This is a genomic window from Duganella sp. AC917 (genome assembly GCF_979258245.1).
The window spans coordinates 967766-1198451 of the sequence record NZ_OZ409848.1 but is presented as its reverse complement, the minus strand read 5'-3'; the positions used below and the strand labels follow the sequence as shown (position 1 = coordinate 1198451).

The 230686-nt window shown below is 63.8% G+C and carries 198 protein-coding genes, 1 tRNA gene and 1 pseudogene (2 of these 200 cut by a window edge); 100 read left to right on the top strand and 100 right to left on the bottom strand.

Annotated elements, in window-relative coordinates; translation table 11 throughout:
* The 10 genes from ACZ0BA_RS05345 to ACZ0BA_RS05300 all read left to right on the top strand — a co-directional run.
* Positions 1-47, top strand: the 3' portion of a protein-coding gene (locus ACZ0BA_RS05345; RefSeq protein ID WP_463450294.1) for a flagellar hook capping FlgD N-terminal domain-containing protein. The gene continues 625 nt to the left of window position 1, outside the view; only the last 47 of its 672 coding nucleotides appear in the window; the start codon falls outside the window, past its left edge; its stop codon occupies positions 45-47.
* Positions 48-71: 24 nt separating this feature from the next.
* Positions 72-1301 (top strand): flagellar hook protein FlgE, encoded by a 1230-nt coding sequence (locus tag ACZ0BA_RS05340; RefSeq protein WP_463450293.1) that lies wholly within the window; start codon positions 72-74, stop codon positions 1299-1301.
* Between the two features lie 14 nt (positions 1302-1315).
* Positions 1316-2041: a flagellar basal body rod protein FlgF gene (locus ACZ0BA_RS05335; protein WP_463450292.1), complete on the top strand. Its 726-nt coding sequence runs from the start codon at positions 1316-1318 to the stop codon at positions 2039-2041.
* 32 nt (positions 2042-2073) lie between these two features.
* Positions 2074-2865, top strand: a complete 792-nt coding sequence (flgG, locus tag ACZ0BA_RS05330; protein WP_177196627.1) for a flagellar basal-body rod protein FlgG — start codon at positions 2074-2076, stop codon at positions 2863-2865.
* Positions 2865-3539: a flagellar basal body L-ring protein FlgH gene (gene flgH / locus ACZ0BA_RS05325; protein WP_463450291.1), complete on the top strand. Its 675-nt coding sequence runs from the start codon at positions 2865-2867 to the stop codon at positions 3537-3539. Before flgG ends, flgH begins: the two co-directional genes overlap by 1 nt.
* 50 nt (positions 3540-3589) lie before the next feature.
* Positions 3590-4711, top strand: coding sequence for a flagellar basal body P-ring protein FlgI (locus ACZ0BA_RS05320; protein ID WP_463450290.1), 1122 nt, complete (start codon positions 3590-3592; stop codon positions 4709-4711).
* A gap of 30 nt (positions 4712-4741) precedes the next feature.
* Positions 4742-5188 (top strand): rod-binding protein, encoded by a 447-nt coding sequence (locus ACZ0BA_RS05315; protein WP_463450289.1) that lies wholly within the window; start codon positions 4742-4744, stop codon positions 5186-5188.
* 151 nt (positions 5189-5339) lie between these two features.
* Positions 5340-6710, top strand: coding sequence for a flagellar hook-associated protein FlgK (gene flgK, locus ACZ0BA_RS05310; RefSeq protein ID WP_463450288.1), 1371 nt, complete (start codon positions 5340-5342; stop codon positions 6708-6710).
* Between the two features lie 9 nt (positions 6711-6719).
* Positions 6720-7625, top strand: coding sequence for a flagellar hook-associated protein FlgL (flgL, locus tag ACZ0BA_RS05305; protein ID WP_463450287.1), 906 nt, complete (start codon positions 6720-6722; stop codon positions 7623-7625).
* Positions 7626-7645: 20 nt separating this feature from the next.
* Entirely contained in the window at positions 7646-8683 is a 1038-nt protein-coding gene (locus ACZ0BA_RS05300) for a hypothetical protein (protein ID WP_463450286.1), read from the top strand.
* A gap of 3 nt (positions 8684-8686) precedes the next feature.
* Here ACZ0BA_RS05300 and ACZ0BA_RS05295 read toward each other — a convergent pair whose 3' ends face one another.
* From ACZ0BA_RS05295 to ACZ0BA_RS05280, 4 genes are all read right to left on the bottom strand, one after another.
* On the bottom strand, positions 8687-10837 hold the full coding sequence (locus tag ACZ0BA_RS05295; RefSeq protein ID WP_463450285.1) for a putative bifunctional diguanylate cyclase/phosphodiesterase: 2151 nt from the start codon (positions 10835-10837) through the stop codon (positions 8687-8689).
* A gap of 191 nt (positions 10838-11028) precedes the next feature.
* Positions 11029-11703 carry an amino acid ABC transporter permease gene (locus tag ACZ0BA_RS05290; protein ID WP_463450284.1) on the bottom strand — a complete coding sequence of 225 codons (675 nt, stop codon included), beginning with the start codon at positions 11701-11703 and terminating at the stop codon, positions 11029-11031.
* A 2-nt stretch (positions 11704-11705) separates the two neighbouring features.
* Positions 11706-12554: a transporter substrate-binding domain-containing protein gene (locus ACZ0BA_RS05285; protein ID WP_463450283.1), complete on the bottom strand. Its 849-nt coding sequence runs from the start codon at positions 12552-12554 to the stop codon at positions 11706-11708.
* A gap of 23 nt (positions 12555-12577) precedes the next feature.
* Complete coding sequence (locus ACZ0BA_RS05280; RefSeq protein WP_463450282.1) at positions 12578-12988, bottom strand: hypothetical protein; 411 nt, start codon at positions 12986-12988, stop codon at positions 12578-12580.
* Between the two features lie 54 nt (positions 12989-13042).
* Between ACZ0BA_RS05280 and ACZ0BA_RS05275 the strand changes: the two genes are divergently transcribed.
* On the top strand, positions 13043-13261 hold the full coding sequence (locus ACZ0BA_RS05275; protein ID WP_463450281.1) for a DUF3460 family protein: 219 nt from the start codon (positions 13043-13045) through the stop codon (positions 13259-13261).
* 3 nt (positions 13262-13264) lie between these two features.
* Here ACZ0BA_RS05275 and ACZ0BA_RS05270 read toward each other — a convergent pair whose 3' ends face one another.
* Together ACZ0BA_RS05270 and ACZ0BA_RS05265 are read right to left on the bottom strand one after the other, a co-directional pair.
* On the bottom strand, positions 13265-14032 hold the full coding sequence (locus tag ACZ0BA_RS05270) for a YcbK family protein (protein WP_463450280.1): 768 nt from the start codon (positions 14030-14032) through the stop codon (positions 13265-13267).
* 129 nt (positions 14033-14161) lie between these two features.
* On the bottom strand, positions 14162-14995 hold the full coding sequence (locus tag ACZ0BA_RS05265) for an EAL domain-containing protein (protein ID WP_463450279.1): 834 nt from the start codon (positions 14993-14995) through the stop codon (positions 14162-14164).
* Here ACZ0BA_RS05265 and ACZ0BA_RS05260 point away from each other — a divergent pair.
* Positions 14928-15956, top strand: a complete 1029-nt coding sequence (locus ACZ0BA_RS05260; protein WP_463450278.1) for a class II glutamine amidotransferase — start codon at positions 14928-14930, stop codon at positions 15954-15956. The genes ACZ0BA_RS05265 and ACZ0BA_RS05260 overlap by 68 nt on opposite strands.
* 29 nt (positions 15957-15985) lie before the next feature.
* On the opposite strand, the gene ACZ0BA_RS05255 is transcribed toward ACZ0BA_RS05260, so the two are convergent.
* Positions 15986-16387, bottom strand: coding sequence for a GNAT family N-acetyltransferase (locus tag ACZ0BA_RS05255; protein ID WP_463450277.1), 402 nt, complete (start codon positions 16385-16387; stop codon positions 15986-15988).
* 451 nt (positions 16388-16838) lie between these two features.
* Between ACZ0BA_RS05255 and ACZ0BA_RS05250 the strand changes: the two genes are divergently transcribed.
* The 3 genes from ACZ0BA_RS05250 to ACZ0BA_RS05240 all read left to right on the top strand — a co-directional run bounded on the left by ACZ0BA_RS05250 (position 16839) and on the right by ACZ0BA_RS05240 (position 19328).
* Positions 16839-17861: a sulfate ABC transporter substrate-binding protein gene (locus ACZ0BA_RS05250; protein WP_463450276.1), complete on the top strand. Its 1023-nt coding sequence runs from the start codon at positions 16839-16841 to the stop codon at positions 17859-17861.
* Positions 17862-17965: 104 nt separating this feature from the next.
* Positions 17966-18187, top strand: a complete 222-nt coding sequence (locus ACZ0BA_RS05245) for a TOBE domain-containing protein (RefSeq protein ID WP_019919846.1) — start codon at positions 17966-17968, stop codon at positions 18185-18187.
* A gap of 268 nt (positions 18188-18455) precedes the next feature.
* Positions 18456-19328 (top strand): serine hydrolase, encoded by an 873-nt coding sequence (locus ACZ0BA_RS05240; protein WP_463454711.1) that lies wholly within the window; start codon positions 18456-18458, stop codon positions 19326-19328.
* A gap of 181 nt (positions 19329-19509) precedes the next feature.
* Here ACZ0BA_RS05240 and recD read toward each other — a convergent pair whose 3' ends face one another.
* The 4 genes from recD to ACZ0BA_RS05220 form a co-directional block, all read right to left on the bottom strand.
* Positions 19510-21492 carry an exodeoxyribonuclease V subunit alpha gene (recD, locus tag ACZ0BA_RS05235; RefSeq protein WP_463450275.1) on the bottom strand — a complete coding sequence of 661 codons (1983 nt, stop codon included), beginning with the start codon at positions 21490-21492 and terminating at the stop codon, positions 19510-19512.
* On the bottom strand, positions 21485-25258 hold the full coding sequence (gene recB / locus ACZ0BA_RS05230; RefSeq protein ID WP_463450274.1) for an exodeoxyribonuclease V subunit beta: 3774 nt from the start codon (positions 25256-25258) through the stop codon (positions 21485-21487). The genes recD and recB overlap by 8 nt, the downstream gene beginning before the upstream one ends.
* Positions 25255-28719: an exodeoxyribonuclease V subunit gamma gene (recC, locus tag ACZ0BA_RS05225; protein WP_463450273.1), complete on the bottom strand. Its 3465-nt coding sequence runs from the start codon at positions 28717-28719 to the stop codon at positions 25255-25257. The genes recB and recC overlap by 4 nt, the downstream gene beginning before the upstream one ends.
* Before the next feature lie 93 nt (positions 28720-28812).
* Positions 28813-31920, bottom strand: a complete 3108-nt coding sequence (locus ACZ0BA_RS05220; protein WP_463450272.1) for a CHASE domain-containing protein — start codon at positions 31918-31920, stop codon at positions 28813-28815.
* Between the two features lie 219 nt (positions 31921-32139).
* Here ACZ0BA_RS05220 and ACZ0BA_RS05215 point away from each other — a divergent pair, with 219 nt between their 5' ends.
* The 4 genes from ACZ0BA_RS05215 (at position 32140) to ACZ0BA_RS05200 (ending at position 41749) form a co-directional block, all read left to right on the top strand.
* Complete coding sequence (locus ACZ0BA_RS05215) at positions 32140-33801, top strand: CehA/McbA family metallohydrolase (protein WP_463450271.1); 1662 nt, start codon at positions 32140-32142, stop codon at positions 33799-33801.
* 250 nt (positions 33802-34051) lie between these two features.
* Entirely contained in the window at positions 34052-35983 is a 1932-nt protein-coding gene (locus ACZ0BA_RS05210) for a putative bifunctional diguanylate cyclase/phosphodiesterase (protein WP_463450270.1), read from the top strand.
* Positions 35976-40892 (top strand): hybrid sensor histidine kinase/response regulator, encoded by a 4917-nt coding sequence (locus ACZ0BA_RS05205; RefSeq protein ID WP_463450269.1) that lies wholly within the window; start codon positions 35976-35978, stop codon positions 40890-40892. The genes ACZ0BA_RS05210 and ACZ0BA_RS05205 overlap by 8 nt, the downstream gene beginning before the upstream one ends.
* An 8-nt stretch (positions 40893-40900) precedes the next feature.
* Positions 40901-41749, top strand: coding sequence for a CheR family methyltransferase (locus tag ACZ0BA_RS05200; protein WP_463450268.1), 849 nt, complete (start codon positions 40901-40903; stop codon positions 41747-41749).
* Between the two features lie 37 nt (positions 41750-41786).
* Here ACZ0BA_RS05200 and ACZ0BA_RS05195 read toward each other — a convergent pair whose 3' ends face one another.
* Positions 41787-42488, bottom strand: a complete 702-nt coding sequence (locus tag ACZ0BA_RS05195; protein ID WP_463450267.1) for a glutathione S-transferase family protein — start codon at positions 42486-42488, stop codon at positions 41787-41789.
* A gap of 494 nt (positions 42489-42982) precedes the next feature.
* On the opposite strand from ACZ0BA_RS05195, the gene ACZ0BA_RS05190 reads away from it, so the two are divergent.
* Positions 42983-43708 carry a YceI family protein gene (locus ACZ0BA_RS05190; RefSeq protein WP_463450266.1) on the top strand — a complete coding sequence of 242 codons (726 nt, stop codon included), beginning with the start codon at positions 42983-42985 and terminating at the stop codon, positions 43706-43708.
* Positions 43709-43834: 126 nt separating this feature from the next.
* Here ACZ0BA_RS05190 and ACZ0BA_RS05185 read toward each other — a convergent pair whose 3' ends face one another.
* Positions 43835-44470 (bottom strand): LysE family translocator, encoded by a 636-nt coding sequence (locus ACZ0BA_RS05185; protein ID WP_463450265.1) that lies wholly within the window; start codon positions 44468-44470, stop codon positions 43835-43837.
* Between the two features lie 169 nt (positions 44471-44639).
* Here ACZ0BA_RS05185 and ACZ0BA_RS05180 point away from each other — a divergent pair, with 169 nt between their 5' ends.
* A complete protein-coding gene (locus tag ACZ0BA_RS05180; RefSeq protein WP_463450264.1) occupies positions 44640-47552 on the top strand; it encodes a hybrid sensor histidine kinase/response regulator in 2913 nt (970 codons plus the stop codon).
* A 14-nt stretch (positions 47553-47566) separates the two neighbouring features.
* Here ACZ0BA_RS05180 and ACZ0BA_RS05175 read toward each other — a convergent pair whose 3' ends face one another.
* The gene (locus ACZ0BA_RS05175; RefSeq protein ID WP_463450263.1) at positions 47567-48013 is read right to left on the bottom strand and encodes a DUF3597 domain-containing protein; all 447 of its coding nucleotides are present in this window, start codon (positions 48011-48013) and stop codon (positions 47567-47569) included.
* A 263-nt stretch (positions 48014-48276) separates the two neighbouring features.
* Between ACZ0BA_RS05175 and ACZ0BA_RS05170 the strand changes: the two genes are divergently transcribed.
* The 3 genes from ACZ0BA_RS05170 (at position 48277) to ACZ0BA_RS05160 (ending at position 49786) form a co-directional block, all read left to right on the top strand.
* Entirely contained in the window at positions 48277-48594 is a 318-nt protein-coding gene (locus ACZ0BA_RS05170) for a hypothetical protein (RefSeq protein WP_463450262.1), read from the top strand.
* Positions 48595-48662: 68 nt separating this feature from the next.
* On the top strand, positions 48663-49244 hold the full coding sequence (locus tag ACZ0BA_RS05165; protein ID WP_463450261.1) for a helix-turn-helix domain-containing protein: 582 nt from the start codon (positions 48663-48665) through the stop codon (positions 49242-49244).
* On the top strand, positions 49244-49786 hold the full coding sequence (locus ACZ0BA_RS05160; protein WP_463450260.1) for a GNAT family N-acetyltransferase: 543 nt from the start codon (positions 49244-49246) through the stop codon (positions 49784-49786). Before ACZ0BA_RS05165 ends, ACZ0BA_RS05160 begins: the two co-directional genes overlap by 1 nt.
* A 36-nt stretch (positions 49787-49822) precedes the next feature.
* Here ACZ0BA_RS05160 and ACZ0BA_RS05155 read toward each other — a convergent pair whose 3' ends face one another.
* The gene (locus ACZ0BA_RS05155; RefSeq protein WP_463450259.1) at positions 49823-52969 is read right to left on the bottom strand and encodes an NAD(P)-binding protein; all 3147 of its coding nucleotides are present in this window, start codon (positions 52967-52969) and stop codon (positions 49823-49825) included.
* 122 nt (positions 52970-53091) lie between these two features.
* Here ACZ0BA_RS05155 and ACZ0BA_RS05150 point away from each other — a divergent pair, with 122 nt between their 5' ends.
* Complete coding sequence (locus tag ACZ0BA_RS05150) at positions 53092-53742, top strand: phosphohydrolase (RefSeq protein ID WP_463450258.1); 651 nt, start codon at positions 53092-53094, stop codon at positions 53740-53742.
* On the opposite strand, the gene ACZ0BA_RS05145 is transcribed toward ACZ0BA_RS05150, so the two are convergent.
* The 3 genes from ACZ0BA_RS05145 to ACZ0BA_RS05135 form a co-directional block, all read right to left on the bottom strand.
* Entirely contained in the window at positions 53739-54458 is a 720-nt protein-coding gene (locus tag ACZ0BA_RS05145) for a CPBP family intramembrane glutamic endopeptidase (RefSeq protein WP_463450257.1), read from the bottom strand. The two genes, ACZ0BA_RS05150 and ACZ0BA_RS05145, sit on opposite strands and share 4 nt — an antisense overlap.
* 128 nt (positions 54459-54586) lie before the next feature.
* Positions 54587-55558 carry an SDR family NAD(P)-dependent oxidoreductase gene (locus ACZ0BA_RS05140; RefSeq protein ID WP_463450256.1) on the bottom strand — a complete coding sequence of 324 codons (972 nt, stop codon included), beginning with the start codon at positions 55556-55558 and terminating at the stop codon, positions 54587-54589.
* Between the two features lie 38 nt (positions 55559-55596).
* Positions 55597-56355 (bottom strand): SDR family NAD(P)-dependent oxidoreductase, encoded by a 759-nt coding sequence (locus ACZ0BA_RS05135; RefSeq protein WP_463450255.1) that lies wholly within the window; start codon positions 56353-56355, stop codon positions 55597-55599.
* A 125-nt stretch (positions 56356-56480) separates the two neighbouring features.
* Here ACZ0BA_RS05135 and ACZ0BA_RS05130 point away from each other — a divergent pair, with 125 nt between their 5' ends.
* Entirely contained in the window at positions 56481-57080 is a 600-nt protein-coding gene (locus ACZ0BA_RS05130) for a TetR/AcrR family transcriptional regulator (RefSeq protein ID WP_463450254.1), read from the top strand.
* A gap of 32 nt (positions 57081-57112) precedes the next feature.
* On the opposite strand, the gene ACZ0BA_RS05125 is transcribed toward ACZ0BA_RS05130, so the two are convergent.
* From ACZ0BA_RS05125 to ACZ0BA_RS05115, 3 genes are all read right to left on the bottom strand, one after another.
* A complete protein-coding gene (locus ACZ0BA_RS05125) occupies positions 57113-57580 on the bottom strand; it encodes an FKBP-type peptidyl-prolyl cis-trans isomerase (RefSeq protein WP_463450253.1) in 468 nt (155 codons plus the stop codon).
* Between the two features lie 111 nt (positions 57581-57691).
* A complete protein-coding gene (locus tag ACZ0BA_RS05120; RefSeq protein WP_463450252.1) occupies positions 57692-58654 on the bottom strand; it encodes an SDR family oxidoreductase in 963 nt (320 codons plus the stop codon).
* Positions 58655-58770: 116 nt separating this feature from the next.
* Entirely contained in the window at positions 58771-60216 is a 1446-nt protein-coding gene (locus ACZ0BA_RS05115; protein WP_463450251.1) for an NAD-dependent succinate-semialdehyde dehydrogenase, read from the bottom strand.
* A 169-nt stretch (positions 60217-60385) separates the two neighbouring features.
* Between ACZ0BA_RS05115 and ACZ0BA_RS05110 the strand changes: the two genes are divergently transcribed.
* A complete protein-coding gene (locus ACZ0BA_RS05110) occupies positions 60386-60790 on the top strand; it encodes a hypothetical protein (protein ID WP_463450250.1) in 405 nt (134 codons plus the stop codon).
* A gap of 10 nt (positions 60791-60800) precedes the next feature.
* Here the strand turns inward: ACZ0BA_RS05110 and ACZ0BA_RS05105 are convergent, their stop codons facing one another.
* Entirely contained in the window at positions 60801-61067 is a 267-nt protein-coding gene (locus ACZ0BA_RS05105; RefSeq protein WP_463450249.1) for a UBP-type zinc finger domain-containing protein, read from the bottom strand.
* A gap of 148 nt (positions 61068-61215) precedes the next feature.
* On the opposite strand from ACZ0BA_RS05105, the gene ACZ0BA_RS05100 reads away from it, so the two are divergent.
* The 10 genes from ACZ0BA_RS05100 to ACZ0BA_RS05055 all read left to right on the top strand — a co-directional run bounded on the left by ACZ0BA_RS05100 (position 61216) and on the right by ACZ0BA_RS05055 (position 69374).
* On the top strand, positions 61216-61842 hold the full coding sequence (locus ACZ0BA_RS05100; protein WP_463450248.1) for a response regulator: 627 nt from the start codon (positions 61216-61218) through the stop codon (positions 61840-61842).
* Positions 61843-61878: 36 nt separating this feature from the next.
* Positions 61879-62151 carry a hypothetical protein gene (locus ACZ0BA_RS05095; RefSeq protein ID WP_463450247.1) on the top strand — a complete coding sequence of 91 codons (273 nt, stop codon included), beginning with the start codon at positions 61879-61881 and terminating at the stop codon, positions 62149-62151.
* Positions 62152-62209: 58 nt separating this feature from the next.
* The gene (locus ACZ0BA_RS05090) at positions 62210-63073 is read left to right on the top strand and encodes a GNAT family N-acetyltransferase (protein WP_463450246.1); all 864 of its coding nucleotides are present in this window, start codon (positions 62210-62212) and stop codon (positions 63071-63073) included.
* A 48-nt stretch (positions 63074-63121) separates the two neighbouring features.
* Complete coding sequence (locus ACZ0BA_RS05085; RefSeq protein ID WP_463450245.1) at positions 63122-63964, top strand: alpha/beta fold hydrolase; 843 nt, start codon at positions 63122-63124, stop codon at positions 63962-63964.
* Positions 63965-64033: 69 nt separating this feature from the next.
* Complete coding sequence (locus ACZ0BA_RS05080; RefSeq protein ID WP_463450244.1) at positions 64034-65005, top strand: MBL fold metallo-hydrolase; 972 nt, start codon at positions 64034-64036, stop codon at positions 65003-65005.
* A 108-nt stretch (positions 65006-65113) separates the two neighbouring features.
* Complete coding sequence (locus tag ACZ0BA_RS05075) at positions 65114-65956, top strand: alpha/beta fold hydrolase (protein WP_463450243.1); 843 nt, start codon at positions 65114-65116, stop codon at positions 65954-65956.
* A 171-nt stretch (positions 65957-66127) separates the two neighbouring features.
* Positions 66128-66673: a Dps family protein gene (locus ACZ0BA_RS05070; RefSeq protein ID WP_463450242.1), complete on the top strand. Its 546-nt coding sequence runs from the start codon at positions 66128-66130 to the stop codon at positions 66671-66673.
* Between the two features lie 14 nt (positions 66674-66687).
* Positions 66688-67524 (top strand): sensor histidine kinase, encoded by an 837-nt coding sequence (locus ACZ0BA_RS05065; protein ID WP_463450241.1) that lies wholly within the window; start codon positions 66688-66690, stop codon positions 67522-67524.
* The gene (locus ACZ0BA_RS05060; protein ID WP_463450240.1) at positions 67503-68126 is read left to right on the top strand and encodes a response regulator; all 624 of its coding nucleotides are present in this window, start codon (positions 67503-67505) and stop codon (positions 68124-68126) included. Before ACZ0BA_RS05065 ends, ACZ0BA_RS05060 begins: the two co-directional genes overlap by 22 nt.
* Positions 68127-68396: 270 nt before the next feature.
* On the top strand, positions 68397-69374 hold the full coding sequence (locus ACZ0BA_RS05055) for an IS110 family RNA-guided transposase (protein WP_463450239.1): 978 nt from the start codon (positions 68397-68399) through the stop codon (positions 69372-69374).
* Positions 69375-69415: 41 nt separating this feature from the next.
* On the opposite strand, the gene ACZ0BA_RS05050 is transcribed toward ACZ0BA_RS05055, so the two are convergent.
* Entirely contained in the window at positions 69416-70102 is a 687-nt protein-coding gene (locus ACZ0BA_RS05050) for a hydrolase (RefSeq protein ID WP_463450238.1), read from the bottom strand.
* Between the two features lie 137 nt (positions 70103-70239).
* Here ACZ0BA_RS05050 and ACZ0BA_RS05045 point away from each other — a divergent pair, with 137 nt between their 5' ends.
* Positions 70240-70653: a hypothetical protein gene (locus ACZ0BA_RS05045; protein WP_463450237.1), complete on the top strand. Its 414-nt coding sequence runs from the start codon at positions 70240-70242 to the stop codon at positions 70651-70653.
* 20 nt (positions 70654-70673) lie between these two features.
* Here ACZ0BA_RS05045 and ACZ0BA_RS05040 read toward each other — a convergent pair whose 3' ends face one another.
* Positions 70674-73721, bottom strand: a complete 3048-nt coding sequence (locus ACZ0BA_RS05040) for a sensor histidine kinase (protein WP_463450236.1) — start codon at positions 73719-73721, stop codon at positions 70674-70676.
* 174 nt (positions 73722-73895) lie between these two features.
* On the opposite strand from ACZ0BA_RS05040, the gene ACZ0BA_RS05035 reads away from it, so the two are divergent.
* Entirely contained in the window at positions 73896-74279 is a 384-nt protein-coding gene (locus tag ACZ0BA_RS05035; protein ID WP_463450235.1) for a hypothetical protein, read from the top strand.
* Between the two features lie 333 nt (positions 74280-74612).
* On the top strand, positions 74613-75506 hold the full coding sequence (locus ACZ0BA_RS05030) for a PAS domain-containing protein (protein WP_463450234.1): 894 nt from the start codon (positions 74613-74615) through the stop codon (positions 75504-75506).
* A 254-nt stretch (positions 75507-75760) separates the two neighbouring features.
* On the opposite strand, the gene ACZ0BA_RS05025 is transcribed toward ACZ0BA_RS05030, so the two are convergent.
* Positions 75761-75988, bottom strand: a complete 228-nt coding sequence (locus ACZ0BA_RS05025) for a hypothetical protein (protein WP_463450233.1) — start codon at positions 75986-75988, stop codon at positions 75761-75763.
* A gap of 170 nt (positions 75989-76158) precedes the next feature.
* Between ACZ0BA_RS05025 and ACZ0BA_RS05020 the strand changes: the two genes are divergently transcribed.
* Entirely contained in the window at positions 76159-76737 is a 579-nt protein-coding gene (locus ACZ0BA_RS05020) for a chromate transporter (RefSeq protein WP_463450232.1), read from the top strand.
* Positions 76734-77321, top strand: coding sequence for a chromate transporter (locus ACZ0BA_RS05015; RefSeq protein WP_463450231.1), 588 nt, complete (start codon positions 76734-76736; stop codon positions 77319-77321). The genes ACZ0BA_RS05020 and ACZ0BA_RS05015 overlap by 4 nt, the downstream gene beginning before the upstream one ends.
* A 23-nt stretch (positions 77322-77344) precedes the next feature.
* Here ACZ0BA_RS05015 and ACZ0BA_RS05010 read toward each other — a convergent pair whose 3' ends face one another.
* The 7 genes from ACZ0BA_RS05010 to ssuE all read right to left on the bottom strand — a co-directional run bounded on the left by ACZ0BA_RS05010 (position 77345) and on the right by ssuE (position 84484).
* The gene (locus ACZ0BA_RS05010) at positions 77345-79120 is read right to left on the bottom strand and encodes an amidohydrolase (protein ID WP_463450230.1); all 1776 of its coding nucleotides are present in this window, start codon (positions 79118-79120) and stop codon (positions 77345-77347) included.
* Between the two features lie 88 nt (positions 79121-79208).
* On the bottom strand, positions 79209-79775 hold the full coding sequence (locus ACZ0BA_RS05005) for a YceI family protein (RefSeq protein ID WP_463450229.1): 567 nt from the start codon (positions 79773-79775) through the stop codon (positions 79209-79211).
* A 266-nt stretch (positions 79776-80041) separates the two neighbouring features.
* On the bottom strand, positions 80042-80860 hold the full coding sequence (locus ACZ0BA_RS05000) for an ATP-binding cassette domain-containing protein (RefSeq protein WP_463450228.1): 819 nt from the start codon (positions 80858-80860) through the stop codon (positions 80042-80044).
* Between the two features lie 18 nt (positions 80861-80878).
* A complete protein-coding gene (ssuC, locus tag ACZ0BA_RS04995) occupies positions 80879-81715 on the bottom strand; it encodes an aliphatic sulfonate ABC transporter permease SsuC (RefSeq protein ID WP_463450227.1) in 837 nt (278 codons plus the stop codon).
* A gap of 1 nt (position 81716) precedes the next feature.
* Positions 81717-82859, bottom strand: a complete 1143-nt coding sequence (ssuD, locus tag ACZ0BA_RS04990; RefSeq protein WP_463454710.1) for an FMNH2-dependent alkanesulfonate monooxygenase — start codon at positions 82857-82859, stop codon at positions 81717-81719.
* A 22-nt stretch (positions 82860-82881) separates the two neighbouring features.
* Positions 82882-83874: a sulfonate ABC transporter substrate-binding protein gene (locus ACZ0BA_RS04985; protein WP_463450226.1), complete on the bottom strand. Its 993-nt coding sequence runs from the start codon at positions 83872-83874 to the stop codon at positions 82882-82884.
* Positions 83875-83896: 22 nt separating this feature from the next.
* Complete coding sequence (gene ssuE, locus ACZ0BA_RS04980) at positions 83897-84484, bottom strand: NADPH-dependent FMN reductase (RefSeq protein WP_463450225.1); 588 nt, start codon at positions 84482-84484, stop codon at positions 83897-83899.
* Between the two features lie 163 nt (positions 84485-84647).
* On the opposite strand from ssuE, the gene ACZ0BA_RS04975 reads away from it, so the two are divergent.
* From ACZ0BA_RS04975 to ACZ0BA_RS04950, 6 genes are all read left to right on the top strand, one after another.
* Positions 84648-85148: a prolyl-tRNA synthetase associated domain-containing protein gene (locus tag ACZ0BA_RS04975; RefSeq protein WP_463450224.1), complete on the top strand. Its 501-nt coding sequence runs from the start codon at positions 84648-84650 to the stop codon at positions 85146-85148.
* Between the two features lie 108 nt (positions 85149-85256).
* On the top strand, positions 85257-86465 hold the full coding sequence (locus tag ACZ0BA_RS04970) for an acyl-CoA dehydrogenase family protein (RefSeq protein WP_463450223.1): 1209 nt from the start codon (positions 85257-85259) through the stop codon (positions 86463-86465).
* Positions 86465-87295, top strand: coding sequence for a methionine ABC transporter ATP-binding protein (locus ACZ0BA_RS04965; RefSeq protein ID WP_463450222.1), 831 nt, complete (start codon positions 86465-86467; stop codon positions 87293-87295). The genes ACZ0BA_RS04970 and ACZ0BA_RS04965 overlap by 1 nt, the downstream gene beginning before the upstream one ends.
* Positions 87288-87980 (top strand): methionine ABC transporter permease, encoded by a 693-nt coding sequence (locus tag ACZ0BA_RS04960; protein WP_463450221.1) that lies wholly within the window; start codon positions 87288-87290, stop codon positions 87978-87980. The genes ACZ0BA_RS04965 and ACZ0BA_RS04960 overlap by 8 nt, the downstream gene beginning before the upstream one ends.
* A gap of 11 nt (positions 87981-87991) precedes the next feature.
* Positions 87992-88840, top strand: coding sequence for a MetQ/NlpA family ABC transporter substrate-binding protein (locus ACZ0BA_RS04955; protein ID WP_463450220.1), 849 nt, complete (start codon positions 87992-87994; stop codon positions 88838-88840).
* Positions 88840-90240, top strand: coding sequence for an LLM class flavin-dependent oxidoreductase (locus ACZ0BA_RS04950; RefSeq protein WP_463450219.1), 1401 nt, complete (start codon positions 88840-88842; stop codon positions 90238-90240). Before ACZ0BA_RS04955 ends, ACZ0BA_RS04950 begins: the two co-directional genes overlap by 1 nt.
* Here the strand turns inward: ACZ0BA_RS04950 and epsC are convergent.
* Entirely contained in the window at positions 90237-91160 is a 924-nt protein-coding gene (gene epsC / locus ACZ0BA_RS04945) for a serine O-acetyltransferase EpsC (RefSeq protein ID WP_463450218.1), read from the bottom strand. The two genes, ACZ0BA_RS04950 and epsC, sit on opposite strands and share 4 nt — an antisense overlap.
* 167 nt (positions 91161-91327) lie before the next feature.
* Between epsC and ACZ0BA_RS04940 the strand changes: the two genes are divergently transcribed.
* Positions 91328-92509, top strand: coding sequence for a multidrug effflux MFS transporter (locus ACZ0BA_RS04940; protein WP_463450217.1), 1182 nt, complete (start codon positions 91328-91330; stop codon positions 92507-92509).
* Positions 92510-92513: 4 nt separating this feature from the next.
* On the opposite strand, the gene ACZ0BA_RS04935 is transcribed toward ACZ0BA_RS04940, so the two are convergent.
* The gene (locus ACZ0BA_RS04935) at positions 92514-92765 is read right to left on the bottom strand and encodes a hypothetical protein (protein WP_463450216.1); all 252 of its coding nucleotides are present in this window, start codon (positions 92763-92765) and stop codon (positions 92514-92516) included.
* A gap of 118 nt (positions 92766-92883) precedes the next feature.
* Between ACZ0BA_RS04935 and ACZ0BA_RS04930 the strand changes: the two genes are divergently transcribed.
* Positions 92884-93345 (top strand): RrF2 family transcriptional regulator, encoded by a 462-nt coding sequence (locus ACZ0BA_RS04930; RefSeq protein ID WP_463450215.1) that lies wholly within the window; start codon positions 92884-92886, stop codon positions 93343-93345.
* Between the two features lie 100 nt (positions 93346-93445).
* On the opposite strand, the gene ACZ0BA_RS04925 is transcribed toward ACZ0BA_RS04930, so the two are convergent.
* Together ACZ0BA_RS04925 and ACZ0BA_RS04920 are read right to left on the bottom strand one after the other, a co-directional pair.
* A complete protein-coding gene (locus ACZ0BA_RS04925) occupies positions 93446-93832 on the bottom strand; it encodes a nuclear transport factor 2 family protein (protein ID WP_463450214.1) in 387 nt (128 codons plus the stop codon).
* A gap of 65 nt (positions 93833-93897) precedes the next feature.
* A pseudogene (locus ACZ0BA_RS04920) lies at positions 93898-94503 on the bottom strand (oxidoreductase).
* A gap of 103 nt (positions 94504-94606) precedes the next feature.
* Between ACZ0BA_RS04920 and ACZ0BA_RS04915 the strand changes: the two are divergent.
* Complete coding sequence (locus ACZ0BA_RS04915; RefSeq protein WP_463450213.1) at positions 94607-95581, top strand: LysR family transcriptional regulator; 975 nt, start codon at positions 94607-94609, stop codon at positions 95579-95581.
* Positions 95582-95644: 63 nt separating this feature from the next.
* Here the strand turns inward: ACZ0BA_RS04915 and ACZ0BA_RS04910 are convergent, their stop codons facing one another.
* Positions 95645-96307, bottom strand: coding sequence for a GntR family transcriptional regulator (locus ACZ0BA_RS04910; RefSeq protein WP_463450212.1), 663 nt, complete (start codon positions 96305-96307; stop codon positions 95645-95647).
* Between the two features lie 158 nt (positions 96308-96465).
* On the opposite strand from ACZ0BA_RS04910, the gene ACZ0BA_RS04905 reads away from it, so the two are divergent.
* From ACZ0BA_RS04905 to ACZ0BA_RS04860, 10 genes are read left to right on the top strand one after another with little or no spacing between them, the layout of a single operon-like run.
* Positions 96466-97482, top strand: a complete 1017-nt coding sequence (locus tag ACZ0BA_RS04905) for a TRAP transporter substrate-binding protein (protein ID WP_463450211.1) — start codon at positions 96466-96468, stop codon at positions 97480-97482.
* A complete protein-coding gene (locus ACZ0BA_RS04900; RefSeq protein ID WP_463450210.1) occupies positions 97479-98048 on the top strand; it encodes a TRAP transporter small permease in 570 nt (189 codons plus the stop codon). The genes ACZ0BA_RS04905 and ACZ0BA_RS04900 overlap by 4 nt, the downstream gene beginning before the upstream one ends.
* Positions 98045-99394: a TRAP transporter large permease gene (locus ACZ0BA_RS04895; protein WP_463450209.1), complete on the top strand. Its 1350-nt coding sequence runs from the start codon at positions 98045-98047 to the stop codon at positions 99392-99394. The genes ACZ0BA_RS04900 and ACZ0BA_RS04895 overlap by 4 nt, the downstream gene beginning before the upstream one ends.
* The gene (gene mdcA, locus ACZ0BA_RS04890) at positions 99395-101056 is read left to right on the top strand and encodes a malonate decarboxylase subunit alpha (RefSeq protein WP_463450208.1); all 1662 of its coding nucleotides are present in this window, start codon (positions 99395-99397) and stop codon (positions 101054-101056) included.
* Between the two features lie 10 nt (positions 101057-101066).
* A complete protein-coding gene (gene mdcC / locus ACZ0BA_RS04885; RefSeq protein ID WP_463450207.1) occupies positions 101067-101381 on the top strand; it encodes a malonate decarboxylase acyl carrier protein in 315 nt (104 codons plus the stop codon).
* Positions 101378-102310, top strand: a complete 933-nt coding sequence (locus ACZ0BA_RS04880) for a biotin-independent malonate decarboxylase subunit beta (protein ID WP_463450206.1) — start codon at positions 101378-101380, stop codon at positions 102308-102310. The genes mdcC and ACZ0BA_RS04880 overlap by 4 nt, the downstream gene beginning before the upstream one ends.
* Before the next feature lies 1 nt (position 102311).
* Positions 102312-103028 carry a biotin-independent malonate decarboxylase subunit gamma gene (mdcE, locus tag ACZ0BA_RS04875; RefSeq protein WP_463450205.1) on the top strand — a complete coding sequence of 239 codons (717 nt, stop codon included), beginning with the start codon at positions 102312-102314 and terminating at the stop codon, positions 103026-103028.
* A gap of 46 nt (positions 103029-103074) precedes the next feature.
* Positions 103075-103716: a malonate decarboxylase holo-[acyl-carrier-protein] synthase gene (mdcG, locus tag ACZ0BA_RS04870; protein ID WP_463450204.1), complete on the top strand. Its 642-nt coding sequence runs from the start codon at positions 103075-103077 to the stop codon at positions 103714-103716.
* Positions 103716-104654 (top strand): triphosphoribosyl-dephospho-CoA synthase MdcB, encoded by a 939-nt coding sequence (gene mdcB / locus ACZ0BA_RS04865; RefSeq protein WP_463454709.1) that lies wholly within the window; start codon positions 103716-103718, stop codon positions 104652-104654. Before mdcG ends, mdcB begins: the two co-directional genes overlap by 1 nt.
* Before the next feature lie 2 nt (positions 104655-104656).
* Positions 104657-105580 (top strand): ACP S-malonyltransferase, encoded by a 924-nt coding sequence (locus ACZ0BA_RS04860; protein WP_463450203.1) that lies wholly within the window; start codon positions 104657-104659, stop codon positions 105578-105580.
* Positions 105581-105628: 48 nt separating this feature from the next.
* Here ACZ0BA_RS04860 and trxC read toward each other — a convergent pair whose 3' ends face one another.
* The 3 genes from trxC to ACZ0BA_RS04845 form a co-directional block, all read right to left on the bottom strand.
* The gene (gene trxC, locus ACZ0BA_RS04855) at positions 105629-106090 is read right to left on the bottom strand and encodes a thioredoxin TrxC (RefSeq protein ID WP_463450202.1); all 462 of its coding nucleotides are present in this window, start codon (positions 106088-106090) and stop codon (positions 105629-105631) included.
* A 118-nt stretch (positions 106091-106208) separates the two neighbouring features.
* Positions 106209-106850 carry a TIGR01841 family phasin gene (phaP, locus tag ACZ0BA_RS04850; protein ID WP_463450201.1) on the bottom strand — a complete coding sequence of 214 codons (642 nt, stop codon included), beginning with the start codon at positions 106848-106850 and terminating at the stop codon, positions 106209-106211.
* Positions 106851-107142: 292 nt separating this feature from the next.
* Positions 107143-108774 (bottom strand): OFA family MFS transporter, encoded by a 1632-nt coding sequence (locus ACZ0BA_RS04845; protein WP_463450200.1) that lies wholly within the window; start codon positions 108772-108774, stop codon positions 107143-107145.
* A gap of 172 nt (positions 108775-108946) precedes the next feature.
* Here ACZ0BA_RS04845 and ACZ0BA_RS04840 point away from each other — a divergent pair, with 172 nt between their 5' ends.
* The 7 genes from ACZ0BA_RS04840 to ACZ0BA_RS04810 all read left to right on the top strand — a co-directional run bounded on the left by ACZ0BA_RS04840 (position 108947) and on the right by ACZ0BA_RS04810 (position 115432).
* On the top strand, positions 108947-109270 hold the full coding sequence (locus tag ACZ0BA_RS04840) for a flagellar basal body rod C-terminal domain-containing protein (protein ID WP_463450199.1): 324 nt from the start codon (positions 108947-108949) through the stop codon (positions 109268-109270).
* A gap of 82 nt (positions 109271-109352) precedes the next feature.
* Positions 109353-110939: a class I adenylate-forming enzyme family protein gene (locus tag ACZ0BA_RS04835; protein WP_463450198.1), complete on the top strand. Its 1587-nt coding sequence runs from the start codon at positions 109353-109355 to the stop codon at positions 110937-110939.
* Between the two features lie 21 nt (positions 110940-110960).
* The gene (locus ACZ0BA_RS04830; RefSeq protein WP_463450197.1) at positions 110961-112133 is read left to right on the top strand and encodes an ABC transporter substrate-binding protein; all 1173 of its coding nucleotides are present in this window, start codon (positions 110961-110963) and stop codon (positions 112131-112133) included.
* A gap of 16 nt (positions 112134-112149) precedes the next feature.
* Positions 112150-113022, top strand: coding sequence for a branched-chain amino acid ABC transporter permease (locus tag ACZ0BA_RS04825; RefSeq protein ID WP_463450196.1), 873 nt, complete (start codon positions 112150-112152; stop codon positions 113020-113022).
* A complete protein-coding gene (locus ACZ0BA_RS04820; protein WP_463450195.1) occupies positions 113019-114017 on the top strand; it encodes a branched-chain amino acid ABC transporter permease in 999 nt (332 codons plus the stop codon). The genes ACZ0BA_RS04825 and ACZ0BA_RS04820 overlap by 4 nt, the downstream gene beginning before the upstream one ends.
* On the top strand, positions 114010-114738 hold the full coding sequence (locus ACZ0BA_RS04815; RefSeq protein WP_463450194.1) for an ABC transporter ATP-binding protein: 729 nt from the start codon (positions 114010-114012) through the stop codon (positions 114736-114738). The genes ACZ0BA_RS04820 and ACZ0BA_RS04815 overlap by 8 nt, the downstream gene beginning before the upstream one ends.
* A complete protein-coding gene (locus ACZ0BA_RS04810; RefSeq protein ID WP_463450193.1) occupies positions 114731-115432 on the top strand; it encodes an ABC transporter ATP-binding protein in 702 nt (233 codons plus the stop codon). The genes ACZ0BA_RS04815 and ACZ0BA_RS04810 overlap by 8 nt, the downstream gene beginning before the upstream one ends.
* Before the next feature lie 16 nt (positions 115433-115448).
* Here ACZ0BA_RS04810 and ACZ0BA_RS04805 read toward each other — a convergent pair whose 3' ends face one another.
* A complete protein-coding gene (locus ACZ0BA_RS04805) occupies positions 115449-116435 on the bottom strand; it encodes an Lnb N-terminal periplasmic domain-containing protein (protein ID WP_463450192.1) in 987 nt (328 codons plus the stop codon).
* A 230-nt stretch (positions 116436-116665) separates the two neighbouring features.
* On the opposite strand from ACZ0BA_RS04805, the gene ACZ0BA_RS04800 reads away from it, so the two are divergent.
* Both ACZ0BA_RS04800 and ACZ0BA_RS04795 read left to right on the top strand, forming a co-directional pair.
* The gene (locus ACZ0BA_RS04800; protein ID WP_463450191.1) at positions 116666-117577 is read left to right on the top strand and encodes a LysR family transcriptional regulator; all 912 of its coding nucleotides are present in this window, start codon (positions 116666-116668) and stop codon (positions 117575-117577) included.
* Positions 117578-117643: 66 nt separating this feature from the next.
* Entirely contained in the window at positions 117644-118648 is a 1005-nt protein-coding gene (locus ACZ0BA_RS04795; protein WP_463450190.1) for a gamma-glutamyl-gamma-aminobutyrate hydrolase family protein, read from the top strand.
* A gap of 58 nt (positions 118649-118706) precedes the next feature.
* Here ACZ0BA_RS04795 and ACZ0BA_RS04790 read toward each other — a convergent pair whose 3' ends face one another.
* A complete protein-coding gene (locus ACZ0BA_RS04790; RefSeq protein ID WP_463450189.1) occupies positions 118707-119825 on the bottom strand; it encodes a YbdK family carboxylate-amine ligase in 1119 nt (372 codons plus the stop codon).
* Positions 119826-121013 carry a cation:proton antiporter gene (locus ACZ0BA_RS04785; protein WP_463450188.1) on the bottom strand — a complete coding sequence of 396 codons (1188 nt, stop codon included), beginning with the start codon at positions 121011-121013 and terminating at the stop codon, positions 119826-119828.
* A gap of 86 nt (positions 121014-121099) precedes the next feature.
* Between ACZ0BA_RS04785 and fghA the strand changes: the two genes are divergently transcribed.
* Positions 121100-121951, top strand: coding sequence for an S-formylglutathione hydrolase (fghA, locus tag ACZ0BA_RS04780; RefSeq protein ID WP_463450187.1), 852 nt, complete (start codon positions 121100-121102; stop codon positions 121949-121951).
* Here fghA and ACZ0BA_RS04775 read toward each other — a convergent pair.
* From ACZ0BA_RS04775 to ACZ0BA_RS04765, 3 genes are all read right to left on the bottom strand, one after another.
* The gene (locus ACZ0BA_RS04775) at positions 121941-122522 is read right to left on the bottom strand and encodes a DJ-1/PfpI family protein (RefSeq protein ID WP_463450186.1); all 582 of its coding nucleotides are present in this window, start codon (positions 122520-122522) and stop codon (positions 121941-121943) included. The genes fghA and ACZ0BA_RS04775 overlap by 11 nt on opposite strands.
* Before the next feature lie 104 nt (positions 122523-122626).
* Entirely contained in the window at positions 122627-123598 is a 972-nt protein-coding gene (locus ACZ0BA_RS04770) for a chemotaxis protein (protein WP_090314093.1), read from the bottom strand.
* 244 nt (positions 123599-123842) lie between these two features.
* A tRNA-Gly gene (locus ACZ0BA_RS04765) sits at positions 123843-123918 on the bottom strand.
* A 115-nt stretch (positions 123919-124033) separates the two neighbouring features.
* Here ACZ0BA_RS04765 and ACZ0BA_RS04760 point away from each other — a divergent pair.
* The 5 genes from ACZ0BA_RS04760 to ACZ0BA_RS04740 all read left to right on the top strand — a co-directional run bounded on the left by ACZ0BA_RS04760 (position 124034) and on the right by ACZ0BA_RS04740 (position 129405).
* Positions 124034-125668: a Na+/H+ antiporter gene (locus ACZ0BA_RS04760; protein WP_463450185.1), complete on the top strand. Its 1635-nt coding sequence runs from the start codon at positions 124034-124036 to the stop codon at positions 125666-125668.
* Between the two features lie 8 nt (positions 125669-125676).
* On the top strand, positions 125677-126747 hold the full coding sequence (locus ACZ0BA_RS04755) for a sensor histidine kinase (protein WP_463450184.1): 1071 nt from the start codon (positions 125677-125679) through the stop codon (positions 126745-126747).
* On the top strand, positions 126735-127475 hold the full coding sequence (locus tag ACZ0BA_RS04750) for a LytR/AlgR family response regulator transcription factor (RefSeq protein WP_463450183.1): 741 nt from the start codon (positions 126735-126737) through the stop codon (positions 127473-127475). Before ACZ0BA_RS04755 ends, ACZ0BA_RS04750 begins: the two co-directional genes overlap by 13 nt.
* A gap of 126 nt (positions 127476-127601) precedes the next feature.
* Positions 127602-128102 (top strand): VOC family protein, encoded by a 501-nt coding sequence (locus ACZ0BA_RS04745; RefSeq protein ID WP_463450182.1) that lies wholly within the window; start codon positions 127602-127604, stop codon positions 128100-128102.
* A gap of 103 nt (positions 128103-128205) precedes the next feature.
* Positions 128206-129405: an acyltransferase family protein gene (locus tag ACZ0BA_RS04740; protein ID WP_463450181.1), complete on the top strand. Its 1200-nt coding sequence runs from the start codon at positions 128206-128208 to the stop codon at positions 129403-129405.
* Positions 129406-129613: 208 nt separating this feature from the next.
* Here the strand turns inward: ACZ0BA_RS04740 and ACZ0BA_RS04735 are convergent, their stop codons facing one another.
* Positions 129614-132034: a penicillin acylase family protein gene (locus tag ACZ0BA_RS04735; RefSeq protein ID WP_463450180.1), complete on the bottom strand. Its 2421-nt coding sequence runs from the start codon at positions 132032-132034 to the stop codon at positions 129614-129616.
* 186 nt (positions 132035-132220) lie between these two features.
* Here ACZ0BA_RS04735 and ACZ0BA_RS04730 point away from each other — a divergent pair, with 186 nt between their 5' ends.
* Positions 132221-132559, top strand: a complete 339-nt coding sequence (locus ACZ0BA_RS04730) for a four-helix bundle copper-binding protein (RefSeq protein WP_463450179.1) — start codon at positions 132221-132223, stop codon at positions 132557-132559.
* A 30-nt stretch (positions 132560-132589) separates the two neighbouring features.
* On the opposite strand, the gene ACZ0BA_RS04725 is transcribed toward ACZ0BA_RS04730, so the two are convergent.
* The 14 genes from ACZ0BA_RS04725 to ACZ0BA_RS04660 form a co-directional block, all read right to left on the bottom strand.
* The gene (locus ACZ0BA_RS04725; protein ID WP_090314101.1) at positions 132590-133537 is read right to left on the bottom strand and encodes a LysR family transcriptional regulator; all 948 of its coding nucleotides are present in this window, start codon (positions 133535-133537) and stop codon (positions 132590-132592) included.
* A gap of 56 nt (positions 133538-133593) precedes the next feature.
* The gene (locus ACZ0BA_RS04720; RefSeq protein WP_463450178.1) at positions 133594-134568 is read right to left on the bottom strand and encodes a glycoside hydrolase family 43 protein; all 975 of its coding nucleotides are present in this window, start codon (positions 134566-134568) and stop codon (positions 133594-133596) included.
* A gap of 101 nt (positions 134569-134669) precedes the next feature.
* Complete coding sequence (locus ACZ0BA_RS04715; RefSeq protein WP_463450177.1) at positions 134670-137099, bottom strand: beta-L-arabinofuranosidase domain-containing protein; 2430 nt, start codon at positions 137097-137099, stop codon at positions 134670-134672.
* Positions 137099-138124: a family 43 glycosylhydrolase gene (locus ACZ0BA_RS04710; protein ID WP_463450176.1), complete on the bottom strand. Its 1026-nt coding sequence runs from the start codon at positions 138122-138124 to the stop codon at positions 137099-137101. Before ACZ0BA_RS04710 ends, ACZ0BA_RS04715 begins: the two co-directional genes overlap by 1 nt.
* Before the next feature lie 59 nt (positions 138125-138183).
* Positions 138184-139731, bottom strand: a complete 1548-nt coding sequence (locus ACZ0BA_RS04705; protein WP_463450175.1) for an alpha-N-arabinofuranosidase — start codon at positions 139729-139731, stop codon at positions 138184-138186.
* A gap of 16 nt (positions 139732-139747) precedes the next feature.
* Positions 139748-141682, bottom strand: a complete 1935-nt coding sequence (locus ACZ0BA_RS04700; protein ID WP_463450174.1) for a glycoside hydrolase family 97 protein — start codon at positions 141680-141682, stop codon at positions 139748-139750.
* 99 nt (positions 141683-141781) lie between these two features.
* On the bottom strand, positions 141782-142549 hold the full coding sequence (locus ACZ0BA_RS04695; RefSeq protein WP_463450173.1) for an SDR family NAD(P)-dependent oxidoreductase: 768 nt from the start codon (positions 142547-142549) through the stop codon (positions 141782-141784).
* 63 nt (positions 142550-142612) lie between these two features.
* Positions 142613-144181 carry an aldehyde dehydrogenase (NADP(+)) gene (locus tag ACZ0BA_RS04690; RefSeq protein ID WP_463450172.1) on the bottom strand — a complete coding sequence of 523 codons (1569 nt, stop codon included), beginning with the start codon at positions 144179-144181 and terminating at the stop codon, positions 142613-142615.
* Positions 144178-145170: an AraD1 family protein gene (gene araD1 / locus ACZ0BA_RS04685; RefSeq protein ID WP_463450171.1), complete on the bottom strand. Its 993-nt coding sequence runs from the start codon at positions 145168-145170 to the stop codon at positions 144178-144180. The genes ACZ0BA_RS04690 and araD1 overlap by 4 nt, the downstream gene beginning before the upstream one ends.
* Positions 145171-145187: 17 nt before the next feature.
* Positions 145188-146933: an IlvD/Edd family dehydratase gene (locus ACZ0BA_RS04680; protein WP_463450170.1), complete on the bottom strand. Its 1746-nt coding sequence runs from the start codon at positions 146931-146933 to the stop codon at positions 145188-145190.
* Positions 146934-147083: 150 nt separating this feature from the next.
* Positions 147084-148145: an aldose epimerase family protein gene (locus ACZ0BA_RS04675; RefSeq protein WP_463454708.1), complete on the bottom strand. Its 1062-nt coding sequence runs from the start codon at positions 148143-148145 to the stop codon at positions 147084-147086.
* 116 nt (positions 148146-148261) lie between these two features.
* Entirely contained in the window at positions 148262-149215 is a 954-nt protein-coding gene (locus tag ACZ0BA_RS04670; protein WP_463450169.1) for a glycoside hydrolase family 43 protein, read from the bottom strand.
* A 19-nt stretch (positions 149216-149234) separates the two neighbouring features.
* Positions 149235-150590: an MFS transporter gene (locus tag ACZ0BA_RS04665; protein ID WP_463450168.1), complete on the bottom strand. Its 1356-nt coding sequence runs from the start codon at positions 150588-150590 to the stop codon at positions 149235-149237.
* Between the two features lie 79 nt (positions 150591-150669).
* On the bottom strand, positions 150670-153378 hold the full coding sequence (locus ACZ0BA_RS04660) for a TonB-dependent receptor (RefSeq protein ID WP_463450167.1): 2709 nt from the start codon (positions 153376-153378) through the stop codon (positions 150670-150672).
* 317 nt (positions 153379-153695) lie between these two features.
* On the opposite strand from ACZ0BA_RS04660, the gene ACZ0BA_RS04655 reads away from it, so the two are divergent.
* The gene (locus ACZ0BA_RS04655; protein ID WP_463450166.1) at positions 153696-154169 is read left to right on the top strand and encodes a hypothetical protein; all 474 of its coding nucleotides are present in this window, start codon (positions 153696-153698) and stop codon (positions 154167-154169) included.
* 57 nt (positions 154170-154226) lie between these two features.
* On the opposite strand, the gene ACZ0BA_RS04650 is transcribed toward ACZ0BA_RS04655, so the two are convergent.
* Together ACZ0BA_RS04650 and ACZ0BA_RS04645 are read right to left on the bottom strand one after the other, a co-directional pair.
* Entirely contained in the window at positions 154227-154886 is a 660-nt protein-coding gene (locus tag ACZ0BA_RS04650; RefSeq protein ID WP_463450165.1) for an NF038120 family PEP-CTERM protein, read from the bottom strand.
* A gap of 106 nt (positions 154887-154992) precedes the next feature.
* Positions 154993-156492, bottom strand: coding sequence for an AMP nucleosidase (locus ACZ0BA_RS04645; RefSeq protein ID WP_463450164.1), 1500 nt, complete (start codon positions 156490-156492; stop codon positions 154993-154995).
* A 141-nt stretch (positions 156493-156633) separates the two neighbouring features.
* Between ACZ0BA_RS04645 and ACZ0BA_RS04640 the strand changes: the two genes are divergently transcribed.
* The 3 genes from ACZ0BA_RS04640 to ACZ0BA_RS04630 all read left to right on the top strand — a co-directional run bounded on the left by ACZ0BA_RS04640 (position 156634) and on the right by ACZ0BA_RS04630 (position 162280).
* The gene (locus ACZ0BA_RS04640) at positions 156634-160668 is read left to right on the top strand and encodes a Pls/PosA family non-ribosomal peptide synthetase (protein ID WP_463450163.1); all 4035 of its coding nucleotides are present in this window, start codon (positions 156634-156636) and stop codon (positions 160666-160668) included.
* Positions 160669-160871: 203 nt separating this feature from the next.
* On the top strand, positions 160872-161534 hold the full coding sequence (locus ACZ0BA_RS04635; protein ID WP_463450162.1) for a PEP-CTERM sorting domain-containing protein: 663 nt from the start codon (positions 160872-160874) through the stop codon (positions 161532-161534).
* 2 nt (positions 161535-161536) lie between these two features.
* Positions 161537-162280 (top strand): polysaccharide deacetylase family protein, encoded by a 744-nt coding sequence (locus ACZ0BA_RS04630; RefSeq protein ID WP_463450161.1) that lies wholly within the window; start codon positions 161537-161539, stop codon positions 162278-162280.
* Positions 162281-162290: 10 nt separating this feature from the next.
* Here the strand turns inward: ACZ0BA_RS04630 and ACZ0BA_RS04625 are convergent, their stop codons facing one another.
* Both ACZ0BA_RS04625 and bla read right to left on the bottom strand, forming a co-directional pair.
* Positions 162291-162833, bottom strand: a complete 543-nt coding sequence (locus ACZ0BA_RS04625) for a hypothetical protein (protein ID WP_463450160.1) — start codon at positions 162831-162833, stop codon at positions 162291-162293.
* 30 nt (positions 162834-162863) lie between these two features.
* Positions 162864-163739: a class A beta-lactamase gene (gene bla / locus ACZ0BA_RS04620; protein ID WP_463450159.1), complete on the bottom strand. Its 876-nt coding sequence runs from the start codon at positions 163737-163739 to the stop codon at positions 162864-162866.
* 117 nt (positions 163740-163856) lie between these two features.
* On the opposite strand from bla, the gene ACZ0BA_RS04615 reads away from it, so the two are divergent.
* The 4 genes from ACZ0BA_RS04615 (at position 163857) to ACZ0BA_RS04600 (ending at position 169792) form a co-directional block, all read left to right on the top strand.
* Positions 163857-165476, top strand: a complete 1620-nt coding sequence (locus tag ACZ0BA_RS04615) for an FAD-dependent monooxygenase (RefSeq protein ID WP_463450158.1) — start codon at positions 163857-163859, stop codon at positions 165474-165476.
* A gap of 149 nt (positions 165477-165625) precedes the next feature.
* Positions 165626-167521, top strand: a complete 1896-nt coding sequence (locus ACZ0BA_RS04610; RefSeq protein ID WP_463450157.1) for a DUF885 domain-containing protein — start codon at positions 165626-165628, stop codon at positions 167519-167521.
* A gap of 13 nt (positions 167522-167534) precedes the next feature.
* A complete protein-coding gene (locus ACZ0BA_RS04605; protein WP_463450156.1) occupies positions 167535-168794 on the top strand; it encodes a D-amino acid dehydrogenase in 1260 nt (419 codons plus the stop codon).
* A gap of 41 nt (positions 168795-168835) precedes the next feature.
* Positions 168836-169792, top strand: coding sequence for a tetratricopeptide repeat protein (locus tag ACZ0BA_RS04600; protein ID WP_463450155.1), 957 nt, complete (start codon positions 168836-168838; stop codon positions 169790-169792).
* A 39-nt stretch (positions 169793-169831) separates the two neighbouring features.
* On the opposite strand, the gene ACZ0BA_RS04595 is transcribed toward ACZ0BA_RS04600, so the two are convergent.
* On the bottom strand, positions 169832-170803 hold the full coding sequence (locus tag ACZ0BA_RS04595) for a LysR family transcriptional regulator (protein ID WP_463450154.1): 972 nt from the start codon (positions 170801-170803) through the stop codon (positions 169832-169834).
* 160 nt (positions 170804-170963) lie between these two features.
* Here ACZ0BA_RS04595 and ACZ0BA_RS04590 point away from each other — a divergent pair, with 160 nt between their 5' ends.
* Positions 170964-171626 (top strand): response regulator, encoded by a 663-nt coding sequence (locus ACZ0BA_RS04590; RefSeq protein ID WP_463450153.1) that lies wholly within the window; start codon positions 170964-170966, stop codon positions 171624-171626.
* A 204-nt stretch (positions 171627-171830) separates the two neighbouring features.
* Here the strand turns inward: ACZ0BA_RS04590 and ACZ0BA_RS04585 are convergent, their stop codons facing one another.
* Genes ACZ0BA_RS04585 through ACZ0BA_RS04570 form a run of 4 tightly spaced genes read right to left on the bottom strand, consistent with a single transcriptional unit; the run spans position 171831 to position 175120 of the window.
* Positions 171831-172487 carry a YoaK family protein gene (locus tag ACZ0BA_RS04585; protein WP_463450152.1) on the bottom strand — a complete coding sequence of 219 codons (657 nt, stop codon included), beginning with the start codon at positions 172485-172487 and terminating at the stop codon, positions 171831-171833.
* Complete coding sequence (locus ACZ0BA_RS04580) at positions 172474-172896, bottom strand: DoxX family protein (RefSeq protein ID WP_463450151.1); 423 nt, start codon at positions 172894-172896, stop codon at positions 172474-172476. Before ACZ0BA_RS04580 ends, ACZ0BA_RS04585 begins: the two co-directional genes overlap by 14 nt.
* A 2-nt stretch (positions 172897-172898) precedes the next feature.
* Complete coding sequence (locus ACZ0BA_RS04575; RefSeq protein ID WP_463450150.1) at positions 172899-174845, bottom strand: amidohydrolase; 1947 nt, start codon at positions 174843-174845, stop codon at positions 172899-172901.
* The gene (locus tag ACZ0BA_RS04570; RefSeq protein WP_463450149.1) at positions 174845-175120 is read right to left on the bottom strand and encodes a DUF1427 family protein; all 276 of its coding nucleotides are present in this window, start codon (positions 175118-175120) and stop codon (positions 174845-174847) included. The genes ACZ0BA_RS04575 and ACZ0BA_RS04570 overlap by 1 nt, the downstream gene beginning before the upstream one ends.
* A gap of 231 nt (positions 175121-175351) precedes the next feature.
* On the opposite strand from ACZ0BA_RS04570, the gene ACZ0BA_RS04565 reads away from it, so the two are divergent.
* The 5 genes from ACZ0BA_RS04565 (at position 175352) to ACZ0BA_RS04545 (ending at position 180908) form a co-directional block, all read left to right on the top strand.
* Complete coding sequence (locus ACZ0BA_RS04565; RefSeq protein WP_463450148.1) at positions 175352-175759, top strand: hypothetical protein; 408 nt, start codon at positions 175352-175354, stop codon at positions 175757-175759.
* A gap of 26 nt (positions 175760-175785) precedes the next feature.
* Positions 175786-176487 carry a response regulator transcription factor gene (locus ACZ0BA_RS04560; protein ID WP_463450147.1) on the top strand — a complete coding sequence of 234 codons (702 nt, stop codon included), beginning with the start codon at positions 175786-175788 and terminating at the stop codon, positions 176485-176487.
* A 78-nt stretch (positions 176488-176565) separates the two neighbouring features.
* Positions 176566-176886 (top strand): hypothetical protein, encoded by a 321-nt coding sequence (locus ACZ0BA_RS04555; RefSeq protein ID WP_463450146.1) that lies wholly within the window; start codon positions 176566-176568, stop codon positions 176884-176886.
* Between the two features lie 127 nt (positions 176887-177013).
* Positions 177014-179173 (top strand): TonB-dependent receptor, encoded by a 2160-nt coding sequence (locus ACZ0BA_RS04550; RefSeq protein WP_463450145.1) that lies wholly within the window; start codon positions 177014-177016, stop codon positions 179171-179173.
* 259 nt (positions 179174-179432) lie between these two features.
* Positions 179433-180908 (top strand): serine hydrolase domain-containing protein, encoded by a 1476-nt coding sequence (locus ACZ0BA_RS04545; RefSeq protein WP_463450144.1) that lies wholly within the window; start codon positions 179433-179435, stop codon positions 180906-180908.
* 4 nt (positions 180909-180912) lie between these two features.
* Here ACZ0BA_RS04545 and ACZ0BA_RS04540 read toward each other — a convergent pair whose 3' ends face one another.
* From ACZ0BA_RS04540 to ACZ0BA_RS04520, 5 genes are read right to left on the bottom strand one after another with little or no spacing between them, the layout of a single operon-like run.
* Positions 180913-181326, bottom strand: coding sequence for a hypothetical protein (locus ACZ0BA_RS04540; RefSeq protein WP_463450143.1), 414 nt, complete (start codon positions 181324-181326; stop codon positions 180913-180915).
* A 13-nt stretch (positions 181327-181339) separates the two neighbouring features.
* Positions 181340-182386, bottom strand: a complete 1047-nt coding sequence (locus tag ACZ0BA_RS04535) for a GGDEF domain-containing protein (protein WP_463450142.1) — start codon at positions 182384-182386, stop codon at positions 181340-181342.
* A 36-nt stretch (positions 182387-182422) separates the two neighbouring features.
* On the bottom strand, positions 182423-185509 hold the full coding sequence (locus ACZ0BA_RS04530; protein WP_463450141.1) for an efflux RND transporter permease subunit: 3087 nt from the start codon (positions 185507-185509) through the stop codon (positions 182423-182425).
* 13 nt (positions 185510-185522) lie between these two features.
* Entirely contained in the window at positions 185523-186671 is a 1149-nt protein-coding gene (locus ACZ0BA_RS04525; protein WP_463450140.1) for an efflux RND transporter periplasmic adaptor subunit, read from the bottom strand.
* Positions 186672-186713: 42 nt separating this feature from the next.
* A complete protein-coding gene (locus tag ACZ0BA_RS04520; RefSeq protein WP_463450139.1) occupies positions 186714-188261 on the bottom strand; it encodes an efflux transporter outer membrane subunit in 1548 nt (515 codons plus the stop codon).
* 215 nt (positions 188262-188476) lie between these two features.
* Between ACZ0BA_RS04520 and ACZ0BA_RS04515 the strand changes: the two genes are divergently transcribed.
* Positions 188477-188827, top strand: coding sequence for a glycoside hydrolase family 6 protein (locus tag ACZ0BA_RS04515; protein ID WP_463450138.1), 351 nt, complete (start codon positions 188477-188479; stop codon positions 188825-188827).
* A gap of 91 nt (positions 188828-188918) precedes the next feature.
* Here ACZ0BA_RS04515 and ACZ0BA_RS04510 read toward each other — a convergent pair whose 3' ends face one another.
* On the bottom strand, positions 188919-189539 hold the full coding sequence (locus ACZ0BA_RS04510; protein WP_463450137.1) for an EF-hand domain-containing protein: 621 nt from the start codon (positions 189537-189539) through the stop codon (positions 188919-188921).
* Between the two features lie 425 nt (positions 189540-189964).
* Between ACZ0BA_RS04510 and ACZ0BA_RS04505 the strand changes: the two genes are divergently transcribed.
* From ACZ0BA_RS04505 to ACZ0BA_RS04495, 3 genes are all read left to right on the top strand, one after another.
* Complete coding sequence (locus ACZ0BA_RS04505) at positions 189965-190570, top strand: PEP-CTERM sorting domain-containing protein (protein WP_463450136.1); 606 nt, start codon at positions 189965-189967, stop codon at positions 190568-190570.
* Positions 190571-190598: 28 nt separating this feature from the next.
* The gene (locus ACZ0BA_RS04500; protein ID WP_463450135.1) at positions 190599-194192 is read left to right on the top strand and encodes a pectinesterase family protein; all 3594 of its coding nucleotides are present in this window, start codon (positions 190599-190601) and stop codon (positions 194190-194192) included.
* A gap of 166 nt (positions 194193-194358) precedes the next feature.
* On the top strand, positions 194359-196032 hold the full coding sequence (locus tag ACZ0BA_RS04495) for an alkaline phosphatase family protein (RefSeq protein WP_463450134.1): 1674 nt from the start codon (positions 194359-194361) through the stop codon (positions 196030-196032).
* Positions 196033-196056: 24 nt separating this feature from the next.
* Here the strand turns inward: ACZ0BA_RS04495 and ACZ0BA_RS04490 are convergent, their stop codons facing one another.
* The gene (locus ACZ0BA_RS04490) at positions 196057-196425 is read right to left on the bottom strand and encodes a response regulator (RefSeq protein ID WP_463450133.1); all 369 of its coding nucleotides are present in this window, start codon (positions 196423-196425) and stop codon (positions 196057-196059) included.
* 175 nt (positions 196426-196600) lie between these two features.
* Here ACZ0BA_RS04490 and ACZ0BA_RS04485 point away from each other — a divergent pair, with 175 nt between their 5' ends.
* From ACZ0BA_RS04485 to ACZ0BA_RS04470, 4 genes are all read left to right on the top strand, one after another.
* Positions 196601-198139, top strand: coding sequence for a carboxylesterase/lipase family protein (locus tag ACZ0BA_RS04485; RefSeq protein WP_463450132.1), 1539 nt, complete (start codon positions 196601-196603; stop codon positions 198137-198139).
* Positions 198140-198282: 143 nt separating this feature from the next.
* Positions 198283-200667 carry a M1 family metallopeptidase gene (locus tag ACZ0BA_RS04480; RefSeq protein WP_463450131.1) on the top strand — a complete coding sequence of 795 codons (2385 nt, stop codon included), beginning with the start codon at positions 198283-198285 and terminating at the stop codon, positions 200665-200667.
* The gene (locus ACZ0BA_RS04475; protein ID WP_463450130.1) at positions 200664-201170 is read left to right on the top strand and encodes a DUF6702 family protein; all 507 of its coding nucleotides are present in this window, start codon (positions 200664-200666) and stop codon (positions 201168-201170) included. The genes ACZ0BA_RS04480 and ACZ0BA_RS04475 overlap by 4 nt, the downstream gene beginning before the upstream one ends.
* Before the next feature lie 16 nt (positions 201171-201186).
* Positions 201187-203199, top strand: coding sequence for a TonB-dependent receptor (locus tag ACZ0BA_RS04470; RefSeq protein ID WP_463450129.1), 2013 nt, complete (start codon positions 201187-201189; stop codon positions 203197-203199).
* On the opposite strand, the gene ACZ0BA_RS04465 is transcribed toward ACZ0BA_RS04470, so the two are convergent.
* The 21 genes from ACZ0BA_RS04465 to ACZ0BA_RS04365 all read right to left on the bottom strand — a co-directional run bounded on the left by ACZ0BA_RS04465 (position 203200) and on the right by ACZ0BA_RS04365 (position 228129).
* Positions 203200-204225, bottom strand: a complete 1026-nt coding sequence (locus ACZ0BA_RS04465; protein ID WP_463450128.1) for an aldo/keto reductase — start codon at positions 204223-204225, stop codon at positions 203200-203202.
* Between the two features lie 108 nt (positions 204226-204333).
* Positions 204334-206049 carry a methyl-accepting chemotaxis protein gene (locus tag ACZ0BA_RS04460; protein ID WP_463450127.1) on the bottom strand — a complete coding sequence of 572 codons (1716 nt, stop codon included), beginning with the start codon at positions 206047-206049 and terminating at the stop codon, positions 204334-204336.
* Between the two features lie 179 nt (positions 206050-206228).
* The gene (locus ACZ0BA_RS04455) at positions 206229-207848 is read right to left on the bottom strand and encodes a rhodanese-related sulfurtransferase (protein ID WP_463450126.1); all 1620 of its coding nucleotides are present in this window, start codon (positions 207846-207848) and stop codon (positions 206229-206231) included.
* A gap of 32 nt (positions 207849-207880) precedes the next feature.
* On the bottom strand, positions 207881-208474 hold the full coding sequence (locus ACZ0BA_RS04450) for a cysteine dioxygenase family protein (RefSeq protein ID WP_463450125.1): 594 nt from the start codon (positions 208472-208474) through the stop codon (positions 207881-207883).
* 27 nt (positions 208475-208501) lie between these two features.
* Entirely contained in the window at positions 208502-209842 is a 1341-nt protein-coding gene (locus ACZ0BA_RS04445; RefSeq protein WP_463450124.1) for an LLM class flavin-dependent oxidoreductase, read from the bottom strand.
* Between the two features lie 32 nt (positions 209843-209874).
* Positions 209875-210882 (bottom strand): ABC transporter substrate-binding protein, encoded by a 1008-nt coding sequence (locus ACZ0BA_RS04440; RefSeq protein ID WP_463450123.1) that lies wholly within the window; start codon positions 210880-210882, stop codon positions 209875-209877.
* Complete coding sequence (locus tag ACZ0BA_RS04435) at positions 210872-213376, bottom strand: TonB-dependent receptor plug domain-containing protein (protein WP_463450122.1); 2505 nt, start codon at positions 213374-213376, stop codon at positions 210872-210874. The genes ACZ0BA_RS04440 and ACZ0BA_RS04435 overlap by 11 nt, the downstream gene beginning before the upstream one ends.
* A 32-nt stretch (positions 213377-213408) precedes the next feature.
* Positions 213409-214422: an ABC transporter substrate-binding protein gene (locus ACZ0BA_RS04430; protein ID WP_463450121.1), complete on the bottom strand. Its 1014-nt coding sequence runs from the start codon at positions 214420-214422 to the stop codon at positions 213409-213411.
* Between the two features lie 28 nt (positions 214423-214450).
* The gene (locus ACZ0BA_RS04425) at positions 214451-214873 is read right to left on the bottom strand and encodes an ExbD/TolR family protein (RefSeq protein ID WP_463450120.1); all 423 of its coding nucleotides are present in this window, start codon (positions 214871-214873) and stop codon (positions 214451-214453) included.
* Between the two features lies 1 nt (position 214874).
* Positions 214875-215672 (bottom strand): MotA/TolQ/ExbB proton channel family protein, encoded by a 798-nt coding sequence (locus tag ACZ0BA_RS04420; RefSeq protein ID WP_463450119.1) that lies wholly within the window; start codon positions 215670-215672, stop codon positions 214875-214877.
* A 14-nt stretch (positions 215673-215686) separates the two neighbouring features.
* Positions 215687-216499 (bottom strand): TonB family protein, encoded by an 813-nt coding sequence (locus tag ACZ0BA_RS04415; protein ID WP_463450118.1) that lies wholly within the window; start codon positions 216497-216499, stop codon positions 215687-215689.
* Positions 216500-216514: 15 nt separating this feature from the next.
* Positions 216515-217405 carry a class II aldolase/adducin family protein gene (locus ACZ0BA_RS04410; protein WP_463454707.1) on the bottom strand — a complete coding sequence of 297 codons (891 nt, stop codon included), beginning with the start codon at positions 217403-217405 and terminating at the stop codon, positions 216515-216517.
* Positions 217402-218382 (bottom strand): D-isomer specific 2-hydroxyacid dehydrogenase family protein, encoded by a 981-nt coding sequence (locus ACZ0BA_RS04405; protein WP_463450117.1) that lies wholly within the window; start codon positions 218380-218382, stop codon positions 217402-217404. Before ACZ0BA_RS04405 ends, ACZ0BA_RS04410 begins: the two co-directional genes overlap by 4 nt.
* Positions 218383-218395: 13 nt before the next feature.
* Positions 218396-219511, bottom strand: a complete 1116-nt coding sequence (locus ACZ0BA_RS04400; protein WP_463450116.1) for an LLM class flavin-dependent oxidoreductase — start codon at positions 219509-219511, stop codon at positions 218396-218398.
* The gene (locus ACZ0BA_RS04395) at positions 219508-220746 is read right to left on the bottom strand and encodes an acyl-CoA dehydrogenase family protein (RefSeq protein ID WP_463450115.1); all 1239 of its coding nucleotides are present in this window, start codon (positions 220744-220746) and stop codon (positions 219508-219510) included. The genes ACZ0BA_RS04400 and ACZ0BA_RS04395 overlap by 4 nt, the downstream gene beginning before the upstream one ends.
* 2 nt (positions 220747-220748) lie before the next feature.
* Positions 220749-221618 (bottom strand): ABC transporter ATP-binding protein, encoded by an 870-nt coding sequence (locus ACZ0BA_RS04390; protein WP_463450114.1) that lies wholly within the window; start codon positions 221616-221618, stop codon positions 220749-220751.
* Between the two features lie 2 nt (positions 221619-221620).
* Positions 221621-222376, bottom strand: a complete 756-nt coding sequence (locus tag ACZ0BA_RS04385; RefSeq protein WP_463450113.1) for an ABC transporter permease — start codon at positions 222374-222376, stop codon at positions 221621-221623.
* Positions 222377-222607: 231 nt separating this feature from the next.
* Positions 222608-223534: a LysR family transcriptional regulator gene (locus ACZ0BA_RS04380; RefSeq protein ID WP_463450112.1), complete on the bottom strand. Its 927-nt coding sequence runs from the start codon at positions 223532-223534 to the stop codon at positions 222608-222610.
* 50 nt (positions 223535-223584) lie between these two features.
* Positions 223585-225984 carry a TonB-dependent receptor plug domain-containing protein gene (locus tag ACZ0BA_RS04375; protein ID WP_463450111.1) on the bottom strand — a complete coding sequence of 800 codons (2400 nt, stop codon included), beginning with the start codon at positions 225982-225984 and terminating at the stop codon, positions 223585-223587.
* Positions 225985-226012: 28 nt separating this feature from the next.
* Positions 226013-226513 carry a RidA family protein gene (locus ACZ0BA_RS04370; protein WP_463450110.1) on the bottom strand — a complete coding sequence of 167 codons (501 nt, stop codon included), beginning with the start codon at positions 226511-226513 and terminating at the stop codon, positions 226013-226015.
* A gap of 26 nt (positions 226514-226539) precedes the next feature.
* The gene (locus tag ACZ0BA_RS04365; protein WP_463450109.1) at positions 226540-228129 is read right to left on the bottom strand and encodes a flavin monoamine oxidase family protein; all 1590 of its coding nucleotides are present in this window, start codon (positions 228127-228129) and stop codon (positions 226540-226542) included.
* A gap of 213 nt (positions 228130-228342) precedes the next feature.
* Here ACZ0BA_RS04365 and ACZ0BA_RS04360 point away from each other — a divergent pair, with 213 nt between their 5' ends.
* Complete coding sequence (locus ACZ0BA_RS04360) at positions 228343-229308, top strand: aliphatic sulfonate ABC transporter substrate-binding protein (RefSeq protein ID WP_463450108.1); 966 nt, start codon at positions 228343-228345, stop codon at positions 229306-229308.
* Positions 229309-229411: 103 nt separating this feature from the next.
* Here ACZ0BA_RS04360 and ACZ0BA_RS04355 read toward each other — a convergent pair whose 3' ends face one another.
* Positions 229412-230200, bottom strand: coding sequence for a phosphate/phosphite/phosphonate ABC transporter substrate-binding protein (locus ACZ0BA_RS04355; protein WP_463450107.1), 789 nt, complete (start codon positions 230198-230200; stop codon positions 229412-229414).
* Positions 230201-230204: 4 nt separating this feature from the next.
* Positions 230205-230686, bottom strand: partial view of a fatty acid desaturase gene (locus ACZ0BA_RS04350; RefSeq protein WP_463450106.1) — the 3' portion only. Its footprint extends 481 nt past the window's final position; the window shows 482 of its 963 coding nt (coding positions 482-963); the start codon falls outside the window, past its right edge; the stop codon is at positions 230205-230207.

Sequence of the window (230686 nt, the reverse complement as noted above, 5' to 3'; positions counted from 1 at the left end):
CCTCGATTACCGCCTTCAACGGCAAATCCGCCTCTGCCATTCAATAATCTTTACTTAGGAAGGACTCCATCATGAGTTTCGATATCGCATTGTCTGGCATCCAGGCTATCAACGAATCGCTGAACAGCACCAGCCAGAACATCGCCAACGCCGGCACCTACGGCTACAAATCGTCGCGCGCCAACTTCTCGTCGCTGGTGTCGGGCGACGTCCAGACCGGCGTCATGATCGGTTCGACCACGCAAAGCATCAGCAAACAGGGCGGCGTGCTCAACACCGGCCGCGCGCTCGACGCCTCGATCAACGGCCGCGGCTTCTTTGTCACCAAGGACCAGAACTCGGGCCAGACCGAATACACCCGCGTCGGCATTTTCGACGCCTCCAAAGATGGCTTCCTGGTCGACGCCACCGGCCGCAAGGTGCAGGGCTACCCGATCAAGCAAGGCACCAACACGCTCGGCGCGCTCGGCGACGTGCCGATCCCGACCGGTTCGATCCCGGCCGTGGCATCGAAAAACATCGACTACGTCGGCAACATGTCGGCCGACTGGGCCGCGCCTACCAGCACTTGGCCGGCGGCGCCAGGCGTCACCCCGGCCGCCCCGGCAGACCCGTCGACCTTTAACATGTCCAAGGCGTCCGTGCTCTACGACACGCTCGGCGGCAAGCATACGTTGACCCAGTATTTCAGCCGCAATGCCAGTCCCAGCGGCGTTGACGTCCATTATGTGCTCGACGGGACCGAGGTAGGCACCGGAGCGTTGGCGTTCGACACCACTACCGGCCAGTTGACCACACCGGCCACCGGCGTCATCGCACTGAACTTGTCGACGCTGACGGCCGACAACGGCGGCAAATATAACTCGATTGACCTCGATTACAAGGGCACCACCGGCTTCGCCGGCGAGGCCACCACCAGCGCCAACTCCGCCGACGGCTACGCGGCCGGCACCTTCACCGGCATCGCGCTGGGCACCGACGGCTCCGTCATCGCCAGCTACAACAACGGCCAGAAGCAAGCCGTCGGCCGCCTGGCGATCGCCACCTTCCCGGACGAGGGCTCGCTGCAGGCCATCGACGGCACCAGCTGGATCGAGTCGGTCGATTCCGGCACGCCGCTGGTCAATGCCCCGGGCGTGGGCCAGGGCGGCAACATCAACACTTCGTCGCTGGAGCAGTCCAACGTCGACATCACGTCCGAACTGGTCGGTCTGATGACCTCGCAGCGCAACTACCAGGCCAACTCGAAGGTCATCCAGACCGAGAGCACGATGCTGCAATCGCTGATGCAAGCGATCTAAGGAACGACTGAGCCATGGACGCGTTGCTTTACACAGCGGTAAGCGGGGCCGAACGGGCCCTGCGCGGACAACAGGTGCGGGCCAACAACCTGGCCAACATCGACACCGGCGGCTTCCGCGCCAATATGGAACTGGCCACGGCGCAAACCGTCCAGGGCTACGGCTACGACGACCGCCACATGTCGCAGTTGCAGGCGAACTCGGTGTCGACCCGCCAGGGCACGCTCAAGGCCACCGGCCGCGAGCTCGACGTCGCCGTCTCCGGCGTCGGCTTCCTGGCCGTCGACGGCCCGACCGGCGAGGCTTACACCCGCGCCGGCAACATGGCGCTCGACGAGAACGGCACGCTGCGCATCAACGGCAACGTGGTGCTGGGCGAAGGCGGCCCGATCACCCTGCCCGAGTACAGCAAGATCGACATCGGCACCGACGGCACCATCTCGATCCAGAATCCGGGCACGACGGTCATGCAAACGGTCGACAAGCTGCGCCTGGTCAAGGCCGAGGCGTCCGAGCTGACCAAGAACGAAGCGGGCCTGCTGATCACCCGCGACGGCGTGCCGCTGGCCACCGACGCGACCGTGGTGATACGCGCCGGCCACCTCGAGGGCAGCAATGTCTCGGCGGTGGAGGAAATGGTGGCCACCATGAGCCTGAACCGCACGTTTGAAATCCAGATGAAATTATTCAAGGCCAGTGACTCGATGGCCGAAACCGGTAACCGCCTGATCAGCGGCTAAGCTGATCCCCATACCATTATCAGGAGCAATTCATGAATCCAGCAATGTGGATCAGCAAGACCGGCGTGCAAGCGCAAGACCAGAAACTGCAAGCCATCGCCAACAACCTCGCCAACGCCAACACCGTCGGCTTCAAGCGCGACCGCGTGGTGTTCGAAGACCTGTTCTACTCGATCGAACAGCAGCCGGGCGCGCAAGTGGCCGACAACAACACGCTGGCGCCGTCGGGCGTGCAGCTCGGTAACGGCGTGCACATGGTCGGCACCCAGAAGGTGTTCACCAACGGCAGCCTGCAAACCACGGGCCGCGACCTCGACGTCGCCGTCATGGGCAACGGTTTCATGGCCGTGCGCCAGCCCAACGGCGAGACCGCCTACACCCGCGCCGGCCAGTTGCAGGTCGACGCCAACGGCATCCTGGTCAACGCCCATGGCCTGCCGCTGATTCCACAAATCACCGTGCCGCCGACCGCCACCGCGCTGACCATCGGCGAGGACGGCACCGTCTCGGCCACCATCGCCGGCACCGCCACCCCGAGCCAGCTCGGCCAGTTGACGCTGACGAGCTTCATCAACCCGACCGGCCTGATGGCGCTGGGCGAGAACCTGTTCGCCGAAACCGCCTCGAGCGGCACGCCGACCGAAGGCGCGCCGGGCACCGCCCAGTGGGGCAAGCTCAAGCAAGGCACCCTGGAAGGCTCGAACGTGCAGGTGGTCGAGGAAATGGTCGACATGATCGCCGCCCAGCGCACCTACGAAATGAACACCAAGGTGCTGTCGGCCGCCGACAATATGCTGCAATACCTGGCGCAGGCGGCACGCTGATGAAAGCCGCTTTGCACACCCTGGCACTGGTGGTCGCGGCCTCGCTGCTGGCCGGGTGTGCCGCGATCCAACCGCCGCCGGTGCGTCCCGGACCGTCCGACGACGCGCCCACCGTCAACCGCGTGATGGGACCGAAGGGCAGCTCGGGCGGCGTCTACAGCGCCGACCTGGGCCTGTCGCTGACTTCCGACAGCCGCGCCTTCCGCGTCGGCGACGTCGTCACCGTGAGCCTGCAGGAAACCACGCAGGCGAGCAAAAAGGCCGGCACCAGCTATTCCAAGGATTCGGACAACAACATCAACGCCCCCAGCCTGCTGGGCAAGGTGTTCCCCAAGGCGTCGATCGGCCTGGGCTCGTCGAGCAACTTCGCCGGCGACGCCACCAGCACCCAGCAAAACGCTTTGACCGGCGCCATCACCGTGATCGTGCAGGAAGTGCTGCCGAACGGCCTGCTGCGCGTTTCCGGCGAAAAAACGCTGACCCTGAACCAGGGCGAGGAATTCGTCCGCTTGCGCGGCTACCTGCGCGCGGCCGACATCGACGCCAACAACCAGGTGTCGTCGCTGCGCATCGCCAACGCCCGCATCGCCTATTCGGCGCAGGGCACCCTGGCCGATACGCAATCGGCCGGCTGGCTGTCGCGCTTCTTCACCGGTCCGTATATGCCGTTTTAATACCGGCCGTTTTAAGTTGCTTAGTTGTAAAATTTTTTGGATTGAACATCATGAACTTCCGCAAGTTGCACCGACTTTTGGCCCTGCCCCTGGCGCTGTGCCTCACGCTGACCGCGACGGTGCCGGCGCAGGCCGCGCAAGTGCTGCGCAACCTGGTCGCCGTCGAAGGCATGCGTGACAATCCGCTGGTCGGCTACGGCCTGGTGGTTGGACTGAACGGCAGCGGCGACTCGACCCAGGTCAAGTTCGCCAGCCAGTCGGTCATCAACATGCTCAAGCAGTTCGGCGTCAAGGTACCGGACGGCACCGACGCCAAATCGAAAAACGTCGCCACCGTGATGGTCTCGGCGGTGTTCCCGCCCGGCTACCGCAAGGGCCAGAACATCGATGTGGTGGTGTCGTCGATGGGCGACGCCAAAAGCCTGCGCGGCGGCGCCCTGCTGCTGACCCCGCTGCGCGCGGCCGACAATGAAGTCTACGCACTGGCCCAGGGCAACGTCGTGGTCGGCGGCTTCAGCGCCCAGGGCAAGAGCGGCTCGTCGGTGACGGTCAACACCCCGACCTCGGGCCGCATTCCGAGCGGCGCGGCGATCGAACGCGAGATCGCCAGCGATTTCGCCACCAAGCCGAGCGTGCGCCTGTCTCTGCGCCATCCGCACTTCCAGACCGCGATTAATATTGTCGATTCGATCAACAAGCGCTTCGGCGACATCGCCACCGCCAGCGACGCCACCAGCGTCGACGTTGTCGCCCCGGCCAACCCGACCCAGCGCATCGCCTTCATGGCCAAGCTCGAGGCGCTGTCGATCGACGTCGGCGACGATTCCCCGAAAGTGGTGTTCAACTCCCGCACCGGCACCGTGGTCATCGCCGAGGGCCTGCGCGTGCGCGCGGCCGCCGTCACGCACGGCTCGCTCAAGGTGGTGATCTCCGAAAGCACCAAGGTCAGCCAGCCGAACGCGCTGGCCGCCGGCAACACCGTGGCCACGCCGCAATCGCAGGTCAGCGTCGACCAGGGCTCGGGCCGCATGTTCAACTGGCCGGCCGGCGCCAAGCTGCAGGGCATCATCGACGTCATCAACAGCCTGGGCGCCTCGCCCGACGACATCATGGCGATCCTGCAGGCGCTCGACAACGCCGGCGCCATCGAAGGCGAACTGGTCGTTATCTGACCGTCATCTCATCGCATGCAAGGAGCGTTCATGAGCATCCCAGCCCCCTTCGATCCCAGCAAGCTGCGGCTCGGCGTCGCCGACAAGCTCAGCGACGTGCACGTGGCGCCGGTGGCGGCCCAGCCGGGCGACACGGTCGACCCGGCCTACCGCGCCAAGGTGACCGAGGCCGCCGTCAAGTTCGAGAGTTTCTTTATCAGCCACATGCTGCACCAGATGCGCTCGGGCACGCGCGAGCTGTCCGCCGAAGACAGCGTCTTCAAAAACAAGGTCAACCAGGACATGCTGGACATGGCCGACAACCTGGTGGCCGACCAGATGGCCGGCCGCCGCGCGTTTGGCGTGGCCGACGTCATCCTGCGCCAACTGTTGCCGGCAGCAGCCCCGGTGGTGGCGCCGCCCGCGCCGAAAACGGCCGCCAGGTCGGCCACCCCGGCCGCCGCAGACGCGCCGGAGGGCGCGGCGCCTGCGGCCTGAGCCGGGAAAACTTCCCGGATGGAAATTTTATGCGTGCATCGCTTAATCCTGGCCGGTTAGCTGTCGCCTTGTACTGATAACGGAGCGCTCGCGGTAGCTTAGCGCTGCAAGCGACCGCTCCTTCGGCCTTCACCAGGAAAGACCCCGCACCATGAGCATCTCTTACAACGCACTGTCGGGCGCCCTGGCCGCCCAAGCCGCCATCAACACCGTCAGCCAGAACATCGCCAATTCGCAGACCAAGGGCTACACCCGCCAGGGCGTGCTGTTGCAGTCGATCGGTTCCGACCCCGGTGTCAACAGCCCCGGCAACGGCGTGCAGGTCGGCGCGTTGCTGCGTTTTAGCGACTCGTACAAATCGCAGCAGATGTGGCGCGCCAATTCGGACCTGGGCCAGCGCTCGCAGGTCCAGCCCTACCTGACGCAGCTGGAAAAGGTGATGGCCGACAAGACGTCCAGCATCAGCTACGGCGTCGACAACTTCTTCAAGGCGCTCAACGCCGCCGCCGTCGACCCGACCTCAACGCCGCTGCGCCAGCAGGTCATCACGATGGCCGACTCGATGTCGCAACAGATCAACAGCATTTACAACCTGACGGCGACCCAGCGCGTCTCGCTCGACCAGCAGCGCACCACGATGCTGCCCTCGATCAACGAATCGCTGGCCGGCATCGCCGCGCTGAACAAGCAGATCATCCAGGTCGGTTCCGCCGGCACCAGCACCTCCGGCCTGATCGACCAGCGCGAACAGCTGATCGACGGTCTGTCGGCGCAGGTGGCGGTGGAAGTGCTCAACAATCCCGATGGCAGTGTCAGCGTTTCGCTCAAGACCGGCCAGCCGCTGGTGGTCACCGACATGGCGGCCAAGCTGGGTTTCAACACCTTGTCGGGTACCCAAAACCTGGAACTGACGTTCGCCAACACCACTTTCAAGCTCGACGACAGCAAAGTCGGCGGCCAGCTGGGCGGCCTGGGCGATTTCCTGAAAAACACTCTCGAGCCGCTCCAGCTGTCGATCTCCGAGATCGCCGAGAAGATGTCGAAAATGGTCAACGACCAGCTAAAACTCGGCTTTACCGCGCCCGGCGTGAACGGCACCGACCTGTTCGTGTTTAACCCCTCCAGCGCCACCGGCCTGCTGGGCATCGATCCGACCATCACGGCGGCAGGTCTGGCCTTCTCCAACGACGGCACCCCGGGCAACAGCAGCAACTTGCAGGTGCTGATCGACATCAAGAGCCAGCCGATCGTGTTGACCGGCCTGGGCAGCGTGCTGCTCAACGACGCCGACACCCAGGTGGTCGGCAAGCTGGCCGTCGAAAGCCAGCAAAACCAGGCGCTGCTCAAGACCGCCACCACCATCCGTCAGCAGTCCGAAGACGACTGGAAATCCACCAGCGCGGTCAACCGCGACGAGGAGGCGATCAATCTGATCGAGTTCCAGAACATGTACCAGGCCAATATGAAGGTCATTTCGGTGGCGAACAACCTGTTCGACGCCACCTTGCAAATGTTTAACTAAGGAAACGTCATGCGTATCGCCTCAAGTCAATACCAGGCCACCATGAACCGTGGCCTGCAGGAAAATCAGAGCTGGGTCTCCAGGCTGACCGAGCAAATGGCCGCCGGCAACCGCATCATGGTGCCGTCGGACGATCCGATCGGCGCCGTGCGCATCTCGCGCCTCACGCGCGAGGAGGCCATCGTTGGCCAGTACCGCGAGAACATCGCCGCCAGCAAGATCCGCCTGGCCAGCAACGAAGAATATCTGAGCAGCATGACGCGCGACATCACCTCGCTTAACGACCTGCTGGTGCAGGCTGCGGACGGCAGCAACTCGACGGCCGACCTGAAGGCGACCGTCACCTCGCTGACCGCGTTGCGCGACAGCCTGCTCTACACCGCCAACCAGAAGGACCAGGAAGGCCGTTACATCTTTTCCGGCACCGAAACCAACACCGAGCCGCTGCAGGCCACGCCCGGCCCACCCGTGACGTACGCCTACATGGGCAACCAGGGGCAGCAAAAGACCGTCATCGGCAACGGCATCACCCAGACCGTCAATGTCAACGTCGACGGCCTGCAGGACCTGCTGACCAAGCTGAGCGCCACGATCGACGCGCTGTCCGATCCGGCGATGTTGGCCGGCAGCGCCACGGTGCGCACCGCGCTGACCGACAACATGGACAGCGCCACCGCGACGCTCGACATGTTGGCCGGCAAGGTCGCCCAACTGGGCGGTGCCCAGAACATCATGAACACGCTCGACGACAACCACGCCAACGTCAGCCTGTCGAACAAAACCGCGATCCTGGACCTGGGGCAACTCGACTATGCGGAGGCCGCCACCGAGTTGTCAGGGTATAATTTATCGCTGGAAGCGTCATACAAGGCGTATTCCAAGGTGAGCAACCTGTCGTTGTTCAGCATCCTGTAACCACGTCGTCACGCTAGCGTATGCAAATCTCGCCCCAACCCACCCCCACCGTCATTGTCCCCGGCGGCGCCGGCAATGCCAGCGCGGTGGACGGCACCGCGCTCGGGCTGAACGGCGAGAACGCGGCCACGTCCACCCCGGTCAATCCGACGCCGACCTCGGCGGCGCCGTTGCGTCGCGGCCTGACCAATATGGACCAGCCGCTGCAGGGCGAGATCTCCGGCGCCCAGCAAGCCCTCGACTTCCTCGAACAGAGCGCCGGACAGTTGCGCAGCCTCAAGGCCGACCTCAGCGCGCGCCTGGCCAGCCGCCAACGCGCCGATGGCACGCTGGAGGCGCGCGTGCGCCAGTTCAGCAACAGCTGGCGCACCCGTTCGCAGGCGTCCGGCGGCACGCTCGACGCCCAGCTCAACTTCAGCAACCAGACCACCAACACGCGCTTCAACGTGCGTGGCATGAACCTGACCAACCTGCGTCCGGGCGGGCGCGAAGTGCTGGCCATCTCGCTGGGCGGACAGAACCTCAGTTCGGTGGTGCTGGAACCGGGCCTGACCGATCAGCAGATCGCCCAGCGCTTCGACACCGCGCTGGCGCCGAGCGGCGTGCGCACAACCTTGGGCGAGGACGGCCAGCTCGAATTCACCGTGCCCGAATCGCAATGGGCCAACCTGCGCGACACCATCGCCGTGCAAGGCGGCGGCCAGCGCTTCCCCACCGGCCAGCTGAACCGCGTCAAGGCCGAGGCGCAGGCGCCGGCGGTCGATCCGGACAATTGGCAAACCGCCGATGTGGAATCGATCCGCACCACGTTGCAGCAAGTGTTGCAGGCGCTGGCGCAGGTCGAACGTTCGATCGCCTCGGTGCAGACGGCGCTCAACCAGGCCGCCGCGCGGGTCAAGAACACGGTGCCGGCCGGCACCACCGACGGCATGGAGCAGGTCGCGCAGAACTTCGTGAAGACCGCGAAACAGCCCGGCTACCAGTCGTTGCTGTCGATCACGTCGGCGTTGGCCGGCATCAGCCGCGAGCGCGTGGTGTCGCTGCTCAGTTTGCGCTGACCTTCACTGCAACCTCGGCAAGCCCTGCCGCGCCAGCGCGCTGAACGCGTCGGCCGGCATCGGTTGCGCGTACACATAGCCCTGCGCGAAATCGCAGCCGGCCAGCTCCAGCAGATTGCTCTGCGCCACCGTCTCGACACCCTCCGCCACCACCCGCAGCCCCAGTTTGTGGGCCATCAGTATCAGCGCCTCGCACATGGCCAGGTCGCCGCTGTCGCTGGCCAGGTGCTGGATGAAGCTGTGGTCGAGCTTGAGCAGGTCGATGCCGAAATGCTTGAGGTGGGCCAGCGACGAATAGCCGGTGCCGAAGTTGTCCAGCGCCACCTGCAAGCCCATCTCGCGCAGCTCGCGCAGGCGGTCGCCGACCTGGGCCGCGCCGTCGAGCAGCACGCCCTCGGTAATCTCGATAATCAGGCTGCGCGGCGACAGTCCCAGCTCGGCCGCGTAGTCGAGCCAGCCCACATACAGCGCGGTGTCGCCGCGAAACTGCGCGGTCGACTGGTTGATGCCGACGAGGAAGCCCGCGCCGAGCTCGTCCTGCCACTGGCGGGCCTGTTTGGCCGCCTGGCGGAACACCCAGTCGCCGATCTCCATCATCAGCCCGCCCGACTCGGCGAACTGCAGGAACTCGGCCGGCGCCAGCAGCTCGCGCTGCGGATGGCGCCAGCGCAGCAGCGCCTCGGCGCGCTCGATCCGGCCGCTGCGCAGGTTGACGATGGGCTGATAATGCAACTCGAACTGCCGGCCCGACAGCGCCGAGCGCAAATCGACGGTGACCTGCTGGCGCGCCTGCGCCGCCTTTTGCAGTTCTGGCGTGAAATAGCTGTAGCGGTTGCGCCCGCCCTGCTTGGCCGCGTACATGGCCTGGTCGGCGTTGCGCAGCAGCGCCTCGGGCGTGTTGGCGTCGGCAGGAAACACCGAGATGCCGATGCTGGCCGACACCGACGGGTGGGCCATGCCCAGGGTGAACGGCCGGTTCAGGCGCGCCAGGATGGTCTGCGTGATGCGCTCGATGGCGCTGATTTGCTCCAGTCCGGTCAAGATCACGGTGAACTCGTCGCCGCCCAGCCGCGCCACCGTATCGGAGGTGCGCACGCAGGCGCCGATGCGGTGCGCCGCCTCGACCAGCAGCACGTCGCCCTGCTCGTGGCCCAGCGTATCGTTGACCAGCTTGAAGCCGTCGAGGTCGATAAACAGCAAGCCCAGCAGTACGCCCTCGCGGCGCGCCTTCTTGACTTCCTGCTGCAGCCGGTCATGGAACATGTGGCGGTTGGGCAAGGCGGTCAAGCTGTCGAAGTTGGCCTGCTGCCAGATCAGTTCGGTCGAAGCGCGGGTGGCCGTGATATCGCTCACCAGCGCCAGCGCGCCCAGGTAGCCGCCGTCGCCGTCGAAGATGGGGTTGGTGGCCAGGGTCACCCACAGCTCGGCGCGGTCCTTGCGCAGGAACTTGAACTCGTGGCGCTCGGCCACGCCGCGCTGGCGCCGCGCGATATTGCGCTCGAGGATGGCGCGGCCCTCGTCGTCCATGAACGCCACCAGCGGCTGGTCCAGCATTTCCTCGATGGTGTAGCCGAGCATGAGCGCCATTTTAGGATTGACAAAGCTGGTGCGGGCGCTGGCGTCGATTTCCCAGATGCCCTCCTCGGCACAATGGACGATGCGGCGGAAACGCTCCTCGCTGCGCTCGAGCGCGGCGCTCTTGCCCTCGGCCGGCTCGACCACCACGCGCAGCGCTGCGCCGCCGGCGTCGGCGCTGGCGCGCAAGGTCACCGGAAAACCCTGCTGGTTGCGCGCGCGCACCATCTGCAGGTCGCACTGTTCCGGCTGGACACTGTCGAGAGCGTGCCGCACAAAGCGGTCGAAGTCCTCGTAAAAGCGCGGCGCGATGAACTGGCGGAAAGGGGTCTGCTCGGCATTGGACCGGGACAAGCCCAGCAGGTCCGCCCCGACCACATTCAGTTGCAGGATGGCGGTATCGGGGCCGAGCACGAAATAGCCGACCGGCGCCAGCAGATAGATATCGTTGAAATAGGACGTCTCGGCCACGGCCTGGCCGGTCCCGGCGACAGCGGCCGCCAGATTGGCCTCGCCGGGCTCGCCGATAGTTGCCATCCCGGCCCCATAGGGCACCGGGGCCGCCTTGGTACTGGACATTTGCTTCTCCATACCCTCCCTTTGCATCGCCCCAACTCCGGGGTCGGGTCCACCATTTCTACACGGGCTCATACGACGACGGCGGACCCGGCCGCAACGTCGGCGCAGCGCATGCCGACATCGGCGCTGCCCACGGCGGCATGAAACTAGACTAGCATTTACGCGTGGGGATGTCGAGAAAACACGGGAAGTTAGCGATGTGCACGGTTCAAACGTTGTTCCGCGCGTCGTTGCAGCGCCTCAAACAGCAGGCTGAGCGCCCAGTAGATCAGCGCGGCGGCCAGATACAGCGGCAGCGGCCGGAACGTCGTCGCGATCACTTCCTTGGTCGAGAGCATCAGTTCGGTCATGGTGATGACCGATACCAGCGAGGTGTCCTTGATCAGGCTGATCAAGGTGTTGCTCATCGCCGGCACCGCGATTCGTAGTGCCTGCGGCAACACAACGTGGCGCAAGGTGGTCCAGTAACCGAGCCCGAGACTGTAGCTGGCCGCCCATTGCCCCTTGCTGACCGCGCCGATGGCGCCGCGCAGGCTTTCGGACAGGAACGCTCCCGAGTTCAGACTCAGCGCCAGGATGCCGGCCGTCACCGGGGTGAATTCGATGCCGACGCTGGGCAGCCCGTAGTAGATGACGAACATTTGCACCAGCAGCGGCGTGCCGCGCATCAGGCTGACATACACGGTGGCCGGCCAGCGCAGCAAGCGATACGGCAGGATGCGCATCACCGCCACCGGGAAGCCGATCAACAAGCCGCCCAGCATCGAGGCCAGCGCGAAGATCACCGTGTAGCCGGCGCCGCGCAACATGACCGGCGCCGCCTCCACCAGCAGCGCCTTCAGCTCCAGCACGCCCTGCCAATCCATGCTCAGGGCGCCTTGCTGACGTCAATACCGAACCATTTGACCGAAATCGCCGTCAGGCTGCCGTCGGCGGCGGCGTCGGCAAGCGCCTTGTTAAGCGCGGCTTTGAACTCGGGATTGCCCTTGTGGAAGGGAATGCCCATGCGCTCGACCGCGCCGACCCGCGCGCCGGCCTTGATCGGCAACTTGGAGATCTTCAACAAATAGGCCGACATCAGACTGTCGTTGAGCGCGGCGTCGATCCGGCCGCTGGCCAGGTCCGACATGGTGTCGGGCGCGGCCGCATAGCTGCGCACGTCGATGCCGGGCACCGCCCGGGCTTGCTGCTCGTAGACGCTGCCCTGTCCCACGCCCAGTTTCTTGCCCTTCAGATCGGCCAGCGACGTGTAGGCGGCCTTGTCGTCCTTGCGCACGATCAGCTGCGGAATCGAATAAATGTACGGCGTGGAAAAGTCGAACGCCTGCTCGCGCTTGGGATTGATGCCGACCTGCGAAACGATCACGTCGTATTTATTGGCTGACAGTCCGGCCAGAATGCTCGCCCACTCGCTGCTGACGAACTCCACCTTCAAGCCTAGCCTGGTCGCCAGCAGGCGCGCGACGTCGACGTCGTAACCGGCCAGCTGTCCGGTCTTCTGGTCCTTGTAATTAAACGGCGGATAGGTTCCCTCGAGCGCCACCTTCAGCGTGCCGCGCGCCTTGACGGTGGCCAGCAGGTCCGCCGCCGAGGCAGTGGCCGGCGCCCATCCCGTGGCCAGGCCGGCCGTCAACAACAAGGTCAAGGCCAGCGATCGCAGCGCCGGACGGCGCCCAGCGTGGATGGCGGATACAACACCGAAACCGGATATCTGCATGGAATTCCTTATAGTGGCAGGCGCTACCAGGCGCCCATACGACGACGCAGGCCGAAATTGTGGCCCACGACCAGGATCGAGGTGGCGATTAAACCGCTGAGCCCGATCATCAACTGTACCAGCTTATCGTCCGGCAGCACCCACAGCGAGCCCTGCGGCGCCTCGTCGGTGCGCGCCGCCGCCATGATAAGGGGCGCCACCCATTGGGCTTCCGGCGTAACATCCAAAATCAGCGCGCCGTCCTGTGTGGTCTGCATATAAATCTCGCCGCCTTCGGCCAGCGTGAAGCAGACACCGTAACCGGCTTCGTTCTTGCCGATATGTTGCTGCAGGCTGAGGTTATGTTCCTCGATCCACAGTTCGACATCGGCCGGGCTTTCGAGCCCCTGCCACGGCACCGGCTTGAAACGCGGCGGCTCGTTATTATCTTGCATACTCATCCCATTGACTGGCCAAGCCGCCAGTTTACTCGATAGGAGGAATTGACGATGAAATTCAAATCTCTGTTCGCCCCCCGCCGCAAAGACTATGTGTCCGACTACGGCCAGTTTCTCAACGGCTTCATGCGCGAGCATCCCGAGGTCAAACGCGACCAGGAGCTTGGCTGGCGGATCTGGTGGGAGCGCCCGGTGAATCCGCGCGCCATCGATGAGGAACGGCAGGCCAATCTGAAGCCGACAGCCTACCATTCCTACCATTACGAGTAGGCGTCAGCCCTTCCAGGTGCGTTTGAGGCCGGTATCGGCGTGGATCCAGCCGCCGCGCGGGCCGGCGCGGTAGTAGAAGCCGACGCCGCCCTGGCGGAAGCTCTTGACCAGGCCGCCGAGCACTTCGGCGTTCAGGTTGGCGATGCGGATGTCGGCGGCGCGGCCCTCGATGTGCAGGGACTGGCGGGCGGCAGGCACGCCGGCCTCGCGCAGCTTGTTGTTCGACGCCGAGGTGCGGTAGCCCGACAGGATCTCCAGCGGCGTATCGATGCCGTAGCGCTGCACGAACGCCTGGGTGCCCCATAAGGTTTCAAACAGTTTGGGGTCGATGCGCGCGGTTTCCTTGCCGTTGACGTCGCGCAGCAGGTGGCACAAGTCCTGGTAGGCCGATTCGATGATCTCGCCGTCGCGCCAGTACAGCAGCTTGGCGCGCTCGTTGCTGGCGGGACGGTACACCTCGATGGTGCGCGGCTTGAGCCAGAACTCCATGTCCAGCAGCTGGGCGTCGAAGATGTCCGGCGGTGGTTCGATCTCGCCCGAGCCCAGTCCCGATGGTGCCGACTGCGACGATGCCGACGCCATGCTGGCGGCCGGCCGCGCCTGCGTTACCACGGCCGGAACCGCAACGCGCGCCGTTGCCGGCTTGGCGGCCGCGCTGGCGGCGGTTTTGCGCGCCGCGTTGTCCGATGCACACCCTATCAACGGCACGGACAGGAAACCCGCCGCCGTCAACCCCAAGCCCTGCTGTAAAAACTCTCTGCGCGATGCCATAGCTATTCCGTAAAACTCGATAGGGATACTATAGCGTAAGCAGGGGGAAATGAAAAACACGGCTGCGCTGCCGCGTAACGCTGCGCACCGAGCGCGGACCAACAATCCAAGTCAGCGACGCGGCAAGCGTCAAGCGGCGGCGGCCACCGGCTCCGGCTGCAGCAAGGCCGCGCGCGGCTCGTCGAGCAGATAGCCTTGCGCCAGCAGCGGCACACCGGCGGCGTCGCTCAACTGCCGCAGTACCGTCAATGTCTGCGGGGTTTCCACGCGCTTGAACAGCACCAGCACGTCGGCGGCGGCCGAACGGCGCAACAAGGTGAGTAAATTATCGGTGTCGTGCAGTTCGCGCGCGTCGATCTTGAACACATCCGGCCGCAGACGGTCCAACACCTGCAGGCCATCCTGCGCGCTGGCGACGTTGACGGCGAAGCGGAAACCGTTGCGCCGGTAATTGTCGGACACATAATTCAACAGCCAGCCCTGCTGCGGCGTGGCCGCCGGCAGTTGCAGCACAATGCGCGACAACGGCAACTCCAGCGCGTCGAGAATGCGGCGGAACGCGTGACCGTGGTTGCTGCTGACGGCGCTGAGCAAGCGGTCGTGCACGTTCAGGTACAGATCGGCGTCGGCGTTGGGCGCCGTGTCGGCCTGGCGGAAGAAATTAATCGAATGCAGCATGCGGCACAAGCGGTCGAGCTCGATGGACTCGTCGTCGCTGGCGGCGTGGTCGAGCAGCTTCCACAGCGACAGGCCCATGTCCTGCGCCGACACGCTGCGCGCCAGCCCCTCGTAGGCGTGGACGGCGCCGGTCTCGAGCTGACGGATCGGCTGGAAGGCGCTGCTCATGGTGCAATTGAAAAACCGCCCCTGCGCCTTGCCCTCGTGATCGAGCCAGATGCTGGTGGCGGCGCCGGTCGCGTCGGATAGACGCGCCAGGTACTTTTGCAGGACGGGAAATGACATGGGTTCCTCAACGGATACAGGCAATGTCGACAGCGTATGCGGGCACCGCAGAAAGCAGAACGAATGCTTTCACCTATGGATATGCCAAAACATTCCTTCCTCTCGCACGGGGGCGCGGCTATCGTGGGACATCGTCAACCACACACCCAGACCCATGTGCCAACTACTCGCTATGAACAGCAGCAAGCCTGCCGCCGTGGATTTTTCGTTCGCGGGCTTTGCCGAACGGGGAGGACGCACGGGCGAACACAAGGATGGCTGGGGCATCGCGCTGCACACCAGCGGCGGTTGCCGGCTCTACACGGACTTCCTGCCGTCGATCGATTCGCCGCTGGCCGCGCAGTTCAAGCAAAACCCGATCAAGGCGAAAAACGTCGTGGCCCATATCCGCAAGGCCACCCAGGGCCGTATCTCGCTGGAAAACAGCCATCCGTTCACGCGCGAGCTGTGGGGACAGACCTGGTCGTTCGCCCACAATGGCGATTTGAAGCTGTTCAATCCCAACCCCAGCCTGTACGCGCCCTGGGGCGACACCGACAGCGAGCGGGCGTTTTGCCACCTGCTGTCGGGTCTGGCGCTGCGCTTCGAGCAAGCGCCGCCGCGCCACCTGCTGTACCGAACGCTGGAGACGCTGGCCGGAGAAATCGCCGACTACGGCACCTTCAACTTCATTTTGTCGAACGGCGAGCTGATGTTCGCGCATTGCAGTACCGATTTGCACTTCGTGGTGAGGGAGTATCCGTTTTCGGTGGCCAAGCTGATCGATTGCGATCTGAGCATCGATTTCAGCAAGCACAACCATCTTGACGACCGGATTGCCGTGATCGCCACGCAGCCGTTGACGTCGAACGAAGCGTGGACCAGGCTGGCGCCCGGCGAGCTCAAGTTGTTTGTCGGTGGTGAGGAAGTGGGCGCGGCGCCCGCCAGGCGCGAGGAATGGCAGCTGGCGGTTTGTTGCTGAAAGGCCGTCGGCCGAGCACCGACGGCGGATTACGCTGAATTACAGTTACAGAAACGCTTGCGCTTGGCCGCATCCGGCACGCCGGCCTCGTCCAGCTGTTTCCAGAAGAACACCGTCTCCACGCCGTAAGGCGAGCGAACCTTGCCGGCGTCCACATAGCCGCGCGCCGCGAAAAACGCCTGTCCGGTCGCCGTGCTATGCAACTGCAAAGCCTTGACGCCCCAGCTGCAAGCCTGTTCCTCGACCCGCGCCAGCAAGGCCGTGCCGACGCCCTGCCCGCGCGCTTCCGGTAACAGATAGCACAAAGCCAGCTTGCCGGCGCCTGTCAGCAAGGCGACGCCGACCACAACGCCTTCGCTGACGGCGACCAGCGAAAAATTGGTAGGCGAGCTGAACCAGCTGGCCACCATTTGCGGAGTTTTGTTGCCCAACCAGGCGTCCAGGATCGCTGGATCGTTCTTATGGTCGAGCTCACAACACTCCGTGATAGATCGGCGCAAAACATCGCACGCCGCGTCCGCATCTGTCGAAACAGCAATGCGGACTTCAAGACTCCGAATTTCAAGACTCATGTACGCTCACAAATATTCCCGATAGCAAAACGAAGTCGCGTCAAATCGCCTTCTCAGTGCCTGATTCGACTATACACCAAGCTGCCAAAGCCGTTGCGGACGGGTCAAAATTGCGTCGCTCGACACCGCTTTTCACGATGACAGCCTAGTGGCTGGCCCTGCTTTTGCCCACGAATGATTTCAAAAATCGTTATACGATTTTTCATCAAAACTTCGCTCGATTCATACGGTCTAAGCATATTACAAAAAATTCGTATCTTTTCCGGGCGAAATTTTACACCATGGGCGTCTGATATTACGAAAGCTTATTATGACCAACAAAAATCCTGCTCGCCGCCGCGTTATCACCTCGTTCCTGGCCGCCTCGGCTATGTTGATGGGCCTGCCCCTGCAGGCCAGCGCCGCCGAAGTGGTCTTGCTGAACGCGTCGTATGATGTCGCGCGCGAATTGTTCAAGGACATCAACCCGGTATTCGTTGCCGACTGGAAGAAGACCACAGGTGAAACCGTCAACGTCAACCAGTCGCATGGCGGCTCGTCCAAGCAGGCCCGTTCCGTCGCCGATGGCATGGAAGCGGCGGTTGTCAGCATGAACCAGGCCAATGACATCGACATGCTGGCCGATCGCGGCCTGGTGGTGCAGGACTGGGCCAAGAAGTTCCCCAACAACGCAGCGCCGTTCTACTCGACGATGGTATACCTGGTCCGCAAGGGCAACCCGAAACAGATCAAGGATTGGGCCGACCTGGCCAAGCCGGGTGTCAAGGTTGTCATCCCGAATCCTAAAACCGCCGGCAACGGCCGCTATACATATCTGGCGGCATGGGGCTCCGTGCTGAAAAAAGGCGGGACCGAGGCGCAAGCGCGCGACCTGGTCACAAAAATCTTCAAGAACGTGCCGGTGCTGGACGCGGGCGGACGCGGCGCCACCACCACCTTCACCCAACGCGACATCGGCGACGTGCTGGTGACGTTTGAGAACGAGGTGAACCTGGTGCGCGCCGAATTCGGCGACAACTTCGAGGTGGTCTATCCGTCGATCTCGATCCTGGCCGAATCGCCGGTGGCGGTGGTCGACAAAGTGGTCGACCGTCGCGGGCTGCGCAAGCAGGCCACCGGCTACCTGAACTTCCTCTACACCGAGGCGGCGCAGGACATCATCGCCAAGCACTACTTCCGTCCGCGCTCGGAGGCGGCGTTCAAGAAGTACAGCGCCAACTTCCGTCAAATCAGCATGTTCACGGTCGATGACGTCTTCGGCGGCTGGAAAGCGGCCCAGAAGAAGCATTTTGACGACGGCGGCGAGTTCGACAAGATCTACCAGAACAAATAAGGATATACGGATCGATTCGTTTGCAAAGGCCGCGAATGGCCGTAATCTGGATGGGTAGTAATTAGCCGCAGTCGCTAGCTGCCCAACCAGACAAAGGATGTACGATGGCCATTTCTGAAATTAATGTACGTAACCAGTTCCGCGGCAAGATCAAGGAAATCATCTTTGGGCCGGTGGTATCGGAAGTCGATGTGGAAACCCAGCACGGCATCGTCACCTCGGTGATCACGTCACGCTCGATCCACGATCTGGACCTCAAAGTGGGCAGCGAAGTAATCGCCCTGGTGAAGTCGACCGAAGTATCGATCGCCAAGATCAGCAGCTAAGGCGACGTCCACCTGCAACACCCCGTAGCAACTGCAATACCGGCCGCCGCCGCAGCCGGAAAGCCGATAAAGCCCCGAGCGCTCCCCCCGCCCCGGGGCTTTATTTCTGCTTGATACAAAATAATAGAATCCGTAGGTTACATACAATAGACGAGAAACCACTTTAATGTTATCGTCTATCCTTCGTATTGCCGCATAGCTAGACTTAGTTTTGCGTCGCGCCTTCCGCAGGCGCCCGTTTCACTCCTCACTCCCAAGAATACCTAACATGCTCAAGAAAATTGTCGCTGTATTGCTGAGTACGTTCACTGCGGCTGCGCTCGCAGTGCCGCTCGGCTCGCAGTCCGTGCTGGTTGTCGAAGACGACACCGGCAAGGTTCTGCTCGAAAAAAATTCCACTGTTCAAGTGCCGATCGCCTCGCTGACCAAGCTGATGACAGCGATGGTGGTGCTCGACTCCAAACCGGACATGCTGGCGCCCATCAGCATCGACCAGTCCGACGTCGATATGCTGAAGCACAGCACCTCGCGCGTGCCGGTCGGCGCCGAAATTCCGCGCGGCGACGTGCTGCAGTTGGCGCTGATGTCGTCAGACAACCGGGCCGCCGCGTCGCTGGCGCGGACCTATCCGGGTGGTACGGCCGCGTTCAAGGCGGCGGTCAACGCCAAGATCCGCGCACTGGGCTTGACCCAGACCGTGATCGAGGAGCCGACCGGTTTGTCGCCGCATAACCGTTCGACCGCAACCGATCTGGTCAAAATGGCAAAGGCCGCTTCGACCTATCCCGAGATCGCCCGCATCACCACGGACACCAAGGACATCATCAAGATCAAGGGTCGCCAGGTGGAGTATCACAACACCAACCGTCTGGTCGGCGCCAAGGGCTGGGATGTCGGTTTGTCCAAAACCGGTTATACCGAAGAAGCTGGTCGCTGCCTGATCATGCGGTTCAAGTCTGGTGGAAAAAATAACACTTTGGTGTTGTTGAATGCGAAAGCAAATTCGGCGCGCTTGATGGATGCGTTCAACATCCGCCGGTTTATTTCGGGTCCGATTGAGCAACCAAAAGTATTAAAGGCTGCGGCAAAGACCAAGAAAAAAGCCATCAAGGCCAGCAAGCGGAATCGCCGGGCGATGTGATTTTTCGGTTGTTGTGGCAATGGAGAACCGGACTTTTCGTCCGGTTTTTTTTCGTCTGCGAACGGGGCTGCGCGTCCCCTACGACCTCAACCCGCTTTCGCGCGCTGAAGTTTGGCATATTCGTGCTGATTTCTGGCTTACTTAGGGCGAAAACAGGCGCGCGATGCTTGGTTTGACCAGTTTAATTATCCAGGAGGTTGCGCAGGCCGCTGGCGCGCTGGGTGCGCTGGGCGATGGCGTCCAGCAGAACTTGGCCGTTCGGAGTGAGTAACGTAAAGTAGTCGCGGGCGCGGGTGATGCCGGTATAGATCAGCTCGCGAGCGAGCATGCCGCCGCTGTCTTTCGGCAGCACCAACACGGTATGCTTGAACTCGGAACCTTGTGACTTATGCACGGTCATGGCAAAGGCGGTTTCGACATTCCGCAGCCGCGTCGCGAGTACACTGCGGACGTTTTCGCCCTCCGAGAAATAGACGCGCAGCGCTCCGGGACGCGCCGGGTCGGGCAATGTCAGGCCGATGTCGCCATTGAAAACGCCGGTGCCATAATCGTTGCGCGTGACCATGACGGGACGTCCGACGTACCACTCGCCGGTTCTTTTGAGTAAGCCAGCCGATTGCAACCGTTTCTCGATGACATCGTTCAAGCCGGTTACGCCCCATTCGCCTTCGCGCACGGCGCACAGTATCCTGAACGTTTCAAAGCTATTCAGTACAGATTTCACCCAAGCAAGTCGTACGATGTCCTCGCCATCCGGCGGACCCGCTGCGATCATTTTGAGGTAATCCTGATAGCCCCCGGCAGCGCCGTGACGGCCCGCCAAGGCGAGTTGCAAAAGATCCGCCGGTTGCGCCGGATCGATCCAGGCGACCTTTTCCTCTTCACTTTCGCGCAGAACATTGACCGAAGCGACGGCGTCGCCGGCATTCACGGCCAGCGCCAACGCGCCGATCGGACCGCCAAAGCGACGGCTTTCGCGCAGCATGACTGTTTGCTGCGCGATCGGGCCGCCGTTGCCGGCAAAGCTGGAAGGCAATGCCTGACCCGTACTTTCCAGTATGTAGGTCAACGTTTCCGCGCCGTACTCGCCTGCTTCGGCGTTATGGCACAGGTCGCCAAGCACCGCGCCGGCCTCCACCGACGCGAGCTGATCCTTGTCGCCCAACAGTATCAAGGTCGCGCTTGGCGGAAGCGCGGCCAGCAAAGCCGCCATCATTTCCAGGTGAATCATTGACGCTTCATCAACAATCAACACATCGACATCGAGCTGGTTGCCCGCGTGATGCTGGAACGCGCGCGTATCCGGCCGCGCGCCTAGCAAGCTGTGCAAGGTGCGGGCCGCACCCAGCTCGCGCTCAGGCATCACGTCGCGCACCCGCTGGTCCAGACCGGCCAGCGCGACATCGATCGACTGCTTCAGCCGCGCCGCCGCCTTGCCGGTCGGCGCCGCCAGGGCGACACGCAAGTCGGAATGCCGACCGCCACTGGTAGCGAACAGCAATGCCAACAAGCGGGCGACCGTGTAGGTCTTGCCGGTGCCGGGGCCGCCGGTGATGACGCCCAGCTTGCCACGCATGGCAACCGCGCACGCAACCTTTTGCCAATCGACACCGCCGCCGCGCGCCGCGTGGGGGAACAGGATGTCGAGCCAGCGCCGTACGCCGGCCACTTCGTTGTCGGCATCGATGGCGATGACGCCGCCGAGCGCGCGGCCGCGCACCGCCTTGGCGACCAGCGTTTCGTCGCGCCAATAACGGCGCAGATACAGCCGCTCGCCGTCCAGCACCAGCGGCTGCTGAAAATCGAGATCGCCGACCGGCCACACCTGGTCGCACCCGGCCAGCAGAGCCCGCCATGCGGCGGCGTTCTTCGGCCAGGCGCCGGCCGCGTCGCGCAGTTCGCGCCACTCGTCGCCCGTCCAGCCCAGCAAGGCGGCCGGGTCTGCCGCCAACTCATCGAGCATCAAACAGCTGTGTCCGCGCCCTTCCAGCTCCGACAAGAGCACGCAAGCGACCATCAACTGCGGCGAACTACTGCCAACGGAGGCGATAAAGCGCGCAAACGCGCCGCTCAACCGGCGCAGGTGGCCGCTTTCGGTCAGCGTGTCGATCTGCGCGAACAATGGTCCCGAAAAATCGGCTGTCGCTCTTGGTTGACTACTCATGCTGTCCCTCGCCGTGCGCCGGACCGGAATAGCCGAGCAATTGATCCAACCCATCCAAAAGCGCCGGATCCGGCGCCATCCAGTAACAGCCCCGCGTTTGCGTGTTGGCGATTCCGCGCAGGAACAGGAACACCGCACCGCCCAGGTGCTCGGCCGGATCGTAGCGTTCTCCCAGGCGGCTTTGCAGCAGCCGGTGCAGCGCCAACATATAAATAGCGCCCTGTATATCGTAGCGATGCTCGGCGATCGCCGCGATCACCGCCGGCTCGTGATAGGCGGCGTCGCCCGCGCCCAACGCGTTCGACTTGTAATCGAGCACCCAGAATTTGCCCTCATGCTCGAACACCAGGTCGGCGAAGCCTTTGAGCATACCGTGCAGCTGGCGCTCCGGTAGCGACGGCCGCGCCGCGCCACCCAGCAGATGCGCGACGCACAGCTGATCCAGCGCACCGGTGTCGAGCCGCTCGCTCGGGAACCAGAACTCCATCTCGGGCAGGGGCGCTTCGATGCGGCTGAGCGGCGCGTTCACATAGGGCAGCTCGGTGGTGGCGATTTCGCGCAGCCACGCCAGCGTGTCGGCAAGCCGGTTGCCCCATCCCGCGCGCTCGACACGGCGCGTCAGGCGCGCCTCGAAATTCTCCTGCTCGACGATCGCGAATCCCTCCTCGCCCATCCACTCCAGCTGCTCGTGCAGGAAGTTACCCGGCACCGAACCGCGCGGGAACCGATGCCACGGCGCGTCCTCGACCCGCACCGGCAGCACGATGCCCGGCACATCGCCGTCTTCGAGCAAGGTGGCCTGCGATCCGTCGCGCGGCACCGGCGCCGCGTTCACATTGTCGGCGGAGCCGATCATGCCGGTCGGCCCGGTGCGCCGCGCCAGCGAGCTGAAACTGCCCACCGACCAATCGCGCTCGAAGCGGCCGGTGTAATGCAGGGGCTCCAGCAACGGCGGGCGCTGTTCGACACGGCTCAAGCGCGTCGGCGCTTGCGCCGTCATGTCCAGGGTGGTGATATGGATCGCCGCGCAGCCCTTGCAGGTATGCTCCCAGCGCTCCATCACCAGATCGGAAGGCAGCGCCTCGCCGCCGGTGAGCAGGTAACCGAGCGCCGATTCGTGCAAGGTGTTGTCGCCGGCCTTGCGGCTGGCCAGCGCCGTCACGCCCAGCCACAGGAAATGGCGCGCGCGCGTCAGCGCCACATACAGCAGGCGCAAATCCTCCTGCAGGCGTGCGCGCTCGACCAGCTCCATCGCCGTTTCCGTCAGCGCCATGTCGATCCGGCGCACGCCTTCGTCATCGCTGAATTCAAAGAAGCTGCGGTTGCGCCGCTCCACCTTGCGGGCCGTGACCGCGAACGGCAGATACACCAGCGGATACTCCAGGCCTTTGGATTTGTGGACCGTGACGACTTTCACCAGTTCGGCGTCGCTTTCCAGCCGCAGCACGCGCTCGTCGCCGGCGCCCTCGCCGCCTTCGATCTGCTCGGCGAGCCAGCGTATCAGCGCCTGTTCGCCATCGAGCTGCCGGCTGGCCGATTGCAGCAGCTCGGCCAAGTGCAGCAGATTGGTCAAACGCCGCTCGCCGCCCGCTTGCCCGAGCAGCGCCGCCGGCAGCTGCAATTCATGGATAAAGCGCCGCAGCATGGCCAGCACGCCCTGGCGCTGCCAGACGATATGCAGGGCCTTCAACTGCTCGACGCGCGCCTCCCATGCCAGTTCGTCGGATGTCATCAGCGCCAGCTCCGCCAGTTCCAGGCCGGCGGTGCGGGTGGCGAAGGCGGCCCGCGCCAGCGCGCCGTCCAGCGGATTGGCGACCGCCGACAGCCAGCGCAGCACGTCGGCCGCCTCGTCGCTGTCGGTCACCGAATCCTTGTCGGACAGGTACACGCTGGCGATCTGACGCCGTTGCAGGGCGCGCCGGATCGCCGCCGCTTCCTTGCGGTCGCGTACCAGCACCGCGATATCGGCCGGCTTCAGACGCTCGAATCCATCCGGACCGTCGAAGCCCGCGCGTTCGTCGTTCAGCTTTGCGACGATGTCCTCGGCGCAGTAATGGGCGAAGAACTCGCGGTAGCTGTCGGCTTTCAGGTCCTGCGCGGCGCTGCACCCCACCACCAGCGCCGGCACGTCGCCGTCGGCATCGACCATGCGCTCCTTGCGGCCCTTGGCGCCAACCGCCTCGAACGGCAGCGGATTGACGCGCGTCCCGGGATCGCGAAAACGGAATGCGCCGCGTCCGAAGCCGCCCTGCCCCGCCTCGCCCTCGGCGATCATGAACAGGTGGTTGACCGCTTCGACCACCGGCTTGGTGGAGCGGTAGTTGGTGCCCAGCTGGTAGTGACGCCCGGTGGTGGCCCTGCGCGCCGACAGGTAGCTGTGGATGTCGGCGCCCCGGAAGCCGTAAATCGATTGCTTCGGATCGCCGATCAGGAACAGTCCCGTCTCGGGATCGTTGTCCGCCACGCGGTACAGCAGATTGAAAATCTGATACTGGTTCGGCGCCGTGTCCTGGAATTCGTCGACCATCGCCACCGGATACTGCTCGGTGATGCGCTTGCGCAGCGCGTCCGCGTTCTCGCCCTGGAGGGCGGCATTCAGCCGGTCCAGCATGTCGGCGAAACCGAACTGGCGGTTGCGCTTTTTCAGCTCGTCCATGCGGTTGGCGACCAGGGCGGCGGCGTGGCGGTACAACGCGTGCGCCATCGGTTCGAGTTCGTCGAGCGCCTGCTTCAGCGCCTCGGTGGCGTCGAAATCCTCCGGGATGGCCGCGCTGAAGCCCTTCGAGAAGGCGTCTTCGATCCCCCATGGCGTCAGCCGCTTCCACGCGGTGTCGCTAATCTCCGGCATGACGGCGCCGGGGTCCTGCGCCCAGGTGCGCAAGCCGTTGAACCAGCCGACCAGCGAATCGGGCCGCATCTTGTTACCGTTGAAGCATTTGGGCGACAGCTCGCGATGCTGGGCAATCCACTGTTCCATGCGGTTGGCGCGCTCGTACCAGCCGGCCTTGAGCCCGGCCAGTTGCGCCAACTGCTCGCGCTGGACCGCGCCGATCAGCGCCCCCAGCGACTGCGTCGCGTCGACGTCGCCGATGATGTCGGCGCGCTTGACCAGCTCGCGGATCGATTTCTTCATCGCGCCGACGTCGCCCCAGCACGACAGCAGCGCATCCAGCGCCACGGCGTTGAGCGGGTAGACCTGCTGCCGCCAGTAGTCGTGCGCGGCGTCCTCGAACAGCGCCTGCTCGTCGCTGACCAGTTCCTCGTCGAACAAACTGCCACTGTCGAAGGCGTGCTCGCGCAGCATGCGCTGGCACCAGGCGTCGATGGTGAAAATGGCCGCTTCGTCCATCGTTTCCGCCGCCAGCATCAACCGGTGCGCGGCTCTCTGCCGCTCGGCGTGTTCCGGATACGATTCCAGGATCGCGTCCAGGTAGTCGTCGCGCGTGTCGCCGTCGGCCATGTCGTCGAAACGGCGCACGTAGGCGGCCGCCTCCACCAGACGCTCACGCACCCGGTTGGACAACTCGCGCGTGGCGGCGCGGGTGAAGGTCATCACCAGGATATCGGCGGGCAGCAGCGGACGGCGGTAGCCGTACTCGCCGCCATGCCCCAGCACCAGCCGCACGTACAGCGCGGCGATGGTCCAGGTCTTGCCGGTGCCGGCGCTGGCCTCGATCAGGCGCGAGCCGTGCAGCGGAAAGGTCAGCGGAGTAAGCTGATTACCCAATTGATTGCTTGGTCGCTTGTCGTCCACGTCCTTGCTCATGCCTGGTTCCCGGCGTCGATCGCCTCTATCGTGATGTGGTGTTCCAGCCAGTTCGCCAGCGGGCCATACAAAGCCTCCGAGACATCGACGAAGTCCGGTTGCGCGCTCAGCGCGGCGAAGTCGGGCCACAGCCGGGCGAGGCATAGCTCCTCGTTCTCGCCGGAGATTTCAAAGCCGCCATCGTAGACCGCGCGCGGATCGCCGCCCTGCGCCAGCGCCAGCGCGGTTTTGCAAGCGGTCGGCAAAGGACGGTTCATGCCGTCGCGCCACAGGCATACCAGCTCGCGCAGCGCTTCGAGCGCCTCGTCGCGCGGCAGCGCCTTCATTGTCACGATGGCGTCGCGCGCCACCAGGTAGCCGGTGACCGGCATTCCGGCCGCCGCAGCGGCCAGCTGCCGCAGCCACATGGCGATCAATTTATCGCCGCGCGGCTTGCCCTGTTTGTCGGTGACCTTGGACGACATCTGCGTCAGCCACACCGTCGCCAGACCATTGCTGCGCAGCTGGTCGATCCAGTCGTCCATGCGCACTCCGGCCAGCACCAGGCTCAATGCCACCTTCGGCGCGGTTTGCGGATAATGCTCGCGCAAGGTAAGCCAGGCGCAGCGCACCGGCACCAGCGCCTCGACCAGCTGGCGCTGATACTGCTGGCCGATCAACCCGATCGGCAGCACGCCTTCGCGGGCCAGCCTTTCGGCGCGTTCGGTCAGCTTGTCGTAGACTTCCTCGATCTGCTCGGCGTCGGCGCCGTCGTCGAGCATCGTGTCTTCGAGCAGATAGCGTTCCAGCGCGTTCAACGAAAACGGTTCCTCGTCCTCGCCCACCAGCGCCGATTCACCAAACATGACGCCCAGCCGCTGGCGGAAGAAGAAGCGCACCGGCTGGCGCACGAAATTGTTCAGGCTAATGAGCTTGAGGCTGAATTTGTCGTCGATGTCAAACGGCGGCAGCCCGGACGATGCAGCGGCCTCGCCTTCCCTTTGCTCCCCGTGCGCCTCGCGCCATTCGCGGGCGTAGGTCAGCAGGCCGCCTGCCTCGAAATAGCGCCTGCTGAACGGCTGCAACGCGTGCTCGGTGGTGCGCGCCTGCAGATCCAGCCCCCAGCCGCTGACCAGATAATCGCGCAACTGCGACACCAGCACCGATGCCGGCTGCTCGCTGTTGTCGCGCACATTGCGGCCCACCCAACTGATATACAGCTTGTCGCGCGCCGCCAGCAGCGCCTCGAGCATCAGGTAACGGTCGTCGTCGCGGCGCGAGCGGTCGCCCGGGCGCGCCATGCCCGGTTGCGCCAGCAGATCGAAATCGGCCTTCGGCGCGCGGCGCGGGAAGTCGCCGTCGTTCATGCCGAGAAGGCACACCACGCGGAACGGCACGGCGCGCATCGGCATCAAGGTGCAGAAGGTCACGCCGCCGGAGACGAATTGGTGGTTCAAGGTCGGCTCGTCCATCAATCCCAGCCACGCCTCGCGCAGCACCGCCAGCGGCACCGCTTCGTCGAACTGCGCGCCTTCGCAGGTGTACAGCCAGTTGTTGAGGGCATCGTCCAGCTGCGCCAGGGTCAGACGGTCGCCCTCCTCGCCGGCACTGAAGAACGCGGCCAGCAAGGCGCGCGCCTGCACGCCCCAATCGGCCGGCGAGCGGGCCTGCGCCAGCACCGCGCGCCAGTGCAGCAGCGCCTCGACCAGTTGCGCCAGCGAGCCGGCCAGCGCCGCATCGAGCCCGCCGACTTCGGAAAACGGCTCGATGCCGGCGAAGCTGGCGCCGGCATCGCCCCCGCCGCCGCTGGCATAACCGAGCAGCATGCGGCGCACGCCGAAGATCCAGGCGTTTTGTTCGCCCGCCGGGCCCAGTCCCAGACCGCTGCGGTGCTCCTGGTCCAGCCCCCAGCGCACGCCGGCGCCTTCGATCCACAGCCCCAGGGTCGGCAGGTCTTCCTCGCCCAGCCCGAAGCGCGAAGCCAGTGCGGGGACGTCGAGCAGGTCGCGGATCTCGCTTTGGCGGCAGCGCTGCTGCGGCAATCGCAACAGCCACTCGAGCGCCACCAGCAACGGATTGACGCTGCGGTCGTTGACGTCGCCGATCTCGAACGGAATGTAACGCGGATCGCTGCGGCGGTGCTGCGCGAATACCGCGTGGATCGCGGCCGAGAAGGTGTCGATGTCCGGCACCATCACCACCACGTCGCGCGGGCGCAAGGGCGGCGCACCGTCCGCAGCGTCGGCGTCTGTGCCGGCGAACATCTTCAATAACTGGTCGTGCAGCACCTCGACCTCGCGCTGCACGCTGTGCGTGATGTGGAATTCGATCGAGCGGTCGTCGTCCGGCGGCGGAACGTGCGGATGCTCGGACAACGGCAGCAGGTCGCGCACGGCCGCCTGCACCTGCGACAACAAAGTCTCGCCTTCGCCTTCGCTGAACAAATCGATGCGTAGCGGCGCCACGTGGTGGTCGTCGCCACTTTCGCTGGCGACGGCCGCGGCGCTGGCGGAGGCTTCGTCGAATTCGTCGAGCATACGGACGAAGTCCCGTCCCTGCCGCCCCCAGCTGGCCAGCAGTGGATGGCTGTGCGCATGCAGTTCCTCGAGCGGGATCTGGCCCAGATCCCGGCCGTTGCGCAGTTGCTGGCGGCGGTGCGCGGAGCGCAGCAGGTCACGTCCCTCGATGATGTCGCCCCAGTAGAACTGGCAGGGATTGGGAACGGCCAGCACCACCTGCGCATAGCGCGCCAGCGAGGCGAGCGCCTGCAGGCTTTGATACGGCAGCGCGGAGACGCCGAAAATCACGATGCGGCGTGGCAGTCGGCCCAGCGGCGCCTCGCCGGCGGCGCTGGCGCGTACAAACTCCGTGTGCACCGTCGCGCGCCCCAGGTCGCGCTCCTGCGGATCGACGTCGGCGATCACCGCGCGCCACAACTGGCCCTGCCAGCGCTGGTCGTCCGGCAGCGGCACGGCTTCGTTGCGGGCATTGCGCAGTTGGTCGCGACCATGCGCCCAGTCGTCCAGCCAATCGGCGCGGTAAACCTGGTACTGGTCGAACAGGTCGGCCAGCCGCTCGGCCAACTGCAAACGCCGTTCCGCCTCGCCGTCGGCAAGGAAGTGGCGAAGCGGCGTGAAGACGGGATCGACCAGCAAGGTGGGTAACAAACGCATCAGGCGCCAGGTCAACGGGCCCTTGTCGAAGGCGGAACGCACTGGCACCCGGTCGCGCCCCAGCATGCCGCGATAGGTCTCCCACAGAAAGCGCGCCGGCAGCGCCACGCGGGTGGCCGCGCACACGCCCATTTCCTCGGCCAGCGCGATCTTCAGCCACTCGGCCACGCCGTTCGACTGCACCAGGAAGATGTCCGATTCCAGCGCCCCGAGCGGGTGATTGCGCAGCCACTGGAACACAGCCGCGCGCAGCTGCTCCATTTGATTACCATGCAAAATCAACAGGCCGGGGGTGATGCTGGGTTGCATAAGACTCTTTATCGGGCGAATCGGGGACTCATCAGGGACCAACTGCGGACAAAACGCCGCAGCCAAACCCTATTATCGCCCAATTCAGCCCACTTAGCCCGGCGCGTAGGCCAGCAACTCCTGTGCGATGTGCCGGTCAAGCACCACCAGCATGGTATGCATGCGCGCCACCAGCCGGCGCGCATTGGCCGTATCGGGGTCGCTGCGCACCTGCTCCAGCGCCAGGCACAGATTCCCGAACTGCATCGCGCCGACCGCGCGCGCCGACGATTTGATGCGATGGCCCAGTTCCGACAGCGCCACCAGGTCGCCCTGCGCCAGCGCGGCGTCGACTTCGCGCATGCCGTCGCGCGCCGAGTCGACAAACAACAGCGCGTATTTGCGCATCTTGTCAGGCTTGCCGCCGAAGGTTTGCGCCAGCGCGGCAAGGTCGAACAACTCGCCGTCGACCGCCATCGGTGGCGGCTCCGATGCCGGTTCGGCCTCGCGTGGCGCCGGCCGGGCCGGCGCCAGCGTACCGCCCGCGTTGGACGCCGCCATCGCCGCCGACGCCGTGCCGTTGGCCATCGTGAAATACGAGGGCGGCGGCGGCGACACCGGCCGCGCCACGCCGCCGGCGCCCCTGGCGCGCTGACTCATCCACTTCGACAGCATATTAAACAGCAGCTTGGGCGCAATTGGTTTGGTCACGAATTCGTCCATGCCGGCCTCCAGGCAGCGCTCCTGGTCGCCGCGCCCGGCGTTGGCCGTCATCGCGATGATCAAGGTGGCCGACAGCTTGGGATGCGCGCGGATCAGCCGCGTGGTCTCGTAGCCATCCATTACCGGCATCTGCACGTCCATCAGCACGCAATCGAAACGCTCCTTGAGCAGCAGGTCGATCGCCTCCTTGCCGTTGTTGGCCACGCAGACGGTGGCGCCGGCGTCCTCCAGCAGTTCCTGGCCTACCTGCTGGCTGAAGATATTGTCCTCGACCAGCAGGATGGACGCGCCGCGTACGCTGTCGAGCACCTCGGGCTGCACCGTCTCCACGCTTGGCTGCAGCATTTGCGTGCCCTTGGCCAGCCGCGCGGTGAACCAGAACGTGCTGCCCTGGCCCGGCTGGCTATCGACACCGACGCCGCCGCCCATCAGCTCCGCCAGCTGCTTGCTGATCACCAGTCCCAGGCCGGTGCCGCCATACCGCCGCGTGGTCGAGGTGTCGGCCTGGTGGAACGACTGGAACAACTGCGACATCTGCTCCGCCGTCATGCCAATGCCGCGGTCGGCCACCTCGAAGCGCACCAGGATGTGGCAGTCGTTCTCCTCGAGCTGACGCGCGCGCACATGGACCTTGCCGTTTTCGGAGAATTTGATCGCGTTGCTGGTGAAGTTGAGCAGCACCTGCTCGAGCCGAAGCGGATCGCCGCGCAACTGGCGCGACAGACCCGGGTTGACCTCGTACACCAGCTCCAGCCCCTTGGCGCGAGCGCTCTCGCCGAGCTGACTGGTGATGTTGGCCAGCAGCGCGTCGAGCGTGAAGTCGAGCATCTCCAGATCCATCTTGCCCGCTTCGATCTTGGAGAAGTCCAGGATGTCGTTGATGATGCCCAGCAGGTGCTGGCCCGAATGATAAATCTTCAGCAGATAGTCGCGCTGCTTCGGATGCGTGACCGATTTCAGCGCCAGGTGGGCCATGCCGATGATGCTGTTCATCGGCGTTCGGATCTCATGGCTCATGTTGGACAGGAAGTCGCTCTTGGCCTGGTTGGCGGTATCGGCTTTTTCCTTGAGCTGATGGAGCTCGGTGACGTCGGTCGACATGCCGATCACCGCCGTCACCGAGCGGCCGATTTCCACCGGCGCACGGACGGTCCAGTGGTACTGCACCTCGCCGTCGGCGCCGACGAACTGCGTCTCGCCGGAGCGCTTGACGTTCTCCTGGAACACGGGCTGCTCGAGCGCCCACGCGGCATCAGCGGCGGCGGCCGGCATCAATTCGCTATCGAGTTTGCCGACGATGTCCTGCACCGGCATGCCCAGGCTGTGCGCCATGCGGGCGTTGACATAGATGAAGCGGCGGTTCTGATCCTTCATGTAGACGTGGGCGTCGACATTATTGAGCACCGTGTCGAGCAGCACCCGGTGCTTGACGGCGCGCCGGCGCGACGAATACAGCACCGCCAGATAGCTATACAGCAGCAAGGTGCCGGCGAACCCGGTCAACCCCGCCAGCCAGGGGAAGTAGACATCGAAGCCGGTCAGCAGCTGCGATTTTTTGACCTGGAAATGCGCCTTCCACAGGCTGCCGTTAAAGTCGATCGGCAGCACCGACTCCAGGTAATCGTCACGCTCGGCCGCCGACAGCGGCGTCACCGTCGTCGCGCCGGTGTCGTTGAACAGCAGGCGGTCCTGTTTTTCGATGACCAGCCGGCGCTGCTCGACATCGGTGCTGCCGTCCGCGTACAGGGTCAAATGCACCTGGCGCACCGTCATCTCGTCGATCGCTCCCTGCACCAGTTTGGCCACGCTGAATCCCAGCCCCACCGTCCCCAGATAGGCGGCGCGGCGCTCGGTGACGTCGGCCAGCGGCATGTTGCGCCGGTACACCGGCAGGCGCATACCCAGCGCGATCTGCCGCTGCGGCTGCTCGATGACGAACGGCTGGCCGGAGGCGCTGACCTGGCCGCTGTCGCGCGCCGCCCCGTTCAATTGGTCGATCACCGGGTTGGTCGCCAGATCCAGGCCGAGTTTTTCGTCCAGCAGGTTGTTCGGCTCGACGTAGGTCAGCGGCGCGTAATGCGGGCGGCGCCCGGCCGGCCGGATGTCGAAATCGGGATAGCCGGTGGGCGACAGGCTGCGGTCGGCACGCACGGCGGCGACAAAGGCGTCGCGCTCGGCGTCGGTCACCACCGGCGCCCAGCTCAGCATCGCGATGGCCGGAAACTGGCGCGGCAAATCGAGCCCCGACACGTACTGATGGAACTGTTGGCGGCTCAGGTTGTCGCTGGTCTGGAACAGCGCGACGAGGCCGCGCGTGAGGTCGGAATAGGACTTGATGCGCGCCGAGATCGCGTACTGCGTGCTGCGCGCCAGGTTCTCGAAACGCTGGCCGGCATCGGCCTCGACAATGCGGGTCGCGACCCCGTACAAGGTCGCGCCCAGCGCCGTCGCCAAGGTCCAGCCCGCCGCCCAGAACAGCGCGCGCGACCGGATGGCCATCCTTCTGCTGTTAGCGGATTTAAGCATGCGCCATCACTCTATTCTTTCGGGATAGACAACAAACCACAAATACTTTTGCATCACAGCAGCATACTATTAATGCCGTCGAGTAACCAGCGAAAGAATTTGATAGATTTGGTGAGAAATCAACGGAACCTTATGCCGCAACGGGCGCTCTAATTGATGAGCTTGTCAAAAGACGCATCGAAGGAGCGCATCATGCCTGCCGTATCTGTTGCATCCGCCACTATTTTGACGGTTTTTTGCGGCGTCTGCGCCGCCATGCCCGCGCCAAGCAGCGCCTCGACGTCCGACCACCGCGAATTCGAGGCGGTATTGCAAACGCCATTTCATGCAGACAACAACGGCACTCGGACCATTACACTGCATTTTAATTACCCGGATAGTGAGCAAACGCAACAAGTGCGTTGGCGGCTGGAATTATTACGCGACGACGGACGCGTCCTCAGGCGCTGGACAGGACGGCAAACGCTTGCCGCCGCGCCGGTCGCGGTGGCGATCCGTTGGCACAGCGCCGCGCCGGGCGCGACCCCGGCCAGCCTGCCTGCCGGCGTCTACCGGCTACGGCTGCGTGCCGGTGTTGACGGGAATAACGGGCGCAGCGGCGACACTTTCGTCAACAGTATTGATGTAGAACAAACATGGGACGTGGCCGTGGGCCTGCTTCGGCCCGGCAACGCGAGTGCGCCGGCGTTCTCTCGCGCCATCGCGCCGTCGCTGGCCGGCCCGCGCGCGACGCCGTACGCGGTCTACCTCGGCAACCTGCACAGCCAGACCAACCACAGCGACGGCGGCGGCGCGCTGTCCGGGTGCACTGGCGCGCAGGCGCCGCAAAGCGCTGCCTTCGGCCCGACCGAGGCCTACGGTTTCGCGCAGCGGCACGGTCTGGACTTCCTGATGACGTCCGAACACAACCACATGTTCGACGGCTCCGACGGCACCAACGCCGGCGCCGACGCGGCGGCCGTCCATGCGCTCTACCAAAGCGGCATCCACGCGGCCAGCACCTGGAACCAGGCCCACCCCGGCTTTGTCGGCATGTACGGCCAGGAATGGGGCGTGATCAACAACGGCGGCCATTTGAACATCCTCAACAGCGGCGAACTGCTGGGGTGGGAGCGCAACGCCGCCGGCGCCTTGCTGGCCGACACCGCCACACCGAAAAACGATTACGCCGCCCTGTACGCACTGATGCGCGAGCGCGGCTGGCTCGGCCAGTTCAACCATCCCAGGGAGGGCCAGTTTGCCATCGATGGCAAGCCGCTGGCGTGGACGCCGGACGGCGACGCCGCCATGGTGTTGTGCGAGGTCATGAACAGCAACGCGTTCTCGACCAGCACCGACGAGTCGGAACCGCAGCACAGCAACTTCGAAGCGGGTTGCAACAGGCTGCTCGAGGCTGGCTACCACGTGGCTTTCAGCAGCAACCAGGACAACCACTGCGCCAACTGGGGCGCGTCGTCGCCAAATCGCACGGGCGTGCTGATCGAGCGCGGCCACCCGCTGACCGCCGACACCTTGCTGGCCGCGCTCAAGGCCCGCCGCGTGTTTGCGACGATGGACAAAAACGCCGGGCTGATCTTGACGGCAAACGGCCGCATGATGGGCGAACGTTTCGACAACCGCGGCAGGCTGACCCTGCAGGTGCGCTACACCGGCCAGCGCGGCCAGCGGCCGGCCGCCGATAATCTGTATACCGGCGTGCCGGGACGTAACGGCGAAGTGACCATACTCAGCCGCAAGGCCAGCATTGTGTTCACGCCGCAGAAAGGCGCGCATTTCTACTACGCGCGAGTGACGCAGGACAATGGAAAAATGCTATGGAGCGCACCTGTTTGGATCAACCAAACAGGCCGCTAGTTTCTGCCCTGTTGTATCGCACAAACACCTAAGTAAAATACTGCTTAGCCGTGCGCGCTGGAACATATATTTCCTGTACTCTACTAGCCTCGTGAAAACGTTACCAACTAGCTTATCAAATCGCTACAATAACTGAAACTGCCATGTTGCGGCAGTGCACAATATTGCTTGACTCCATGACGCACAGGAGTATCTTTTCCTTTCCAGACGTCATCCACCGGACCGTAACCTGACTACCATACAGCCCGCCGTGCAGATTCCGAAAGTTCTTCTCGTCAACGACGATCCGGCAAGCTTGTACGCGCTGGAAAGCTTGCTCGCCAACGCGGTCGATCAGCAGCTGTACGAGCTGATGACCGCCGGCTCGGGCAAGGAGGCGCTGCGCCATGTTCTGCTGCATGAATTCGCTGTCATTTTGCTCGACGTCAGCATGCCCGGCATGGACGGTTTCGAGACGGCGGAGGCGATCCACTCGCACCCGCGCTCGGCGGGCGTGCCGATCATCTTCATCACCGCCCACTACGCCGACGAAATGAACCGGCTGCGCGCCTACCAGGCCGGCGCCGCCGACTATTTGTTCACGCCGGTGATCCCGCAAATCCTGCAGGCCAAGGTCGCGGTGTTTGTGGAAATGGCGGTCAAGAACATGGAGTTGCAAAGCAAGTCCGAGGAACTGGTACGCCTGAACCAGGATTTGCGGGTACAGCGGATGCACGACCTGCAGCGCATCAACGGCGAACTGGAACTGGAGATCAAAGAGCGCAAGGTGGCCGAGCAGCGCGCGCACGACCTCTCAACGCGCGACGTGCTGACCAATCTGGTCAACCGCCGCGCGCTGATCCAGCATCTGGAACACGCCGTCGCCGTCTCCGACCGCAACGGCATCGGCTTCGCGCTGCTGTTCCTGGACCTGGATAAATTCAAGCAGATCAACGACAACTACGGCCATGAAGCCGGCGACGAGCTGCTGCGCCAGGTGTCGGCGCGGTTGTCGGCGGCGGTGCGCGTGGCCGACATCGTCGCGCGCCTGGGCGGCGACGAATTCGTCGTGCTGATCGAAGGCCGCGCCGCCTCGGCCAACGCCGCCCGCGTGGCGCGCAAGATCGAGATGGCCTGCGCCCTGCCCTTCGAGATCGACGGCCACCGCCTCAAAACGGCGGCCAGCATCGGCATCGCCCTGTATCCGCAGGACGGCGCCGACGCCCAGCTGCTGATGAAGCATGCCGACACCGCGATGTACCACGCCAAGCAAAATCCGGCCGCGCCGGTGCAGTTCTTCCATGAGGGGCTGAATGTGCGCGAGCGCGAACGGACCCAATGGACGGCGGAGCTGCGCCAGGCCATGGCCGGCGGCGAGTTGGAACTGCGCTACCAGCCGCAGGTCGACATCCGCAGCGGCCGCACCGTCGCCGCCGAGGCGCGGCTGTACTGGCATCATCCGCTGCGCGGCGTGCTGGAAGCGGCGCAATTCCTGCCGCACGTGCAGGACCGCGTGCTGCTGGACCGGATCGATGTCTGGGTCATAGCGCAGGCCTGTTCGCAGTCGGCGCTGTGGCAGCGGGCAGTGCCTGCGGACGACGGCCGGACTGCGGGGCCGTTGTGCATCTGGATCAACCTCGCCACGCCCCAGCTACATGGCGAATTGCTGCAAGTGCTGCTGCCGGCGATGCGCATGCACGGCCTGGCGCCGGGCAGCATCGGCGTCGAACTCAATGAAAAACTGCTGCAAGGCGCCGCCGGCCCGTTGGAGCAGGTGCTGGCGCAGCTGCAGGAGGCCGGCGTGCGCGGCGCGCTGGACGATTTCGGCAGCGCGCGCTCGTCGCTGGCCGCCTGCAAGCGCTGGCAGCTCGACGTCCTGAAGATCGATCCGGTGTTCATCCACGCCATCGGCAACGAACAAGGCGGCACCGACATCGTCGCCGCCGTGATCCACCTCGCGCGCGCCCTGTCCATGCGCGTCGTGGCGCTGGGCGTGGACCAGCGCCAGCAACTTGAAGTACTGCGCGAACTGCGCTGCGACAGCTGCCAGGGCGAGCTTTTTGCGCCGCCGCAGCCGGCCGCCGACGTGCTGCGGCACGTCGCGCCGGGTGCGCCCTTCCCGGTTACAACCCTGGAACCCCTCTCAATCCTTCCATCCACCACCAAATCCCTCCTGAACAACGAGGATCAAGCCGATGAATAACATGACCGACCTGGGCGAACAACTGGACCTGAAGATCCTGCTGGCGACGCTGATGGCCCTGAAAAAAGGCGACTTCTCCGCCCGCATGCCCTCCGACTGGACCGGCATGTCCGGCAAGATCGCCGACACACTGAACGACATTATCGAGACCAAGGAAAAAATGGTCCACGTCGTGACGGACGTCAGCCGCGTGGTAGGCCGCGAAGGCCGGCTGACGCAGCGCGCGCAAGTGCCCAACATGGCCGGCGGCTGGGCCACCATCATCAGCGCGGTCAACGCGCTGATCGACGATCTGGTGCGCCCGACCACCGAAATGGCGCGCGTCATCGGCGCCGTCGCCAAGGGCGACCTGTCGCAGACCATGGCGCTGGAGGTCGACGGCCATCCGCTCAAGGGCCAGTATCTGCGCGCGGCGACCACCGCCAACACCATGGTGGAACAGCTGTCGTCGTTCTCCTCCGAGGTCACGCGGGTGGCGCGCGAGGTCGGCACCGAAGGTAAGCTGGGAGGACAGGCCCAGGTCAAAGGCGTGGCCGGCACCTGGAAGGACTTGACCGACTCGGTCAACTCGATGGCGGGTAACCTGACGTCGCAGGTGCGTAACATCGCCGAGGTGACCACCGCCGTGGCCAACGGCGACTTGTCCAAAAAGATCACGGTCGACGTCCGCGGCGAGATTTTGCAACTGAAGGACACCATCAACGTCATGGTGGACCAGCTGCGCTCCTTCGCGTCGGAGGTCACGCGCGTGGCGCGCGAGGTCGGCACCGAGGGTAAGCTGGGCGGCCAGGCCTACGTGCCGGGTGTCGGCGGCACCTGGAAGGACTTGACCGACAACGTCAACTTCATGGCGTCGAACCTGACGGGCCAGGTGCGTAACATCGCTGCGGTGACGACGGCGGTGGCCAACGGCGACTTGTCGAAAAAGATCACGGTGGACGTCAAGGGCGAGATTCTCGAACTGAAAAACACCATCAACGTTATGGTGGACCAATTATCGTCGTTCGCGTCGGAAGTCACGCGCGTGGCGCGCGAGGTCGGCACCGAGGGTAAGCTGGGCGGCCAGGCGCAGGTGAAAGGCGTGGCCGGCACGTGGAAGGACTTGACCGACTCGGTCAACTCGATGGCGGGTAACCTGACGGGCCAGGTGCGTAACATCGCCGACGTGACCACCGCCGTGGCCAACGGCGACTTGTCCAAAAAGATCACGGTCGACGTCAAGGGCGAGATCCTGGAACTGAAGAACACCATCAACGTCATGGTCGACCAGTTGAACTCCTTCGCATCCGAGGTGACCCGGGTGGCGCGCGAGGTCGGCACCGAGGGTAAGCTGGGCGGCCAGGCCAACGTTCCCGGCGTCGCCGGTACGTGGAAGGATTTGACCGACGGCGTGAACTCGATGGCGGGTAACCTTACGGGACAGGTGCGTAACATCGCCGACGTGACCACCGCCGTCGCCAACGGCGATCTGTCGAAAAAGATCACGGTGGACGTCAAGGGCGAGATCCTGGAACTAAAAAACACCATCAACGTGATGGTGGACCAACTGTCCTCGTTCGCGTCCGAGGTGACCCGCGTCGCGCGCGAGGTCGGCACCGAGGGTAAGCTGGGCGGCCAGGCCTATGTGCCGGGCGTCGGCGGCACCTGGAAGGACTTGACCGACAACGTCAACTTCATGGCGTCGAACCTGACGGGCCAGGTGCGTAACATCGCGGCGGTGACCACCGCCGTGGCGCGCGGCGACCTGTCGAAAAAGATCACGGTGGACGTCAAGGGCGAGATCCTGGAGCTGAAGGACACCATCAACGTCATGGTGGACCAATTGTCGTCGTTCGCGTCGGAAGTGACGCGGGTGGCGCGCGAGGTCGGCACCGAGGGTAAGCTGGGCGGCCAGGCCAACGTGTCCGGCGTGGCCGGCACGTGGAAGGACTTGACCGAGAACGTCAACCAGCTGGCGGCGAACCTGACCAACCAGGTGCGCGCGATCGCCGAGGTGGCGACGGCGGTGACGCGCGGCGACTTGTCGCGCTCCATTCAGGTGGAGGCGCGCGGCGAGGTGTCCTACCTGAAGGACAACATCAACGAGATGATCCGCAACCTGAAGGATACGACGCTCAAAAACGCGCAGCAGGATTGGCTCAAGACCAATCTGGCGCGCTTCACCCGTCTGCTGCAGGGGCAGCGCGACTTGCAGGCCGTGACCAAACTGATTCTGTCCGAGCTGGCGCCACTGGTGTCGGCCCACCACGGCGTGTTCTATATGATGGACTCGCAGGAATCGGACGCGCGCCTGCGCATGATCGCCAGCTACGGCTACCGTTCCAGCCGCAAGCTGCCGACCTCCTTCCTGCCGGGCGAAGGCCTGGTCGGCCAGTGCGCGCTGGAGAAGGTGCGCATCTGGCTGACCGACGTGCCGCGCGATTACATCGTCGTTTCGTCCGGGCTGGGCGCCGCGCCGCCGACCAACATCGTCGTGCTGCCGATCCTGTTCGAGCAGCAGGTCAAGGCAGTCATCGAAATCGCCTCGCTGGACCGCTTCACCGAAACCCACCTGTCCTTCCTCGACCAGCTGATGGAATCGATCGGCGTGGTGCTCAACACCATCGAAGCGAACAGCCGCACCGAATCGCTGCTGACGCAATCGCAATCGCTGGCGCAGGAACTGCAACAGACCAACCAGGAGCTGGCCGAAAAAGCCCGCCTGCTGTCAGAGCAGAACATCGAGGTGGAACGCAAGAACCGCGAGGTGGAACAGGCCAAACTGGCGCTGGAGGAAAAAGCCACCCAGCTGGCGCTGTCGTCGAAATACAAATCCGAATTCCTGGCCAATATGTCGCACGAGCTGCGCACGCCATTGAATTCGCTGCTGATCCTGGCGCAGCAGCTGGGCGACAACCCGGACGGCAACCTGTCGGGCAAGCAGGTGGAATTCGCCAAGACCATCCACGGCTCCGGCTCCGACTTGCTCACGCTGATTAACGACATTCTCGACCTGTCGAAGATCGAGTCGGGCACGGTCACACTGGACGTCTCCGAATACCGCTTCCTGAACTTGCGCAACTACGTCGACCGCACCTTCCGCCACATGGCCGAGGCCAAGCACCTGGGCTTCTCGGTCGACCTGCGCGAAAACCTGCCGACGGCGATGATGACCGACACCACGCGCCTGCAGCAGGTGCTGAAAAACCTGCTGTCGAACGCGTTCAAGTTCACCACGCACGGCCAGGTCTCGCTGGTCATCAGCCTGGTCGACAGCGGCTTCTCCAACGACCACCCGAACCTGATCCACGCCGACGCGGTGCTGGCCTTTGCCGTCAGCGACACCGGCGTCGGCATCGCCTCCGACAAGCTGCAGCTGATCTTCGAGGCGTTCCAGCAGGCCGACGGTTCGACCGCGCGCAAATACGGCGGCACCGGCCTGGGGCTGTCGATTTCGCGCGAGCTGGCGCGCCTGCTGGGCGGTGAAATCCGCGTCGAATCGGTGGTCGGCAACGGCTCCACGTTCACGCTGTTCCTGCCTTACAACCGCGCCGGATTTATCAACTACGACATGGGCCGCCAGCCGCAGGTGCGCCTGCCGATGCCGGTCGCGCCGGCGCCGAATATCGTCTACTCGGCGCCGCACTACAGCGAACTGTCGATGCCGGAACATGATGCGGCTGCCGCCGCAGGCGGTGAGCTCGATGCCGATATCAGCGAATACAGCACCAGCGACGACCGCGGACTGGTGGCGCCGGGCGATCCGTCGGTGCTGATCATCGAGGACGACGAGCGCTTCGCCAAGATCGTGCTGGGCTTCGCGCGCGAGAAGAACTTCAAGGGCGTGGTGACCATGCAGGGCGACTCCGCCCTGAGCCTGGCGCGCGACTACCTGCCGTCGGCGATCCTGCTCGACCTGGACCTGCCGGACATCGACGGCTTCACGGTGCTCGACCGCCTCAAACGCGACCCGAGCACCCGCCACATCCCGGTGCATGTGATGTCCAGCCTGCGCGAACGCGAACGCGCGCTGCGCCTCGGCGCGATCTCCTACCTGAACAAACCGGTCAACAAGGCCGCGCTGCAGGAGGAATTTGCGCGGATACAGAAGTTTCTTTTGGGCGGCAAACGCAGCCTGCTGGTGGTGGACGACGAACCGGCGCAGCGCGACTCCATCGTCGCGCTGATCGGCGACGCCGACCTGCACATCGTCGCCGTCGATACTGGCAAGGCCGCGCTGGAAGCGCTGCGCGAACAACGCTTCGACTGCATGGTGCTCGACTTGACCTTGCCGGATATTTCCGGCTTCGACCTGCTCGACATCATCGGCAAGGACGAATCGCTGCGCGACCTGCCGATCGTCATCAACACTGCCAAGGATTTGAACCGCAAGGAAGTGGCCAAGCTCAAACGCTACGCCAAGACCATCGTCATCAAGGATGCGCGCTCGCCGGAACGCCTGCTCGACGAGACGGCGCTGTTCCTGCACCGCTCCCAGGCCAGCCTGCCGGAGGCGCAACGCCGCATGCTCGAGGAAATCCACGCGGCCGACGGCGGCCTGGCCGGCCGCAAAGTGCTGATCGTCGACGACGACCTGCGCAACATCTTCGCGCTATCGTCGCTGCTCGAGCGCCAGCAGATGCAAGTGTCGTTCGCCGAAAATGGCCGCGACGGCATCGAGGTGCTTGAAAAAGATCCGACCATCGAGATCGTCCTGATGGACATCATGATGCCGGAGATGGACGGCTACGACACCATGCGCGCGATCCGGCGCATTCCCAAGTTCAAATCGCTGCCGATCATCACCTTGACCGCCAAAGCGATGAAGGGCGACCGCGATAAATGTATCGCCGCCGGCGCCTCCGACTACATCACCAAGCCGGTGGATGTGGCGCAGTTGCTGTCGCTGATGCGGGTGTGGTTGCACTGATGGTCGACATGACGCTTTCGGCGCGGCGCCACTCGCCGTCGTCGGTCGAGGAGCTGGAACTGGAGTTGCTATTGGAAGCGCTGTTCCAGTGCCACGGCTACGACTATCGCGGCTATCAGCGCGACCCGGTGCGCGGCAAGGTGCGGCAGCTGATGGCCGAACTGTCGACAACCAGCATCTCCGCGCTGCAAGCGAAGGTGCTGCACGACCCGGCCGCCTGCAACGCCCTGCTCAAGGCGCTCTACGTCGAGCCGGCGCTGATGTTCGACGACACAACGGCGACCGCGCTGCTGCGCATGTCGCTGGGTGTCTGCCTGCACGGCGCCGCCTTGCCGCGCGTGTGGCTGGCCGATTGCGCCGGCGCCCAGCAAGCGTGGACCCTGGCCATCCTGCTTGAGCAGGAGCAGCTGGGCCCACGCACCGAAATCTACGCCACCGTCGCCAGCGACGCGCTGCTCGACGAAGCGCTGCAAGCGAGCCTGCCGATGGCGCGTTTGGCTGAGCTGCAGGGTAACTATATAAAGAGCGGCGGCGTTGGCCGGCTGATCGACTATTTCGACGTCAACGCCGAAGGCACGCGCGCCGTGCTGCTGCCGCATCTGCGCAGCCGCATCACGTGGGCGCAATACAATCTGGTGACCGACGCCTCGTTCAACGAGTTCCAGATGATCGTGGCCGACCGCGCGCTGCCGGACTTCGGCCCGCAGCTCCGGGAGCGCGTGTTGCGGCTGTTCGACGACAGCCTGGCCCAATCGGGCATGCTGGTGCTGGACCGCCCGTTCGACGAGCGCGAACCGCTGGCGGGCCAGTACAAACAGGTGTTCCCGCACCAGCCCTGGTACAAGCGGGTGGCGTAGCCGGATGCGGCTGCACCCGGCGGTGTAAAACTTCAGCTCACACGCCGCCGGTGCGCGACTGGCCCGTCTCCAGCATCTTGCGCGCCTCGACCGCCACTTGCTCCAGTTCTTCAGGCGTGGTGCGCTCCACGCGGGGCGGCAGGATCAAGCCGCGTTTGACGGCCGGGCGCTCGCGGATCGCCGCCAGCCAGCGCTGAAGATTCGGCAGATCGTCGACCGGGATGCCGGTCCAGTCATGAATATTCACCCACGCGAAATTGGCGATATCGGCGATCGAATAATCGCCGGCCAGGTATTCGTTGTTGGCCAGATGGCCATCGAGCACGCGGAACAGGCGTTTGCTCTCGCCCTGATAACGGTCGATCGCCGGCTGGATCTTCTCCGGGAAGTAGCGGTAAAAGACGTTCGCCTGCCCCATCATCGGGCCGACGCCGCCCATCTGGAACATCAGCCATTGCAGCACCTTCGAGCGGCCCTTGAAATCGGTCGGCATCAATTCGCCGGTCTTCTCGGCCAGGTAGATCAGGATGGCGCCCGATTCGAACACCGCGAAATTATCTTCCGAGCGGTCGATGATGGCCGGAATGCGGCCGTTGGGATTAATCGCCAGGAACCATGGCTGCTTTTGCTCGTTGGTCGACAGCTCCAGCGCATGCAGCGTATAGGTCAACTCCAGCTCTTCAAGCGCGATGGAGATTTTGTGGCCATTCGGCGTGGCGGCCGTGTACAGGTCGATCATTTGTCTCTGCCTTTGTTTGTCGTCTGTCTAAAGAGATAATAGCCCGATTCTAAAGATGGTGCAGACATCAACGATAGAAAATTTACAACACAAGAGATAAGCTGCTCGACAGCCAGGCGCAAAAAAAAACCAGCATCATCGCGAGATGAGACTGGTCGTAAAACGCTCGAAAGCGTGGGGATGGCCGGGTGTCCGGCGGCGATCGTGCCGCCTGAACGAAATCTGTGCCGGGCTGTAGGGGTCCGGCAACCGGGCGCTCGGCTTAACCGCGCGCTATGGGTAGTACTTTGCCAGCTATCGGCAAAGTCAGGCTTAGGACTTCATTAAGTTTGGATAGCCGAGCAAAACTTAGGTAGGATGGTGCCGGTGTTTCAGGCCACCGGCGAGCCTGCTGAGTCATGCTTTGTGAAATCCCGCACCTGCTTGGGTGCGGCGACCAACTGGAGCACGCTGGGATCAGCGAACGCATAATAATCTTACAATATGACGGCCAAATGACGCATACACCTCGCGCACCGAAGACTTTATCGACATGCGCTGCCCGCCGCTTGGCCGGCACTGCGCTGCTGGTCGCGCTGGCCGCCTGCTCACCAATGCGGACGCCCGGCGACACCGCCGGCGCGCCATCCGCCCCGTCACCGACGGTACCTGCCTCCCCGCCGAAGCCTCCGGCATCGGCCGCGGCCGACGTCCTGCACATCGACAGCGCCGGCTCGCTGATCGCCATCACGGTGCGGCGCGGCGGCGTGCTGGCGCGGCTGGGCCACGATCACGTGGTGGCCAGCCGCACGGTCACCGGCACGGTCGCCCCGGCGCAAAACCGCGCCGACTTCCGGTTCCGTCTGGACCAGCTGACGGTGGACGAACCGGAGTTGCGCCGCGTCGCCGGCCTGGAAAAGCAGCCGTCGGCCGACGCCATTGACGGCACGCGGACCAATATGCTGACCAAGGTGCTGGACGCCGAGCGCTATCCGGTGGTGACGGTGCAAGCCGAGCGTGGCGCGGCCGGCGAACCGCTGCGCGTGGCGATCACGCTGCACGGCGTCACGCGCAACTACGCGATCCCGGTCGAGCTGCGGGAGGATAACGGCGTCATGACGGTCAGCGGCACGGTCGATCTGAACCAGACCGATTTCGGCCTCGTCCCGTTTTCGGTGATGGGCGGCGCCATGGCCGTTCAAGACAAGATGGAGCTGCGCTTTACCCTGGTCGCCAAATAAAAAAAAGGCCCACAGCAAGGAGCGCGGGCCGAAGGGTTTCAAATCGGGAGAGACTTGAAAGAGCAAGGCCAGTATGGCAACGCCGCATGACGACATGATGACAACCGGACCCACGAACAGATTTTTTTACCGGGCGATGATCAGGCGCAGCCCGAGACCGACGAAAATCACGCCGGCCACCCGGTCCATCCACATGCCGGCGCCGGGATGGCGGTTGATCCACGCGCCCACCGCGCCCGAAAAATACCCCAGCAAACCGAACACCAGTACGCCCTGCGCCGTGAACAGTAAGCCCAGTTGCGCCGTCTGCCAGCTGGCGTCGCCGCGCTCGGCCACCACGAACTGCGGCAGGAACGACAGGAAAAACAGCACCACCTTCGGATTGATGGCGTTGGCGAATAGTCCCTTGGCGAACAGCTTACCCAGGCTTTCATCGGGCACGCCGCTTGCAGAACCCTGCACGCGCGCGCCGCCACGGCTGCGCAGCGCGCCGATGCCGAGCCAGATCAGATAAGCGCCACCGACCACCTTGAGCGCGCCGAAGGCCAGCGGCGATGCCTTGATCAGCGCGCTGACACCAAGCGCCGCCAGCACCGTGTGGCTGAGGCAGCCCAGCGCGCAACCGAGCCCGAACACCATGCCTTGCCGGCGCCCGCGCGACATGCCGACACTGAGCACCATCAGATTGTCCGGTCCCGGCGAAATGGTGATCAGCAGCGCGGCACTGAGAAAGCCGAAGAATTGTTCTGGAGTAATTAACACGCGTGTTGTCCCGACGCAAAAGCCACCATCATAACCGTCTGATATCTCAGCTGCAATATTGCCAACAACGTTGCCCGGCACCATGACCATTTTTTGTCTTATACATACATGTTCTCGTTTAAAATGGTCAAAACAATACGCTCCAGATCGGCAGCATTCCGGAATATCAATGAGTAAAGCAAGCAAGACGTACCACGCGCTGACAGCACCTGCCCGCCATGGCCGGCGCTACGCGTTGCTGTTTCTGCTGAGCTTGCTCTGTCTCTGGCCCATGACGCGCTGCATTGCTGCCACCGCCGTGGCCGCGCCGATAGCTCTGACCGCCGCTGTCGAAGGCAGCGGCATCGACCTGGCGAAGGCCGGTCGACTTTATGTGGACGAAGGCCAGCCCTACCCTGCCACGGCGGCCGGACTGCCGGCGCTGGTGGCCGGTCTCAAACCGGCCGGCGACGTCGATCTGCTCGGCGGCAGTTACTGGCTGGTGGCCGAATTGCGCAACGACAGCCATCAGTCGGCCTGGGTCATCGACCCGAACGACACGCTGATCGACATGGTCGACATCCAGATCTACGGCGAGGACGGCAGCGTGCGCCAGATGCTGACCGGCTACCGCCAGCCGCATTCCTATCTGCTGCACTACGGCAAGGACATCGATCTGCAGCCCGGCAAGCGCTACCACGTGCTGATCCGCTTCTCCAGCCCGTATTACGCGCGTACGCCGGTGTTCTCGGTACTGCCGCGCACCGCCTACCAGCAGCTGGTCGCGCGCGAAAACGTGCTGATCATCGGCTCCATCGGCGCGCTGCTCGCGCTGACCGTGTTCAACTTCTTCATCTATTCGATCACGCGCGACCGCTCGTCGCTGTACTACTCGCTGTACGTGCTGTGCTACGCGGTCGCCTGGGGCATGACGTTCCACCTGTCGGCCGACCTGTTCGACTGGCACAACCTGCACTGGCACTATGTGCCGTTCTTCCTGCTGCCGGTGCTCAGCACGCTGTTCTACACCACCTTCCTGCGCCTGAAGGAGTACGCGCCGCGCCTGTATAAACTGAGCCGCGTCAACATCGTGCTGCCGCTGCTGACCCTGCCAAGCTGCTTCCTGGCCCTGAGCTACGCCCACACCATCGCCACCATCGTCATCACGATCTGGATGACATTGGCGCTGACCAGCGGCATCGTAGTCTGGCGGCGCGGCTACCAGCCGGCGCGCTTCTTCGTGCTCGGCTTTGTCGCGCTGATGGTGCCCGGACTGCTGATCCTGCCGGCCAACGTCGGCCTGATTCCGGCGATGGTGACCAACGCCCAGCTGTTCACATTGCTTGGTGGCACGCTCGACGGCGTGTTGCTGGCGTTCGCGCTGGCCGACCAGATCCGCCTGCTGCGCAATACGCTGGAGCAGCGCGTGCAGGAGCGCACCGCACAGCTGACCGAGGCCAAGGAGCACGCCGAAGTGGTCAGCCGCCACCGCATCGATTTCCTGTCGGCGATGAGCCACGACATCCGCACCCCGCTGGCCGGCGTGATCGGCATGATCAAGTTCGCCATGCGCGACCAGTCGGTGCGCGGCCGGACCGAGGAATACCTGCGCATCGGCCTGCAAAACAGCGAATCGCTGCTGGCCATTCTCAACGACATCCTGGACTTTTCCAAGATCGACGCCGGCCGGCTGTCGATCGAGACGGTCGATTTCGACCTGATCGCGCTGATCGACGACGCCATCGGCATCCTGCAAGGCCAGGCCGACGCCAAGAGCCTGCTGCTGCGCAGCGACCTGGCGCTGGACCTGCCGCGCTACGTCAGCGGCGATCCGACCCGGCTGCGACAGATCCTGCTCAATTTGCTGGGCAACGCCATCAAGTTCACCGACCGCGGCGAAGTGCGGCTCGACGTCTCGGCGATGATGACCACCGAAGGCCACTCCACCGTCTGCTTCGACGTCACCGACACCGGCCCCGGCATCCCCGCCGATACGCTGCCGCGCCTGTTCCAGAAGTTCGAGCAGGCCGACCATTCGACCACGCGCCGCTACGGCGGCACCGGCCTCGGCCTGGCCATCTGCAAGGAACTGGTGGAGTTGATGGGCGGCTCGATCGCGGCCGAAAGCCGGGTCGGCGTCGGCTCCACCTTCAGCGTCACTTTGCCGCTGGCGCTGGGCGCGGAACCGGCGATCGATCCGTTCAGTCTGCCGCGCAAGGAGCATCACGCCTACCGTCTGCGCGTGCTGTGCGCCGAGGACGTACGCACCAACCAGATCATCGTCAGCACCTTGCTGGAGAACATGGGCCACGACATCCGCATCGTCGAAAACGGCCTGCAGGCGCTGCATGCGCTCAGCACTGCCGCCTACGATCTGGTGCTGATGGACGGTCGCATGCCGATGATGGACGGCGAGCAGGCCGCCCGCCTGATCCGTAGCGGCGGCAGCGAAGACTACCGCGTGCTCGATCCGGGCATCCCGATCATCGCCCTGACGGCCAACGCCAGCGACCACGACCGCGCTCGCTATCTCGCGGTCGGCATGGACGGCTTCCTCAGCAAGCCGGTCGACGAGCGCCTGTTGTACGATCAGATCGAGAAAATCATCGCGCTGCACCTGAGCCTGGGACGGCCGCTGCGCGCCACCGACACGACGCGCGTGACGGCCGCGCGCAACGAGGCGCTGGACCAGCAGTTCGGTGTGGACCCCGGCCCCGGCCCGACCGCCGGCGGCGCGCGGCCGGACAACCAGGCGGTGCAGATCATGCCGCTGGCCGGCATGTCGCACAAGCACATGCAGCGGCTCACGCAGGCATTCCTGGAGGAAGCGCCACGGCGCATGGAAACCGCGCGCGCGGCCGTCATCGCCGGCAACACCGGCGCGGCGGCGGCAGCCATCCATGCGCTGAAAGGCAGCGCCGGCTATCTGAGTTCGACGCACCTGCACACGCTGTGCAGCGAAATGGAATCGGCTGCGACCGCAGGCCAGCTGGTCGAGGTGGCCGACATGCTGCCGGACGTCGAGGCGGCGCTGGACAAGGCATGCTGCGACCTGCGCACCGCTGTCGACAACGCCAGGACGTCCGACGTCAGCGGTGCCTAGGCGTTTTTTAACGTTTAGTCCTTCAACTCGGCCGGCACCTTGCCGCCGTTTTCCGCCAATTTGTTCATCACCTGCTTGTGCAGCCAGATATTCATCGACGCCGAATCGTTTTTGTCGCCGGTGAAATGCAGCTCGTCGGCCAACTCCTTGCGGGAAGCCAGGCTGCTGTCCAGATTGAGCAACTTGAGCAGGTCGACAATCGAGGTGCGCCAGTTCAGCGGCTGCGCGTTCTGCTGCTGCATCGTGGTCAGAATCGCCTCGACATCGACCTGCTGCGTCGCTGGTGCTGCGGCGGTCTGCGCTGTCGCCGCTGCGGCGGAGGGTGCGGCCACCGGGGCGGCGACCGGCGCTGCGGCTGCGGCTGCCGCTGTCGGTGCCGGTGCCGGCGTTGCCGCGGGTTGCGCCGCCGCAGGGTGCGAGCCCGGGAAAATCTTGTGGAAAATGTTGCTGAGTATGCCCATGTCAGATCCTTTCGAGGTGAATAAAGATAGACCGCTTTCGCGTCCATCTGTTCCGTGTTGCGGTGACATCCTAGCCGACATGAACTTTAACCGCCGTCTGCTTGCCGGCAATCATCATCCTGGCCGATGTCATGACGCAAGTTTCCCTCCGTGCAATCCTACATCGCCTCGGCATGTGCTCCTACTCGCTGAACCGTTGGGGCAGCTTAGGATATGAACTCGGGGATGGACAATGGTTCCTCCCCTTTCCAAGGAGAAGCATCATGAGCCAACCGAACAAACCGAGCGAAAAAGGTTTCAAGCCAGGCGCCAACATGCCGCACGACGGCTACGATCCCGAGCGGGAAGGCATGTCGGAAAGTGGCACGCATGCCGCCGGCCATGTGGCCAACGACACGCCGCACGTGAACGAGCAGCACGGCCGCGCGCCGGCGCGTTCCGACCAGAGCGTACGCCAAGGCAATCTTAGCCGGAGTTACCAGGACAGCAAACAGGATGCGGCAGCCGCCTCGGCTGAAACCACGCACCGCGATCGCGCCGCCGGCGCACGTGGCGACAACAGCAGCGACAACAACCGCTAACCCCTAGTCAAGCGTAAAGATATCGATTCCAGTTTACTGGACATGGATTTCCTGTAAAATGGAAATCCATGGATATCAACTTATTGATCGCCCGCCGCGTGCGGGAATTGCGCGATGCGCAAAGCTTGTCGCTGGACGCACTGGCGGCACGCAGCAACGTCAGCCGCTCGACGATCTCGCTGATCGAACGTGGCGAAAGCAGCCCCACCGCCGCAGTCCTGGATAAACTGGCCAGCGCACTTGGCGTCGCCCTTGCGAGCCTGTTCGAGGACAAGGCCGCGACGGCGGAACAACCGTCACCGGTGGCGCGCATCGCCGAACAGGCGGTATGGACCGACCCGGCCTCCGGCTACACCCGGCGCAGCCTCTCGCCCGCCGCACCCTCTCCGATACAACTGGTCGACGTCATCTTCCCGCCGGGGCAGCGCGTCGCCTACGACAGCGCGCCCCATGGCGCCGACATCCATCAGCAAATCTGGATCATCGAAGGCACGATGGACATCGGCGTCGGCGACCAGCAATGGCGGCTGCACGCGGGCGATACGCTGGCGATGCGCCTCGAACGCCACATCGTCTACTTCAACCCCACCGATGAACGCGCGCGCTATCTGGTCGCGCTGACGTCCCAGCCCGCGACAAGGAGAAACTGATGGCCGATGTAATCAGCGTGCGCCGCATCGACGCCGATGAAGCGAAGGAGCGCGGCGAAGCGCTGTCGCAGGCGCTGGCCGACGTGTTGATCGATTGTGTGGAGGGTGGCGCCTCGGTCAGCTTCATGCTGCCGCTTGCGCGTGAAAAAGCACTGGCATTCTGGCGTGGCGTGCTGGCCGGCGTGGCGCGCGCGGAGCGCGTGCTGCTGGTGGCGCAGGATACAAACCTGCGCGTGGTCGGCACGGTGCAGTTGATCACGGCGCAGCCGGACAACCAGCCGCACCGCGCGGACATCGCCAAGATGCTGGTGCACCGCGACGCGCGCCGGCGCGGCGTGGCCGGATTATTGATGGCGGCGATCGACGACGCGGCCCGCGATGCCGGCAAAAGCGTGTTGGTGCTCGATACCGTCACCGGTGGCGACGCCGAGCGGCTGTACCAGCGCGCGGGCTGGCACAGCGCCGGCACGGTGCCGAACTACGCGCTCATGCCCGACGGCGCCTACTGCGCCACCACCTTTTTCTACAAACAGCTGGCGTGACCGGCGGGCGAACGCGGACAACGCCCGCGCAAAACATCAAATAAAATCGGTCTCGCCGTCGATCGTCGCCGGATGGCCGCTCATCGCGCGCGAGGTCTGCATGCCGGCCATGACCGCCGCCTCGACGCAACCGGCGTTCAAGCCGGTCTTGATCCAGTCGCCGGTCAGGAACAGGTTGTCGAAGCCAGATTGGTCGGTCTGCAAGCGGTATCTGGTGCTGCCGACCACCGACATCACGTAGCGCTCCGATGGATCGACATTCGCCCGCCAGTACTGCGCGTCGAAGCGCTGCGCCCCGGTGGCGCCGCTCGCGTCGGTCAGCCATTGCCACGGAAACGCCCCTGCAGGCCCCGCAGCCGACCACAATGACGCGATCTCCTGGGCAAGCTGGTTGATCGCACCCCGCTTCGCCAGCTCTGCCATCTGTTTGGGGAATTCCGTATGGCTGGCTGGCGGATAGCTGTCGACCGTCAGCGCGCTGCAGAAGTACGAAGTATTGCGCGGCTCCTGACCGGCCGGCCAATCCTCGCGCGCCAGCAGCTGGTCCATCGGCGCCCACGTGTCGTATGGCTCGGTGAAGCCGCTCAGCACCGGTTGCTGCCCATTGGGCTGGATGGCCCAGCCCATTTGCGTCAGGTCCTTGTCCAGCCAGACCTGGTAGGCTTGCGTCGCCACCGTCTTCACCTGCTCGGAGGTCGCCAGCAGCGCGGGACTCTTGGCCAGCAGTTGCGGGCACAGGGCCGGCAGCGAGCCGACCGAAATGCCGAACACCACCTGGTCGAAATCAACCCCGCGCTTGAGCGTGAGCGCCGGCAGCGGCTTGTCGAAGCGCTCCTGGTACACGCGCGGCCAGTCGCTCCAGTAAGACTCCAGATTGATCTCCTTCTCGCGCAGCAGCGCCGCCTGTTCGGGGTCGATCTGCTCGTAATTCGGCTGGCTCGGCCAGCATGCCAGGTCCTTGACATCGACCAGCGGCCGATATTCGTCAACCGATTCAACATCCGCCAGATCGACCTGGCGCGTCATCCGGATGGCGTCGATCTCGCGGCCGTCCGGCACCAGCTCCTCGACCTTGTGGAAGAACTTGAACTTGACGCCGCGCTTGCGCAGCGCCTCGTACAGCGGCGTAAACACGGTATCGCCCATCCCCGCCTGCATCTTGAACATGATGCCGCCCTTGTAGCAAAGGCCGATGCGCGCCATCGACCGCAACAAGGTTCCCGCCTCGGCGTTCGGCTTCTTGAAATCGCCGCCCTCGTATGCGAACACCAGATCGTAGAAGCTGCGCACCGGCGCCGAGTTCACGCACAGTTCCTCGTCGCCGCCATGCTTGCGCAGCCAGTCGCGGAAATCGATATCGTTGATGACATCGAAGCCGTGTTTGAGTACTCCGTCGTCGAACACGCCCTTCATCACAGTGATGCCCAGATCGAGGCAGATGAACAGCCGGCGGATGTCGTCGAGCACATCGCCATCGGCATGGGCGCGGTCGGCCAGGCCGCGATAGCGCGTGCGCAGCCGGCCACGCACGCCTTCCAGCACGCCCGCCAGCGCGTGGTGCTCCACTTCCGTATGGACGCCGGTATCGGCCGACATGTTCGCCACCATTCCGGTCAGCGCGCTGGCCGCCAGGGTCAGGTCGTCGGCCAATTCGTTGACCGTGTTGGCCACGCCCTCGGCCAGACGGTGCAGCCACTCCTCGAGCATACCCTCGTGGTGCGGCTGCTCGCCCACGTCCAGCGTTGCCGTCAGTTCGTCGATACAGTTGATCCATTGTTCGATCCAACCCATCATCGCCACAGCCAGCTGCCACATCGAGATTTCCTGATCGCCCTCGCCCGGTTCACCCGGCAGCGTAGGGAACACGATCGACCAGTTATGCCATCGGTCGCCGACCTTCTCGGACATGGCCACGTAGTCGTGCTGCTTGAAGGCGTCGCGCCACGTCGCCAGGGGCGCGCCGGGCGAGCGATCCAGGCTGGTATAGGCGTCCTTGATCATCTTGAAGGCGTTGGTGTAGAAGCCGAACCAGATATGCAGGCCGTGCTCCTCGATGCGCTGGCCGTATTGCGCGTTGCGGCCGCTGGCGCCCTTTCCGCCCAAGCGCCAGCCTTGCTGATAGACGGTGATCTCGTAGTTGTTCTGCCACCCGGGCAGGTCGCTCAGATAGTAGGCCGCCGTCATCGAGCCGACGCCGCCGCCCAGGATGGCGATCTTCTTCGGCGCCACGCTGGAATTGTCGATCAACTCCTCGCCCGGCTGCGCGGTGAAATCGAAATTGAGCCTGTAAGGCAGGATCGCCTGCTGCGGCCCCAGTTGCAGGCCGAGCGTGTCGTGCAGCGGGAAGCTGTCGAAGGCGTGCAGCACACATTCGTATTCGTAGCCCAGCAGGCCGCCGCCATGGATCTTCTCGATAGTGGCCGGTGCCGCCAGAATCGCCTGGTACACCGCCTTCAGCCCCGCGCTGTCCGGGAACTGCTTGAGGAAGATCTGATCGATGCGCGGATTGCGCAGCAGCGAGATGATGTCGTCCCAGCCGGCGGCATCGAGGTTGAAGAAATCGGGGATCGACAAAAACAGCTTGATGGCCTCTTCGATCAAATCGAACAGGCTGTGAACCGGCGTGTCGATGCCGGTTTTCTGGGTCGCGTTCACCTCCAGCAGCGGGTGCATGGCGATCTTGGTCTGCGGCGAGAACGGATGGAAGCCCTTCGCCGCGACGGCGCAGCGCAGCGGCTCGGCGCCGGCGGCGGGAATCTCGTACTCGCACAGGTATTTGGGATAGCCGAACAGCTCGCGGCCGTTGATCAGCGCCATGCCGTCGTCGACGAAGATATGCGCCGGGTAGTAGTAGATGTGGGCCAGTTCGCCCTCCTCGTCCATCGCCCCCACCATGATCCAGGTGACGATGTCGATCTCGCTGATCCAGCCCTTGTTCTGGTCGACCGCCACCGCCGAATCGGCGTGGTTGACGCGCGTGAACGTCAGCAGCACGTAAGGCGAGATCGCCTTGAAGCGCATGCGCCGGCCGGCCACCTGGTTGAGCGTGCCGTCGAGCGTCGCTTGCAGCTTGGCCAGATCGCCCCGCACAAAGTAGCCGTACATCTCGGCGTTTTGCAGTTGCAGCGGCGAATGCATCAGCACCGAGCCACCCTGGTAGATATAAGAAGGACGCGTCGCCATAGCTTAAATAATATTAAAAAATGAACATTTTTCCAGTGTATGACAATCCCGCTCATGTTGCCCAAAAATAATTCATCTTCCAGGGTGTACGATGGCGTCTACGCCACAAAAAAGGAAAATTGATGGGCCGCGACGATCACCGCAATCCCCCGAACCGCGCCTGGGTGCGCATGCCATCGGAACGGCGGCTGGACCTGCTCGATCCCACGCCGTTCGACTGGGACGACTCGGACCTGGCGCTGGGGCTGGCGCGCACTTACCGCTGGGGCGGGCATTCGGCGTGGCCCCGACCGCTGTCGGTGGCGCAGCACTCGCTCACCGTCATGCATTTGCGGGCGGCCGCGTGCAAGGCTATCGGGGTCGAGTTGGCGCCCCTGGCGGCCATGCGCGAGCTGTTGCACGACGCCGAGGAAGGCCTGCTGGGCTTCGACTGCGTGTCGCCATTGAAGCCGTTTCTGGGGGAAGGTTTCCGCGCGTTGACGGTGCGGCTGGAAAATGCGGTGTTCCTGCGCTATGGCCTGCCGCACTGGACAGACAAGGAACACGCCGCCCACAAGCTGGCGGATCGGCTCGCCGCCGCCAGCGAAGCCGTGCACGTGGTCGGCTGGTCGGCGAAGGAAGTGCTACATACACTGAAAATCACCGTGCCGCCGCTCAACGACGACCCGTTGCACGCGGTCTATGGTGGCACGGCGTGGGAGCCTTGGGCGCCGCCGCTGGCCGCCGAACGTTTTCTGGAGGAACTGGACAAGCTGAAAGCGCTGAGCGCCTAGGCGGCCGCCGACTCCCGTGGCGCAATCTTGCGAGCGGCATACATCATCGCCACTGGCACCGCCGCGTGTAGCACGATCAGCCACCAGAGATTACCGGTGCTCGCATAACCGATGGTGAAGGCGAACGCAGCCACGATGGAGCCGATAAATTGCTTGGCATTTTGATACCCATGGCCGGCGCCATAAGCTATCGCCGCCAGCGCAACCGCCAGCGGCAAACCCGTCACAGGCGTCAGGATCAGCAGTAAATATCCACGATAAAGAAGCTCCCATGTGAACGTCATGACCACCGTCGTGACCAGATAGGCCACAGTTTCCGTTGGTCTTCGCGGCATCGGAAAGGGCAAATCCCGCAATTTGTCCTCCTGCTTGATGCGCTCTTCGGGCGTCCGTTTCCGGTCCATACGATTGCCGAGCAGATGCATCAGTGCCAGAAGTAAAACGACGGTGGCCAGCCCCCACAGCGCACCGGAAGACACAGGAATACCCAGTCCAAGCTGGACCAAGCTGTATCCGCCGAACCACTTGACCAGCGTGAACACGCAGAGAAGCACAAGCACGTAACGCCCTTGCCGCCAATAACTGCGGAGCGGTGGCAAGTCCAGCTTTGGCCGGGGATGGCGACTGCGCCAGAGGCTACTCAGCGGCGAATAAATCAGCAGGTAAAACGTGAACAGCAAGTCCGGAATCGGGTACGGCGACAAGAAAGCCGTCATACCGGCGGAGCCGATCGGCGCGGGGAAATCATATCAATCCATTAGCTGGCAAAGACAGCAGTGTAGCCCAAGGGTTCGCGCGAAAAAGTCACGAAATGTCACGATATCCCTTGGGCCGTTTCGTCACCTCAAACCGACGCCGCGCTGATCAATGCTTCACTCCGAACCCACAGCCGCCCAGCCTTGTCAGCGTCGAGCGCGTACGCCCTGACGCCGTCGGCAAACGGGTTCGGCGTGTCGTTGACCGCCGCGACCGCGCAATCCTCCAGATACCGTCCGCCGATCTCGTCCTTGTCGGCAACCACTGCCGCCCACACCGAGGTGGCGGCGGCCTGGGAAATTGACTTGAGTTCGGCCGGCGGCAAGCCGGCGTCGGCGCGCGCCTTGCCCACGGTGGCGAACAACCCCTGCAACTCTTCTTGCGAGAAATTGCGCGGAAGATCGGTCAGGCTGTTGCCCGGCATTACCGAGGCCGCGCGCACGCCGCGTTCGCGGTGCCGGCGGTCGAATTCCACGGCGAATAGCGTCGTCGCCGTCTTCGAGCGGCCATAGGCGACGAAGGGCTCATATTCCTGCCGCTCGAAATTCGGGTCGTCCAGATCGACATCGGCCACCCGATGCGCCTGGGACGACAGCACGACCAGCCGTCCATTGTCCGCCAGCAGCGACTCGATCCGGTTGACCAACGCAAAGTGGCCCACATAGTTGGTGCCGAACTGGGTTTCGAAACCGTCGACCGTGCGGCCGAATGGGGTCGCCATCACGCCGGCGTTGGCGATGATCGCGTCGAACGGGCGGCCATCGGCCAGTAACTGGTCGGCAGCGCTGCGCACGCTCTGCAACGATGCCAGGTCGAGCGCGACCAGCTCCAGGCTGCCACCTGCCCGCGCGGCCGCTTCACGCAGCGGCTGGGTCGCTGGCCCGGCTTTTTCAATGTACCGCACCGCGCCGACGACATCGGCGCCGCGCGCGATCAGCGCACGCGCCGTTTCCAGACCGATCCCCGACGATACACCGGTAATCAGAAACCGCTTCCCTGTCAGATCCACCCCGGCAAGTACCTCGTCCGCCGTCGACTTCGCATTAAACTGTCCGCTCATTTCATGTCCTTGATATTGTGTGTAAAAGTTTGCATCGATTAAACGCCGAGGCCGCCGGCCACGTCGTGTACGCCGCCGGTCATGTAGCCGCCACTCGGTCCGGCCAGGAAGCACACCAGCGCGGAGACCTCCTCCAACGTGGCGATGCGGCGGATCGGGTGCAGGTTCATCAGCGCCTCGGGCACGCCATCGCCCAGTACTTCGGCGGACATGTCGGTCGGCATCACGCCGGGCTGGACCACGTTGACGGTGATATCGCGACCGCCGAGGTCGCGCGCCACGCCGCGTGCGTAGCCGGCGATCGCCGCCTTGGTGCCCGAGTAGTCGGCGGCGCCCGCGAACGGCACGCGCGTGCCCAGCAGCGAGCCGATGAAGATGATCCGGCCGCCGTTCGACAACACCGGCGCCGCCGCCCGCGTGGTCGCCACCGTGCCCATCACGTTGATCTGCCATTGGCGATCGAGGTTGACCGTGTCGAGTTCGGGATCGTCAACCGTCTTGCCCTGCACCGCGATCGCTGCGTTGTTGATCAGGATGTCGAGTTTGCCGAACTGCGCCATTACCTGGTCGACCAGCGGCTTGGCGGCTGCCATGTCTGCCTGGTCGCTCTGGATCGCAATGGCGCGCACGCCCTTGGCCTTGAGTTTGGCGACCACGGCCTCGGCCTTGCCGGCCGACGACACGTAGCTGATCGCGACGTCCGCACCCAAGTCCGCCAGCGCCTCCGCCGTGGCGGCGCCCAGTCCGCGTGAGCCACCGGTTACCAGCGCTACCTTGCCCGTCAATGTTTTCAACATAAATACCCCTATTGGTTGCATCAGATTATCAGTAACGATCGTTACGATAACGATTAGTATATAATTTTGCGAAACGCTGTCAAGCTATTTCGTAACGGCCGTTATTTTAAATATGAGGTGAGCTGATGGGACGCCATCGCGAATACGATGTGGAAAAAGTGCTCGATGCAACGCTGTGCGTGTTCTGGCGCAAGGGCTATGAGGGCACGTCTTATGCCGACCTGACCGAGGCTGCGGGCGTGGAGCGCCCTGCGCTGTATTCGGCCTTCGGCAACAAGGAAGCGCTGTTTCGCCGCGTGCTGGACCGCTATCAGGAACGGTTCATGAACCACATTCCGGAAGCGTTGGCGCGGCCGACCGCACGCGAGGCGGCAAGGCATATCCTGTTCAGTTCGGTCGAATTGAATACGCGCTCGCCCGAGCAGGCCGGATGTCTCGGCATCAACGGCTCGGTGGCGGGATCGGACGAGTCGGAGCCGGTTCGACAGGCGTTGATCGACTTCCGCGCGGCGGGTGAAATGCAGTTGAGGGAGCGTTTTGTACGGGCGAAGGCCGAGGGCGACCTGCCGCCGACCGCCAACCCGGAGGCGCTGGCGGCCTTCCTGATGGCCGTCATGCACGGCATGGCCGTGCAGGCCAAAGCCGGCTTCAGCCGCGAAATGCTGGAAGCGGTGGCCGAACAAGCGTTGTTGGCCGTACCCGCCGGCGGCGCCACACCTTCCTGAATATCAGGTGCGGGCCGCGCCGGGCGGTTTGATTACTGCACGTCGAGCAATTCGACGTCGAAGATCAGGTTGGCGTTGGGCGGAATCGGACCGGCGCCGCTATCGCCATAACCCATGGCAGCTGGAATGATCAAGGTGCGCTTGCCGCCGACCTTCATGCCTTGCACGCCCTCGTCCCACCCCTTGATGACCTGTCCGCCGCCAAGCTGGAAGCTGAACGGCGAACGGCCGCTCGACGAGTCGAACTGGGCGCCATGCTGTTGCGGCGAGTTCGGCTCGTACAGCCAGCCGGTGTAGTGGACCACGGCGGTGGCGCCGGCGACGGCGTCCTTGCCGGTACCGGTCACGGTATCGATCTTTTGCAGCGTGACCGGCGCGACGTTGGCGGCGTTGGGAGTCGCCTCGGTCGTGGCAGGCTGGGCCGGCTTGTTACGGTCGCAGGCGGCCAGCGTCAGTGCCAGGGTCAGGCCGATGGCGCAGGTGGAAAACAGCTTGTTCATGTAAGTCTTTCGTCTTGGTTGCGGTGCGGGATGGCGCAGCATACATTGCGCGGGGGCGAATGCCAACACCCGAGCTCGCACCGACCGGCACCTCGACTCAAGACCGGCGGCTCAGGACCGGCGTCGCAACAGCTGCGCGCCCACCGCTGCAATCACCGCGACCGCACCCACCAGCAGCACGGTCTTGGCCTGCGGAGGATGCAAGCGTTGACCACCGCGAACGCCGCTCGGACGATTGGGCGGGACGTACAGCGTGCCGCTGGTTTTCTCGACGGGGTCAGCTTTCTGCGACCAGGTCGTCATGAACCGGTTCATCAAGTAGGCAGCCAGCGGATTGGCGACCTGGCTGAGCTTGAGCATGATCTCAGGCATGCCGATCACCGTCGTCGGGCGCGGCGCGCGCGCCAGCTTGACGACGGCACGCGCGACCTTTTCCGGCGCCAGCGCCCCCGGCGGATAAGTGAGCCGGGCGCCGGTGTAATTTGCCGCGTGAAAGACCGCAGGGGTATCGACAAAGGTCGGGTAGACATCGCAGATATGGATGTCGGGATAGTCCTGCCATTCCGCCCGCAGCGCCGAGCTAAACCCGCGCAAGCCGAATTTACTGGCGGCATAGGCGGCCGCGAACGGCGACGTAACGTAGCCGCCGACGGAGATCATGTTGACCCAGATGCCGTGCCCCTGGGCCTGGAATATCGGCAGCACCGCGTGCGCGTCGTTCATGTGGCCGACCAGGTTGGTCTGGACCACGCACTGATGGTCGGCGATTGGCACGTCAACGTATTTGCCGACAGCGCCAGTCCCCACATCGCTGAACCACAGGTCGATACCGCCGAGGGCGTCGCGCGCATTGGCGGCGAAAGCGGCAACGGCTGACGCGTCGGTGACATCGACGGTGGCGACCGAGGCGTCACCGCCGGCGGCGCGGCATTTCCTGGCGATGTCGTCCAGGCCTTCCCGCCCGCGCGCCCCTAGCACCAGCTGACAACCTTGCCTGGCGAACGCGATCGCGGTGGCTGCGCCGATGCCGCTCGATGCGCCGGTGATGACGACGCGAAGATGGTTCTTTTTCATACTGTGCCCTCGCTATGAAAGAAAACTTTATCCTCGCACGGGATGATGAGCGGCAGCGCCAGCTTGCCTGCGCGCACGTTGAACCTTGCAGCGGCTCAGCGGGCGCGCAGATTGGCTTACACGCCGATCATCGACACCGCCTTGGTGTTCAGATACGACTCCAGCGCCTCCGGGCCGCCTTCCGAACCATAGCCGGAATCCTTGACGCCGCCAAACGGCAACTCGGCGCTAGGCGTGGCCGGCTGGTTGATCCACAGCATGCCAACTTCGACATTGTTCATCAGCAAATGCGCGTTCTTGATCGAGCGCGTGAACGCATAGCCGGCCAGACCGAACGGCAAGCGGTTCGATTCGGTGATCGCCTCCTCCAGCGTATCGAAGCCGCGCACCGCCGCGATCGGTCCGAACGGTTCGTCGTTGAACACCATGGCGTTGAGCGGCACGTCGCCCAAGATCGTTGGCGCAAAGAAGTTGCCGGCGGTGCCGACGCGCGCGCCGCCGGTCACCACGTCGGCGCCCTTGCTGCGCGCATCCTCGACCACCTGGCTCATCGCGGTCACGCGGCGCGCATTGGCCAGCGGACCGAGCGTGGTGCCCTCCTCCATGCCGTCGCCCAGGGTCAGGCTCTCGGCGTGGGCGGCCAGCGCGCGCGTGAATTCGGCCTTGATGCTGTTGTGGACGAGGAAACGCGTCGGCGCGATGCAGACCTGGCCGGCGTTGCGGAACTTGGCGCCGCCGCTGGCGGCCACGGCCAGCGCGACATCGGCATCCTCGGCAACGATGACCGGGGCGTGGCCGCCCAGCTCCATCGTCGCGCGCTTCATGTGGGCGCCGGCCAGCGCGGCCAGCTGTTTGCCGACCGGGGTCGAACCGGTGAAGGTGACCTTGCGGATGGTCGGGTGCGGGATCAGGTAGCCGGAAATCTCGGCCGGATCGCCGAACACCAGGCCGACGGTTCCCGGCGGCACGCCGGCGTCGACGAAGCATTGCATCAGCGCGGCGGGCGACGCCGGCGTCTCTTCCGGCGCCTTGCACAGGAAGGAACAGCCGGTGGTCAGCGCGGCGGCCAGCTTGCGCACGATCTGGTTGATCGGGAAGTTCCACGGCGTAAAGGCGGCGACCGGGCCGACCGGCTCCTTCAACACGAGTTGCTGCGCGGCGGGATTGCGCGCCGGTACGATGCGGCCATACACGCGCATGCCCTCGGCGGCAAACCAGTCGATGATGTCGGCGCCGGCCAGCGCCTCGCCACGGGCCTGCACCAGCGGCTTGCCCTGCTCCTGCGTCAGCAGCCGGGCGATGTCGTCGGCGCGCTCGCGCAGCAGGCTGGCGGCGCGGCGCATGATGACGCCGCGCTCGAACGCCGGTATCCTGCGCCAGGCGTCGAAGCCACGCTGCGCGGCCGCCAGTGCGTGGTCGAGGTCGGCGATGCTGGCGTGGGCGACATTGCCGATGGCCTGGCCGGTGGCCGGATTCAGCACCGGAATGGTCTTGCCGCCGGCGGCTTCGCGCCATTCGTTGTCGATGAGAAGGCGGATGTCGGGATAGCTTGCGTTGCTCATTGAAAATCTCCAGTCAGGTGGTGAATAGGTGCCGCGGTCGCCCGCTCCACCCTCTACTTTGCCAGAAATACGACAAGTGGGTATCACTGCACTTGTCATGCCGATTCCGGTAGACCGCGCCCGGCCCATTGGCGCAAAATGGTGTCATCGCGTAAAGGGACTCCACACCATGAACTCGAATGTTGCAACTTTAAAACTGGCCGCCCCGCCGGCCCTCAGCCGTATTGCCGAATCGCTCGCTTCACTGCACGAATGGCAGCGCGCCGGCACGGTGCTTTCTTTCCTGTACGCGCGCTCGCTGGGTGGCTTGATGCAGACCGGGCACGGCCGTATCGTGTCGCTGACCGACACCGCGCTCACCGTCGACGCCGGCGGCTCGTCGCTGTTCGTGGCGCTGGCCGACGCCCGTTATGACGACAGCCCGCAAATGTTTTTCACGCCAACGCTGGGCAGCCACTTCATGGTGCCCGGTGTCAGCATCAGCCTGGGCAACCACGATTGGTTGTTCTTCTCGGCCGATCAAATGCCCACCGGCGTGGTGCTGGCGCGCGACAACGTGCCCAAACTGACCTAGCGCCGCCGCGTCAGATCGGATCAAACATCTTGCGGTCGACATAGCACCAGCCCCACGTCTCGCCCGGTTCCTTCGAGCGGATGATGGGGTGGCCGGTCTCCGCGAAGTGCTTGCTCGCGTGCTTGTTTTTCGAGTCGTCGCAGCAACCGGTCTTGCCGCAGATCATGCACACCCGCAGGTGTACCCAGCTGTCGCCGATTTTCAGGCATTCCTCGCAGCCGGCCGTGTTGGCGCCGCGTGTGTGGATCAGGTTCAGGTGTGCGCAGCTATTGCCCATGGTGGTTCCTCCGTAAGATGCGGCCATCTTACCGCGCCGCGCCAACTCCGCCTCCTGGTCTTTTGGCGGGCACCATACCAAGGTATAACTATCGGCGCCGGGCAATGTTGCGCAAAATGAGCTCATCAACAACACAGAGGAGCTCGACATGAACACATCCGCATCCATCGTCATCGCCGACGTTCATCCGCTGATCCGCGCCGGCATGGCGTCGCTGATCGAATCGGAGGACAACTTCAAACTGTTGGGCCAGGCCAGCAGCGGCAGCCAGGCCGTTGAAATGTGCGAACGGTTGCAGCCCGACCTGCTGCTGATCGACCTGAACATGCCGGACTGCGATGGCTTCGAGGCCATCGGCCGCATCAGCGCCCGCCGGCCGGACGCCAAGATCATCATCCTCAGCGGCCACGAGCGCGAAGAGGACGCCGACCGCGGCATGCGCGCCGGCGCCAGCGCCTACATGCTCAAAAGCGCCCCGCTCGACGACCTGATGGCGTGCATCCACACCGTGCTGTCCGGCAAAAAGTACATGATGCCGGAACTGGCGCTCAAACTGGCCAGCCGCATCCACGGCAATCAACTGACGCCGCGCGAGCGCGACATCCTCGGCCATCTGGCCACCGGCATGAGCAACAAGGTCATCGCGCGCGCGGCCGGCATCGGCGTCGGTACCGTCAAATTCCACGTCAAAAGCATTATGTCCAAGCTCAACGTCTGCACCCGGACCGAGGCCGCCATGGTGGCCGCGCGTCGCGGACTCGTGCATTTGGCGTGATCGGGTAGACTGACTATTCAACAACAAGGAGGCAATATGATCGATCGTCACGCGGCAAAATATATTCCGGTAAGCACGGAACGCACCAAAGCCGTCGTCAAGGAACTGCGTCCTGGCATGCGGGAAAAAATCGATGTGGCCAGCCTGGCAGATCCGCACCAACGCGCCGAAGTCGACGCCTGGATCGTCGCCGACCCGGACGGCCCGGTGCACTTCATGTACCAGGACGGCCCCGGCGGCCACGAGGTGCAATTCGGCTTTGCCGACGAGGTGCGCGAGACCATCGCGGAAGCCGAAACCGACCAGTAAGCCCGGCGCGGAAGCCCGGCAAAACCATGATAAAATAGTCAATTTTTCCGGGAGACCAATGGATATCGAGGTGAGATTGGCCGGGACCACCGAGCGTATGGTGGTCCGCCACATGATGGAGCTCTATCAGCACGATTTTTCGGCGTTTGATGGCAGCGACCTGGATGAACATGGCCAGTATGGCTACTACGACCTCGACTGCTTCTGGATCAATCCCAACTTTGCCGCTTTTGTTATCAAGGTGGATGACAAGTGGGCCGGATTCGTGCTGGTCAATGACGAAGTCTTAAATCCTGAAAACTCGGCAACGATTGTCGAGTTTTTTGTGCTGCGAAAGTACCGTCGCCAAGGCGTCGGCCGGCGCGCGGCGCAGGCTATCCTCAGCGGGCGTCCAGGCCGCTGGGAAATCAAGGTAATACAAGCAAATCCGGCGGCCTTCAGCTTCTGGCAGAACATCATCAAGGCCAGCTGGCACGGCCAGGAGAACGCGGTGATGATGACGGATGACCATTGGCATGGCCCGGTTTTCACGGTAGCAACCGATTCAAACGCCGACGGACAGGAAGTGGACTCCACTGGACACTACGACATGATAGGCAAGCATATCTTCAGGTACGGGCGCGTCAGCGGGCAACTCGCTAACCTACTGAGCGTGTTGAACCCCAAGGCCGAGGTTGGACGCCGGGAAGACGACACCGAGCTGTTGATCTCGCGAATAGCCGCGGAGCTGAACAATCTGGAACCAGAAATCAAACGGCAATTTTCGGAGGTCGCGGCCGAGATAATCGCGCTAAGAAACGAGCGCGACCGCAACATGCGCCCCGGGCACGTTCCGGATCCGCAGAAGACCAGCGTTTTTGTCGCCAACTGCACGGACGTCATCACCCAGCTCGCAGCACTACAGGCATCGATCACTCACTAAGATCACCTACTAAGCAGCTGTAACAGCGGCCTACATTTATCCAAGGTTATGATCAAATCCATATCTCCCGCCTTTGTCGCCACCGCGCTGCTGCTGGCCAGCGCCAGCAGCTTTGCCGCGCCGCCGGCCGGTCAGGACGCCCTCGCCGGCCCCAAGATCAAGGTCGATGTCGGCGGGCGCAAGCTGAATATGTATTGTGTCGGCAAGGGTTCGCCGACCGTGCTGTTCGAGGCAGACGCCGGTGGTGCCGGCTGGGATTGGTCGGCGGTGCTGCCGGAGGTCGCCAAACGGACTCGCGCCTGCGTCTACGACCGCGCCGGGCTCGGTTCCAGCGATCCCATCATCCGCGCGTCCACGGTGGCCAACGCCAGCAAGGATTTGAATTTCCTGATCAAGAACGCGCGTCTCGAGGCACCCTTTGTCGTCGTGGGTGCGGGCTACGGCGCCATGGTGGCGCAACATTTCGCGCTGCGGTCGCGCGGCGCGGCGGTCACCGGCCTGGTCCTCGTGCAGCCCATGCACGAAGACGCGCTGCCGGCCGATCGCACCGCCCAGCTCGATAGCGCGCTGGCCTGCCTGACGGCGGCGGAACAAGGCAAGACCGACGCACCCTGCGCCTACCCGACCACCAGCCTCAACGGGGAAATCGGTCCGGCGCTGGCGGCCGCCCAAGCGGCGCAAGCAGCCAAGCCGGCCTATTGGCGTGCGCGCGCTTCCGAGTGGGACAGTTTGGAGACCAGCGCCAGCCAACTGCGCACCGCCCGCAAACCCTTCGGCGACATCAAAGTGGTCGAGGTAAAGGATCCGCAAGCGGCGGCGATCATCGACGCGGTGACGGGCATGCTCGACGCTGCCGCAGCGAGTCCCGCGCCAGGCGGCCCCCTGCACTAAGACAGGTGTGGCCGGGCGAGTGTTCCGCTAGCATCAACGCACCCTTCGTTGATACTGGAGCACTTTCAAATGAACCGCAAAACACTTTTGGCCGCAACACTGGCGGTAACCTGCGCATTGTTTGCCCCGGCCGGCCACGCCGCCGCGCTGCTGGTCGGCACCCAGGCGCCGGGCTACTATCGCATGATGCTGGGCGACTTCGAAATCACCGCGCTTTCCGACGGCAGCCACGCCTTCCCCATCGACACCGTGATGACGCACATCAAGCCGTCTGCGATCAGTCAGGATCTCGCCAACGCCGATCTGGCGCAGCCGGTGCAAGGTTCGATCAACGCGTTCCTGATCAATACCGGCAAAAAGTTGATACTGGTCGATGCCGGCGCCGGCGCCCTGTACGGCGATTGCTGCGGCAAGCTGCTGACCAACCTGCGCGCGGCCGGCTATCAGCCGGAACAGGTCGACGAGCTGCTGATCACGCATTTGCACAAGGACCACGCCGGCGGCATCATGGCGCAAGGCGCGGCGGCGTTCCCCAACGCGGTGCTGCGGCTGTCGCAAGCGGAGGCGGACTACTGGTTGACGCCGGCCAACAAGGCCAAGGCGCCTGAATTCCTGTCGACCTTCTTCGACGCCGCCCAGGCCGCCGTTGCGCCCTACCAGGCCGCCGGCCGTTATAAGCCCTACGGCAAGTTCGGCCAGCTGGAAGCCGGCATCGAGGCGTTGCCCGCGCCCGGCCATACCCCGGGGCATGCGATGTATCTGGTGCAGGATAAAAATCAGCAACTGCTGATATGGGGCGACATCGTCCACGTCTCCGCCGTTCAACTGCCGAACCCGGAAGCGACCGTCAAATACGACAGCAGCGAGGAGGATGCGCACAATACACGCGTGCGCCTGTTGCGGATGGCCGCCAGCAAGCACATGATCGTCGGCGCCGCGCACATCGCCTTCCCCGGCCTGGGCTACATCCACGAGCGCGCCGGCACCTACGAGTGGCTGCCGCTGAACTACGACGGCGCGCCGGCCACCAACAATCGTTGACGCCCACCCAAACGCCGAGTGCCGGACTAGACTTTTGGCAGGAGCTTTACCGCGATGTGCTGACTACACTGCTATGGCAGCATCCACCAACACATCAAGGAGATTCAAATGTCTAACAGCAAACTTTCAGTCGACAGCGTCATCACCGAAGACGGCACCCGCATTCACTTCAAGGATTGGGGCACCGGCCCGGCCGTGGTCTTCAGCCACGGCTGGCCGCTGCAGGGCGATGCGTGGGAAGACCAGATGATCTTCCTGGCCAGCAACGGCTACCGCGTCATCGCCCATGACCGTCGTGGTCACGGCCTGTCGAGCCAGCCATGGACCGGCAACGACATGGACACCTACGCCGACGATCTGGCCACGCTGATCAACGCGCTGGACCTGAAGGATGCGACGCTGGTGGGCCACTCCACCGGTGGCGGCGAAGTGGCGCGCTACATCGGCCGCCACGGCACCGCCCGCGTCGCCAAAGCGGTGTTGGTGGGCGCCGTGCCGCCGCAGATGGTCAAATCGGACAGCAACCCGAACGGCTTGCCGATGTCGGTGTTCGACGGCATCCGCAGCGCCGTGCTGGCCGACCGCTCGCAGTTCTTCAAGGACCTGACCTTGCCGTTCTACGGCTACAACCGCGACGGCGCCAAGGTTTCACAGGGCGTGCGCGATACCTTCTGGGCACAAGGCATGCAGTGCGGCATCAAGAACGCCTATGACTGCATCAAGCAATTCTCGGAAACCGACTTCACCGAAGACCTGAAAAAGATCGACGTGCCGACCCTGTTCGTGCACGGCAGCGACGACCAGATCGTGCCGATCGACGCCGCCGCCAAGGCCGCCGTCAAGCTGGTCAAGAACGGCACCCTGAAGATCTACGAAGGCGCCCCGCACGGCTTGCCGACCACCCACAAGGACAAGCTCAACGCCGACCTGCTGGACTTCCTCAAGTCCTGACGCTAGCGGTGCCGGCCGCGCGCCGGTACCTCTATCGGGTAATCCATTTCCCTCCCCAATGCACTTTCCACGTCACTCTTTCGGATAAGGGATTATCCGGCCGCGCGCCGGATAATGACAGTACCGGGTGCCCCTTGCCGATTGCGGCGCGGAACAATTTGAAAGCACATCATGAGCAACGAAAAATCCTCCGACATCCTGCAAGACTTCGGCGCGCTGGCCAACGTGCGCATCGGCCTGAGCGCGGAAGTGCGCTCGCAAGGCGTGCGCGCGCTGAACCGCCTGCTGGCCCACACCATGGCCATGCGCGACGCCTACAAGAAAGCGCACTGGCAAACCTCGGGCGCCACCTTCCATCAACTGCACCTGCTGTTCGACAAGCACTACACCGAACAGGTCGCGATCATGGACGCCATCGCCGAGCGCGTGCAGACCCTGGGCGGCGTGACGTTCGCGCTGGCACAGGACATCGCCGACGAGTCGACCATCTCGCGCACCGCCCCGCGCGGCCGCGAGTCGGCCCTGGCCCAACTGAGCCGTCTGCTCGATGCGCACGAAACCATCCTGGTCGAAGCGCGTCCGCTGGCGCGCGCGGCAGCCGAGGCCGGCGACGACGGCACCAACGACCTGATCGTCAGCCAGGTGGTGCGCAGCAATGAACTGCAAAGCTGGTTCATCGGCGAGCACCTGGCGGCGCAGACACAGCCCGCCAAATAGCAATGCCCACGCCCATGGATAACACGGCGGTATTGGCGCTCGACAACGAGCAACTGTACCGCCGCTTGCAGGAGGAAAAGGCGCGCCGGCTGCAAGCGGAGGAAGCGCTGCAGCACGCCACGGAAGAACTGGCACGGCTGGCCCGCATCACCTCCATGGGCGAGTTCGCCGCATCGATCGCGCACGAGGTCAACCAGCCGCTGGCGGCGATGGTGCTGCACGCCGAAGTCGGCCTCAACGCCCTGACGCAACAGCCGCCGCAGCCCGAGCAGGCGCGCGACGCCCTGAAACTGATCCTGCACATCGGCGCGAGCGCCGGCGACGTCATCCGCAGCATCCGCGGCATGTCGAGCAAGACCAGTCCCGTTCCCACATTGTTCCCGGTCGACGACGCGCTGCGCGAAGTGCTGCGCCTGCTGCGCGCGGAGCTGTATAAACACCGTATCGAAGTCTGCGACGGCCTGGCGCTGGGCGAGCACCAGCTGCACGCCGACCGGGTGCAGTTGCAGCAAGTGATGATGAATCTGGTACTTAACGCCATCGAGGCGATGAAGGACGTGCACGACCGTCCCCGCAAGCTGGAACTGCGCTCGGCGCTGGCCGACATTTCCGGCACCTTGCGCATCAGCGTGGAAGACAACGGCGTTGGCGTGTCCGCCAAGCTGGCCGAGCGGCTGTTCGATCCGCTGTTCTCCACCAAGCCGGGCGGCACCGGGCTGGGCCTGTCGATCTGCCGCACGATCATCCACTCGCATGGCGGGCGCATCTGGAGCACTTCGCGCCAGCCGCACGGCACCGCTTTTCACATCAGTCTCAAGGGAAACACGACATGGACACCATCTCCATCCTGATCGCCGACGATCATCCGCTCATCCTCGCCGGGCTTAGCGCCCTGCTCAATTCGATGCCGGAGTTCCGGCTGCTGGCGCAGGCCGCCAACGGCTTGCAGGCGGTGGCGTTGTATCGCCAGCACCGGCCGGACGTGGTCATCATGGATTTGAGCATGCCGGAGATGCACGGTGTCGATGCGATCGGGCATATCCGCGCGTTCGATGCGGAGGCGCGCATTGTGATCCTGACGACTTATCAGGGCGATGAGGATGTGTTTCGCGGCTTGCGCGCGGGCGCCATGGCATATTTGTTGAAGGATAGCGGTTCGGAACAATTGGCCCGGTGCATACGGACGGTGGCGGTGGGGCAAAAGTTTTTGCCGCCGGAGGTGGCGGTCAAGCTGGCCGAGCGATCCGAGACGACCAGGTTGTCGCCCAGGGAGCTGGAAATATTGGCGCACCTGGCGACCGGCAAGAGCAACAAGATGATCGCGCGCAGTGCGGCAATCGAGGTGGGGACGGTGAAGTTCCACGTTAATAATATCTTGGCGAAGCTGAATGTCGCCAGCCGGACGGAGGCCGCGACCGTGGCGGCGCGGCGGGGTCTTTTGAGCGTTTTTTGATGGCGGGATAGGCCGCCGGTGGCGCGTGTATGGCGGATTACGGCGTTGCCTAATCCGCCCTTGTATCTTGATCGAGTTAGTGGTTAGCTACCATTAACTGAGGTGAGGGACATCCTGTATCCGCCCTGAAGGCTCGACCTTGTGACGTAGATTAGGCCCTTCACCTCTCCTCCACACCAATTATTTGACACTGGACGGTAGCCAAGGGCAAGGACCCTGTATGTACAAGGTGAGTGGGTGTGATTGATCAACTTCAAAATATTTTAGTTTATGTTCTATCTCGGCATTGATGTTTCCAAAGTAAAATTAGACTGCGCCTTGCGCAACGCTGACAGCGGCAAAGTAAAGACGAAGGTAATCCCAAACACAGCTGATGGGTTCAAAAAACTTTTGGAGTGGTTGACGAAGAACGACGCGCCGTCGCCACACATCATCATGGAGCCCACCGGTGTGTATCACGAGTTAGCTGCCTTCTTTTTTGTCGATGCTGGCCTTACTATTTCATTGGTTAATCCCGCCCAGCTTCGCGAATATGCTGGTGGACTGGGCGTGAGAACCAAGACCGATAAGATGGATAGCCAGGTCCTGGCTCGCTTTGGCACCGAGCGAAAGCCCGCACCCTGGCAGCCGCCTTCTGCTGCGGCCCGCACCCTCAAAGCCTTGCTGGCACGACGTGACGCCGTCGCGGACGATCTGCTGCGTGAGAAGAATCGACAGGAAAAACTGGAGGCCACTGAGACGCCCCAGTTGGTGACTGAGTCGGTGGAAGGGTCAATCAAATTCATCGAGGCCGAGTTAAAGCGCCTACAGCACTGCATCGATGACCTGATAGATAACGATCCGGACATGCGCGGGAAAAAAGAGTTGTTGAACTCCATTCCAGGCGTGGGGGAACGGGTCTCCAATCACATGACTTGCCTGCTCGCCGGGCGTGATTTTAAAAGTGGGGAGCAACTTGCTGCTTACCTTGGCCTGATTCCGGTCAGCTGGGAGTCCGGAACCTCAGTGCGCGTACCGCCACACATGTCCAAAGCCGGGCCGGCCCATTTGAGGAAGCTGTTGTACATGCCAGCAATCGTGGCGGTAAAGCGCAATCCACACATTAAAGCACTCTACGAGCGCTTGCTTGAGCGCGGCAAATCCAAAATGTCCGCCATTGGGGCCGCCATGCGCAAGCTCGCACATTTGTGCTTCGGTGTCGTCAAGACTGGACGGGCTTACGATAAAAATTTTGCCATTCTGTCTTGACGATCAAGACGGTATCTACTTTGGTTCCTTGCTGATTCCGGTTATTTGGCCGGGATCGGGGCCAGGGTTTTGTGGTCGCTGGTGGAGCGTGGCGCTGCTTTGTGGACCATCGTGTAGGCGTAGTCCACACCCATGCCGTACGCGCCCGAATGCTCGCGCACCACGGCCATCACCGCATCGTAGGTTTCGCGGTGCGCCCAGTCGCGCTGCCATTCCAGCATGACTTGCTGCCAGGTCACCGGCACCACGCCGGCCTGGATCATGCGCTGCATCGCGAAGTCGTGCGCTTCCTTGGTCGTGCCGCCCGATGCGTCCGCGACCATGTAGATTTCGTAGCCGCCCTCGAGCATCGCGCACAGTGCGAAACTGTTGTTGCACACCTCGGTCCACAGGCCCGACACGATCACTTTCTTCTTGCCGTTGGCGGCCAGCGCGTCGCGCACTTTCTGGTCGTCCCACGAGTTCATCGACGTGCGTTCCAGGATATCCTTGCCTGGGAAGACATCCAGCAGTTCCGGGTACGTATGGCCCGAGAACGATTCGGTTTCAACGGTGGTGATGATGGTCGGAATGTTGAAGATCTTGGCCGATTTGGCCAGCGCGACGGTATTGTTTTTCAGCGTCTGGCGGTCCATCGACTGGACGCCGAAAGCCATTTGCGGCTGCTGGTCGATGAAGATCAGCTGGCAGTTGGTAGGGGTCAGGACTTCGAGTTTTGGATTCATCATGATGGCTTCCATAGTGGGTAAAGGAGAACGACCATGTTAGGCGCTGGACCCGGCCAGCACCACTATCTAAATGTAGGCTCCGGCGGGCTGGCAACTCTGCTAAGCTGCCCGCTGAACATCACTACTATGGACCTGACATGACCACACCGGACGACACCGCGCAACGCGCGCAGCTGAACGCACTGGCGCGCGGCTTGCGCGACCTGCACAAGCAATTGCTGCACATCGAAACCCAATACTTCGGCGCGGTCGGCAGTCCGCTCGAGCTGTTGCAACTGGTGACCAACCATCCGCATTTCGCCTGGCTGCAAAAGCTGTCCGGCTTGATGGCGCAGATGGACGAGCGGCTCGACGAACCGGAACCGATCGCCGTCGCCGACGCGCTGGTGTTCCGCCGCGCGGTGGAGGCGCTGATCGGCCCGTCGGAAGAAGGCGACATGGAATTCCGCGCCAAGTACAACGCCCTGTTGCACGATGCGCCGGAAGTGGTCATGGCGCACGGCGCGGTGCGCAAACTGCTGGCCGCGATCGCCGCCGCGCCGGCCGCTTAACATAGCTGTACGGCGCCCGCTTACCGGCGGCGCCGCAACCAACGCTGCAGCCGCTGCCACCGCGACTGGCCGACATATGCCAGCGCGGCGGGAATCGCCAGCCTCACCCGCGTGCCGATCACCGGACTGTCGATCGCCAACGTGGCGCCGATCCGCGCGGCACGCTCGGCCATGCCCTGCAAGCCCCAGTGGCCGGCGCGTTTGCCATCGGACAGAATCTCGGCCGGAATGCCGTTGCCGTCATCGTCGACCTGCATGACGAATTGGTCGGGACTGTAGCTTAGCGTGACCTGGATCGATTTCGCGGCGGCGTGGCGGAAGGCGTTCATCAGCGCCTCGCGGCCGATGATATAGACCTCGCAGCTGACATCGGCCGTCAAGTGCAGCGCCCCGCCCTCCCTGCGCAGGCTGAACACGCTATGGTGGCTCTCCTGCAGCACCTCGCCGACGATCGCCAACCCGCGATCGAGATCGCCGTCGCTCATCGCGCTCGAACGCAAATCCTGCACTTCGTCGCGCCCTTCTTCGATCACGCGGTCGGCCAGCAGCAGCATGCGCTCCAGCCGCGCGCGCGTGGACGAATCATCCGGCATGGCGCTCATCGCATTCTGGAAGCCCAGCACCAGCCCCTGCACACTTTGCAGGAAGGTATCGTGCAAGGTGCGGGCGATACGCTCGCGTTCCGCCATGCGCTCGGCGATGCGCATGGTCGCCTGCCGCAGCCACAGCCGGTAAAGCAGGTACAAGGCGCCGGCCAGCGCCAGCGCGCACAGCGCGTAGAACAGCGGCGTTTGTCTAAAAGTCGGCAGGATGGTCAGCGTAATCGACGTGTCGCGCGTATTCCACTGGCCCAGCTGGTTGACGGCGGCAATGCGGAAACGGTAATCGCCTGGTCCCACATTGGTGTACGACACCGCACGGCGGCCGCCGGAATCCTGCCAGTCGGCATCGACACCTTCGAGCTGATACCGGAAATGCACCATTTCCGGCATGCTGTAGCTCAGCGCGGTGAACTCGATGCGGAACGAGGTTGTGCCCGGGTCCAGCCGCACCGCCTTGGTAAAGTCCAGGTAGCGCTTGCCCTTGGCCACCAGCGTTTCGACGACCACCTCCGGCGCATGCGGTGGGGCATGGGATTTGGTGGTGTCGAGACGGGTCATGCCGGTGGCGCCGACAAACCACAGCTGGCCATCGACGTCGGCCAGGGCGGTGGGCCGCCGGGTACTGGTGTCGGCAAAGCCCGGATAACCGTCCAGCACGCCGTACAGCGTGTATTTCAACGGTATGCCAGGCGCGCTGGTCGCCGCCCTCCAGTCGGCCGCCTTGACGTAGACGACGCCCTTGCTGCCGTTGAGCCAGCGATCGCCATTGGCGCCAACGACGGTGCCCGAGACACCGGCCAGCACATCGGGATCGGCGGCCGTCAGCCGATGGAAGACGCCGTCGCGCACCACCGCCAGGCCGCCAATGCCGCCGACGACGACCTGGTCGCCGGCGACGTGCAGATGGGTGATCGGGCCGGTATCGTTGTCCGCCGCCGGCCGGTAGCGTGTGACGCGGCCATGATCGAAATAAACGATCGATCCATCGTCGTAGCCGAGCCACAGCGTTCCTGGGCGCACGCCGGCTTCGCCCACAAATGAGCCCGGCGGCAAGCCCAGATCCGCCTGGCTGGTCCATTTTCCGTCCGCCAGCCGGAAAGCTCCCCGCCGTGCGACCGACACCCACACGCCGGCGCCATCGTCGAACACGCGCGTCACGCGCACGGGCTCGCTGGTATCGACCGGGGCCGGCGGATAGGCGATGCGCTCGGAGCGGTCGGAGTAGCGGCGTTCGAGCGCGTCGGGCCGGGCCAGCAGCAAGGCGCCGTCGCGGGCGTTGCCGATGGCGCCCGAACCGTCGCGCGGGAAGTGCTCGTCGAAGGCCTGGGCGCCGTCGGCCCGCAGCCGCCACACTTGTCCAGTCGGCAGGCTGAGCGCCAGCACGTGGCCGGTCGCGTCCAGCGCCAACTTGAAGGACCGTTCGCCGCCGGCCAGCTTGACTGGTGCCAGGCGGTTGTGACGGAACCTTTCCACGCCGGCCTGGGTGCCGATCCAGATGCTGCCGTCACGATCCTCGAACAGGATGTTGCCGGTCAAACTGCTGAGCTGCCAGGGCTGATCCAGCCGGCTGCGCGGCGCGGCGTTGGGCGCCATCTGGCGGCTGGGCATGGCGCCCACGCCTTCGCTGCGGCAGACACCGACCGGACAGGCCAGCGACCAAAAATTGCCATCGCGGTCGAACAGTCCGTTTTCCTGGCCCTGCGATTGCGCCAGCCAGGCCGGACGGGGCTTCCGCGGTCCGCGATGCTGGTCGGGAACCGGTATCAACCTGTCGTGCATATCCTGCCACAGCCGGCCATCCGGCGACTCGATCAGGTTGACGGTATGCTTATGCTGGGCTTGCACTTGCCGGAAGGCCTTGGCGCCGGCCGGCATCACGTACAACGCGTGCCCGACGGCCACCCACATCTGTCCGTACTGGTCGGCGACCACGTTCGACACTTCGCCGGCCGGCAAGCCCAGTTCCGTCCCGATGTTGCGCCAGGCGCCGCCGCGCAGTTGCAGCAGCGCGCTGGTGGTGGCGACCCACAACTGGCCGTGTTCATCGGTCGTGGCGCTGGTGACCGGCCCGAGCGGCTGTGCGTCGACCAGATCCGGGTAATGGGTGATGTGTCCACGGTGCAGGCGGCTCAGGCCACCGAACAGGTAGCCGATCAGCAGATCGCCGTCGCGCAGCGCCGTCAGCGCCGTCACCGGACGCTTGGGTGCGGTCTCGCCGTTCAATGCCTCGAAGCGCCGGAAGCGCATGCCGTCAAAGCGGTAGAAACCGTCGACGCTGCCGATCCACAACCAGCCATCGGCGGTCTGCGCAATCGACGACACCTGGGCCGGCGCGCCATCCTTGCCGGTCCAGATATCGTGATGCAGCTCATCGAGCGGGATCTTGCCATCCAGCGCCATCGCGTTTGCCGACGCAAATACAAACAACACGATCAGGCGACGTAGCGACAGCAACATAAGGGTCATACCGAGCGGGAAAATTTAACAATCCGCCATGATAGGCCATTTTCCCGGCGGCCAACATGGCGGCCTCTGCCGCGATAATGAAATAGCTATCGAAATCATAGGAACAATAAAATTTACCAATGACGTGCGGCGGCGTAAGCTGTCAACTCTTCACCAGCCCAAACGAGTACCATCATGAACAAGTCAAAGCCCGCCGCAACGGTCCGTCCACTTCCGCTCAGCGGTGTCCTACTCGCGCTCGCTTACGCCGCAGGCATGCTGGGCGGCGAAATGCTGGGGTGGGCCCTATTCGCCGTCGGCGCGGGTGCCTGGATGATGGCGGACGGCAGGACGGTGGTCCGCATGCTGACGCGGCGCACGCCCCACCACACCCAGCGCCTGATTACTTACAGCACGCCGCCGGCCATCGCACTGCTCGCCTACATGACCCTGGCCGGCGGCGCGGCCGATGCGGTCGTCGGCGGCGCCCTGGCGTTGCACGCCTTGCTGGTGTGGGTGGTATTGATGGGTGCGGCCTACGCTGTTTCTCAAGAAACAGCGGTAAGCCAGCGGATTTAAAGCGGATTTCGCAGATATCCACACCAACTGTGGATAACGTTGTGAATAACCCCCACTTGACAGCAGAGAACGCCTTTAACGACGGGGGTTTTAATAAAATGCCCAATCCGAAGGCAGATTTTTTCCCCAATAAAATCAATCACTTACAAGATCAAAAATTTTGACGCCCGCACTTTTCGAGGTCGCTTGAAAAATATTTTTCTGTGCATAAGTAGGGACGGAGACAACTATGTCACGCCGCGCAGGGGAATCCTTTGACAAAAGTACGTGTGAGGAATAGTGTGGCTCTGGAGGTACGCATGACCTTCATAGACTCGCCTCGGGATTAAATGCATGAACCAGAATGATGATGACACGGATTGGATGATAGAAGACGAGGTTGCGCCAGTCGGCGCGCCCCAGGGAGGGACGCCGTCGGCGCCGCCGCCGTGGCGCGTGCTGATCGTGGACGACGACGTCGACGTTCACGTGGTCACCAAGTTCTCACTTAGCAATGTGTGCTTCCTTGGACGTCGACTCAGCTTCCTGCACGCCTACAGCGGCGAGGAAGCGCTCAACACACTGCGCAACACGCCGGACATCGCGCTGGTGTTGCTGGACGTCATCATGGAGACCAGCGACGCCGGCCTGAATGTCGCCCGCCAGATCCGCGACACGCTGCATAACCAGCTGGTGCGCATCGTGTTGCGTACCGGCCAGCCGGGACAGGCGCTGGAACACAGCATCATCCTCGATTACGACATCAACGATTTCTGGTGCAAAACCGACCTGACCACGCGCAAGCTGTTCACGACGGTGATCTCGTCGCTGCGCGCCTATAACGGTTTGGAAGAGGCGCACCGGCAAACGGTGGCATTGCAGACCGAGCTCGACCACGCGCATCGCCTGCTGTGCGCCGTCGACCAGCATGCCATCATCATGACGCTGACCCGGGGCGGTAAGATCGCGACGGTCAACGACAAGTTCGGCAACGTGTTCCAGTTCGCGCGCGACGAGGTCATCGGCGGCGACCTGCGCCTGCTGCATCCGCCGCCCTACCCGCAGGATCAACTAGCCGACGCGTTGCAGGCGATCAAAGAGGGGGAAAGCTGGACCGACGTCGTGACCGCGTGGCGCCGCGACGGCCAGGAAGTGCGCTTGCGGGTGAGCGTCAGCGCCCTCGAAGAACCGGCCACGCCCTACATTGTCGTGGCCAGCGTTTTGCAATCGATCAAGAAATCCTCCTAAGTGACGGATTGTTAAAGCACTTTTGGGGATATCCACAGCCTCTGTGGATATCTATGTGGAAAACACCCCATTGACAACGCGGGAGCCCTGTAACGGCGCGGCTTTCGACAAACTGCCCATCCAAAAGGCAAAATTAAACCCCTTAAAAATCAATGACTTGCGGCATCATCGATTGTTAAACGAAATTATTTCAAAAAAATTCTTGTCAACATGATGTGTGCATAACTAAACACGATTTCGGTTCGTTCGCCAGCTCAATGATGCTGCTTGCGGCGTTGCTCTGGATTCAGCAATACACGTTCGATCACCGTTGGGGCGACGTTATGGGATTTCATGTACTCGATCGCACAAATCGTATTGAAGCTCGCTTGCACGGTGATGCCACGTTCGACGACGGCGCTGCTTTGCTCATCGTGTCGCTGCTGATGGAAGTCGGTTCCGGGAACGGATTCCAGGCGGGGAGATAGGAGTGCGTTCATCATGATCCTTAGCAAGAGGTTGAGGGATTTTGATCCCGATCAAAGTGACGTGCAACGGGAGTATGAGCGACAGCACCTCAAAGTCAATGTCAGCTTCGTATCATTCCTAAATTAAAATATTGCTCTAGCGAACGCAATGGACACGGGGCAATAACCGGGGCGATAATAACCGGATGATGATCGAGACGCCGCGCCCCCGCCCTACTTCACTGTTTGATTTGTTCCTGTCGTTCACCATTTTGGCCTTGCAGGGCTTCGGCGGCGTGCTCGCGGTCGTGCAGCGCGAGATGGTCGAGCGCAAGCGCTGGCTGACGCAGGACGAGTTTGTCGAGGATTGGGCGGTCGCCCAGATCATGCCGGGGCCTAACGTTGTCAATCTGTCCCTGATGATCGGCAGCCGCTACTACGGCCTGCGTGGCGCCATGACTGCGCTGGCCGGAATGCTGACGGTGCCACTGATGGTCGTGCTGTGCCTGGCGCTGCTGCATGCACAATACGCCCACCATCCGGGCGTCGCCGGGGCGCTGCGCGGCATGGCGGCAGTGTCGGCCGGCATGATCGCAGCGACCGGCGTAAAGCTGGCCTCGGCGCTGCGCAAGCATCCGCTGCCGATGTGGCTGACCGGACTGATCGCCATACTATGCGTTGGCTTTGTCGTGGTCATGCGTTTGCCGCTGGCCTACACCTTGCTGATCCTCGGCAGCATCGCCGTCACGCTGACCTACCGCACGATGAAAGCGAAGTCGCCATGACTGCCGCGCCCATCCATATCGTGCTGAGCTTTGCCGATTGGCTGAACCTGTTCGGCCATTACATGCTGCTGTCGCTGCTGTCGATCGGCGGTGCGATCTCGACCACGTCTGAGATGCACCGCTTTCTGGTCGAGGAGCATCATTGGCTGACGCAATCCCAATTCAACGACTCGATCGCCATCGCCCAGGCCGCACCGGGGCCGAATGTGCTGTTCGTCGCGCTGATGGGCTGGAACGTGGGATTGAACGCCGGTAGCTATACGGCGGCGTTTGCCGGCGTGGCGGTGACGATGTTCGGCGTTCTGTTGCCCAGCACGACGTTGACGTATCTGGCCGCGCGCTGGGGCCATCGCAACCGCGAACTGCTGGGCGTGCGGGCGTTCAAGCAAGGCATGACGCCGGTGGTGGTGGGATTGATGGTGTCGGTGGGGATTATCCTGGGCAGCGCCAACAGCAACTGGACCACCGACTGGCCGTTGTGGCTGTTGTCGGTGGTGGCGGGCGTGATCATCTGGCGCACGCGGCTGCACTTGCTGTGGTTGCTGGGTGCGGGCGCCGCGCTGGGTTGGTACGGCTTGGTGTAAAAACCCGGCGCGGCCAATGACAACTACTTGTTCTGGTAGCCCCCGTAATACTTGACGGGACTCCAGTCCGGCTGCACCGCCGGCACGACCGGCGCCAACTGCTGGTACTCGGGCGCGGCGTACACCACCTTGCCGTTGACGATGGTCAGGCTGCTTTCCAGGTTCTTGATCTTCTCGACATCCATCGAGAAATAATCCTGCGGCAAGATCACCACGTCCGCGTACTGTCCCTTGGCCAGCGTGCCCTTGAGTTTTTCCTCGCCGCTCATCCAGGCACTGCCCTGCGTCATCAGCTTCAGCGCCTGATAGCGGCTCAGTACGTCACCAGGCTGCCACAGGCTCAAGCCGCCAGCCGTTTTGCCCGTCACCGCCCAGTAGATCGACGGCCACGGACCGTAGCTGCTGACGCGCGTGCCGTCCGTGCCCAAACCGACCGGAATCTTCATCTCCAGCATCTTCTTGATTGGCGGCATCTGGCGGGTTTGCGCGCCGTACTGCTTCCAGTACAGCTCGCCCTGGAAGTGCATGCGGTTTTGCACCGCGATACCACCGCCCAGCGCTTTCACGCGCGCCAGTTGCTTGTCGCTAATGGTTTCAGCATGGTCGAAGAACCAACGCAGGCCGTTCAGCGGCGTATCCTGGTTGACCTTTTCGATCACCGACAGGTCGCGGTCGATACTCTCGTCATACGTGGCGTGGATGCGGAACGGCCAGCGGTTCTTGATCAGCAGGCGCAGCACCGGCTCGAGTTCGCTTTCCATCTGCGCCGGCATGTTCGGCCGCGGCTCCAGGAAGTTTTCGAAGTCGGCCGCGCTCCACACCAGGTTCTCGCCGCCGCCCTCGGTGTTGTAGCCGTTGGCGTAGAACAGGTGATCGTTCTTGTCCGGCTTGGTCTGCGTCAGCCAGCGCTGGTAGTCTTCCAGCTCCTTGCCCGGTTTCTGCGCGAACAGATAGTAGGAAGTGCGCACCGTCAACTTGCCGTTCTTGGCCAGCTCCAGGCTGACCGCGTAATCGTCCGGATACGCCTGCCCGCCGCCGCCGGCATCGATGGCGCTGGTGATGCCCAAGCGGTTCAGTTCGCTGTAGTACTGCTGCGTGGAATTGATCTGCTGCTCGCGCGGCAACACGTTGGTCTTGGCCAGGGTGGTGTACAGGATCATCGCGTTCGGCTTGGCGATCAGCAGGCCGGTCGGCTTGCCATCGGCGCCGAGCTCGACCACGCCGTCCTGATATTTGGTGTCGGCGTTGTAACCCAGGGTGGCGATCCCCTTCTGGTTGACGAAGCCGAGGCCGTACAGATACAGGATGAAGACCGGCTTGTCCGGCACCGCCTCGTTGATTTCCGCCAGGGTCGGCAAGCGCTTTTCCTCGAACTGGAATTCGTTCCAGCCGCCGACCACCTTGACCCAGGCGCCGTCCGGCGTGCGCGCGGCCTGTTCCTTGAGCATTTGCAACGCCTTTTTCAGCGACGTCACGCCATCCCAGCGCAGCTCGGCGTTGTAGTTCAAGCCCTCGCGGATGATGTGCAGGTGGGAATCGTTGAGGCCGGGAATGACGGTTTTGCCGCCGGCGTCGATCAACTGCGTGTTGGCCGATTTGAGTTTGAGGATGCTGGCGTTGCTGCCGACGGCTTCGATCTTGCCGTCCTTGATGGCGAGCGCCTGGGCGAAGGCGCCCTCCTTCGTCATCGTGGCGATCTTGCCGTTGGTGATGATCAGATCCGTGGCCGCCTGCGCCAGGGTGGACATGCCGGCGGCGTGGATCAAGGTGACTGCCAAAGCAAGCTGCTTCAATTTCATGTACTACTCCTAAAAATAATGGGCCGACGCGGAACGAATCCGCGCCGGCCCACCTCAGAAGCCAACGAATCGAGCAAGCCCGGTTCGATTAGTCCTTGAGGGCTTCGACCGCGAAGGTCAGGGTAACGTCGTCGCCGACGTTCGGTGCGTATTTGCCTGCGTTAAATTCGGTGCGCTTGATGGTGGCGGTGGCGTTCGCGCCGCAAGCCAGTTTCTTCATCATCGGGTGGTCGGCGCACTTGAACCCGGTCACGGTCAGGGTCACCGGCTTGGTGACGCCCTTGACGGTCAGGTTGCCTTCGATAGTCGACGGTGCGTCGCCCTTGAAGTTGACCTTGGTCGACTTGTAGGTGATGGTCGGGAACTTGGCGGTGTCGAGGAAATCCTCGCCCTGGATGTGCTGGTCGAACAGTTTCGAACCGGTATCGACCGATTTGGTGTCGATGGTCGCTTCTACCGAGCCGGTCTTGGCGGCGCGGTCGATCGTGATCTTGGCGCTGGTGTTGTTGAAACGGCTCGTCTGCAACGAGTAGCCGAAATGGCTATACGAGAAGCTCGAGAAGGTGTGGTTGGCATCGGACGAGAACGTCTCAGGTGCGGCAACGGCGGACATCGAGATACCAGCGGCGACCAGCAGGGCAAAGATTTTTTTCATTGTAGAACTCCAGAATGTTGACATACGGATGAGAACGCGACGGGGATGGTTTTGCCACCTCGCAAATGTTCTCGAGTGCGAACGATTATGCTCGCGACATCTAAAGTTGTAAAACGAAAAATTTACCGCGTTACTATCGATAAAATCGATCATAGCGGAGTTTGGGAGAAGGCGAATCCGCCAAAAGGCGGAGGGAGGATGCGGCTGATGAGTTTCGGGGAGGGAGATTACGGCGTTCCGCCTAAACCGCCCTAGTGCCTCTGGAATTACGCAGCCGCCGCGTGCGGCGCCGGATGATGCAGAATACTACTCAACAAACGCTGCTCGAGCGCCGCGAACGCGGCATTGCCCCGCGCCCTCGGACGCGGCAAATCGACCTTCAAATCCAGCGTGATGCGGCCATCCTCGATCAGCACCACGCGATCGGCCAAGGCCAGCGCTTCCTGCACATCGTGGGTGACCAGCACCGCCGTGAAGCCGCGCTGCAGCCACAACGCCTCGATCAACTGCTGCATCTCGATGCGCGTCAACGCATCCAGTGCGCCGAGCGGTTCGTCGAGCAGCAGCAACTGCGGCTCGTGCAGCAAGGCCCGCGCCAGCGCCACGCGCTGCCGCTGGCCGCCGGACAGCTCCGCCGGCCAATCGTCGGCGCGTTCGGCCAGCCCCACCGTCGACAAGGTCGCCGCCGCCGCGTTCAGGGAGCGCGGCAAGCCTAACGCCACATTCTCCAGCACCGTCTTCCACGGCAGCAGGCGCGCCTCCTGGAACATGATGCGGATGCTGGCGCCGATGGCGCCTTTGCCGATCGCGATGCTGCCCTCGTCGGCCGTTTCCAACCCGGCGATCGCGCGCAGCAAGGTACTCTTGCCGCAACCGCTGCGCCCCACCACGGCGACAAACTCGCCCGGTTCAAGCTCCAGCCGGACATTCTTCAACACCTCACGCTCGCCGAAGGATTTGCTCAAGCCTTCCAGCGCCAGCGACACGCCCTGGCGCTTGGCCGGCGCGGGCGCCGGTATCGATGCGCTTTGCTTGCCCGGCCGGGACAGGCCCGGGACATCGAATAATGCGGTCGAAATGTTCATCTCATCTACTCCATCAAATCAGCGGTAGGCTGGATTCCAGCGCAGGAAGCGCTTTTCCAGACCACGCGACAGCAGGTCGGCCGCCTTGCCCAACAACGCATATAACAGTATCCCGACCAGCACCACATCCGTTTGCAGGAATTCGCGCGCATTCATCGTCATGTAGCCGATGCCCGCCTGGGCGGAAATCGTCTCGGCCACGATCAGCAGCACCCAGACGAGACCCAGCGAAAAGCGCACACCGACCAGTATCGACGGCAGCGCCGCCGGCAGGATCACGTCGCGGTACAGCGGCCAGCCGGACAGCCCATAGCTGCGCGCCATCTCGATCAAGCCCTGGTCGGCCGAGCGGATGCCGTGGAAGGTATTCAGATACACCGGGAAGAACACGCCCACCGCCAGCAGGAACAATTTGGCCGTTTCGTCGATGCCGAACCACAGGATCACCAGCGGTATGAGTGCCAGCGCCGGGATGTTGCGCACCATTTGCAGCGTGGTGTCGAGCAGCGTTTCGGCGCGGCGGGAGCTGCCCGTCAACAGGCCAAGCGCCAGACCCAGTCCGGCGCCGATGGCGAAGCCGCTGATGGCGCGCCACAGGCTGGTGCGAAGGTGCACCCACAACTCGCCCGACGCCGCCAGCGTCCAGAAAGCCTTGGCGACCGCCCACGGCTCCGGCAGGATGCGGCTCGACAGCCAGCCCAGTTGCGACGCCGCCTGCCAGCCGGCGATCAGCAGCACCGGCAGGATCCACGGCGCGAACACACTGCTTTGCGTGCGCCCGCCAGCGCCGGCCGCACCCTTGCGTGCGGTTTTACGGGCGCTCTTGACCAGCGGTTGGGGTAAGACGGCCGCCATCTCAGGCCGCCTTTTTAGGCACGATATCGCTGGCCATCACTTCGCCGAACGGACCGCTCAGCGACTGCTCGCCCACGGCCTTGCCTTTGCCCAGCAACGGGAATACCAGCTCGGCGAAGCGGTACGACTCCTCCAGATGAGGGTAGCCCGAGAAGATGAAGGTGTCGATGCCCAGATCGGCGTATTCCTGGATGCGCGCGACCACCGTTTCGGCGTCGCCGACCAGCGCCGTGCCGGCGCCACCGCGCACCAGGCCCACGCCGGCCCACAAGTTGGGCGAGACTTCGAGCTTGTCGCGGCGGCCGCCATGCAAGGCGGCCATGCGCTGCTGCCCGACCGAATCCATCTTGCCGAACGCCGCCTGCGCCTTGGCGATGATGTCGTCGTCCAGATGGCTGATCAATTCGTCGGCGGCGCGCCATGCGGCTTCGTTGGTTTCGCGGACGATCACGTGCAAGCGTATGCCGAACTTCACGGTGCGGCCATGCTTGGCGGCGCGCGCGCGGATGTCGGCGATCTTCTCGGCGACGGCGGCCGGCGGTTCACCCCAGGTCAGGTAGACGTCCATCTGTTCGGCCGCCAGTTCGTGCGCCGGCTCCGAGGAGCCGCCGAAGTACAGCGGCGGATACGGTTTTTGCACCGCCGGATACAAGGTCTTGGCGCCCTTGACCTTGATATGCTTGCCCTCGAAATCGTAACCGGCGTCGCCACCCTCGCCCGCCAGCGACGCGCGCCAGACGCGGATGAATTCATCCGAAATTTCATAGCGCTTGGCGTGGTCGGCGTACAGGCCGTCCGCTTCCAGTTCGCCCTGGTCGCCGCCGGTAACGACGTTGATCAACAGGCGACCGTTGGACAAACGGTCGAAGGTGGCGGCCATGCGCACGGTCAGGCCGGGCGTGGTCAGGCCGGGACGGATGGCGACCAGGAACTTGAGCTTTTGCGTGACGCTGATCAGCGAAGAGGCGACCACCCAGGCGTCCTCGCACGAGCGTCCGGTCGGCAGCAGCACGCCGTCGTAACCCAGGGTGTCGGCGGCAACCGCACACTGTTTCAGGTAGTCGGCATCGACCGGGCGCGCGCCCTTGGAAGTGCCAAGATAGCGGCTGTCGCCATGGGTCGGGATAAACCAGAAGATATTCAAAGACATGATGTACTCGATTCCTTTATTGCGCCGCCAGCTGTTTCGCTGGCAGTTGTGCGTCCTTGACCACGATAGGTTTCGGGATCAGTTTGAGACTGGAGAAAGCGTCGGCCAGCTTTTGCTGCTGTTGCAGCACGTCGGCGGTGATCGGCTTGACGCCGTAGGCATAGCGGGAGGCCGCCAGCGCCACCACTTCCGTATCGAGCCCGGTCTGTGTGGACAGGATGGTGGCGACTTCCTTCGGATTCTTGGCGCCCCATTCGTCGACCTTGCCGATTTCCTCTAGCACGATGCGCACCACTTCCTGATTCTTCTCGGCGTACGGACGCGCGGCCAGATAGAACTGGTGGTTGGCGACCAGGCCTTTGCCGTCGGCCAGAACACGCGCGCCCAACTGCTTCTCGGCGGCGGCCAGGAACGGGTCCCAGATCGCCCACGCATCGACACTGCCGCGTTCAAACGCGGCGCGCGCGTCGGCCGGCGGCAGGAAGACGATATCGATTTCCTTGTAGCCGACGCCCGCCTTTTCCAGCGCCTTGACCAGCAGGTAGTGCACGTTGGAGCCCTTGTTCAAGGCGACCTTCTTGCCCTTCAACTCGGCCAGGCTGCGTATCTTCGAATCCTTCGGCACCACGATCGCCTCGCTGGCGGGCGAAGGCGGCTCGTTGCCGACATAAACCAGGTTTGCGCCGGCGGCCTGCGCAAAGATCGGCGGCGCTTCGCCGACGGTGCCGAAATCGACGCTGCCGACGTTCAGCCCTTCCAGCAGCTGGGGCCCGGCCGGGAATTCGGTCCATTTGACGGTGATGTTCTTGGTCGCCAGACGCTGCTCCAAGGTGCCGCGCCCTTTTAGAAGCGTCAAGGTGCCGTATTTCTGATAGCCGATGCGGATAATCTGCGCTTCCGGCTTGGCCTGCGCCGCCGCGAGGGTCGGAGCGCCTGCCGCCAGCACGCCGGCGGCAAACAGCAGACCCAATGTGTAGCGGCGGGCGGCGCGTTTTTGTTCGATACTCATGAATTCTTCCTTGAAGATTGACTTAGCTCGCCAGGCGAACCGGTTCGGCCTGCACCACATAGCTGTCGCCGATACGGCCGCTGAGCGCATTCAAGCCGGCTGCCAGGGCCTCGACGCCGGCGTCCACGCGCCAGGAAATCGCCTGGTCCAGCGCCAGCCCGGAGCCTTCGACCCAGACTAGTTGCTGCGACGTGGCGTAGACGCTGGTCAGCACGTGGCGCGCGTCGAGCGCGTGCAGCACGGGCCGCAGCGCATAATCCAGCGCCAGCATGTGCGACTGGCTGCCACCGGTGGCCAAAGGCAGCACCAGTTTGCCCGCCAGGCCGTCCTGCGGCAGCAGGTCGAGGAAGGCTTTCAAAATGCCCGTGAACGAGGCTTTATAGACCGGCGTGGCGATCACCACCGCATCGGCGGCCGCCACTGCGGCCAGTGCCCGCTTGATGGCCAGGTCCGAGGTATCGGCGTGCAGCAGCGCCTGGGCTGGCAGGTCGCGCACCTGAACCTTGCTGTGGCGATGGCCGTGCAGGGCCAGTTTTTCGCCGACATGATCCAGCAAACGGCCGGTGCTCGATGTCGCCGCAGGGCTGCCGCCTATAAGAAGAATGCTCATGCTCTGGTCCCCATTGATGTTGTGGCGACCAGAATAAATCCGCATACTTGAAATCAAAACGAATAGTTTTACGCTTTGATATGCGGATAACGTTCCATGATTTTTCCGAATAAGGTAAATTGAATTCCTTCTACCCCTCCAAACAATAGTCTCAGGACCCGAAATGGAAAGCACGCTTCTGCACTGGCTGGACCAAACCGATATCCCGTACGATCTGGCCGAGCACCCACCGGTGCACACCATCGAGGAGGCGCTTGCCGCCGCCCCGTCGATGCCAGGGCTGATGACCAAGAATATCTTCGCGCGCGACGGCGCCGGAAAAAGGCACTTTCTGATCATCGTGCCATTTAATAAGCGCATCGACCTGGCGGCGCTGGCGCGCGCGCTGTCATCGACAAAACTCGGCATGGCCTCGCCGGAGCGGTTGATGAAGCACCTGGGCACCGTTCCGGGCTCGGTCAGCATCCTGGCGCTGATCAACGACAGCGAGGGCGCCGTCGAAGCGGTGATCGACAAGGCGGTGTGGGAAGCACCCGCCGTCCAGGCGCATCCCTTGCGTAACACGGCCACGGTCTCCATGCCCCACGAAACGCTGGAGCGCTTCCTCGAATACACCGGTCACTTGCCGCGTGTACTGGAGGTTCCAGGGCAGCTCACTTCCTGACGACAGCCATAGCTAGTTTTCCGCATAAGGAAAGCCGGATTTCTTCGTGTACGGCTTAAGGGGGCGGGTGCAATACTGGCGGCACCGATACCCTTAAACGGACATACCATGTCTAAAGCTTTACTTAAAACGGCGGCGCATCCGGCACAGGACGCGGCACCGGACCCACTGGGCGTCGCCACCGATCTGGCCAAACGCCTGGCGGAAACAGCCAACGCCCGCGACCAGGCCGGCGGCCATGCCGCCCAGGAGCGCGAATGGATACGCGAATCCGGCCTGCTCACACTATCGATTCCCACCGCTTTCGGCGGCCAGGGCGCCGACTGGCCCACCGTCTACCAGGTGATACGCATCGTGGCCCGTGCCGACAGCGCGCTGGCGCACGTCCTCGGCTTCCATTACCTGCAATTGGCGGGCGTGGACCTGTATGGCACGCCGCAACAGCAGCGCCGCTTCCTCACCCAGACCGTCGAGCAGAATCTGTTCTGGGGTAACGCCCTCAATCCACTGGACCGCCGCACCACGGCTGTGGAAGCCGACTACGGTTTCGTACTCGATGGCGTCAAGAGTTTCTCGTCCGGCTCCGTGGGCTCCGACTGGCTGACCATCTCGGCCTGGCATGCGGAGACCGAAACCGCCTTGATCGGCGTGCTGCCGACGCGCCAGGAAGGCGTGACCGTGCAACCCGACTGGGACGCCTTCGGCCAGCGCCAGACCGACAGCGGCAATGTCCACTTCAACCAGGTCGCGCTGCCGTCCACGCAGGTGCTGCAGGCGCCGGGCCACACGCCGACCGCGCGCGCGACCTTGCGTTCGCAGATCGCGCAGCTGATCATGACCAATCTGTATCTGGGCATTGGCGAAGGCGCCTTCGAGGCGGCGCGGGCCTACACGTTGAACGAGGCGCGGCCATGGTTCGCCTCCGGCGCGGCGTCGGCCGCGGCCGATCCGCTGATCCAGCACCGCTTTGGCCAGTTGTGGCTCAAATTGCGGCCCGCCGCAGTACTGGCCGACCACGCGGCGCATGAGCTGGACCGGCTGTTCCGGCTTGGGAATGCAGTCACCGCCCGCCAGCGCGGCGAACTTGCCGTGGCCGTGGCCGAGGCCAAGGTGCTGGCCCATACCGCCGGCATCGATGTCAGCAACCAGATGTTCGAACTCACGGGTGCGCGCTCGACGTCGGCCAAGTATGGCTACGACAGATTCTGGCGCAACGTCCGCGTACATACCCTGCACGACCCGGTCGATTACAAAATCCGCGATCTCGGACGCTATGCCCTCGATGGCACGGTGCCCGACCCTACGGCCTATTCCTGATGACGACACCATTGATTAATATTACCCACGCGAGCAAAGCCTTCGCGCTGCCCGCTGGCGGCGCGTTCCACGCCGTGCGCGACGTCTCGCTGTCGGTCGACCAGGGCGACATCTTCGGCTTGATCGGCAAAAGCGGCGCCGGCAAATCCACGCTGCTACGCCTCATCAACCTGCTCGAGCGGCCCGACCAGGGCCTGATCGAGGTCGATGGCCGCGAGCTGACCTCCCTCAACAAACGCGATCTGCGCGACGCCCGCCGCAACATCGGCATGATCTTCCAGCAGTTTAATCTACTGCAAAACGCCAGCGTGTTCGACAACGTCGCCTTCCCGTTGCGCATCCACGGCGGACTGACGGCCGAACGCATCACCACCCGCGTCAACGAATGCCTGGAGCTGGTCGAATTGGGTGGCAAATCGGCCAGCTATCCGGCGCAGCTTTCCGGCGGCCAGAAACAGCGCGTCGCCATCGCCCGCGCGCTGGCCAGCGGACCGGCCGTGTTGTTATGCGACGAGCCGACTTCCGCGCTGGACGCCGAAACCACGCGCGCCCTGCTTGCCACCCTGCGCGACATCAACCACCGCCTGGGCGTCACCATCGTGATCGTCAGCCATGAGCTGTCGGTGATCGGCGAGATCTGCAACCGGGTCGCCGTCATCGAAGACGGCGCCATCGCCGAACAATTCGCGCTGGACGACGCGGCAAGCCTCACGGTCCCGCGCAAAACCGCGTTGGGTCGCGAACTGGCGCAGCATGGCGCGGCCACGCTGGGCATCGCCGACGCCGCCGGCCGCGCCTTTGCGGCCAACCGGGAGAGCGCCCATGTTTGATTCCATCAGCTCCCTCAGCGTCTCGGCGGTCAACATCATTGCGATGCTGCCCGAAATGTGGACCGCCCTCGGCCAGACCTTGACGATGCTGGGCATCGGCCTGTCGGCGGCGGTGCTGATCGGCGGCCCGCTCGGCATCCTGCTGTTCCTGGTGGCCGACGGCCAGTCGCTGCAAAACCGTCCCGCCGCGCTGGTACTGGGCTGGTTCGTCAACACCGTGCGCTCCTTCCCCTTCATCATCCTGCTGGTGGCGCTGGTGCCGTTCACCCGCATCATCGCCGGCACCTCGATCGGCCCATTGGCCGCCGCCGTGCCGCTGTCGTTTGCCGCCATCCCCTACTTCGCCCGCATGGTGGAGCAGAACCTGCGCGAAGTGCCGCGCGGCGTCGTCGAGGCGGCGCACGCGATGGGCGCGTCGGAACTGCAAATCGTTCTGCGCGTACTGCTGGTCGAAGCGCGCTCCGGACTGGTGCTGGCGCTGACCGTGCTGTCGATCAGCTTCCTGTCCTATTCCGCCGTCGCCGGCGTGGTGGGCGGCGGCGGCATCGGCGACCTGGCGATCCGCTACGGCTACTACCGCTTCGAGACCGACATCATGGTCGCCACCGTCGCCATCCTGATCGTCATGGTGCAAGTGATCCAGTTCACCGGCAACCGCATCGCCAAACGTATCGATAAACGCTAGAGGAAAACAATATGAACACCCCGAATCGCCGTCAACTGCTGCTGGCAGCACTGCTCATCGCCGCCGGCGCCAATACCATCGCCAACGCCAAGGACCCGAAGGAACTGGTGATCGGCACCAGCGCCGGCCCGTACGCCGACCAGGTCAAGCTGGGTATCAAGCCTATTCTGGAAAAGCAGGGCTACAAGGTCAAGCTGGTGGAGTTCAACGACTACATCCAGCCTAATTTCGCGCTGGCCGAAGGTTCGCTCGACGCCAACATCTTCCAGCATATTATCTACCTGACCAAGTTCTCGACCGAGCACAAGCTGCAACTGAGCGAGTTGGTCAAAGTGCCCACCGCCCCCATCGCCATCTACAGCAAAAAGCACAAGACGCTGAACGATGTGAAGGAAGGCACCACCGTGGCCCTGCCCAACGACCCGACCAACCAGGCGCGCGCGCTGGTGCTGCTCGATCAACTGGGCTGGATCAAACTGCGCGACAGGTTCGATCCGGTGCGGGCGTCGGAAAAGGACATCGCCGCCAACATCAAGAAGATCAAGCTGATACCGCTGGAGGCGGCGCAGTTGCCACGCTCGCTCCAGGACACCGACTACTCCTTCGTCAACGGTAACTACGCGCTGGCGTCGGGCCTGAAGCTGAAGGATGCGCTGACGACCGAGAAAATCTCGCCCAACTACGCCAATCTGGTGGCGGTGCGCACGGCCGACAAGGACAAGCAGTTCGCCAAGGATATCGCGGCGGCCTACCGCTCGCGCGAGTTCCTGGAGGTGACCAACAAGCACTTCGCCGACTACGCCAAGACCGACTACCAACTGGCGCTGGAAGCCGGCGGCAAGCCCGCCGCAGGAAAATAATGAGCAAGCAGATACGCTTCAACGCCTTCCAGATGCACACCGTGAGCCACCAGTCGCCCGGACTGTGGACACATCCGCGCGACAACGGGCACCGCTACACCGATCCAGACCACTGGACCGAATTGGCGCGGCTGCTGGAGAAGGGGCGCTTCGATGCGGTGTTCCTGGCCGACGTGCTGGGCGCGTACGATGTGTATCAGGGCAGCGCCGACGCGGCGCTGCGCCACGGCGTGCAGGCGCCGCTGAACGATCCGCTGGCGCTGGTGCCGCTGATGGCGCAAGCCACCATGCACCTGGGCTTCGGCGTGACGTGCGCGCTGACCTACGAACACCCTTACACCTTCGCACGCCGCCTCTCCACGCTCGATCACCTGACGCGCGGCCGGATCGGCTGGAATGTCGTCACCGGCTACCTCGATAGCGCGGCGCGCAACCTGGGCCTGAACCAGCAACTGGGCCACGACGAGCGTTACGACCTGGCGGACGAGTATATGGATGTCGTCTACAAGTTGTGGGAGAAAAGCTGGGACGACGACGCGGTGGTCAACGACAAGCAGCGCGGCGTGTACGCCGAGCCGTCCCGTGTGCACCCGATCAACCACGTGGGCCGGCACTTCAAGGTGCCGGGGTTCCACCTGTGCGAACCGTCGCCGCAGCGCACGCCGCTGTTGTACCAGGCCGGCACTTCGCCGCGCGGCACGGCGTTCGCGGCAAAGCACGCGGAATGCACCTTCGTCAGTGGCCCCAGCAAGCAGGTGGTAAAAAGGTATGCCGACGACCTGCGCGCGGCGGTGCGGGCTGCGGGGCGCGACGGCGATGAGCTGAAGATCTACGCGCAGGCGCTGATCGTCACGGCGCCGACCGAGGCGCAGGCGCGCGCCAAACACGAGGAATATCGCCGGCATATCGATATCGAGGCGGCGTTGGCGCTGCTGTCCGGCTGGACCGGCGTCGACTTCAGCCGCTTCGAACTGGACGCGACGATCGAATACATCGACTCGGACGCCGGACGTTCGGCGCTGGCGTCGTTCAGCCAGGCAGACCCGGACCGCAAATGGACGGTGCGCGAGGCGGCGGAATTCATCGGCCTGGGCGGACGCGGACCGGTGCTGGTCGGCGATCCGTCGCAGGTGGCAGATCAACTGGAGGCATGGCAGGACGAGACGGGAATCGACGGCTTCAATCTGGCGTTCGCGGTGGCCCACGAAAGCATGCGCGACGTGGTGGAGTTGATCGTGCCGGAATTGCAGCGGCGCGGCCGCTATCGCCGGGAATACACGGCCGGCACGTTGCGCGAGCAGGTGTTCGGCCGGGGGCCGCGACTGGCGCCGCAACACGCCGGCCGGCAAGTGCGCATCGATGCCGCCGCCGGAGCGTCGCCGTTGAAATCGGCGGCCTAATCGTTGCGCATCTGCGCCTGCGAGACGTTGCTGCCCGCCGGGACGCTCTGGGTGAGCCACACATTGCCGCCGATGGTGGAGCCGGCGCCGATGGTGATGCGGCCCAAGATCGTCGCGCCGGCGTAGATGACGACATCGTCCTCCACCACCGGATGGCGCGGCACGCCCTTGATCAACACACCCTTGTCGTCGGCGGGGAAGCGCTTGGCGCCGAGCGTCACGTGCTGGTACAGGCGCACGCGCTGGCCGATGATGGCGGTCTCGCCGATCACCACACCGGTGCCGTGGTCGATGAAGAAGCTGCCGCCGATCTGCGCACCGGGGTGGATGTCGATACCGGTCATCGAGTGGGCGATATCGGAAATCAGGCGCGCCAGGAACGGCGATCCGAGGCGGTGCAGGCTGTGCGCCAGCCGGTAGTACAGGATTGCGATGGTGCCGGGGTAGCACAGCATGATCTCGGCCACCGACGTCGCCGCCGGGTCGCCGGAAAACGCAGCCTGTACGTCGGAGACCATCAGCGCGCGGATGGCCGGCAGGCCGGCAGCGAACTCGCGGGTGATGCCATGCGCGCAGCGCGTCAGCTTTTCCTCGTCGACGACCGCCTCCTCGCACGAAAACTGCAACCCGCGCCGGACCTGTTCGGTCAGGCGGTTCAAGGTGGTGTTGAGCGTATCGCCGACAAAGTAGTCGATGCTTTCGTCGGTCAGGTTGGGCCGGCCGTAATGGGTGGGGAACAGGACCGCCGACAGGCCGTTGACGATGATCGTCAGCGCCTCCCGCGACGGCAGTTCCCGGACCTTGCCGTGATGGCGGATATTGTGCGTGGCCTCGCGCGAGACGCGCAACTGCTCGACGACGGTGTCCAGGTTCCAGTGCGACGGCTTCACGCCGGTGCCGTCAAAAGTATCGATGGTCATGATGTCTCAAATATAGAAGTACGAAAACGGCGGCGCAACAGGGTCGGAATGCGCCATCTGACAGCATAGCCGCCCCGCCGTCAAATAAGAAAGAAGCTATTTGCGTTTTGATATGCGGCAATCGCATATCGCGTAAAATGCCGGGTCTAACGAACAATACGCCTTTCATGAATATTTTGCTGACACTGCTGCTGGCGGGGCTCTCCATGGTGGGGCCGCTGGCCATCGACACCTATCTGCCCTCTTTTCCGGCCATTACCCAGACCTTCGACGCCAGTCCGCTGATCATCCAGCAGACGTTGAGCGTGTTCCTGTTCTGCTTTGCCTTCATGATGCTGTTCTACGGCACCCTATCGGACTCCTTCGGCCGCCGTCCGGTCATCCTGATTTCGCTGGTGCTGTATATCGCCGCCTCGATCGGCGCGGCGATGGCGCCGTCGATCGGCGTGCTGCTGGCCTGCCGCGTGGTGCAGGGCCTGGCCGCCGGCGCTGGCTCGGTGGTGGGCCGCGCCATCGTCATGGACCGCTTTTCCGGCGCCGCGGCGCAAAAGATCCTGGCGCATATCATGATGGTGTTCGGCCTGGCGCCTGCGATTGCGCCGGTGCTGGGCGGCTGGCTGCAGGTCGGTTTCGGCTGGCGCTCGGTGTTCTGGTTCCTGGCCGCCTTTGGCCTTTTGATGTTCGTCTCGGTCTATCGCGCGCTGCCGGAAAGCCTGGCCGTCAAGGACCGCCACCCCTTCCACGTCGCACCGATCGCCAAAAACTATTGGAAGGTGTTAGGTCACCATCACTTCCTGTTACTGTCAATCGCGGTGGGCATGTGCTTTGCGGGCGTGGCGCTGTATATCGGCTCGGCCGCCTACTTCGTGATGAATATTTTGCATTTGCCGGAGACGGCGTTCGCGTGGATGTTTGTGCCGCTGATCGGCGGCATGGTGGTGGGCTCGGCGCTGTCGGGTAAATTCGCGCACAAATTCGCGCGCAAGACGCAAGCATGGATGGGCTTTGCCGTCATGATCGGCGCTGGCGTGATCAACGTCGCCTACAACTATTATTATGTGGCGGCGGTGCCGTGGGCGGTCATGCCGCTGTTTATCTACTCGTTCGGACTTGCGCTGGCCATGACGCCGCTGTCGATGATCGCGCTGGACTACTTCCCGAACAACAGCGGGCTGGCGTCATCGATGCAGTCGTTTATCCAGATGCTGTTATTTGCGCTGGTTTCGGGGCTGGTCGCCCCGCTGCTGTTCGACAGCGCGTTAAAGCTGGCGTGGGGCGTGCTTGCCAGTCTGGTCGTCAGCGTGATCGCGTGGTTGCTGGCGCAGACCGGCAAGCCGGTCACCCACTAAACAATCAGGGCCACGGGGCCGGATTCACATTCACATACTGCGCCCCGCCCTGTTCCGGCTCGCGGTCCGCCGGCAGGCCGCCCGGCGCCTGGGCCGGATTGCGCAAACCGAGTATCTCCTTGCGCGACTCGACGAAATCGGCGCTCGACAGGGGATTTTCCTTGTCGGGCCAATTCTCCTCGGCCCACTGCTGCAATGCTTCAAAACGCTGCCATAGCTCGTTGACGAACTGGCGGCGCGACTCTTCGTTGACCATAAGTCCTCCTTGGATTTTGCTGAACTCTACGTTACGACGATGCAAGCGTCGGTACGCCCACGCACGAATATACATCCCCGGTTAGAATAGCGCCTTAAACTGTCTTAACTACTCATCGATGCGACTGACCTCTTTTACCGACTATTCGCTGCGCACGCTGCTCTTCCTCAGCGCGAATCGCGATCGCCTGGTCACCATCCAGGATATCGCCGACCTGCACGTGATCTCGAAAAACCACTTGATGAAAGTGGTCTATCAGCTGGGTCAGTCCGGGCTGGTCGAGACGGTGCGCGGCCGCAATGGCGGGCTGCGTCTCGGCAAAGAGCCGAAGGACATCAACATCGGCGCGCTGGTGCGGGCCACCGAGACGGATTTCTTCATGGCCGAGTGCTTCGACCGCGCCACCGATACCTGTCCGCTGACGCCGGACTGCCGCCTCAAACACACGCTCAACGACGCCACCAAAGCCTTCCTTGCGGTGCTCGATGGCCAGACCCTGGCCGACATGCTGCCGGCCGATCCCGCCAGCTCCAGCATCAAACCGGTGCGCATCATGCGCGGCGCGGCCAGCGGCGATTGAGCCGCCAGCAGCTTTCAGCTAGTTCGCATTAACAAATCCCGTCAATCCAAACGGTCCGATGGAAGACCTGGGCGCGTAAATTTGTACGCCCAAGTACATGTCACGCGTCGAACTGGTGGTACACCTTGGCGATGACTTTCCAGGCCCCCTCGATCCTGATTAACGTGAGGTAGTCGTTGTAGTCCGCCCCGATGGCATCCTTTTCCATGTCGGCGCGGACGACGGCGGTCGTGGGCGTGATCGCCAGCACGTCGAGGCGCGTGGTGATCTCCGGCGCTTTGCCGTTTTGCGCAATGAATTTGTACAGGTTGTCGATTGGTCCGCCAAGCAGCTGCCCGTTGGTGTAGCCATACATCACGGCACTCTCGTGAAATGCCTGGGCGACCTGCTCGACGCTGCCGGTACGCAGGCCGTCAACGTATTGTTGGGCGACCGCGATGACGCTGTTGTAATCGGCCGTAGGTACCGCTTTGATATTCTTGCTCATGTCTTGCTCCTGTATGTGATGGATTAAAGATGTGATCGACGATGCGCTCGCCCAGGCGTACGTCATCACAGACTGGCGACGGGCCAGTCCGTGTAACCTTTTGCGCCGCCGTTGTAATAAGACTCGCGCGGTGCGACGGTCAGCGCCGTCCCTCGACGCAGGCGTTCCACCAGGTCGGGATTGGCAATGAAAAGGCGGCCGAACGCCACCGCGTCGATGTGCCCTTGCGCGCGCCGAGCCATGGCGAGGTCCAGGTCGTAGTCGTTGTTGCCAATGTAGGGGCCGGTGAACATGGCCCACCCGGTCACCGCCCCAAATGGCCACGATCGCCTCGGTTACTTCGAGCGTCAGCCGCACACGGTTTTCAAGCGTGCCGCCATACCGGTCGGTGCGACGATTGCTACCTGCTTCCAGCCCGAGACCTGCGCATCGTTCCAGATGCCGGGGGTGGCGGCGTAACCGCGCGCCTATGGCGAAATATTGGTCGCCTCCGAGACAATCAAACCGGCGCTTGCACGCTGGGCGTAATACGTCGCGTGCAGCGCCCCCGGTACGCCGTCTTCGCCGTAACGGCTGCGGGTGAGCGGCGCCATCACGATGCGATTGGCGATGGATATCGCACCCAAATTGCTCGGCGTGAAGAGATCGGTGAGTAGGCTGTTTTCGAGCATGCTGGTTCCCTGTTTGTAGTGACTAGCGGCCACGAAAAACCGCGATGCACCTACTTTAAAGATGATTCATAATGAAGTAAATCATCACAAACAGAGATATAGAATGAACAAAAACGGCATAGTTGTAGAGTCTCCATCGATTGCCACAGTGACGGGCAACCCGTTGGCACCGGCGTCCGTCCACCTGCCGGGGCTCATGGCGTTCGAAGCGGCCGCCCGGCTGCTCAACTTTGCCAGGGCCGCTGCGGAACTGGGCGTTACGCCGACAGCGATGTCGCGTACGATCAAAATCCTCGAAGGGCAGCTCAAGGTGCGGCTTTTCAACCGCACCACGCGCAGCGTCGGCCTGACCGAGGCGGGAGCAGCTTTGAACGCGTCCATCGTCCCGGCGCTTGCCAGCATTCGCAGCGCGCTAGCAGAAGTCAGCCACGGCGCGGACGGGCCATCCGGTCTGCTGCGGATTAACTTGTCATACGTCGCCTATCGCATTTTGATCGAGCCGCATGTCGATGCCTTTTTTACCGCCTTCCCGACGATCAATCTGGAGATATCGCTGGACAATCAGCTTAGCGACATCGTCGGCGCCGGCTTCGACGCCGGCATCCGCCTGGGCCGAAAGGTTCAGAACGACATGGTCGCGGTGCAGCTGGGCGGGATGCAACAACGGGTGGTGCTGGTGGCGCCGGGCTATTTCCGGGAGCGCTCCCGCCCGGAACGCATTGAAGACCTGCTGCGGCACGACTGCATCCGGCAGCGCTACTCGTTTGGCGGCAGGCTGTTTGACTGGAAATTTGGCGTGGACGGCCAGACCGTGCACATCGACGTGCAGGGGCGCTTGATCGTCGACGACATGCACTCGGTGGTCGACGCAGCCGTGCGCGGCGCCGGGATTGCCTTCGTCTATGAAGACTTTGCTCGCCAGGAGATGGCTGCGGGGTCGCTGGTGCGTATTCTGGAGCAATACAGCGCGACCGACGACGCGTTCCATATCTATTACCCGCATCGCTCGCAAATGCCCGGCAAGCTGCGCGCATTTGTCGATTTCATGCAGGAGGCCAACCGCCCTGCGATTGGATGATACCGGCGCGCGGGCAAACCTGAAAGCGGTAAGCCGAGTCAGATGCCTTGGCCGCGATCGACGTCACGCCGCTTGCTGCGTCAGCTGCGGCAGGGACGCCATCAGGTCCGAGAAGCGCTGCCCCTGTATCATCACGTGATCGCGCAGCAGCCGCGCCGCCAGTTCGCCGTCGCCAGCGATGATCGCCCGCACCACGCCGTCATGCTCGCGATAGGAATTGGCCAGCCGGTCGCGCACGCGCAATTGCAGGCGGCGATATGGCCGCAGACGCCGGTACAGATTGCGCGTCTGCTCGATCAGGAACTGGTTATGACTGCCGGCGTAGATCGCCTCGTGGAACACTTCGTTCTTGTAGTAGTAGTCGTCCGGCTCGTGCGCGAGCATCGCCGCCTGGCAGGCCTCGTGGGCCGCCAGCAAAGCCTTTTGCTCGTCCGGCGTCATGCGCCGCGCGGCCAGCCGGCCGCAGGTCGACTCCAGTTCCGACATCACCTCGAACATCTCCACCAGCTGCTGCGGCCCCAATTCGGCAACGATGGCGCCGCGCCTGGGCCGTATCACCACCAGCCCCATTGACGCCAGCTGGATCAGCGTTTCGCGGATCGGCGTGCGCGAGACGCCGAAGCGGGTCGCCAGTTCGGTTTCGTCCAGATGCTGGCCGGGCTTGAACACTCCGACCGCGATCATCTCTTCTATTTGTTCACGCAAGGTTGCGGAATGGTTGGTCATGGGTTTGCTGCCTTCCGAAATACACGCTTCATTATAAGAGTGATTTTGACCTTGACAATGTATCCATCGTGGACGATCTTGTATACATAAAAAAGAAGATTGCATAAAATGTGCAACAAATATAATATTTCTGAACATCAATTTTCTTGGAGAAATGCATGACTACTTTTACCCGCAGGTCCGTACTCGCCGCTATCGCCGCCAGCCCGTTACTGTTCCAGCCTGCCTGGGCGCAGACCAAGACGCTCAAGATCTCCCACCAGTTCCCCGGCGGGACCATCAACGAGGGCGACTTCCGCGACCGCATGACCCGCATGTTCGCGGCCGAAGTGGAAAAGCGCTCCAAGGGCGGCCTGAAATTCGAGATCTATCCAGGTTCGTCGCTGATGAAGACCAACGCCCAGTTCTCGGCCATGCGCAAGGGTGCGCTCGATCTGTCGCTGGTTCCGCTGTCGTACGCGGGCGGCGAAGTCCCGGAGGTGAATATCGGCCTGATGCCAGGCCTGGTGACGTCGTACGAACAAGCCTACGGCTGGAAGAACGCCGAAGTAGGCAAGGAACTCAGTCGCATCCTGTATGAAAAAGGCATCGTGCTGGTGAGCTGGATCTGGCAGGCCGGCGGCGTCGCCTCGCGCACCAAGCCGGTCATCGATCCGGAAGACGCAAAAGGCATGAAGATACGCGGCGGTTCGCGCGAGATGGACCTGATCCTCAAGGCGGCCGGCGCCGCCGTGGTGTCGCTGCCGTCCAACGAAATCTACGCCGCCATGCAGACCGGCGCGATGGAAGCGGCGCTGACCTCCTCCACCTCGCTGATCTCCTTCCGCCTGGAAGAAGTGTCGAAGGCGCTGACCACGGGCCGCAATGGCGCCTACTGGTTCATGTTCGAGCCGCTGATGATGTCGCGCGCGATCTTCGACAAGCTGCCGAAGGACCAGCAGCAGCTGATCATGACTGTCGGCGCCGAGCTGGAAGCGTTCGCGCTGAAATCGGCCAAGGCCGACGACATCCAGGTGGCAGCCGTGTACCAGAAGGTCGGCGCCAAGGTCGCCGACCTGAATCCGGCTGCCTTGAAAAAATGGCAGGCCATCGCCCGCACCACTGCCTGGAAAGACTACGGCGAAAAGAACGATAACTGCGCCAAACTGCTGAAACTGGCGGAGCAAACGCTATGAGTCACGGCTTCGAGCTGGAGCCGGGCCGAGGCCCGGCGCCACCCGACAACGCCGTCATAGCGGCGGCCACCGCGCTGCTGGACCGTGTCAATCGCGCGCTGCTGTTCGTGTCGATGATCGCGCTGGTGCTCACCGCCATCGTGCTGACCTATTCGGTGGTGTCGCGTTACTTCTTCAACGCGCCCACCGACTGGCAGGACGAGGCCTCGGTGTTCATGCTGGTCGGCGTAACGTTCTTCTGTACGGCCTTCGTGCAGTCGCATCGCGGCCATATCGGCATCGAGGCGGTGGCGTCGTTGCTGCCACGCGGCGTCAACGCCGCGCGCCTGCTGTTCGTCGACGTGGTATCGGCGCTGTTCTGCGCCTTCTTCTCGTGGAAATCGTGGACGCTGTTCCACGAAGCCTGGGTCGACGGCCAGACCACGTCGTCCACCTTCGCGCCGCCGCTGTGGATACCGTATTCGTTCATGGCGGCCGGCATGACCCTGCTGACCCTTCAGATCGTGCTGCAAACGCTCGCCAGGATGACCAACAAATCTAAACCAACACTGGAGCGCGTGGCATGAGCGAACTGACTCTGGGCGCGCTGTATGGCGCCGTGACCCTGGTGGTGATGTTCTCCGGGATGCCGATCGCCTTCGCTCTCGGCGTGGTGGCGACGAGCTTCATGTATTTCTTCATGCCGTCTTCGTCGCTCGACACCATCACGCAGAACGTCTACGAGGAGATGGCGTCGATCACCCTGCTGTCGATCCCCCTGTTCATCCTCAAGGGCGCGGCCATCGGCAAATCACCGGCCGGCAAGGACCTGTACTCCGCCATCCACACGTGGATGCACAAGGTCCCCGGCGGCCTGGGTATCGCCAACGTGTTCGCCTGCGCGCTGTTCGCGGCGATGGCCGGCTCCTCGCCAGCGACCTGCTCGGCCATCGGCTCGGCGGGCATCCCGGAAATGCGCAAGCGTGGCTACTCGCCCGGGTTCGCGGCCGGCATCATCGCCGCCGGCGGCACCTTGGGCATCCTGCTGCCGCCGTCGATCACGATGATCCTGTATGCGGTCGCCGCCGAGCAGTCGCTGGGCCGCCTGTTCCTGGCCGGTATCGGCCCCGGCGTGCTGCTGGTCGCACTGTTTGCCGGCTACGCCGTGTATCGCGCGCAGAAGGAATACAAGATGGCGCTGGCCATCTACCAGAACGGCGGCGAAAAGTCGCCGTACCTGGAGGACGAGCATTTCACGTTGAAGCAAAAAGTGGAAATGCTGCCGCGCGTGCTGCCGTTCATCATCCTGCTGATCGGCGTCATGGTGGCACTCTACGGCGGCTTCGCCACCCCGTCGGAAACGGCGGGCCTGGGCGCGCTGCTGGCGATGGTGCTGCTGGCGTTGATCTACGGCGTGTGGAAGCCGAAAGACCTGTCGCCCATCCTCAGCTCATCGATCAAGGAATCGACGATGCTATTGCTGATCATCGGGATGTCGCTGCTGTATTCCTACGTGATGAGCTACCTGCACATCAGCCAGTCGGCCGCCAACTGGGTGGTCAGCCTGCACCTGTCGAAATGGCTGCTGTTGACGGTGATTTTGCTGATGGTGGTGGTGTTCGGCTTCTTCCTGCCGCCGGTATCGATCATCCTGATGACCGCGCCGATCATCCTGCCGCCGTTGAAAGACGCCGGTTTCGACCTGATCTGGTTTGGCGTGGTGATGACCGTGGTGATGGAAATGGGCTTGATTCATCCGCCGGTGGGGCTCAATATATTCGTTATCAAGAACATCGCGCCAGACATACCGCTCAAGGATGTGATCTGGGGCGTGTTCCCCTTCCTGGTGCTGATGTTCGTGGCGGTGATCCTGTTATGCGTGTTCCCGTCCATCGCCACCGGCCTGCCTGACATGATTATGGGAGCAAAGTAAATGACAGTCGCCGCATGGAACACCCTGCAGCTTAACCGCGCCGCACGGCTCAAGCGCGCCGGCACGGCGCTGGGCACCGACCTGACGGGCAAAAGCCTGCCGGCCGCGCGCATCGCCGATCTGCTGCATGCGGTGATCGAATGCGGCGACCGCGTTTGCCTTGAAGGGAATAACCAGAAACAGGCCGATTTCCTCGGCCACGCGCTCGCGCATCTGAATCCGGAACGGGTCAACAACCTGCATATGCTGCAGTCGGTGCTGGCCTTGCCGGAGCATCTGGATGTGTTCGAGCGTGGCGTCGCCTCGAAGCTGGACTTTTCGTTTTCCGGCCCGCAGGCGGCGCGCGTGGCGCGGCTGGCGTCGGCCGGCAAACTGAATATCGGCGCGATCCATACCTATCTGGAGCTGTTCAGCCGCTACTTCATCGACCTGCCGCCGCGTGTCTGCCTGATCGCGGCGGAAGCGGCCGACCGCCACGGCAATCTATATACCGGCCCTAACACCGAGGATACGCCGGCCATCGTCGAGGCGACCGCCTTCAAGCAGGGCATCGTCATCGTCCAGGTCAACCGCATCGTCGACAGCGTGCCGCGCGTCGACGTGCCGGGCGACTGGGTCGATTTCGTCGTGCAGTCACCGCGCCCGTACTACATCGAACCGCTGTTCACGCGCGATCCGGCGCAGATTTCGGAGATACAGGTGCTGATGGCGATGATGGCCATCAAGGGCATTTACGCAGAATACGGCGTGCAGCGACTGAACCACGGCATCGGCTTCGACACCGCCGCCATCGAACTGCTGCTGCCGACCTACGCCGAGTCGCTCGGCCTGCGCGGCAAGATCGGCAAGCACTGGGCGCTGAATCCGCACCCGGCGCTGATTCCGGCGATCGAGGCGGGCTTCGTGCAATCGGTGCATTCGTTCGGCTCGGAGCTGGGCATGGAGGACTATATCCACGCGCGGCCCGACGTTTTCGCCATCGGCCCGGACGGCACCATGCGCAGCAACCGCGCCATGTGCCAGGCCGCCGGCCACTATGCCTGCGACATGTTCATCGGCTCGACCTTGCAGATCGATTTGCAGGGCAACTCGTCGACGGCGACGGCGGGCCGCATCTCCGGCTTCGGCGGCGCCTCCAACATGGGCGCGGATGCGCGCGGGCGGCGTCATGCCAGTCCGGCGTGGCTGAAGGCCGGCCAGCAGGCGCGCGAAGGCCGCAACACTATCCCGCGCGGCCAGAAGCTGGTGGTGCAGATGGTGGAAACCTTCCGCGAACATATGCAGCCGGCCTTTGTCGAAAAGCTCGATGCGTGGGAATTGATGGAACAGGCCAAGATGGCGATTCCGCCGGTGATGATTTACGGCGACGACGTCACCCACATCCTGACCGAGGAAGGCATCGCCAACCTGCTGCTGTGCCGCACCGACGAGGAGCGCGAACAGGCGATACGCGGCGTGGCCGGCTACACGCCGGTCGGGCTGGGACGCGACGCGCGTATGGTGGAAAACCTGCGCGATCGTGGCATCATCCAGCGTGCCGAGGACCTTGGCGTCGACAAACGCCTGGCCACGCGCGACCTGCTGGCCGCCCGCAACATGAAAGACCTGGTGCGCGCATCGGGCGGTTTGTACCAGCCGCCCAAGCGTTTCCGCAACTGGTAAAGGAATAACTATGGAAACCCTGAACTACCGATACGAGCATGGCACCCGCCGCCTCAAGACCGCCCCGCAGGTGGTCGGCGTGGTCGGTTCCGGCAATCTGGAAGTGCTGATCGAGCCGGCGGCGCTCGACGGCGCCTGCACCATCGAGATCACCACGGCGGCGGTGGGCTTCGGCCCGATCTGGCAAGCCGTCATGAACGACTTCCACGCGCGCTGGCTGCTTGCCGACACCCGCATATCGATCAACGACATGGGCGCGACGCCGGCTGTCGTCAGCCTGCGGCTCGACCAGGCGGTCCAAACGATGGTGGGAGACGCATCATGAGCAGCGCCGTGAACAGCGCCACGAATCCGGTCCGCGCCATCAGTTATCAGGAAGCGACCGCGCGCGAACGCCTGCAACAGCTGTTCGATCCGGGCAGCTTCGAGGAGTTCCTGCCGCCGTACAAACGCGTCATCAGCCCGCACCTGGGTCAACTCAACGCGCCGGTGGCGTTCGACGACGGCGTGGCTGTCGGCCGCGCCTCGCTCGGCGGCGTGTCGGTCTACACCGCAGCGCAGGAAGGTGGCTTCATGGGCGGCGCGGTGGGCGAGGTGCATGGCGCCAAACTGGTTGGCCTGTTGCGCCGCGCCGTCGCCGACAAGGTCGCGGCGGTGGTGCTGCTGGTGGAATCGGGCGGCGTGCGCCTGCACGAGGCCAACGCCGGCTTGATCGCGGTGTCCGAAGTGATGCGCGCCCTGCTCGACGCCCGCGCAGCCGGCGTGCCGGTGATCGTGCTGGTGGGCGGCTCCAATGGCGCCTTCGGCGGCATGGGCATCGTTTCGCGCTGCGCCAATGTGGTCGTAATGTCCGAGGAAGGCCGGCTGGCGATGTCCGGCCCGGAGGTGATCGAAACCGCCAACGGCGTCGAGGAATTCGATTCGCGCGACCGCGCGCTGGTCTGGCGCAGCACCGGTGGCAAGCACCGTTATCTGATGGGCGACTGCCAGCGCATCGTCGCCGACGACATCGCCGCCTTCCGCGCCGCCGCGCAGGAAGCGGTCGCGCAGTATGCCAACGAGCCGGCCGAATTGTCGCTGGAGGGGCTGGAGGCCGAGCAGCGTATGCTCGACGAGCGTATCGCCAGCTTTGGCGCCCTGCCCGATCCGATCGACATCTGGACCGCGATGCAGATACCCGATGCGGCCAATGTGCCGATGCTGGAAGTGGACAGTTTTATCGCGGTGGCCGCAGCGCGCCGCAAGGGAGCCTGACATGGACTGGAAAAAACTGGCGGATGCGCTATTCCCGCAAGGTCACTCGATCGTCGAGAAAGACGATTTCCTGTGCGGCAGCGGCCAGGTGGACGGCGAGGTGGTGAACGTGATCGGCACCACGGCCCACACGCCCATCGGCGTGGAAATCGCACTGGCGCAGGCGCGCGCGATACTGCACACAGTGCGTGAATTCCCCGGCAAGCCGATCCTGATGCTGATCGACACGCAAGGCCAGCGCCTGCGCCATCGCGACGAAATGTTGGGTATCAATAGCTACATGGCCCACTTGGGCAAATGCGTGGACCTGGCGCGGCGCAAGGGCCACAAGATCATCGGCTTGGTCTACGACCAGGCCTTGTCGGGTGGTTTCATCACCAGCGGCCTGATGGCCGACGCCTGCTACGCCCTGCCCGACGCCACCATCCGCGTCATGGGCTTGCCGGCGATGGCGCGCATCACCAAGGTGCCGGAAGAACGTCTGACGGAACTGGCGCAAAGTAATCCCGTGTTCGCGCCCGGACCGGAGAACTATCTGCGCATGGGCGGCCTACAGGCGATCTGGGAAGGCGACCTGGCGGCGCAGCTGAAGGCGGCGCTGGCCGAGCCGAGCACCGGCGACCGGCGCAGCGCGCTGGGTCTGGAACGTGGTGGACGACGCCTGGCGCAGCCGGTGATCGAGGCGGTGATGACGGACGGCGATGTACACGCCGCCTGAAAACACCGGTGATGCGGGACCAGTCGCTGCGGCGCTGCAGCGGCATATGCTGGTCTGGCTTGACGACGCCGGCTGGACCGCCGCGCAGGCCACCGACGAACCGCAGCACAAGGCCGTCTTCCGACTATGGCAAATGCAGTCATGGCCGGTGATCGTGCGGCGCGCGGACGCCGACGCGGCGCCGGACGAAATCTGCCTCGGCCTGCCTTTGCCGCCCGATGAGGACAGCGGACAGAAGGTCCGCATATCGCTGCGGGCGCATACGTCGCATATCAGAAAAACGGCACCCGCAATGGCGCTGGCGAGCGTGCTACGCTCGTCGCCAAGCACCTGGCGCGCGCAACTGACGGCGCTCGAACGCGATGCGGTGGGGATGCCTCTGCGGGTCTACGGCTCGCTGGCGATGGAGGCCATCACCGAGCTTCCGTATGTGTCGGAGACGTCCGATGTCGATATCCTGTTTTACCCAACCACCCGCCCGCAGCTGGAGAACGGCATTGCCGTCCTGTCCCGTCATGCGGCGCTGCTGCCGCTCGACGGCGAGGTTGTTTTCCCAGGCGGCGCGGCGGTATCGTGGAAAGAGTGGGTGATGGCGATCGCCAACCCGGCCAAGGTGATCGTCAAGGAGCTGCACGCGGTGCGGTTGGCGGACACCGCGTCGCTGCTGGCGTTACTGGAGCCGTCGTGATGCGCGCCGCGAGCCTTGCCCATGCTTCGGCGCTACGCGTGCTCCCGTCGCATGCGGCGCCACGACAGCTCGGCGCGTCGGCGCAAAAAAGCTTCGCGCGCGAGATCGCACGGCTTGCCGTCGGCAGCCTGTACACCGAACTATGCCTGTATCCCAAACCGGGGCTGGTGTCGCTGGTCGATTCCGGCAGCCATAGCGACATGAACGCGGCCACCTTCATGCGCAGCCTGTTCTCGCTGCGTCACTATTTCAAGGATATCTGCCTGGCGGGATTGAACGACGCGCCCTTCGCGAAGCTGAAACAACTTGGCATCGCGGCGGAAAAGGCGATGTCGAAGGCGACGCGAGGCGTCAACACGCATCGCGGCGCCATCTTCAGCCTTGGGCTGCTGTGCGCGGCGGCCGGGCGAGCGCGGGCGCAGGGTACGCCGCTGACACCCGCCGCGCTGCGCGCCACCATGCTGATACGCTGGGGAGAGGAACTGGCGATGCACGCAAGCGCGCCATCCCCGCCAACTGCGGCGGCCAGCAACGGTCTGCGCGTCGCGGCGCAATACGCGGCGAGCGGCGCGCGGGAGGAAGGCGCGCTTGGCCTGCCTTCGGTGTTCGAGATCGGCGTGCCGGCGTTGCAGACTGCGCGCGCACGCGGCGCCACGATAACGATGGCCCGCATCGACGCGCTGTTTGCGTTGATGGCGCACATCAGCGACAGCAACGTGTATCACCGCGCCGGCCCGCAAGGCGCGCAAACGGTGACCACGCATGCGCGAAGCTTCCTGGACGCCGGCGGCACGGCCAATGCGAAGTGGCTCGACCAGGCGCTGGCCAGCCATCGGCTGTTTGTCCAGCGGCGACTATCGCCGGGCGGCGCCGCAGATCTGTTGGCCGCCAGTTGTCTCGTGCAGTCCATCGCCGCGCTGGACGCGGAGCGGCGGTAGCGATGTCGTACGGCGCCCAGGCACGCCTGCTGCTGCTTTGCCCCGGACAGGGCGGACAGCATGCGCGCATGTTCGACCTGGCGCGCACCAGCCCTAGCGCGGCCGCCCTGCTCGACGGGCTATCCGCCGCCATGCCGCTGAATGGCGACGGCGCGGACATTTACGCCAACAGCAGCGCGCAACCGTTGATTGTCGCTGCGACGCTTGGCATGTGGGAAGCAATCCGGGAATTTGCACCGCAACCCGCACTGGTGGCCGGCTACAGCATCGGCGAACTGTCGGCGTACGGCGTGGCCGGCGCCCTCACCGCCGCGACGGCGACCGGGCTGGCGACAGCGCGCGCGCAGCTGATGGACGCCTGCCTGTCCGCGCATCCGAGCCAGGCCTTGCTGGCGTTGTCGGGGTTGAGCGCAAAGCGGCTCGCAGAACTGGCGACCGCACACGCTTTTCACGTGAGCATAGAAACCGGTGACGACGCCTGCATTGCCGGCGGTTTGGCGCACACCGCGCAAGCGCTGGAGTCGGCCGTCATCGCGGCGGGAGGACGGTGCACGCGGCTACCGGTCGAAGTGGCGTCGCACACGCCGTTCATGCAAGATGCCGTGCGGCCGTTCGCGGAACTGCTGCGACAAGCACACTTCGGCCCGATGGCCGCGCCGGTGCTGGCCGGTATCAGTGCAACCCCGGTCTGCGACAAGCCGCAAGCGGTGGATCAGTTGTCGCGCCAGATGGCGGAAAAAATCCGCTGGCTCGCGTGCATGGATGCCTGCGCCGAAGCCGGCATTACCTTCGCGCTGGAGTTGGGTCCCGGGTCGGCGCTGACGAAAATGCTGCAGGCGCGCCATCCGCAGATCAACACCCGGTCGGTTGCCGATTTCCGCACCCTGGACGGTATTCGAAAATGGCTGGACCGCGCCGCCGAATGAGCAATAACCGTCTCGGATATGCAGTCTCGAACAAGCAGTTTCGAATAATCACCCGCGATTGTTCTGTGTCGCCCACGCGACGATGTTGGTCGCATCCATGGCCCCCGGCTGGCGCGCGATTTCCCGACCACCCTTGAACAACGCCAAGGTTGGAATGCTGCGGATCGCGTAGCGCGCCGACAAATCCTGCGCCTCTTCGGTATTCACCTTGACGACACGAAACTTCGGCTCCAGCCGCTGGGTAGCCTGCGTGTAAAACGGCGCCATCGTGCGGCATGGACCGCACCACGGCGCCCAGAAATCGACCAGTACCGGAATGTCGCTGCGTTCGATATGCTTGGTGAAGCGCGCACTCGACAAATCGACCGGCTGGCCGGTGAACAGCGCGCGCTGGCACTTGCCGCACACCGGGTCGGCCGACAGCCTGGCAGCCGGCACGCGATTGACGGCGTCGCAATGTGGACAAACGATGTGCAGCGATTCCGGCTGCGCGGTGGTGGACGTTGTCATACCTTATCTCCAGACAGCATAAGCCGGCCATGATAAAGCATGGGCGAAAAAAATGCCGCGCGCGGCGATTCTCGATCCCGCACACGGCAAATTTCAAATTATTTTAGTGCAACCGGGCTCAGGTCTCCTTGCGCGCTCCGGCTTGCTTGCTACCCTGCCCGGCAGACTGAGCCGCCGTTTGTGCCTGCGATGCCTGACCGCCTTGCATGCTGCCCTGCTGGCTGTCGGCGCCATTCTGGCCGGCGCTCTGCAGCGACTGACTACCACGTACTTCGGTGCCACGCGACTGTTGTCCGCCGTCGTGCTGATGCGTGAACGGATCGGTAAATTTGCTGACGGCGTCCTGCTGGCTACGCAGCGTTTTTTCCGTCTCTTCCGACGTCACACGAGCGACTTCATCGGCCAGGGCGCGGGCGGTGCGGGTCGTTTCCTGGACGTGCTCTTCGGCGACTTTGGACAGGTCAACCTGGGTGTCGGCGGCAATACGCGACAGGTGCTGCTGGTAGGCGCGCAGCTTTTCAGCCGTCGGCTGGGCGTGCGCCGCCGCTGCGGCCAGTGCCTCGGTCGGACGATTCGCGGTGATGAACTTCTGGCCGCTCGTCGTGCTTTCTTCCAGAATGGTTTGCGCCAGTTGGATGTTCAGATCGCTGTATTGCTGAGCCGTACGGAACAATGATTTCGACATGTCGTTAAAGAACGACAGCTGCGCTTCCAGATGCGTTCTGGCGGCTGGGGTGACTGACTGGGAAAATGGATACATGAGTATGCCTCAAAAAAGAAAGTGAAAGGTTGCCTTGAGATGTAGCGATGGTGTCGATCCGGTCTCGACGACGCGTCTGCAGCGCGAGAGACAAGGCTACGTGAGCCCACCCCACGCCGTATGATCTAGATCAAACGTGCACCGAACCGACTTCCCGACAAATGCGCACTCAAATTTTGCTCTCGATCAGAGTCAATGCCAGAGGCCAATGACACGCCGCAAGCTCCACGCAAAAAAAGGGCCGGTTCAGCAATGCTGAACCGGCCCCATCGACCGTGAGGAAGCTATCGGCTTACTTGAACAGTACCGAAGCCTTTTGCACCGTGATCGAAATACCGATGGCCATCGGGATACCCACCGCCAGCCAGCCGAAAGCGACCGCGATCGGGCTGGTGGTGCCGCCCGCCGCGACGGCCGCGCCGGTCGATGCGGCCGCGTCGCGCTCGTGCGCCAGCTTCTTTTCGGCCGCCAGTTCGGCGTCGGTCATGAAGTGCTTGTCGGCGATCGGACGCACCAGCAGGTTGCACACCAGGCCAACCAGCAGCAGGCCGGCCAGCACGTACATCGTGAAGTCGTAGGCCTGCGCCTTCGGCACGCCGTTGGCGATCTGGTACTCGCGTACGTAGTTGACCAGGATCGGGCCGAACACGCCGGCGGCGGCCCACGCGGTCAGCAGGCGACCGTGGATCGCGCCCACCATCTGGGTGCCGAACAAGTCGGCAAGGTAGGCCGGCACGGTGGCGAAACCGCCGCCGTACATCGACAGGATGATGCAGAAGAAGCCGACGAACAGCGCCAGCTGGCCGCCGTGCGCCATCGACGGGATCGACGCGTACAGCGCGAAGCCCAACACGAAGAAGATACCGTAAGTGACTTTACGACCCAGGAAGTCGGAGCACGACGCCCACACGAAGCGGCCGCCGATATTAAACAGCGACAGCAGGCCCGTGAAGCCGGCGGCGATGGCGGCGATCTGCCCCTTCTGCGCCAGGGTCAATTCGTTGAACGCCGTGGTCACGCCCAGCAGCTGGCCGCCGAAGATCTCCTGCAGCAGCGGCGAGGCCATGCCCAGGATGCCGATACCGGCGGTCACGTTCAGGCACAGGACCAGCCACACCAGCCAGAATTGCGGAATGCCCCACACCTTGCTGGCGTGGACGTGGCGGGTGGTGATCATGGCGTTGGCGTTGGTCGCCGGCGGCGTCCAGCCGGCCGGTTTCCAGCCGGTGGCCGGCACGCGGTACGACAGCGCGCCCGCCATCATGAAGACGAAGTAGATCGCCGCCATCGCCAGGAAGGTTTGCCAGACGCCGACCGAGCCGGCGGTGGCGAAGTGCTTCATCAGCATGTCGGCCAGCGGTGCGCCGATCATGGCGCCGCCGCCGAAGCCCATGATGGCCATGCCGGTCGCCATGCCGCGACGGTCCGGGAACCATTTGATCAGGGTCGACACCGGCGAAATATAGCCGAGGCCCAGACCGATACCGCCGATCACGCCGGAACCGATCCACATCAGCCAGATCTGGTGGTGATAGACGCCCAGCGCCGAAATCACCAACCCGCCACACCAGCACAGCGCCGACACCACGCCCGCTTTACGCGGACCGGCGTGTTCCAGCCAGCCGCCGAACAGCCAGGCGGACAGGCCGAGGAAGACGAAGAACATCGTGTACATCCAGCCCAGCATCGAGATCTGCCAGTCGCAGGTCGACGACAGGATGCGGGCCATCAAATCCATGTCGGCCGCGCAGGCCAGCGGTTCGGTGACGCCGACCGCGCGCGACAGCGGCAGCCAGAACACCGAAAAACCGTAGGCCATGCCGATGCAAAGGTGGATCGCCAACGCCGCCGGCGGTACCAGCCAGCGATTGAAGCCGGACCCCGCTATCGTGCGGTCCTTCTCCAGAAAATCAAAAAACGCCATGATTACTACTCCCCTGATTATTTCTCAAAAACAACTAAGGCGCGCAGAGTATCATAAAACCTGCGCTTTTTAAACCGATATATTATCTAACCTTCTAGTTAACGTGCGCATAGGCAATAAATGCGCTACACTTAACTCAGTTCCACAGAGCAATAACGGGCAGGAAACTATCATGGCGATATCCGCACTCCACACCTCGGCCTCCGGCCTGCAAGCCAGCGCCGGCGCGCTAGCGAACAGCGCGCATTCGGTCTCCAATATGAATACCGCAGGCTTCGAGCCGGCGCGTGCCACGTTCCAGGAAACCTCGCCCGCCGGTGGCGGCGTCACGCTGTCGGTGCAGGGACGGCAAATGCAGTCGTCGGAAGCCAGCGGCACCGACTTCGCGACCGAGACCACCAATTCGCTGATGTACAAGGCGCAGTTCGACCTGTCGGCCAAAGTGATACAGGCCGCCGACCAAAACCTGGGCACGTTGATCGACATCAAAGCTTGACAGGGTCTGGCCAAATCGGCACATTGGGGACTTCCGGGAGGGAGACCATGACAACAGACCAGAACACCCCGGCGCGGGCCGGATGAACAGCATCAGCGCCAACGCCGTTATCGACGTCGGGCAGGTGCTGGCATCGCTGCCGGACCGCATCAGCGGCATTCCACGCCGCTGGTCGGCGCGCGCGCCCGACGCACCGGCGCTGCACGACGGCCGGCGGGTATGGACCTACGCGCAACTGGCGGCGGCGGTCGACCAGACATCCGCGCTGCTGCGCCGCCTCGGCGTGCGCGCCGGCGACCGCCTCATGGTGGTTGGCGAAAACTGCGCCGCGCAAGTGGTGCTGACCTTCGCCGCCGCCGACATCGACGCCTGGATCGTCCACGTCAACGGCCGCCTCTCCGCGCGCGAAGTAGACCAGATCCTCGGCCACAGCGGCGCGCGGCGCGTGATCTACACAACGATACCGGCCTCCCCTGAAACCGCGGCCCACGGCCTGCGCCACGGCGCCGAGCCGGCGCAGCCGCCGTTCGACGACCATCCCTGGATGATCGGCACGCTGAACGCCGGCGCCGACACGGAAGCGCCGCAGGCCTCGCCCGGGCGCCAGGTCGCCGCGCTGATCTACACCACCGGCACCACCGGCAATCCCAAGGGCGTGATGCTCACGCACCGCAACCTCTTGTTCATCGCCGCCATTTCGAGTACGCTGCGCGGCCTGACGCAGGACGACCGCGCCTACGGCGTGCTGCCGATCACGCACGTCTATGGCCTGGCCTCCGTCATGCTGGGCACCCTGTACGCGGGCGCATGCCTGTATCTGTGCCCGCGCTTTGCGCCCGATGCGCTGATCGCGGCGATCCGCGACGACGGCCTGACCATCCTGCAAGGCGTGCCGGCGATGTATGCGCGCCTGCTGGAAAAGCTCGGAACCGGCGACGACGGCCAACCGCGCCGGCTCGAGAACCGCCTGCGCTTCGCCTATGCCGGCGGCTCGCCGCTGGCGCCCAGCCTGAAAACGCAGGTCGAGAATCTGCTGGGCGTCGCGCTGCACAATGGCTATGGCCTAACGGAGACCTCGCCCACCGTGAGCCAGACGCGCCTCGACGCGCCGCGTGGCGATACCTCGGTCGGCATGCCGATTCCCGGGGTGGAAGTGCGCGTTGTCGACACGGCGGGCGACGATGTGGCGGCGGGCGCCGACGGCGAGCTATGGGTGCGCGGTCCGAACATCATGCTCGGGTACTACCGCGAGCCGGAAATGACAGCGGCGGCGATGCGCCCCGGCGGCTGGATCAACACCGGCGACATGGCGCGCCAGGAAGCCGACGGCGCGCTGTTCATCGTCGGCCGCACCAAGGAGCTGATCATCCGCTCCGGCTTCAACGTCTATCCGCTGGAGGTGGAGACGGTGCTGAACGCGCATCCGGCGGTGACGCAATCGGCGGTGGTCGGCCGCGACTCGAACGACGGCGACGGCAACGAGGAGGTGGTGGCCTTCGTCGAACTCGATCCGCGCCAGCGCATATCGACGGAAGAATTACAGCAGTACCTGGCGGGCCGGCTGTCGCCTTACAAATGCCCGTCTGAGATCATCGCGATGCAAACGCTGCCAGCGGCAACAACCGGCAAGATCTTGAAAGGACGGCTGCGGCAACTGGCACAAAAATAACCAAAAAAGGTGGAGACAGTCATGAGAAAAATAACGATGGCCGCGTCGATCGCGGTACTGATGACGGCAATGGCGGCAATCACGTCCCGCGCGCAGGCGGAGGAATTCGTCGTCGGCGCGCAGCTACCGCTGACCGGCACCCTGGCGCGGGTCGGCGCCGGCATGCAGGAAGGGGTGATGGTCGCCGCCGACGTTTTCAACAAGGGCAACGGCAAACACAAGATCAAGATCGTCACCATCGACGACGAATCGGCGCCGGCCAAGGCGGTGGCGGCGGTCGAGAAGCTGGCCAGCGAGGGCGCCATCGCCATCACGGGCGGCTACGGGTCCAATAACATCTCCCCCGCCTCGGACGCGGCCAACAAACTGGGGCTGCCCTACATCACGTCCGGTGGCGTCGACGATAGCCTGGTCAACAGCGGCCGCAAGAATTTTTTCCGCATCAATAACACCGCCGGCTACGAAAAAGCCGTCCTGGGCACGCTGGCCGAGATGGGCGCGAAGTCCGTGTCCATCGTCTTCTCGACCAAGGAGGCCACCTCCGACCTGGCAAATTCGGTACAAAAGGCGCTGACGGCCAAGGGCGTCAAAGCCACCGCGCACTCATTCGATCCGGCCATCACCGACTTCAAGCCGATCGTCAACAAGATACGGCTGCAGGACAAGTCGGAAGTGATACTGATGGTCGGCTACGAGAACGACTATGTCGGCATCCTGCGCGCCGCGCGGGTGCTCAAGCCGCCCGTTAATGCGCTGGTCGGCGTGTGGTCCCTGGCGACGCCAAAGATGGCGGCCGAATTCCCCGACCTGATGCCCAATGTCTACGGCACCGCGCTGCTGCCCTTCCCCGCCACCTTCGACACGGCCGACGGCAAGGCTTTCGCAGCCGCCTACAAGGCGCTATATAAGAAGGAGCCGGATTACCTGGGCCAGTTCGGCTACGTCCAATCGATGCTGCTGTTCGAGGCCATCGCCCGCGCCGCCGACAAGGGCACGATCAAAAAAGGCGGCGTGGCCGAGGAGCTGCGCAAGACCGACCGCGAAACGCTGATCGGCCGCGTGCAGTTCGGCGCCAACGGCGACAATCTTAATTTCGTCCACCGCATGGCCCAGCATCAGGGCAAGAACATCGTCATCGTCTGGCCGGCATCCAACGCCACCGGCAAGATGGTCTATCCGGGCAAGCCGTGGTAAGCCTGGATCGCGGCACATGACCGACCTGATACTGCAGGCGCTCTATTCGGGCCTGCTCCAGGGCGGCTCCTACGCGCTGATCGCGCTGGGACTGGCGCTGGTATTCGGCACCATGCGGGTGATTAATCTCGCCCACGGAGAGCTGGTGCTGCTGGCGGCCTACATCGCCTACACGGTCGAATCGGGGCTGGGCCTGAATCCCGCGTGGGCGATTCCGATCGCGGTGGTCGTCGTCAGCCTGGCCTCGGCCGGCGTGTACGGCATCGTCAGCCGCATCCGCAAGGATCGCGAAATCAATTCGCTGATACTCACTTTCGGCATCGGCGTGATCATGACCAATCTGATCCTGCTGATCTGGAAGGCCGACGTGCGCTCGACCAGTTCCAGCTGGCTTCAGGAGGCGTTCGTCGTCGGCCCGCTGTACAGCATGCGCGGCGAGGCGGTGTTCTTCATCGTCAGCCTGTTGCTGATGGCCGGCCTGTGGTGGTGGCTGTCGCGCAGCTGGTATGGCCGCGCGCTGCGCGCCGTCTCCAGCAACCGCGAAGCGGCCAAGTTGATGGGCATTCCGCCGGCGCGTACGGAGCTGGTGTCCTTTATCGTTGCCGGCATGCTGGCGGGCTTCGCCGGCGTGGCGCTGTACAGCTACGGCGTGATCCAGCCGGCATACGGCGGCGCGCTGACCGTCAAGGCCTTCATTATCGCCGTGCTGGCGGGCGTGGGGTCGATACCCGGCGTGCTGCTGGGCGCCGTGCTGCTTGGCGTGGCCGAGGCGCTGACCGTCACGCTGGCCAGTTCCTCCCTGCAGGAGCTGGCCGGCATGATGCTGTTCCTGCTGGTGCTGTTCGTGATGCCCAATGGCTTGCTGGGCGCCAGCCGGAGGCGCGGATGAGCGGCCGGCCGCCGGGCCTCGCACCGGTTACCGTTATCGCGATACTCGCCGCCGGATATGGCGCCGTGCCGCTGCTGCTCGGCGCCAATCAATACATTATGAGCCTGATCGTGGCGGCGCTGGTGATCGGCTGCGTGGCGCTGTCGTGGGCCTTGCTGGGCAATCTGGGCGGCATGGTCAGCTTCGGGCATAGCGCATTCTTCGGCGTCGGCGCCTATGTGTCGGCCATCGTCACGCTCAAGGCGGGGCTGCCGGTGCCGGCCGGGATGGTGCTCGGTGGCGTCGGCGCGGTGCTCGCGTCGCTGGCGATGCTGCCGGTGCTGCGCCTGCGCGGCCCCTACTTCGCGCTGGCGATCCTCGCGTACGCCCACATCTTCCGCATCGTCGCCACCGAATGGACTTCGGTCACGGGCGGCTCCGGCGGCATCGGCAATATCCCGCTGCTGCCGGCGATTCCAACGAACCTGTTCGGCATCGACATCGGCGGCAAGACCGGCGCCTATCTGGTCATCCTCACCATCGTCCTGCTGTTCGCGCTGGCCTACCGTGCCATTCGCGCCAGCCACTACGGCCTGGCGCTGCGCGCGATGCACGACAGCGAGGATGCCACCCGCGTGGTCGGCGTCAACAGCACGCTGCTCAAAGGGCTGATGCTGATGGTGTCGGCCTTCATGGCCGGCGTGGCGGGCGCGTTCAACGCCCACTATCTGAATTTCCTCGAACCGGATTACGCCTTCAACGGCGTATGGGTGACGCTGCCCATCGTCGCCGCCATCTTCGGCGGTTATCGCACCATCGCCGGACCGGTGGTCGGCGCGCTGGTCGTGTACCTGCTCGACCAACTGGTATTCAAGGCGCTGATCCCGACCGGACATCAACTGGTGCTCGGCGGCCTGCTCGTCGCGATGATACTCTTCAGTCCCACCGGTTTGCTGCCGCTGCTGCCGTCGCCGCGCAAGCCCGCATCCAGGCCAGGAAGGAACGACCATGCTTGAACTGAACAACCTCTCGGTGCGCTTCGGCGGCCTGACGGCGGTCAACAACGTCACCCTCAACATCGGCGCCGGCGACGTGGTCGGACTGGTCGGCCCCAACGGCGCCGGCAAGACCACGCTGTTCAACGCCATCTCGGGACTGGTGCGCACGACCGGCGGCAGCATCCGCTTCGACCGGCATGATGTTCTGCGTACGCCCATGTACCGGCGCGCGCGGCTGGGCATCGGCCGCACCTTCCAGGTGCCGCAGCCGATGCATGAGTTGACGGTGCGCGAGAACCTGATCGTGGCCCAGCGCTTCGGCGCCGAGAAGATCGACACCCAGCGGATCGACGAGATCCTGGAGTTCACCAGTCTGGCCGACAAGGCCGCGCGCGACGCCTCCACGGAGCTGTCGTTGACCGAGTTGAAAGCGCTGGAGGTGGCAAAGGCGCTGGCGACATCGCCCAAGCTGCTGCTGCTCGACGAGGTGCTGGCCGGGCTGGAAACCACCGGCAAACGCCGTTTCATGGAGATGTTGAGGGAGATGCATACGCGCTTCGGCGTCGGCATCGTCATGATCGAACACGATATCGAAACCATCAGCGCGCTGTGCTCGCGGGTGGTGGTGCTGAACTTCGGCCAGTTGATCGCCGATGGCACGCCGGACGCCGTCTTCCGCGATCCGGAAGTGATGCGCAGTTACACCGGTGCGGCAGCAGTTGGGGCAAGCAATGCTTGAACTGGACCGGGTGCGTTCCGGTTACGGCGCCATCAACGTGTTATGGGATGTGTCGATGCATGCGCAGGCGGGCGAGCTGACGGCCATCATCGGTCCGAACGGCGCCGGCAAGACCACGCTGCTGCGCACGATCATGGGGCTGCTGCCGGTGACCGGCGGCGAAATTCGCCTCGACGGCCGGCGGTTGAACGGCACGCCGACCTGGCATATGGCCGACCATGGCGTGGCCCTGATCACCGAGGACCGCTTGACCTTCCGCGACATGAGCGTGGAGGAGAATTTGATCATGGGCGCTTATCACCCGTCGCATCGGGCGCATGTCAAAGCACGGCTGGAGAATGCTTACCTGATGTTTCCTCGGCTAAGGGAGCGACGGACGCAGTTGGCCGGCTCGCTGTCGGGTGGCGAAGCGCAGATGCTGGCGATGGCGCGGGCGTTGATGTCCGAGCCGCGATTGTTGATTGTCGACGAGCCGTCGCTGGGATTGGCGCCGGTGATCGTCAATGAAGTGTTCGAGACGCTGGCGCGGCTGAAGGCTGGCGGCCGCACCATCATCCTGGTCGAACAGAATACGGAACGGGCGATTGGCATCGCCGATCATGTTTATCTGATGCAGACCGGGAAGGTGGTTCTGTCGCGGCGTGCCAAAGAAGTCAACCTCGATCAGGTGAACCAGCTGTATTTCGCGCGCTAACCGGCCGCGCGGCGCCTCATCGGGGAATAGTCCGGATACGGGCCGAGAAATCCTCCGCCTTGTCGGCGGCGCGTGCACGTTCGGTGATGTGGGCATTGCGACGCAGCGTGTCGAAATCCTGCCCGCCGGCCAGCGCGCCGATATCGAACAAATACCGGTCCAGATATCCCGACGCCAGCAAACGCCAATCCAGCGGCAAGCCCGGATCGATACGTCGCGCCATTTCGAAAATGATGGTGGTGCAGTTGGCGGTCAGCGTGTTGTAGAAACGCGGCTCGCGTTTGAGCTTTGCGCCCTCGTCCAGGTAGGCCAGGAACAAGGAACGCATCGCCTCGGGGGGCATCTTCAAACGGTACAAATACATATCCTCGTCGCGGACGTTGGTGCGTACACGCAGGATATCGCGTTCGTCGGCAGCGATCAGCACCGTCTCGAACCCCTTGAAAAACCCGGCGAGGGCGTCGAAGCTCTCGCCGCGCTGTTTGCGGATCTCGATGGAGAACGTCAGGTAGCGTCCATCGGCAAAGCCGAACGACACCAGCGTGTGGGCGATCGCGGGACCCATCCAGTAGGACATCGCCACATCGACGGTGCGCAGTTGATCCAGATCATAGCTGCGCGCCTCCCAGCGCTGCGTGTAGTCGGTATCGCTACGCCAGTCGAAGTTTCGCACTTGGTCCAGCGTGACGACGCTGCCTTGCACCGTGCCGGTCATCATGCGCGACACGTCGTCGGCCCATACCCTGTCATGCGTCGGCTGCAAGGTGCTCCACCAGGCCATCAGCGCGATCATCGCCGCCAGCCAGGGCAAGGCGACACGCGCGTCGCCCCGCCGCCACCACAGCACCAGCGTGGCGACCGCGCCGACACTCCATAGCACCGCCGCCGGCAACCGCAGCGCCGGCAGTTGAAACCACAGCGCCAGGGCGCCCCACACGGCAAGCAGCGACAGCGCCACAGACGCCAGCACGCGCACGGCGACAACAAGAGTATTTTTATTCATGCCCAATTATATGGGCTGCCACTTCAATCCTCGTGTTCGTCTTTGCCGGTACCGCACCCGATCTGGACGCATATCAGTTTTACTGCAATACTTAAGACCATGCCGATGATTCCGATGAGCTCCAACATGGCGGTTCCGTAAATGAAGATGAGAGACTTCACTTTAACGGCGCCGCCCCATTCGGGCCAATATCAAATGCGGCGGCCAACTATCTCGAAACGGCATACACGGTGATATCGCTCAAACAGTTCAAATACTTCGTTGAAATCGTCGAGGCGGGAAGCTATTCGCGTGCCGCCGAAAAGCTGTACGTGGCGCAGTCGGCGCTGAGCCGGCAGATCAAGGAACTGGAAGACGAGCTGCGCACGGAACTGCTGACGCGCGACTCGCGCCATATCGAGCTGACGCCGGCCGGCCAGCTGTTCTTCGAACGCGCCAAGCGCATCCTCGACGATATCGACGACACGGTGGTGCAGGCGCGCCAGGTCGGGCTTGGCGCGCGCGGCGTGGTCCGGTTGCAGCATTCGAGCTCGGTGATCCTGACACCCGCGCTGACCGGCGCCATCGGCCGGCTGCTGGACCGGTTCCCCGGCGTGACGCTGGAGGTGTCGATGGCGCCATCGGAAAACCAGACCCTCGATATCGAGGAAGGCCGCGCCGACATCGGACTGATCCGCCTGCCGACCTTGCGCAAATATCCGCACATCCACGTGCGCGAGGTGTCGAGCGAGCGGCTGATGGTGGCCGTCCCGCACAACTCGCCGCTGGCCGCGCTCGACAATGTCGAACTGGCCAACCTGAGCAAGGAGGCGTTCATCTCGATCCCGCACAAGGACCGGGGCGGCCTGAGCTACCTGGTCGCCAACCTGTGCCTGGAACAGGGTTTCTTTCCGACACCAGCGCGGGCGCTGTCGCGCAAATCGTCACAGCTGAGCTTGATCGCCGCCGGCCTGGGGATTGCCATCGTGCCGGAATGCATGCGCTTGATGGCGCCCGACGGCGTGCGCTTTGTCCCGCTGGCAAACGGCAAGCTACTGTCGTCCGTCGGGCTGGTCTGTTTGCGCGAGGCCGATCCGTTGGTGGCCGGGTTCGCAGACGCCTTGCTCGACTTCGTGAAGTCCGACAGTTGTAAGGATTTGTGAAGCGGGCGACCGCCGGCGCTGGGGTATGGCACACTGGCATCATGTCAATAGTAAATGAGGGACAGCATGAGCACCGGGCCGGACGATAAGGACATCATAGACGTACCGCCAGAAGACGTGCACGTGCAGGAAACGCCCCACCGCCGCGCCAGCGACCACGACCGGCGCGCGACGCGTCCCGAAGTGGGCACGCCGCGCTATCTCGATCCGGGCGACAACGTCTTCAGCCTCTGGGGCCGGGTCATCATGGCGCGCTACCGCCGGGTTGCCGCCTCGGTCACGCGACACATCATTCAACGGCCGCTGCACATCGGCGTGTCGGCACGGATTTTCCATCCGGAAGCTGGCGCCAAAGGTCTGCGCAGCAAGAATCTGCAGTACCTGGAGGAATCCATCGCGCAGTGGGTGATGTCGCGCGACGTGCTGGTGTTCATGATTCCGACCGTCAATACCGACGGGCTGCTGCACCCTTCCAATATCCGCCTGCGCGACTATGCGCGCCACCTCGACGGTTTGGTGCTGCAGGGCGGCGCCGACGTTTCGCCGCAGAGCTATTCGGAAACGCCGACCCGGCCCGAATGGGGCGGCGACCGCGCGCGCGACATGTACGAGCTGGAGTTATTGCACGAGTTCGTCGAGGCCGGCAAGCCGGTGCTGGGTATTTGCCGGGGCTGTCAGCTGATCAATGTGGCCTTTGGCGGCACCTTGTACCAGGACATTGCCTCGGACGTGCCCGATTCGCTGGCGCACGTCAACGACGACTACGACCGCAACCGCCACGAGATCAGCTTCCCGGCGGGTTCGTCGTTGAGCAAGCTGTTCAAGGGGCATTCGACGGGGCTGGTCAATTCGATCCACCATCAAGCGGTCAAGACCTTGGGCCGCGACATGAGCGTGGAGGCGTTGTCGGTGCCGGATAATATGGTGGAGGCGATCCGTTATCGCAAGGCGCCGTTTGTGATGGGCTTGCAGTGGCACCCCGAGTTCCACAGCGCGGGCGGCGTGGAACTGCTCGACTGCACGGGGATTTTGGATAATTTCCTGCGCGTGGCGCGCGAGACGCGGTTCTAATATCGGCGCGGCGCAATCGCCCTGGTTGCGCCGTCGCCGCCGCAACCTTCAACTCGCGTTATCGTCCCCGGAATCGATGGATCGCCGCGTCGACCATGCCTTCGGCGCTGCCACTACGATCGAACTGCTGGCGCAGATAATGCGCGTCGCTGCCCTCGTGCGTGACCTGCATCAGATGCTGCAGGCCAGCGGTGGCGCCAAGCTTGGCGCCGTACGGCTCCATCTTGCGCAGCGTGGTCAGGATGTCCTCGCGCAGCGACAAGCTCTCATAACTCTTCGGATGCACCAGCGTGCCATCGAGCCCGAAACGGCACGCCTGGAAGCGGTTGTAGTTGTACACCAGATAGTCATCCTCGGCCGGCGCCTCTTCCCGGCGCTCCAGCAAATAGCTGCACAGCGACTGCAGATACACCGCCAGCGCCGCCGCCCGCTCCACCGTCAGCGGCGTGTCGCACACGCGCAGCTCGATGGTGCCGAATTCCGGCTTGGGGCGGATATCCCAATAAAAGTCCTTCATGCTCTTGATGACGCCCGTGTGCTCCATCTTGGCGAAGTACTCGTTCTCGAAACTCGCCCAGCTTTGCACGAACGGCGCGCGTCCGCTCATCGGAAACGCGAACACCGAATTCAAACGAGCGGAGTTGAACAGCGTGTCGTTCCCCTGCACGTACGGCGACGATGACGACAGCGCGATGAAGTGCGGCACGTAGCGGCTGAGCGAATGCAGCAGAAACAGCGCGTCGTCTCCGTTGGCGCAGCCGATGTGCACGTGCTGGCCGAAGATCGTAAACTGCTTGGCCAGATAGCCATACAGCTCCGACACCTCCTTGAAGCGCGGCTTGGCGAAGATCTTCCGGTCCGACCATTTCTGGAACGGGTGCGTACCGCCGCCGCAGATGCCGATGTTGAGCTGTTCGCCGGCCGTGACCAAGGTGTCGCGGATCAGCTGCAGCTGCGCCACCAGTTCGGTGTGATTGGTGTGCACGTCGCTGTTAATCTCGATCATGCTCTCGGTGATTTCCGGCGTGACGTTGCCGGGGAACGGCTTGCGTCCCAACAGGTGCAGCAGGTCCGGGCTGGACGCCGTCAGGTCGTAGTCCGAAAGGCTGATCAGCTGAAGCTCGAGCTCCACGCCCATCGTCAGCGGTTCGGATGTGTTGAATGGTTCTAATGGCATTTACTTTTCCTCCTTGATCTGGGTTTCGTTGGCCCAGATCAGCGCACGTTGCGTGACGATCGGTCCGACCACTTCCAGCAGCAGCGTCATCGCCGCCAGCGCCGCCAGTTCGTCGACCAGCACGATCCCCATGTATTTGGTTTGTTCGAGCAGCAGCGTGACGAACACCGACATCGGCGCCAGCGCCACGCCGGTCAGCACGCCCTTGCGCCACGAGATGCCGCCAACCTTGGCGAAAGCCGCCACGCTGAGCGTCTTGACCAGAAAGCGCGCCAGCAGCAGCAAGATGCCGAGGCCCGCGCCATCGACCACGCGTTCCCACTCCAGGGTGGAGACGGCAAACACGAACAGCAGCACCGTCAGCAGCTCTCCTATGCCGCCGAAATTGCGCTCGGTGCGGCTGAACGCGACGCGGCTGTGGCGAGCGGCCAGGCCGAAGGTCAAGGTGGCAAGCACCGGCGATACTTCGAACGCGCCAGCGGCGGCCACCAGCAGCACCACGCCAAGCGCGAAGGCGACGGTGCCGTCCTGCGCCAGCGCGCCAAGACGGCGCAGCAAGGCGGGCACCATAAAGCCCATCACCGCGCCCATGACGGCCGACACCACCAGTTCGATCAGGCTGTGCGAGATCGCCTGCGGCAAGCTGCCGGAGGTCTGGAACACCCAGAAGCCCACCACCACCTTGAACACGAACACCGCCAGCACGCAGTTGATCGCCACCAGATGCAGCACGCGCTCGGTGACCTGGCCCGAACTGTTTTGCTCATTGATCACGCGCAGCACGCCGGCCGGCGATGTCGACATGGCCAGCGACGCAAGTAGCAAGGACGTCAGCGACGGCATGCCGGTGAGATGGGCGATCAGATAAACGACGCCGAACGTGGCTGCCGATTCGGCCAGGCCGCTGACGGCGATCCACGGATTGATCCTGAGCCAGCGCAGATTGATGCGGTAGCCGAATTCAAACAATATAAGTCCGAAGGCCAGGTTGGCCAGGGTGGTGACGGTGCTCGATGCGCCGCTGCTCAACGCGGCCGGGAAGATCTGCGCCAGCAAAAAACCGACGATGCCGTAGACGCTGATGCGCGGCAGGCGTGTCCAGCGATGCAGGAATTCTCCCGATAGCCAAGCCAGCGCGATCGCCAGTGGCCAGCCCAGTTCGGCCATGATGACCTGAATATCCGGCATGTACTTCTCCTCTGTAAACCATACTTCGATTATTATGGCCGATAATCCGCACCGCGACTGTTCGCTAGGGAACAAAGGAAAACCACATGCTAGAACTCATCAGTGAGCACGCCTGCTTCGGCGGCACCCAGCGTTTCTACCGCCACGACTCGCGCGAGATCGGCCTGCCGATGCGCTTTTCGGTCTACATTCCAGCAGGAGCCGAAGGTGACCAGGCTCGCATGCCTGCGCTGTTCTATCTCGCGGGGCTGACCTGCAACGAAGAGACCTTTATGATCAAGGCCGGCGCCCAGCGTGCGGCCGCGCAGGCGGGAATCATTCTAATAGCGCCGGACACCAGTCCGCGCGGCGCCGGCGTCGCGGGAGAAACCGACAGTTGGGATTTCGGCGTCGGCGCCGGCTTCTATCTGGACGCCACACAGGAGCCGTGGTCGCGGCACTACCGGATGTACAGCTACATCCACGAGCTGCGCGAATTGGTGGTGCAGGAGCTGCCGGTCGACGGCGCGCGCCTGGGTATCTTCGGCCATTCGATGGGCGGCCACGGCGCGCTGACGATGGCCCTGAAACGCCCGGACGTATTCCGCTCCGTGTCGGCGTTCGCACCGATCGCGGCGCCGTCGAAGTGCCCGTGGGGCCACAAGGCCTTCAGCGGCTACCTCGGCGACGATACCGCCGCATGGGCGCAGTACGACGCCAGTTTGTTGATGGCCGATCTCAAGACGCCCTTCCCGGCCGGCATTTTGATCGACCAGGGGCTGGGCGATAAATTCCTGGCCGAGCAGCTGTATCCGGAGGCGTTCGAAGAAGCCTGCCGCAGCGCCGCGCAGCCGCTGGAACTGCGGCGGCACGCGGGTTACGACCATGGCTACTACTTCATTTCGACGTTCATGGAAGACCACATCCGCTTCCACGCCCGCAATCTCGCTACAGTTTGATTTCCGTCCCGAGCACCCGCAGGAACTGGCCGAGCCACGCCGGGTGCGCCGGCCACGCGGGCGCGGTGACGAAATTGCCGTCGGTGACCGCCTGGTCGACCGGGATGTCGGCGTACTCGCCGCCGGCTAGTTTGACTTCCGGCGAGCAGGCCGGATAGCACGAGATTTTTTTGCCGCGAATGACCTCCGCCGCGGCCAGCAACTGCGCGCCGTGGCACACCGCGGCTATCGGCTTGGCTGCGGCCGCGAACTCCCGCACGATGGCGATCACGCGCGGATTGAGGCGCAGGTATTCGGGCGCGCGGCCGCCGGCGATCATCAACGCGTCGTAGTTGGCCACGTCGACGTCGTCGAAGCTGGCATTGAGCGCGAACAGGTGGCCCGGCTTTTCGGTGTAGGTCTGGTCGCCTTCGAAGTCGTGAATCGCGGTCTTGATGGTGTCGCCGGACTGCTTGCCGGGGCAGACCGCGTGCACGGTGTGCCCAACCATCTGCAGCGCCTGGAACGGCACCATGGTCTCGTAGTCTTCCGCAAAGTCGCCAGTCAGAAACAGGATTTTCTTAGCTGCCACGGTATGTCCTTTCGAGAACGGGTTATAAAGAGGCTCGTAAAAACAAAGGGCCGCGACGTCACCGTCACGGCCCTTCGATACTACCCTGATTTGTTAGCGGACGCTTAGGCTGCGGCGCCGGCGGCCTTGGCGATCACCGTGCGGATGGTGCCCGCCAGATCCTCGGCCGAGAACTTGGCGACATACGCATCGGCGCCCACGCCCTTGACGTGATCCTCGTTGGTCTTGCCCGACAACGACGAGTGGATCACCACCGGAATCTTGGAGAAGCGCGCGTCCTGTTTGATCAGGCGCGTGAGCGTAAAGCCGTCCATCTCCGGCATTTCCAGATCGGTCAGCACCATCGCCACGCGGTCGGTGATGGCCACGCCTTCGGCCTTGGCGCCGTCGGCGATATGCTGGAGACGCTCCCACGCCTCCTTGCCCGACTTGGTCATGATGAAGTGGACGCCCATCGCATCCAGCCCTTTTTCGATCAGGTTGCGCGCGACCACGGAGTCGTCGGCGGCCAGGATCACGGCGCCCGGTTTCAGCAGCACTTTCGGGCCGATGGTTTCCGGATCGACGTCCTTGCCTTCCGGCGGGACCAGCTCACGCAAAATGGTTTCGACGTCGAGCACCTGCGCCAAGCGGGTGTTCTGCACGTCGCCGTCGACACGCGCGATACTGGTGACCTTGCCGCCGGCCGTACCTTCGGCGGTCAACACCTGGCTCCAGTCCAGACGCACGATTTCATCCACCGATTCGACCGCGAACGCCTGCGTGGTGCGCGCGAATTCGGTGACCAACATAATATTCAGACCGGTTTTTGGGGTCACGCCCACGATGCCCGGCAAATCGAGCACCGTAATGATTTGACCGCGCAGATTGACGACGCCCAGCATGTGTGGCGGGGATCCGGCCACTGCGGTTACTTCCGGCATCGCGACGATCTCGCGGATTTTGAAGACATTAATACCAAACAACTCGGAGTGTTGGCCGTTGGCGTCACCGCCCAAACGGAACAGCAGCAGTTCGAACTTGTTCGAATTTGTTAAATTACTACGCTCATCCACTTCCTGCTGAACTGATTTCATAACTTGGTCTCCACTGGGGTCCGCTGAGAGGAAATGGCCCACGGCGGGCTTGCTTCCATTGCTGTCCAAGTATAGCGGGAGCAACACGCCTGCGTCACATTTTGGACCACAAGATATTGATTTAAAGCACGATTTACAACGGTTGGTGGTCGCCGGGAGGTAAAACATTGGCATAAAAAAAAGAAACCTCAAGGGTTTCTTTTTGGTAGCCGAACATGGCAGTGTGTTTCAGCTTGAAGAATTCTGGAGCGGGAGAAGAGTCTCGAACTCTCGACCTCAACCTTGGCAAGGTTGCGCTCTACCAACTGAGCTACTCCCGCGGAGAGGCCAGATTATGACAGAAAGATGTCCGCTTGACCAGTGCTCGCCACCAACTTTTTACAGGACGGGCGATGGTGTAAGCTTGATAGCGATCTGCAATGGAAAAGGACGGGAATGGATTCAATCGAAGTTGTATTGGCGATGTTGTTGGCGGTGGTGGCTAGCGCCTATATCAAGCGGCTGCTGCCGCCGGCGATACCGCTGCCGCTGGTGCAAATCGCGCTGGGCGCGCTGATCGCGGCCAAGTCCTCGCACGGCGTGGACCTGGAGCCGGAGCTGTTCTTCCTGGCCTTTCTGCCGCCGCTGCTGTTCCTCGACGGCTGGCGCATTCCCAAGAGCGGCCTGCTGCGCGACAAGGGCACCATTCTGGAGCTGGCGCTCGGCCTGGTGGTCTTCACCGTCGTCGGCGCCGGCTTTCTGATCCACTGGTTGATACCGGCGATGCCGCTGCCGGTCGCCTTCGCGCTGGCGGCCATCATCTCACCGACCGATCCGATCGCGGTCAGCTCGATCGCCTCCAACACGCCCATTCCCAAACGCCTGATGCACATCCTGGAGGGCGAATCGCTGCTCAACGACGCCAGTGGCCTGGTGTGCTTCCGCTTTGCCGTCGCCGCCGCGATGACCGGCAGCTTCTCGATCGGCACCGCCGCCATCACCTTTATATGGCTGGTGGTGGCCGGAATCGGCGCCGGTGTCGGTGTCACCCTGGCCGTGACGTGGGCGCAGCGCTGGCTGTCGCGCCGCTTCGGCGAGCCGACCGGCTCTCCGATCCTGGTCAACCTGCTGCTGCCGTTCGGCGCCTATCTGGTGGCCGAGCGCTTGCACGGCTCGGGCATCCTGGCCGCCGTCGCCGCCGGCGTGACGATGAGCTATGTGGAATTGAGCGGCCACGCGCTGGCCAATACCCGCATCCAGCGGTCGGCCGTGTGGGACACGGTGCAGTTCGCGCTCAACGGCGTGATGTTCGTGCTGCTCGGCGAGCAGCTGCCTGACATCTTCCGTGGCGCCAGCCTGTCGATCGAAGAAAGCGGCCATCTCAATCCGTGGTGGCTTGCCATTTACGCCTTCGCCATCACCGCCGGCCTGCTGGTGCTGCGCATGGCGTGGGTGTGGGCCTCGCTGCGGCTAAACATCTTCAAGCAGAAAATCCGCAACCAGGAACGCCAGAAGATCAATCCGCGCCTGCTGCTGGCGACCACCCTGGCAGGCGCGCGCGGCACCATCACGCTGGCCGGCGTGCTGACACTGCCGCTGGCATTGCCGAACGGCGCCCCCTTCCCGGCGCGCGCGCTGGTCATTTTCCTGGCCTGCTCGGTGATCCTGATTTCGCTGCTGACCGCCAGCATCGCGCTGCCCCGGCTCCTGGCCGGCATGACCTTCCCGGCGGAGCCGGAGGAACAGCAGGAGGAAGACCTGGCGCGGCGCGAGGCCGCCAACGCCGCCATCAAGGCCATCGAGAAAACGCAGGTGTCGCTGATGCACGCGGAGAGCTGCGTCGACCCGGAGGTGTACCCGCAGGCCGCCGCGCGCGTGATCGCGTTCTACGAACACCGACTCAGTGAGGTCGACCGCGATGACGACTCGGAATGGCGCAAGACCGACCACGCCGAGAACGAACTGCGGCTGGCGGCGCTGGCAGCCGAACGGCGCACCGTGTTCGACCTGGCGCGCACCGACCGCATCTCCGATGCGATCTCGCGCAAGCTGGTACGGGAGATCGACTTGATGGAAACACGCTACCGCTAAGACCCGCCATGCGACCGACGCGCACACAAACCATCATCGGGATCGCCTGGGTACTGTTCTGGCTCCTGATGACCACCACCGCCGTGCAGGAATACCTGCGCGATAACGATCACGGCGTGTGGAAGCCGATATTGTGGGAGACCTCGTCGGCCTTCACCGGCACTGTGCTGCTGATCCTGCAGCGCTACTTCACGCGCCGGCACGACCACCTGATATCGTCGCCGCTGCGATGGTTCGCCCGCCAGCTCGTATGGCTGCCGGTCTACTGGGCAGCGTTCGTGCCGATGGCTTTCGGCATCCGTCACCTGGCTTACCGCCTGGCCGGCGAAACCTACACGCACCACGCATGGCCTCAGGTATTTCTATATGAGGATGTGAAGATGACGGTGTTTTTCTTCATCTTCGCCACCATCACATTCGGCGTGCTGTCGTATCACGCCATGCTGAACGAAAAGCTGCGGGTGGAAAGGGTCAACGCCTCGCTGCGGGAAGCGCAGCTGCTTCGCCTGTCGCAGCAGCTGCAACCGCATTTCCTGTTCAACGCCCTCAACACCATCTCGTCGCTGATGCACAGCGACGTCGCGCGGGCCGACGCCATGCTGATCCAGCTGGCCGACGTGCTGCGCGCCACGCTCGATGTCGGAGAGCAGCACGAAGTGCCGCTGGAACTGGAGCTGCGGCTGCTGCGCGGCTACGCGTCGCTGATGGCCGAACGTTTTTCGGACCGCGTGCACATCGCCTGGCACATCGACGACTCGCTGCTGGCCTGCCCGGTCCCGGTCATGAGCATGCAACCGCTGTTGGAGAACATCTTCAAGCACACCGTCGAACGGCGCCGCCAGCGCACAGCCATCACCATCTCCGTCGGCCGCGAACAGGATGGCATTGTGGTGCGGCTGGAAGATGACGCCGGTGTTCTGCCCGACGCGGACGTGAAGCCCGAACCCGCATCCGGCATCGGCGTACGCAACCTGCGCGAACGTCTGGCAGGATTGTACGGCGAGCGCGCTTCGTTCACGCTGATACAACTTGCGCCGGCCGGCGTGCGGGCGGAAATGAGAGTGCCATGCGTATCCTGATCGTCGACGACGAGCGCCCCGCGCGCGACAAGCTACGTCGGATGCTGGAGCTGGAGCCCGGCATCAGCGCCATCGACGAGGCGCGCGACGGCGTCGACGCGTTGGAACGGATATCCTCCTTTGCGCCGGACCTGCTGCTGCTCGATATCCAGATGCCGGAGATCAGCGGACTCGATGTCGCCGCTTCGCTGCCCTCGCCGGCGCCGCTGGTGGTCTTCGTCACCGCGTATGACGAGTATGCGATCCGCGCTTTCGACGCCAACGCCATCGACTACCTGCTCAAGCCCTACGACCAACAGCGGCTGCAACGGGCCTTGCAGCGGGTGCGCGAGCGTATGGCCCCGACGGCATCGACGGTGGCGGCGGCCTGCGCACCGGAGCCACCGCTGCCCGCCATCACCCAGTTGCTGGTGCCGGAACGGGGCGGCACGCGCATCGTCAAGGTCGAACAGATACAGTGGATAGAGACAGCCGATAATTACGTGGTGCTGCACACGTCCGACGGCGATCCGCTGATGCGGCAAACGCTTGCCGGTCTGGTGGAAAAGCTGGGGACGCGTTTCCTGCGCTGTCACCGCCGCGCGGCGGTCCAACTGGACTGGATACGCAGCATCCAGCCGCTCGACAAAGGCGACTGCGAACTACTGTTGCGCAGTGGCGCGCGCGTACCCTGCTCGCGCCAATACCGCGCAGAAGTGATGGCGCGCTTACAAGATGGCGTCCAATGAACCAAGAGGCGCCCATGGTCCGATGACCAGGCTTACCTCACCGCAGCCGTGCGCCTGAACAGTTCCCATCCTGCTAGCCTTTAACGATCACGATCACTGCCACCATCACCGATCAGGAGCGAAGCCATGCACAGTCTTCAAAAGATCACCCCATGCCTCTGGTTCGACGACCGGGCCGAGGAAGCGGCCGAATACTACGTCGGCATCTTCCGCAACGCCAAGCTGTGCGAAATCGCGCGTTACCCCGAGACCGGCAAGGAGCATCACGGACACGAAGCGGGCGCGGTCATGACCGTTGTCGTGGAACTCGATGGCCAGCGCTTCACCCTGATGAATGGCGGCCCGCAGTTCCAACTCTCCCCTGCGGTATCGTTCCAGATCAATTGCGAAAGCCAGGACGAAATCGATTACTTCTGGGACCGGCTCTCCGAAGGCGGCGCGCCCGAAGCCCAGGCCTGCGGCTGGCTGGCCGACAAATTCGGACTGTCGTGGCAGGTCGTGCCAACCATCCTGCCGTCGATGATCACCGACTCCGACCCGGAAAAATGCAACCGCGTCATGACAGCGCTGCTGCAGATGAAAAAACTCGATATCGCCGGGTTGAAGAAGGCCTACGCCGGTCTCTAGCACCGGTTCGCCCCGGCCGCAGCCCGCTTCGCCCCATCGCGCTGGACGCACATGGGGCGCCCTACCTAAACTGGCTCCATCGCACCCACAACGAGAGCCAGCCATGCACAATCCCGACAACAGCCGCCTGTATTTCCTGGACTGGATACGCATTTTCGCGTTTTTCCTGCTGATCCTGTATCACACCGGCATGTATTACGTCACCTGGGACTGGCATGTCAAAAGCCCGGACGCCAGCCACGCCATCGAACCGCTGATGATCCTGTCCTCGCCATGGCGGCTGGGATTGCTATTCATGATCTCCGGCGTGGCCAGCGCCTTCATGTTGAAAAAGATCCGCGTCGGCGCGCTGCTCAAGCAACGCAGTTGGCGTCTGCTGGTGCCGCTGGTGTTCGGCATGCTGGTGATCGTGCCGCCGCAAGCGTACTTCGAAGTCGTCGAGAAGGTCGCCTACAAGGGCGGTTACGGCGAATTCATGCATTTGTACATCACCAGCTACAAGGGATTTTGTCGTGGTGACGACTGCCTGGACATGCCCACCTGGAACCACCTGTGGTTTGTCGCCTACCTGTGGTTCTATACGATGCTAATCGGCGGCATCGCCTGGCTGGCTGGCCCGCGTCTGCAAACGTGGTCGAACGCACTGGGTCGTCTGTTGACCGGCTGGAAGATCATCGTTTTGCCCGTGATCGGGCTGGCGATTGCCCGTTTTGCCTTGGCCGATCGCTTCCCGGCCACGCATGGGCTGTTCGACGACTGGTACAACCATGCGATGTATTTCTTCCTGTTCATGCTGGGCGCGATGCTGGCGACCCAAGGCCGATTCTGGCAGAACGTGGAAAAACTGCGCTGGGTCAGTCTGGGCTTATGGCTGGCGAGTTGGGCGGCGATCGTCTGCTACTACTCGATTCCCGAGGCGCAGGCGGCGTCGCCAGAGATTGCACAGTGGAAGCCGGTGATGCGGGTGGTGTACTGCCTGTGTCAGTGGGTGCCGATCCTGACCGTTTGCGGGTTCGGCCATCGTCATCTGGCCTTCGACAGCGCCAAGCGACGGTATCTGACCGAGGCAGTGTTTCCGGTCTATATCTTGCACCAGACGTTGATCGTTACGATGGCGCATAGCTTCAAGCCGGTCAAGCTGGCGCCGGTGACCGAGGGCTTGATATTGGTCGTGCTGACGTTCTGTATCAGCTTCGGTGTGTTCGAGGTGGTGCGGCGAGTCGCGGTACTGCGGCCCTTGTTTGGGCTGGGTCGCCGCCCCGCGAACGCTCAAAACGAGTACCAGGCGGCGGCCACGGCGTGACAACAAACCACGCAACGACGTTGGGCGGATTAGCGGAGCGTAATCCGCCATTGCATGCGCGATCGGCGGCTCCAGGATTGGCGGATTACGGCGTCCCGCCTAATCCGCCCTACGAATCATTTGCTGCCGTGGTAGGCCGCAGGGACGCAACGCACCGCGCGCCGCGTCCTGCAGGTTAGAGCATCGGGGCGCCGGGTTAGTTCTGCCTTTACTTCACGAAGGTCAGCGTATGCTTTACCGGCCCGGGCAACAGCGGCGACGCGCGGCCGTCGACCCAATCCTCGCGCCCGCCAAGGAAATTCGGCGACAACGGATGGCCGCTTTGGCCGGCCGGCATATTAAATATACCTTCCTGCTCGCGACCCGGTGTCACCGTCATGCGCTCGGATTGCCCGAACGTCGGTCCGGCCACGCGCGGCATGTGCTGGTCGCCAGACAGCATGTCCGGCGCCACTTTCAGGAAGCGGCCCACCACCGGCAACGCCGACGCCATCGGATGGGCGCTGGCGGCGGTGTTGCGCTGGCCCCAGGTGGCCGCCGACAAGGGCTTGCCGTCCTTGGTCAGGTCGGCGATCACCCGGTCCAGCGCGGCCAGTTGCAAGGCCTGCCAGTCGGCGAACTGCGGCGGCAGCCATCCGGGCGGCTGCGCGTCCAGCAGGCGCGCCACCACCACCGGCCAGCGCGCGCTGATGGCCGCCATGCTCGCCCTCGAGTCGATTGCAGCCATCTGCTGGTCGGCGTTTTCGAACAGGATGTCGTACAGCGCATACATATAGGCGCGGGTGATGCGGTAGCCCACCGAGTCGACACTGGCCCGGCCGGTCCAGCTGCTTTTCAACAGTTCCAGCGCTTCGGCGCGGCGCGGATGATCGGCCACCGCCTTGCCGTCCAGCGCCATGATGGCGCGCTTGCGCCACGGCGTCAGGAACACCGCGCGGTCATCCAGCGCGATGGCGTACACCTTCCCGACGTCGGTCCTGGGTCCCAGCGCCGTCAGATCCTCGCGCACCTGGTGCGTGCGCGCGCCCAGATCGTAGCCGCCGTCGCCGATCAATGCGGCGCCTTCGCCGGCCAACTGGCGGCTGTTGGCGGTAGCAAGGTGGCCGCTGGCCGGATTGACCACCTTAGGATATTCGGCCGGCGTCAGCCAGCCATCCCACACGCCGGCCTTGTCGTCGGCGCTCAATGGATAGGTGATCTCCACCCCGGCCGGCGCGCGGCGCGGCAGCGGTCCGGCGATGGTCCAGCCGATATTGCCCTTGTCGTCGCCGCCGACGAAATTCTGCGCCGGGATGCCCAGGGTCGGGGCGATCGCCAATGCCTGGTCCAGCGTATCGGCCGTTTCGAGATTCCGCACATTCACGTTGACGGCGGCCAGCGTGTGCGCGGTCCAATGCACCGCGTAGCTGCGGCCCATCGCCTCGCGGATCGGGCCGAGCGACGTTTCGCGCACCACCAGCGTCTCGGCCGGCGCGCCCTTGACCAATATCGTCTCCTGGTGCTCCGACGGGGTCTCCCAGCCGGCCTGCGTGCGCACCTGCCCCGGCCTGGCCGGATCCGCTTCGAGCGCGATCAGGTCCAGATAATCGCCGTAGCTGTTGGTGAAGCCCCAGGCGACATGGCCGTTACTACCGACCACCACCACCGGCGTGCCGGGCAAGGTGACGCCGACCACCCGCCGCTGGCCGCCTTTCCCGTCGGGGAACTGCAAGGCGGCGCGGTACCAGGTATTGGGCAGCTGGATGCCGAGGTGCATATCGTCGGAGACGATGGCGCCGCCGCTGACGCTGCGACTGCCCGCCACCGCCCAGTTGTTGCTGCCGACGGTGTTGAGCATTTCGGCGGGCAAAGGCGCGAACGCCATTTTCGACAGCGGCGCCGTCCCGGCCGTGCCGGGTTTGCCCCACCACGCCGGCGCCGCCGCAGGAATCGCTGGTGCTTCGCCGGCGACGTTGTTGGCGTCGAGCGGCGCGTCCCACTGCGTCGATTCCGGCGCCAGGAAGGCGCGCTGCTGCTCGGACGCATGCTCGGCGAACCAGCCACGCGACAGCTCGCGCGGCAGCATATTCCCCTGCAAATCAAAATACATCGCCCAGATCACCAGCAGCGAATCGCTGGCCGACCAGGCCCGTGGCGGCATGCCCACCAGCGCATACTCGAACGGCTTGGCGCGCAACGCCCCCAGGCCGGCGTTGACACCGGCGGCGTAGCGCTCCAGCAGCGCGCGGTCCGGCGCGGGTAGGGATTTGAACGCCAGATCGGCGCGGCTGCGGAAGCGGTGGAAACGGCGCGCCTTGTCCAGCGGCAGCGCGCGCGCGCCAAACATTTCGGACAATTCGCCGGCCGCCGCCCGGCGCAGCAAATCCATCTGGAAGTAGCGCTCCTGCGCGTGAGCGAAACCGGTGGCGTAGGCGACATCGAGCCGGCTGCCGCCGCTGATCACCGGTACGCCACGCTCGTCGCGCGCGATGCTGGCGGTGGTCTCCAGGCCCGGCGCCTGCCGCGTGCCATCCAGTTGCGCAAGGCTGCCGCGCAAATACAACCATGCCCCCAGCAGCGCCAATACCAGCAACGCCACCGCCACCAACAAGATCCGCCTGGACCACACCGTCAGCCTGCTCTTTTGCATACGATTCCCGGAAATCAGATCAATCCGGCAATAGTGCCAGATAATCCACCCCGCAGGCAATCGACTATCTCGAACCGACGTTTGTTAGATATCAGATCGGCAATTCATAAAGAGAGTCAGCGCACAGAGATCTTGCCTGCGGCGGCCTACCATGGTGTTTTCGACCACACGAAAAAAAGGAAAGCCATGGATGCCCTACCCAATATGCAGGACTGTATCGATGCCTGCACCAACTGTCATCAGGCCTGCCTGCAGACCGCGATGACCCATTGTCTGCAAATGGGCGGGCGCCACGTCGCGCCGGACCATCTGCGGCTGATGTTCGATTGCGCGGCGGTGTGCGAGCTGTCGGCCAATCTGCAGCTGAGCGGTTCGCCGTTCTCCGAGCGCCTGTGCGCGCTGTGCGCCGAGGTATGCCACGCCTGCGCCCTGAGCTGCCGCGAACTCGATGGGATGGAAGAATGCCTGCGGGCCTGCGAGGTATGCGAGCACTCGTGCCGCGAGATGGCGCAGATGGCCGCCTGAGCGACCATGTGCGCCAGCACCGGTAGGCGATCAGGCGATCTGGTAGATGTCTTTCGCCACTTCCCGCACATAGCGCAGCAGCAGCGCCGCGCCCGGGGACATCAAATGGCCGTCCACCGTGATGATGCCGAATGCGTCCATCCGGCATGGCAGCTCGATCGGCAGGATGTTGAGCACACCCTGCGACTCGTAATACTTCGCCACCGCGATCGGCATCACGTTCAGCGCGTCGGTCTGCTGCAACAGCGGTTTAATCAGCAGCACCGCCGTGGTGTCGACCACGTTGCCCGGCACTTCCAGGCCCGCGCGGCGGAACATCAACTCGCAACGCGCGCGCAGGATGCTGCCCTGCGGCGGCAAAATCCACGGCTGCCCGGCGATATCGCGCAGCTGCAGGTTGCGCGCCTTGAGCAGCGGATGGCCGGGACGCACCACCGCGCACGCCGGCTCGTCGCCCAACTCCTCGTACGCCAGCCCTTGCGCGCTCTGACGCTCGGGAATACGGCCGATCATGAAATCGAGCCGGCCGCGCTGCAGCTGTTCAAGCAGGATGTTGGACTGCTCCATCTCGACGCCGATGCGCAAACGGGGCGACGCCTGCTTGGTGCGCGTGATCGCCTGCGGCAGCAGCGAGATCCCCGGCGTCATGATGGTGCCGATGTCCACCTGCCCGGTCAGGCCGGCCTTGATGGCGACGATATCCTCGTGCGCCAGCGAGAGGCTGGTCAGCGCCATGCGGGCGTGGCGTATCATCGTCTCGCCGTAGATGGTCGGCTCCATGCCGCGCGGCAGACGGTCGAACAGCTGCACGCCGAGCATCTCCTCGAGGTCCTTGAGCTGTTTCGACGCGGCCGGCTGCGTCATGTGCAGATCTTCCGACGCACGGTGGATGTTGCGTTGTTCGTCCAGCGCGATCAGCAGCAGCAGCTGGCGCGTTTTGAGGCGCGCGCGCAGGAACCAGTTCGAATTAGTATCCATAGGAAAATGATATCACGATGGGTATTGATTTAGGGTCAAATCCCATCATTTGAATATCACTTGCACGCCGAACTAGGATTGGCCGCAGGCCCTTCCTTGGTTTGCTTGATGAACGGAATGGTGCCGTCGGCGTTGTACTGGAACTCCTCCACCGCCACCGAACGACGGTACTCGCCGCCGGTCGGCAGCTTGTCGTTATGGTAGAAGATGTAGTTTTTGCCGTTGAATTCGATGATCGCCTGGTGGATGGTCTTGACCTTGGCGTTCTTCTCCATGATCACGCCGCCGAACTTCCATGGCCCAATCGGGCTGTTCGACATCATGTACGCGGTGGTCTCGGGGAAGTCGCGCGAATACGACAGGTAGTACACGCCCTTGTGCTTGTGCATATACGGCGCCTCGGTGAAGCGGTCCATGCCGACCGTATGGATCGGGCCATCGAATTCGATCATGTTCGGTTTGAGCTTGGCGTATTTGAGCACCGTGTTACCCCAGTACAGATACGCCTGGCCGTCGTCGTCGACGAACACGCCCGGGTCAATGTCATCCCAAGCGATCGGCGCTTCGAGCGTCATGTCGTTGGTCACCAGCGCCGAATCGCGCGCGTCGACGAACGGGCCTTCCGGCTTGTCGGAGACGGCAACGCCGATGGCGCGGCCCGGGATGGTCGCGTGATCGACCGTCGAATAGAAGTAGTACTTGCCATCGCGCTTGGTCACGTCGGCGGCCCAGGCGTCGACCTTGCCGATCGCCCATTTGAAGGCGGACGGCTTGAGCGGCGAGCCGCGGTCGGTCCAGTTCTTCATGTCGCAGCTGCTGTAGACGCGCCATTCCTTCATCACATAGTCTTTATCCTTGACCGAGGCGCTGTCGACGCCCACGTACAGGTAGACCGTTCCGCCGTCGACATAGGCCGACGGATCGGCGGTGAACAATTTCGGGAACATCGGGTTGGCTGCTTGCGCGTTGGTCGCGGCAAAGGCCATCCCCGCCGCTGCGATGGCGGCAATTTTCATCAATTTCGTTTTCATAGCTCTCTCCAGGTTGATCTTATTTTTTTCGGTCGCGCCGATCGCCATCAGGCGTCCCGCGACACGGAATACACATAGCAGGTGATCGACGGCGGCCCGGCTCAGCGCAGCAGGCGCAGGCCGTATAGTCCACCAGCGACGGAACCGTCGCGCGCCACGAACTTGACCACCAGTTTGCCGCCCGCCGCAGCCAGCGCCGGCGGAATCGGATAGTCCACTGTGTAGAGTTCTTGCGGCGCCCGGGCATCGAGTTTGACCTCGGCCAGCAACTGGCCGTTGATCAGGATATCGAACCGGCGGCCGGCGTCGCCCTTCGAATAGGTAAGGCTCAAGGCACGGGCCTCCGACTTTTTGTCGGTCAGGTCGTAACTGAACCAGCTGGTCGCGTGGCGCCAGTGACGTCCCTTGGCCAGGCCGGATTCGCCGCCTTCGGCCTTGAAGAAGTGATCCGACTCCGGCTGCTGCTCGCCCGGCGCCACCTGGTCGATGGTGCGCGCGTCCAGTGCAAGCCGCGCCGCCTCATCCTCCGCAGCCTTTGCCCGCGTGGCCGCCAGATCGGCAGCCGTGGAATACGGCCAATACACCATGTAGCGCGAGTCATGCACCCGGAAGAACGGCACGAAGGTGGTAGCCTGCTTGCCATCCCTGCCCTCCACCAGTCCAGGGGCGACAAACGTCAGCGGCCTGCCCGTCACCGGCTTGAAGCGGCCTTCGAAAGCGGGACTGTCATCGACCAGTACAGGCGCGGCTCCCAGCGGGCTAATCGGTCCGGAGGCGATATGCCCCATGCGCGAGTCGTCGGCCAGGTAGTTCAGTTTCTCGTCCGGGAACGGATTGGTCTTTGCCGCCAGCACCACGGGGCCGTGCAGCACGGCGTAGTAATTGGACTTGTCCGGCATCTGTTCGAGCCGCGTTTTCATTGGCAGGGCGATATCGACCTTGTCGCCGTCGCGCCACTGCCGACGGACGCTGACATAGCGATCGGCGCCGATACTGGCAGCAACCGGCTTGCCGTTGACGGCGACGCGCAGCGCCCCCGGCGCCACCCATTCGGGATAGCGTATCTTCAACGTGAAGGTCTTGTTGCCCTTGACGGTAATGGTGCTGCTGCCTTCATCCGGGAAGCGGTTGGACTGGCGGATGGAGACGCCCTGCTCGCGCCAGTTCAAGGTCGACGGAATGAACAGGTTGACATACAGGCTGTCGCCGCGATGGGCGTAAATGAACTCGCAGTACTTGGCGTGGCTCTCGAGGCCCGAGCCCACGCAGCACCACATGCCCTGCTGCGGCTGCGAATACACGCGGTAGTGATTCGGCCGCATCGGCGTGAAGTAGACAAAGCCGCCGCTGTGCGGACGCTGCGATCCCAGAATGTGGTTGTACAGCGCGCGCTCGTAGTAATCGGCGTAGCTGCCCTTGGCGTCGCCGGAGAACAGCAGTCCGGTGAGCTTGAGCATATTGTAGGTATTGCAGGTCTCTGGGCCTTCCACCTCCTCGATCATCGACGAGAAGTCGTTCTGGTCGTGGAAGTGTTCCTTGACGCTGTTGCCGCCGATGGCGACGGTGCGGTAATCGTGCACGGTTTGCCAGAAGAACTGCGCGGCTTTCTGCCAGTCGCGCCGGCCGGTGATGTCGCCAATGCGCTTGAAGCCGATCACTTTCGGGATTTGCGTGTTCGCGTGCAGACCGGTCAACTGGTCCTTGCCATCCTCCAGCGGACGCAGGATCGCCTGATGCGAAAATCGGATCGCCAGGTCCATGTACTTTTTCTGGCCTGTCATCTCGGAGACATCGGCCAACACTTCGTTCATGCCGCCATGCTCGCACCGCAGCATGGTCTGCATCTGTTCATCGCTCAGGTGCGACATCAGGCCGACCGTCCAGTCGCACAGCGCGATCAGCATCGCGCGCGCGTCCTGGTTACCGGCGTAGACGTAGGCGTCGCGCAGGCCTGCGTACAGCTTGTGCAGGTTGTACCAAGGGACCCACTTGCCGTTGACCGAAAAGCCGTCGGCCTGCAGTTTTCCTTGTGCGATATCGCGCCACGCGGCGGCGCCGCCTGGCACGCCGCCGATGTAGCCGTCGCCATTGCTCGACTGGCAGCGTTTAAGTTCGCTCACAAAGTAGTTCAGGCGCGTGAGGACCGCCTCATCGCCGGTGGCGGCAAACATCAGCGCCAGCGCGGTCAAATAGTGGCCGCCCATGTGGCCATCCAGCCCTGTCGACTCCCAGTTGCCGTAGCTGGCCTGCTTAGGCGCCAGACCAGCTTCGCGCAGGAATGGCGCCAGCAGCCGGTCCGGGTTCAGCGCCATGATGTAACGCAGGTCGGTTTGCTGGGCTTCGAGGAACGGACTTGCGGTCAGGCGCACCGCCGACAGCGGAAACAGGCGCACCGGCGCTTTGTCCGTTGGCGCGGTGGCATCGGTACGCGTCGCCGCGCCGGCCATCGGTGGAACCGTCGCTGCCGCCATCGCACTGGCGGCGTAGCGCAAGGTACGGCGGCGCGCCGGCTTGTGGGTGGCCGCCGTCATTATTTGACGGGCAGCTGCGTGCTGCGGTATTTGTTCAAATCGGCCTGGTCAACCGTCGGCCAATCGTTGGTATCCCATTTCATTTCCATGATCTTCAGCTTTTGCAGGTAGTTGTCGGCGGTCTCGTAGGCGTGCAGCACGAGATAATCCTTGCCGTCCATCGTGTAAGCGCTGTTGTGGCCCAAACCCTTCCAGTCCTTGTCGCCGGCGATCAGCAGCGAACCGCCGCCCTTCATCATATCCACGCCATTTTTGTCGACATAAGGTCCGGTGACGGATGTCGAGCGGCCGACGACGACGTTGTAGGTGCTATCGCCCTTGCGGCAGCACAGTCCGAACGATGCGAACAGATAGTAGTAGCCGCTCTTCTTGAAGATGAACGGCGCCTCGATCTCGCCCGGCCCTGCGTCCTTGCCGGCCGGGGCGTCGACGTTGGCGGTTCGGCTGGCGATCGAATGCCACTCCTGCGGCTCCGCCAAGCCGGTCCAGGCATCATTCAGCTTGACCAGTTTCAGGCCGCTCCAGAAGGAGCCGAACGACATCCAGGCCACGCCCTTGTCGTCTTCGACGATGTTCGCATCGATGGCGTTCCAGTCGTCACGCAGCGGTACCGACTGCAGCACCATACCCTTGTCTTCCCAGCGGTAGTCCGGCGAGCGCGGATTGAGCGTCTTGTTGACCGTCACGCCGATTCCCGATGCATTTTTGCCGAATCCCGACACCGAATAATATAAATAGTATTTACCGTTATGGAACTGCACGTCCGGCGCCCAGATATGGCCGTCGAAGGTTGGCGCGGCGCGCTTGGCCCACAGCGGCTGTTGCTTGAAAACCGGACCTTCGAGCTTCCAGTCCTTCATATTGGTCGAACTGTAGAAAGTGATACCCGGCCCGGTGCTGAAGACGTAATAGGTATCGCCCTCCTTGGCCATTACCGGATCATGGACGCTGACTTCCTTTGCAGTGCACGCCGACAGGCCGGCCACACCCAACACCAGCGCCATCGTCGAAAAAATATACTTCATTCACAACCTCGATTAACGATGCGAGGCCATGCCACCGGCACGGCCTCGCGGGACACCACTTACTCCACAGCGACCACGATCACGGCCTTGGCCGGAATCTTGACCGTCAGCTTGCCATCCGCGCCTGCGGTGGCGCTGAACGGCGCCGGCTTGATCGCTTCCGGCGACTGGAACGTGTTATGCGTATCCATCGCGGCCGACGTCAGCACGCGGCCGTTGACCGATTTGATGGCCTGACCCGGCACGTCCACGGCGATTTCCGCTTCCTTGGTCGGGTTGGTGTTGACCAGGGCCAGATACAGCTTGCCGTCCTTGGCGCGGGCGGCCGAGGCGCTGATCTCCGGAATGCTGCTGCCGTTATACGAATACTGCGGATTGTTCGTCAGCTTCAGCGGCAGCGAGGTCGCGTCCTGGAACGGCACATACATCTGGAACGCGTGGTACGTCGGCGTCAGCACCATCTTGTCCTTGTCGGTGATGATCATCGCCTGCAGCACGTTGACCATCTGCGCGATATTCGTCATGCGCACGCGGTCGGCGTGGTCGTGGAAGATGTTGAAGTTCAGGGCCGCCACCACCGCGTCGCGCAGCGTGTTTTGCTGGAACAGGAAGCCGGCGTTGGTGCCCTTCTCGACGTCATACCAGGTGCCCCACTCGTCGACCAGAAAGCCCAACTTCTTCTCGGGGTCGTGCTTGTCCATGATCGCAGCGTTGGTCTTGATGAAGCCATCCATCTTGATCGTATTGGACAAGGTCGAGAACCACTGGTCTTCCTTGAAGCCGGTCGCCATGCCCTTCACTTCCCACTGGCCGGTCGGAATGGTGTAGTAGTGGAAGCTGATGCCGTAGGTTTGCTTCTTGAGCTCTTTGCTCAGGGTTTCGGTCCACGTCAGGTCGCTGTCGTTGCCGCCGCTGGCGATCATCTTCGGGCGATACTGCGGCGGCGCGCGCAGGAATGTCTCGACGTTTTTGTACAGGTTCGCGTAGTGTTGCGGCGACATGTTACCGCCGCAGCCCCAGGCCTCGTTACCGATGGCGAAGTAATCGACTTTGAACGGCTTGTCGCGGCCATTCTTGCGGCGCAGTTGCGCCAGGGTCGATTTGCTGTCGGAGGTCATGTACTCGACCCATTCCGACATCTCTTGCGCGCTGCCGGTGCCCAGGTTGCCGTTGACGTAGGTCTCGGCGCCAAGCTGCTCGGCCAGTTCGAAGAATTCGTGGGTGCCGACGGCGTTGTCTTCTTCCACGCCGCCCCAGTTGGTGTTGACCTTGACCGGACGCTTCTCGCGCGCGCCGATGCCGTCGCGCCAGTGGTATTCGTCGGCGAAGCAGCCGCCCGGCCAGCGCACCAGCGGCACGTGCATGGCTTTGAGCGCGCCGACGACGTCCTTGCGCCAGCCATTGACGTTCGGGATTTTCGACTTCGGACCGACCCAGATACCTTCATAGATACCGGTACCCAGATGCTCGGCGAACTGCCCATAGATGTTTTTGTTGATGACCGGACCAGGCTTGGTGGTATCGATCGTCACGCCGACAGGCGCGGCGAAGGCGGCGCCCGAAGCCAGCACGCACAGGGTGAGAACAGCACGTTTGATGTGATTCATATTTTAAATCTCCTGATTACTGTTTTATTGTTATCACGAAGCCGCCGTGCGGCTTGATGGTTACTGCTGCTTTTTTGCCGCCGGCGATTTCGCGTTGGCTAAAACTACGTTCGCCTTCACCGTCGGCGATGATCGTTCCCTGCTTGGCGCCGGCAAAGGACAAGTCCAGTGTCAGCGCCTTGTCGGATTCGGTGGCGTTGATGCCGGCGATGTACCAGGTGTCGCCCGCGCGACGCGCCACCACCGCGTACTTACCCGGGTACCCGTCAACCAGGCGGCTGTCGTCCCAGCTGCGCGGCAACTCCTGAAGGAAGCTCTTGACGTAGGCCGGCACGGTCGCCATCCCCTCCGGCACTTCAGCGAAATGCTGAATGCCCGAAACGTACAGCACCGATGTCGCCAGTTCGAAGCCATTGCTGCTGGTGCGCTTGATCTTGGGGATATCGCCGAACACCATCGGCGTGAAGTCCATCGGATCGAACAGATTGCGAGCGAACGGCATCATCGCCGCGTGGGTCGGCATCTTGTCCTCGTCGGCCTGCTCGAAGGTGGTGAACTCCATGCCGCGCACCGCTTCCATCGTCATCAGGTTGGGCCAGGTGCGGGTCCAGCCGCGCGGCAAGGTCGCGCCGTGGAAGTTGACCAGCAGGCCAGCCGCGGCGGCGTCGTTCAGTATATCGACGTAATAGGCAATCATCGACTGCGCATCGCCGTTGAAGAAGTCGATCTTGACGCCCTTGATGCCCATCTGGCGCAGGCGTTTGAACTCCGCCACGCGCTGCTCGTGCGTCAGCAGTTTGCCTTTTGGCGAGTACTCGGTCGAGTTCCATGGACCGGACGAGTTGTACCAAACCAGCACGCCGACCTTCTTGGTGGCGGCGTAGTCGGCCAGTTCCTTCATCTTTTCGTAGCCGATCTTGCGGTCCCAGTCGGCGTCCACCAGCGTGTAGTCCCACTTCATGTCGGCGGCGTAGTCGATGAACTTCTTCTGCACGTCGAAGACGGTGGCGTCATCCTTCAGCAGCGCCCAGCTCCACGAGGCGTGGCCCGGCTTGACCAGCTGCTTGTCGAACGCGATCGCCGGCGCGGCCAGGTCGGTGCCAAGGGTCGAACCGACCACGGTCGACAACGAACCAAGCGCCATCAGGCGCCAAGGCGAGGTCAGTGTGCCTTCGACATCGGCCAACAGGCCACGGTCCGGGAATACTTCCTCTTTCATCGGATTGCCGATGCTGTATTTGCCGCCTTTGGAATCTGGCGCCAGGCGCGATCCCTGGAAGCTGCCATCCATGCCCGCTTCCGAGATCGCCAGCCAGTTGTCGCCGGCCTTGAACAGTGCCGGGAATACCCAGCCGGCCGGCGACGGCGAGACCGTGCCGACCGGGATGTCCATCTGGTAGTGCTCTTCGTAGGACGGATTGGTGCGCCCCCAGCCAGTCTGCGCGACGGCGATCGGCTGCAGCCAGGCCTTGGCCGATGTCGGCAGCGCGAACGTGGTGCGTTCCTGGATCAGTTTTTTGCGCGGCAGCGACGGCTCGGCGACGATATAGCGGAAGGCGACGCCGTCGTTCGACACGCGGAAGACGATCTCCATTTTCTGCTTTTGCGCGTTCTGCACGGAGTAGGTTTGTTCGTTGGCGCTGTAGGTGATGTCACGCTTTTTACCCGTGGCCATCTGATACTTGTCGGTGACGGTGCTCACCTTGGAGCTGGCGGCGATCGTCAGCGCGCCGGCCAGGTCGGCGCCTTGCAGCTGCAGCCCGAGTTCGGAGGCCAGTAGCACCGGCTTGCCGTCGCGGGAGACGGTGTAGGTCAGGGGTTTGCCGGGTGACTCGTTCAGCTGGACGCTGATGTGACGGTCGGGGCTCGTCAACGCGCCGGGGGACGCCGCTAAAGCGGTCGACGCGGCTGTGGCGCCCACCGCGACAGCGGAGATAAATTTATTCACCATGTTCTCACCAATTTTTTAGGGTTATGTAGCCCCGCCACTCTAAGGGTGGTGTCTCCGGGGCGGCGAACGGTTTTGCTGGTGCTTCTACTGCGTTACAACTTAAACCCATCCTCCATCGACGATGAACTCTTGAGCCGTGCACATGGCGCCGTCGTCGGCGGCCAGGAACAAAATCATCGAGGCGATATGCTGCGGCATCAGCTTCGTCGGCATGCACTGGTTACGTTTGATATCCTGCTCGCCCGCATCGTCCAGCCACAGGTCGATCTGACGCTGCGTCATCACCCAGCCCGGCGTGACTGTGTTGATGCGGATGCCGTGGGCGCCGAATTCGCGCGCCAGGCCGCGGGTCAGGCCATGGGTCGCCGCCTTGGAGGTGGCATACACCGGATATCCGGCGTTCTTGACCTGCCAGGAGATCGAGCCGACGTTGATGATCGAGCCGCCGCCCTTTTCCTTCATGCCTTCGAACACGGATTGGCAGGTGAAGAACATCGGGCGCTGGTTGATGGCGATACGCTCGTTCCAGTAGTCGACGGTGACGTCCTTGGTTGCGTGGCGCTGGTCGTTGGCGGCGTTGTTGACGAGGATGTCGAAGGAACCGATGATGCCGGCCAATTCCGCCATGGTGGACTGTAACGCCGGAATGTCGGTGATGTCGCAAACGCGGAACTCCGGCTCGGGGTAGCCGGCTTCCTTGACGCGGCGAACCAGTTCCAGGCTGGCGTCGCGGGCGATGTCGACAAAGGCCACTTTGGCGCCCTGCTCGGCGAATGAAATCACCATCGCCTCGCCGATGCCGGTGCCGCCACCGGTGATGAACACGCGCTTGCCGCGCAGGCTGGCGAATTTTGCCAATTGGGTCATACAGTCTCCGTTATTTTTATAGACGAAAGCCCCGCCGTAGCGGGGCCGGTACAGCCACCACGATCACTTGTGGGTCAGTTCACCTTCAAGCCGGCGCCATGCCGCGCCGCCTTCGTCACGCAGCACTTGCGGCAGCAGCGGCTGCGGCAGGTTCTGGTACGAGACCGGACGCAGGAAGCGCGCGATCGCGCCGGTGCCGACCGACGTGCTGCGGCCGTCCGACGTCGACGGGAACGGGCCGCCATGGACCATGGCGCTGCAAACTTCCACGCCGGTTGGATAGCCGTTGGCCAGGATGCGGCCGACTTTACGTTCCAGCACCGGCAGCAGTTGCTGCGCCGCGTCCAGGTCCGCATCGTCCATCAGCAAGGTCGCGGTCAGCTGGCCTTCCAGTTTTTCGGCGATCTGGCGCATTTCAGCGATATCCTTGCAGGCGACAACCAGCGAGGCCGGGCCGAATACTTCTTCCGACAGCACGTGTTGATCCAGGAATGCCGCGCTGCTCGTATCGAACAGCGCAGGAGCGGCCTTGCCTTCAGACTGCGGCGCCAGCGCCAGCGTGTTGACGTCGGCGTTGTCGGCCAGTTGCGAGATGCCGCGCTTGTAGCTGCCGGCGATACCCGGCGACAGCATGGCGCAGGCCGCGCCGCCTTCGAGCGCCTTGGATGCGGCAGCCTTGAAGCGCTCCAGATCCGGGCCGGCGATACCGATCACCAGGCCTGGGTTGGTGCACATCTGGCCCACGCCCAGCACCAGCGACGCCGAGAAGCCGGCGGCCAAATCCTCGGCGCGGCTGGCCAGAGCCTTCGGCAGCAGGAACACCGGATTGATCGAGCTCATTTCGGCATACACCGGAATCGGCACCGGACGCGCGGCGGCCACCGCCATCAGCGCCAGGCCACCGCCACGCGAGCCGGTGAAACCAACCGCCTTGATCGATGGATGACGCACCACCTGTTGGCCGATGTCGTTGCCGACACCAGTGACCAGCGAGAATACGCCGGCCGGCAGGCCGCAAATCTCGACCGCCTTGACCACCGCGCGGCCAACCAGCTCCGAGGTGCCGGGGTGGGCAAAGTGCGCCTTCAGCACCACCGGGCAGCCGGCCGCGAAGGCCGATGCGGTGTCGCCGCCGGCGACGGAGAACGCCAGCGGGAAGTTACTGGCCGAGAAAACAGCGACCGGACCGAGTCCGATCATGCGCATGCGGATATCGGGACGCGGCGGCGCGCGATCAGGAAGCGCCTTGTCGATGCGGACGTCGTTCCACGAACCTTCACGCAGCAGGTTGGCGAACAATTTCAACTGGCCGACGGTACGGCCACGTTCACCCTCGACGCGTGCGCGCGGCAGGCCGCTTTCAGCCATCACGCGCTCGACCAGCACATCGCCCAGGGCCATGATTTGTTCGCCGACGGTTTCCAGGAACACGGCGCGCTTCTCGTCGCTCAGCGAACGGAAGGTGTCGAAGGCCGCTTCTGCCAGGCGGCAAGCCTGGTCGATCTGATTGACGTCCGCCGTCGTGAACTCCGGGTCCATCGACTGCTGCAGCGCTGGATTGTAGGCGCGGAAAGCGGCGCCGGTGCCTTTGACGGCCTGGCCGCCAATCAGCGAATCGCCGGTGATGATCATAAGGTCTTTACTTTCGCTACTTCGGTTTTGTACACGGTCAGCTTGTTGCGCAGCGCAGGGCCGAACTGTGGCGACTCGATCTCGAACGTTTCGCCCGGCTTGACGACGATGTTGTCGGCCACGCTCAGGGTGGCGGTGCCGAAGAAATGGATATGCACATCGCCGGCGCGCTTGAACAGCGGGTATTTGAAGTGGTGGTGTTCCAGATTGCCGATGGTGTGCGACATATTCTGCTCGCCGCTAACGAACGCCTTCTCCCAGCGTACCTTGCCGTCGACGTCGTAGATGCGCGAGGTGCCCTGGATATTGGCCGGCGCTTCGCCGACCAGCAGCGCCGGGCCAAGGCCGCAGGCGCGCAGCTTGGAGTGGGCCAGGTACAAATAGTTTTGACGTTCGGTCACGTGGTCCGAAAACTCGTTGCCGATGGCGTAGCCGACGCGGTAAGGCTGGCCGTCGTCGCCGATCACGTACAAACCGGCTACTTCCGGCTCTTCGCCGCCGTCGAGCGCGAAGTCGGGCATGCTCAGGTCCTGGCCGCTGGCGGACACGATCGAGCCGTCACCCTTGTAGAACCATTCCGGCTGTACGCCGGCTTCACCTGCGGCGGGCTTGCCGCCTTCGACGCCCATGCGGAACATCTTCATGGAGTCGCTCAGGGTCTCGACATCGCCACCGATTTTCTTGTGCATGGCGTCGCGGGTGTCTGCACTGCCCAGGTGCGTCAGGCCGGTGCCGGTGACGTAGGTATGCGCGTCGTCGGTGTGGTCCAGTGGCGCCAGCAGGCGGCCGGCGGCGGTGACGGCTCCAAACGAAGCGGTGGCGCTGCCGACCGATTTGTCCACCAGCGCGGCCAGGCCGGTAGATTTGCGGATCGCATCCTGGGCCAGCGCGTAAGTGGTGCTGTAGCCGTCGATGATGCGGATGGTGTCTTGTTCCAGCACGCCGATCTGGCGCGCGCCTTGTTCGTTCTTGAATTGTACGAGTAACATGGTATCTCCGGATTTGATTAGTGCGAGTGGCGAGGAACAGCCGAGCCACGATTCCCGACCAGGAAATCGAAGTCGCAACCTTCATCCGCTTGCAGCACGTGTTCGATGTAGAGCTGCTGGTAGCCGGTCTTTGGACCTGGCGCGCTGCCCGGCACGCGGGCGGCCTGGCGTTCGGCCATTTCGGCGTCCGAGATTTCCAGGTTCAGCAAACCGCCTGCGCAATCCAGAGTGATCCAGTCGCCATCCTTGACGATGCCCAGCGGGCCGCCGGCCATCGCTTCCGGCGCCACGTGCAGCACGACGGTGCCGTAGGCGGTGCCGCTCATGCGGGCGTCGGAGATGCGGACCATGTCCTTGACGCCGGCCGCCAGCAGTTTAGGCGGCAGGCCCATGTTCCCTACTTCGGCCATGCCCGGATAACCTTTCGGGCCGCAGTTCTTCATCACCAGCACCGAGTTCGCGTCGACCACCAGATCCGGATCGATGATGCGGCTCTTATAGTGTTCAAAGTCCTCGAACACCACGGCCTGGCCGCGATGCTGCATCAGTTCAGGCGTCGCCGCCGATGGTTTCAGCACGGCGCCGCGCGGCGCCAGGTTACCGCGCAGGATGCAGATGCCGCCATCCTTCAGCAGCGGCTTCTCGAGCGGACGTATCACTTCGTCGTCGTAGATCGGCGCGTCCTGGCAGTTTTCCCAGATGGTCTTGCCGTTGACGGTCAGCGCGTCCGGGTTGGGCAGCAGCTTGCCCTCGCCCATGCGGCGGATCGCGGCCGGCAGGCCGCCTGCATAATAGAACTCTTCCATCAGGAAGCGGCCCGACGGCAGCAGGTCGACGATGGTCGGCATGCCGCGGCCGACGCGGGTCCAGTCTTCCAGTTCCAGATCGACGCCAATGCGGCCGGCGATGGCTTTCAGGTGGATCACGGCGTTGGTCGAGCCGCCGATGGCGGCGTTGACGCGGATCGCGTTCTCGAAATTCTCCTTGGTCAGGATCTTCGACAGCTTCAGGTCTTCCTTGACCATGTCGACGATGCGCATGCCCGACATGTGGGCCAGCACGTAGCGGCGCGCGTCGACCGCCGGAATGGCGGCGTTGTGCGGCAGCGAGGTGCCCAGCGATTCGGCCATGCAGGCCATCGTCGACGCCGTGCCCATGGTGTTGCAGGTGCCGGCGGAGCGGGAGTGGCCCGCTTCGGCGGCGAGGAAATCGTGCATACTGAGTTCGCCGGCCTTGACCTGTTCGTGCAACTGCCAGACGGCGGTGCCGGAGCCGATATTTTTGCCGTTCAGCTTACCGTTCAGCATAGGGCCGCCGGTGACGACGATGGTCGGGATGTCGACCGAGGCGGCGCCCATCAGCAGCGCAGGGGTGGTCTTGTCGCAGCCGACCAGCAGCACGACGCCGTCCATTGGATTGCCACGAATGGATTCTTCGACGTCCATGCTGGCCAGGTTACGGGTCAACATGGCGGTGGGACGGAGATTCGATTCGCCGTTGGAGAAGACTGGGAATTCAACCGGGAAGCCGCCGGCTTCGAGGATGCCGCGTTTGACGTGTTCCGCCAGTTTGCGGAAGTGGGCGTTGCAAGGGGTCAGTTCAGACCACGTGTTGCAGATGCCGATAATTGGTTTGCCCTGGAATTCGTGATCAGGAATGCCCTGATTTTTCATCCAGCTGCGGTACATGAAACCGTTTTTGTCCTGGGTGCCGAACCATTCGGCGGAGCGCAGCTTTACCTTCTTGTTTTCATTGTCAGACATGCAATTCTCCTCAGTATTTTCCTGTGCGGAGACGTGAATGTCATGCCCCCGCATCGATAAAGCATACTAAAGTGGACTGAGATATCTTTCCAATAAATTATTAATCAACTTCGATATCAAAATCGGTATCAAGGCGCTCCGCGAGACGGTTTATTGGTCGGTGCTGAAGCGGTAAGCCATCACGGTCGAGTATTCCTCACCCGGACGCAGTATTGTCGACGGAAAATCAGGCCGGTTCGGCGAATCGGGGAAGTGCTGCGGTTCGAGGCAGAACGCGCTGCGATAGCTGTAGATCCGCCCTTTTCCGGTCATCTTGTCATTCATGAAATTCCCGCTGTAGAACTGGATGCCCGGCTCTTGGCTCCACACCTCCAGCACACGGCCGGAAGCCGGATCGCGCACGCGGGCCGCCATCTCCAGCGCGCCCGGCTTCGATTTTTTCAGCACGAAGTTATGGTCGTAGCCAAAGCCGTTGCGCAATTGCTCATCATCCTGGTCGATACGCTCGCCGATCGCATGCGGCGTGCGGAAGTCGAACGGCGTGCCCTCGACCGGCGGCAAATCGCCGAGCGGGATCTGCACATCGTCGATCGGCGTGTAGGCGTCGGCCACGATGGTCAGCTCATGGCTCAGGATATCGCCCTTGCCGGCCAGGTTGAAATACGCGTGGTTGGTCAGGTTGACCGGTGTGGCCTTGTCGGTGATGGCGTGGAATGCGATACGCAATTCGTTATCGTTGCGCAGCTCATAGATGACCGTCACTTCCAGGTTGCCGGGATAGCCCTGCTCCCCGTCGGCGCTCAGATAACTCAGTATCAGGCCGGCCGACTGCGGGGTGGTGAAGGTTTCCGCGGTCCACAGGCGGCGGTGGAAGCCGTCGATCCCGCCATGCAGGTGATTGACGCCGTTGTTGACGTCCAGCGCGACGGTTTCTCCGTCGAGCGTGAAGCGCGCGTTGGCGATGCGATTGCCATAACGGCCGATCAGCGCGCCGAAGTAATGGGAGTCGCCCATGTACGCGGCCACATCGTCGTAGCCGCAATTGACATCGGCCAGCGTGCCGCTGCGGTCGGGCACATGGATTTCGGTGATGGCGCCGCCTAGGTTGATGATCTTGACGATCATGCCGTTGGCGTTGGTCAGCGTGTAGCGGGTGACGTCGCGGCCGTCGGCCATTTGGCCGAACGGCGATTCGGTGATCGAGGCTTGCATAATCGAGGCTTGCATAAGATGACTTTCAAATGAGGCGGCGGCCGGGGGGAATGAACCCACCGGCCGCCGCGATTATTCTTTGGCGGTCGCCCAGCGACCGGCCGCACGGACCAAGGTCAGGCGATCGAAGGCTTTCCGAAGACCGGCATGCCCTGCGCGTCCCACTTGAGCGGCTTGACGTAGGTGTGACGGTCCGGATTCCACAGCGGGTCGCCGATAATCTCGGTGTAGGTCCTTGCATGATAAACCAACATGACAGTTTCGCCATCATCGCCAATCGTGAAACTGTTATGTCCCGGCCCATAAACGCCGTGATCGAAGCAGGTTTGCAGCACCGGCTCCTTCAGTTTGGTCCACGAGGCCGGGTCCAGCAGGTCGGCGTTTTCGTCCGCCCACAACAGGCCCATGGCGTAGTTCTCATCGGTGGCGCTGGCCGAGTAGCTGATGAAGATCTTGCCGTTCTTTTTCAGCACCGACGGACCTTCGTTGACCCAGAAGCCGCGGATCTCCCAGTCGAATTCCGGCTTGCTCAGCATGACCGGCGGGCCGCCCAGCTGCCATGGGGTCTTCATCGGCGCGATGTACAGGTTGGAGTTGCCCTCGATGGCGACGTCCTTCTGCGCCCACAGGTAGTAAAGCTGACCGTTGTGGGTGAAGGTGGTGGCGTCCAGGCAGAAGGTGTCGATGCCGGTGTCGATCTGGCCCATGAACTCCCACTCGCCTTCCAGTGGATTGGCGTTGGTGTTACGGATCGCGTACATGCGGTGCTGGAACAGCTTATATTTGATCTCGCGGCTCGGCGCGGCGGCGAAGTAGACGTACCAGGCGCCCTGGTTGAAATGGATCTCGGGCGCCCAAACCAGTTCGCTGTACATGCCGGTCTCCGGCTTGAACCAGACGTCGACCTTTTCGGCGTCAACCAGGCCGGCGATGGTTTTCGCGCGACGCAGCTCGATGCGGTCGTACTGCGGCACCGAGGCGGTGAAGTAATAATAGCCGTCGCTGTGGCGGATGATAAAAGGATCGGCGCGCTGTTCGATCAGCGGCTGCAGTACGTCTTTGCTTTCCATTGCTTCGTTTTCCAAAAAATTAGACTGCCACATAAGAATCGACTCCCATTTGCTTCTTCACTTCCGTGTAATACGCGTCGGTGACCCGGTATTTGAACATCAGGATCCCAGTCAGGGTATGGAAGAAGCCGGGAATGATGGTCATCATCAGCACGATGCCGTGCAGCGCGAACGCGGTCTGCTCGTGGTTCGGCTGATATTGGAAGTACGTCAGCAGGCCTCCGGCCAGCGCGCCGGCCACGCCCATGCCGGCTTTCTGGCACACCGAGATACCGCCGAAAGCGAAGCCGGAAACGCGCTTGCCGCTCTTGACCTGGCCGTAGTCGATGGTCTCGGCGATGGCCGACCAGAACACCGGCGCATGCAGGTCCACCACGAAAGACAGCGCGAAGTACAGCACGAACGCCAGCATGATGTCGCCCGGCTTGACGAAGAAGTAGATCGCCGCGCTGATCACGCCGACGGCGATCTGGCTCCAGCGGAACAGCTTGACCTTGCAATAGAACTTGGTGATCCAGGTCGAGGCGACCATCGACAGGATCGCGGCGACCACGCCGATCGACAGGAAGGTGGCCACGGCGGCGGTGTCGCCGCCCAGGTAATACTTGACGTAGTAAATGGCGGCGGTGGCGCGCAGCACATAGCCAACGGTGCCGGTCACGCAGGCGCCGCACAGGATCAGCCACTGGTCGTTTTGCAGCAGCACCTTGAGCTGCGCCCACAGCGACTGGCGCTCCACCACGTGCACCACGCGCTCCTTGGTGGTGAAGAAGCAGAACAGGAACAACGCCACGCCCATCGCCGCCATCACCGCCATCGCCGCCTGGTAGCCGGTGGCCGCGTTGCCGCCGCCCCAGCGTTCCGACAGCACCGGCACCACCACGGTCACCATGAAGGCGCCGATCTTGGCGAAGAACAGGCGGTAGCCGTTGGCCGACAGGCGCTCCTGCGGATCGTTGGTCAGGCTGCTCGGCAGCGAGATATAGGCCACGCCGACGCCCGAGGTCATGATGGTCATGATGATGTAGGTCGAATAGGCCCAGATCAGTTTAGCGTGGTAGCCCCAGTCGGGCGTGGTGAAGACGAAGAACACGCTGATGCCGTAAGGGACGGCAAGCAGCAGCAGCCATGGGCGATAACGGCCCATGCGCGCGCTCGAATAGCGGTCGGTGAGCTGGCCCACCACCAGGTCGCCGACGGCGCCGACGAATTTGACGACCAGGAACAGCAAGGCCAGGTCGGAGGTTTTCAGGCCGTAGATATCGGTGTAGAAGAACGTGATGATCAACATCATCGACGAAATCACCACGTTCAGCGCCATGTCACCGGCGCCAAAGCCCACTTTTTCCACTAACGATAATTTTTGATTCGACATTCACAACCTCTTAAAAATGCAGCTATCCCGCACAGGCGGGATAGTTTTTAACGACATGGTGACATCAGTATTTCAACTATTAATACTTCAGATTCATCGACAGGCCGACCGTGCGGTCATAGCGGCGCGTATCGCGTGGGAAGATGGTCGAATCCGACCAGTAGTCCTGGAACTTGAAGTTCAACAGATTGGTGCCGGTCAGGTTGACCGTGACATGATCGCTGACCTTATAGCTCAGGGAACCATCGAACGACGACATCGGCTTGACGATCAAATCCTTCGGCACCAGGTTCGGGTTGTTCCTGTCCGGCGTATCGGCGTAGGTGTCGACGAACTTCGAGCGCCAGTTGTACGCCAGGCGCGCCGACCAGCCCTCTTTCTCGTACAGCGCCACGATGTTGTACGACAGGCGCGACATGCCGGCGAACGGCTTGCCTTCGATGTCCTTGTTCTCCGACGCGGTCACGCCGCCTTCGCTGTAGGTCACGTTGGCCTGCAAACCGAAACCGCTCAACCAACCAGGCAAGCCGTCATAGAACTGCTGGTATGCCAGCTCGACGCCCTGCAGGTGGCCCTTGTCCGTGTTGAACGGCCGGGTCGTATTGTAAGGAATACCCTGGAAGGTCTCCGAAATCACGCGGTTCATGATGTAGCCGTCGAAGTTATGACGGAACACCGTGCCGCTAATGGAACCGGTAGGAGCGAAGTACCACTCGAGCGAGGTATCGAAGTTCTGCGCGGTGAACGGCTTCAAGTCCGAATTGCCGCCGCTCGCCGTCGCCACGTTGGTGGTGCCGTTCGGTTTAATGTAAGCGGTGGCGGGATTGAGCTGGGCGAAGTCCGGACGCGTCATCGTCTTCGCATAGGCGAAGCGGGCCAGCAAGTCCTGGCGCAACGCCAGCTTGAAGTTCGCGCTTGGCAGCACTTCGGTGTTGGACGAATCCTTATTGGTCGGCGCCAGGACACCATCGACGCTGTCGTTGGCCTGGATATCCGAGTCGGTCTTGGTCACACGTACGCCAATCACGCCATCGACCGGGAACTGGCCCAGGTCGAAGCCGACCTTTGCTTTGCCGTAGAAGGCGTAGTTCTTCTCCTTGTTGGAGAAGAACGATGCCGGATCGAGCGCCCTGGCCGCGGCGTTTCCAGTAGCGGCGGCGCGGATCGCCGAGGTGTTATTGATCAAATAGCCGGCGCAAGGCGTGGACCACTGCGGCGTGCCGTAGTTTTCGGAAAACTCCGTGGTGCTGCACGCCAGGCCCGGAATGCTGGACATGGCGATACCGGCCGGCGTCGGCACGCTGCCCTCGAACGACTTGATCGAGTTGGCGGTGCGCTCGTTCAGGCGCAGGCCGCCGCTGAACTCCTTGAAGAAGCCGTCGGCTTCCGGCGAATAGGTCACGTCGCCGCGCCAGTCGGTCGACTTGCCGCGATCCTTGCCGTAGCGGTCAAAGAACTGCGACAGGAAGATTTTGCTTGGATCGTTCAGCGCCGGGCTCTGATACTGGACGAACGCGCCGCCGTTAACGTTGGTCTTGACGAACACGTTGTCGACATTTAGGCTGGTGTCGAGGATCGGATTGACCCAATCGAATTTGCTGCGCGTGGTCGCCAGCTCGGTGGTCGCGCGCAGGCCCGGCGCAATACGCCAGTTGGCGCCGACCGCGTACTGCGACGCGGTGCTGGTATTCTCGCGGCCCTGCGTCGACAGGATCGTGAACGCATTGGTCGACGTGATGGTATCGGTCTGGTTGGTGCCGGGGATCTTGGTGACCTTGATCTGGTCAGGCGATGTCGCCCATGGCAGGCCGACGAAGAAGTCGGTCTCCTCGGTGTTTTTCAGCACCGAATGCAGACCCTCCGCATACACTTCCAGATCGGCGCTCGGCTTCCACTGCAGCGCGAAGTTCGCGGCCTGGCGCTTGCGCTGGCCATGCACGTCCTGCAGGCCGACCAGATCGGGACCGGTCAGGTTGGGCGCGGCGAAGCTTTTATCGATCGGGAAGGTCTGGAAGGCGCGCTCCTCCTGGAAGCGGTCCTTGATGGACGACACGCCAAACAGCGCGCCCACTTCACCGATGCCGGTTTTCCAGCGGTTCGACACCATGCCGGACAACTCCGGATCGGTGGCCTTGGCCTTGTCCTTGTTCTTGGCGCCGACCTGCGCGCTGGCGGTGAAGTCTTTGAAGTCGAACGGGCGGTTGGTGCGCACGTCGATCACGCCGGCGATACCGCCCTCCACCTGGTCGGCGCTCTGCGACTTGTAGACGTCGGCGCGCTGCAGCATGGTCGAAGGGATGTCCGCCAGTTTGATATAGCGGCCGGTGGTGGTGAACATCTCGCGGCCGTTGATCAGGGTGGCGATACCCGGCAAGCCGCGAATCAGCACCGTATTGGCTTCGCCGGCGTCGCGGCGCACCTGGATGCCGCTGACGCGGGCCAGGGTCTGGGCCACGTTCGTGTCCGGGAATTTGCCGATATCGTCGGCGACGATCGAATCGATGACGTTGTCCGAATCCTGCTTGATTTTCTGCGCGGTCTGCGCGGCGCGGCGCACGCCGGTCACGGTAACGACGGCTGCGGGAGCGGGAGTGGTGTCGGCGGCCGGGGCCGGGGTATCGACAACGGCGGCAGCGGGTGCGGTGGCAACTGGAGCCGCCGAAGTATCTTGGGCCAAAACCGGGAAGGCGCTCAAAAGGCCGGCGGCGGCGAGGACTGCAACGCTGGATTTGAGGACGAGGCGATGCTTCGCCTGGGACTCGAAAGTCCCGGATGCTGGGTAGTTCATAGGTCTCCAGTTTGTCTGTTATCTGTTTTATGAGAGAGCTGCCACGCAAGGTGCAGCTTTCGGATTTCATCTTAGGGGCTGAGCAAAAAACAAACCAATCAATTTTTTCGGGTTTTTGATACCGAAAAAAGTATCACTAAGGAAAATCTCAATACCGGGGTCAAGTCTGTCATTCGGACACGGCCTGATGCCTACGGTGGGCTACCGCACCCAACGCGGCGGCTGGCGTTTTCCCCGCGCGCCGTGCGGCCCCGCGCGGGTGCTAGACTTTCTCCACTCTCAATGCCGGATCAATCACACCTACCAGGAGTCACAACATGAAAATTAGCAGCCTGCTCTCGTCCGCGCTGATCGGCGCCGTTGCCAGCGCGCGGTCGATGACCCCGATGGCCACCATTTCGGCGGCGCGCCTGGCGAACCGTCACACCTCGGGAAAGCTGGTTTTACTGGATCGTCCCGTGTTCAAATACGGCGCGCTCGCCATGGGCGTGGGCGAACTTCTGGGGGATAAAATGAAGACGGCGCCCGACCGGACGGTCTTTCTGGGACTGTTGGCAAGGGTGGCGAGCGCTGGCATCGCGGGCGCCGCGCTGGCGCCGGAGGGACGCGAAAAGGCTGGTGCGGCGGTCGCGGTGGCCACCGCAGTGCCCCTCGCCTACTTGACGCTTTCGGGCCGCAAACGTGCCATGGCAAGTATCGGTCAAACCCGCAGCGGGCTGATTGAGGATGCGCTGGTCGTCGCAGCCGGCGCCGCGATCGTGGCGCTGGCAACGCGTTCGCAATCCGAATAGCGAACGGTTGTCGATGAACGCGGCCGGCCCCCGACCGCGTCCATTGCTTTGGCCGCTTCAGGCCTTGCGGCGACGACGCGCGGCGAAGCCTGTCATGCCCAGGCCGGCCAGCAGCATCGCGTAGGTTTCAACCTCGGGAACCGCCGTGACGGCGGTGGCGTTGATGTTATCGACCGAGAAGCCGTTGAAAACATCGAGGTCGCTGCCGCTGCTGCTGAAACGGACCGACACGAGGTTGTTGAAGCTCGACGAGAAGGCGTACGACGTGAAATTAAGGCCGCCGTTAGCGCCGGTCGATTTATCGATCTGGAACGACTGATACACGGTCGCGCCGCCCGCCAGCACGCCGGTGACGTCGATCTGATTCGGGATGAAGGCCGAGCCGTCGCCGAAGTTGAAGGTGCCCGCGCCGTCAAAGCTGGACAAGGCGAACAGGCCGCCGCCGCTCCTTGTCATCGTCAGCGACGTCGTGTCCGGGCCATACGGCGCGACGACATAGTGGCTGCCGTTGTCCGGGCACTGTTGACCGCAGTAGGAGCCGTCGGGTGTGACCATCGCCCCATCCCCCACCAGGTTGAAATCGAAGCCGTTCGAGGAAAAATCCCCGGCGGCAAAAACAGGCACGTCTTCAAAATCCACGATAGCGGCTTGCGCGTGGGTGGACAGGATGGCACCGCAGGCGAACAGGGCGGTGGCGGTCAGCGTCTTCAAAGTCATGAGGTCTCCAAAAATATTATTGTGTTTTTGCTTAGTAAATCGGCTGCGATCTTAGCATGCGATTTTGCAAATACACGAATATTTTCTGGCGCTGACCGCCGGTTTTTTACTGGAACGCGACTTCGGTGAAGCTGCGCAGCTTGCGGCTGTGCAGCCGGTCGACGCCCAGATCGCGCAGCATTTCCACAGCGCGGATGCCGATCCGCAGATGCTGGTCGACACGATCGCGATAGAACTTGTTGGCCATGCCCGGCAGCTTGATCTCGCCATGCATCGGCTTGTCGCTGACGCACAACAAGGTCCCATACGGCACGCGGAAACGGAAGCCATTGGCGGCGATGGTGGCGCTTTCCATGTCCAGCGCAATCGCCCTGCTCTGGCTGAAACGCCGCTCGGGCGTGCGTTGCGGCAGCAATTCCCAATTGCGATTGTCAGTGCTGGCCACCGTGCCGGTGCGCATGATGCGCTTGAGGTCGTGCCCGGTCAGCTGCGTCACCTCGGCCACCGCCGCCTCGATCGCCACCTGCACTTCGGCCAGCGGCGGGATCGGCACCCACAGCGGCAAATCCTCGTCGAGCACGTGATCCTCGCGCACATAGCCGTGCGCCAGCACGTAATCGCCCAGCTCCTGCGTGTTGCGCAGGCCGGCGCAGTGGCCCAGCATCAGCCAGGCGTGCGGACGCAGCACGGCGATGTGATCGGTGATCGTCTTGGCGTTGGCCGGGCCGACGCCGATATTAACCATCGAGATGCCGGCGCCGTCCGCGCGAATCAGGTGGTAACCCGGCATTTGCGGCAGGCGCGGCGGCGCGGCGCCAAGCGCGTCGACCGGCTGCACCGATTCGCCGACGCGGCGCGTGACGATATTACCCGGCTCGACAAAGGCGATATAGTCGTGTTCCGGCCCGGCCGCCGCCATCAATTCGTGCCCCAGCTTGACGAACTCGTCTATGTAGAATTGGTAATTCGTGAACAGCACGAACTTCTGGAAATGCTCGCACGAGGTGCCCGTGTAGTGGCGCAGCCGCTGCAGCGAGTAGTCGACGCGCGGCGCCGTGAACAGCGACAACGGATGCGCCTCGCCCAGCGGCGGCTCGTGGGTGCCGTTGGCGATGCCGTCATCCATCGCGGCAAGATTGGGCAAGTCGAAGACATCGCGCATCAACAGGCGCCGTTCGGCCGTCATACTGCCTTCAATGTGCTCGTGCTCGGCAAACGAGAAATGGATCGGGATCGGCTGTGCGCTAGTGCCCACCTCGAGCCGCACCTGTTGATGATGACCGTGATTCTTGAGTAACAGCCGGAACTGTTCCTGATAATAGCGCGCGAACAGATCGGGACGCGTCAGCGTGGTTTCGTAGGTGCCGGGACCGGCGACAAAGCCGAAGGCCAGCCGCGAATCGGCGCGGGCCACGGTATCCGTGTGGACGCGCACGAAGGGATAGCATGCGCGCACGTGCTCGCCGAGATCCTCACCGGCGACAAAGCGTTTCATGGCATCGCGCAAATGGGCGATGTTGGCGTCATAAATGGCCAGAACCTGTTCGTAAGCGGCAATCGGGTCATCAAATTGCATCGGGGCGATATGGGGACGGTTCGGTAACATGTGACTCCTTTTTGAAACGACAAATGAATCAGGGGTTCTTATTACCTATTGTAAAGGCTGTAAGCAGAACTTGCATTCTTCCCATCGAGTAAGATCGAGGCGTACCGTACAATGACATCACGCCCCAAATAAAGTGTCAGCATGAACGAGCCAGTAACACCCCACCTTACGCTTCCGCAATCCCATTCCGACATTCTTTATGGTCAGCAGAACAACGAACTGCTGCGCGAAGAGATTCTGGCCGATCTGCTGGAGACAACCGCCCGCCGGCTTCCCGATCAGGTCGCGCTGATCGCCGGCGAGCGCCAGCTTACTTATCGCGAGCTCGACGAGCAGGCCGATCTGGTGGCGGGACGCTTGATCGAGGCCGGCGTGCGGCCGGGCCAGATCGTCGGACTATGGCTGCCGCGCGGGATCGAGCTGCTGGTGCTGCAGGCGGGCATCGCCAAGGCCGGCGCGGCGTGGCTGCCGGTCGACGAGGACACGCCGGTCGATCGCCTGCAAGTGTGCCTGGACGACGCCGACGGCGCCGGCGTGCTGACCTGCGCCGCCTTCGCGCCCCGCCTGGCCGGCATCGGGCGCCCGGTGTGGACCGCCGAGGCGCTGCTGGACGCCGCCCAGCCACCCCTGGCGCGACGCGGTGACGTGTCGCCCGACTTGCCGGCGTACGTCATCTACACCTCCGGCTCCACCGGCAAACCCAAAGGCATCCTGATCACCCAGCGAAGCATCTGCCACTTCGTGCGCAGCGAAAACGCGGTGCTGGGCGTGACGGCCGCAGACAAGGTGTATCAGGGCTTCTCGGTGGCCTTCGACATGTCGTTCGAGGAGATCTGGATCGCCTATCTGGTCGGCGCCACCTTGTGGATCGGCCCCAAGGAAATCAGCGGCGACCCGGAAACGCTGCCGCGCATGCTGGACCAGAACAAGGTGACGGTGCTGCACGCGGTCCCCACGCTGCTCGCGTTGTTCAACCAGGACGTGCCGAGCCTTCGTCTGATCAATCTTGGTGGCGAAATGTGCCCGGAATCGCTGGTGGAGCGCTGGTCGCGCGACGGCCGCCAGATGTTCAATACTTACGGCCCGACCGAGGCGACGGTATCGGCCAGCCTGGCGCGCCTGCGCCCGGGCCATCCGGTCACCATCGGTACGCCACTGCCCAACTACGGCTTGCTGGTGGTCGATGCCAATCCCGACGCCGCCCCCGGAACGCCTTTGCGCCTGCTGCCGCGCGGCGAGATCGGCGAGTTGTGCATCACCGGCCCCGGTCTGGCCGCCGGCTACCTTGGCCGGCCGGATCTGACGGCGGAAAAATTCCTGGCCAATCCCTGGTCCACCGGCGAGCATGGCGAGCGCCTGTACCGCACCGGCGACCTGGCGCGCATTGCCGCCGACGGCGAAGTGGTTTGCCTGGGCCGCGCCGACGATCAGGTCAAGATACGCGGCTTCCGCGTGGAACTGGGCGAAATCGAGGCGCTGCTGGCGCAGACCGACGGCGTCGGCACCGTGGCGGTGCTGCTGCGCAAGGACGACGGCATCGATCAACTGGTCGCCTACCTGGTCGCCGAAACGAACGTAATGCTGGACCCGCGCGCCCTGCGCGCCGCGCTGGCCGACAAGCTGCCACCCTACATGGTCCCGGGACGCTACGAAATCCTGGACGCCATGCCGCGCCTGACCTCCGGCAAAATCGACCGCAAGACGCTGAAGGCCACGCCGCTGAGCACCGCGCCGGCCGCCGGCGCCGAGGATTCGGACCTGCCCGAAACGCCGGCCGAGGAAGCGCTGTTCGCCGCGCTGGGCAAGCTGTTCCCCGGCCAGCCGATACTGCGCCGCGCCGACTTCTTCTCCGACCTTGGCGGCCATTCCTTCTTTGCCGCACGCTTGGCGTCGGCCCTGCGCGCCGATCCGCGCTACGCCCACGTGACCGTGCGCGACATCTATCAGCAGCGCGAGGTCGGCAAAATCGCGCAGGTGCTCGGCGAGGCGCACAGCGCCAGCGCCGGTGAAGCCGAATGGACGCCGCCGTCCACCGTCAAACGCTGGACCTGCGGCCTGGCCCAGGCGGCCGTGATGCCGGCACTGGTGGCGCTGCGCATGGCGCAGTGGTTGGCGCCCTTCTTCACCTACCACTTCTTCACCGGCGATCCGGGCGACTCGGTCAAGCGCGCCATCGCCGCCTCGGTCGGCGTGTTCCTGCTGGCGACGGTGATGGAATTCGCCATCGCCATCGGCGGCAAATGGCTGATCGCAGGCCGCATCAAGGCCGGCGACTATCCGCTGTGGGGCCTGACCTACTACCGCTGGTGGCTGGCCGACCGCCTGGTCGAGGCGGCGCCCGCGTATCTATTAAGTGGTTCTTCGCTCAACGCCTGGTGGCTGCGCGCGCTGGGAGCGAAGATCGGCCGGGATGTCACGATAGGCTCGATGAGCGTGCGTGCGCCCGATCTGCTGACCATCGCCGACAACGCCAGTATCGGCAACGCCGTCAACTTCGAAAACGCCCGCGTCGAACGCGGCGTGCTCCGTTTGGGCCGCATCACGCTGGAGCGCGACGCCTGCGTCAGCTCCTTCGCCGTCCTCGAAGGGAACACCCACGTCGAAGCGCAGGGCCACCTGGACGGGCAATCGGCGCTGGGCGATGGCGCCCGCGTGCCTGCGGGCCGCATGTGGGCCGGCTCGCCGGCGCGCGACGCCGGCGCCTTCGATCCCGCGCGCCTGCCGCCACGCCCGCAGCTGCCGCGCGCGCGCAGCCTGGGCGAAGGCATCTTCTTCGTCGCCGGCATCCTGCTGATCGTCACGCTGTTCTTCATGCCGGTGTTCCCGAGCTTCGTGCTGATCGACTGGTTCGACGAAATCGGCGTGATGCCGGCGATCCAGGGCGAAGGCATGACCATCCGGCTGCTGCGCTACTTCGTACTGGCCTTCCCCGCCAGCGCGGTGCTGATCCTGCTCACGGCGCTGCTGTCGGCCGGCATCCGCTGGACCGTGCTGCCGAAACTGAAACCGGGCCGCTTCGCGGTACACAGCAACACCTACTGCGCCAAATGGCTGGTCAGCCAGATCCAGGAATCGAGCCTGCAGGTCCTGCACGGCATTTACGCCACCGTGTTCGCGCCGTACTGGTATCGCCTGCTGGGCGCCAAGGTCGGCAAGGACGCGGAAATCTCCACCGCGCTGGGCGTGGTGCCGGACATGCTGACCCTCGGCGACGAGACCTTCATCGCCGATGCCGTCATGCTGGGCGACGAGGAAATCGACGGCGGCTGGATGACGATGCAGCCGACGGTGATCTCCAACCGCAGCTTCGTCGGCAACGGCGCCTACATCCCAGACGGCACCGTGCTGCCCGAACAAGTGCTGATCGGCGTGCATACCCGCGCGCCGGCCAACGCCAGCATGAACAGCGGCGACACCTGGCTCGGCTCCCCGCCCATCAATTTGCCGGCGCGCGAGCAGACCAGCGGCTACCCGGAATCGCTGACGTTCCACCCGTCGGCCATGCGCCGGCTCGGGCGCGGCCTGATCGAGGCATTCCGCATCGTCGCGCCGCACGCGCTGGTGATCGCGGTCGGCTACACGCTGGTGCTGGAGGTGATGCCGGCGGCCGGCGCCGGCCGCTGGGCGGAGGTGATCTGGGACCTGACGCTGGCGGGACTGGTCTACGGCGTCGGCAACTACGTGTTCGTGGCGCTGCTCAAATGGATACTGATCGGCCGCTATCGCAAACGCTCGGCGCCGATGTGGACACCGTTCGTCTGGCTGTCCGAAGGCGTCACCAATCTGTACGAGGGCATCGCCGTCCCCAATTTCATGCGCTACCTGCGCGGCACGCCGTGGCTGCCGCTGGCGTTCAACCTGATGGGCGCGAAAATCGGCAAAGGCGTCTACCTGGACACCACCGACATCACCGAATTCGACTGCGTGCGCATCGGCGACTACAGCGAACTCAATGCGTTCAGCTGCCCGCAGACCCATTTGTTCGAGGACCGGGTGATGAAAATCGACGAAGTCGTCATCGGTTCGCGGGTCTATCTGGGACCGCGCAGCGCGGTGCTGTACAGCGCCGTGGTCGGGGACAACGCGCGCCTTGGCGCATTGACCCTGGTCATGAAGGGAGAGCACATTCCGGCCAACGGCAACTGGTCCGGCTGCCCGGCCGCGCCGGCCCGTTAATATCAAAATAATAGTAACGACCCCGCCGTGGTGCCTGCGGCGAGGTCAATGACTCAACAGTACGCCATGCGATTGGTGAATGTGTTAAATAGCAACGTGACGATCTCACTACAGCAATTAAATTTTCATGATTTCAATTAACAAGTCGGCATGCAATAATGGTATTGTGCTTTTCCTACTTGTTTGAAATTTCGGAGTTTGTCATGTCACCAACACGCTTTTTAGCCATCCCAACCCTTGTCTTCGGTTTGCTGGCCGGCTCGGCCCAGGCAGCCGTCGTCTTCGACAGCTACGGCCCTTTCAACTTCCTCTCTTACAGTCTTGACAACGGTACCAATACCGACGGCTCGCACTACGAACAAAGCCATGCGGTGCGCTTCACGCTGACTGCCGATACCAACATCACCTCGATCAAGACGGCCATCGACAACGCCAGCGGAGAGGGCAAGCTGACCTTGGGCATCATGGCATCGGTCAAGCAGGATTCCACCGGCTTGCCGATCCCCGACGATTTCGAACAGCTGCCGTCGGGCAAGCTGCTGTATTCGAGCGACCTGACCGGCGTGCTGGCGGGCGCCACCCTGTCCAACCTGAACTGGACGCTGGGCGCCGGCACCTACTGGCTCACCGGTTCCGCCTTCGGCACATCGGCGAGCTGGACTACTGGGAACCAGGCCAACTACGCAGTCTCGACCGAAGCAGGCGTGTGGAGCGGCGGGCTCGAAAATATGTTCAGCCCCGCCGCGCTGATCGAAGGCACGCAACTGGCCGTCAGCGCCGTCCCCGAGCCGGAAACCTACGCCATGATGCTGGCCGGCGTGGCACTCGTGTCGGCCATGGCCCGTCGCCGCAAACGCGCGGTCTGAACATGGCGGTCGCAGGAAAAGTCGTCAAACTCCTGGCGTTCGGCTTGCTGGCTTCGCTGGCCGGCGCCGCCTTGGCCGCCGAATGCGGCGCCGACAAGCTCGGCACCACCCGCACCATCAAGCTGCCCCGCGACGGCGCGCTGTACGGCACGCAGCAGCATGCCGCCCTGCCGCTGGAGCAAGGCGAGGTCGTGCTGACGTTCGATGACGGTCCCGAACCGGCGGGCACGCCTGCCGTGCTCGCCGCGTTGGCCAGCCAATGCGTCAAGGCAACGTTCTTCATGATCGGCGACAAGTTGGTACGTTCGCCGGAGCTGGCGCGGCGCGTCGCCGCCGAGGGTCACTCGACCGGCCTGCACAGCAACACGCATGCGCACCTGTCCGAACTTGGCGCACAGCAGCAACTCGACGACCTGCGCAAGAACCAGGCCGCGTACCAGGCCGCGTTCGGGGTGGCCGCGCCGGCTTACCGCTTCCCGTATCTGGAAGAAACGCCGACCATGCTGGCGGCGCTCAAGGCGGCCAAGGTCACGGTCATGTCGATCGACCTGGGCATTAACGACTGGCTGCCGAACGATACCAACGAGATCCTGATGGTGCGACTGGCCGAGAACCTGACCAAGACCGGCCGCGGCATCATTCTCATGCATGACGCCAACGGCCCGACGGTCAAAGCCCTGCCCGACCTGCTCAGGCTATTGAAGGACAAGGGCTACAAGGTGGTCCACGTCGAGTGGGAAAAATAATCCTTCCGCACTAGGGCGACGGCGCATCCAGGAAAAAGATGGCGTGGGCCTTGGCCGGCGCCTTTTCGGTCGGCTTGTCGATCTGCACCTGGGCGCAATCCTCCACCACCAGGCTGCGCCAGTTGCCGACGCCGGCGTTGGCGAACGCCGTATGGGCCTTCGAGCCCAGGCTGATGTCCAGCGCCAGCCGCGCGTTGCGCTCGCCCGTCTTGGCGTAATTGACGCCGCGCAGCTCAAAACCGTAGGCCGTCAGCCAAGGCTCCCACAAGCCGCTCTCGACACCTTCAACGATGCGATCCAGCATGGTCCACAACGGCAAACCCTTTTTGACCACACCACGCAGAACCGCCAGCGACGGCGCCTTGCGCGCGTCCGTGCTGCGCTTACCGGCGCCGCTCTCGCCGATCGCCTTCAATTCCTTGGAAAACGCCGCGTCGCGCTCGGTGTAATCGCGCATGCGCCCATACAACTCGGCGTTGAGGAAGGGATTGGGCGCGCGGCCCACCGGCGCCTCGGCGGGATTTTTGGCTGGCGGCTGTTTTTTGTTCGTCATGGGTGGCCCACTAGTGTTAAGGGCCGTAGTTTAGCCGACCTTGAAGGCATCGATGACAATCTTCGCCGCCTGGCCGAGGATTTCGGGGCGTATTTTGTCATCCTTGCCCGGTTGCGTGAGGTAAACGGCCAGCACGATGGGCGCTTTGCCGCCCGGCGGCCACAGGACGGCGACGTCGTTGACGGTGCCATAGTCGCCGGCGCCGGTCTTGTCGCCCACCTGCCAGCTTGACGGCACGCCGGCGCGGATGCGGGTGGCGCCGGTCGTGTTGCCGATCAGCCAATCCGTCATGATCTTGCGCTTGGCCGGCGGCAGCGCCTCGCCCAAGGTCAGCTTGTGCAGCGACGCCATCATCGCGGCCGGCGTGGTGGTGTCGCGCGGATCGCCGGGGATTGCGCTGTTGAGCGCGGTTTCCCAGCGGTCCAGACGGAACTGCCGGTCGCCGATCGAACGGGCGTAGGCGGTCACCTCTTCCGGGCCGCCGAGGTGGCGGATCAGTAAATTAGCCGCCGTGTTGTCGCTGTACTGGATGGTGGCCGCGCACAGCGCCTCGATGCTCATGCCCCCGTCCAGATGTTTTTCGGTGATCGGCGAATGCGCCACCAGCTCGGCCTTGTCGTAGCGGATATTCTGCTCCAGCACCGACGGCTCGCGCGCCAGCACCGCCGCCGACAACATCATCTTGAACGTGCTGCAAAATGGAAAGCGCTCGTCGGAGCGGTGCAGCAGCTCGCGTCCGTCGGCCGTGTTCAGCGCCGCCACGCCCAGCCGCCCGCCGGAGGCCGCCTCCAGCCGGACCAGCCGCATATCCGGCGGCATGGTCGTGGACGGGGCGGCGTGGGCGCGGGCAAGTGGTGTGGCAGCGAGCGCCAGCAACAGGGTACGGCGGGTAGCGGAATGGGTCATAGAGAACGCAAGTGAGTTGGCGAGGAATAACAATATTGACCAATATAATACCAATTTACCCAACACGCCACCGTCAATTGCGCGCGCCGCATTCGCACGCGCAGGTAGACTGGGTCGATGGTTGCTCAAGTTCTCATCGTTGGCGCCGGCCCCACCGGCCTGGTACTCGCCCTGCGGCTGGCGCGGGCGCGCGTTGCCGTGCGCATCATCGATAAAAACAGCGGCCCGGGGCAAGCTTCCCGCGCCATGGTGGTGCACGCGCGCACGCTCGAATTCTATCGCCAGCTCGGCTTCGCCGATGCCGTCGTCGATCTGGGCATCCGCATCGAAGCCATCCACCTGCGCGAGCACGGCCACGACATCGCCCAGCTGCCGCTCGCGGATGTCGGCGCCGGCATCAGCCCCTACCCCTTCGTGCTGGCCTTCCCGCAGGACGACCATGAAAAATTTTTGGTCGAGCAATTGCGCGCGCAAGGTGTGGAGGTGGAATGGAACACCGAACTTGAATCGTTCACACAGGACGAATGGGGCGTGCGTTCGGTGCTGGTGCACGGCGACCAGCGCATCGCGTGCAGCACGGCCTTTCTGTGCGGCTGCGACGGCGCCCACAGCCGCGTGCGCGAGTCGCTCGCGGTCGGTTTCGGCGGCGGCACCTACGACCATTTGTACTACGTCGCCGACGTCAAAACCGACGGCCCGGCCAATGTCGACCTGGTCGGCCATCTGGGCGCCAATACCTTCGCGCTGATGTTGCCGGTGCGTTCGCGCGGCATGCAGCGCCTGATCGGCATCATGCCGGAGCCGGCCCCGGGCCAGCCGGAGCCCGATTTCGAGGACGTGCGCCCGGTACTGGAGCCCTTGCTCGGCATCAAGGTCGAACAGCTCAACTGGTTCTCCACTTATCGCGTGCATCATCGTGTGGCGTCGCAATTCCGCGTCGGCCGTTGCTTCCTGGCCGGCGACGCGGCCCACATCCACAGCCCGGCCGGCGGACAGGGCATGAATACAGGCATCGGCGACGCCGTCAACCTGAGCTGGAAGCTGGCGCAAGTGTTGCAGGCCGGCGCTCACGGCGCACTGCTCGATACTTATCAGGCCGAACGGCTCACTTTCGCCCGCAAGCTGGTCTCGACCACCGATCGCGCCTTCCAGCTGGTGGTGTCGCAGGGCGCCGGCGGCCAATTGTTGCGCAACTGGCTGGTGCCGCACGTGTTCCCGGTGCTGACCGGCTTTACCGCCGCGCGCCGCACCTTGTTCAAAACAGTGTCGCAGGTGCAGATCCATTACCCGGACAGCCTGCTCAGCGGCGGGCGCGCGGGCGAGATCATCGGCGGCGACCGCCTGCCCTGGGTGCCGCAAGCCGACGGCGGCGACAATTTCGCCCCGCTGCGCAGCCTGGACTGGCAATTGCACGTCTACGGCAATACCGATCCGCTGCTCGCCACGGCGGCGCAGCTGCTGCACCTGCCGCTGCACGCCTGGCCCTGGAGCGAAGCCGCAGCCGAGGCCGGCCTGCTGGAAGACGCCGCCTACCTGATCCGCCCGGACATGCATGTGGCGCTGGCGCTGCCGCGCCAGGAGCTGGACGTGATGCGCGAGCTGATCGACCGCTTCCAGCTGCGCTTTCAGCCGGGATTCGCGGCAGATCCGGAAGCGCCCGCCCGGTCGCCTGCGCCCCCACCTCCGATGCCGGATTCCTTGTCAAAACCGCCGCCGCAATCGCCGTCCCTGTATTAAATCGGCCTTAACGGGCACACAATACTCATTGACAATTTTCCGGCGGACGCGCTATGGTCAGCGTCGCGCCGGCTTGCGGACCATGCGTGTTGTTTCAAACTCACGCCCGCAACTTGGCCAGCATTACCAATACACAACAAAAGGATGTCATGAGCAACAAGTCCCAGAATTTCACCCGCCGCGACCTGCTGCTGTCCGCCCTTTCCGCAACCGCTGTTGGGGCCCTGCCCCTGTTGCCGGGTATGGCGCGGGCGCAAGCCGTCACGCCGGCCGCTGCCGCTACCCCGGCGCCGGGCGACGCCCGCTTCACCCTGCTGATCGACAGCTTTGCCGAGGAAATCCTGCGCCTGTCGCCAACCAGTGCCACCTCGCTGGGCCTGGACAAGGGCGAGCGCGCCGGTCTGAAGTCGCAACTGGAAAACGTCAGCCGCGCCGGCGACGCCGCCTGGGCCGGCCAAGTCAAATCGATGCTCAAACGCCTGTCGGCCATCGACCGCGCCAGGCTGGGCGCCGACGCCCAACTGCGCTACGACACCATTCGCTACGCCGCCAACGAAGGCCTGGAAGGCTTGCGCTTCTCCTTCGGCGGCGCTGCGGCCGGCTTCAATGGCGGCACCGCGCCGTTCCCCGTCACGCAGCAAGACGGCGCGGTGACCCGCGTCCCCGAATTCCTGCACTCGCAGCACCAGATCGCCGACGCCGCAGACGCCGAGGCCTATCTGGACCGCGTCACCGGCATGGCGCGCATGCTGGATCAGGAAAGCGCCCGCATCGCCGATCAGGCCGGGCGCGGCATTTTGCCGCCGAACTTCATCGCCCGCACCGCGCTGGGCCAGTTGCAGGACTACCGCAAAACCGCGATCGCCCAGCAAAAGCTGGTCACCTCGCTGACCGAGCGCACGCAAAAGCTGGGCATCGCCGGCGACTGGAACGCGCGCGTGACGGCGCTGGTGGAAAGCCAGGTCTATCCGGCGCTGGAGCGCCAGATCGCCACCTTCACCCGCGCCACCGCCAAGGCCACCGATGTCGCCGGCGTACACCGCCTGCCGGACGGCGCGGCCTATTACGAGTGGGCGCTGCACCTGGGTACTTCCACCAACCTCAGTCCGCGCGAGGTTCACGCGGTCGGGCTGGAACAGAACAAGATGCTGCAGGCGCGCATCGACGCCATCCTCAAGGCGCAAGGGATTACGCAAGGCACCGTGGGCGCGCGCCTGCTGTCGCTGTCGAAAGACCCGAAACGCTTCTACGCCGATAACGACAAGGGCCGCGAAGAGCTGATCGCCTATTGCAACGACAGGGTCGAGGCGGTGCGCGCGCTGATGCCGAAGATCTCGAACATGAACCTGAAAGCGCCGCTGGAAGTGCGGCGCGTACCGGTCGATATCGAATCGGGCGCGCCGCTCGGCTACATGAACTTCGCCGCGCTGGACGGCTCGCGCCCGGCGATCTATTACATCAACCTGAAATCGACCACCTTGTGGCCGAAATCCGAGATCGCCACGCTGACCGCGCACGAAGGCCTGCCGGGCCACGCATGGCAAGGCGCCTACCTGGCCGAGCACCACGACGAACTGCCGCTGATCTCCTCGCTGATCGGCTTCAACGCCTTCATCGAAGGCTGGGCGCTGTACGCGGAACAGCTGGTCGACGAATTCGGCCTGTACGTCAACGATCCATTCAGCCAGATCGGCTATCTCCAGGCGCAGCAATTCCGCGCCTGCCGCCTGGTGGTCGATACGGGCATGCACGCGATGAAGTGGACGCGCGAACAGGCGATCCGCTTCCTGGTGGAGAGCACCGGCCGCGGCGAGCAGGCCATGACCAGCGAAATCGACCGCTACACGGTTTCGCCGGGCCAGGCCTGCGGCTACAAGGTGGGCCACAACGAGATCCTGCGCCAGCGCGAGCGCGCCAGGGCGGCGCTGGGGCCGAAGTTCGACCTGCCAGGCTTTAACGACGCGCTGGTGCAGAGCTGCGGCGTGCCGCTGACGGTGCTGCCGACGGTGATCGACCGTTACATCGCGGGTCTGAAAAAGGCCTGATCCGGACCGCGCCATGAAGACCATCGCAGTCATCGGCGGCGGCATCACCGGTGTCACCACCGCCTACGCGCTGGCCAGGCGCGGCCTGCGCGTGACGCTGCTCGAGCGCCACCGCTATCCGGCGATGGAAACTTCGTTCGCCAACGGCGGCCAGCTGTCGGCCTCCAACGCCGAGGTGTGGAACCACAGCGCCACGGTGGCCAAAGGGTTGAAGTGGATGCTGCGCAAGGACGCGCCGCTGCTGCTCAACCCCAAACCGAGCTGGCACAAGCTGTCCTGGCTGGCGGAGTTCATCTCCGCCATGCCGGACTACCGCGACAACACCATCGCGATCGCCAAACTGGCGGTGGCGGCGCGCGAACATTTGTTCAACTGGGCCGAGGAAGAGCGCATTGACTTCGACCTCAAACGCGCTGGCATCCTGCATATTTACCGTGACCGCGCCGACTTCGAACATGGCGAGGATGTCTCGCTGCTGCTGGCGCAGGGCGGCGTGCACCGGCGCACCGTCACGCCTGCGGAGATGCGCGCGATCGAACCGACGCTGGCGGGCGACTACTACGCCGGCCACTACACCGAGAGCGACAGCTCCGGCGACATCCACAAATTCACCACCGGGCTGGCGCAGGCTGCGCAGCGGCTCGGCGTGCGCCTGTGCTTCGGCCAGCAGGTGGTGGGCCTGAGCGCCGACGCGCGGGGCGCCTGCGTCACCGTGCTGCGGGACGGCGTGCCGGACATCGGCGTCTATGACGGCGTGGTGATCTGCGCCGGCACCGCCAGCCGCGAACTGGCCGCCATGCTGGGCGACCGCGTCAACGTGTACCCGGTCAAGGGCTACTCCATCACCGTCCACCTGGACGACGACGCCAGCCGCGCCGCCGCGCCCACCGTCAGCCTGGAAGACGACGCGGCTAAACTGGTCACCAGCCGCTTGGGCGAGGACCGCTTCCGCGTCGCCGGCACGGCCGAATTCAACGGCTTTAACCGCGACATCCGCGCCGACCGCATCGCCCCGCTGGTGGACTGGGTGCGGCAGCGCTTTCCCGGCGTCTCCACGCGCAATATCACGCCGTGGGCCGGACTGCGGCCGATGATGCCGAACCTGATGCCGCGCGTCGGTCGGGGCAAGCTGCCTTGCGTTTTCTACAACACCGGCCACGGCCATCTGGGCTGGACCTTGTCGGCAGCCACCGCCGACATGATTGCCGCAACTGTAGAGGCCAATCTGCGCTCTGTGTCACAGCGCACCGCCGTCCCCTTGAAAATGGCCTAAACTGCCATCATTATTAGAGTAGTTCTAACTGGAGATCGACCATGAAGGCAAAATCCTTAGCAAGCATCACTTTGCTGGCCGGCGCGATGGCGCTGGCGGCGCCGGTCTTTGCGGCTGCTCCCACCGTACACGATGTCTACGTCGCCGCCGAAGCCGGTAAATTCACCGAGGCGCAGGCGCTGATGGACCAGGTGCTCAAAGAGCATCCGAACAGCGCCAAAGCCCACTTTGTCGAAGCCGAGCTGCTGGCGAAACAAGGCAAATTCGCGGCCGCGCAAAAGTCGCTGGACACCGCCGAGCGCCTGTCACCCGGCCTGCCGAAGATCGACGCTACCGCCGTGAGCAAACTGCGCGCGGTGATTGCCTCCGGCGACGCCAAGCCGAAAGAGAACTACACGCAGCACAAACCGGCGGCCGACAAAGCTGCCTATAACAGCGGCGGCTACGCCAACGGCGCCAGCGCGGGCTCGGGTTCCAGCGGTGGCGGCGGCATCCCATGGGGCACGGTTTTGCTGATGGGCGGCCTGCTGGTGGGCTTCATCTTCATTGCCTCGCGCTTCATGTCGCGCCGCCAGCAGCAACAAGGCGGCGCGGGCGGCGGATTCAATCAAGGTGGCTTCAATCCGGGCGCTACGCCACCGGGCTATCCTCCGGGCGGCGGCTATCCGCAGCAGGGTTATGGTCCAGGCTATGGCCAGCAGCCGCAGGGTAACGGCATGGGCTCGCGCATCATGGGCGGCCTGGCGACCGGCGCGGCGCTGGGCGCCGGTCTGGTGGCCGGCGAAGCGATTGCACGACAGTTCACCGGCGGCCATGAGAATGGTGGCAACGCGGCCAACGACCAGGGACGCAACGACATCGTCTACGACGACCCGGCACGCAGCAACATCGTCCAGAACGACGACATGGGCGGCACCGACTTCGGCGTCAGCGGCGGCTGGGATGATTCCGGCGGCGGCGATGCCGGCGGCGGCGGCGGTGGCGACGAGTGGAATTAAGCCAGGGTTAGCCCATCAAACCTTTAAACCGTTAAAGCATTAAACCGGGGCGCGGCGCTCGCCCGCCCCGGCCCCCTCCATCGCCACATCCCAATACGGCGGATCGCCGAAATACTCACGGAAATGATTAATTAACAGGTGCGACTTGGCCTGGTTGGAGCGACCCGGCATGTGCACCGCATGCACCGCCGATTCGGCCGGATCGTGCCTGGCCGCCGACGCATCGCGGCGCAAAGGCGCCATCGGGAACACCGGCACCAGCTTGCCGGCCACAATCGCCTCGCTGACCATCCAGTTGGCCAGATGCACCAGCCCCGCGCCGGCGATCGCCGCCTGCATCAAGGTGTCGACATCATCGCAGCGAAACGCGCTTTTCACGTCCAGCGGCTGGTTGTGATTGACGCCGTCGAAACGCCACCAAGCGCGCGGCGACTTGCCCACCATCGACAGGCACTGGTGATTGAGCAGCTCCTCCGGCGAGGCCGGCCAGCCATGCCGCGCCAGGTAGCCGGGACTGGCGCTGACCACGCGGTTTTGCGGCGCCAGCCGAGTCGCCACCAAGTCGCCATCCGGCAGCACGCCCGCGCGCACCGCCACGTCGACCCGGCGCGACGCCAGATCGACCACACTGTCGCTGACATGCAAATCCACTTCGAGCTTCGGATAGCGGCGTAAGAACGTCGCGATGGCCGGCGCCACATGCAACCGGCCGAAACCCGCTGGCGCGGTGACGGTCAACAGGCCGCGCGGCTCGCTCTCGGTCTCCTGCACGGCCGCCTGCCCCTCTGCCAGTTCGGCCAGAATGTTGCGGGCGCGCGGCAAGAACCGCTCGCCGGCGTCGGTCAGCACGACGTGACGCGAGCTGCGCACCAGCAGCCTGGCGCCCAGCTGCGCCTCCAGCGCGTCGAGTTTGCGCGAAACGGACGATACGGCCATCTCCAGCTGCACCGCCGCGCGCGACAAACTACGGTGCTCGACCACCGCGATCAGGCAATGCAAGGCATCGATCATCCAAATTCCCCTATAACGGCCGTTTTGCAGAAACTGCAAAAGACATTTGCCGGATGAGCTATTGTGCCATTTTTTGCTAAAGTGCATACTTTGTGTTGCATTGCACACCACAGCCGCAAGCTTAGGCGCAATCGCCCGAACTAGTATAAATTCCTGTTTATTGGAACATCGCATCCCCTACGACATGGAACTGAACAACTCCCCCCGCCCCATCACCGTACTGGTGGTCGATGACCACCCGATGCTGCGCGCCGGCCTCGGCGAGGCCATTTCAAGCCAGGACGATATGCGTCTGGTCGGCGAGGCCAACAACGGCCGCGAGGCAGTCGAGCGCTACGAGGCGCTGCGTCCGGACGTGACCATCATGGACATCGCGATGCCCGAAATGTGCGGCGTGACCGCGCTGCAGCATATCCGCCGCGAGCATAGCAGCGCGCGCATCGTCATGTTGACCACCTACAAGGGCGATGCCCAGATCCTGCGCGCGGTGCAAGCCGGCGCCAGCGGTTTTCTGCTGAAAAGCACCCTGCGGCGCGAATTGCTCGACACCGTACGCGGCGTCCACATGGGTCAGCGCCGCATTCCGCCGGAAATCGCCATGGAACTGGCCCAGCACATGGGCCAGGGGCCGCTGAGCCCGCGCGAGATGGAGGTGCTCAATCACGCCGCCGGCGGCAATTCGAACCGCCGCATCGCCGAGCACCTGTCGATTTCCGAGGAAACGGTCAAGGCGCACATGAAAAACGTGCTGGCCAAACTGGCCGCCAACGACCGCACCCACGCCGTGACGATCGCCCTCAAGCGCGGCATTATTACGATTTAACGCCGCTTCGCTTCGGGCCGGAATAAGCAAATGACTGCCTGGAGGCCCGATGATAAAGACCAAAAATGATGCGAGCAAATTGGCAGCTGACGCCATACACAAATATCACCATGCGAATCAGGAAGCAAGACGGTCGCCTGACAAGCGACGTCTACGACGGCACAAACTATAGGCCGGTAGACCATATACCGGCGAGATAGTTGATCAGTCCTGCGCCGAGATCGCCAGCCACAGCAACAACGCGCACGGCAACAGCAAGCCGTTGAAACCAACCGCGACAAAGGCCAACGCGCCGCACGTGCAGCCCAACGCGAATGCCAGCACTGGCCAGACCAGCTTTTTGCAACGCCCCATCGCGTCCGGATCGCCGCGCGCCGAATCGACCAGATCGATCACCAGCTGCGTGACGTTACCGGTCATGACGGTCGTGGCGGCCGATTTACCCAGCAGCAGCTTGCCGTAGGCATTTTGCACCGCCATCGCGCCGGCGCACAGCATGCCGGTTGCCATGCTCAGCGGCGCGTCGGCCGAGACGATCGGCGCGGCCACCCAGGCGCAGGCAACGGTCGCCACCATCAACAGCAGCTGCGTCAGGAAGCTGTTGCGCAGCTGTTTGGCGCCCGCGCGCTGCCAGTGCAGGATCAGCAGCCGCGCGATCGCCACGAACAGCATAAATACCGGGAACACCAGCAGCTTGAGGAAGATCTCCGGCGCCGCCTCCACCACCGAGCGCCCGATCAGCACGAAGTTACCCGTCACGTGCGCCGTGAACAATCCGAACAGGCCAACAAAGCCCAGCGTGTCGACGTAGCCGGCTAAAAAGCCGAGCGTGACGCCCTGTTTGATATCACCGCGTTCCATCCTTACCTTTCTGAATATCGTACCAGGCCACCAGCACGAATGCGCCGGTCAAGCCCAAATGTTCGAAGAAGCCGTTTTCGGCCATGAAGCGCGCCGGCCCGGTGACCTCCCAAAAGCGGTTGGCCATGAAGGTGGCCATGAGCGTGAACACCGCCAGATAGCCCGCGCCCAGCCAGCGATAGAAGCCGGCCAGTATCATCAGCGAGGCGCCGATCTCGCCGCCGATCACCACGGCGGCCATCGGCGCCGGCGGCGACACGCCGAAGTGCTGCATTTCCGCGACCGCGCCGCCAAAGTCGGCCAGCTTGTCGATGCCGCCCTGCAGATACGCGGAGCACAGCAGCAGCAAACCGCACCAGCGCACCCACGGCGCGCGCAAAAACGGTGGGAAGACGTGTGAAGGCGTCATCGTCACACCGCCCAGCAGGCGCAGCCCAGCGCGCCCCAGAAGCTTTTCAGGTCGGCGACAGGCAGTTTGCTGGCCCACGCGGTGCCATGCTGGTGGCCGTGCACGTTACACTGCTTGGCGCAGCCGCAGGCGGCCTGCTGTTCGCGCAATTGCGCCTGCTGGCGCTTGCGCTGCTCCAGTTCCTTGAGCGCGGCGCGGTTGTTGCCGATCTGTTCACCCCAGCCGGCGTAACCGCCGAAGCGGCGCACCGGCGACCAGTCGGGCATGGCCGGCGGCGGCGCCTCGTCGAAGGCGGCGAACTCGCCGGCCGCGTAGACGATCTTGCCGCCGACGATGGTCAGGCGCGAGCTCATGTCGGAGATCTCGCTTTCGGCGCAGGCGTAGAAGTCCTTGTCCGGCACAATCAGGTCGGCCAGCTGCCCTACTTCGATGCGGCCCTTTTTGCCTACCTCGTTCGAGAACCAGGTGGTGTTCTCGGTCCACATGCGCAGCGCCGTTTCGCGGTCCAGGCAATTGGCGCGCGGGTACAGCTGCATGCCGCCCACGGTTTTACCGGTGATCATCCAGGCCAGCGACACCCATGGGTTGTACGAGGCGACCCGGGTGGCGTCGGTGCCGGCGGAGACCTTCACGCCCGCTTCCAGGATTTTCTTGACCGGCGGCGTAGCCTCGGCCGCGCCGTGTCCATAACGCTCGACGAAGTATTCACCCTGGTAGGCCATGCGGTGCTGCACGGCGACGCCGCCGCCCAGCGCGGCGATGCGGTCAATCGATTGGTCGGAGATGGTCTCGGCGTGGTCGAAGAACCAGTTCAGGCCAGCCAGCGGAATATCCTGGTTGACCTTCTCGAACACGTCCAGCGCGCGGCTGATGGTTTCGTCGTAGGTGGCGTGCATGCGCCACGGCCAGCGGTTCTGCGCCAGCACCCGCACCACGCCTTCCAGGTCGTCTTCCATATTGTCCGGCATGTCGGGACGCGGCTGGCGGAAGTCCTCGAAGTCGGCCGCCGAGAAGGTCAGCATCTCGCCGGCGCCATTGTGGCGGAAGTAGTCGTCGCCCTGCTGGTAAGTCACGCTTTGCGTCCAGTTGAGGAAGTCCTCCTTTTCCTGCTGCGGCTTTTGCGTGAACAGGTTGTAGGCCAGGCGTATCGTCAGCTGCTTGGCGTCCGACAGTTGCTGGATCACCTGGTAATCCTCGGGGTAGTTCTGGAAACCGCCGCCGGCGTCGATGGCGCCGGTCACGCCCAGGCGATTGAGCTCGCGCATGAAGTGGCGGGTCGAGTTGACCTGGTACTCCAGCGGCAGCTTAGGCCCTTTGGCGAGGGTCTGGTACAGGATGGCCGCATTCGGTTTGGCCAGCAGCAGACCGGTCGGATTGCCGGCGGCGTCGCGCAGGATCTCGCCACCATGCGGCGCCGGGGTGTTTTTGTCGTAGCCGACGGCGCGCAGCGCGGCGCCGTTCAGCAAGGCGCGGTCGTACAGGTGCAGGATGAACACCGGCGTGTCCGGCGCCACCGCGTTCAATTCGGCGATGGTCGGCAGACGCTTCTCGGCGAATTGATGTTCGGTGAAGCCGCCCACCACGCGTACCCATTGCGGCGCCGGCGTGATCGCCACCTGCGCCTTGAGCATTTCCATCGCGTCGGCCAGGCTGCGCACGCCGTCCCAGCGCAGCTCCAGGTTGAAATTCAAGCCGCCACGGATGATGTGGCAGTGGTTGTCGATCAGGCCTGGCAGCACGCGCTTGCCCTGCAGATCAATGACGCGGGTGGCGGGACCGGCCAGCGCCATGATCTCGTTGGCGCGGCCGACGTGGGTGAAGCGGCCATCCTTGATGGCCACGGCTTCCGCGTGCGGGTTGGATCTGTCCAGGGTGGTGAACAGGCCCCGGTGCAAAATCAGGTCGGGACCGGCGTGGGCGGTTTGGGCGGAGTGGGTGGCTTGGGTCATCATGCTTTCCTTTTTTGTTCATTGTCGGCCTGCGCGCCCGGCAGCTGGCCGAAGCAATGCGGCTTGACGTGGTCTTCGATCCACGACACTTGTTTGGCTTGCGGCTGCGGCGGTTGCCACAGTTGGCGCAGCAGCGGCGGCACCTGTTCGCCGAGCAGTATGCCCAGCAGGCCGACCAGCGCGATGACCGGTGGCGCTGGCGAGCGCACGTTCAAAAATCCGTAGATGATCCCGACCAGCAGGCCGGTGGCGATCGAGACGATGTAAATCTTCATGGCTGACTCCTTAAAGCTGGAACTGTACCCCCTGGACCGCGCACCGCGCCCCTGCCTTTGTGCCAGTGGACGCGCGGACGGCGGTGACGTTGCCCGAACAATGTCACAAGCGGTGGGGTTTGAACATACCCCGATCTAGGTAGGGCATTCACCCCGGATCGGGGCGTGGCAAAAGCTTGGAAAAAGCTTAAGCTGGCTGCCAGAAATGCAAACCAGCGAGGGCGGACAGACATGCGTGGATTCAGTACCAGTTTTCCGCGCGGCGGCGCCGGCGTCGGCCTGCTGCTATTGCGGCTATCCGTGGCGTTGCAACTGCTGGCGGAAACGCTGTTCACCGACCTGGCGCCCTGGTGGCAGGCAATGCTGCCGGCGGGCCTGCCGGTCTTGTTGTCGATCCTGCTGGCGGTGCTGCTGGTACTGGGGATGCTGACACCATTGGCGGGCGCCGTCGCCGCGCTTTGCCAGTTGTTTTGCCTCGGCCAGGCCGGATGGTCGCAGGCTTCGCCGTGCATCGTCGGCGCCTTTACCGCGGCGGCGCTGGTGCTGTTGGGGCCCGGCGCGTACGCCGCCGACGCGCGGCTTTTTGGCAGGCGCCGGCTGGTGCTGCCGGCCAGTCCGGCGGACCACAACCGATTTTAGTCAGACGTTCATTTGGGAGTAACGACATGCGACTCGATAGCAAAACCTGGCCGCAGACGGCCGTGGGAGGTAGCAATGGGACGGCCGCCATCCTCCATCAGGGCGAAAAAATCAATGTGCTGGTGGCGCACGCGGACGCCATCGTCAGCGCCGGCCTGGCCGCCCTGCTCGGCGCCGGCGCCGACATCTCGGTCCGGAGCTCGCCGGCGGCCGACGACGCCCTGCACTGCGACGCCGATGTCGTCATCGTCGACCACAAGGGCGCGCTGGAACACATGCGCCGCCGCGCCGACGCCGTGCACGGCCAGGTCGACCAGCTGCCCAAAGTGTTGATCGTCACGCAGCTGGACCGCGAATGGGAGGTGCGCACGGCGATGATGGCCGGCGTGCACGGCTACCTGCTGCAAAACAGCCCGGGCGACCAGCTGCTGGCGGCGGTGCGCTCGCTGAGCCGGGGCATGCGCTACCTGAGCGCGGACTTGAGCCGCTGCGTGGCCGACAGCTTTACCCGTATCGGCCTGACCAGCCGCGAAACCGACGTGCTGCAGCTGCTCGCCCAGGGCCAGTGCAACAAGTCGATCGCCCGCGAACTGGGAATCGGCGTCGGCACGGTCAAGACCCACGTCAAAGGCCTTTTCGACAAGCTTGGCGCAACGGCACGCACCCACGCGGTGGTGCTGGCCACGCGCCGGGGACTGGTCGGCGACAGCATCCATAGCCAGCATTAACCTGGGCAATCGGCAGGCAACGCGAATAGGCGTTGTCGGTTTTCGCATAACCCCTGTAAAATCGTGGCTATGCACGCAATGAACCTTTCACCGGCAACACAACATCGCAACACGCGCTACCAGCGCGTGGTGATGCTGTTCGTGCTGGTGTTCCTGGCGCTGCAGCTGATCGGCGCGGTGTCGCACACCCACGCCTACACCGACGACCACAAAAGCGATTGCGCGGCATGTGAAATCACCGACATGCCGTTCGGCGCGCCGCCACCGCCGGCTGCGGTGGTTCCGGTGGCGTCCCTGGTCAGCTACGCCGTCACCGCGCTGCCGCGCCAGGCCTGGATCGCCGGCGCCGCGTACCTCACTCCTCCTTCGCACGCCCCGCCTTTCGCTGTTCTCTCCTGATCTGACTTTACCGCGTCACCTGTAACGCTTATTACGCGACTTTGCGCGACTTTACGCGTCCGCGCGCCTGCACGATAAATTTCTGCGGGCCGCTGGCCGCACGCGCCTGAACATTCAAGGATTGAACATGCAACGCACCCCACAACTCCGCACCCTGCCACTGCTGCTGGCCGCCGCCTTCTACGCCTCCCATTCCCACGCGCAGGACGCCGGTGCCGCCACCGCCGACGCCAGCGCCGCACCGATGCAGCAGGTGGACATCGTCGCCCACCTGAAAAGCGCGCGCATCGACCTGTCGCCCAACGTCGGCACCACCGTCTATTCGATCGACCGCCACATGATCGACCAGCTGGGCCAAGGCGACAACACGCCGTTCAACGAAGTGCTGTTGCGCCTTCCCGGCGTATCCCAGGATTCCAAGGCGTCCGGCTCGATCCACGTACGCGACGACCACGCCAACGTGCAGTACCGCGTCAACGGCGTGCAGCTACCCGAAAGTATCACCGGTTTCGGCCAGTCGATCGACACCCGCTTCGTGCAGCAGACCGATTTCATCACCGGCGCTCTGCCGGCGCAATTCGGGTTGCGCACCGCCGGCATCGTCGATATCCAGACCAAGGAAGGCACGGTCAAATCCGGCGGACGTGTCGGCGTGCTGGTGGGCAGCAACGACTACGTGGCTCCAAGCGCGGAATTCTTCGGCACCCAGGGCGCGTTCAACTACTACCTGTCGGGCAGCTACGTCTCCAACAGCATGGGCATCGAAAACCCGCTGCCGACCCGCGACGCCATTCACAACAAAACCAGGCAGGCCAAGTCGTTCGGCAGCCTGTCGTGGTTCCTCGACGACCAGACGCGTTTGGGCCTGATGTTCGGCACTTATAACGGCCGCTTCCAGATCCCGAACAATCCGGACCAGGCGCCGGCGTTTTCACTCACCGGCCAAAGCGACGCCGCCGCCGGCACCAGCACCCTGCCGTCGTCGCAGCTCGACGAACGCCAACGGGAGGTCAACCGCTTCCTGGTGCTGTCGCTGCAAAAAAGCCTGGGCGACCTGAATTATCAGGTCTCGGCCTTCCACCAGTACTCCGAGCTGCATTACACGCCGGACCCGGTGGGCGATTTGGTCTACAACGGCGTGGGCTCGAACACCTTGCGCTCGAACTCCTCCAGCGGCGCGCAGTTCGACGCCAGCTATAAACTGAACGACGCACACACCGTGCGCACCGGCCTGGCGTATTCGCGCCAGAACACCCACAGCGACAACAGCGTATCCGTGTTCGACATGAACGCCGACGGCACGCAGGCCAGCGCCGATCCGCGCACCATCGTCGATAACAGCAGCCAGACCGGCAAGCTGTCGAGCATCTACCTGCAGGATGAATGGCATATCAGCGCGCCGCTCACCCTGAACTACGGCCTGCGCTACGACAAGGTATCGGCCTTCATCAACGAGCACCAATGGAGCCCGCGCGCAAACCTGGCCTACCAGCTGGACAAGGACACCTCGCTGCACGCCGGCTATTCGCGCTATTTCACGCCACCGCCGCAGGAACTGGCGGCGCAGGCCAGTATCGACAAGTACGCCGGGACGTCCAACGCGCCGGAGGTGGCGGTGTCGGACAACGTCAAGGCCGAACGGACCAACTACTACGACGTGGGCCTGAGCCACAAGTTCAGCGAGCAGTTGACGGTGACGGCGGATACCTATTACAAGAAGATCCGCAATATGCTCGACGAGGGCCAGTTCGGCCAGGCGCTGATCCTGTCGCCGTTTAACTACGATCGCGGCTACGCCAAGGGCCTGGAGCTGTCGGCCGTCTACAGCCAGAAGGACTGGGGCGGCTTCCTGAACCTGACCACGCAGAAGGCCAAGGGGCAGAACATCACCTCCGGGCAGTCGCTGTTCGCGCCCGACGAACTGGCGTACATCTCGAACCACTATATCTTCGTCGACCATGACCAGACCTACACCGTCTCCGGCGGCGCGCATTACCACTTCGGCGACTCGCAAGTCAGCGGCGACTTCCTGTACGGCAGCGGCTTGCGCATGACGCCGGACGGCGGGGCACCGAATTCGAGCGCGCTGCCCGGCTACGTCACGGCCAACCTGTCGCTGACCCACGACTGGAAGAACACCCCCGTCGGCAATATCGAGGGACGGCTGGCGGTGATCAACCTGTTCGACCGCTCCTACCTGCTGCGCGACGGCTCCGGCGTCGGCGTCGGCGCGCCGCAATATGGCGCGCGCCGCACGCTGTACGCGGGCCTGTCGACCAGCTTCTGACCATGAGCGCCGGCGCCGGATGCAACACCGGCGCCGGCCTCCGTTTTTTCCACCGCCCGCACAATGCGCGGTCATGCGTGTGTGCCGGTTGTATTACACAATCGATGTAGGCATAATCGAAACGAAGCCTTTCGCGGAAGATGACATGTCCTGCCCTATTTCTGATCACCGTGATCATTGTGATCGATACACCGCTCGCCGGACCTTGACGGCAAGGGTGTAGATGGCGTCTCGCGCATTCTCCCGACTTTGGCTCCGATTGCTGCTTGCCATCGGCGCGATCGGAATCATCCTGGCTGCCGCCGCATGGGTGCTGATCGCCAATCCGCCCGAGCTGCTGCGCATCGGCGCCGCCTATGCCGCCAAAACCGTCTGCTCCAACGTCTTTGTCGCCGGCCGTGACAGCGCCGGCGTGCTGGCGCGCGATGTCCAGGCGCCTGGCGATCCGCTGCTCGAACATCTGGAAGTACGAATCGACCAGCAGCGCAAGGTGGTGCGCGCGGATTTTTTCGGCGTGATCGGCGGCGGCCTCGCCGTCTACCGTCCCGGCACCGGTTGCGCCGTGGTCCCCGACGGCGATGTGGCGCACGCGTCGTTCTATAATTTTGTGCCGATCAAGATCTGGTCGCCGTCGCCCAGCGTGCCGTGGCCGACCGGGTCGATGGCGGAAACCGCGCCGGCGGTGCAGGCGCTGGTGAACCAGGACGCGCTGTCCGGGCCCGGAATGCGCGGCATCGCCGTGATCCACAACGGCCGGCTGGTCGCGCAGCGTTACGGCGACGGCTTCGCGCTGCGCACGCCGCTGCAGGGCTGGTCCCTGACCAAAACCGTCAACGCCGCCCTGGTGGGCATGCAGATCGCCGAGGGTAAACTGTCGCCGCAACAGAGCGGCTTCTGGCCGGCCGGCGCTGACGCGCGCTCGCAGATCGCGCTGTCGCAACTCATGGCGATGAGCAGCGGCCTGCAGTTCGACGAGACCCATGGCGGCGTCTCCGACCTCACACGCATGCTTTACCTGCAGCCGGACATGGCGGCCTACGCCGCCGCCCAGCCGCTGATGCAGCCGGCGGGCACGGTGTGGAACGATTCGAGCGGCACGGCGCTGCTGCTGTCTCGCATCTGGCAGCGCGCGGCGGCGGGCGCCAACGCCGGCGCCGATGCAGCCCCGGTCACCAGTGGGCAAATCGGCGTTGGCCGCGTGGAGGCTGCCGGCGCGCTTCCCGACAAAAACGGTCCGACCTCGGTGGCCGTGCTGTCGCTGCCGCACGACCGGCTGTTTTCGCCCTTGGGCATGAGCAGCGCAATGATCGAAGCTGACGCGCGCGGCAACCTGGTTGGCTCAAGCTATATGTTCGCTAGCACCCATGATTGGGCGCGTTTCGGCCAGTTCCTGTTGCAGGACGGCGTCTGGCAGGGCAAACGTCTGCTGCCGGCCGGCTTCGTGGACGCCATGCGGCAGCCGGCATCGGCGTCGGGCGGGAGATACGGCCAGGGCCAGGTATGGCGTCAGGGACCGCAAGGCGCCACGCCGGCGGGACAAAATCCCGACCTGCCGTTCAAGCTTCCGGCGGACACTTACTGGATGCTGGGCCACGATGGCCAGGCCATCGCCATCGTTCCGTCGAAAGGACTGGTGCTGGTGCGCTTGGGACTGACGCCGGAGCGGCTGCACTATCAGCCGCAAGCCCTGCTGGCGGCGGTCATCGAGGCGCTCGAGCCGGACGCGGTGAAGTAGTACGTCACAAGCACTTGCCGCGCACCGCCGCCGCGATCACCCACGGTATCGCGTACGGACCAACGAAGCCGATAAAGCCTATCCTTGCGGGCTGATTTTTAAGCGCGTCGCCGTGCAGGCAATCGGGCACCTTGGCCTCGTCGAACGCGGCGCTCATAATGGTTTCGGTCTTGCCCGCGCTCAGCGCGCCAGCGTTGCGGTTGATGCCCGGGCTGCCCTGTGCCGCATCCTTATCTTCGGCGACGGTTTCGCGCACGGCTTTCCTGATGACCGCATCGGTCAAGCCGACAGGTTCAGCGCCGGATACCGCCTCCAACGCCGCGGGCATGGGCGGCTCGGGCTGCGGCGCCTGCTGCGCGTGCGCCGCACTGCCCGCAGCCTGCAATACCATCAGCCCAGCCATGATCGTGCCCCGCATGCCGCCTCCGTCGTTAAACGCGTTCCGCATTCTCCATCGGAGCCGCCGGGTTGTCCACCCGAACCGCGTTGCGGCCGGACTGCTTGGCCGCGTATAGCATTTTATCGGCGCGCTTCAGCCATTCTTCCGGCGTAGTGGATTTGTCCATGCCCGCCACCCCGATCGACACGGTGATCGGATGCCCGTCCATCAGCGGCTCCTCGGCCACCGCCGCGCGCAAGCCCTCGGCCAGCCGGCTGGCGGCGCCCAGGCCCGCGCCGGTGGCGATGATGGCGAATTCCTCGCCGCCATAGCGGAAGATCTGATCGGACGAGCGGGTATGGTTGCGCATCAATTCGCACAATCGTATCAGCACCTTGTCGCCGGCCGCGTGGCCGTGCCGGTCGTTGACCTGCTTGAAGTGGTCGAGGTCGAGCAGCAGCAGGCACGATCCCGGATGCGGCCTGCGTTCGGCGGCGTAGGCTTCCAGCTTGCCGTCCAGCGCGCGGCGGTTACCCACGCCTGTCAGGAAGTCGCGCTCGACCTCCGTGTGCAATTCCTGGTTTTGCAAGCCGGTGCGATACGAGAAGATATAGGCGAACAGATTGACCAGCGAGATAGTCACCACCACCGTGAACAGGTTAAGCAGCGCCAGCTCGCGCGTCAGGATCGCCACCAGCACCAGCATCGATACGCTGTTGATCGCCAGCGCGACGACGGGACGCAGCATGAAATATGCCGCGATCATGGTCGGATAGACCCAGTACACCAGCGACAGGCCGCGCAGGTGGATGGTGGCCAGCATGCCGGCCGAATAAAACAGCGTCACGCCCAGGCTGGCGGCCTTGTATCGGCCGGTGCGCCAGACATGGACGGTCACCGCCAGCATGGCCGCCACCAAGGCAAGATCGACGATGGCGGAGATCCAGTTACGCTGCAACAGCCGGTAGATACCGAACGGCAGGATGCTAGGTATGCTCAATGAGCACATCAACAAGAGGATGACTTCTTCCTTGCTGCGTTTGCGGCGGGCCGACACCCAGGCCAGCCGGCCGCCAAACATCTTTTCTAATTCAGGCATAAAGGTGGTCAGTCGTCTCTTAACTTCTTTCTATTTTTATGACACCGGCGCCTGCCGCGACACATCCGTGCCCGGCGGCGCCGGCCGCTCTGCCGCAGGCGCCACGGCCTTGTGTTCCCCCGCCAGCAGCATATACACAGCCGGCACAACGAACAACGTAAACAGCGTTCCGATCGACAGCCCGGTGAAAATCACCAGTCCCATCGCGTGCCGTCCGGCCGCGCCCGCGCCGGACGCTATCACCAGCGGCAACACACCGAACACCATGGCTGCGGTGGTCATCAGCACCGGCCGCAGGCGGGTGGCGGCGGCTTCCTCGATCGCTTCTCGCTTGCTGTGTCCGGCCGCTCGCAGATGGTTCGCCACTTCGACGATCAGGATACCATGCCTGGAGATGAGTCCCATCAACGTCACCAGCCCAACCTGCGTATAAATATTGATCGAGGCGAAGCCGAGGAAGATAAACGCCATCGCGCCGAACAGCGCCATCGGCACCGAAAACAGGATCACGATCGGATCGCGGAAGCTCTCGAATTGCGCCGCCAGCGCCAGGAACACGATGACCACGGCGAACGCCATGGTCATGACGAAGCCGCCGGACTCGGTCATGAACTGGCGCGAGGAGCCGGAATAATCGATCGAGTAGCCGGACGGCGCGACCTCGCGCACCGCATCGCGCAGGTACTCGAGGATCTCGCCCTGAGAAGCGCCGCTGACGCCGGAGATGGTGGCCGAATTGAGCTGCTGGAAGCGGGTCACCGATTCCGGCTGAACGCTATATTTGATACTGGCCACCGTGCTGGCCGGGATCATGCCGCCGTTGGGCGTTTTGATGTAAAAATTGAGCACGTCCGACGGATTGAGACGGTCGACCTGGCGCACCTGCGGTATCACCTTGTACGACCGGCCCGAGATCGAGAAGTAGTTGACGTAGCCGCCGCCCAGCGCCGCCGCCATGGCGTTGCCGAAGTCCTGCTGCGTCAAACCCAGGGTACTGAGCTTGTCCCGGTCGACCTCCACCCTGGCCTGCGGCGAGTCGATTTTCAGGTCGACGTCGGCGAAGTAGAATTTGCCCTCCTTGTTGGCCTTGTCCAGCACCGCATGCGCGACATTGTTCAGGTTTTCGAACGGCTCGGTGGTGGTGATAACGAATTGCACCGGCAAGCCGGAACTACCGGGCAACGCCGGGAACTGGAACGCCGCCACCCGCCCGCCGGCCACGTTCGACCATTTCTGCTGCAGTTCCTTCTGGATCTCGGCGGCCGAGCGCCCGCGCTGGTCCCACGGCTTGAACAACACACCGCCGATGCCGGCATTGGTGGTCGGCACGCCGGTGATCTGGAACATCTGGTCGTACTCGGGCAAGGACCTGGCGATGTCGAAGATCTGCTTGGCGTAGGCCTGCATCTGCTCCGACGTGGCGGTGGGTGCGCCGACCACCTGCGACAGCACGATGCCCTGGTCCTCCTCCGGCGCCAACTCCGATTGCGACATCTTGAACATCACCGCCAGCAGCGCGCTGACGATCACGCCCAACACGATCAGCACCAGCCAGGTGTCGAGCAAGCTGTGAAGCAGCCGCAGGTAGCCGTTATGGACCCTCTCGAACACGCGGTCGATGGCCTTGACGAACCTGCCCTGGTCCTGTTTCGGGTCAAACACGTAGGCGCACATCATCGGCGACAGCGTCAGCGCGACGATGCCTGATACCGCCACCGCCCCGGCCAGCGTGAAGGCGAACTCGGTGAACAGCGCGCCCGTCAAGCCGCCCTGGAAGCCGATCGGCAGGTACACGGCGATCAGCACCACCGTCATCGCCAGGATCGGCCCACCGAGTTCGCGCGCGGCCAGGATGGCGGCGTCGAACGGCGTCAGGCCGGCCTTCATATGACGGTCGACGTTTTCCACCACGATAATGGCGTCGTCCACCACCAGGCCGATCGCCAGCACGATGGCCAGCAGGGTCAATAGATTGATCGAGTAGCCCAGCATCAGCATCATGAAGAAGGTGCCGATCAGCGACAGCGGCATGGCGATCATCGGCACGATCACGGCCCGCAGGCTGCCCAAGAACAGGTAGATCACCACCGTGACGATTACCAGCGCCTCCACCAGGGTCATGACCACCTCGTGGATGGAGGTGTTGATGAACGCCGTCGAATCGTAGACGATCTCCCCGGTCAGGCCCGTGGGTAGCTGGTCCCGGATCGCCGGGAAGGCGTCGCGCACGCGGTTGGCCACGTCCAGGATATTGGCGTCCGGCGCGACCTTGATCCCGACGAACACCGAACGCACGCCGCTGAAGGCGACATTGAAGTCGTAGTTTTCCGATCCCAGCGTGACGTTGGCGACATCCTCCAGCCGCACGATGGCGCCGCCGCTCTGCTTGACCGCCAGCGCCTTGAACTCCTCCACCGTGTGCAGGTCGGTGCCGGCGGTCAGCGGCACGCTGACCATCTGGCCCTTGGTCGAGCCCAGGCCGGACAGGTAGTTGTTGGCTGCCAGCGCCGCGCTGACCTCCGCCGCCGTCACGCCGTGCGCCGCCATTTTTCCGGCGTCGAGCCAGGCGCGTAGCGCGAACTGGCGCGCGCCCAGCAGCTCGGCCGTCTGCACGCCCTGGATCGAATCGAGCTTGGGCTTGACCACGCGCGCCAGGAAGTCGGTGACGTTATTGGTCGGCAGCGTGTCGCTGTAAAAGCCCAGGTACATCGCATCCGTGGTCTGGCCCATCTGCACCGTCAGCACCGGTTGCTGCGCCTGTTGCGGCAGCTGGTTGCGCACGGAATTGACCTGCGTGGTGATCTCGGTCAGCGCGCGGTTGGAGTCGTAATTGAGCAGCAAGGTGGCGGTCATGGTCGACACACCGCTGTTGCTCGACGATGACAGGTAATCGATGCCCTGCGCCTGCGCGATCGCCGATTCCAGCGGCTGCGTGATGAAGCCGGCAACGGTGGCCGCATCGGCGCCGTAGTAGGTGGTCGAAATCGTCACCACGGCGTTTTGCGTCTTCGGATACTGGTTGATCGGAAGGCTGAACAGCGAGCGCAGGCCCAGCACCACGATCAGCAGGCTGATAACGCTCGCCAGCACCGGGCGTTTGATGAAGATGTCGGTAAAGTTCATGGCGCGTCCGTCCTCATTGTTCCTGCGGTGTCGGATTCGGGCTGTTGGCTGGCTGCACCGTGTTGTTGATCACGGCCGGCGTACCGCTCTTCAGTTTCAACTGGCCGCTGGTGACGATGGTCTGGCCCTCCTTGATGCCGGTGAGGACGGCCACCTGGTCGCCGCGCGTGGGTCCGGTGGTGACGAACACCTCCTGCGCCACCAGCTGCGGATTACCCTTCTCGTCTTTCGCCGGCTGCTTGTCCTGCTCCGCCTTGGCCGGCGCCAGCACGAACACGGTCGAACCGTAAGGGTTGTAGGTGATGGCGGTCTGCGGCAGGGTCAGGTATTTTTTCAGCTCGCCCTGATCCAGGCTGACATTGGCAAACATGCCCGGCAACAGCTGCCGCTTGGCGTTGGCGACCGTCGCCTGCACCTGCACGTTGCGCGTGGCCGCATCCACTTTCGGGCTGATGGCCGTCACCTTGGCGGGAAACGCCACACCGGGCCAGGCATCGCTGGTCAGGTTCATTTTCTGCCCGATCGACAGGCCGGCGATCTGCTTTTGCGGCACGAAGAAATCGACATACACCGTATCGATGGTCTGCAAGGTCACCAGCACGTCGCCGGGATTCAGATACTGGCCCGGATTGACGGCGCTGATACCCAGCTTGCCGGCGAACGGCGCGCGGATGGTTTTCTTGTCGACCTGCGCCTGCTGCTGCGCCACCAGCGCCCTGCGGCTCTTGAGCTCCGCCTCGTCGTTGTCGACCTGCGCCTGGCTAATGGCCTGCGCCGCCAGCTGCAGCTTGTCGCGCTTGAGCACCGTCTCCGCCAGGTCGGCCGACGCCTGCAGGGAGCGCAGCTGGGCGATGTCGGATTCGGCGTTCATCTCGAACAGCACCTGGCCGGCCTTGACCTCGTCGCCGGATTTGAAATTGACCTTGCGTACCAGGCCGGCGATTTCGGTCGTCACGTCGACGCCGCGCACCGGCACCAGCGTGCCGACGGCGGTGAGTTGCGGCTGCCATTCGACCGCCCCCACCTTGACGGCGGTGACCACTTGCGCGCCCGGCTTGGGCGCGCTGGCAATAAGTTTTTGAATCTGAAGGTACTTTCCGAATGCCAGTACGGCGATCAGTAGGATCACACACCCTACCATGATGAGCATACGCTTGGTCATGAATCAGTCTCCTGCGTTTTCTTTGAATGGCGCGGCTGGCGGTTAAGGTCTTTTGCTGATGGACGGCGCCGCCGACACCGGCGTGGCGGCTGGCACACCGTCGGCGCGGTTCCACCAGCCGCCGCCCAGCGCCTGGAACAGCGCGGCCGTATCGGCGTAGCGGGCCCCCTGCGCCTGCACCAGATTGATATGCGCCTGCTGGTAGCTGCGCTGCGCGTCGAGCAGCGCCAGATAGCTGATCGCCCCGAGTTTGTATTGTTCGGTGGCCAGCGCCAGCGACTCGGCCGCCAGCGCCTCCGCCTCGGCCTGCGCCTTGAGCGCCTGCGCGTCCGAGTCGAGCGCGCGCAGGCTGTCGGCCACGTTCTGGAACGCCGTCAGCAAGGTCGCCCGGTACTGCGCGGCCGCCGCGTCGTACGCCGCCTCGGCCGCGCGGCGCTGCGCACTCAAGGCGCCGCCGTTGAAGATCGGCCCCGCCAGGCCGGCCGCCAGGCTCCATACCGCGCTATTGGCGTCGAGCAGATTGCCGAAGGCAGGGCTGGAGGCGCCGTAGCTGCCGCTCAGCGTGAACTGCGGATACTGCGCCGCCGTCGCCACGCCGACCAGGGCGCTGGCCTGGTGCAGCAGTTCCTCGCTGGCGCGGATGTCGGGACGCTGCCGCACCAGCGCCGACGGCAACGACACCGGCAGCGTCTCCGGCAAGGTCAGGGAATCGAGCGCGAATTCCGGCATGCCAGGCTCGCTGGGCAACTGGCCCGCCAGCACCGACAGTTGATGGCGGCTTTGCGCCAGCGCTTTGTCCAGCGGCGGCAAGTTGGCCGCGACCTGCGCCACCTGATTGCGCTGGCTCAGCACCGTGGTGCGCGGGATGGCGCCGTACTCGAACTGCTTCTCGATCACGCCGAGCTGTTTGTTGAGCGCATCGAGCACCTCGCGCGTGGCCTTGATCTGCGCGCGCAGCGAGGCCTCCTGGATCGCTGTCGTCACCACGTTGGCGCTGAGCGCCAGGTAGGTCGCCTCGACCTGGAAGCGCTGGTAATCGACCGTCGCCCGCGCCGCCTCCAGGGTGCGTCGGGTGGCGCCGAAAACGTCGGGCGTGTACGACACGTTGACCGAGGCGTTGTAGAGATTGAAGACGCCGGGCGCGCCGCCGGTGGTAACGGCGTTGGCCTTCTGGCGCGCGACGCCAAGCTGGCCGTTGACAGCCGGCCAGACCAGGTTGCCCGCCTGCGCCGCGTAGTTTTCCTGCGCCTGGCGCAACGTCGCTTCGGCCGCCGCCATGTTGGGGTTGCGCGCCAGCGCGTTGCGGATCAACTGGTCCAGCGCCTGCGAGCGGAACACCGCCCACCACTGGGCCGGTATATCCTGTCCCATAGCAAACTGCTGGGCCGCGCCTCCGGTCACGGCCGCCGGCGCGGACGCCGTGCGCGCGGCCAGCGCGGTCGGCGTGTAGCCATCCGTGGCCGACGCCGGCGGCGCCGGCGTCTGAAAATCGGGACCGAGCGCGCACGCGCTTAAACCGGCCGCCAGGACCGCCAAGGAAGCGGCCCTTGCACCCGCGCGCAAGAACGGACCACTATATTGTTTTGCCATAACAAACTCCCGTTATGCCCAATATCGCAAAATCGTCAGATAATCATTTGACCACATGTTCGCATTTTTTGATGGCTGCGGTGTCTTTTTTGTAACGTGTGCGGCCTGTGTTGTACGGCCGCAATTGAAACATCGGTGTATAGTTTTTTTTTGACAATTCTGCCAAAGTGCCGACAAGTCCGTCGCCGCGTTCAAGGGTCGATTCGGAGGAAGTTATGATGAAAAACATCGTGCGCACGGCAAAGCCAACACTCGCCTTCATGCTGCTCATCGGCAGCGGCGCGGCCAGCGCCGCCTCGACGCTGTACGTCGACCCGCAGTCCAGCGCGGGCGGCGCCGGCTCGCTGGCCGCCTATCAGGATTGGATACGCGCGTTCGCCACCGCGCTCGGCAACCGTCAGGCGATAGTCGTGCTGGAGCCGGACGCGCTGCCGCAGCTCGACTGTCTCGACGCCAACGGCAAAGCGCAGCGCGTGCAGCTGTTCCAGTACGCGGTGACGCAGTTCAAGAATCTGGCGACGCGCACTTCGCCGGACCTGGCCTATAAACTGATCTACGGCTACTAATTAAGAGGCGAAAACAAGAGGCGAAAACAAGAGGCAAAAAAAAGGCTTTGCCGTGATGGCAAAGCCCTTCTTATGATTTCTACGGTTCGGATCAGGCCAGCGCGGCAGCCACGACGCCGTAAGCGCGATTGGCTTCGGTCAGCGAGAAGGCCGATGGGCCGTCGGCCAGCGCGTCGGTCGAGCGCTCGCTGCTGCGATAGGTAATCGGCAATTGATAGCGGCGGCGTTCGTCTTCGCTGATCTTGCCGTCGTTGTTGATGTCGGCGGCAGCGTGTTCCTTGCTCGATACGCCCAGCACGCCATCTTCGCTTACGCCAGGCAACGGATCAGGCGACACCAGGTTTGTCTGTTCGCCATTGTCCAAGCCGTACTTGGCCTGGAAAATCTGCGTTTCCGGACGCATCGCCAAGCGTTTCAAGCCGTCGTCGAATTGTTTCAGCGCTTCCTTCAAGCCGGTGTCATCCGACTCGGTCACGGCCTTGACCATGGCGCTGGCCTTCTCGGCGGCGCTGACGGTATTGCTGGTGTCGCTGGAATCGACTTGCGTGGGCGCATTGAACCCCGGCAGCGACAGATACGAGGCCACTGAAGCGTTCAGCTCGAAATTCTGCGCCTCGGTCGATGGATCAGGCTTTTTGTTCGGCTCGAGCGCCGCCTCTGCAACAACTGCTGCAAACCGGGTGGCGCCACCTATGGCATTAATCATAATCATCATCGACTCCTGTTGGGAGATTCCTCACAGCACGATTCTACCAAGAAATTTACCAACAAGCACCATTTTTAGCGGCCTGCGGGGGCGAAAAGTTGATTTAACGCACGAAAAAGCGCTTCGCTTATCAACAAAACTTATCGGTTTTCGATTGCCATAGTTTATACAGATGAGGCAATTTGTTGGTTGCGGCCCGATGTTGTTTTATTGGCCAGTCCACCTTGCGGGATTGGTCAGACCACCGTAGAATCGACTGCGGGAATTAGCAAAGTCATATCATCCTCCCGCTCTACCTTTACGACAGATTTTTGACCAACCGCGAGCTCGGCGCTTCCTGCGTCCTCCTGGCGGTGGCACGGCACACGCGAGGTGTGCCGACCGGCGACCGGCAAAGACCGGCGTTGTTGAACTCAATATCTGGAGACAAAATGCACACCTCACTACACAAAGCCGTGGCCGCCGCATGTTTTGCGCTGTCCGCCGGCGCCGCGCACGCGGACGCCGATCCGCTGCACAACGCCATCATCAGCGCCAGCTACAACGGCCAGGCCAGCGGCATGCTGGGCGTCGACCACCTGTTCGCCGATGAAGCGGGCAGCAATGTCAGCGGCCTCGATCCGATCGAACCGGGCACGGAATTCCTCACCAGCGACTACCTGCTGGGATTCGACTTCGCGCCCGATGGCCGCCTAACGATCTACAACAACGCCGCCCTCCCCGCCGGCGCCTACAGCGCCAGCTTCGACTTCGGCGCCACGTTGGCCGCGCCCATTGTCGGTTTCAGCGTGCTCGATGCGGGCATCACCACCGGCACGCCGGTCCTGAACATCGTCAACGGCCACACCATCTCGATCGACCTTTCCGGGGTGGCGTGGAACGGCGACTTCAGCGCGCTGACCACCGCGATTACGCTGCAAGGTCCGGCGACGCCGGTGCCGGAACCCGCCACCGCATGGATGATGATGGCCGGCCTGGCCGGTATCGGCATGCTGGCGCGCCGCCGCAAGGCCATCAGCGATAGCGCGCCACGCTAACAACGCCCGTCCATACAAGGAGCTTCATATGACACTGACACGCTTCAGGGCGGCGTTACGCCTGTCCTGTTCACTGCCTGCGGTATTAATATTATCCCTGCTGGCCGCCACCGCCGTCAGCGCCGCCGCCATCGATCCCGCGCTGCACACCGCGCCGGCCGACGGCTTCGCGGGCCAGGCCGGCGGCACCGTCGGCGGTTCCGCCGCGATCCCGGCGCAAATCTATACCGCCACCAGCCGCGCCGAGTTGCTGGCGGCATTGCGGCGCGGCGCCGCCAATCCGAAGATCGTCAAGCTGCGCGGCACCATCGACATGAGCGAAGGCGTTCCGTTCGCGAACACCGGCGACCAGGCCAGCCGCGGCTTGATACGCCTGCCCAGCAACACCACGCTGATCGGCGAAGGCGCGGGCGCCGGCATCGTCAACGGCCATATCGTCGTCAGCGGCGTGTCGCAGGTCATCGTGCGCAACCTGAACATCGTCAACCCCTGCGACGTCGGTCCGATCTGGGACCCGAACGACGGCGCCTTGGGCAACTGGAACTCGGCGTTCGACGCCATAGGCGTGACCACATCGGATCACGTCTGGATCGATCACAACACCTTCACCGACGGCGCCATGACCGACGATAAGCTGCCGATCGAGAATGGCCAGATCAAGCAATGCCACGACGGCTCGGTCGACATCACCAAGGCGTCCGACTACGTGACGGTGTCGTACAACGTCTTCGGCCAGCACCGCAAGAACAACTTGATCGGCTCCAGCGACGGCGACAGCGGCGACACGGGCAAGCTGCGCGTCAGCTTCAGCAACAACGTTTTCCGCGACATCGTCAGCCGTTCGCCGCGTGTGCGCTATGGCCAGATCCACATGTTCAACAACTACTTCGTCGGCAGCAAAGCGAACCCGGTGTACCCGCACGAATACTCGATCGGCGTGGGCCACGCGTCGCAGATCCTGTCGCATAACAACGTGTTCGACATCGCCGGCGCCGGCGGGAAAGCGGTGCGCTGCGACGACGTCATCGAACCGATAGGCGGCACCGTGCCCGGCGCCTTCAAGGACAGTGGATCGGCGCTCAACGGCGCCGCGCTGGCCGGATGCTCGGTGCCGAACGGCGTCCCCTTCACCGCGCCATATGCGTACGCGGCGCGCCCCCTAGCGCTGGTCAAGGCCAACGCGCTGGCGCAGGCCGGCGGCGGCAAGCTCACCACCACCATCAGCGGCAGCGGCGACGTCACGCCCGACACCACCGTCACCCTGAACTGCCCGCCGTCGGGCCTTTACTTCTGCGACGACTTCCAGAACGGCGGCACCGCCAACTGGAACCTGCTGCCGGTGGCTGGCGCCAACGGCAGCTTCAGCGTCAAGGCCGAAAGCGTCGGCGCCAGCAACCTGGTGATGCAGTACACCGCCGCCTCCACCGGCGGCGTGCTGGCACTGCTGAAGCCCGCCGCCTTGAACGCCGTGCCATCGGCGGACTACTACGTCGAGGCGCGCATCAAGCCGATGACCAACAGCACAACCGGCAACAAGCAGCTGTACCTGATCACGCGTTACAAGGACGCGACCAACTGGTATGGCGCCGGGCTCAATGTGCAGAACAGCAGCGCCACCACGCAGGTGGAGATCGCGCGCATGCTCAACGCCACCCTGTCGCGGCCCAAACAGGTGCGCAAGCCGATCCTGATGGACGCGCAGTTCTACACGGTGCGCTTCGAAATGATGGGCACTTCGCTGACCGTCTACCTGGACGGCGAAGCGCTGGGCACCGTTACCGATGCGTCGTTCGCGGAGCGCGGCCTGGTCGGCCTTTACACCACCAACAAATCGTTCCAGATCGACGATGTGCGCATCGGCGATCCATCGCTCAAGCCGGCGCAGTTGACGCTTAATCCGGCGTCGCTGAACTACATCGCCGAGGTGGGCGACACGCCGTTGACGGTCAACGTCAACGCGTTCAAGCCGGATGGCACGGCGGACAGCTTTACCGCCAGCTCCAGCAAGCCTGGCGTGGCCGCCGTCGCCATCGGCGGTGGCGCGCTGACCATCACGGCGGTCGGCCCGGGCACCGCGGCCATCATCGTCACCAGCGGCTCGGACCCCACGCTGCAGCGGACCATCACGGCCACCATCAGCCCCCGCTTCGTGCAGCCTTCGCAAACCTACCCGCTGGGCGGCGCCACGCAACCGGTGGCCGCCGCGCCATCGGCCCACATCGACGCGGCGCTCAAGCTGACCTTCGACGGCCCTCCGACGCTGGGCGCCGGCGGCAGCGTCCGCATCTTCCGCAAGGCCGACGACGCGCTGGTCGATGTCATCCGCCTCTCCGGCGAGACCGATGTTCTGGGCTACGCCGGCCAGGCGGCGATCCGCAAGGTCAACACCACGCCGATCACCATTAGCGGCAATACGGTGACCATTAAACCCCACAGCAACAAGCTTGAATATGGCAGCGAGTACTATGTCGCCATCTCCAACGGCGTATTCACCGGCGCCTCGCTGGGCGGCATCCCGTTCGTCGGCATCGGCAAGCTCGGTGACTGGTCGTTCACCACCCGCGCGGCCGGACCGGCGCCGGGCCGCGCCAGCGTGACCGTGGGCGCGGCCGACGACGCCGACTTCAGCACCGTGCAGGCCGCACTCAATTACGCCATGAAGGACGTGGCGGCGAACGATCCGCTGACCATCACTGTCCGCAACGGCGCCTACACGGAGCTGCTTTACCTGCGCGGCAAGAACAACGTCACCATCGTCGGCGAGAGCCGCGACGGCGCCGTCATCCAGTACACCAACTACGACAGCCTGAATAGCGGCACCGGCGGCAGCCAGTCGCCCGACAGCGCGGCGACATCCGGCGGCCGCTCGGTGATGCTGGTGGAGGCGGCGGACATGCTGACCCTTGAGAAGCTCACGCTGCGCAACACCACGCTGCGCTCGAGCGCCATCTCGGCGCAGGCGGAGGCGATCTACTTCAACAGCGACAGCGGCCGGCTGGTGGCGAAAAACGCCGCCTTCTACAGCGAGCAGGATACGCTGAATCTGAAGGGATACGCATGGTTCTATCGCAGCCTGGTGGCCGGCAACGTCGACTTTATCTGGGGCGGCAGCCGCGCGGCCCTGTTCGAGGAAAGTGAAATCCGCTCCGTCGGCGATACCACCAGCGCCACCGGCGGCGGCTACATCCTGCAGGCGCGCGTGCCCAACGCCACCGACAAGGGCTTCGTCTTCCTCAACAGCAGCCTGACGCACGGTCCCGGTCCGGGCCCGCTGCACGGCGACGTGCCGGACGGCGCCACCTGGCTGGCGCGCAGCCCGGGCGGCACCGCCACGTGGGACAACATCGCTTTCGTCAACACCAAAATGGATAGCCACGTCGCGGCGGCGGGATGGGCCGGCGCCGGCGTCAACGGCCAACCGGCGCCCAACCCGGTAACGCCAACGGCGGCCAGCGGCTGGCGCGAATACGGCAGCACGACGCTGGGCGGCGATCCGATCAACCTGGCGGCGCGCGTCGGCGGTTTCCAGCTAAGCGCCTCTGACGTCGCCGCCGGTTTCGCCAACCGCGCGCTGGTGTTCGCCGACTGGAACGGTGGCGCGGGCTGGGACCCGCAGCCGTAAAGGCTGGCGCTTAGCGGAGATTCGGCGCGGCCAGCGTGACAGTGGCCGCGCCCCAGCTTCTCCGTCCACGCTGTCATAGCATTGTCATAAGAATCGGGTAGCATATCGGGGCGCATGATAGGCTATGCGGCTTTGCTAACTCCTCCCCACCTGACGACGAACCAACATGACGAAGAAACTGTCCCTGCCCGTACTCGCGATCGCGACCACTTGTTTCGCCCTGCACGCCGGCGCCATCGCCGCGCCGGCCACCAAGGCCACCGCCGCCGCCCAGCCCAAGCTGGTCGTGGTGCTGGTGGTCGACGGGCTGCCGAATGAGCAGGTGCAGCGCTACCGCGACCAATTCGGCGAGGGCGGCTTCCGCCGTCTGCTGGACCAGGGCGCGTCGTTCAGCAATGCGCACCAGGCGCACGGCGTGACCGTCACCGCGATCGGCCACAGCGCCGTGCTGACCGGCGCCTATCCCTACGTCCACGGCATCATCGGTAACAACTGGATCGATCCGGTCACCAAAAAATCGGTGTACTGCACCGAGGACACCAACTACACCTATATCGGCGAGCACACCGATCCGAGCGACGGCACCGCGCCGACCAAACTGCGGGTCGACACCTTGGGCGACCAGCTGCGCTACGCCACGGGCGAGCGCAGTAAAGTCGTCGCCATCTCGGGCAAGGACCGTGGCGCGATTCTGCTGGCGGGTAAAACCGGCACCGCCTACATGTACATGGAACAAACCGGCAATTTTGCCAGCAGCACCTTTTATATGAAATCGCACCCTGCGTGGGTGCAGGCGTACCAGGCGACCAAGCCGCAAGACCGCTACTACGGCAAGGCGTGGGCGCCGCTGCTGCCGGAGGCGGCATATGCCGGCGACGCCAGCGAGGAGCTGACCCCGGCCAAGCCGGGTGGCCATAACCGCCTGCCGTACACTTATTACAGCGAGAGCGGCCAAATCGACTCCGGCTATTACAACAACCTGAAAACCGGTCCATTCCTCGACCAGCTGACGCTGGACTTCGCGCAGGCCGCGATCGAAGGCGAAAACCTCGGCCGCAATCCCGCCGGCGTGCCGGACCTGCTGGGCGTGAGCCTGTCGGCGCACGATTACGTGAACCACGCCTTCGGCCCGGAGAGCAAGCTGTCGCACGACCACCTGCAGCGGGTCGACCGCATGCTGGCGCAGTTCTTCTCCTACCTGGACAAGCGTGTGGGTATGGACAACGTGCTGGTGGTGCTGACGGCCGACCACGGATTCGCCAACACGGCCGAATTTTCGCAGTCGCGTCATCTGGATGCGCAGCGCATCAAGGGCGACCAGTTGATGAAGGATCTGGGTAAGCACCTGTCGGATAAATTCGGCGGCGCCAAGCTGCTGACCGCGTGGTCGCTGCCTAACATCCATCTCGACTACGCGCAGATCGACAAGGCCGGCCTGCGTCGCACGGACGTCGAAAACGCCGCCGCGCAGTTCCTGCTGGCGCAACAGGGCATCGCCGATGTCTTCACGCGCACGCAGTTCGAAAGCGGCGCGGTGCAAGGCACGCGCATCGCCACGTTGATGCGCCGCGCCTGGAATCGCGATTCGTCGGGCGACCTGATGGTGATCACCAAGCCATACTGGTATTTCGGCTACGGCGATACCGGCACCACGCACGGTTCGCCGTACGCTTACGACACCAACGTGCCGTTGCTCATCATGGGCAAGCGCTGGGTCAAGCCGGGTAATTACGGCCAGTATGCGGAAGTGGTCGACATCGCGCCGACCCTGGCCAACATCCTGCGCGTTCGTCCGCCAGCCGGCGCCGAAGGCCGCGTGCTGACCGAGACCCTGCGCTAGTTAATTCAGTATAATCCGGCCGGCTTAATTCAAGCTGGCCAGATACTGATTCAAATGCTCGAAATTGAGCGGCTTCGAAAAGTGATGCGTAAAACCGGCGGCGACGGCCTTGCGCGCCGACTCGCTGTCGGCCGAGCCGCTCAAGGCGATAATCGGCAATGCCTGCGTGCCGGGCATGCGCCGGATCGCGCGCACCGCGCCAAAACCATCCATCCACGGCATCCCCAAATCCATGATGATCGCCTTCGGCATGGCGTCGCGCACCGAGTCGCACGCCTCGTAGCCGTTATGCGCGGCCGAGGTCTCGTAGCCGTGGCACTGCAGCAGCGCCGACAGCGATTCCACCACATCGATGTTGTCGTCGACGACCAGTACTTGTTTTGCGTTTGCCATGTTTGCCTCGTTATGGATAAGTTCGGATAAGTTCGATAAGCCATCCTAACAATGCCTATACGCAATGTATGTTCGCTATCGCACCTTGGAGCGATGGCGCGATATCGAAAATTTGTCGCCATTGGAAGGGCTTCCAGCTATAGTTGCCATCCCATCCTTTTTTGCCAAAAATGACATGAATAAATTCGGATTGCTGTTGGTCGCCACCGGGGTTTTCGCCTCTTCCTTCAGCGCCTACGCGACGGCGGCCGCCGCGCCGCGCGCCACCACCGCCACCGGCGTCGTGCAAGGTACGCTGGAAGCGTCCGGCGTGGCATCGTACAAAGGCATACCGTTCGCCGCGCCGCCGGTCGGCGATCTGCGCTGGAAGGCGCCGCAGCCCGCGCAGAAATGGAAAGGCGTACGCAAGGCCGACCACTTCGGCCCGCGCGCGATGCAGCTGCCACTATTCAGCGACATGACGTTCCGCTCCGACGGCGTGAGCGAAGACTGCCTGTATCTGAACGTCTGGACGCCGGCCAAATCGCCCAAAGAGAAGCTGCCCGTGCTGGTGTACTTCTATGGAGGCGGCTTTGCCGCCGGCGACGGCTCCGAACCGCGCTACGACGGCGAGAGCATGGCCGCCAAAGGCATCGTCACGCTGACCGTCAACTACCGCCTCAACGTCTTCGGCTTCCTGGCGCATCCGGAACTGAGCGCGGAATCGCCGAACAAGGCATCCGGCAACTACGGTTTGATGGACCAGGCGGCGGCGCTGAAATGGGTGAAGAAGAATATCGCCGCTTTCGGCGGCGATCCGTCGCGGGTAACGATCGCCGGCGAATCGGCTGGTTCGTGGTCGGTCAGCGCGCAGATGATTACCCCGCTGTCGAAGGGTTTGATCGCCGGCGCCATCGGCGAAAGCGGCTCGCTGCTCGGCATGAAACCACCGCCGCCGCTGGCCGACGCGGAAAAGACCGGCGCCGCCTTCGCCGAAAAAATCGGCGCGCCCACCCTGGCCGCGCTGCGCGCGCTGCCGGCGCAGCAGCTGCTCGAGACGCTGGGCCAGCCGGGAACACCGTGGTTCAGCGCAATCCAGGACGGCTATGTGCTGCCACGCGCGCCGGCCGCCATCTACGCCGCCGGCGAACAGGCCAAGGTGCCGCTGCTGGCCGGCTGGAACTCGCACGAGGGCCACTACAAGCAGGTGCTGGGCGACGCCGAGCCGACCGCTGAAAACTTCGACGCGGCGTTGGCCAAAACGTACGGCGAACGGGCTGCCGCCGCGCGCGCCGCCTACCCCGGCGACGTGAAACAGGCGGCGACGGACCTGGCCAGCGACGGCTTCATCGTCTATGGCACCTGGAAGTGGATCGACACGCACGCCCGCACCAGCGGCAAGCCGGTGTATCGTTATTACTACAGCCGCCCGCGTCCCGGCGACCCGGGCGCCGCCCACTCGGCCGAAATCGAATACGCCCTGGGTAACCTGAACCTGAATAAAGTCTATTCCTGGACCGATGAGGACCGCGCGCTGTCGACACTGATGCAAGGCTACTTCGCCAACTTCATCAAGACCGGCAATCCGAATGGCGCCGGCCTGCCGGAATGGCCGCAAGCCAGTAGCGGCGCGGGTTCCAGCCTGATGCACCTGGACGCGACCTCGCGCGCCGTCACCGCCACAGACGACGCCCGCTTCCAGTTCCAGGACGCCGAAATGCAGAGAAAACAGTGATCTGAAAGGATGGCGGCGAAAGCGGTTTGGTAAATAATATAAACCGTATCATCGATTGTATTTTATTGTATCTGCCGGTGATACTTTGAAAACTTGCTATACACTATTCTCTTTTCTTCTGGCAAAGATCGGGAATACAGAATATGCGCAAAACAATCGGCTTCGTCGCCATTTGCTTTACGGTGTCCGCATTCGCGGCGGAACCTTTCGATGACAAGTTCCGCCAGCTGGACGAGGTTCTGCCCAGCGCCAACACCTACCGCACAGCCTCCGGCGCCCCCGGCGCCGCCTACTGGCAGCAGCGCGCGGACTACACCATCCGCGCCACGCTGGACGAAGCCAAGCGCTCGCTCACCGGCAGCGAGCAAATCCGCTACCACAACAAATCTCCCGATACGCTGAACTACCTGTGGGTGCAGCTGGACCAGAACATCTACAAAAAAGACTCCGACGCGCGCCTGATGATGACGCAGCCGTCGCGCCAGGCATGGGCCAAGCCGCCGACGCAGGACGACGGCTACAAGTTCGAAGGTTTGCGCGGCGTGCTGGCCGGCCGCGACTTCGACGGCGGGTTCAAGATCAAGACCGTGAGCGCAGGCGGCCAGCCGCTGAAATACGTCATCAACCGCACCATGATGCGCATCGACCTGCCGACACCTTTGAAGCCGGGACAGAGCTACGCCTTCAATATCGACTGGTCCTACAACATCAACGAGCAGAAGGTGCTCGGCGGCCGCTCGGGCTACGAGAGCTTCGAGGAAGACAAGAACGACCTGTTCGAGATCGCCCAATGGTTCCCGCGCATGGCGGCCTATTACGACGTGACCGGCTGGCAGCACAAGCAGTTCCTCGGCGCCGGCGAGTTCACGCTGGAATTCGGCGACTACGACGTGCAGCTGACGGTTCCCGCGGACCACGTGGTCGCCTCCACCGGCGACCTGCAAAATCCGGGCGAGGTACTGAGCGCGGCGCAGCGCGACCGCCTGGCCAAGGCGAAGACCGCCACCAAGCCGGTGCTGATCGTCACCCAGGAAGAGGCGGAGAAGGCCGAGAAGTCGGTCAGCACCGCCACCAAGACCTGGCACTACAAGGCCGCCAACGTGCGCGACTTTGCGTGGGCGTCGAGCCGTAAATTCATCTGGGATGCGCAAGGCTACAAGAAGGACGGCACCAACGTGATGGCGATGTCCTACTATCCGAAGGAAGGCAATCCGCTGTGGGGCCAGTACAGCACCCAGGCCATCATCCATACCATCGAGCAGTACAACAAGTACAGCTTCGACTACCCCTACCCTGCGGCGATCTCGGTCAACGGTCCGGTGGGCGGCATGGAATACCCTATGATCTCGTTCAACGGTCCGCGTCCGTCCAAGGACAAGAAAACCGGCGCGCTGACCTGGTCGCAGCAGACCAAATATGGCCTGATCGGCGTGATCATCCACGAGGTGGGTCACAACTACTACCCGATGATCATCAACTCCGACGAGCGCCAGTGGACCTGGATGGATGAAGGCCTGAACACCTTCGTCCAGTATCTGGCCGAGCAGGCGTGGGAACAGGACTACCCGTCGCGCCGCGGCGAGCCGCGCAACATCGTCGACTACATGCGCAGCCAGAACCAGGTGCCGATCATGACCAACTCGGAGTCGCTGCTCCAGTTCGGGAACAACGCCTACGCCAAGCCGGCCACCGCGCTGAACATCCTGCGCGAGACCATCCTCGGACGCGAACTGTTCGACTACGCCTTCAAAGAGTACGCCAGCCGCTGGAAGTTCAAACGCCCCACCCCGGCCGATTTCTTCCGCACGATGGAAGACGCATCCGGCACCGATCTTGACTGGTTCTGGCGCGGCTGGTTCTATACCACCGACGCGGTCGACATCAGCGTCGACGGCATCAGCGAGTATGGCGTCAGCACCAAGGACCCGGAAAAGGAAAAGGCCTGGAAGAAGGCGCAGCGGGACGCGGAACCGGTTTCGGTGTCGCAGCAGCTCAACAAATCGATGCCCAAGCGGCTCGATAGCCATCCGGAGCTGAAGGACTTCTACAACGAGCATGACGAATTCACCGTCACCAACAAGGACCGCAACAGCTACGCCGAGGCGATCGAGAAGCTGGAGCCGTGGGAGAAGAAGCTGCTCGATCAAGGCAAACACCTGTACCTGGTGGACTTCTCGAACGTCGGTGGCCTGGTCATGCCGCTGGTGCTGGAGATTGAGCTCAAGAGCGGCAAGAAGTACATCGAGCGCGTTCCGGCCGAAGTATGGCGCTTCTCGCCGAAGAAGATCACCAAGTTGATCGTCACCGACGAGCCGATGGTGGGCCTGACACAGGACCCGTACTGGGAAACCGCCGATATCGACACCAGCAACAACGCCTGGCCGCGCAAGCTGACGCAGTCGCGCGTCGAGTTGTTCAAGACCGAACGTGACCGCAATAACCTGATGCGCGACTTTAATACGCCGCTCAAAGGCAAAGGCGACAAGTCGGCCAAGGAAGACGACAACAAGGACGCGGCGGGCGAATGACGCTGCGCGCCTTACGCTCGCTGGCCGTCGCCGCGCTGGTGCTGGCACTTGCCGGCATCAGCACGGCGGCCGGCGCCCATAATTTTCACATGGGCATAGCCGATATCAGCTACAACGACCGCACCGGCAACACGGAGATCGTGCACACTTATACGTCGCACGATGTCTCCACGCTGCTCACCAATCTGTATGGCCGCAGCTTCGATCTGGGCCAGCCGGACAGCGAACAGCCGCTGCGCCGTTACGTCGAAAAGCAGTTCCATCTTTCCGGCGCGGACAACAAGCGCCTGCCGCTGCAATGGATAGGCGTGAAGGCCGATGCCGACAGCGTCGTCATTTTCCAGGAGATCGCCGGCACCAAACTCAAGGCCGGCACTCGCATTCACAACGCCCTGCTGATAGACTTCCTGCCTTCGCAAAAGAACACGGTAAACCTGCAAACAGATGGCGCCATTCAAACCCTCATTTTCGATCAGGACAGCATCGATCAAACCGCCCGCTAAGCGGCTTATCCCGTTGATGCTGGCGGCGATCGCACTCCATACACCCGCCCACGCCGACGATCTGCTGCAACGAGTGACCATCGACGGCTCGCGCGCCAACCAGCTTGGCCTGGCCGATGCCGCCAGCGCGGGCAGCGTGTCGCAAAAGGAGCTGGCCGCGCGCACCGTCTATCGTCCCGGCGAACTGCTGGAAGCGATGCCCGGCCTGATCGTCAGCCAGCATAGCGGCGAAGGCAAGGCCAATCAGTTCTACCTGCGCGGCTTCAATCTGGACCACGGCACCGATCTGCGCACCACGGTCGACGACATGCCGGTCAACCAGCGCAGCCACGCGCACGGCCAGGGTTGGACCGATCTGAATTTCCTGATACCGGAACTGGCGGTGCGGCTCGATTACAAAAAAGGCCCCTACTCCGCCGAGGAAGGCGACTTCGCCTCCGCCGGCACGGCGTCGGTGGTGTACGCCAACCGGCTGACGCAAGGCCTGGGCAGCGTATCGGCAGGCCAGAACGGCTATGGCCGCGCGCTGGTCGCGGACTCCGTCGAACTTCCGCGCGGTAGCCTGCTGTATGCGCTGGAAGCGCTGCACAACGACGGCCCGTACGACAACCCGGACAACTATCAAAAGCTCAACGCGGTGCTGCGCTACAGCGAAGGCTATGCCAACAACGGCTTCAATGTGAGCCTGATGGCGTACCGCGCGGACTGGAACGCCACCGACCAGATTCCGCAGCGCGCGGTGCGGGGCGGCCAGATCGGCCGCTATGGCGCCGTCGATCCGACGGACGGCGGCGCGGCGCACCGCTACAGCCTCTCGGGCGCCTGGCGCCGCACGACGCAGGACAGCGCGTCCAAGGTCAATGCGTACATCATCGCCAACCAGCTGGACCTGTTCTCCAACTTCACGTACTTCTTGGACGATCCGGTGCGCGGCGACCAGTTCGCGCAGCCGGACAAGCGCGTCACCAGCGGCATGAATGCGAGCCACAGCTGGCACCAGCACGGCGACGGCTGGACCAGCGAGACCACCGTCGGCCTGCAACTGCAGAACGATAATATCTTCAACGGCTTGTACAACACGCAGGCGCGCCAGCGTGTTTCCACTACGCGCCAGGACCACATCGTCGAGTCCAGCGCCGGGCTATTCGTGGAGAACAGCACGCGCTGGAGCGACGCCTGGCGCACCGTGGCGGGCGTGCGTATCGATGGTTACCGATTCGACGTGCGCAGCGACCTCGCCGCCAATTCCGGCAAGGCCAGCGACCATCTGGCCAGTCCCAGCCTGAGCCTGATCTATGGCCCCTGGAAGACGGCGGAGTTGTACGCCAATATCGGCACGGGCTTCCACAGCAACGATGCGCGCGGCGCCACCATCACCATCGATCCGAAGACCGGACTGGCGACCGACAAGGTCTCGCCGCTGGTGCGTTCGCGCGGCCTGGAACTGGGTGCGCGCACCGCCTGGCTGCCTGGCCTGCAATCGTCGCTGTCGTTGTATCGTCTGGATTTCGATTCCGAGTTGACCTATGTGGGCGACGCCGGCGCCACCGAGGCGGGCCCGCCGAGCCGCCGCTACGGCGTGGAATTCTCGAACTATTACAAGCCGCTGAAATGGCTGTCGGTCGATCTGGACCTGGCTTATGCGCGGGCACGCACGCGCGGAGGGGCGCCCGATGGCGACCGCATCGCCGGAGCGATCGAAGGCACGGGACAGCTGGCGGTGACGGTGGACGATGGCGGGCCGTTTTCAGGCTCTCTGAAGCTGCGCTATTTCGGTCCGCGCCCGCTGATCGAAGACAACAGCGTACGTTCCAATGCGAGCATGACCCTGAACGGGCGGATAGGCTGGAAGATTTCCAGGAACCTGACGCTGGAACTGGAGGCGTTCAACCTGACCAACCGCCGCGATTCAGCCATCGATTATTACTACGCATCGCAATTGAAGGGAGAAGCGGAGCCGGTGACCGACATCCACTTCCACCCCATCGAATCGCGCTCGTTACGAGCGACCTTGATCAAGACCTTCTAATCAGCCGGCGCGCTCGTTGAGCATCGGGAAACCGCGCTGGTGCCACACCGGATAGGCCGGCGACACATCGCTGGCCGCTTCCAGCAGCGCGTTCTGCTCGGCGCTCAAACGCCAGCCGGTGGCGCCGATGTTATCGATCAGTTGCTGCTCGTCTCGCGCGCCGATGATGACGCTGGAGATGGTCTTCTTACCCAGCAGCCAGTTCAGCGCCACCTGCGGCACGGTCTTGCCGGTTTGCTCGGCCACCACGTCCAGCGCGTCGACGATGCGGAACAGCCGCTCCTCCTCGAAGTGCGGCCCGGTGCCGGCGATATCGTGTGCGCGGGTACCCGGCTTGGCCGGCTGATCGCGCCGGATCTTCCCGGTCAGCTTGCCCCAGCCCAGCGGGCTCCAGACCATCGCGCCCACGCCCTGGTCTTCGGCCAGCGGCATCAGTTCCCATTCGTAGTCGCGGTTCAGCAGCGAGTAGTAGATCTGGTGCGCGACGTGGCGCGGATAGCCGTAGCGGTCCGACACGGCCAACGATTTCATCAAGTGCCAGCCGGAGAAATTGGACCCGCCGATGTAGCGCACCTTGCCATCGCGGACCAGTTGGTCCAGCGTCGACAGCGTCTCTTCGACCGGGGTGTTGTTGTCCTGGCCGTGCAGCTGCAGCAGATCGATATGTTCGACACCCAACCGCTGCAGGCACTTGTCGACGGCATCGATCAGATGCTGGCGCGAGGAGCCGAAGTCATTGGCGCCGTCGCCGGTGGGGAATGTGACTTTGGTGGAGATGAGCAGGCGATTGCGCTTGCCCTTGATGGCTTGGCCCAGCACTTCTTCGGCCAGGCCGTCCGAATAGACATCGGCGGTATCGAACATCGACACGCCGTGTTCAAGGCATACATCGATCAGGCGCGAAGCGCCGCCTGCATCGGTACTGCCCCAGGCTTTGAAGAAGTCGTTGCCTCCTCCAAAGGTCGCCGTCCCAAAACTGAGCTCCGGCACACGCAAACCTGATTTTCCCAAACGATTGTGATTCATGGCTACCCTCCAGAACGTGAAACGCGCCACGGCAAGGTGGCGCGTTGGTTCTGGATTGTAGCGCAAACGACAATATTACGTCGTCCGCGAAATTAAACGCCTACCGGATCAGAACTCTTCCCACTCGCCGCTCGACGTTGCGGCGGCGGTGGTCTTGGCCTTGTGCGCCGGCGATGCCAACGGCTTGGCGGCAGCCTTCACCACCGGCTTCGGAGGCAGCTTCTTCGCCGCCGGGGCGCTGCGCACGACCGGACGGGCCGGCGGCGTGTAGCCGACCTGCGGAGCGCCGATCGTGAACGCGCTGACGACGCGTTCCAGCGCGTCCGCCTGATCGCGCAGGGTTTGCGCGGCCGCCGCGGTCTGCTCCACCAGCGCCGAATTCTGCTGCGTGGTCTCGTCCATCTGCGTGATCGACTGGTGCACCTGGGCGATGCCGTCGTTCTGCTCCTGCGTGGCGGCGCTGATTTCGCCGACGATGTCGGTCACCTGCTTGATGCTGGAGACGACTTCGTTCATCGTGGAACCGGCCTGCTCGACCAGTTTGGTGCCGGAACCGACCTTCTCCACCGAGTCGTCGATCAGCGCCTTGATTTCTTTCGCCGCCGCCGCCGAACGCTGCGCCAGGTTACGCACCTCGGTCGCCACGACCGCGAAGCCGCGACCCTGTTCACCGGCGCGCGCCGCTTCAACCGCCGCGTTCAGCGCCAGGATGTTGGTCTGGAACGCGATGCCGTCGATGACGGAGATGATGTCGACGATCTTGCGCGACGATTCGTTGATCGAACCCATGGTCACGACGACTTGCTCGACCACGCTGCCGCCCTGCGCCGCCACGTCCGAGGCCGAACGGGCCAACTGATTGGCCTGGCGTGCGTTGTCGGCGTTCTGGCCGACGGTGGACGTCAACTGCTCCATGCTGGCTGCGGTTTCCTCAAGCGAGGCAGCCTGCGACGAAGTGCGGTTCGACAGGTCGCCGGTGCCCGATGCGATCTGCTGCGAAGCGGTACCGACGGCGCTGGTGGCGGCGCGCACGGTGTCGATCACGCCGGCGATCTGCTCCAGCAGCTTGTTGAAGGCGACGGCGGTGTGGCCGATTTCGTCCATGCGCTGAACGGGAATCTTCTGCGTCAGGTCCAGCGACTGGCTGACGTTGACCAGGGTGCTGCGAATGCTTTCCAGGCTGTTCTTGATGATGCTGTACAGCTGCCACGCCAGCGCGCCGGTCACCACCAGGCCAAGCACGATCACCGACAGCATCAGGCGGAACGCGAAGGTGTACGCGGCGCCGCTCTCGGTGCGGATGTCGTCACTGAGCTTGTTGTTGTAGGCGATGTGGTCGTCGAAGCCTTTCTTCAACGCGCCGGCCGTCAGCGCCAGCGGGGTGCCGGGCATCAGCGTCGCGCGCACCGCATCCATGTCGCCGGCGTGGGCGCCGGCCAGGAACGGAATCAGCGCCTGGCGATACGCGGCCATGTTGGCCTTGTCGGCTTCCAGCAGCTTGCGGTCGGTGTCGTCGAAGATGCGTTCCTTCTCGTAGGTCGCGATGACCGTGTCGAATTTGGTGTGGGCGTCGTTGTAGGCCTTGTCCAGCGCCGTTTTATCGGCCAGGTTGGAGAACACCGAGAGGCGGTAGCCGGCCAGGCGGCTGTCCGCGAGGAAGCCTTTGGCCTCGTTCAGGCCCGCGATGCTCGGGACCAGACGGGTTTGCACCAGATCCAGACGCGCCTGCGCGCGCGACAACTGATTCAGACCGGTAAAGCCGACGAAGATCAGCGCCAATAGCGCCAATGACAAGGTCAGAATCAAGCGCTTGGTAATAGTCATGGTGACTTTTCTCATAGAAGTGTTAAAAGATTCGATTGTTGCTCGGCTAAGTTCGAGTATACCGGAACCCTATTGCCATACGACAATAATGAGAAAATTTACGTTGCGCCGCAACCAAAACGCAACGCATGCATCCATTAAGTGACGCCAAGCGTTGCGCTTATCGCAAGGAAGAATGGTTAAATCACCACAAACCCGTGCGTGCCATCGCGTCCGAGCTGTTCGACCAGCCCAAACTCCCAATCCAGATACGCCTGCATCGCCTCTTCCTGGTTGTCGGTTCCCTCGTATGGGCGGCGATAGCGGTCGATCAGCGGCGACGCCAGGCGCGACGGCCCCTCTTCCAGCGGCAGGCCGGCGGCGGCCCACGCCGTCGTGCCGCCGGTGAGCACGCGTATCGGCAGATCGGTCAACGCGCGCAAATCGCCCGCGACGTAACGCGCCAGCAGGCTGCTGCCGCAGGTGAGCACAAAGCGCTTGGCGCCGGCCGACAGCTTCGATACGACCGCCGGCAATTCGGAGCGCAGCGCGAACCACGCGCCGGGAATATGCCGCTTTTGATAATTGACGCCGGAGGTGAAGTCCAGCAGCACCGTTTCCTCCGTCGCGTCGGCGAGCCATTGCGCAAGGGTCTCCGTGTCGATCTCGCGTACTTCGGGATGTGCAGGAACTTCGTCGCTCCACGCCTCCGTCACATTGAAGTCGGCCGTTTGCAAGCCGTCGATCACGTAGACTTCGTGGTTCATCTGCGCCAGCCAGTGCGCGGTCAGGTTGGCGCGCACGCCGTCGCTGTCGGCCAGCACGATGCGGGCGCCGCGCACCGGCGCAAACTGTTCGGTTTCCTGCACCAGTTGACCGCCCGGCGCGGAGCGGAAGCCTGCCAGGCGGCCGTCGCCGAACTCCGCCGGTGCGCGCACGTCGAACAGGTATGTGGTGCGGGTGGCGTCGGTCCGTAATTCGTCCAGGCCAGCGCGATCGAGGCGGCGTACGCCGGCGCGGTCCGCCAGCGCCCTGGCGTCATCGGCGGCGGCAAGCCGGTTGGCATCGGATGCCGGCGGGTAGCTTCGCGACTGGCCATGCTCGAGCTTTTGGCGCGCCAGCGTCCAGCCGATGGTGCCGTTGCGCAGTGCAGCAACCGGATTGGGAATTCCGGCGTTAATCAGCGACTGGGTACCGATGATGCTGCGGGTGCGGCCGGCGCAGTTGACGATAATTTGTGTCTTCGGGTCCGGCGCCAGCTCGCGCGCGCGCAGTGCCAGCTCGGCTCCGGGAACGCTGAAGCTGCCGGGGATGCTCATGGTCTGGTACTCGTCGAAGCGGCGCGCGTCGAGGATCACGATGTCGTCGCCGCCGTCGATCAGCGCCTTCACCTCCGGCGCCGACAGCGATGGCGTGTGACGCTTCGCCTCCACCAGTTCACCGAAGGCTTTGCTGGGCACATTCACGTCGCGGAACAATTCACCACCGGCGGCCTGCCAGCCGGCGACGCCACCAGCGAGCAGCGAGACATCGCTATAGCCCAACTGGCGCAGACGGCTGGCGGCGGATACGACCAGGCCCTCGCCGCCATCCAGCACGACGATGGGCACATCGCGGCGCGGTAGCTTGGCGTAGGCATCGAGCTCGATGCGGCCGTATGGCAGGTTGGCGGCGAAAAGTGGATGCGCCTGCGCATGCGGATCTTCCTCGCGGACGTCGAGCAGCGCGATCTCGCGTCGCGCCAGCAGGTCTTCGCGCACTTGCTGCGGGCTGCGGTAAGGGAAGCCAAGCAGGCCGGTTTGAAGCAGGTTTTTAGTCATGGCGTTCGGATTCCTTGGATTGTGTGTGGCGATCAGGCGGCATTGGCATAGCCGGAGCGGAAAGGCTTGACCGCGCCTTCCGCCGTGAACACGCTGCGATCGACGGCGCCAATGTCGGCGCCATAGACGTGGATGCCGATCGAAATGCGGTCGTCGTAGGCGTTGAAGACCTGGTGGATGTCGCCCAGCGTTGGCGACACCGCCGTCACCACGCCGGTTTCCAGCCGCTGGGGCTCGCCCACTTTTTCGAGCACGCCGTCGGCGCGGCGGCGGTAGTCCTGCGAGATCTCGGCCCCGCGCAGAAGGCCGATCAGGCCCCATACCGTGTGGTTGTGGATCGGCGTCGATTGGCCGGGGCCCCAGACGAAGCTGACCACCGAGAACCGCGCCGCCGGGTCGCGGTACAGCAGATATTGGCGGTAGTACTGCGGGTCCGGCAGCGCGGCCTGCTGCGGCAGCCAGTCGTCATGGGCGACCAGCTCGCGTAGCAAATCGGAGCCCTGCGCGACGATGCGCGTCTCGGCTCCTTCCCCACCATTTTCGCCGCCCTGCTCCAGCAACGCCTCCAGCGCCCCGACGAATTGCCGCAGGCGGGCGGGCGTTTCAAAACCCAGTGATGCACTCATCTAAGTCTCCTCATCTTGGTCGCCGTATCAGGCGGCCTGCCGGCGCGCGGCGGCGTTGCGGTTTTCCGGCACGTCCAGCCCGAGGTTGCCGCGCAAGGTCGCGTGTTCGTAGTCCCGGCGGAACAGGCCGCGCTGCTGCAGCACCGGCACCACCTCGGTGACAAACGCGTCAAGCTGGTACGGCAGCGATTCAAACAGTATAAACCCGTCGGCGGCGCCGCCGTCGAACCAGTGCTGGATCGCGTTGGCCACCTGCACGCCGGTGCCGACAAACTCCTTGCGCGGGCTGGCGCAGCGCAGCGCGGTCTCGCGCAAGGTCAGGTTTTCTTCACGGGCGGTGCGGATGATGCGCTCGGAGGCGCTGCGATTGCTCTCGGCGCCGTATTGGGCGATGTCCGGGAATGGCCCGTCGAGCGGGTACTGCGTCAGGTCATGTTCGTTGAACGACCGCGCCAGCGCCACCAGCGCATCCTCGATGCGCACCAGCGCGACAGCTTCCTGGTAGAGGCGTTGCGCATCCTCCTCGGTTTTGCCGACGATGGCGCGCAGGGCCGGCAGCACCGCCAGCTTGCCGGCCGGACGGCCGAAGGCGGCCGCGCGCTTCTTGATGTCCGCGTAGTAGGCCTGGGACGATTCGAAGCTCGAGCCCTCGGTGAAGAAAGCCTCCGCGTGGCGCGCCGAGAAATTGCGCCCGTCCTCCGAAGCGCCGGCCTGGAAGATGACCGGCTGCCCTTGCGGCGAGCGGCTGATGTTCAACGGGCCGCGCACCGAAAAAAACTCTCCTTGATGGTGCAGCGTGTGCAGCTTGTCCGGGTCGATGAACTGGCCGCTGGCCTTGTCGTGCACCAGCGCGTCGTCCTCCCACGAATCCCACAGCCCCTGCACGGTTTGCAGATGCTCGGCGGCGATACGGTAGCGCACTTCGTGCGGCGGGTGCGTCGGCTTGCCGTAGTTCTCCGCGCTGCCCGACAGCCAGGACGTGACCACATTCCATCCGGCGCGGCCCTTGCTGATATGGTCCAGCGATGCGAACTGGCGGGCGACCGTGTAAGGCTCGCTGTAGCTGACCGTCAGTGTTCCCACCACACCGATATTCTTGGTTGCGGTGGCCAGCGCCGACAGGATGGTCAGCGGCTCGAAGCGGTTCAGGTAGTGCGGGCTGGATTTCTCGGTGATGTGGACGCTGTCGGCGACAAACAGGAAATCGAACTTGCCCTCCTCCGCCAGTTTGGCCTGGCGCAGATAGAAATCGATATTGGTGCTGGCGGTCGGATCGGCATCCGGATGACGCCAATCGCCCCAGCCGGGGCCGACGCCATGCAAAATGAAACCGAGTTTGAGTTGGCGCGCTGCTTGCGATGTGGTCATGGCGATGCTCCTGATAGGAATTGAACCCGGCGTTAGACCGGCTTGAAAAGTGTGGTGTCGACCAGCCGACTGGCGTCGACCCGGCGCGGAAAGAGCTTGGCTTCAAAAAACGTATCGGCCACCTGCTGCAACTGCGTGACGATCTGCTGATCGACCGGGCGTAGCTGCGGGCGGTCGCGATTGACCACCAGCTTGACCACATCGGCCGGCAAACCGGTCAGGCGCTGGAACACTTCGGCATACTCCTTGGGATGGGCGTTGGCCCAGGTATTGGAGAGCGCCAGGCGCCGCAGCACATCGGCCAGGGCGGCGCGCTTGCCCGGATCGGCCAGCGCAGCATCCGAAGCGGCGATCACGCCGATGCCGGAATTGATGCCCACGCCGTCGCGCAGCACGCGCGCGCCGTGGATCTCCGCATTGGCTTGATAGGTGCCGAAAGTGGCCCAGGCTTCGATCTTCCCACTGGAGAAAGCGGCTGCGGCATCGCTCGGCAACAGGAAGCCGGTGGTGACGTCGTCCGGTTTGAGGCCCGCCTCGCGCAGCGCCCCAAACAACAGGTAATGCGCTACACTGCCGCGCGCCGACGAGACAATCACGTTGCGGCCTTTGAGATCGGCCACCGACTTGATGGGCGAGCCGGCCGGCACCAGTATCGCGACGCCGGTCGGCGACGACACGCTGGCCGCCACCACCTTGACACGGGCGCCCCCGGCGGCCGCCGCAAGGGCCGGCGTATCGGCCGCCATCGCGGTATCGACATCGCCCGACACCACCGCCTCGAACAGAGGCGCGGCGCCCTGGAAGCTGGCCCACTGGATCTTGTACGGCACGTCATTGAGCACGCCGGCCGCTTCGGCCTTGGTGCGCAGCAGCTTGACCTGGTCGCCAAGCACCACGGTCACCTTGGACAGGTCGACCGGGGCCGCAGCGCCGGTGCTTGCAGCGTCGCCGCCTTTGCCGCCTTTGCCGCAGGCGCCAAGCAGCGCCGCAGCCGGCATCATCGCCAGCAAACGCCGGATGCGATTCGGATCAGAAGTCATAAGTGACCTTGCCATAGTAATAGGCGCCGCTCGGCGCGAATGGCGCCGGTCCGTAGACAAAGCCGCTGCTGCCGGAGTTGGCGTCGCCAGGGCCGTTACGATCCGGCTTGGTGTCGAACAGGTTGGCCGCGCCCAGTACCAGCTTGGCGCGCTTGGTGACCGCATAGCTGACATCGAGATCGGTCAGCCACTTGGCGCCGAAGTGATAATCCCTGGCGCGATCGGCGGTGGTTTGCCAGGTCGACGAGTCGTAGCGAGTGGTTTGCAGATTGGCCTCGACCGGACCAATGAACCAGCGCGCCGACAAAATCAGCTTGGTCCTCGGCGTGGCAGTCAGATCGCCGATGCCGCCACCGGCCGAGTAGCCGAACCATACCGAACTGCCGCCCGGGTTGGCGCCCAGTCCCGTGATTTCCGACGGCGTCGCCTTGATATTGGTGATCGTGGTGCGGTTCCAATTGACCGCCGCGCCCCAGCGCACCAGGCCATAGGTACCGTAGTCGCTGGTGATGTCGGCCACCAGGTCGGCGCCGCGCGTTCGGGTGTCGACCCCGTTGGCAAAGTACTGTACCCATTCGGTTCCGGTCAGTCCTCCGGCGACCAGGGTCGGCGCAAACGCGGGGCCGAACATGTAGCCGCTGCGGATGATGCGGTCCTTGACCTTGACCTGGTAACCGTCCAGCGTGATGTTGATGTTGTCCGCAGGCTTAAGCACCAGGCCAAGACCGAAGTTGACCGACTTCTCGGGATCCAGATCGCGCGCGCCGAACTGGCGGGCCAGCGCCGAATCGTTGCGCAGCAGCTTGGACAAGCTGGGCTCGACGACGCCGCTGACGGGGTTGATGTTGGTGCGGTTGTCGGTCTGCGAGTAACCCGATTGCGTCAATGAAGGCGCCCGGAATCCGGAACCGACGGTGCCGCGTATGGCGAACTTCGGCGAGAAGTCATAACGGCTATTGATCTTTCCACTAGCGGTGTTACCGGCGCTGTCGTTGTAGTGCTCCGCGCGCACCGCGCCGTCGACAAACAGATTCTCGACAGGATAGAAGCCGATATCGTTGTAGATCGCCAGCACCGTGCGTTGGATTCTGGTCGCGTCGGCGGGCGACAGCGCCACGCCCGCCTGCGCGCCGACGGCCGCCGGCTTGCCGACATTCGGATTACCTTCCTGGTCGCCAGGTTTGAAGATGTAGCCGCCGTTGATGTAACCCAGCGGATCGCCGGCATAGGTGGTAAAGCGCTCGACGCGCTGCTCCAGTCCCCACGACCACTGCAACGGCTTTATCAGGCCGATGTCGAAGGCGCGCGTGAAGTCCTCATTGGTGGTCCATTGTTCGAACTGATAAACGGCCAGGTTATCGAAGCTGGTCGGCGAGGTCGGCCCCAGCGAAGGGTTCAAGGTCAGGTTGCTGTATTGGCGGGCGCGGTTCTTGCCATAGCCGGTGCTGATGTCCCAGTTCCAGCCGGCGGTGCGCCCGCGCGCGCCGGCGTTCAGCTGGAAGTCGAAAGCGCTCATATTATTCAGCGCGAAGTAGCCGTCCGGGTACACCTGCGCTAACGTCGCCAGCCCGTTAGGACGGCGGAAGTTATTACCCGCTACCGTATTGCGGGTGCCGGCGGTGCCGAAGGCATACAGTGTGATGTCCTTGTTGAACGGCTTCTCGGCGTTGAAAGCCAGATCGTAGGCTTCGATGCCCGGATCGCCGTTGTGGGCGCCGTCGCGGTCCCAGGTCGCGTTCTTGGGATTCGATGCGGGCGAATACGCCACCAGATTCTTCGACGGGAAGTTATTCCAGGACTGGCCACGTTTGCGCAGCGCGGTGGCGATGTGGACGAAACCGTCGTCGCCCAGCGCAAAGCCAACATCGCCCTCCAGCTTCTTGTTGGACAGGTCACCTGCGCCGCTTTTCAATTCTCCGTAGCTGGCCGATATCTGGCCGCCGTGATTGCCCGCCTTGAGGATGACGTTGACCACCCCGGCCACCGCGTCCGATCCGTATTGCGCGGCCGCGCTGTCCTTGAGCACCTCGATATGGTCGATGGCGCTGAGCGGAATGGTATCGAGATCGATCGCGTTGACACCGCTGGTGTCGCCGCCACCATTGGTCAGCAGGGCCGAATTGTGGCGCCGCTTGCCGTTGACTAGTACCAGCGTGTAGGCGGGCCCCAGGCCACGGTTGCTGACCGGCCGCACAACGGAGTTCACGCCCGCCTGGTTGGTGCCGAAGTTAAACGATGGCAGCAGGCGTCCGAGCGCCTCGGCCAACTCGGCGCGGCCGGTATGGATCAACTGCTCGCCGCTGATCACGTCGATCGGCGCCGGGCTATCCGCCACCGTGCGCGCCTCGCCGCGCACACCGGTAGTCACCACCACATCCTGCACCTGCCCCACGCTGGTCTGCGCCAGCGCCGTCACGCCTCCCAGCAGGCCGGTCGCCAGCAGCGCCAGACGCAGGGCCTTCAGTTTTGGTTGTTTGTTTTTATACTGCTGCATGCGTTGATTCCCTCAATCGTTATGTTTTTTGGTCAGGCCAGGTACTTCGAAAAGCTGCGGTCCCAGATTGGTTTGACGTCGATGCGGCGCGCCAGCAGGCCGGCGTCGGAGAAAACGTCCGCCACCCGCTGCTGCGACTTGATCGCGGCGTCGTCCACCGCCACCAGCTTGTAGGGCTGGCTGCGCTGAATGACCTGGTTCAGGAAGAATTGCGGCGGCACCCCGGCGATCTGTCCGCTCCTGGCCGCCCAGGGCTTCGGATTGCGGTTGATCCAGTCGTAGACCTTGGCCACGCGCTGAAGGTAGTCGCCGATGGCGGCATGTTTGAGCGGGTCCGCGATCGCCTGGGTGGATGCGCTGATGACGTAATTGCCGGACAAGTAGCCGTCCGCCGTGCGCAGCACGCGCGCGCCCTCCTGGCTTTTGGCCAGCTCCACCACCAGGCCATAGATCACCCACGCATCGAGCTGTCCGCTCTTGAACGCCGCGAATGCATCTTGCGGCGGCAGCGCAACCGCCTCGATATCCTTGAATCCCAGCCCGTTCTCCTTCAGCAGTTGCAGCAGGAAGTAGTGCGAGGTGGTCGACCGCGCATAGCCGATGCGCTTGCCCTTGAACTGGGCGGGATCGGTGATGGGCGAATTTTTCGGCACCAGCACCACCTGGTTGTTGACGTCTCCGCGCAGCACGGCGATCACCTTCAACGGCGCGCCGCTGGCGGCGGCGAAGATCGGCGGAATCTCGCTCATACCGCCGAAATCCAGCGAGCCCGAAGCCAGCGCCTCGACGATCAGGTTCCCGGCCGCGAATTCGGCCAGCGCCGTTTTGTAAGGTGTGGCGGCGACGCCGGCATCGTTGAAGTAATACGAGTCGCCGCCCTTGTAGGTGCCGACGCGCAGCGTGGTGTCGCGCAGCTGGGCCGCCGCCGCACGGGTGGCGTTGCTCCAGCCGCCCAAGAGCGCGGCCAGCCCGGCGCCGGCGCCCAGGCGCGCGCTCCGGCGCAGAAATTGACGGCGAGTGTCGCCCTTCGAAGTGATCGAATCCATTTTTCGTGCCTCTATAATGTGTGGGTGTTTAGGGCGCGGGTGCTTCCGAGACCAGCGCGATGCGGGCGTAGCCGGCGTCGTTCAGGGTTCCCATGGTCTTGACGATGCGTCCATAAGCGAGCGCCTGGTCGCCGCGCAGATGGATGCGGCGCTCCTTGTCGCCGGCGGCTTCCTGCGCCATCAGCGGCAGCAAGGTGTCCGGCGTGGAGGCGGTCTGGTTGACGAACACCGTGCCGCTGGCGTCGATGCTGACGACGATAGGCGGCTTGGGCTCTTCCAGCGGCTTGGCGCTGGAAGTCGGCAGATCGACCTTGACTCCGGCAGTCATCATCGGCGCCGCGACCATGAAAACGATCAGCAGCACCAGCATGACATCGACCAACGGCGTGACATTGATATCGCTGACCGGACCTGGACGGTGGGCCGGGCCTGAGGAGAGACGAACGCCCATGTCAGGCTCCCTGCGCCGCCAGCGGCGTGACGTTGCGCGCTGCGCGGTCGGCCTTGGCCGGCGCGGTGTCGACATTCTCCACCAGCCCCTCCCCCGCTTCCAGCTGGCGTGACAGCTGCACTTCGACCAGTCCGACCAGCGTGGAAAGGCGGGCGGCGTAGCTGTTCAAATCACCGGAGGCGCGGTTATACGCGACGACGGCGGGAATCGCCGCCACCAGGCCTAGCGCGGTGGCGAACAAGGCCTCGGCGATCCCCGGCGCCACCACGGCCAGGCTGGTGCTGTTACTGGCGGCGATGCCCTGGAACGCATTCATGATGCCCCAGACGGTGCCGAACAGGCCCACGAAAGGCGCCACCGAACCGACCGTCGCCAGGATCGACAAGCCTTTTTGAAGCTGCTCCACTTCGACGTTGCTGCTGATCTGGCCCACGCGGTTGATGCGTTCCTTCAGGCTGTCGCGCCCCGCCGCATCGATGTGCAGATGCAGGCGGTGGCTGGTGTGCCACTCGTCGACGATGGCGTGATAAATACGGGCGAAAGGGTCCTGCGTATTTTGCTTGAGTTCCTGGGCGAGCCGCGTCAGCGAGCGCTGTCCGGCCAGCGCGCCTATCCAGGCGATGGCGTTGCGGCGCAGGCGCGAGAAGCGCAGCAGCTTGTCGATGATGACGCCCCAGCTGGCGAGCGACGCCAGCACCAGCACCACCATGATGGATTTAACGATAATGTCGGCTTGCTCGAATAGCTGCAACGGTGACAGATGAGCAACAGACTGGGCGACAACTTGGGTAGCACTCATGGCGTTTTCCTTGACTAGTTAATTTTGAAGACGATGTTCCCGGCCAGCAGATAGGTGCTGCCGCCCAGATCGGGCAACCGGGGGAATGGCGCCGCGCGCCGAATCGCGTCGCGCGCCGCCTCGTCCAGCACTTCCACGCCGGACGACTGGATATCGAAGGAAATCAGCGCGCCCTGCGGATTGAGGGTCAGGCGGTAGCCGACCTTGCCCTGCTGGCGGCGCATTTTTGCTTCACGCGGATAGTCGGTATTGCTGTTGATACGGGCGTACACCTGGTTCACATAATCGGTGGGGATGCCTTCGGTGCTGATCTGCTTGGGCGCGGCGGCCACCGGCGCCGGCACGGGCGGCTGCGGCGGAGCCGGCGCCACCGGGGTCACAGGGCCGATGGGCGCGGCCTGCACCGGCGGCGCGGGCGGCGTGTAGGTCTCGGCTTTGTCGGCGGAGGTCTCCACCGTTTTCGGCGTCGGCAAAGGCTGGGCCACCGGTTTGGGCGGCGCCAGCTGCACCGGTTTTTCCTTCACCGGCTCCGGCTTGAGCGGCGCCAGCTCCTTCTTGGGTTCCGGCTGCAGCCGGATCAGCTCCACCACCGGCGGTGGCGCCGATGGTTTGACAACGGCGCTGGAAAAGCTCCAGATGGCCAGCAGCGCCGCACCATGCACCAGCACCGTGCCTGCGGCGCCAGGACTGCGCAGCCAGCCGGCCGGCCTCTCTGTCGCGCCGTGCGGATAGGACGTAACGAGTCCGGCCCCGAGGGAACCTGCGGCAATGGCGTCTGCCTGGCCGGCCTGGTATGCATCGTTCAATGACAGCGTGGCGCTAGACATGATGATCCTCCTTGATTAGTCGAACAGGTCCGGCTCTTCGCGCGTGATCACATCCCACAGCGGCTGGAAGCTGAACCAGCCGCCGGCGTCCGAGCCGATCTGGCCGGCTGTGTGCAGCGCCACCTCGTGCGGAATCGGCTTGGTCGGCCCGGCCGCCTCGGACAACAACTGCGCCTGAGCCGCGTTCTCGAAGGCGATGTAGCGCCACACCGCCGACTCCACCGACGCGCCGACCGTCAGCAAGCCATGGTTCTGCAAGATCACAGCCTTACGCTGGCCCAGCGTGGCGGCGATGCGTTCGCCCTCGCTCGAATCGAGCACCACGCCGCTGAAGTCCGAGAAGATCGCGTGATCCTGGTAGAACGCGCAGGAATCCTGGGTCAGCGGGTCGAGCAGCCTGCCCTGGGCGGCGAACGCCTTGCCGTACAAGCCGTGCGAATGGGCGGCGGCGATAACGTCCGGCCGCGCCTTGTGCAGCTCCGAGTGGATCGCGAACGCGGCGCGGTTCAGCAAGCCGTCTCCCTCGACGACCTTGCCGTCGTGGCTGACCAGGATCAGGTCCGATACGCGAATGTGACCGAAGTAGACGCCCGCCGGGTTGACCCAGAAGTGATCCGGGTATTCCGGGTCGCGCGCGGTGATATGGCCGGCGCCGCCCATGTCGTAGCCATAGCGCGCAAACAGGCGGAATGAGACGGCAAGGCGCTCCTTGCGGTACTGGCGCTGGCCTTCGATGGTGGGCGGCGGTGGCGGTTCGGCGAAAATGACGCTGCCGTTGGCGTCGCGCGGCGCGGCGTAAATCGCCGGACGCGGGGTATTTTTTCCGACCTGGCGAAGGTGTGGCCGCGACAGCGGCGCCGAGTGAAGTGGTGATGAGCTGCTCATGATGGTTCCTTGTAGGTTCAGTATCCGCGCGCGGTGTCGACCACGTCGGTCAATGGTTGGCCGCTACGGAAGCGGTCCAGGTTCAGCACGAACTTGTCGATCAGCGCCGGCACGATCTGGTCGGTACTCGGCGAAATGTGCGGCGACAGGCGCACGCGCGGATGGCCGTAGAAGGCGTGGCCGGCTGGCAGCGGCTCGGGATCGGTCACGTCCAGCGTCGCCAGCGCCACCTTGCCTTCGTTGAGCGCGTCGAGCAGCGCCTGGTGGTCGACCAGATTGCCCCGCGCGATATTAATCAGGTGCAGACCGGGTTTCGCATGCGCGAGCGCTGCGCGGCTGATGGCGTGCCGCGTCTCGGCGGTGGACGGCGCCGCCAGCACCAGGTGATCGGAGCGTGCCAGCAGCTGCTCGAGCGAGTCGACCCGTTCCACGCCGTCGACACCGAATGGCGTGTCCGATCGACGCAGCGCAATGACCTTGATGCCCAGCGCGAGCGCCCGTTGCGCCAACGCCTGGCCGATGGAGCCGAATCCGTAGAGGCCCAGCGTCGTGCCCTGCACCAGACCAAGCGTCAGCCGGCGCCATTCGCTGGCCTGCTGCAGCCAGATCTCCGGAATATGCTTGGCCGCCGTGAAGATCGCCGCCAGCACGTATTCGGCAATCGCCACCGATGCGGTGCCGCGCGCCGAGGTCACCACCGGTCCGTCGAAAAGCCAGTCGGGGTAGTAGTCGATGCCGACCGACGCCAATTGTACCCAGCGCACCGCGTCCCAGCCGGCCGGTGCGGGTGTGCGCAACAGCGTCTGGCCCTTCGGCGCGGGCAGCGCGAACAGCACGTCCGCGCCCGGCGGCAGCGCGGTCAGCGGGCCGGGTGGCACATCGCGCACGGCCAGGCCGGTGCGCTTGGCCAGCAGCGCGTTGACTTTGGGGTCGAACTGGCTGGCGACGATGATGTCGCTTTTGCTCAAACGCGCGGGTTGACTAATGATTTCGCTCATCGACTACTCCGTATCAGGCGGCCAGGCGCGAAGGCTGGTCGGCTTGCAGCGCTTCGCGCTCCGCAACCGCCGCGCGCACCAGGGGAATCAACTCGCGGCCATACTGCAGCGCGTCCTGGATCGGATCGAAGCCGCGAATCAGGAAGGTTGTCACGCCCAGTTCCCAGTATTTCAGTAGCGCGTCGCGTACCTGCTCCGGCGTACCGACCAGGCCAGTGGAATTACCGGCCGCCTTGGTCAGCGCGGCGATACCGGTCCACAGGCGCTCGTCGACCACCCTGCCCTGCGCGGCCGTATCGAGCAGGCGCTGGGAGCCGGCGTTCTGCGGTTGCTGCGGGCGCTGGCTGAAGTGGGCGTTGCCCTTCACACGCTCCGTGGCGGTGGCCAGAATGGCGTCGGCCTTGGCCCAGGCCTGATCCTCGGTCGCCGCCAGCACGGGACGCAGCGACAGGCTGAAACGGATTTTGTCGGCGCGGCCATGCTTGGCGGCGGCGGCCCGCACGCGGGCAATCGTGTCCGCCACCTGGGCCAGCGATTCGCCCCACAGCGCGTACACGTCGGCGTGCTTGCCGGCCACTTCGATGGCGGCCTCGGACGAGCCGCCGAAGTAGACCGGAATATGCTGGTTGTGCAGCGGACGCACGCCGGCGTTTTGACCCTTGAAGCGGTAGATCGGACCTTCGTGGTCGAACGGACCTTCCGAGGTCCAGGTCTTGCGGACCACGTCCAGGTATTCGTCGGTGCGCTGGTAGCGCTGATCGTGGTCGAGGAAGTCGCCGTCGCGCTGCTGTTCGGTGTCATCGCCGCCGCTGATGACGTGGACCGCCAGACGGCCGTCGCTGAAGTGGTCCAGCGTGGCGAACTGGCGCGCCGCCAGCGTCGGCGACACGAAGCCGGGCCGATGGGCCAGCAGGATGCCCAGCTTTTGCGTCTGCGAGGCGATATAGGAGGCCACCTGGAAGCCGTCCACCGAAGCGCTGCTGTGGGCCACCAGCACGCGGTCGAACCCAGCGTATTCGTGGGCGCGGGCAACCGCCCCCAGGAAGCTCTTGTTGACAACGGAACCCTGCGGCAGCACGGTTTCGGATACTTCCTGGGTGGCGCTAAAGCCGATGAATTCGATGCTCATGGTGCTTCCTTTGCAGTGATGGATGAAATACCGGCCACGCCGGACGAGGAGGTTTTTTTTGCGGCGCGGGCGGCGAAGGCCGCCTTGCCGCTGTTGACTAAAATCGTATCGTTCTGCGGCGTGTGGATACGGCTGCACAGCACATCGCGGTAATGGCGCTGCAATGGGTTGGTACGCGACAGGCCGGGATTTCCGCTCAGTTCAATCGCCTTTTCCACCACCTGGATCGCCTGGTTGGTGACCAGGTATTTGACGCGGAAGGCGTCGGCTCCCGGGACCGCGCCGTTGGCGGCGGCGTCGATCAGAACACGGTTGGAGAACAGCCAGGCATCCAGTTGGCCCAACGCCTCCTGGAAACGCGGCAGCGACGACAGCGGCGCGCCAAGGTTGGCCGGCACGCGTTCCTCCAGCCAGTTCGCCAGCCAGTCGCGGGCCGCGCGGGCCACGGCGTCGTAAATGGCCGACAGCAGCACCGACATCCACAGCAGCAGCGAGGCGTCGAGGTCCGGCGCGGAGCCGGCCGGCGCCACTTCCACCGCATGGTCGAGCGGCACCAGGACGTCGTCGAATATCACCTCGTGGCTGCCGGTGGCGCGCATGCCCAGGTGGTCCCAGTTTTCAATGACGGTGATGCCGGGCGTATCGCGGCGCACCAGCCAGCTGCCGACCAGCGGCTCGGCATCGTCGCTTTTCGCCCAGACGCCAAGCCACGTCAGGCGCGGTATGCCGGTCGAATAGATTTTTCGGCCGCTGATGCGCCAGCCCTCGGGCGTGCGCCGCGCGGTCGTCGCCGGCAGGCCGCCGCGCGCCGGCGTGCCCAGTTCTGGTTCCACGCGCAATGCGTTGATCAGCGCGCCGTCGCGCAAGGTCTCTTCCACCACCCGGTGCAGCAGGTGCTGCGGCCACTTCGACTGCCTGCCCGACGCGTGGTGCAGATACTGCATCGTCAGCACCAGCGCGGTGGAAGGTTCGCCGCGCGCCACGGCAGCCACCACACGGGTGGTCTGTGCCAGGTTGGCGCCGAGTCCACCAAGGGCGCGCGGCACGGTCAGGCCAAGCAGGCCCAATTCATGCAGGCGCTCGAAGTTTTGATGCGGGAAGCTGGCGTCCCGATCATGCTGTTCGGCGGTGGCGGCAAATTCGGCGCTCAGATCCTCCAGCAGCGCGGCGAATTCCGGGCTGTCCAGCGAATGAGCGGGATCGATGACTGGCAGGCGAAGGACGGATGTGGTCATGATCAGATCGAGAAGTTACTAAAGTTGAAGGGGGTGTGGACCGGCGCGAGGATTTCCGGCTCGTGCACGGGAGCCGGGGCATCGGTTTCGACACCGAGCAATTGCAGCAACTGCGCGCGGACCCGCTGGAACTCGGGCCGCTCGGCGCTGCGGGGACGCGGCTGGGTGATCGTGATGTCGGAAACGATACGGCCCTTCTCCAGCACCAGCACGCGGTCGGCCAGCAGCACCGCCTCGTCGACGTCGTGGGTCACCAGCAGCACGGACGGCCGGTGCTGACGCCACAATGCCAGGATCAGCTGGTGCATGCGGATGCGGGTCAGCGCGTCCAGCGCGGCAAATGGCTCGTCGAGCAGCAGCAACTGCGGCTCGCGTACCAGCGCCCGGGCCAGCGCCACGCGCTGCGCCTCGCCTCCGGACAGCGTGGCTGGCCAGGCGTTCTCGCGGTGATCCAGCCCCACCTCGGCCAACGCCTTGCGTGCCCGTTCGCGTGGCTGGTCGATCTTCAGTCCCAGTGTGACGTTGCGCCAGGCGCGCTTCCACGGCATCAGGCGCGGCTCCTGGAACACGGCGGCGCGGGCTTGCGGCACCTCCAGGGTGCCGGAGGTGATGCGGTCCAGCCCCGCCAGTGCGCGCAGCAGCGTGGTCTTGCCGGAACCGCTACGGCCCAGCAGCGCGACGAATTCGCCGGCGCGGATGTCGAGATTGAGCTGGTCGAGAATGACGTTGGGACCGAATTGCTTGCTCAGCAAGCGGGCTTGGACCGGAGTGCGCGACGGGACCGGCGCGTCCGGACGGAAGCTGGACGCGCCGTCGTTGCGTGCAGTGATGCCAGCGCCAGCGCCGGGCAGGTCAAGTTGTATGGTTTGCATGCTCAGTCCTTGATGAAGGTCGGACGCCAGGCCAGCGCATAGTGTTCGATGGCGCGCACCAGCAAATCGGTGGCGAGGCCCAGCAGGCTATAGACCAGCAGGCAGACGACAATGACGTCGGTGCGCATGAAGTCGCGGGCGTTGTTGATCAGGTAGCCCAGACCCGCCGTGGCGTTGATCTGTTCCACCGCCACCAGCGACAGCCAGCTCACGCCCAGCGAATATCGCAGGCCGACCAGGAAGGAAGGCAAGGCGCCCGGCAGGATCACGTGGACGATCAACTGCGGGTAGCTCAGGCCGAACAGGCGTGCCGCCTCCACCAGCTTGGAGTCGATGCCGCGTATGCCGCTGTAGAGCGTCAGGTACATCGGGAAGGTGGTGGCAAAGGCGATCAGCGCGATCTTGGTGAACTCGCCGATGCCGAACCACAGAATGAAAAGCGGCACCAGGCCGAGGAAGGGCAAGGTGCGCGCCATCTGCATCGTCGAGTCGACCGCCACTTCGCCCTGGCGCGACAGGCCGGCGACCAGCGCCAGCGCGGTGCCCAGCGTGAGCGACACCGACAGGCCGGTAAGCACGCGGTGCAGCGAGACCCAGACGTTGCTGCCCATTTCGCCGGAGGCGATCAACTCGCCCAGCGTGACGAAGATTTGCGACGGCGCCGCCAGCACCCGCTCCGGCAGAACGCCGGTGCGCGAAGCCACTTCCCACAGCGCCAGCAGCACCAGCGGGCTGGCGGCGCGCCGCAATACGGACAAAAGAATGGATGGCTTGGTTTTGGCGGGCGCCGTATCAGTAGCCGGTACGGAAGAAGATACTGGTGCTGTCGCGCCGCCGTAGGCAGGAGTTGAAACCGACATGTCTTTGCTTCCCTATGCTGAGGATTCGAAGGCTTCGCGAGCCGTTGAAATCTAGTATAGGTAGCAAATGATTATGTCAAAACTAATTGTTTCGACTATTGATATATGATTTTCAGGAATAATTAACAACTACCGTGCAGCGACCTTGGGCACCGCCTTCAACGGCGCCTCGGCGAACGCGTGCTGCACCGCCTGCGCGAAGAAATCGATCGCGTGCTGCACCGGGCCTGGCTGCAAAGGCTGCACCAGCCAGATGTCCAGCACCGGCTTGAAGTCCACCACGTTGACGATATCGAGCTGCGCGCGGTGGCGGCTGCGCTCCAGTATGGGGCGCGGCATCAGACCCAGACCCAGGCCGCTGGCGGCCAATCCCAGTTGCAGGTCGGTGCCGAAGGTCTCCAGATTGATCTTGAACGACAGCCCCTGCTCCATCAGCGCCCGCGCCAGCCCGGCGCGGAAGCCGCAGCCGTCCGGATTGAGCACCCAACCGGTGCTGAAAATGTCGCGCAGTTTGTAACTGCGCTTGGGCATCGCGCCCTTCTGCGCGACGATCACCAGCTCGATGCGGCCCAGTGTGCGGCCACGCAGTCCTTCGGGGAGAACTTTCGTAGCCGGGAACAGCGCCACGGCGGCGTCGATTTCAGCGTTGGCGACCCGCTCGACCAATTGTGAACCCCATCCCGACGTCACCTCGGTATGCAATCCATCGAAAGTGCGGTTCAGCTTTTGCAGCGTATCGAGCAGCACCACATCGCCGATGGTCTGAATCACGCCGATGCGGAACACGCCGGTGGGCGCCTGGTCCACCTGTACCAGGTCGCGCAGGCGGTCGACTTCCTGCAGCACCTTGCCGCATTGCTCGAACACCTGTTTGCCCATCAGGCTAGGTTTGGGGGGCTTGACGCTGCGATCGAGCAGTTCCACGCCCAGCTCCTGCTCCAGGTTCTGCACGCGGCGCGTGATCGCCGACTGCGTCAGCCCCAACGTCTCGGCGGCGGCGCTGACCGACTGGCTGCGCACCACCGCCACGAACGCACTGATGTCATCTATTTTCATGTAAGTATTGAGTTAAACCCGGCCAAAACAGACGCCATATTACCCCCTAATCAGAACTTGTAGTCCGCCCTGACATAGTAATAGCCGCCGTTGAATGGTATCTGCGCGGCCGCATTGTCGTACTGGTAGACGCCCAGATAGCGGCTGATGGGTGGCACCTTGGTCGGATAGACGTCGAACAGGTTGGTCGCGCCGGCGGCCAATTGCAGCTTTTTCGTCACCGCGTAGCGCACCTCGAGATCCGTCAGCGTCTTCGGCTTGTTTTCTATGTGGTTGAACACCGTCGTCGAGTAGATATTCGGCCCCGAATAGAAAGTCGCTTCGGTGGCGGTCTTGCCGTAACGGGTCGCGTGCAGGCTCACGCTCCAGTCATCCAGGGTCCATACGCCGCCGAGTATCAACTTGTTCTTGGGCGTGGCCGTGGTCAGGTAACCAACCTGCTGGGCGTTAAGCAATGTCTGGCCGTTGCCGTCGTTGGCGACCTTGGTCACCTTGCTGGTGTTGATGTTGGCGCTCAAATCCCAGTCGATGCGGCCCAGGCTTCCCAAATTGGACGGATAGCCCGCGACAAAATCGAGGCCCTGCGTGCGGGTATCGACGCCGTTGGCATAGTAGCTGGCGCTCACCGACGACAAGCCGCTCGGAAGGCTGATCCCGGCCGCCGTCAGCGCATCGATGGCCGCCTGGCCGGTGTACGTTCCGCCCTGGACGATACGGTCGCGTATCAGGATGCGGTAGGCGTCGACCGTCACATGCAGGTTCTCTATCGGCTCGGCGACCAGCCCCAGATTGAAACTGCGCGATTTTTCAGGACGCAGCGCCAGGGCGCCAAGTTTGCGCGCCGCCTCCGAATTGACGGCCAATTGGCCGCCGGCGGTGGTGGGCGAAACCGCAAGGCTGGTGTAGTTTTCCTGCGCCAGTGATGGCGCGCGGAAGCCGGTGCTGGCCGTCCCGCGAACCGCCAAGCGCGGATTGAACTCGTAACGGGTCGAGACCTTCGCGTTGCGGGTGCTGCCGGCGTCACTATAATGTTCGTAGCGGCCAGCCAGTTCGGCCTCCCACTGGCTGGTCAGCTTTGTCGAAAAATCGACATAGGCCGCGCCGATGTTGCGCGAGTGCTTGCCGGCGCTGACCGGGGACAAACCGGGCAAAGCCTGCGAGCCGCTGCCGAAGTACGACGCCTCGTCGCCCTGCCCCACCTCATAAGTCTCCCGTCGGAACTCTGCGCCCAGCGCCACGCTCAAGGACGAAGGCAGAAAACCGGTATCGAGCGAGCGCGCAAGGTCGGCGTTGGCGCTTTGCTGGATGTTCTTGTACTGCGCCAGATGGAAGCTGGTGGGCGTGGCGCCGGTCGCCGCATACAAATCGGGATTGGCGGAATCGACCATATTGATCTTGACGTTGTCGACGCCATAGCTGGCGCTCAGGTCCCAGCGCCATCCCGCCAGATCCGCGCCCTTGGCGCCGGCGGTCAACGCGGCATCGGTCTCGTTGCTGGTTTCGATGGGGCTGAAACCGTTGGGGTGCACCTGCGGCAGCCGCGATGGCAGCCGGTAGTTCTGATAGCTGCCGCCCGCGCGATGGGCGGCTGTGCCGAAGGCATACAACTCGACATCCTTATTGACCACGATGCCGGCATTGGCGCCAAACGATTCGCGACGGATCTGCGGATCGCCGAGGGTTTTATTGATGAAGGTGCCGGTGCGCTCGTCGGCGCCGCTGCGCACGCTGTGTTCGTGCCTGCGGTACTCCGTGCTTAAATGCAGGAAGCCGTCCGCACCGAGCGGCAGACCGATATCGGCCGCGCCGCCCAGCGTGAAGCCGTCATGTTTATAGTATTCGCCCGTGGTGGCGGTCAGGCTTCCGCCCTGGCTGGACGACTTGAGTATGACGTTGATCACACCGGCGATGGCGTCCGAGCCGTATTGCGCCGCCGCGCCGTCGCGCAGCACCTCGATATGATCGACTGCGCTGACCGGTATCAGATCGATGTCGACCGGCGTGGCGCCCTGCTGCGAGCCGGCATCCGCCGTGATGTTGGCGGACGTGTGACGACGCTTGCCATTGACCAGCAGCAGAACGTGATTGGGACTGAGCCCGCGCAAGGTCAACGCGCTGGTGAGGTTGGCGGCGTCGCCGGTCTGGGCCAGCCGGTTGATCGAAGGCAGCAGCTTGACCAGCGCATCGCGCAAATCGGTCTGGCCGGTGCGCTGCAAATCCTTGGCGCTGATCACATCGATGGGACTGAGACTCTCTCCGGCCGAACGCTGGATGTCGCGCGTTCCGGTGACCACGACATCCTGCACGATGGCGGCGGCCAAAGCCGACGTTTCGGGTTCGGCTTCCGCCGCCATGGCCGGCGACGCGCCAGCGTACAACAACGAGATGGCCAGTGTTAAGGGACGAATAGGAAAACGATGACTCGGTCGGATCGATGATGGTTGATTCATGCGGTTCAGCTCCTGAAAGATAGAAAAATTATGGCTTGACGCGGGCGGCGACCAAGTCGATCTCCACCAGGGCGCCGGGCAGCGGCAGCGCGGCGACCTGCAACGCGGTGCGGGCCGGCTTGGCTGGCTGCGCGGCGGTGCCGAAGGACTGGCCGAAGGCGGCATTCAGACCGTTGAAATCGAGCTTGTTATCCAGCTTCGGATCGCCCACCAGGAACACGCGCAGCGACACGACATCGCCGAAGGTCAGGCCTTCGGTTGCCAGCGCGGCCTGCAGCTTGCGCAGCACAGACGCGGTCTGGGTCTCGGTGCTGCCATAGGCGGCAGGCGTTCCCTTTGGCGCGGCGGCGTCGGCGACGTCCGGCAGCACGCCGCTGAAGTAGATCGTCTCCGCATTGGCAGGCACCGTCACCGCGACCGAAATCGGGAAATTGGAATTGGGGATCGGCGTGCGCTTGATCTGTTGCGCCTGCGCGGCTGCGGTGGACAACAACAGGCTTGCGATCAGTACTTTGGTGGTAATTTTCATGGTGTGGTCTCTCGATGTGGAAAAAATCAGGCGGCGCGCTTGGCGACGGCGGCGCCGGCGGAAACGCGGTGTGCGATGGCGGCGATGGCATGGTGGGCCGACAGCGCGGCGCCTTCCTGCCACGCGCCGATCTGGCTGAGATACTCGCCGGCGAAGTGGACGCGTCCCTCCGGCTTATTCAGCAATGTGTATTCCTTTTCCGCCGGCGTGGCCCAATGCACCCACGACCCAAGGCTGAACGGGACCTTGTGCCAGGCGACGCTGACGGGACGCTGCAGTTCCACGCCGCGCCCCGGATGTACGCGGTCGATGGCGCCGCGCGAGGACGAGAACTGTGCCGCCAACGGCGTCGCCGTGAAGTCGCGCGCCGCCTGGCCGATGTTGTAGCAGCCAACCAGCACGCCGGTGGCCTTGTGAAAGCCGCCGCTGGGATACCAGATCAGCGCCGTCTCGTGCTTGACGATGGAGATGCCGCCGTAAATATGCGTATCGGTCTCCCAGAAGCGGCGCGATTGCCATGCGATCTTGCTGGCCGTGTCGTAGTGGACGCCGGAGATCGCGGCTTTCACCTCCGGCGAGAAATTGGTGTCGACCAGCGCCAGCACCGGCAAAGGGAAAGTCGTGATGGCGAAATCCGCCGTGAGCACCTGCTCCTTGCCGCTGGCGCGGTCGCGCACCGTCACATCCACGCCAGTCGGCTTATTGCGGATGGCCTTCACCTCTGTGTTTAGCCTAACCACGTCCTTCAGCCGCTCGTGGAAGGCATGGGGTATGCGGTCCATGCCGCCAACCGGCTGCAGCATCGTCGGCTGGAAGATCAGCAGCTCATCGAAAATGAGAGAGGTCCACAGATCCGGGTCCAGCAATGCCTCGAGCGACAACGGCTCCTGCCTTTCGCCCACCTGCTCCGCCGATCCGGGAAAAACCTTGTAGCCGGAACGCTCGGTGCCCTTGAATTCCGCCTTCGGCGTCAGGTCGCCATAGAGCTTGAGGAATTCAACCAGCCGCGCGCGGTCGTCGGCGCTCAGCTCCTGATCGAGCGCGCCGCGATTGACCGACTTGGCCAGCAGCTCGGAGATGTGTCCGCGCGCGTCGTTAATGGCGCGGCGCAGCTGGATCGGCTGTCCTCCCTTGGCCATATCTGGCAAAAAATAAGCACTGCGGCTGGTGTTGACCTCCGCCTCCAGCTCCACACCGAACTCGCGGCAGTAACCGAGGATCGTCTGGTGATGGCTGGGCAAACGCGCCGGCCCGGCGTTGAAATAATGGTCTGGTTCGAATTCCGCTGTCTGCGTGGTGCCGTCGGTGTACTCGATGCGGGTGCCGTTGCGGATGGTCCAGTTACGGCCGCCGACGCGTTCGCGCGCCTCGACCACTTGCACGTCATAGCCAGCCTTGCGCAATTCGTAAGCGGACACCAGCCCGGCGATGCCGGCGCCCAGCACCAGCACGCGCAGCCCTTTGCCCGAGCCGGGCGCCAGTTGCGGCGCGGCGGTTTGGCCGGCGAGCGCGATCGCCGGTGCGCCCAATCCCAAGGTCGTCATTGCGGCGGTGGCGGCGGCGTAGCCGCTGGTCGCAGCAAGCTGCACGAGGAAGTTCCGACGCGATACTGTCATAAGTGGCTCCACAAAATTGGTTAGGTCGGAGCGATCTTATGACGAGGATAATTATGTAGAAACTAATTGTTTATCATATGGAAATATGAAATTTGAGAATAATGTATTTACGTGAGCGATATCTGATGGCGCTATATCCAAACGCGAAACCATTCGTTCCGGCACCGACGCCACGCGACCTACAATCGAAAGATAACCAACTTCCGGAGCCTCATGTTCACGCCGCGCCGCCGTACCGTGCTATCCCTGTTAGCGCTGACATCCTTGTTGCCACTGGCCTCCTTGCCGGTGCTGGCGCAAAAACCATCGACGCTGCGCATCGGCTATCAAAAGTCGTCCACACTGCTGACCATTCTCAAAGTGCGCGGCCAGCTGGAACAGGATCTTGCGCCGCTGGGCGTAAAAGTCAGTTGGCATGAGTTCTCGAGCGGACTGCCGCTGCTGGAGGCGCTCAACGTCGGAGGCGTCGATCTGAGCGCCGATGTGGCGGACACGGTGCCGGTGTTCGCGCAAGCGGCCGGCGCGCAGTTGACGTATTTCGCGCAGGAGGCGCCGTCGCCATCGGCGCAAGCGATCGTCGTGCGCGCTGATGCGCCCTACACCACCGTGGCCGATTTGAAGGGAAAGAAGATCGCCCTGACCAAGGCGGCCGGCAGCCACTACCTGCTGATCGCTGCGTTGGACAAAGCCGGCTTGCGCTTCAAGGACATCGAGCCCGCATACCTGACGCCGGCGGACGGACGCGCGGCGTTTGAGCGTGGCAGCGTCGCCGCCTGGGTGACGTGGGACCCTTACCTGGCCGGCGTACAAAGACAGTCGTCAGTGAAGATCCTCGCAGACGGCCGTAATATCGCGGACTATCAGCGCTACTACCTGGCCGCAACCAGCTATGCGGAGGCGCGTTCGGATGTGCTGGCAGTGGTGTTTGAAGCCTTGCGCAAGACCGGCAAGTGGGTCAAGCAATCGCCGAAGGAGGCGTCCGAGTTGTTGGCGCCGGCGTGGGGTCTGGATGCGAAGACGGTGGAACTGGCCAACAGCCGGCGCAGCTACGACGTGCGGCTGGTGCAGAAGGATGCGCTGGGCGAACAGCAGCGCATCGCCGACGCGTTCTTTGGTGAGGGTCTGCTGCCGCGCAAGCTGGATGCGACGGCAGTACCGTTGTGGCGCGGCGCGAAGTAAAATCCCACGGGGAGACGTAGGCCGGATTAGGCGAAGCCGTAATCCGCCATCTGTGAGCCGCAGGCGGAGCATGCATTGGCGGATTACGCTACGCTAATCCGCCCTACGTGATCCCCGAATAACCCGCCGCCTCGGCTTCGGTTTGAATTTGAAGTATCCGCTGGTAGTCCGCGTCGTCGCGGTACTCGAAGGCGCGAATGTTCAGCACCTCCATCAACTGTCGCAACCGCGACGTCGGCCGCAGCAAAGCCTCTCGCAAGCGCAGCACCAGCTCCTCCTCCACTGCGCCGCCCGCGATGAACGGCAACCCCGGCGACGCGACCGAATACCGCAATACCTTCAATCCCCTCACCGCTCCGGGGTCCTCCTGCGCGAGATATCCCCAGGTGACACAATCGACCGCCGCGATATCAGCAGCGCCCTGACGCACCATGCGCACGCTGGCGGCATGGCTCCCCGACTGAATCACCTTGCCGAAAAACCGTCCACCCCGCGCCAGCGGCGCCACCGCATGGCGCAGCACATTCATGCCACTATTGGAATTCAAATCATTGACCGCCGCGACCAGTCCGAGCGCATCCTCCAGGACATCGACACCCGCATCCTCGCGCGCCACGATCACACTGGAATAATCGCTGCCCGAACACCCGGCGAAGTCGTAACAAGGCGTGGCAACCAGCGTCACCTCGCCGCGCAGCTGGGTCATATAGGGATAGCCGCACGTCTGGCTAAGCAGCAGATCCCGCCGCCGCCAGAACGACGTCAAGTCCGAAGGCGATTCCAGCGCAACGCTCTGCCCGGCCTCCTGCGCCACCGCTAACAGCAAAGCCTCATACACTTGCCCTAGCCGTTCGGAGACGTTGTACATCGGCAGGGCTGCTGTCCACGTCATGTGATTAATCCGGCATGTGGGGATGAACCGGCGCGTCGATCGCACCGAAACCAAAGCGGCGCATCAACTGTCCATAACCCTCGACATGAAAACCGCCACTGCGCGTATTGTAAGCCACTCGCCTGGCCTTGTAGACGCGCGGCAGCAGGTACCACGGCACCGAAGGCAGGTCGTGATGGACCAGATGCAGATTATTATTCAGGAACAGTACGCGCCACACGAAGCCGGCTTCGTTGAGCACGATGCGTTGTTTGTGATCGGCCGCCGGACGGTGCTCGTAGTAAGAACGCACCATGGCCAGCGATTGCGCCGGATACGAAATCGCCAGCAGATAATACAGCGGCTCGACGCCGAACGCCGACCGTACCCACCACAACATCGCCGCAAGCACGGCGACATGGGTCAGCCACATCGGCACATTGCGCCAGTCGCCGCGTAAGGGCTCGCGCACCGCCTCGACCCAGGCGCCGGTGACGCCCAGCGCCG

Bases quoted from the DNA above. Each gene is read 5' to 3' on its own strand.
- ACZ0BA_RS04370 (WP_463450110.1), bottom strand. From the start codon at position 226,513: ATGAAAATTACCACCAAAGTACTGATCGCAAGCCTGTTGTTGTCCACC.
- ACZ0BA_RS04670 (WP_463450169.1), bottom strand. From the start codon at position 149,215: ATGGAAAGCAAAGACGTACTGCAGCCGCTGATCGAACAGCGCGCCGAT.
- ACZ0BA_RS05100 (WP_463450248.1), top strand. From the start codon at position 61,216: ATGAACACATCCGCATCCATCGTCATCGCCGACGTTCATCCGCTGATC.
- ACZ0BA_RS04785 (WP_463450188.1), bottom strand. From the start codon at position 121,013: ATGCCGGATATTCAGGTCATCATGGCCGAACTGGGCTGGCCACTGGCG.
- flgL (WP_463450287.1), top strand. From the start codon at position 6,720: ATGCGTATCGCCTCAAGTCAATACCAGGCCACCATGAACCGTGGCCTG.
- ACZ0BA_RS05275 (WP_463450281.1), top strand. From the start codon at position 13,043: ATGAAATTCAAATCTCTGTTCGCCCCCCGCCGCAAAGACTATGTGTCC.
- epsC (WP_463450218.1), bottom strand. From the start codon at position 91,160: ATGACCATCGATACTTTTGACGGCACCGGCGTGAAGCCGTCGCACTGG.
- ACZ0BA_RS04825 (WP_463450196.1), top strand. From the start codon at position 112,150: ATGACCGACCTGATACTGCAGGCGCTCTATTCGGGCCTGCTCCAGGGC.
- ACZ0BA_RS04740 (WP_463450181.1), top strand. From the start codon at position 128,206: ATGCACAATCCCGACAACAGCCGCCTGTATTTCCTGGACTGGATACGC.
- phaP (WP_463450201.1), bottom strand. From the start codon at position 106,850: ATGTATCCATTTTCCCAGTCAGTCACCCCAGCCGCCAGAACGCATCTG.
- ACZ0BA_RS04405 (WP_463450117.1), bottom strand. From the start codon at position 218,382: ATGAGCGAAATCATTAGTCAACCCGCGCGTTTGAGCAAAAGCGACATC.
- ACZ0BA_RS05060 (WP_463450240.1), top strand. From the start codon at position 67,503: ATGGACACCATCTCCATCCTGATCGCCGACGATCATCCGCTCATCCTC.
- ACZ0BA_RS04975 (WP_463450224.1), top strand. From the start codon at position 84,648: ATGGAAAGCACGCTTCTGCACTGGCTGGACCAAACCGATATCCCGTAC.
- ACZ0BA_RS04710 (WP_463450176.1), bottom strand. From the start codon at position 138,124: ATGAAGTATATTTTTTCGACGATGGCGCTGGTGTTGGGTGTGGCCGGC.
- bla (WP_463450159.1), bottom strand. From the start codon at position 163,739: ATGACCCATTCCGCTACCCGCCGTACCCTGTTGCTGGCGCTCGCTGCC.
- ACZ0BA_RS04575 (WP_463450150.1), bottom strand. From the start codon at position 174,845: ATGACCCAAGCCACCCACTCCGCCCAAACCGCCCACGCCGGTCCCGAC.
- ACZ0BA_RS05285 (WP_463450283.1), bottom strand. From the start codon at position 12,554: ATGCAGATATCCGGTTTCGGTGTTGTATCCGCCATCCACGCTGGGCGC.
- ACZ0BA_RS05085 (WP_463450245.1), top strand. From the start codon at position 63,122: ATGATCAAATCCATATCTCCCGCCTTTGTCGCCACCGCGCTGCTGCTG.
- ACZ0BA_RS04715 (WP_463450177.1), bottom strand. From the start codon at position 137,099: ATGACGGCGGCCACCCACAAGCCGGCGCGCCGCCGTACCTTGCGCTAC.
- ACZ0BA_RS05295 (WP_463450285.1), bottom strand. From the start codon at position 10,837: ATGTCCAGTACCAAGGCGGCCCCGGTGCCCTATGGGGCCGGGATGGCA.
- ACZ0BA_RS04745 (WP_463450182.1), top strand. From the start codon at position 127,602: ATGCACAGTCTTCAAAAGATCACCCCATGCCTCTGGTTCGACGACCGG.
- mdcE (WP_463450205.1), top strand. From the start codon at position 102,312: ATGGACTGGAAAAAACTGGCGGATGCGCTATTCCCGCAAGGTCACTCG.
- ACZ0BA_RS04950 (WP_463450219.1), top strand. From the start codon at position 88,840: ATGAGCAAGCAGATACGCTTCAACGCCTTCCAGATGCACACCGTGAGC.
- ACZ0BA_RS04960 (WP_463450221.1), top strand. From the start codon at position 87,288: ATGTTTGATTCCATCAGCTCCCTCAGCGTCTCGGCGGTCAACATCATT.
- ACZ0BA_RS05130 (WP_463450254.1), top strand. From the start codon at position 56,481: ATGGGACGCCATCGCGAATACGATGTGGAAAAAGTGCTCGATGCAACG.
- ACZ0BA_RS04565 (WP_463450148.1), top strand. From the start codon at position 175,352: ATGCGTGGATTCAGTACCAGTTTTCCGCGCGGCGGCGCCGGCGTCGGC.
- ACZ0BA_RS04730 (WP_463450179.1), top strand. From the start codon at position 132,221: ATGGATGCCCTACCCAATATGCAGGACTGTATCGATGCCTGCACCAAC.
- ACZ0BA_RS04755 (WP_463450184.1), top strand. From the start codon at position 125,677: ATGCGACCGACGCGCACACAAACCATCATCGGGATCGCCTGGGTACTG.
- ACZ0BA_RS04380 (WP_463450112.1), bottom strand. From the start codon at position 223,534: ATGAAAATAGATGACATCAGTGCGTTCGTGGCGGTGGTGCGCAGCCAG.
- ACZ0BA_RS04940 (WP_463450217.1), top strand. From the start codon at position 91,328: ATGAATATTTTGCTGACACTGCTGCTGGCGGGGCTCTCCATGGTGGGG.
- ACZ0BA_RS04415 (WP_463450118.1), bottom strand. From the start codon at position 216,499: ATGTCTAGCGCCACGCTGTCATTGAACGATGCATACCAGGCCGGCCAG.
- ACZ0BA_RS04460 (WP_463450127.1), bottom strand. From the start codon at position 206,049: ATGACTATTACCAAGCGCTTGATTCTGACCTTGTCATTGGCGCTATTG.
- ACZ0BA_RS05175 (WP_463450263.1), bottom strand. From the start codon at position 48,013: ATGGGCATACTCAGCAACATTTTCCACAAGATTTTCCCGGGCTCGCAC.
- ACZ0BA_RS04895 (WP_463450209.1), top strand. From the start codon at position 98,045: ATGAGCGAACTGACTCTGGGCGCGCTGTATGGCGCCGTGACCCTGGTG.
- ACZ0BA_RS04395 (WP_463450115.1), bottom strand. From the start codon at position 220,746: ATGACCACATCCGTCCTTCGCCTGCCAGTCATCGATCCCGCTCATTCG.
- trxC (WP_463450202.1), bottom strand. From the start codon at position 106,090: ATGACAACGTCCACCACCGCGCAGCCGGAATCGCTGCACATCGTTTGT.
- ACZ0BA_RS04770 (WP_090314093.1), bottom strand. From the start codon at position 123,598: ATGAAATCAGTTCAGCAGGAAGTGGATGAGCGTAGTAATTTAACAAAT.
- mdcC (WP_463450207.1), top strand. From the start codon at position 101,067: ATGGAAACCCTGAACTACCGATACGAGCATGGCACCCGCCGCCTCAAG.
- ACZ0BA_RS04450 (WP_463450125.1), bottom strand. From the start codon at position 208,474: ATGAGTGCATCACTGGGTTTTGAAACGCCCGCCCGCCTGCGGCAATTC.
- ACZ0BA_RS05240 (WP_463454711.1), top strand. From the start codon at position 18,456: ATGCTCAAGAAAATTGTCGCTGTATTGCTGAGTACGTTCACTGCGGCT.
- ACZ0BA_RS04860 (WP_463450203.1), top strand. From the start codon at position 104,657: ATGTCGTACGGCGCCCAGGCACGCCTGCTGCTGCTTTGCCCCGGACAG.
- ACZ0BA_RS05180 (WP_463450264.1), top strand. From the start codon at position 44,640: ATGAGTAAAGCAAGCAAGACGTACCACGCGCTGACAGCACCTGCCCGC.
- ssuE (WP_463450225.1), bottom strand. From the start codon at position 84,484: ATGAGCATTCTTCTTATAGGCGGCAGCCCTGCGGCGACATCGAGCACC.
- ACZ0BA_RS05205 (WP_463450269.1), top strand. From the start codon at position 35,976: ATGAATAACATGACCGACCTGGGCGAACAACTGGACCTGAAGATCCTG.
- ACZ0BA_RS04585 (WP_463450152.1), bottom strand. From the start codon at position 172,487: ATGGAACGCGGTGATATCAAACAGGGCGTCACGCTCGGCTTTTTAGCC.
- ACZ0BA_RS05070 (WP_463450242.1), top strand. From the start codon at position 66,128: ATGAGCAACGAAAAATCCTCCGACATCCTGCAAGACTTCGGCGCGCTG.
- ACZ0BA_RS05040 (WP_463450236.1), bottom strand. From the start codon at position 73,721: ATGACCCTTATGTTGCTGTCGCTACGTCGCCTGATCGTGTTGTTTGTA.
- ACZ0BA_RS04910 (WP_463450212.1), bottom strand. From the start codon at position 96,307: ATGACCAACCATTCCGCAACCTTGCGTGAACAAATAGAAGAGATGATC.
- ACZ0BA_RS05015 (WP_463450231.1), top strand. From the start codon at position 76,734: ATGACTGCCGCGCCCATCCATATCGTGCTGAGCTTTGCCGATTGGCTG.
- ACZ0BA_RS04475 (WP_463450130.1), top strand. From the start codon at position 200,664: ATGACGCTGCGCGCCTTACGCTCGCTGGCCGTCGCCGCGCTGGTGCTG.
- ACZ0BA_RS04445 (WP_463450124.1), bottom strand. From the start codon at position 209,842: ATGACCACATCGCAAGCAGCGCGCCAACTCAAACTCGGTTTCATTTTG.
- ACZ0BA_RS05055 (WP_463450239.1), top strand. From the start codon at position 68,397: ATGTTCTATCTCGGCATTGATGTTTCCAAAGTAAAATTAGACTGCGCC.
- ACZ0BA_RS05270 (WP_463450280.1), bottom strand. From the start codon at position 14,032: ATGGCATCGCGCAGAGAGTTTTTACAGCAGGGCTTGGGGTTGACGGCG.
- ACZ0BA_RS05165 (WP_463450261.1), top strand. From the start codon at position 48,663: ATGGATATCAACTTATTGATCGCCCGCCGCGTGCGGGAATTGCGCGAT.
- ACZ0BA_RS04640 (WP_463450163.1), top strand. From the start codon at position 156,634: ATGAACGAGCCAGTAACACCCCACCTTACGCTTCCGCAATCCCATTCC.
- ACZ0BA_RS04580 (WP_463450151.1), bottom strand. From the start codon at position 172,896: ATGACGCCTTCACACGTCTTCCCACCGTTTTTGCGCGCGCCGTGGGTG.
- ACZ0BA_RS05140 (WP_463450256.1), bottom strand. From the start codon at position 55,558: ATGAGCGGACAGTTTAATGCGAAGTCGACGGCGGACGAGGTACTTGCC.
- ACZ0BA_RS05080 (WP_463450244.1), top strand. From the start codon at position 64,034: ATGAACCGCAAAACACTTTTGGCCGCAACACTGGCGGTAACCTGCGCA.
- ACZ0BA_RS04615 (WP_463450158.1), top strand. From the start codon at position 163,857: ATGGTTGCTCAAGTTCTCATCGTTGGCGCCGGCCCCACCGGCCTGGTA.
- ACZ0BA_RS04420 (WP_463450119.1), bottom strand. From the start codon at position 215,672: ATGAGTGCTACCCAAGTTGTCGCCCAGTCTGTTGCTCATCTGTCACCG.
- ACZ0BA_RS05105 (WP_463450249.1), bottom strand. From the start codon at position 61,067: ATGGGCAATAGCTGCGCACACCTGAACCTGATCCACACACGCGGCGCC.
- ACZ0BA_RS04880 (WP_463450206.1), top strand. From the start codon at position 101,378: ATGAGCAGCGCCGTGAACAGCGCCACGAATCCGGTCCGCGCCATCAGT.
- ACZ0BA_RS04455 (WP_463450126.1), bottom strand. From the start codon at position 207,848: ATGACTAAAAACCTGCTTCAAACCGGCCTGCTTGGCTTCCCTTACCGC.
- ACZ0BA_RS05030 (WP_463450234.1), top strand. From the start codon at position 74,613: ATGAACCAGAATGATGATGACACGGATTGGATGATAGAAGACGAGGTT.
- ACZ0BA_RS05150 (WP_463450258.1), top strand. From the start codon at position 53,092: ATGGGCCGCGACGATCACCGCAATCCCCCGAACCGCGCCTGGGTGCGC.
- ACZ0BA_RS04480 (WP_463450131.1), top strand. From the start codon at position 198,283: ATGCGCAAAACAATCGGCTTCGTCGCCATTTGCTTTACGGTGTCCGCA.
- ACZ0BA_RS04835 (WP_463450198.1), top strand. From the start codon at position 109,353: ATGAACAGCATCAGCGCCAACGCCGTTATCGACGTCGGGCAGGTGCTG.
- araD1 (WP_463450171.1), bottom strand. From the start codon at position 145,170: ATGTTACTCGTACAATTCAAGAACGAACAAGGCGCGCGCCAGATCGGC.
- ACZ0BA_RS04955 (WP_463450220.1), top strand. From the start codon at position 87,992: ATGAACACCCCGAATCGCCGTCAACTGCTGCTGGCAGCACTGCTCATC.
- ACZ0BA_RS04525 (WP_463450140.1), bottom strand. From the start codon at position 186,671: ATGACCAAGCGTATGCTCATCATGGTAGGGTGTGTGATCCTACTGATC.
- ACZ0BA_RS04735 (WP_463450180.1), bottom strand. From the start codon at position 132,034: ATGCAAAAGAGCAGGCTGACGGTGTGGTCCAGGCGGATCTTGTTGGTG.
- ACZ0BA_RS05135 (WP_463450255.1), bottom strand. From the start codon at position 56,355: ATGTTGAAAACATTGACGGGCAAGGTAGCGCTGGTAACCGGTGGCTCA.
- ACZ0BA_RS04440 (WP_463450123.1), bottom strand. From the start codon at position 210,882: ATGACTTCTGATCCGAATCGCATCCGGCGTTTGCTGGCGATGATGCCG.
- ACZ0BA_RS04400 (WP_463450116.1), bottom strand. From the start codon at position 219,511: ATGAGCATCGAATTCATCGGCTTTAGCGCCACCCAGGAAGTATCCGAA.
- ACZ0BA_RS05260 (WP_463450278.1), top strand. From the start codon at position 14,928: ATGCTGGTGGCGGCGCCGGTCGCGTCGGATAGACGCGCCAGGTACTTT.
- recC (WP_463450273.1), bottom strand. From the start codon at position 28,719: ATGCAACCCAGCATCACCCCCGGCCTGTTGATTTTGCATGGTAATCAA.
- ACZ0BA_RS04630 (WP_463450161.1), top strand. From the start codon at position 161,537: ATGGCGGTCGCAGGAAAAGTCGTCAAACTCCTGGCGTTCGGCTTGCTG.
- ACZ0BA_RS04720 (WP_463450178.1), bottom strand. From the start codon at position 134,568: ATGAAAACGAAATTGATGAAAATTGCCGCCATCGCAGCGGCGGGGATG.
- ACZ0BA_RS05110 (WP_463450250.1), top strand. From the start codon at position 60,386: ATGAACTCGAATGTTGCAACTTTAAAACTGGCCGCCCCGCCGGCCCTC.
- ACZ0BA_RS04925 (WP_463450214.1), bottom strand. From the start codon at position 93,832: ATGAGCAAGAATATCAAAGCGGTACCTACGGCCGATTACAACAGCGTC.
- ACZ0BA_RS04550 (WP_463450145.1), top strand. From the start codon at position 177,014: ATGCAACGCACCCCACAACTCCGCACCCTGCCACTGCTGCTGGCCGCC.
- flgK (WP_463450288.1), top strand. From the start codon at position 5,340: ATGAGCATCTCTTACAACGCACTGTCGGGCGCCCTGGCCGCCCAAGCC.
- ACZ0BA_RS04560 (WP_463450147.1), top strand. From the start codon at position 175,786: ATGCGACTCGATAGCAAAACCTGGCCGCAGACGGCCGTGGGAGGTAGC.
- ACZ0BA_RS05005 (WP_463450229.1), bottom strand. From the start codon at position 79,775: ATGAAAAAAATCTTTGCCCTGCTGGTCGCCGCTGGTATCTCGATGTCC.
- ACZ0BA_RS04665 (WP_463450168.1), bottom strand. From the start codon at position 150,590: ATGTCGAATCAAAAATTATCGTTAGTGGAAAAAGTGGGCTTTGGCGCC.
- ACZ0BA_RS04760 (WP_463450185.1), top strand. From the start codon at position 124,034: ATGGATTCAATCGAAGTTGTATTGGCGATGTTGTTGGCGGTGGTGGCT.
- ACZ0BA_RS05245 (WP_019919846.1), top strand. From the start codon at position 17,966: ATGGCCATTTCTGAAATTAATGTACGTAACCAGTTCCGCGGCAAGATC.
- ACZ0BA_RS04805 (WP_463450192.1), bottom strand. From the start codon at position 116,435: ATGAATAAAAATACTCTTGTTGTCGCCGTGCGCGTGCTGGCGTCTGTG.
- ACZ0BA_RS05335 (WP_463450292.1), top strand. From the start codon at position 1,316: ATGGACGCGTTGCTTTACACAGCGGTAAGCGGGGCCGAACGGGCCCTG.
- ACZ0BA_RS04500 (WP_463450135.1), top strand. From the start codon at position 190,599: ATGACACTGACACGCTTCAGGGCGGCGTTACGCCTGTCCTGTTCACTG.
- ACZ0BA_RS04660 (WP_463450167.1), bottom strand. From the start codon at position 153,378: ATGAACTACCCAGCATCCGGGACTTTCGAGTCCCAGGCGAAGCATCGC.
- ACZ0BA_RS04485 (WP_463450132.1), top strand. From the start codon at position 196,601: ATGAATAAATTCGGATTGCTGTTGGTCGCCACCGGGGTTTTCGCCTCT.
- ACZ0BA_RS04985 (WP_463450226.1), bottom strand. From the start codon at position 83,874: ATGAGTATCGAACAAAAACGCGCCGCCCGCCGCTACACATTGGGTCTG.
- mdcB (WP_463454709.1), top strand. From the start codon at position 103,716: ATGCGCGCCGCGAGCCTTGCCCATGCTTCGGCGCTACGCGTGCTCCCG.
- ACZ0BA_RS04505 (WP_463450136.1), top strand. From the start codon at position 189,965: ATGCACACCTCACTACACAAAGCCGTGGCCGCCGCATGTTTTGCGCTG.
- ACZ0BA_RS05340 (WP_463450293.1), top strand. From the start codon at position 72: ATGAGTTTCGATATCGCATTGTCTGGCATCCAGGCTATCAACGAATCG.
- ACZ0BA_RS05000 (WP_463450228.1), bottom strand. From the start codon at position 80,860: ATGAACATTTCGACCGCATTATTCGATGTCCCGGGCCTGTCCCGGCCG.
- ACZ0BA_RS05120 (WP_463450252.1), bottom strand. From the start codon at position 58,654: ATGAAAAAGAACCATCTTCGCGTCGTCATCACCGGCGCATCGAGCGGC.
- ACZ0BA_RS04915 (WP_463450213.1), top strand. From the start codon at position 94,607: ATGAACAAAAACGGCATAGTTGTAGAGTCTCCATCGATTGCCACAGTG.
- ACZ0BA_RS04570 (WP_463450149.1), bottom strand. From the start codon at position 175,120: ATGAAGATTTACATCGTCTCGATCGCCACCGGCCTGCTGGTCGGGATC.
- ACZ0BA_RS05145 (WP_463450257.1), bottom strand. From the start codon at position 54,458: ATGACGGCTTTCTTGTCGCCGTACCCGATTCCGGACTTGCTGTTCACG.
- ACZ0BA_RS04725 (WP_090314101.1), bottom strand. From the start codon at position 133,537: ATGGATACTAATTCGAACTGGTTCCTGCGCGCGCGCCTCAAAACGCGC.
- ACZ0BA_RS04795 (WP_463450190.1), top strand. From the start codon at position 117,644: ATGAGCACCGGGCCGGACGATAAGGACATCATAGACGTACCGCCAGAA.
- ACZ0BA_RS04700 (WP_463450174.1), bottom strand. From the start codon at position 141,682: ATGGTGAATAAATTTATCTCCGCTGTCGCGGTGGGCGCCACAGCCGCG.
- ACZ0BA_RS05075 (WP_463450243.1), top strand. From the start codon at position 65,114: ATGTCTAACAGCAAACTTTCAGTCGACAGCGTCATCACCGAAGACGGC.
- ACZ0BA_RS05010 (WP_463450230.1), bottom strand. From the start codon at position 79,120: ATGAAATTGAAGCAGCTTGCTTTGGCAGTCACCTTGATCCACGCCGCC.
- ACZ0BA_RS05020 (WP_463450232.1), top strand. From the start codon at position 76,159: ATGATGATCGAGACGCCGCGCCCCCGCCCTACTTCACTGTTTGATTTG.
- flgG (WP_177196627.1), top strand. From the start codon at position 2,074: ATGAATCCAGCAATGTGGATCAGCAAGACCGGCGTGCAAGCGCAAGAC.
- ACZ0BA_RS04750 (WP_463450183.1), top strand. From the start codon at position 126,735: ATGCGTATCCTGATCGTCGACGACGAGCGCCCCGCGCGCGACAAGCTA.
- ACZ0BA_RS05035 (WP_463450235.1), top strand. From the start codon at position 73,896: ATGAACAAGTCAAAGCCCGCCGCAACGGTCCGTCCACTTCCGCTCAGC.
- ACZ0BA_RS04365 (WP_463450109.1), bottom strand. From the start codon at position 228,129: ATGACAGTATCGCGTCGGAACTTCCTCGTGCAGCTTGCTGCGACCAGC.
- ACZ0BA_RS04840 (WP_463450199.1), top strand. From the start codon at position 108,947: ATGGCGATATCCGCACTCCACACCTCGGCCTCCGGCCTGCAAGCCAGC.
- ACZ0BA_RS05050 (WP_463450238.1), bottom strand. From the start codon at position 70,102: ATGATGAATCCAAAACTCGAAGTCCTGACCCCTACCAACTGCCAGCTG.
- ACZ0BA_RS05170 (WP_463450262.1), top strand. From the start codon at position 48,277: ATGAGCCAACCGAACAAACCGAGCGAAAAAGGTTTCAAGCCAGGCGCC.
- ACZ0BA_RS04645 (WP_463450164.1), bottom strand. From the start codon at position 156,492: ATGTTACCGAACCGTCCCCATATCGCCCCGATGCAATTTGATGACCCG.
- ACZ0BA_RS05045 (WP_463450237.1), top strand. From the start codon at position 70,240: ATGACCACACCGGACGACACCGCGCAACGCGCGCAGCTGAACGCACTG.
- ACZ0BA_RS04490 (WP_463450133.1), bottom strand. From the start codon at position 196,425: ATGGCAAACGCAAAACAAGTACTGGTCGTCGACGACAACATCGATGTG.
- ACZ0BA_RS04935 (WP_463450216.1), bottom strand. From the start codon at position 92,765: ATGGTCAACGAAGAGTCGCGCCGCCAGTTCGTCAACGAGCTATGGCAG.
- ACZ0BA_RS04470 (WP_463450129.1), top strand. From the start codon at position 201,187: ATGCTGGCGGCGATCGCACTCCATACACCCGCCCACGCCGACGATCTG.
- ACZ0BA_RS04695 (WP_463450173.1), bottom strand. From the start codon at position 142,549: ATGACCCAATTGGCAAAATTCGCCAGCCTGCGCGGCAAGCGCGTGTTC.
- ACZ0BA_RS05115 (WP_463450251.1), bottom strand. From the start codon at position 60,216: ATGAGCAACGCAAGCTATCCCGACATCCGCCTTCTCATCGACAACGAA.
- ACZ0BA_RS05290 (WP_463450284.1), bottom strand. From the start codon at position 11,703: ATGGATTGGCAGGGCGTGCTGGAGCTGAAGGCGCTGCTGGTGGAGGCG.
- ACZ0BA_RS04610 (WP_463450157.1), top strand. From the start codon at position 165,626: ATGAGCAACAAGTCCCAGAATTTCACCCGCCGCGACCTGCTGCTGTCC.
- ACZ0BA_RS04435 (WP_463450122.1), bottom strand. From the start codon at position 213,376: ATGCAGCAGTATAAAAACAAACAACCAAAACTGAAGGCCCTGCGTCTG.
- ACZ0BA_RS04510 (WP_463450137.1), bottom strand. From the start codon at position 189,539: ATGATTATGATTAATGCCATAGGTGGCGCCACCCGGTTTGCAGCAGTT.
- ACZ0BA_RS05160 (WP_463450260.1), top strand. From the start codon at position 49,244: ATGGCCGATGTAATCAGCGTGCGCCGCATCGACGCCGATGAAGCGAAG.
- ACZ0BA_RS04535 (WP_463450142.1), bottom strand. From the start codon at position 182,386: ATGCCTGAATTAGAAAAGATGTTTGGCGGCCGGCTGGCCTGGGTGTCG.
- ACZ0BA_RS05280 (WP_463450282.1), bottom strand. From the start codon at position 12,988: ATGCAAGATAATAACGAGCCGCCGCGTTTCAAGCCGGTGCCGTGGCAG.
- fghA (WP_463450187.1), top strand. From the start codon at position 121,100: ATGCTAGAACTCATCAGTGAGCACGCCTGCTTCGGCGGCACCCAGCGT.
- ACZ0BA_RS04845 (WP_463450200.1), bottom strand. From the start codon at position 108,774: ATGGCGTTTTTTGATTTTCTGGAGAAGGACCGCACGATAGCGGGGTCC.
- ACZ0BA_RS05200 (WP_463450268.1), top strand. From the start codon at position 40,901: ATGACGCTTTCGGCGCGGCGCCACTCGCCGTCGTCGGTCGAGGAGCTG.
- ACZ0BA_RS04820 (WP_463450195.1), top strand. From the start codon at position 113,019: ATGAGCGGCCGGCCGCCGGGCCTCGCACCGGTTACCGTTATCGCGATA.
- ACZ0BA_RS05025 (WP_463450233.1), bottom strand. From the start codon at position 75,988: ATGATGAACGCACTCCTATCTCCCCGCCTGGAATCCGTTCCCGGAACC.
- ACZ0BA_RS04965 (WP_463450222.1), top strand. From the start codon at position 86,465: ATGACGACACCATTGATTAATATTACCCACGCGAGCAAAGCCTTCGCG.
- ACZ0BA_RS04495 (WP_463450134.1), top strand. From the start codon at position 194,359: ATGACGAAGAAACTGTCCCTGCCCGTACTCGCGATCGCGACCACTTGT.
- ACZ0BA_RS04650 (WP_463450165.1), bottom strand. From the start codon at position 154,886: ATGACTTTGAAGACGCTGACCGCCACCGCCCTGTTCGCCTGCGGTGCC.
- ACZ0BA_RS04530 (WP_463450141.1), bottom strand. From the start codon at position 185,509: ATGAACTTTACCGACATCTTCATCAAACGCCCGGTGCTGGCGAGCGTT.
- mdcG (WP_463450204.1), top strand. From the start codon at position 103,075: ATGCTGGTCTGGCTTGACGACGCCGGCTGGACCGCCGCGCAGGCCACC.
- ACZ0BA_RS05190 (WP_463450266.1), top strand. From the start codon at position 42,983: ATGACGCATACACCTCGCGCACCGAAGACTTTATCGACATGCGCTGCC.
- ACZ0BA_RS05320 (WP_463450290.1), top strand. From the start codon at position 3,590: ATGAACTTCCGCAAGTTGCACCGACTTTTGGCCCTGCCCCTGGCGCTG.
- ACZ0BA_RS04635 (WP_463450162.1), top strand. From the start codon at position 160,872: ATGTCACCAACACGCTTTTTAGCCATCCCAACCCTTGTCTTCGGTTTG.
- ACZ0BA_RS05155 (WP_463450259.1), bottom strand. From the start codon at position 52,969: ATGGCGACGCGTCCTTCTTATATCTACCAGGGTGGCTCGGTGCTGATG.
- ACZ0BA_RS04675 (WP_463454708.1), bottom strand. From the start codon at position 148,145: ATGCAAGCCTCGATCACCGAATCGCCGTTCGGCCAAATGGCCGACGGC.
- ACZ0BA_RS04595 (WP_463450154.1), bottom strand. From the start codon at position 170,803: ATGATCGATGCCTTGCATTGCCTGATCGCGGTGGTCGAGCACCGTAGT.
- ACZ0BA_RS05315 (WP_463450289.1), top strand. From the start codon at position 4,742: ATGAGCATCCCAGCCCCCTTCGATCCCAGCAAGCTGCGGCTCGGCGTC.
- ACZ0BA_RS05265 (WP_463450279.1), bottom strand. From the start codon at position 14,995: ATGTCATTTCCCGTCCTGCAAAAGTACCTGGCGCGTCTATCCGACGCG.
- ACZ0BA_RS05220 (WP_463450272.1), bottom strand. From the start codon at position 31,920: ATGGCCATCCGGTCGCGCGCGCTGTTCTGGGCGGCGGGCTGGACCTTG.
- ACZ0BA_RS04680 (WP_463450170.1), bottom strand. From the start codon at position 146,933: ATGTCTGACAATGAAAACAAGAAGGTAAAGCTGCGCTCCGCCGAATGG.
- ACZ0BA_RS04970 (WP_463450223.1), top strand. From the start codon at position 85,257: ATGTCTAAAGCTTTACTTAAAACGGCGGCGCATCCGGCACAGGACGCG.
- ACZ0BA_RS04905 (WP_463450211.1), top strand. From the start codon at position 96,466: ATGACTACTTTTACCCGCAGGTCCGTACTCGCCGCTATCGCCGCCAGC.
- ACZ0BA_RS05095 (WP_463450247.1), top strand. From the start codon at position 61,879: ATGATCGATCGTCACGCGGCAAAATATATTCCGGTAAGCACGGAACGC.
- recD (WP_463450275.1), bottom strand. From the start codon at position 21,492: ATGAGTAGTCAACCAAGAGCGACAGCCGATTTTTCGGGACCATTGTTC.
- ACZ0BA_RS04625 (WP_463450160.1), bottom strand. From the start codon at position 162,833: ATGACGAACAAAAAACAGCCGCCAGCCAAAAATCCCGCCGAGGCGCCG.
- ACZ0BA_RS04900 (WP_463450210.1), top strand. From the start codon at position 97,479: ATGAGTCACGGCTTCGAGCTGGAGCCGGGCCGAGGCCCGGCGCCACCC.
- ACZ0BA_RS04830 (WP_463450197.1), top strand. From the start codon at position 110,961: ATGAGAAAAATAACGATGGCCGCGTCGATCGCGGTACTGATGACGGCA.
- ACZ0BA_RS04705 (WP_463450175.1), bottom strand. From the start codon at position 139,731: ATGAATCACATCAAACGTGCTGTTCTCACCCTGTGCGTGCTGGCTTCG.
- ACZ0BA_RS05195 (WP_463450267.1), bottom strand. From the start codon at position 42,488: ATGATCGACCTGTACACGGCCGCCACGCCGAATGGCCACAAAATCTCC.
- ACZ0BA_RS04600 (WP_463450155.1), top strand. From the start codon at position 168,836: ATGAAGGCAAAATCCTTAGCAAGCATCACTTTGCTGGCCGGCGCGATG.
- ACZ0BA_RS04360 (WP_463450108.1), top strand. From the start codon at position 228,343: ATGTTCACGCCGCGCCGCCGTACCGTGCTATCCCTGTTAGCGCTGACA.
- ACZ0BA_RS04375 (WP_463450111.1), bottom strand. From the start codon at position 225,984: ATGAATCAACCATCATCGATCCGACCGAGTCATCGTTTTCCTATTCGT.
- ACZ0BA_RS04425 (WP_463450120.1), bottom strand. From the start codon at position 214,873: ATGGGCGTTCGTCTCTCCTCAGGCCCGGCCCACCGTCCAGGTCCGGTC.
- ACZ0BA_RS04515 (WP_463450138.1), top strand. From the start codon at position 188,477: ATGATGAAAAACATCGTGCGCACGGCAAAGCCAACACTCGCCTTCATG.
- ACZ0BA_RS04810 (WP_463450193.1), top strand. From the start codon at position 114,731: ATGCTTGAACTGGACCGGGTGCGTTCCGGTTACGGCGCCATCAACGTG.
- recB (WP_463450274.1), bottom strand. From the start codon at position 25,258: ATGAGCAAGGACGTGGACGACAAGCGACCAAGCAATCAATTGGGTAAT.
- ACZ0BA_RS05090 (WP_463450246.1), top strand. From the start codon at position 62,210: ATGGATATCGAGGTGAGATTGGCCGGGACCACCGAGCGTATGGTGGTC.
- ACZ0BA_RS04815 (WP_463450194.1), top strand. From the start codon at position 114,010: ATGCTTGAACTGAACAACCTCTCGGTGCGCTTCGGCGGCCTGACGGCG.
- ACZ0BA_RS04430 (WP_463450121.1), bottom strand. From the start codon at position 214,422: ATGGATTCGATCACTTCGAAGGGCGACACTCGCCGTCAATTTCTGCGC.
- ACZ0BA_RS04520 (WP_463450139.1), bottom strand. From the start codon at position 188,261: ATGGCAAAACAATATAGTGGTCCGTTCTTGCGCGCGGGTGCAAGGGCC.
- ACZ0BA_RS04465 (WP_463450128.1), bottom strand. From the start codon at position 204,225: ATGAATCACAATCGTTTGGGAAAATCAGGTTTGCGTGTGCCGGAGCTC.
- flgH (WP_463450291.1), top strand. From the start codon at position 2,865: ATGAAAGCCGCTTTGCACACCCTGGCACTGGTGGTCGCGGCCTCGCTG.
- ACZ0BA_RS05215 (WP_463450271.1), top strand. From the start codon at position 32,140: ATGCCTGCCGTATCTGTTGCATCCGCCACTATTTTGACGGTTTTTTGC.
- ACZ0BA_RS04690 (WP_463450172.1), bottom strand. From the start codon at position 144,181: ATGATCATCACCGGCGATTCGCTGATTGGCGGCCAGGCCGTCAAAGGC.
- mdcA (WP_463450208.1), top strand. From the start codon at position 99,395: ATGACAGTCGCCGCATGGAACACCCTGCAGCTTAACCGCGCCGCACGG.
- ssuC (WP_463450227.1), bottom strand. From the start codon at position 81,715: ATGGCGGCCGTCTTACCCCAACCGCTGGTCAAGAGCGCCCGTAAAACC.
- ACZ0BA_RS04355 (WP_463450107.1), bottom strand. From the start codon at position 230,200: ATGACGTGGACAGCAGCCCTGCCGATGTACAACGTCTCCGAACGGCTA.
- ACZ0BA_RS04655 (WP_463450166.1), top strand. From the start codon at position 153,696: ATGAAAATTAGCAGCCTGCTCTCGTCCGCGCTGATCGGCGCCGTTGCC.
- ACZ0BA_RS04930 (WP_463450215.1), top strand. From the start codon at position 92,884: ATGCGACTGACCTCTTTTACCGACTATTCGCTGCGCACGCTGCTCTTC.
- ACZ0BA_RS05300 (WP_463450286.1), top strand. From the start codon at position 7,646: ATGCAAATCTCGCCCCAACCCACCCCCACCGTCATTGTCCCCGGCGGC.
- ACZ0BA_RS04555 (WP_463450146.1), top strand. From the start codon at position 176,566: ATGAACCTTTCACCGGCAACACAACATCGCAACACGCGCTACCAGCGC.
- ACZ0BA_RS04605 (WP_463450156.1), top strand. From the start codon at position 167,535: ATGAAGACCATCGCAGTCATCGGCGGCGGCATCACCGGTGTCACCACC.
- ACZ0BA_RS04790 (WP_463450189.1), bottom strand. From the start codon at position 119,825: ATGCCATTAGAACCATTCAACACATCCGAACCGCTGACGATGGGCGTG.
- ACZ0BA_RS04540 (WP_463450143.1), bottom strand. From the start codon at position 181,326: ATGCGGGGCACGATCATGGCTGGGCTGATGGTATTGCAGGCTGCGGGC.
- ACZ0BA_RS05125 (WP_463450253.1), bottom strand. From the start codon at position 57,580: ATGAACAAGCTGTTTTCCACCTGCGCCATCGGCCTGACCCTGGCACTG.
- ACZ0BA_RS04390 (WP_463450114.1), bottom strand. From the start codon at position 221,618: ATGCAAACCATACAACTTGACCTGCCCGGCGCTGGCGCTGGCATCACT.
- ACZ0BA_RS05065 (WP_463450241.1), top strand. From the start codon at position 66,688: ATGGATAACACGGCGGTATTGGCGCTCGACAACGAGCAACTGTACCGC.
- ACZ0BA_RS05250 (WP_463450276.1), top strand. From the start codon at position 16,839: ATGACCAACAAAAATCCTGCTCGCCGCCGCGTTATCACCTCGTTCCTG.